Origin of the sequence: Microbacterium trichothecenolyticum, assembly GCF_000956465.1 — a bacterium.
GTDB lineage: Bacteria > Actinomycetota > Actinomycetes > Actinomycetales > Microbacteriaceae > Microbacterium > Microbacterium trichothecenolyticum.
The window spans coordinates 1-230,686 of the sequence record NZ_JYJA01000040.1 but is presented as its reverse complement, the minus strand read 5'-3'; the positions used below and the strand labels follow the sequence as shown (position 1 = coordinate 230,686).

200 protein-coding genes and 4 tRNA genes (1 of these 204 cut by a window edge) are annotated in these 230,686 nt (G+C 70.2%); 125 read left to right on the top strand and 79 right to left on the bottom strand.

Features of this window, described 5'->3' with window-relative positions; genetic code table 11:
• The 7 genes from nucS to RS82_RS18190 all read left to right on the top strand — a co-directional run.
• Positions 1-129: the 3' portion of an endonuclease NucS gene (gene nucS, locus RS82_RS18220; protein WP_045302045.1), read on the top strand. The gene continues 567 nt to the left of window position 1, outside the view; only the last 129 of its 696 coding nucleotides appear in the window; its start codon lies beyond the left edge, outside the window; the stop codon is at positions 127-129.
• 106 nt (positions 130-235) lie between these two features.
• Complete coding sequence (locus RS82_RS18215) at positions 236-3,172, top strand: glycosyl hydrolase (RefSeq protein ID WP_045302043.1); 2,937 nt, start codon at positions 236-238, stop codon at positions 3,170-3,172.
• 33 nt (positions 3,173-3,205) lie between these two features.
• The gene (locus RS82_RS18210; protein ID WP_045302041.1) at positions 3,206-3,724 is read left to right on the top strand and encodes a MarR family winged helix-turn-helix transcriptional regulator; all 519 of its coding nucleotides are present in this window, start codon (positions 3,206-3,208) and stop codon (positions 3,722-3,724) included.
• 10 nt (positions 3,725-3,734) lie between these two features.
• Positions 3,735-4,454, top strand: coding sequence for an HAD hydrolase-like protein (locus RS82_RS18205; protein ID WP_045302038.1), 720 nt, complete (start codon positions 3,735-3,737; stop codon positions 4,452-4,454).
• A complete protein-coding gene (locus RS82_RS18200) occupies positions 4,447-5,718 on the top strand; it encodes a hypothetical protein (RefSeq protein ID WP_045302266.1) in 1,272 nt (423 codons plus the stop codon). Before RS82_RS18205 ends, RS82_RS18200 begins: the two co-directional genes overlap by 8 nt.
• Before the next feature lie 36 nt (positions 5,719-5,754).
• Positions 5,755-7,833: a bifunctional lysylphosphatidylglycerol flippase/synthetase MprF gene (locus RS82_RS18195; protein WP_045302264.1), complete on the top strand. Its 2,079-nt coding sequence runs from the start codon at positions 5,755-5,757 to the stop codon at positions 7,831-7,833.
• 102 nt (positions 7,834-7,935) lie between these two features.
• A complete protein-coding gene (locus tag RS82_RS18190) occupies positions 7,936-8,955 on the top strand; it encodes an acyltransferase family protein (RefSeq protein WP_084695754.1) in 1,020 nt (339 codons plus the stop codon).
• Between the two features lie 76 nt (positions 8,956-9,031).
• Here the strand turns inward: RS82_RS18190 and RS82_RS20840 are convergent, their stop codons facing one another.
• From RS82_RS20840 to RS82_RS18155, 6 genes are read right to left on the bottom strand one after another with little or no spacing between them, the layout of a single operon-like run.
• Complete coding sequence (locus RS82_RS20840) at positions 9,032-10,717, bottom strand: S8 family serine peptidase (RefSeq protein ID WP_084695753.1); 1,686 nt, start codon at positions 10,715-10,717, stop codon at positions 9,032-9,034.
• Complete coding sequence (locus tag RS82_RS20835; protein ID WP_157005674.1) at positions 10,714-12,777, bottom strand: glycosyltransferase; 2,064 nt, start codon at positions 12,775-12,777, stop codon at positions 10,714-10,716. The genes RS82_RS20840 and RS82_RS20835 overlap by 4 nt, the downstream gene beginning before the upstream one ends.
• A complete protein-coding gene (locus RS82_RS18170) occupies positions 12,774-13,364 on the bottom strand; it encodes an acyltransferase (RefSeq protein WP_045302034.1) in 591 nt (196 codons plus the stop codon). Before RS82_RS18170 ends, RS82_RS20835 begins: the two co-directional genes overlap by 4 nt.
• Positions 13,361-14,755 (bottom strand): wax ester/triacylglycerol synthase domain-containing protein, encoded by a 1,395-nt coding sequence (locus RS82_RS18165; protein WP_045302032.1) that lies wholly within the window; start codon positions 14,753-14,755, stop codon positions 13,361-13,363. The genes RS82_RS18170 and RS82_RS18165 overlap by 4 nt, the downstream gene beginning before the upstream one ends.
• Positions 14,752-15,672, bottom strand: a complete 921-nt coding sequence (locus RS82_RS18160) for a glycosyltransferase family 2 protein (RefSeq protein WP_169748724.1) — start codon at positions 15,670-15,672, stop codon at positions 14,752-14,754. The genes RS82_RS18165 and RS82_RS18160 overlap by 4 nt, the downstream gene beginning before the upstream one ends.
• On the bottom strand, positions 15,656-16,834 hold the full coding sequence (locus tag RS82_RS18155) for a glycosyltransferase family 4 protein (protein ID WP_045302029.1): 1,179 nt from the start codon (positions 16,832-16,834) through the stop codon (positions 15,656-15,658). Before RS82_RS18155 ends, RS82_RS18160 begins: the two co-directional genes overlap by 17 nt.
• Positions 16,835-17,101: 267 nt before the next feature.
• Between RS82_RS18155 and RS82_RS21585 the strand changes: the two genes are divergently transcribed.
• From RS82_RS21585 to RS82_RS18130, 5 genes are read left to right on the top strand one after another with little or no spacing between them, the layout of a single operon-like run.
• Positions 17,102-18,022 (top strand): YveK family protein, encoded by a 921-nt coding sequence (locus RS82_RS21585; protein WP_045302027.1) that lies wholly within the window; start codon positions 17,102-17,104, stop codon positions 18,020-18,022.
• Between the two features lie 12 nt (positions 18,023-18,034).
• Complete coding sequence (locus tag RS82_RS21580; RefSeq protein ID WP_045302025.1) at positions 18,035-19,648, top strand: O-antigen ligase family protein; 1,614 nt, start codon at positions 18,035-18,037, stop codon at positions 19,646-19,648.
• Positions 19,645-20,496 carry a glycosyltransferase family 2 protein gene (locus RS82_RS21575; RefSeq protein ID WP_052676926.1) on the top strand — a complete coding sequence of 284 codons (852 nt, stop codon included), beginning with the start codon at positions 19,645-19,647 and terminating at the stop codon, positions 20,494-20,496. Before RS82_RS21580 ends, RS82_RS21575 begins: the two co-directional genes overlap by 4 nt.
• Positions 20,493-22,109, top strand: coding sequence for a lipopolysaccharide biosynthesis protein (locus tag RS82_RS18135; protein ID WP_052676925.1), 1,617 nt, complete (start codon positions 20,493-20,495; stop codon positions 22,107-22,109). The genes RS82_RS21575 and RS82_RS18135 overlap by 4 nt, the downstream gene beginning before the upstream one ends.
• Positions 22,106-22,966, top strand: coding sequence for a GDSL-type esterase/lipase family protein (locus RS82_RS18130; RefSeq protein ID WP_045302023.1), 861 nt, complete (start codon positions 22,106-22,108; stop codon positions 22,964-22,966). The genes RS82_RS18135 and RS82_RS18130 overlap by 4 nt, the downstream gene beginning before the upstream one ends.
• Positions 22,967-22,974: 8 nt before the next feature.
• Here the strand turns inward: RS82_RS18130 and RS82_RS18125 are convergent, their stop codons facing one another.
• The 7 genes from RS82_RS18125 to RS82_RS18095 all read right to left on the bottom strand — a co-directional run bounded on the left by RS82_RS18125 (position 22,975) and on the right by RS82_RS18095 (position 30,388).
• Entirely contained in the window at positions 22,975-23,970 is a 996-nt protein-coding gene (locus tag RS82_RS18125; RefSeq protein ID WP_052676924.1) for a glycosyltransferase, read from the bottom strand.
• An 18-nt stretch (positions 23,971-23,988) separates the two neighbouring features.
• Complete coding sequence (locus RS82_RS18120) at positions 23,989-25,509, bottom strand: sugar transferase (protein ID WP_045302021.1); 1,521 nt, start codon at positions 25,507-25,509, stop codon at positions 23,989-23,991.
• A gap of 175 nt (positions 25,510-25,684) precedes the next feature.
• The gene (locus tag RS82_RS18115) at positions 25,685-26,881 is read right to left on the bottom strand and encodes a glycosyltransferase (RefSeq protein ID WP_045302019.1); all 1,197 of its coding nucleotides are present in this window, start codon (positions 26,879-26,881) and stop codon (positions 25,685-25,687) included.
• Positions 26,878-27,438 (bottom strand): acyltransferase, encoded by a 561-nt coding sequence (locus tag RS82_RS18110; protein WP_045302017.1) that lies wholly within the window; start codon positions 27,436-27,438, stop codon positions 26,878-26,880. The genes RS82_RS18115 and RS82_RS18110 overlap by 4 nt, the downstream gene beginning before the upstream one ends.
• Positions 27,435-28,658 (bottom strand): polysaccharide pyruvyl transferase family protein, encoded by a 1,224-nt coding sequence (locus RS82_RS20830; protein ID WP_084695749.1) that lies wholly within the window; start codon positions 28,656-28,658, stop codon positions 27,435-27,437. The genes RS82_RS18110 and RS82_RS20830 overlap by 4 nt, the downstream gene beginning before the upstream one ends.
• A gap of 40 nt (positions 28,659-28,698) precedes the next feature.
• Entirely contained in the window at positions 28,699-29,940 is a 1,242-nt protein-coding gene (locus tag RS82_RS18100; RefSeq protein ID WP_157005672.1) for a hypothetical protein, read from the bottom strand.
• A 241-nt stretch (positions 29,941-30,181) separates the two neighbouring features.
• Positions 30,182-30,388, bottom strand: a complete 207-nt coding sequence (locus RS82_RS18095; RefSeq protein WP_045302013.1) for a cold-shock protein — start codon at positions 30,386-30,388, stop codon at positions 30,182-30,184.
• A 375-nt stretch (positions 30,389-30,763) separates the two neighbouring features.
• Between RS82_RS18095 and RS82_RS18090 the strand changes: the two genes are divergently transcribed.
• From RS82_RS18090 to RS82_RS18075, 4 genes are all read left to right on the top strand, one after another.
• Entirely contained in the window at positions 30,764-31,396 is a 633-nt protein-coding gene (locus RS82_RS18090; protein ID WP_045302011.1) for a GntR family transcriptional regulator, read from the top strand.
• Positions 31,397-31,442: 46 nt separating this feature from the next.
• A complete protein-coding gene (locus RS82_RS18085; protein ID WP_084695767.1) occupies positions 31,443-31,934 on the top strand; it encodes a GNAT family N-acetyltransferase in 492 nt (163 codons plus the stop codon).
• A gap of 73 nt (positions 31,935-32,007) precedes the next feature.
• A complete protein-coding gene (locus RS82_RS18080) occupies positions 32,008-33,033 on the top strand; it encodes a helix-turn-helix domain-containing protein (RefSeq protein WP_045302009.1) in 1,026 nt (341 codons plus the stop codon).
• Between the two features lie 141 nt (positions 33,034-33,174).
• Positions 33,175-37,536: a S8 family peptidase gene (locus RS82_RS18075; RefSeq protein ID WP_052676922.1), complete on the top strand. Its 4,362-nt coding sequence runs from the start codon at positions 33,175-33,177 to the stop codon at positions 37,534-37,536.
• 232 nt (positions 37,537-37,768) lie between these two features.
• Here the strand turns inward: RS82_RS18075 and RS82_RS18070 are convergent.
• Positions 37,769-37,852: transfer RNA gene (locus tag RS82_RS18070), tRNA-Leu, on the bottom strand.
• 157 nt (positions 37,853-38,009) lie between these two features.
• On the opposite strand from RS82_RS18070, the gene RS82_RS18065 reads away from it, so the two are divergent.
• The 7 genes from RS82_RS18065 (at position 38,010) to pknB (ending at position 46,894) form a co-directional block, all read left to right on the top strand.
• A complete protein-coding gene (locus RS82_RS18065; RefSeq protein WP_045302007.1) occupies positions 38,010-38,753 on the top strand; it encodes an FHA domain-containing protein in 744 nt (247 codons plus the stop codon).
• Positions 38,750-39,289, top strand: coding sequence for an FHA domain-containing protein FhaB/FipA (locus RS82_RS18060; protein WP_045302005.1), 540 nt, complete (start codon positions 38,750-38,752; stop codon positions 39,287-39,289). The genes RS82_RS18065 and RS82_RS18060 overlap by 4 nt, the downstream gene beginning before the upstream one ends.
• Before the next feature lie 18 nt (positions 39,290-39,307).
• Entirely contained in the window at positions 39,308-40,546 is a 1,239-nt protein-coding gene (locus RS82_RS18055; protein ID WP_045302003.1) for a PP2C family protein-serine/threonine phosphatase, read from the top strand.
• Positions 40,543-41,937 (top strand): FtsW/RodA/SpoVE family cell cycle protein, encoded by a 1,395-nt coding sequence (locus RS82_RS18050; RefSeq protein WP_045302002.1) that lies wholly within the window; start codon positions 40,543-40,545, stop codon positions 41,935-41,937. Before RS82_RS18055 ends, RS82_RS18050 begins: the two co-directional genes overlap by 4 nt.
• Position 41,938: 1 nt before the next feature.
• On the top strand, positions 41,939-43,399 hold the full coding sequence (locus RS82_RS18045) for a peptidoglycan D,D-transpeptidase FtsI family protein (RefSeq protein ID WP_045302000.1): 1,461 nt from the start codon (positions 41,939-41,941) through the stop codon (positions 43,397-43,399).
• On the top strand, positions 43,396-45,105 hold the full coding sequence (locus tag RS82_RS18040) for a serine/threonine-protein kinase (RefSeq protein WP_045301998.1): 1,710 nt from the start codon (positions 43,396-43,398) through the stop codon (positions 45,103-45,105). The genes RS82_RS18045 and RS82_RS18040 overlap by 4 nt, the downstream gene beginning before the upstream one ends.
• A 94-nt stretch (positions 45,106-45,199) precedes the next feature.
• Complete coding sequence (gene pknB, locus RS82_RS18035; protein WP_084695766.1) at positions 45,200-46,894, top strand: Stk1 family PASTA domain-containing Ser/Thr kinase; 1,695 nt, start codon at positions 45,200-45,202, stop codon at positions 46,892-46,894.
• 9 nt (positions 46,895-46,903) lie between these two features.
• On the opposite strand, the gene RS82_RS18030 is transcribed toward pknB, so the two are convergent.
• The 3 genes from RS82_RS18030 to RS82_RS18020 are packed head-to-tail and all read right to left on the bottom strand — an operon-like array spanning position 46,904 to position 48,542.
• Positions 46,904-47,560 (bottom strand): anthranilate synthase component II, encoded by a 657-nt coding sequence (locus RS82_RS18030; protein WP_045301997.1) that lies wholly within the window; start codon positions 47,558-47,560, stop codon positions 46,904-46,906.
• Positions 47,557-47,745, bottom strand: a complete 189-nt coding sequence (locus tag RS82_RS18025; RefSeq protein WP_045301995.1) for a hypothetical protein — start codon at positions 47,743-47,745, stop codon at positions 47,557-47,559. The genes RS82_RS18030 and RS82_RS18025 overlap by 4 nt, the downstream gene beginning before the upstream one ends.
• Positions 47,745-48,542: a class E sortase gene (locus RS82_RS18020; protein WP_045301993.1), complete on the bottom strand. Its 798-nt coding sequence runs from the start codon at positions 48,540-48,542 to the stop codon at positions 47,745-47,747. The genes RS82_RS18025 and RS82_RS18020 overlap by 1 nt, the downstream gene beginning before the upstream one ends.
• A gap of 55 nt (positions 48,543-48,597) precedes the next feature.
• On the opposite strand from RS82_RS18020, the gene RS82_RS18015 reads away from it, so the two are divergent.
• The gene (locus RS82_RS18015) at positions 48,598-48,837 is read left to right on the top strand and encodes a cell division protein CrgA (protein ID WP_045301992.1); all 240 of its coding nucleotides are present in this window, start codon (positions 48,598-48,600) and stop codon (positions 48,835-48,837) included.
• A 164-nt stretch (positions 48,838-49,001) separates the two neighbouring features.
• On the opposite strand, the gene RS82_RS18010 is transcribed toward RS82_RS18015, so the two are convergent.
• Complete coding sequence (locus RS82_RS18010; protein WP_045301990.1) at positions 49,002-49,895, bottom strand: rhomboid family intramembrane serine protease; 894 nt, start codon at positions 49,893-49,895, stop codon at positions 49,002-49,004.
• Between the two features lie 87 nt (positions 49,896-49,982).
• Positions 49,983-50,555, bottom strand: coding sequence for a peptidylprolyl isomerase (locus tag RS82_RS18005; RefSeq protein ID WP_045301987.1), 573 nt, complete (start codon positions 50,553-50,555; stop codon positions 49,983-49,985).
• A 97-nt stretch (positions 50,556-50,652) separates the two neighbouring features.
• Here RS82_RS18005 and RS82_RS18000 point away from each other — a divergent pair, with 97 nt between their 5' ends.
• Positions 50,653-51,168: a hypothetical protein gene (locus RS82_RS18000; protein WP_045301985.1), complete on the top strand. Its 516-nt coding sequence runs from the start codon at positions 50,653-50,655 to the stop codon at positions 51,166-51,168.
• Complete coding sequence (locus RS82_RS17995) at positions 51,161-51,658, top strand: aminoacyl-tRNA deacylase (RefSeq protein ID WP_045301983.1); 498 nt, start codon at positions 51,161-51,163, stop codon at positions 51,656-51,658. The genes RS82_RS18000 and RS82_RS17995 overlap by 8 nt, the downstream gene beginning before the upstream one ends.
• Before the next feature lie 15 nt (positions 51,659-51,673).
• On the opposite strand, the gene RS82_RS17990 is transcribed toward RS82_RS17995, so the two are convergent.
• The 3 genes from RS82_RS17990 to RS82_RS17980 all read right to left on the bottom strand — a co-directional run bounded on the left by RS82_RS17990 (position 51,674) and on the right by RS82_RS17980 (position 52,345).
• The gene (locus tag RS82_RS17990) at positions 51,674-52,114 is read right to left on the bottom strand and encodes an NUDIX hydrolase (RefSeq protein ID WP_045301981.1); all 441 of its coding nucleotides are present in this window, start codon (positions 52,112-52,114) and stop codon (positions 51,674-51,676) included.
• A gap of 73 nt (positions 52,115-52,187) precedes the next feature.
• A tRNA-Ala gene (locus RS82_RS17985) sits at positions 52,188-52,260 on the bottom strand.
• 11 nt (positions 52,261-52,271) lie between these two features.
• Positions 52,272-52,345: transfer RNA gene (locus tag RS82_RS17980), tRNA-Ile, on the bottom strand.
• Between the two features lie 87 nt (positions 52,346-52,432).
• Between RS82_RS17980 and RS82_RS17975 the strand changes: the two genes are divergently transcribed.
• A complete protein-coding gene (locus RS82_RS17975; protein WP_084695747.1) occupies positions 52,433-53,146 on the top strand; it encodes a VIT1/CCC1 transporter family protein in 714 nt (237 codons plus the stop codon).
• 66 nt (positions 53,147-53,212) lie between these two features.
• On the opposite strand, the gene RS82_RS17970 is transcribed toward RS82_RS17975, so the two are convergent.
• From RS82_RS17970 to dnaA, 7 genes are all read right to left on the bottom strand, one after another.
• On the bottom strand, positions 53,213-53,617 hold the full coding sequence (locus RS82_RS17970) for a DUF3566 domain-containing protein (protein WP_045301979.1): 405 nt from the start codon (positions 53,615-53,617) through the stop codon (positions 53,213-53,215).
• Positions 53,614-56,259, bottom strand: a complete 2,646-nt coding sequence (gyrA, locus tag RS82_RS17965) for a DNA gyrase subunit A (RefSeq protein WP_045301977.1) — start codon at positions 56,257-56,259, stop codon at positions 53,614-53,616. The genes RS82_RS17970 and gyrA overlap by 4 nt, the downstream gene beginning before the upstream one ends.
• A gap of 52 nt (positions 56,260-56,311) precedes the next feature.
• Positions 56,312-58,354, bottom strand: a complete 2,043-nt coding sequence (gyrB, locus tag RS82_RS17960; protein WP_045301975.1) for a DNA topoisomerase (ATP-hydrolyzing) subunit B — start codon at positions 58,352-58,354, stop codon at positions 56,312-56,314.
• A 121-nt stretch (positions 58,355-58,475) separates the two neighbouring features.
• Positions 58,476-58,997, bottom strand: coding sequence for a DciA family protein (locus tag RS82_RS17955; RefSeq protein ID WP_045301973.1), 522 nt, complete (start codon positions 58,995-58,997; stop codon positions 58,476-58,478).
• Positions 58,990-60,198, bottom strand: a complete 1,209-nt coding sequence (recF, locus tag RS82_RS17950; RefSeq protein WP_045301971.1) for a DNA replication/repair protein RecF — start codon at positions 60,196-60,198, stop codon at positions 58,990-58,992. The genes RS82_RS17955 and recF overlap by 8 nt, the downstream gene beginning before the upstream one ends.
• A 37-nt stretch (positions 60,199-60,235) precedes the next feature.
• Entirely contained in the window at positions 60,236-61,390 is a 1,155-nt protein-coding gene (gene dnaN, locus RS82_RS17945; RefSeq protein ID WP_045301969.1) for a DNA polymerase III subunit beta, read from the bottom strand.
• Between the two features lie 480 nt (positions 61,391-61,870).
• Positions 61,871-63,322, bottom strand: a complete 1,452-nt coding sequence (dnaA, locus tag RS82_RS17940) for a chromosomal replication initiator protein DnaA (RefSeq protein ID WP_045301967.1) — start codon at positions 63,320-63,322, stop codon at positions 61,871-61,873.
• 309 nt (positions 63,323-63,631) lie between these two features.
• Between dnaA and rpmH the strand changes: the two genes are divergently transcribed.
• From rpmH to RS82_RS17900, 8 genes are all read left to right on the top strand, one after another.
• Positions 63,632-63,769, top strand: coding sequence for a 50S ribosomal protein L34 (gene rpmH / locus RS82_RS17935; RefSeq protein ID WP_005054680.1), 138 nt, complete (start codon positions 63,632-63,634; stop codon positions 63,767-63,769).
• A gap of 8 nt (positions 63,770-63,777) precedes the next feature.
• A complete protein-coding gene (gene rnpA / locus RS82_RS17930; RefSeq protein ID WP_045301963.1) occupies positions 63,778-64,113 on the top strand; it encodes a ribonuclease P protein component in 336 nt (111 codons plus the stop codon).
• Entirely contained in the window at positions 64,110-64,466 is a 357-nt protein-coding gene (yidD, locus tag RS82_RS17925) for a membrane protein insertion efficiency factor YidD (protein ID WP_045301961.1), read from the top strand. Before rnpA ends, yidD begins: the two co-directional genes overlap by 4 nt.
• A gap of 8 nt (positions 64,467-64,474) precedes the next feature.
• Positions 64,475-65,626 carry a membrane protein insertase YidC gene (yidC, locus tag RS82_RS17920; RefSeq protein WP_045301959.1) on the top strand — a complete coding sequence of 384 codons (1,152 nt, stop codon included), beginning with the start codon at positions 64,475-64,477 and terminating at the stop codon, positions 65,624-65,626.
• A gap of 35 nt (positions 65,627-65,661) precedes the next feature.
• Entirely contained in the window at positions 65,662-66,180 is a 519-nt protein-coding gene (locus RS82_RS17915; protein WP_045301957.1) for a Jag family protein, read from the top strand.
• 48 nt (positions 66,181-66,228) lie between these two features.
• Positions 66,229-66,852: a 16S rRNA (guanine(527)-N(7))-methyltransferase RsmG gene (rsmG, locus tag RS82_RS17910; protein WP_045301955.1), complete on the top strand. Its 624-nt coding sequence runs from the start codon at positions 66,229-66,231 to the stop codon at positions 66,850-66,852.
• 5,653 nt (positions 66,853-72,505) lie between these two features.
• The gene (locus RS82_RS17905; protein WP_052676938.1) at positions 72,506-73,429 is read left to right on the top strand and encodes a ParA family protein; all 924 of its coding nucleotides are present in this window, start codon (positions 72,506-72,508) and stop codon (positions 73,427-73,429) included.
• A complete protein-coding gene (locus RS82_RS17900) occupies positions 73,429-74,418 on the top strand; it encodes a ParB/RepB/Spo0J family partition protein (RefSeq protein ID WP_045301951.1) in 990 nt (329 codons plus the stop codon). The genes RS82_RS17905 and RS82_RS17900 overlap by 1 nt, the downstream gene beginning before the upstream one ends.
• Here the strand turns inward: RS82_RS17900 and RS82_RS17895 are convergent.
• Positions 74,413-75,678: an RNA polymerase sigma factor gene (locus RS82_RS17895; protein WP_045301950.1), complete on the bottom strand. Its 1,266-nt coding sequence runs from the start codon at positions 75,676-75,678 to the stop codon at positions 74,413-74,415. The genes RS82_RS17900 and RS82_RS17895 overlap by 6 nt on opposite strands.
• Before the next feature lie 56 nt (positions 75,679-75,734).
• Between RS82_RS17895 and RS82_RS17890 the strand changes: the two genes are divergently transcribed.
• Complete coding sequence (locus RS82_RS17890) at positions 75,735-76,082, top strand: hypothetical protein (RefSeq protein WP_045301948.1); 348 nt, start codon at positions 75,735-75,737, stop codon at positions 76,080-76,082.
• Positions 76,083-76,099: 17 nt separating this feature from the next.
• Here RS82_RS17890 and RS82_RS17885 read toward each other — a convergent pair whose 3' ends face one another.
• The 5 genes from RS82_RS17885 to RS82_RS17865 form a co-directional block, all read right to left on the bottom strand.
• Positions 76,100-76,516: a YciI family protein gene (locus RS82_RS17885; RefSeq protein WP_045301946.1), complete on the bottom strand. Its 417-nt coding sequence runs from the start codon at positions 76,514-76,516 to the stop codon at positions 76,100-76,102.
• Positions 76,517-76,733: 217 nt separating this feature from the next.
• Positions 76,734-77,057: a thioredoxin gene (trxA, locus tag RS82_RS17880; protein ID WP_045301944.1), complete on the bottom strand. Its 324-nt coding sequence runs from the start codon at positions 77,055-77,057 to the stop codon at positions 76,734-76,736.
• 94 nt (positions 77,058-77,151) lie between these two features.
• Positions 77,152-78,156 carry a thioredoxin-disulfide reductase gene (gene trxB, locus RS82_RS17875; RefSeq protein WP_045301942.1) on the bottom strand — a complete coding sequence of 335 codons (1,005 nt, stop codon included), beginning with the start codon at positions 78,154-78,156 and terminating at the stop codon, positions 77,152-77,154.
• 135 nt (positions 78,157-78,291) lie between these two features.
• Positions 78,292-79,905: a murein biosynthesis integral membrane protein MurJ gene (gene murJ, locus RS82_RS17870; protein ID WP_045301940.1), complete on the bottom strand. Its 1,614-nt coding sequence runs from the start codon at positions 79,903-79,905 to the stop codon at positions 78,292-78,294.
• Positions 79,902-82,142 (bottom strand): DUF6049 family protein, encoded by a 2,241-nt coding sequence (locus RS82_RS17865; protein WP_157005670.1) that lies wholly within the window; start codon positions 82,140-82,142, stop codon positions 79,902-79,904. Before RS82_RS17865 ends, murJ begins: the two co-directional genes overlap by 4 nt.
• A gap of 116 nt (positions 82,143-82,258) precedes the next feature.
• On the opposite strand from RS82_RS17865, the gene RS82_RS17860 reads away from it, so the two are divergent.
• Both RS82_RS17860 and RS82_RS17855 read left to right on the top strand, forming a co-directional pair.
• On the top strand, positions 82,259-83,779 hold the full coding sequence (locus RS82_RS17860) for a DUF7059 domain-containing protein (protein WP_245619651.1): 1,521 nt from the start codon (positions 82,259-82,261) through the stop codon (positions 83,777-83,779).
• A gap of 45 nt (positions 83,780-83,824) precedes the next feature.
• On the top strand, positions 83,825-85,252 hold the full coding sequence (locus tag RS82_RS17855; RefSeq protein WP_045301936.1) for a CCA tRNA nucleotidyltransferase: 1,428 nt from the start codon (positions 83,825-83,827) through the stop codon (positions 85,250-85,252).
• Between the two features lie 523 nt (positions 85,253-85,775).
• Here RS82_RS17855 and RS82_RS17845 read toward each other — a convergent pair.
• Positions 85,776-86,432 (bottom strand): FMN-dependent NADH-azoreductase, encoded by a 657-nt coding sequence (locus RS82_RS17845; protein ID WP_045301933.1) that lies wholly within the window; start codon positions 86,430-86,432, stop codon positions 85,776-85,778.
• Positions 86,433-86,514: 82 nt separating this feature from the next.
• Here RS82_RS17845 and RS82_RS17840 point away from each other — a divergent pair, with 82 nt between their 5' ends.
• The 8 genes from RS82_RS17840 to RS82_RS17805 all read left to right on the top strand — a co-directional run bounded on the left by RS82_RS17840 (position 86,515) and on the right by RS82_RS17805 (position 96,164).
• Positions 86,515-86,856 carry a winged helix-turn-helix transcriptional regulator gene (locus RS82_RS17840; RefSeq protein ID WP_045301931.1) on the top strand — a complete coding sequence of 114 codons (342 nt, stop codon included), beginning with the start codon at positions 86,515-86,517 and terminating at the stop codon, positions 86,854-86,856.
• A 79-nt stretch (positions 86,857-86,935) separates the two neighbouring features.
• Positions 86,936-88,276 (top strand): GAF domain-containing protein, encoded by a 1,341-nt coding sequence (locus RS82_RS17835; protein WP_045301929.1) that lies wholly within the window; start codon positions 86,936-86,938, stop codon positions 88,274-88,276.
• Positions 88,277-88,366: 90 nt separating this feature from the next.
• Positions 88,367-89,917: an acetaldehyde dehydrogenase ExaC gene (exaC, locus tag RS82_RS17830; protein WP_045301927.1), complete on the top strand. Its 1,551-nt coding sequence runs from the start codon at positions 88,367-88,369 to the stop codon at positions 89,915-89,917.
• A 196-nt stretch (positions 89,918-90,113) separates the two neighbouring features.
• Positions 90,114-90,533: a DUF779 domain-containing protein gene (locus RS82_RS17825; RefSeq protein ID WP_045301925.1), complete on the top strand. Its 420-nt coding sequence runs from the start codon at positions 90,114-90,116 to the stop codon at positions 90,531-90,533.
• A 155-nt stretch (positions 90,534-90,688) separates the two neighbouring features.
• A complete protein-coding gene (locus tag RS82_RS17820) occupies positions 90,689-92,323 on the top strand; it encodes an ABC transporter substrate-binding protein (protein WP_045301923.1) in 1,635 nt (544 codons plus the stop codon).
• Positions 92,324-92,453: 130 nt separating this feature from the next.
• Positions 92,454-93,500 (top strand): ABC transporter permease, encoded by a 1,047-nt coding sequence (locus RS82_RS17815; RefSeq protein WP_245619655.1) that lies wholly within the window; start codon positions 92,454-92,456, stop codon positions 93,498-93,500.
• A gap of 1 nt (position 93,501) precedes the next feature.
• Positions 93,502-94,494, top strand: a complete 993-nt coding sequence (locus RS82_RS17810) for an ABC transporter permease (RefSeq protein ID WP_045301921.1) — start codon at positions 93,502-93,504, stop codon at positions 94,492-94,494.
• Positions 94,494-96,164, top strand: a complete 1,671-nt coding sequence (locus RS82_RS17805; RefSeq protein ID WP_211255961.1) for a dipeptide ABC transporter ATP-binding protein — start codon at positions 94,494-94,496, stop codon at positions 96,162-96,164. Before RS82_RS17810 ends, RS82_RS17805 begins: the two co-directional genes overlap by 1 nt.
• Positions 96,165-96,303: 139 nt before the next feature.
• On the opposite strand, the gene RS82_RS17800 is transcribed toward RS82_RS17805, so the two are convergent.
• Together RS82_RS17800 and RS82_RS17795 are read right to left on the bottom strand one after the other, a co-directional pair.
• Positions 96,304-96,792: an FBP domain-containing protein gene (locus tag RS82_RS17800; RefSeq protein ID WP_045301920.1), complete on the bottom strand. Its 489-nt coding sequence runs from the start codon at positions 96,790-96,792 to the stop codon at positions 96,304-96,306.
• Between the two features lie 237 nt (positions 96,793-97,029).
• Entirely contained in the window at positions 97,030-98,235 is a 1,206-nt protein-coding gene (locus tag RS82_RS17795; protein ID WP_045301919.1) for a hypothetical protein, read from the bottom strand.
• 123 nt (positions 98,236-98,358) lie between these two features.
• Between RS82_RS17795 and RS82_RS17790 the strand changes: the two genes are divergently transcribed.
• The 7 genes from RS82_RS17790 to RS82_RS17760 all read left to right on the top strand — a co-directional run bounded on the left by RS82_RS17790 (position 98,359) and on the right by RS82_RS17760 (position 106,137).
• A complete protein-coding gene (locus tag RS82_RS17790) occupies positions 98,359-99,627 on the top strand; it encodes an ABC transporter substrate-binding protein (RefSeq protein WP_045301916.1) in 1,269 nt (422 codons plus the stop codon).
• A 141-nt stretch (positions 99,628-99,768) separates the two neighbouring features.
• Positions 99,769-100,719, top strand: coding sequence for a carbohydrate ABC transporter permease (locus tag RS82_RS17785; RefSeq protein ID WP_045301914.1), 951 nt, complete (start codon positions 99,769-99,771; stop codon positions 100,717-100,719).
• A complete protein-coding gene (locus RS82_RS17780; RefSeq protein WP_084695746.1) occupies positions 100,716-101,675 on the top strand; it encodes a carbohydrate ABC transporter permease in 960 nt (319 codons plus the stop codon). Before RS82_RS17785 ends, RS82_RS17780 begins: the two co-directional genes overlap by 4 nt.
• A 2-nt stretch (positions 101,676-101,677) precedes the next feature.
• A complete protein-coding gene (locus RS82_RS17775) occupies positions 101,678-103,618 on the top strand; it encodes a DUF8034 domain-containing protein (protein ID WP_157005668.1) in 1,941 nt (646 codons plus the stop codon).
• Position 103,619: 1 nt separating this feature from the next.
• Entirely contained in the window at positions 103,620-104,411 is a 792-nt protein-coding gene (locus RS82_RS17770; RefSeq protein WP_045301912.1) for an RraA family protein, read from the top strand.
• Positions 104,381-105,340: an aldo/keto reductase gene (locus RS82_RS17765; RefSeq protein ID WP_045301910.1), complete on the top strand. Its 960-nt coding sequence runs from the start codon at positions 104,381-104,383 to the stop codon at positions 105,338-105,340. Before RS82_RS17770 ends, RS82_RS17765 begins: the two co-directional genes overlap by 31 nt.
• On the top strand, positions 105,337-106,137 hold the full coding sequence (locus tag RS82_RS17760) for an amidohydrolase family protein (RefSeq protein ID WP_045301908.1): 801 nt from the start codon (positions 105,337-105,339) through the stop codon (positions 106,135-106,137). The genes RS82_RS17765 and RS82_RS17760 overlap by 4 nt, the downstream gene beginning before the upstream one ends.
• A 9-nt stretch (positions 106,138-106,146) precedes the next feature.
• Here RS82_RS17760 and RS82_RS17755 read toward each other — a convergent pair whose 3' ends face one another.
• Both RS82_RS17755 and RS82_RS17750 read right to left on the bottom strand, forming a co-directional pair.
• Positions 106,147-106,818, bottom strand: a complete 672-nt coding sequence (locus RS82_RS17755; RefSeq protein ID WP_052676919.1) for a GntR family transcriptional regulator — start codon at positions 106,816-106,818, stop codon at positions 106,147-106,149.
• Positions 106,815-107,450, bottom strand: a complete 636-nt coding sequence (locus tag RS82_RS17750) for an SGNH/GDSL hydrolase family protein (RefSeq protein ID WP_045301906.1) — start codon at positions 107,448-107,450, stop codon at positions 106,815-106,817. Before RS82_RS17750 ends, RS82_RS17755 begins: the two co-directional genes overlap by 4 nt.
• 202 nt (positions 107,451-107,652) lie before the next feature.
• On the opposite strand from RS82_RS17750, the gene RS82_RS17745 reads away from it, so the two are divergent.
• From RS82_RS17745 to rplI, 6 genes are all read left to right on the top strand, one after another.
• Positions 107,653-108,852, top strand: coding sequence for an acyl-CoA dehydrogenase family protein (locus tag RS82_RS17745; RefSeq protein WP_045301904.1), 1,200 nt, complete (start codon positions 107,653-107,655; stop codon positions 108,850-108,852).
• The gene (locus RS82_RS17740; RefSeq protein ID WP_045301902.1) at positions 108,849-110,003 is read left to right on the top strand and encodes a CaiB/BaiF CoA transferase family protein; all 1,155 of its coding nucleotides are present in this window, start codon (positions 108,849-108,851) and stop codon (positions 110,001-110,003) included. The genes RS82_RS17745 and RS82_RS17740 overlap by 4 nt, the downstream gene beginning before the upstream one ends.
• Positions 110,004-110,114: 111 nt before the next feature.
• Positions 110,115-110,483, top strand: a complete 369-nt coding sequence (gene rpsF, locus RS82_RS17735) for a 30S ribosomal protein S6 (protein ID WP_045301900.1) — start codon at positions 110,115-110,117, stop codon at positions 110,481-110,483.
• A gap of 5 nt (positions 110,484-110,488) precedes the next feature.
• The gene (locus RS82_RS17730) at positions 110,489-111,016 is read left to right on the top strand and encodes a single-stranded DNA-binding protein (RefSeq protein WP_045301898.1); all 528 of its coding nucleotides are present in this window, start codon (positions 110,489-110,491) and stop codon (positions 111,014-111,016) included.
• Between the two features lie 74 nt (positions 111,017-111,090).
• The gene (gene rpsR / locus RS82_RS17725) at positions 111,091-111,345 is read left to right on the top strand and encodes a 30S ribosomal protein S18 (protein WP_045301896.1); all 255 of its coding nucleotides are present in this window, start codon (positions 111,091-111,093) and stop codon (positions 111,343-111,345) included.
• An 11-nt stretch (positions 111,346-111,356) separates the two neighbouring features.
• A complete protein-coding gene (gene rplI, locus RS82_RS17720; RefSeq protein ID WP_045301894.1) occupies positions 111,357-111,809 on the top strand; it encodes a 50S ribosomal protein L9 in 453 nt (150 codons plus the stop codon).
• Between the two features lie 62 nt (positions 111,810-111,871).
• On the opposite strand, the gene RS82_RS17715 is transcribed toward rplI, so the two are convergent.
• From RS82_RS17715 to RS82_RS17705, 3 genes are all read right to left on the bottom strand, one after another.
• Positions 111,872-113,146, bottom strand: a complete 1,275-nt coding sequence (locus RS82_RS17715; protein WP_045301891.1) for a GNAT family N-acetyltransferase — start codon at positions 113,144-113,146, stop codon at positions 111,872-111,874.
• Positions 113,147-113,474: 328 nt separating this feature from the next.
• A complete protein-coding gene (locus tag RS82_RS21570) occupies positions 113,475-115,085 on the bottom strand; it encodes a hypothetical protein (protein WP_052676918.1) in 1,611 nt (536 codons plus the stop codon).
• A 119-nt stretch (positions 115,086-115,204) separates the two neighbouring features.
• A complete protein-coding gene (locus RS82_RS17705) occupies positions 115,205-116,188 on the bottom strand; it encodes a hypothetical protein (protein WP_245619650.1) in 984 nt (327 codons plus the stop codon).
• Between the two features lie 607 nt (positions 116,189-116,795).
• Here RS82_RS17705 and dnaB point away from each other — a divergent pair.
• Together dnaB and RS82_RS17695 are read left to right on the top strand one after the other, a co-directional pair.
• A complete protein-coding gene (gene dnaB, locus RS82_RS17700) occupies positions 116,796-118,169 on the top strand; it encodes a replicative DNA helicase (protein ID WP_045301889.1) in 1,374 nt (457 codons plus the stop codon).
• Between the two features lie 7 nt (positions 118,170-118,176).
• The gene (locus tag RS82_RS17695) at positions 118,177-118,845 is read left to right on the top strand and encodes a Type 1 glutamine amidotransferase-like domain-containing protein (RefSeq protein ID WP_045301887.1); all 669 of its coding nucleotides are present in this window, start codon (positions 118,177-118,179) and stop codon (positions 118,843-118,845) included.
• Between the two features lie 87 nt (positions 118,846-118,932).
• On the opposite strand, the gene RS82_RS17685 is transcribed toward RS82_RS17695, so the two are convergent.
• Positions 118,933-123,276, bottom strand: coding sequence for an Ig-like domain-containing protein (locus RS82_RS17685; protein ID WP_245619649.1), 4,344 nt, complete (start codon positions 123,274-123,276; stop codon positions 118,933-118,935).
• Positions 123,277-123,457: 181 nt separating this feature from the next.
• On the bottom strand, positions 123,458-125,881 hold the full coding sequence (locus RS82_RS17680) for a transglycosylase domain-containing protein (protein ID WP_052676916.1): 2,424 nt from the start codon (positions 125,879-125,881) through the stop codon (positions 123,458-123,460).
• A gap of 251 nt (positions 125,882-126,132) precedes the next feature.
• Between RS82_RS17680 and RS82_RS17675 the strand changes: the two genes are divergently transcribed.
• Positions 126,133-126,699: a dihydrofolate reductase family protein gene (locus RS82_RS17675; protein WP_045301885.1), complete on the top strand. Its 567-nt coding sequence runs from the start codon at positions 126,133-126,135 to the stop codon at positions 126,697-126,699.
• A gap of 10 nt (positions 126,700-126,709) precedes the next feature.
• Entirely contained in the window at positions 126,710-127,984 is a 1,275-nt protein-coding gene (locus RS82_RS17670; RefSeq protein ID WP_245619648.1) for an MFS transporter, read from the top strand.
• An 11-nt stretch (positions 127,985-127,995) separates the two neighbouring features.
• Here RS82_RS17670 and RS82_RS17665 read toward each other — a convergent pair whose 3' ends face one another.
• Positions 127,996-128,907, bottom strand: a complete 912-nt coding sequence (locus tag RS82_RS17665) for a LysR family transcriptional regulator (protein ID WP_045301883.1) — start codon at positions 128,905-128,907, stop codon at positions 127,996-127,998.
• A 73-nt stretch (positions 128,908-128,980) separates the two neighbouring features.
• Between RS82_RS17665 and RS82_RS17660 the strand changes: the two genes are divergently transcribed.
• Entirely contained in the window at positions 128,981-129,976 is a 996-nt protein-coding gene (locus tag RS82_RS17660) for an EamA family transporter (protein ID WP_084695744.1), read from the top strand.
• Positions 129,977-130,215: 239 nt separating this feature from the next.
• Here the strand turns inward: RS82_RS17660 and RS82_RS22065 are convergent, their stop codons facing one another.
• Positions 130,216-130,626, bottom strand: a complete 411-nt coding sequence (locus tag RS82_RS22065) for a hypothetical protein (RefSeq protein ID WP_045301882.1) — start codon at positions 130,624-130,626, stop codon at positions 130,216-130,218.
• A gap of 363 nt (positions 130,627-130,989) precedes the next feature.
• Here RS82_RS22065 and RS82_RS17650 point away from each other — a divergent pair, with 363 nt between their 5' ends.
• Both RS82_RS17650 and RS82_RS17645 read left to right on the top strand, forming a co-directional pair.
• Positions 130,990-132,507, top strand: a complete 1,518-nt coding sequence (locus RS82_RS17650; RefSeq protein ID WP_045301880.1) for an MATE family efflux transporter — start codon at positions 130,990-130,992, stop codon at positions 132,505-132,507.
• A 77-nt stretch (positions 132,508-132,584) separates the two neighbouring features.
• Positions 132,585-133,835, top strand: coding sequence for an alpha/beta fold hydrolase (locus RS82_RS17645; protein ID WP_045301878.1), 1,251 nt, complete (start codon positions 132,585-132,587; stop codon positions 133,833-133,835).
• Positions 133,836-133,901: 66 nt separating this feature from the next.
• Here RS82_RS17645 and RS82_RS17640 read toward each other — a convergent pair whose 3' ends face one another.
• The 4 genes from RS82_RS17640 to RS82_RS17625 form a co-directional block, all read right to left on the bottom strand.
• Entirely contained in the window at positions 133,902-135,344 is a 1,443-nt protein-coding gene (locus tag RS82_RS17640; protein ID WP_084695743.1) for a DUF1254 domain-containing protein, read from the bottom strand.
• A gap of 134 nt (positions 135,345-135,478) precedes the next feature.
• Positions 135,479-137,761, bottom strand: coding sequence for an esterase-like activity of phytase family protein (locus RS82_RS17635; RefSeq protein WP_045301876.1), 2,283 nt, complete (start codon positions 137,759-137,761; stop codon positions 135,479-135,481).
• A gap of 165 nt (positions 137,762-137,926) precedes the next feature.
• A complete protein-coding gene (locus RS82_RS17630; protein WP_045301874.1) occupies positions 137,927-138,403 on the bottom strand; it encodes a hypothetical protein in 477 nt (158 codons plus the stop codon).
• Positions 138,400-139,287, bottom strand: coding sequence for a LysR family transcriptional regulator (locus tag RS82_RS17625; protein ID WP_045301872.1), 888 nt, complete (start codon positions 139,285-139,287; stop codon positions 138,400-138,402). The genes RS82_RS17630 and RS82_RS17625 overlap by 4 nt, the downstream gene beginning before the upstream one ends.
• 112 nt (positions 139,288-139,399) lie before the next feature.
• Between RS82_RS17625 and RS82_RS17620 the strand changes: the two genes are divergently transcribed.
• Entirely contained in the window at positions 139,400-140,335 is a 936-nt protein-coding gene (locus tag RS82_RS17620; protein ID WP_045301871.1) for an aldo/keto reductase, read from the top strand.
• A gap of 103 nt (positions 140,336-140,438) precedes the next feature.
• Here the strand turns inward: RS82_RS17620 and RS82_RS17615 are convergent, their stop codons facing one another.
• Positions 140,439-141,251, bottom strand: a complete 813-nt coding sequence (locus RS82_RS17615; protein ID WP_045301869.1) for a shikimate 5-dehydrogenase — start codon at positions 141,249-141,251, stop codon at positions 140,439-140,441.
• A gap of 94 nt (positions 141,252-141,345) precedes the next feature.
• On the opposite strand from RS82_RS17615, the gene RS82_RS17610 reads away from it, so the two are divergent.
• Positions 141,346-141,801, top strand: a complete 456-nt coding sequence (locus RS82_RS17610; RefSeq protein WP_245619647.1) for a GyrI-like domain-containing protein — start codon at positions 141,346-141,348, stop codon at positions 141,799-141,801.
• Positions 141,802-141,858: 57 nt separating this feature from the next.
• On the opposite strand, the gene RS82_RS17605 is transcribed toward RS82_RS17610, so the two are convergent.
• Positions 141,859-142,545, bottom strand: coding sequence for a type 1 glutamine amidotransferase domain-containing protein (locus tag RS82_RS17605; protein ID WP_045301867.1), 687 nt, complete (start codon positions 142,543-142,545; stop codon positions 141,859-141,861).
• A gap of 118 nt (positions 142,546-142,663) precedes the next feature.
• Here RS82_RS17605 and RS82_RS17600 point away from each other — a divergent pair, with 118 nt between their 5' ends.
• Positions 142,664-143,563 (top strand): LysR family transcriptional regulator, encoded by a 900-nt coding sequence (locus RS82_RS17600; RefSeq protein WP_045301865.1) that lies wholly within the window; start codon positions 142,664-142,666, stop codon positions 143,561-143,563.
• 58 nt (positions 143,564-143,621) lie between these two features.
• On the opposite strand, the gene RS82_RS17595 is transcribed toward RS82_RS17600, so the two are convergent.
• Positions 143,622-143,801, bottom strand: a complete 180-nt coding sequence (locus tag RS82_RS17595) for a CsbD family protein (protein ID WP_045301863.1) — start codon at positions 143,799-143,801, stop codon at positions 143,622-143,624.
• A 41-nt stretch (positions 143,802-143,842) separates the two neighbouring features.
• A complete protein-coding gene (locus RS82_RS17590) occupies positions 143,843-144,652 on the bottom strand; it encodes a YrzE family protein (protein WP_157005664.1) in 810 nt (269 codons plus the stop codon).
• A 160-nt stretch (positions 144,653-144,812) separates the two neighbouring features.
• Here RS82_RS17590 and RS82_RS17585 point away from each other — a divergent pair, with 160 nt between their 5' ends.
• Together RS82_RS17585 and RS82_RS17580 are read left to right on the top strand one after the other, a co-directional pair.
• The gene (locus RS82_RS17585) at positions 144,813-145,625 is read left to right on the top strand and encodes an alpha/beta fold hydrolase (RefSeq protein ID WP_045301861.1); all 813 of its coding nucleotides are present in this window, start codon (positions 144,813-144,815) and stop codon (positions 145,623-145,625) included.
• Positions 145,622-145,930, top strand: coding sequence for an Rdx family protein (locus tag RS82_RS17580; RefSeq protein WP_045301859.1), 309 nt, complete (start codon positions 145,622-145,624; stop codon positions 145,928-145,930). The genes RS82_RS17585 and RS82_RS17580 overlap by 4 nt, the downstream gene beginning before the upstream one ends.
• 30 nt (positions 145,931-145,960) lie before the next feature.
• On the opposite strand, the gene RS82_RS17575 is transcribed toward RS82_RS17580, so the two are convergent.
• Together RS82_RS17575 and RS82_RS17570 are read right to left on the bottom strand one after the other, a co-directional pair.
• Entirely contained in the window at positions 145,961-146,398 is a 438-nt protein-coding gene (locus tag RS82_RS17575) for a hypothetical protein (RefSeq protein WP_045302213.1), read from the bottom strand.
• A gap of 213 nt (positions 146,399-146,611) precedes the next feature.
• A complete protein-coding gene (locus RS82_RS17570; protein WP_045301857.1) occupies positions 146,612-147,046 on the bottom strand; it encodes an Lrp/AsnC family transcriptional regulator in 435 nt (144 codons plus the stop codon).
• Positions 147,047-147,171: 125 nt separating this feature from the next.
• Here RS82_RS17570 and RS82_RS17565 point away from each other — a divergent pair, with 125 nt between their 5' ends.
• The 3 genes from RS82_RS17565 (at position 147,172) to RS82_RS17555 (ending at position 149,715) form a co-directional block, all read left to right on the top strand.
• Positions 147,172-148,548 carry a pyridoxal phosphate-dependent decarboxylase family protein gene (locus tag RS82_RS17565; RefSeq protein ID WP_045301855.1) on the top strand — a complete coding sequence of 459 codons (1,377 nt, stop codon included), beginning with the start codon at positions 147,172-147,174 and terminating at the stop codon, positions 148,546-148,548.
• A 97-nt stretch (positions 148,549-148,645) separates the two neighbouring features.
• Complete coding sequence (locus RS82_RS17560) at positions 148,646-149,374, top strand: hypothetical protein (protein ID WP_045301853.1); 729 nt, start codon at positions 148,646-148,648, stop codon at positions 149,372-149,374.
• Entirely contained in the window at positions 149,371-149,715 is a 345-nt protein-coding gene (locus RS82_RS17555) for a hypothetical protein (RefSeq protein ID WP_045301851.1), read from the top strand. The genes RS82_RS17560 and RS82_RS17555 overlap by 4 nt, the downstream gene beginning before the upstream one ends.
• 78 nt (positions 149,716-149,793) lie before the next feature.
• Here RS82_RS17555 and purB read toward each other — a convergent pair whose 3' ends face one another.
• Both purB and RS82_RS17545 read right to left on the bottom strand, forming a co-directional pair.
• Positions 149,794-151,176: an adenylosuccinate lyase gene (gene purB, locus RS82_RS17550; protein WP_045301849.1), complete on the bottom strand. Its 1,383-nt coding sequence runs from the start codon at positions 151,174-151,176 to the stop codon at positions 149,794-149,796.
• A gap of 47 nt (positions 151,177-151,223) precedes the next feature.
• Positions 151,224-151,727: a low molecular weight protein-tyrosine-phosphatase gene (locus tag RS82_RS17545; RefSeq protein WP_045301847.1), complete on the bottom strand. Its 504-nt coding sequence runs from the start codon at positions 151,725-151,727 to the stop codon at positions 151,224-151,226.
• 163 nt (positions 151,728-151,890) lie between these two features.
• Between RS82_RS17545 and RS82_RS17540 the strand changes: the two genes are divergently transcribed.
• The 3 genes from RS82_RS17540 (at position 151,891) to RS82_RS17530 (ending at position 156,450) form a co-directional block, all read left to right on the top strand.
• Entirely contained in the window at positions 151,891-154,509 is a 2,619-nt protein-coding gene (locus RS82_RS17540) for an ExeM/NucH family extracellular endonuclease (RefSeq protein ID WP_052676915.1), read from the top strand.
• 139 nt (positions 154,510-154,648) lie between these two features.
• Positions 154,649-154,951 (top strand): hypothetical protein, encoded by a 303-nt coding sequence (locus RS82_RS17535; protein WP_245619646.1) that lies wholly within the window; start codon positions 154,649-154,651, stop codon positions 154,949-154,951.
• Complete coding sequence (locus tag RS82_RS17530; RefSeq protein ID WP_045301845.1) at positions 154,948-156,450, top strand: hypothetical protein; 1,503 nt, start codon at positions 154,948-154,950, stop codon at positions 156,448-156,450. Before RS82_RS17535 ends, RS82_RS17530 begins: the two co-directional genes overlap by 4 nt.
• Before the next feature lies 1 nt (position 156,451).
• Here RS82_RS17530 and RS82_RS17525 read toward each other — a convergent pair whose 3' ends face one another.
• The gene (locus RS82_RS17525) at positions 156,452-156,841 is read right to left on the bottom strand and encodes a phage holin family protein (RefSeq protein ID WP_045301844.1); all 390 of its coding nucleotides are present in this window, start codon (positions 156,839-156,841) and stop codon (positions 156,452-156,454) included.
• A gap of 110 nt (positions 156,842-156,951) precedes the next feature.
• Between RS82_RS17525 and RS82_RS17520 the strand changes: the two genes are divergently transcribed.
• The 4 genes from RS82_RS17520 to RS82_RS17505 all read left to right on the top strand — a co-directional run bounded on the left by RS82_RS17520 (position 156,952) and on the right by RS82_RS17505 (position 161,685).
• Entirely contained in the window at positions 156,952-158,040 is a 1,089-nt protein-coding gene (locus RS82_RS17520) for a histidinol-phosphate transaminase (protein WP_045301842.1), read from the top strand.
• A gap of 95 nt (positions 158,041-158,135) precedes the next feature.
• The gene (locus RS82_RS17515) at positions 158,136-159,266 is read left to right on the top strand and encodes a thiamine pyrophosphate-dependent enzyme (protein ID WP_045301840.1); all 1,131 of its coding nucleotides are present in this window, start codon (positions 158,136-158,138) and stop codon (positions 159,264-159,266) included.
• A 44-nt stretch (positions 159,267-159,310) separates the two neighbouring features.
• Positions 159,311-160,285: an alpha-ketoacid dehydrogenase subunit beta gene (locus tag RS82_RS17510; RefSeq protein ID WP_211255968.1), complete on the top strand. Its 975-nt coding sequence runs from the start codon at positions 159,311-159,313 to the stop codon at positions 160,283-160,285.
• Between the two features lie 35 nt (positions 160,286-160,320).
• A complete protein-coding gene (locus tag RS82_RS17505) occupies positions 160,321-161,685 on the top strand; it encodes a dihydrolipoamide acetyltransferase family protein (protein ID WP_045301836.1) in 1,365 nt (454 codons plus the stop codon).
• Positions 161,686-161,725: 40 nt separating this feature from the next.
• On the opposite strand, the gene RS82_RS17500 is transcribed toward RS82_RS17505, so the two are convergent.
• Together RS82_RS17500 and RS82_RS17495 are read right to left on the bottom strand one after the other, a co-directional pair.
• A complete protein-coding gene (locus RS82_RS17500; RefSeq protein ID WP_045301834.1) occupies positions 161,726-162,322 on the bottom strand; it encodes a TetR/AcrR family transcriptional regulator in 597 nt (198 codons plus the stop codon).
• Between the two features lie 127 nt (positions 162,323-162,449).
• A complete protein-coding gene (locus RS82_RS17495) occupies positions 162,450-163,199 on the bottom strand; it encodes an SDR family NAD(P)-dependent oxidoreductase (protein WP_045302207.1) in 750 nt (249 codons plus the stop codon).
• 163 nt (positions 163,200-163,362) lie between these two features.
• Here RS82_RS17495 and RS82_RS17490 point away from each other — a divergent pair, with 163 nt between their 5' ends.
• Genes RS82_RS17490 through RS82_RS17460 form a run of 7 tightly spaced genes read left to right on the top strand, consistent with a single transcriptional unit; the run spans position 163,363 to position 169,804 of the window.
• Positions 163,363-164,346, top strand: coding sequence for a metal ABC transporter solute-binding protein, Zn/Mn family (locus RS82_RS17490; RefSeq protein WP_045301832.1), 984 nt, complete (start codon positions 163,363-163,365; stop codon positions 164,344-164,346).
• Positions 164,343-165,176, top strand: a complete 834-nt coding sequence (locus RS82_RS17485; RefSeq protein ID WP_045301830.1) for a metal ABC transporter ATP-binding protein — start codon at positions 164,343-164,345, stop codon at positions 165,174-165,176. Before RS82_RS17490 ends, RS82_RS17485 begins: the two co-directional genes overlap by 4 nt.
• A complete protein-coding gene (locus tag RS82_RS17480) occupies positions 165,173-166,036 on the top strand; it encodes a metal ABC transporter permease (protein ID WP_045301828.1) in 864 nt (287 codons plus the stop codon). Before RS82_RS17485 ends, RS82_RS17480 begins: the two co-directional genes overlap by 4 nt.
• Positions 166,037-166,081: 45 nt before the next feature.
• Positions 166,082-166,495 carry a Fur family transcriptional regulator gene (locus RS82_RS17475; RefSeq protein WP_045301826.1) on the top strand — a complete coding sequence of 138 codons (414 nt, stop codon included), beginning with the start codon at positions 166,082-166,084 and terminating at the stop codon, positions 166,493-166,495.
• Positions 166,482-167,561, top strand: coding sequence for a permease (locus tag RS82_RS17470; RefSeq protein ID WP_425411897.1), 1,080 nt, complete (start codon positions 166,482-166,484; stop codon positions 167,559-167,561). Before RS82_RS17475 ends, RS82_RS17470 begins: the two co-directional genes overlap by 14 nt.
• Positions 167,554-168,393: a TIGR03943 family putative permease subunit gene (locus tag RS82_RS17465; protein ID WP_045301824.1), complete on the top strand. Its 840-nt coding sequence runs from the start codon at positions 167,554-167,556 to the stop codon at positions 168,391-168,393. The genes RS82_RS17470 and RS82_RS17465 overlap by 8 nt, the downstream gene beginning before the upstream one ends.
• A complete protein-coding gene (locus RS82_RS17460; protein ID WP_045301822.1) occupies positions 168,383-169,804 on the top strand; it encodes a hypothetical protein in 1,422 nt (473 codons plus the stop codon). The genes RS82_RS17465 and RS82_RS17460 overlap by 11 nt, the downstream gene beginning before the upstream one ends.
• Here the strand turns inward: RS82_RS17460 and RS82_RS17455 are convergent.
• Positions 169,761-171,398: an MFS transporter gene (locus tag RS82_RS17455; protein ID WP_045301820.1), complete on the bottom strand. Its 1,638-nt coding sequence runs from the start codon at positions 171,396-171,398 to the stop codon at positions 169,761-169,763. The two genes, RS82_RS17460 and RS82_RS17455, sit on opposite strands and share 44 nt — an antisense overlap.
• Positions 171,399-171,470: 72 nt before the next feature.
• Between RS82_RS17455 and RS82_RS17450 the strand changes: the two genes are divergently transcribed.
• Positions 171,471-172,148 carry a DNA-3-methyladenine glycosylase gene (locus RS82_RS17450; protein ID WP_045301818.1) on the top strand — a complete coding sequence of 226 codons (678 nt, stop codon included), beginning with the start codon at positions 171,471-171,473 and terminating at the stop codon, positions 172,146-172,148.
• Here the strand turns inward: RS82_RS17450 and RS82_RS17445 are convergent.
• Positions 172,132-177,618 carry an SCO7613 C-terminal domain-containing membrane protein gene (locus RS82_RS17445; RefSeq protein WP_157005662.1) on the bottom strand — a complete coding sequence of 1,829 codons (5,487 nt, stop codon included), beginning with the start codon at positions 177,616-177,618 and terminating at the stop codon, positions 172,132-172,134. The two genes, RS82_RS17450 and RS82_RS17445, sit on opposite strands and share 17 nt — an antisense overlap.
• Before the next feature lie 303 nt (positions 177,619-177,921).
• On the opposite strand from RS82_RS17445, the gene RS82_RS17440 reads away from it, so the two are divergent.
• The 10 genes from RS82_RS17440 to RS82_RS17395 all read left to right on the top strand — a co-directional run bounded on the left by RS82_RS17440 (position 177,922) and on the right by RS82_RS17395 (position 187,408).
• Positions 177,922-179,256 carry an HNH endonuclease gene (locus RS82_RS17440; protein ID WP_052676914.1) on the top strand — a complete coding sequence of 445 codons (1,335 nt, stop codon included), beginning with the start codon at positions 177,922-177,924 and terminating at the stop codon, positions 179,254-179,256.
• Between the two features lie 210 nt (positions 179,257-179,466).
• Entirely contained in the window at positions 179,467-179,703 is a 237-nt protein-coding gene (gene rpmB, locus RS82_RS17435; protein WP_013584774.1) for a 50S ribosomal protein L28, read from the top strand.
• Positions 179,703-179,873, top strand: coding sequence for a 50S ribosomal protein L33 (gene rpmG, locus RS82_RS17430; RefSeq protein ID WP_018173550.1), 171 nt, complete (start codon positions 179,703-179,705; stop codon positions 179,871-179,873). Before rpmB ends, rpmG begins: the two co-directional genes overlap by 1 nt.
• A 3-nt stretch (positions 179,874-179,876) precedes the next feature.
• Positions 179,877-180,182: a 30S ribosomal protein S14 gene (rpsN, locus tag RS82_RS17425; protein WP_018173549.1), complete on the top strand. Its 306-nt coding sequence runs from the start codon at positions 179,877-179,879 to the stop codon at positions 180,180-180,182.
• A gap of 129 nt (positions 180,183-180,311) precedes the next feature.
• Positions 180,312-181,838 carry an alpha-N-arabinofuranosidase gene (locus RS82_RS17420; RefSeq protein ID WP_045301806.1) on the top strand — a complete coding sequence of 509 codons (1,527 nt, stop codon included), beginning with the start codon at positions 180,312-180,314 and terminating at the stop codon, positions 181,836-181,838.
• Positions 181,839-181,873: 35 nt separating this feature from the next.
• Entirely contained in the window at positions 181,874-182,875 is a 1,002-nt protein-coding gene (locus RS82_RS17415; RefSeq protein WP_045301803.1) for a LacI family DNA-binding transcriptional regulator, read from the top strand.
• Positions 182,876-182,964: 89 nt separating this feature from the next.
• Positions 182,965-183,951, top strand: a complete 987-nt coding sequence (locus RS82_RS17410) for a carbohydrate ABC transporter permease (RefSeq protein ID WP_245619645.1) — start codon at positions 182,965-182,967, stop codon at positions 183,949-183,951.
• Positions 183,948-184,829 carry a carbohydrate ABC transporter permease gene (locus RS82_RS17405; protein WP_084695742.1) on the top strand — a complete coding sequence of 294 codons (882 nt, stop codon included), beginning with the start codon at positions 183,948-183,950 and terminating at the stop codon, positions 184,827-184,829. The genes RS82_RS17410 and RS82_RS17405 overlap by 4 nt, the downstream gene beginning before the upstream one ends.
• A 75-nt stretch (positions 184,830-184,904) precedes the next feature.
• A complete protein-coding gene (locus RS82_RS17400; RefSeq protein WP_045301801.1) occupies positions 184,905-186,167 on the top strand; it encodes an ABC transporter substrate-binding protein in 1,263 nt (420 codons plus the stop codon).
• A gap of 95 nt (positions 186,168-186,262) precedes the next feature.
• On the top strand, positions 186,263-187,408 hold the full coding sequence (locus RS82_RS17395; protein WP_045301799.1) for an alpha/beta hydrolase: 1,146 nt from the start codon (positions 186,263-186,265) through the stop codon (positions 187,406-187,408).
• A 153-nt stretch (positions 187,409-187,561) separates the two neighbouring features.
• Here RS82_RS17395 and RS82_RS17390 read toward each other — a convergent pair whose 3' ends face one another.
• Entirely contained in the window at positions 187,562-188,416 is an 855-nt protein-coding gene (locus RS82_RS17390; RefSeq protein ID WP_045301797.1) for an alpha/beta hydrolase, read from the bottom strand.
• A 225-nt stretch (positions 188,417-188,641) separates the two neighbouring features.
• On the opposite strand from RS82_RS17390, the gene RS82_RS17385 reads away from it, so the two are divergent.
• The 3 genes from RS82_RS17385 (at position 188,642) to RS82_RS17375 (ending at position 191,816) form a co-directional block, all read left to right on the top strand.
• Positions 188,642-189,241: a TetR/AcrR family transcriptional regulator gene (locus tag RS82_RS17385; protein ID WP_045301795.1), complete on the top strand. Its 600-nt coding sequence runs from the start codon at positions 188,642-188,644 to the stop codon at positions 189,239-189,241.
• A 204-nt stretch (positions 189,242-189,445) separates the two neighbouring features.
• Positions 189,446-189,733, top strand: coding sequence for an HU family DNA-binding protein (locus RS82_RS17380; protein ID WP_045301792.1), 288 nt, complete (start codon positions 189,446-189,448; stop codon positions 189,731-189,733).
• Positions 189,734-189,836: 103 nt separating this feature from the next.
• A complete protein-coding gene (locus RS82_RS17375; protein ID WP_045301791.1) occupies positions 189,837-191,816 on the top strand; it encodes a bifunctional copper resistance protein CopD/cytochrome c oxidase assembly protein in 1,980 nt (659 codons plus the stop codon).
• Between the two features lie 2 nt (positions 191,817-191,818).
• Here RS82_RS17375 and RS82_RS17370 read toward each other — a convergent pair whose 3' ends face one another.
• The 3 genes from RS82_RS17370 to RS82_RS17360 form a co-directional block, all read right to left on the bottom strand.
• Entirely contained in the window at positions 191,819-193,594 is a 1,776-nt protein-coding gene (locus RS82_RS17370; RefSeq protein ID WP_084695741.1) for a SulP family inorganic anion transporter, read from the bottom strand.
• 49 nt (positions 193,595-193,643) lie between these two features.
• Complete coding sequence (locus tag RS82_RS17365) at positions 193,644-194,789, bottom strand: hypothetical protein (RefSeq protein ID WP_425411898.1); 1,146 nt, start codon at positions 194,787-194,789, stop codon at positions 193,644-193,646.
• A 112-nt stretch (positions 194,790-194,901) separates the two neighbouring features.
• Positions 194,902-195,735: an NAD(P)/FAD-dependent oxidoreductase gene (locus RS82_RS17360; RefSeq protein WP_045301790.1), complete on the bottom strand. Its 834-nt coding sequence runs from the start codon at positions 195,733-195,735 to the stop codon at positions 194,902-194,904.
• A gap of 53 nt (positions 195,736-195,788) precedes the next feature.
• On the opposite strand from RS82_RS17360, the gene RS82_RS17355 reads away from it, so the two are divergent.
• Together RS82_RS17355 and RS82_RS17350 are read left to right on the top strand one after the other, a co-directional pair.
• Complete coding sequence (locus RS82_RS17355; RefSeq protein WP_084695740.1) at positions 195,789-196,274, top strand: MerR family transcriptional regulator; 486 nt, start codon at positions 195,789-195,791, stop codon at positions 196,272-196,274.
• 9 nt (positions 196,275-196,283) lie between these two features.
• The gene (locus tag RS82_RS17350; protein WP_045301789.1) at positions 196,284-197,648 is read left to right on the top strand and encodes an ATP-dependent DNA helicase; all 1,365 of its coding nucleotides are present in this window, start codon (positions 196,284-196,286) and stop codon (positions 197,646-197,648) included.
• A gap of 6 nt (positions 197,649-197,654) precedes the next feature.
• Here the strand turns inward: RS82_RS17350 and RS82_RS17345 are convergent, their stop codons facing one another.
• Together RS82_RS17345 and RS82_RS17340 are read right to left on the bottom strand one after the other, a co-directional pair.
• Positions 197,655-198,317 carry a biliverdin-producing heme oxygenase gene (locus RS82_RS17345; RefSeq protein ID WP_045301787.1) on the bottom strand — a complete coding sequence of 221 codons (663 nt, stop codon included), beginning with the start codon at positions 198,315-198,317 and terminating at the stop codon, positions 197,655-197,657.
• Positions 198,318-198,362: 45 nt separating this feature from the next.
• The gene (locus RS82_RS17340; protein WP_045301785.1) at positions 198,363-198,689 is read right to left on the bottom strand and encodes a DUF2470 domain-containing protein; all 327 of its coding nucleotides are present in this window, start codon (positions 198,687-198,689) and stop codon (positions 198,363-198,365) included.
• An 80-nt stretch (positions 198,690-198,769) separates the two neighbouring features.
• Here RS82_RS17340 and RS82_RS17335 point away from each other — a divergent pair, with 80 nt between their 5' ends.
• The 3 genes from RS82_RS17335 to RS82_RS17325 all read left to right on the top strand — a co-directional run bounded on the left by RS82_RS17335 (position 198,770) and on the right by RS82_RS17325 (position 201,975).
• Positions 198,770-200,038 (top strand): serine hydrolase domain-containing protein, encoded by a 1,269-nt coding sequence (locus RS82_RS17335; RefSeq protein WP_045301783.1) that lies wholly within the window; start codon positions 198,770-198,772, stop codon positions 200,036-200,038.
• A gap of 68 nt (positions 200,039-200,106) precedes the next feature.
• The gene (locus tag RS82_RS17330; protein WP_045302193.1) at positions 200,107-200,949 is read left to right on the top strand and encodes an EamA family transporter; all 843 of its coding nucleotides are present in this window, start codon (positions 200,107-200,109) and stop codon (positions 200,947-200,949) included.
• A gap of 39 nt (positions 200,950-200,988) precedes the next feature.
• A complete protein-coding gene (locus tag RS82_RS17325) occupies positions 200,989-201,975 on the top strand; it encodes a Gfo/Idh/MocA family protein (protein WP_045301781.1) in 987 nt (328 codons plus the stop codon).
• Positions 201,976-201,990: 15 nt separating this feature from the next.
• Here the strand turns inward: RS82_RS17325 and RS82_RS17320 are convergent, their stop codons facing one another.
• The 3 genes from RS82_RS17320 to RS82_RS17310 are packed head-to-tail and all read right to left on the bottom strand — an operon-like array spanning position 201,991 to position 206,578.
• On the bottom strand, positions 201,991-203,454 hold the full coding sequence (locus RS82_RS17320) for a glutamate-cysteine ligase family protein (protein WP_045301778.1): 1,464 nt from the start codon (positions 203,452-203,454) through the stop codon (positions 201,991-201,993).
• A 35-nt stretch (positions 203,455-203,489) separates the two neighbouring features.
• Entirely contained in the window at positions 203,490-204,596 is a 1,107-nt protein-coding gene (locus RS82_RS17315; RefSeq protein ID WP_045301776.1) for a substrate-binding domain-containing protein, read from the bottom strand.
• Positions 204,593-206,578, bottom strand: a complete 1,986-nt coding sequence (locus tag RS82_RS17310; protein WP_045301774.1) for a heparinase II/III domain-containing protein — start codon at positions 206,576-206,578, stop codon at positions 204,593-204,595. Before RS82_RS17310 ends, RS82_RS17315 begins: the two co-directional genes overlap by 4 nt.
• 197 nt (positions 206,579-206,775) lie before the next feature.
• Between RS82_RS17310 and RS82_RS17305 the strand changes: the two genes are divergently transcribed.
• From RS82_RS17305 to RS82_RS17240, 14 genes are all read left to right on the top strand, one after another.
• Positions 206,776-208,767: a DUF2264 domain-containing protein gene (locus RS82_RS17305; RefSeq protein WP_052676913.1), complete on the top strand. Its 1,992-nt coding sequence runs from the start codon at positions 206,776-206,778 to the stop codon at positions 208,765-208,767.
• 48 nt (positions 208,768-208,815) lie between these two features.
• The gene (locus RS82_RS17300) at positions 208,816-210,123 is read left to right on the top strand and encodes an ABC transporter substrate-binding protein (RefSeq protein ID WP_045301772.1); all 1,308 of its coding nucleotides are present in this window, start codon (positions 208,816-208,818) and stop codon (positions 210,121-210,123) included.
• A 99-nt stretch (positions 210,124-210,222) separates the two neighbouring features.
• Positions 210,223-211,155, top strand: coding sequence for a carbohydrate ABC transporter permease (locus RS82_RS17295; RefSeq protein WP_052676912.1), 933 nt, complete (start codon positions 210,223-210,225; stop codon positions 211,153-211,155).
• Positions 211,155-212,120 (top strand): carbohydrate ABC transporter permease, encoded by a 966-nt coding sequence (locus RS82_RS17290; RefSeq protein ID WP_084695739.1) that lies wholly within the window; start codon positions 211,155-211,157, stop codon positions 212,118-212,120. The genes RS82_RS17295 and RS82_RS17290 overlap by 1 nt, the downstream gene beginning before the upstream one ends.
• 4 nt (positions 212,121-212,124) lie before the next feature.
• Positions 212,125-212,814, top strand: coding sequence for a hypothetical protein (locus tag RS82_RS17285; protein ID WP_045301770.1), 690 nt, complete (start codon positions 212,125-212,127; stop codon positions 212,812-212,814).
• 46 nt (positions 212,815-212,860) lie between these two features.
• Positions 212,861-214,045 carry a glycoside hydrolase family 88 protein gene (locus RS82_RS17280; protein WP_045301768.1) on the top strand — a complete coding sequence of 395 codons (1,185 nt, stop codon included), beginning with the start codon at positions 212,861-212,863 and terminating at the stop codon, positions 214,043-214,045.
• Complete coding sequence (locus RS82_RS17275; protein WP_045301766.1) at positions 214,042-214,911, top strand: fumarylacetoacetate hydrolase family protein; 870 nt, start codon at positions 214,042-214,044, stop codon at positions 214,909-214,911. The genes RS82_RS17280 and RS82_RS17275 overlap by 4 nt, the downstream gene beginning before the upstream one ends.
• Positions 214,908-215,672, top strand: coding sequence for a 2-dehydro-3-deoxy-D-gluconate 5-dehydrogenase KduD (gene kduD, locus RS82_RS17270; protein WP_045301764.1), 765 nt, complete (start codon positions 214,908-214,910; stop codon positions 215,670-215,672). The genes RS82_RS17275 and kduD overlap by 4 nt, the downstream gene beginning before the upstream one ends.
• 43 nt (positions 215,673-215,715) lie before the next feature.
• On the top strand, positions 215,716-216,561 hold the full coding sequence (gene kduI, locus RS82_RS17265; RefSeq protein ID WP_084695738.1) for a 5-dehydro-4-deoxy-D-glucuronate isomerase: 846 nt from the start codon (positions 215,716-215,718) through the stop codon (positions 216,559-216,561).
• A gap of 114 nt (positions 216,562-216,675) precedes the next feature.
• Positions 216,676-217,689 carry a sugar kinase gene (locus tag RS82_RS17260; RefSeq protein ID WP_084695763.1) on the top strand — a complete coding sequence of 338 codons (1,014 nt, stop codon included), beginning with the start codon at positions 216,676-216,678 and terminating at the stop codon, positions 217,687-217,689.
• Positions 217,690-217,801: 112 nt separating this feature from the next.
• On the top strand, positions 217,802-218,461 hold the full coding sequence (locus RS82_RS17255) for a bifunctional 4-hydroxy-2-oxoglutarate aldolase/2-dehydro-3-deoxy-phosphogluconate aldolase (protein ID WP_045301762.1): 660 nt from the start codon (positions 217,802-217,804) through the stop codon (positions 218,459-218,461).
• Positions 218,458-220,206 carry a glycoside hydrolase family 35 protein gene (locus RS82_RS17250; protein ID WP_045301760.1) on the top strand — a complete coding sequence of 583 codons (1,749 nt, stop codon included), beginning with the start codon at positions 218,458-218,460 and terminating at the stop codon, positions 220,204-220,206. Before RS82_RS17255 ends, RS82_RS17250 begins: the two co-directional genes overlap by 4 nt.
• 42 nt (positions 220,207-220,248) lie before the next feature.
• Positions 220,249-220,884: a DUF6226 family protein gene (locus RS82_RS17245; RefSeq protein ID WP_045301758.1), complete on the top strand. Its 636-nt coding sequence runs from the start codon at positions 220,249-220,251 to the stop codon at positions 220,882-220,884.
• Positions 220,885-220,968: 84 nt separating this feature from the next.
• Entirely contained in the window at positions 220,969-221,859 is an 891-nt protein-coding gene (locus tag RS82_RS17240) for a carbohydrate kinase family protein (RefSeq protein WP_045301755.1), read from the top strand.
• Here the strand turns inward: RS82_RS17240 and RS82_RS17235 are convergent.
• The 6 genes from RS82_RS17235 to RS82_RS17210 all read right to left on the bottom strand — a co-directional run bounded on the left by RS82_RS17235 (position 221,840) and on the right by RS82_RS17210 (position 228,133).
• Positions 221,840-222,265 (bottom strand): pyridoxamine 5'-phosphate oxidase family protein, encoded by a 426-nt coding sequence (locus RS82_RS17235; protein WP_045301753.1) that lies wholly within the window; start codon positions 222,263-222,265, stop codon positions 221,840-221,842. The two genes, RS82_RS17240 and RS82_RS17235, sit on opposite strands and share 20 nt — an antisense overlap.
• 292 nt (positions 222,266-222,557) lie before the next feature.
• A complete protein-coding gene (locus tag RS82_RS17230; RefSeq protein ID WP_052676911.1) occupies positions 222,558-224,042 on the bottom strand; it encodes an HNH endonuclease signature motif containing protein in 1,485 nt (494 codons plus the stop codon).
• 99 nt (positions 224,043-224,141) lie between these two features.
• A complete protein-coding gene (locus RS82_RS17225; protein ID WP_045301751.1) occupies positions 224,142-224,927 on the bottom strand; it encodes a nucleotidyltransferase domain-containing protein in 786 nt (261 codons plus the stop codon).
• Between the two features lie 147 nt (positions 224,928-225,074).
• On the bottom strand, positions 225,075-227,051 hold the full coding sequence (locus RS82_RS17220; RefSeq protein ID WP_045301749.1) for an acyltransferase: 1,977 nt from the start codon (positions 227,049-227,051) through the stop codon (positions 225,075-225,077).
• A tRNA-Gly gene (locus RS82_RS17215) sits at positions 227,051-227,124 on the bottom strand. The genes RS82_RS17220 and RS82_RS17215 overlap by 1 nt, the downstream gene beginning before the upstream one ends.
• A 418-nt stretch (positions 227,125-227,542) precedes the next feature.
• Positions 227,543-228,133: a hypothetical protein gene (locus RS82_RS17210; protein WP_245619643.1), complete on the bottom strand. Its 591-nt coding sequence runs from the start codon at positions 228,131-228,133 to the stop codon at positions 227,543-227,545.
• Between the two features lie 121 nt (positions 228,134-228,254).
• Between RS82_RS17210 and RS82_RS17205 the strand changes: the two genes are divergently transcribed.
• The 4 genes from RS82_RS17205 to RS82_RS21410 all read left to right on the top strand — a co-directional run.
• The gene (locus RS82_RS17205; RefSeq protein WP_045301747.1) at positions 228,255-228,911 is read left to right on the top strand and encodes a ParA family protein; all 657 of its coding nucleotides are present in this window, start codon (positions 228,255-228,257) and stop codon (positions 228,909-228,911) included.
• Positions 228,912-228,913: 2 nt separating this feature from the next.
• Positions 228,914-229,444 carry a hypothetical protein gene (locus tag RS82_RS21695; RefSeq protein ID WP_211255960.1) on the top strand — a complete coding sequence of 177 codons (531 nt, stop codon included), beginning with the start codon at positions 228,914-228,916 and terminating at the stop codon, positions 229,442-229,444.
• Entirely contained in the window at positions 229,441-229,716 is a 276-nt protein-coding gene (locus tag RS82_RS17195) for a glutaredoxin family protein (protein WP_211255959.1), read from the top strand. The genes RS82_RS21695 and RS82_RS17195 overlap by 4 nt, the downstream gene beginning before the upstream one ends.
• Positions 229,713-230,686 (top strand): hypothetical protein (locus RS82_RS21410; protein WP_045301745.1); only part of this gene is annotated, 974 nt, incomplete at its 3' end. The genes RS82_RS17195 and RS82_RS21410, both read left to right, overlap by 4 nt.

The window sequence follows — 230,686 nt, the reverse complement described above, 5'->3', positions numbered from 1 at the left end:
GGCGTCTTCGCCGCCCAGGAGATCAAGCCCCAGGCGAAGGTGCTGGCCGCGGACCGCGGCATCCGTTGCGTCACCCTCGACTACGAGGGAATGAAGGGCATCGAGTCCGGCGCACCGCGCCTGTTCTAGCCACTCCTCGCGCCTTCCCCCGTTTGCGGTCGGGTCTTGTGTCATGTCGCCCTGACAGTACATACTGTCGCGAAGACAGTACTTGACAGGAACGGATGCTGCAGCGATGACGCTCGACGACTTCCGGCGCGAGATCGCCGAACCTGCCATCGAATTCCGCCCCGAGCTGCGCTGGTGGCTCGCCGAGGGCCTGCACGGCGACGCGACGCTGAGGCGCGAGATCGCCGATGCCCATCGCCTCGGCTTCGGCGGCATGGAGTTCCTCGCCATGGACGAGGGCGCGATCGACCACGCGCGCTACGGCTGGGGCTCCGAGGAGTGGGTGCACGACTCGCAGGTCGTGGTCGAGGAGACCACGCGTCGCGGCATGTCGGTGAGCTTCACGTCGGGCACCAACTGGTCGAACGCCAACCTTCCGACGATCACACCCGACGACCGCGCCGCCGCGCAGGAACTCGACGTGGCATCCGAGACCCTCGCCCCCGGCGAGCGCCGCTCGGGTCCGCTCCCCCGGATCGACCTGGCGGCCCCGGCCGCCGCCCGCCACCTTCCCGGTGAGCGCGGCACGATCCGCGACCAGCACCTCGTCGCCGTCGTCGCGGCCAGGGTGCTCGACGCCGACGCCGGCGTACTGGACGCGTCGTCGCTCACCGAGCTGACGGCATCCGTCACCGACGACGCGCTGGAGTGGACGGCGCCCGACGGTGACGGCGACTGGCGGGTCTTCTTCTACTGGCTGCACGGAACCGGCCAGACCGCGGAGCCCTCGGCATCGGTCAACTACACCGTCAACTACATCGACCGCGACGGCGTCGACGCCGTGATCGCGTACTGGGACGACGTCGTGCTCACCCCGCAGCTGCGCGCGCAGATCGCGCAGAACCCGCGCGCGCAGATGTACATGGACTCGCTCGAGCTGTCGACGTTCGGCGCCGGGGGGCTTTTCTGGGGCCACACGGTCGTCGACGAGTTCCGCGCCCGCCGCGGCTACGACGTGGTGCCGTGGCTGCCGTTCCTCACGCGCGACGTGCCGTTCATGGCGGTCTCGACGATCTACCACCACCAGCCCGCCGGCGACGCCGACCGCATCACTGTCGACAAGGTCCGTCACGACCTCGTCGTCACCTTCACCGACCTGTACATCGAGAACATGCTGCGGCCGTTCGCGGAGTTCCTCCACGGCGTCGGCATGACCCTGCGCGCAGAGGTCAGCTACGGCCTGCCGTTCGAGCTCACCCGCCCCGGACCCGAGGTCGACGGCATCGAGACCGAATCGCTCGAGTTCGGCGCCCAGATCGACGCGTACCGGCTGCTCGCCGGCCCCGCGCACCTCTTCGGCAAGCAGTACTCGTCCGAGACCGGCGCCACGACCCGCAACCACATGCTCGATCACCGGTTCTACGACCAGATCATCGCGACGCAGCTCGCGGCGGGCATCACGAAGACCGTGCTGCACGGCTGGGCGAGCCCCGCCGGCGCCGAGGGCGTGACCGAGTGGCCCGGCCACGAGGGCATGTGGCCGATGTTCTCCGAGCGCTTCGACACGCGCCAGCCCGGATCGGAGTTCTATCCGCTGTGGACCGCCGCGATCGGCCGCCTGCAGTACGCGCTGCGGTGCGGACGGCCGCGCATCGACGTGGGGATCCTGCGCACCGACCACTTCACCGACAACCTCGTGGGGCTCTCGCTCACGGGTCCGGACGGCGAGCGCATCCCCGACGAGGTCGCCTACGGCACGATGTGGATGCGCGACCGCGACAACTTCTGGTGGCAGGACCTCGGCATGCAGGACGCCGGCATCACCTACGAGTTCTTCGACGGATCCCTGCTGCTGCGCGACGACGTGTCGTTCGACGGCGACGAGGTTCAGCCCGGCGGCCCCGGCTATCGAGCCCTCATCGTGTACCAGGAGACCCTCGACCCCGACGTCGCCGCGCACCTGCTCGCGTGGGCGCAGCGCGGCCTGCGACTCGTGGTCGTCGACGGCGCCCGCGAAGTGCAGTCGCTGATGGAGGGGCGCCACACCACCCACGAGACCGCGGCGGCGCGCACCCCCGGTCTCGACGGCCGCGACCGCGAGCTCGCCGCGACCATGGCGGAGCTGCGACGGATGCCGGGGGTCCGCGTGACCGCGCCCTCCGGTGTCGTGACCGCCCTGGACGAGCTCGGGGCGGGCGGCCGCGCGCGCTTGGAGACCGACGATCCGAACGTCCTCACGCACCTGCGTGAGGACGACGGCCTCATGGTCCTGTACGCGTACCACTTCCTCTACGAGACGACCGAGCCCACCACGGTGCGCATCGTCGTCGAGGGAACGGGCGCGGCGCACCGCCTCGACGCCTGGACCGGTGAGCTGCGTCCGCACCGCGGCGCGCGACAGCGCGGCGGCCGCACCGTGGTCGAGCTCACGCTCGCGCCGGGCGAGGTCGCGGTCGTGGTCCTCGATACGACCACGGATGCCGCGGACTCGCCCGCTCCTTCCGTCTCCGAGGTCGCCCGGGCCGAGGCGTGGCGACTGGTCGTCGAAAGCTGGGATGCCGGCGAGCCCGAGGTCCTCGAGGAGGACCGCGGCCTCGGATACGTGTCACGCGAGGTGCGCCCGAAGACCGCCGTGACCCGACTCGACGCCGGCGAGGTGGAACTCGCAGCGTGGTCGGAGATCTCCGGCGTCGGAGCCGATGTCTCCGGCGTCGGCGAGTACACCGCCATCCTCTCCGTCCCCGAGGTCGCGGACGGCGCGCGATACCTCCTCGATCTCGGCTCGACCGGCGGCGGGCTCGGGTCGGTGCGGGTCGGCGACGGTCCGCAGCGCGGGTTCGACACCGCGCACCCGGTCGTCGACGTCACCGGCAGCATCCGTCCCGGCGAGAACACGCTCACCGTCCGCGTCTCGAGCTCGCTGAACAACCGGCTCCGCGCCCGTGGATACTATGAGCGCATCCCCGACATCGGGGCGCAGCTCACCGGCGAGGAGCGCACGCAGCACGCTGTCGTGCGCGAGTACGGACTCCTCGGTCCCGTCCGGCTGCTGCGTGAGGAGTGAGCCCGGGAAGCGGCCGAGAGGAACGAGAAGGCGATGGCCAGAGGTGACGTCGACACCGACGCCTCCGCAGACCTGAGCCCGGTCATCGCGCCCGACCCGCTGGACCTCCGACTTTCGCTCGCCACGATCGTGCACTGGGCCGACAGCACCGGTCTCCGGCGCGACGTCATGGCGCGGGTCGCATTCCCGGTGGACGACATGGGCATGTTCCTGGTGGTGAACCAGCTGTCGTACAACGGCGCGATGCGGCCCGTCGACCTGTCGCTCGCGCTCGGGCAGACCGCGACGAACATGAGCAAGATCGTCGGCCGCCTCGTCCGCACGGGGCTGGCGGTGCGCGTTCCCGCACCCGACGACGACCGCGGGGTGCTCGTCGCACTCACCGACCAAGGCCGCCGCATCGGCGAGCGCATCATGTCGACGGCCGAGTCCAACATGAGGACCCTGCTCGCCGACTGGTCCCCCGCCGAGATCGAGGATCTGCGGCGCATGATGGCGCGCCTGGCCCGCGTGCACCGCTCCGTCTCGGAGCGGAGGGCCGCCTCCGCATAGGCTGGTCCCTATGCCGAGCCGATCGCCGTGGACCTGTGTGCTGTGGGACGTCGACGGAACGATCGTCGACGCGTCCGACGGCATCCTCCGTCGCCTCACGATCGCCCTCGAGCACTTCGGCAAGCGTCCGCCGACCCGCGCCGAGCTCGTGCACTGGATCGGGCCGCCGATGTACCAGTCGTTCCAGGTGAACGTCGGCATGACGCCCGAGCAGTCGGCCGAGGCCGTCGCGTTCTATCGCACGCTCGGCAAGGCGGACGGGTACACGACGGGCGCCAAGCTCTTCCCCGGGGTGGGTGAGCTGATCACGGATGTCGCGGCGTGCGGCATCCCGCAGGCAACCGCAAGCTCGAAGCCCGAGGTGCAGGTCGTCGCGCTCATGGACCACTTCGACCTGTCGACCTCGCTCACGGCCATCGTCGGCGCGACGCCGGACGAGAAGACGCTCAGCGCGAAGTCCGACATCGTCGCCGAGGCGCTGCGGCGCCTCGCCGCCGCGGGCGTCGACACGAGCCGTCCCGTGCTCGTCGGGGATCGGCACCACGATGTCGAGGGCGGCGCCGCCCAGGGCGTACCCGTGATCTTCGTCCGGTGGGGCTTCAGCTGGCCGCACGAGTCCGAGGGCGCGCAGGCGGTCGTCGACGATGTCGACCAGCTGCGCGCTCTGCTGCTGTTCGGAGAGCACGCCGACGAGAGTGCGGCCGCGAACGCCGGCGTCGCCGATGCCTGAGCTCGCCGCCGCGATCATGGGGTGGCTCGTGCCGGCCCTGGTCGTGTTCGGCGTGACGGCCCTTGCCGTTGCCGCCATCGTGTGGGCGGTTCGCCGCGCACGTCGCTCCCCACGAGCACGGGCCGCCGCCGAGCGCGAGAGGGCGAAGGCGGGCGCGACGCTCGTGAAGCTCGACGACGAGGTCGCCGAGCTCGACCTCGAAGTCGGCCTCTCCGGCGCCCTCTACGGCGGAGACGCCCCGGCGTCGCTGCGGCGGGCCCGCCTCACGGCGCAGCACGTTCGCAACGACGCGTTCGAGGACTACCGCGCAATCAGCGATCCCACGGTCGCCCCCCAGGAGGTCCAGCGGGTGTCCGCGCGCATCGAGCGCCGCGCGGGCGAGGCTCTCGCGACCGTCGCCGCCGCCCGCAAGGAGCACGGCGCCTGGGTCACCGCGAACGTGTCGGCGGCCGGGCAGATCGACGCCGCCCGCCGCCGTCTCGCCGCGCTGCACGCGTCGATGGGCGATCCGGCCGCGCTCGTCGCCGAGCTGTCGTCGCGCTTCGCCGAAGAGGAATGGCGGGATGCCTCGCGCTCGGCGCACGCCGCACTGTCCGAGGTGACCGCCGCCGAAGGTCACCTCGACGCCGCCGCCGCCCGTGCCGCCGACCCGTCGCTGAGCGCCCTCCCCGATCTCGCCGCCGCCGAACGCGCGCTCCGCCAGGCGGAGGCGGACGCCCGCAACCTCGAGGAGACCCACCGCCTCGTGCTCCAGGCGGCGCAGGCCGTGCCCGACGAGATCGCGTCAGCGCGCACGGCGCTGCGCCAGGCCTCCGTCACGCGCGAGCACCTCGACGCCGCCGACGCCGCGCGGCTGGGCACGGAGCTCCACGCCATCGACGGCGAGCTGAACCGCATCGAGACGGATGCTGCCCGCCACCCCACCCGCACCGTCGACGCCATCGCGCGCCTGCGCAGCCGGCTCGACCTCGCCCTCGGCGACGCCCGCACCTCGCAGCAGCGACTGCGCGGGGCGCGAACCGCCCTCCCGGGCACCCTCGCCGCCGCGCGCGGCGCACTGGCGCAGGCCGAGGCATCCGTGTCCCGTTCCCGTGCCGGGGCCGACGCACGCTCACGGCTGCTCTCGGCCCAGCGCGAACTCGCCCGAGCGCGCCAGGCGCAGGACCCGGTCGCCGCGCTCGACGCCGCACGCCGTGCGATGCGCGACGCCGAGGACGCGAAGGCGCTCGCTGACTTCGTCCGCCAGGCGGGCCCGCTCGGATAAGGGACGGCCGCAAGACCCACCGCTATCGTGAACCCCATGAGCGACGGGGCGACTCAGAGACCGAACCGCGTGCTCGCCGGGGTGGGGCGGATTCCGGCGACACTCACGATGATCGCGCTCGTCCTGGTGACGGGCGTCGTGTGGCAGGGACTGTGGCAGCCGTTCGAGGATTCCGAGGTCTTCGACGCCGTCGCCTACGGGCTCCCCGCGTTCGAGGCCGGCCGGTGGTGGACGCCTCTCACCGGCACGTTCTTCGTCAATGCGCCGTGGGTCTACCCGTTCACGCTCGCGAGCTTCGTCGGCATGGCGTACCTCGAGTTCCGGCGCGGGTGGCGCGTGGCTCTCGCCTACTACTGGGTCGGCCAGCTGTTCGCGATCTTCGCGACCGCTCTCGTGCTGTGGGGGTGCTCGGGGATCGCGTCGTGGGGCTGGGCGCAGACCCAGGCCGCGGCACTGGACGTCGGCCCGTCGGGCGGCACGTTCGCCTGCATCGCCGCGGCCGTCGGGCTGCTGCGGAGCCCCTGGCGGGTCCGTGCATGGCTGGTGCTGCTCGGCTACGTGTTCGTGGCGATGCTCTTCTGGGGCACCCTCGCCGACCTCGAGCATCTGCTCGCGGTGCTGCTCGTGCTGTTCGTCGACCGATCGCTGCGCGTCCAGCGCACCACGATGCGCGAGCAGCGGCTCATCGCCTTCATCGCGGTGCTGGTGCTCGGCGCTGTCGAGGTCATCACGATCCTCGTGCCGACGGACGGCCCCTTCGGCTCCACCGAACCCGCCTCGGGCGGCTTCTGGGACTTCGCGATCGACGTCGTGATCATCCTCATCATCGCCAACGGACTGCGACGCGGGCGCCGCTGGGCCCGGGTGCTCGCCATCATCCTGGCCGTCCTCAACGTGCTGACGGCGCTCCTCGTCGGGGTGGCCATCATCATCGCCTCCGAGGCCCAGGTCGAGGCGGCGATCGACGGCGAGACCGAGTTGGCCCTCGCCAGCGGCGCGATGTGGCTGCTCATGCTCATCTACCTGATCTGGGTGCGGCGGGCGTTCCGGGCCCGACGCCGGTCGCGCATCGGCCTGCAGCCCTCCCCGGGTGTCGAAGACGTGAAACGGATGCTGCGCACCCACGGCGGCGGCACCCTCTCGTGGATGACGACCTGGGAGGGGAACACCTACGCCCGCACCGCCGACAGCATCGTCGCGTACCAGCGACGTGCGGGCGTGGCACTGGCCCTCGCGGACCCGATCGGTCCGGACGCCTCGCGCGCGGCAGCCGTCGAGGAGTTCATCCACGATGCCGAGCGGGCGGGACTGATCCCGTGCTTCTTCAGCGCCGACGAGGCTACGCGGGCCGCGGTGCCGGCCTCGTGGCGCAGCTTGGTCGTGGCCGACGACACGATCGTGGACCTTCCCGGTCTCGAGTTCACCGGCAAGCGGTGGAACTCGGTGCGCTCGTCGCTGAACCGGGCGGGCCGGGAGGAGATGACCTTCCGGATGACCCACCTCAAGGAGGAGTCGTGGGGCGTGCAGCAGCAGTTGCGGGCGATCTCCGAGATGTGGGTGGGTGACAAGGGGCTGCCCGAGATGGGGTTCACGCTCGGCACGCTCGTCGAGGCGGAGGACCCGGAGGTGCGTCTCGCCCTCGCGCTCGCCCCCAACGGCGACGTGGACGGGTTCCTGTCGTGGCTGCCCGTCTACGGCTCCGCGGGCGCCGTGCGGGGGTGGACCCTCGATCTCATGCGGCGCCGCGAAGGCGGCTTCGGGCCGGTGATGGAGTACCTCATCGGATCGTCGGCGAGGCTCTTCTCGGAGGAGGGCGCCGAGATCATGTCGCTGTCGGGCGCACCCCTCGCCCACGACTACCCTCCGGATGCCGGCATGATCGCGGCGCTCAGCGACAAGCTCGCCGACGCGCTCGAGCCGGTGTACGGGTTCCGGTCGCTGCACCGCTTCAAGGAGAAGTTCCATCCGCGATACGAGACCATGTACCTGCTGTTCCGCGACGAGAGCGACCTGACGCGCATCGGCGGAGCCCTCACTCGGGCGTTCCTGCCCGACGCGACGCTGCGTCAGTTCGCAGGGGCGGGACTCGAGCTCGTGCGCGGCGACCGGGACTGAGGCCCCGCGGCCGCGGCACCGGTCAGCAGAACTTCACGGCGGGGTAATCCGAGTTCACGACGGGGAAACCCCCCGCCGGACGGGAGTTCCTAGCCTCGAGTCATGATGACCGCGGCGGCACCGCGCGTGCAGTGGATCGACATCGCCAAAGGGGTGGCGATCGCGTTGGTCGTGCTCCATCACAGCCTGCAGTTCCTCGAGGCGTACGGCTGGGTGGCCGGACCGCTGCAGCGCGCCGACACCGGCCTCACGACCATGCGCATGCCTCTCTTCTTCGCCGTCTCGGGCCTGTTGGCGGCCGGAGCGATCCGCACGCTGCCGTTCGGACGACTGTGGCGTCGACGGCTGTTGCTGCTCGCGTACCTCTACGTCCTCTGGGGACTCGTCAGGGCTGTGTGGTTCTCTCTGGTGCCGTGGCCGCTCGAGCCGCTCGATCCGTGGATGCAGTTCCTCGTCTCACCGGTGCAGCCTTGGTCGGGCCTCTGGTATCTGTATGCCCTGGTGCTGTATTCCGCAGCCGCGTGGGCTATGCGACGGTTACCGGCGTGGCTCCAGCTGACGTTCGCCGGTGCGGTGTCGGTGCTGTTCGCGAGCGGAATCATCCAACTCGGCACCGGGTACACCTGGCGTTCGATCGGCACGTACTTCTTCTTCTTCGTGTTCGGAATGCACGGTCGCGAGCTCCTGCTGCGGTGGGCGGAGCGCGTCACCTGGCCGCTCGGCATCGGGGTGTTCGCGGGGTACGGCGCGCTCACGCTCGGACTGAGCTTGGTGCCGTCGTCGGTGCGATGGGCTGCGACACTTCCCGTCGCCGTGCTCGGCGTCGCAGCGGGAGTCGCTCTGGCCGTGATGCTGTCGCGCATACCCGTCGCAGGGAATGCGGCCCAGGGACTCGGGGCGCGCACGCTGCCGGTCTACGTGTTGCACGTGCTCGTGATCTCGGCCCTCGCCCCGTTGATCCCGGTGGCCGCGCTCCCGACCGCCGCGGTCGCGGTGGGGCTCGCAGCGGTGGCGATCGCGGTCGCTCTCGCGCTCTACGCGGCCGTGGGCCGCGTGCCGGGCCTGTTCAGCCTCCCGCCGGGGATCCCGCCGCTGCCGCGGGCAGAACCCGCCGCGGACTGACGGCCTCCCGTCCGCCGCGCCCGAGACCGGTGCAGAGCTGAAGGTCTGCTGCTCGAAGTCGGCCGAGCAGCCGTGTTCAGTTGCGGATGTTCAGCGACACGGTGGGAGAGGTCCCCACATTGCCCGCGGCATCCGTCGCCTTCGCGACGACCGCGTACGTGCCGTTGGGGTAAGAGCGGGAGTCGAGCAACGCGCGCCAGGTTCCGTCTGACTGCCGCACGGCCGTCCCGAGACGCGTCGAGCCCGACCAGTAGGCCACCGAGACCACGCCGCCGTCGTCGGACGCGGTAGAGGTCACCGCGACGAGGCCTGAGACCGTGCTGCCCGAAGCGGGCGCCGTCACAGTGACGGACGGAGCCGTGCGATCCGGCGTCGGGGTGGGAGTCGGGGTCGGAGTCGGGGTCGGAGTGGGAGTCGGAGTGGGAGTCGGGGTCGGAGTGGGGGTGGGGGTGGGCGTCACTCCTCCCGCGGGGGCAGTCGAGGCGAGATACCCGTAGAACCGACCCGCCACGGGCGACAGCGGATCCCCCGCGAACCGATGGCCACGGGTCGCCGCGAGGGCGGCCTGCCCGATCACCGTGGCGCGCACCTGCGCGGGGGTCCCCGTGCAGTCACCGGCCGCGAGGCAGTCCAGCACGACGCCGCTGAGGGCCGCGGCCGACATGCTCGTGCCCGACTGGATGTAGCCGTACCGGTTGCCCTTGGTCGTCGTGTAGGGGCACATGCCGGGCGCGGCGAGGGTGTGAGCCTGATCCGCCGTCGCGACGGCGAAGTTCGAGTTCGCCGACGGGCGGTCGTCGATCGTCGAGACGGCGCACGGCGCGGTGCCGAGCCCGCCCGGTCGGCCGTCGTAGTCGGCGATGTTCGTCGCGGTCAGCACCTCGTCGTAGGAGGCGGGCACGAACTTCGCGAGATCCGTCGTCGAGTTCGCCGCGGATGCGACGATCACAAGCCCCTGCTGACTCAGGGCGCAGATCGCCTGGTGCAGGACGTCTCCGTCGGTGAAGCCGCAATCGCCGTCGTCCGCGCCGCTGGTGGCGAGGCTCATGTTCACGACTTCGATCCCGAGGCGCTGCGCGTTCTGCGAGACCCACTCGACGCCGCACAGCAGCGACGAGAGCGTCCCGACGTTCTTCGCGTCCATCACGCGCACCGAGTAGACGGGCGCCCCCGGTGCCACGCCCACGGTACCGATGCCGTTGTCGTAGGCGGCCATGTAACCGGCGACGGCGGTGCCGTGCCCGTTGCCGTCGCTCGCGTCGAGTCCCGGCACGCAGCCGACGGAGCCCGCCAGGTTGTAATCGACGTGCGGGCTCACCCCGGAGTCGATCACCGCGACGGCCGGCCCGTCCCAGTCGGTCACGCCGTCTCCCGCATCGACCGGGGTCTCATCGGCCTCGACCGATCTCACGTGCGGCGGGACTGACTGCGCCATCCCCTGGAAGGTCACATCCGGGCTGACGGCCTCGACGCGGAGATCGCGGACGAGCGCGGTCGCCTCGCGCGCCGTGAGCTCGACGACGAAGCCGTTGATCGCCTCCGAGAATCGGCGATCGACATCGAGGCCGGCCGTCTTGGCGAGCGCGGCGGCATCCACTCCGTCCGCGACCGCCACGACGTACCGACCCGCGGGCAGCGGCGCGGCCACTGCGGCCGGCGATAAGGCCGCCGATGCCGCCGCGCCCAGTGCCACCGCGGCTACCAGCGCGAGCGCGGATCGCCGCGCCCACACCCCGCCGGAACTGGATGAGGGACCGCTCATGATCTGGCTCTTGCGGCGGGCACCCGCGTCTTCACGGGAGAGGCGGCGCGCCGCGAACGGGACCGGAAGTCCCGGTACGCGGTAAGGGTCTGAGACGCGATCGCATCCCAGTCGAGTGCGGAGAGGTCGACGGCGGCAGGACGGTCGTCGCGGGTGGCCCACGCGACGGCGTCGTGCAGGTCGGCGGCATCCAGCTCGCCGTCGTAGAGCCGCACCCAGCGGTCGCCGAGCTGCGCACGCAGCTCCCTCATCGCACCCAGGTCCGGCACCAGCACCGGCCGGTCGGCCGATGCCGCGAGGATCGCGGAGCCCGAGTTCTGGATGCGCGAGTACGGCAGCACGACGAGGTCGGCCGCGGCCAGGGTCGCCGCCAGCTCGTCGTCCGGGAGGAAGCGCAGACGGAGGACGATGCGCGGGTCTTCCCCCGCCGCCTCGCGGATCTCCGCCTCGAGCTCGGCCGGCGACGCGGATCCGGCGATCAGCAGCACCGCATCCGTCGGCAGCGAGCGGAACACCCGGATCAGGTGCGGGATGTTCTTGTAGGCGCGGATCTGCCCGACGGTCGCCACCACCGGCCCGTCCTGCGGCAGCCCGAGAGCAGCTCGCGCCTGCTCGCGGGGCACGCCGAACCCGTAGTCGTCACGGTAGTGACCGTGCGGGGTGACGGCCGCGGGCACCTCGTGGAGTCCGGGATACGCCTCACGCGCGGCCTCGACCCCCTGCTCGGTCAGGCCGATGATGCCGTCGACGTTGCGCAGGAGCAGCCGTTCGGCGGCACGGCGGATGGGCGCCGATGACCGCTCCTCGTGCGAGGTGACGTTGTGCACCGTCCACACCAGCACCGTCCCCCGAGGTCGCACGATCCGCAGCGCGCCGTAGAACAGCACCAGTCGCGCGACGTGGATCGCGCGCCGCGAGCCCGACAGGAACGACAGATCCGGCCAGTGCAGATGCACGACATCGGTCGGCTCGATCAGCAGGCGCCAGTAGCTGAGATCGCTCACCCTTGCGCCGCGCCGCTGGAGGGCCCGATACAGCGTGCCGTTGTAGGGATTTGCCGCCTCGGTGCGGAACGCGGGCTCCGCCTGCACGCGCAGCGGTCGCGGGACCGTCGCCGGCTCGCGGCCGAACAGTGTGCGCTCCGCCGCGGGGTATCCCCGTCGCCAGGCCCGGCGATGCGTCCACGTGTCACGCCAGGTACGCCTGCGCGATCGCGATACGGCCTCCAGCGCCGCGCGGACGCCCGCGCCCGCCTGCAGCAGCAGCACGCCCCACAGCGCGGGAAGGGCGGGCCACACCAGCCGCAGGTAGGTGACCTTGCCCGCCATGACCATCGCCATCTTGCGTCCGGTGGATCCGGTCGATCCGCCGACGTCGTGCCGGATCACGGCCTCGGGCACGATCACGGGGCGCAACCCCTGGGAGCGGGCGCGCGCCGAGAACTCGGCGTCCTCGCCGTAGAGGAAGAACCGCTCGTCCATGCCGCCGACGGCGTCCCAGTCCCGACGGCGCGCGAGCATGAGGCATCCGGTGATCACGGGGACCTCTCGGACGGTGTCGCGCTGCCACGCGCCGAGCGACTCCGGATCGAACAGCGGCGAGCGCTTGAACAGCGTGCTCAAGCCTGTCGCGAACGACGTCAGCGACCACAGCGTCGGCGCGCCCCAGCAGGAGGAAGGGTCGAGCGATCCGTCCTCGCCCACCGTGCGGCCCCCGTAGACGCCGTTCTCGGGGTGCGCTTCGGCGAAGGCCACGAGCGCCTCCAGCGATCCTGGGAACACGCTCGCGTCGGGGTTGAGCAGCAGGATGTAGTCGGCGACGGATGCCGCGACCCCGCGGTTCACACCGCGCGCGAATCCGATGTTCTCGCCGATGTCCACGATGGTGACCGAAGGATGCGCGGCGGCGATCGCACCGGCGCTGCCGTCGCTCGAGCCGTTGTCGACAAGGATCACCGACAAGCCCGGGATCCGCTGGTCCAGAACGCTGGACAGACACTCGATGGTGCGCTCGCGCGTGTTGTAGTTCACCACGATGACATCCACGGTGAGGGAGCTCATGCGACGCCCCACCCGCCAGCGGGCGCCGGGATGCGTCCGGGCTCGGCGCCGGCGAAGCCGGGCTCGGAACCGGGACGCCACCCGATCACCTTTGCCGGCACCCCACCGACGATCGCGTCCGACGGCACGTCCTTCGTGACCACCGCTCCGGCCGCGACGATCGCCCCATCGCCGATGGTGACGCCCGCGAGCACCACGACGCCGGCGCCGAGCCAGGTGCCCGATCCGATCACGATGTCCTTCTCGACCTTGTCCTGGTCCATCGGCGCAGTCCCCCGGACGATCCCGTAGTTCGACGCGGTGATCGTCACGCGCGGCGCCAGCAGCGCCTTCTCGCCGAAGATCACGCGGCCGGTGGAGTTGCCCGCCCAGATCGTCGAGTACTCGCCGATATGGGTCCCCGCCCCGATGACGATGCGCTCCGCGTTGCGGAACGACACGTTCGGGGCGAACGACACCCCGGGGCCGCGGGTGAGCCGGCGCACCTGGGACACGTGGGCGTAGCCGTAGAAATGCAGGATGCGCAGCCCATGCAGGTAGAGACGCGGGTCCACGAGCGAGCCGATCGCCCGCAGCGTCCGTCTCATGCCGCGGCCTCCTGTCCGTCGGCAGCGGATGACGCCGGCTCGACAGCAGGGGCGGCTGCGACACGCACCGGACCCGCCCCCGCGAGGACGCCCTCCACCCGGTCCGCGATGCCCTCCACGTCCAACTCTTCGCGGCTGACGACGGTGACCGCGAGGTCGTCGACGTAGACGGTCGCGAACACCGAGATCTCGCTGCGGGGATCGCCCGCGGGCAGGATCGCGACATGATTGACGCGCGCGTCGCCGAACCACCGGTACGACTCGGCGAGCGGCATGAGCGTGGCGTAGCCGGCGAGGCGTCCGTCCGATGGCGGCTCGTCCTCTCCGCGCGCCACGGTCCTCACCAGCTGCCGCACCGCGGCCACCCGCTCGGCCAGGGTGGCGCCCGGCTCGCTGTGGGCCCGGGCCATCGAGACGTGGTTGCGGACGTCGCCGCCGACACCCTTGCGCCGTCGCGACACCGGCACCAGCACGTCGATCCCGCGGTCGTCATCGTCGACGGCGCCCATCGCGGCCGCCACCACCAGATCGTTCAGCGAGCCGCGCAGCTTCGCGGCCTGCCGTGCCGCCGGCGACGCAGCGACTTCGAAGATCACCGGCCGAGTGGCCGGCAGCATGGCCGCTCGCAGGCCCCTCCGCCGGATCACGTACTCCTTGACGAACCAGGCGTCACGCGACGCGACGCGCTTGGCGCGCTTGAGCACGGGCTTGCGCCAGTACTCGCGCCAGAGACCGCCCGCAGAGGCCGACCTGGCTCGATAGTCCCGCAGCGCCTGCAGGGGCACCGCCCACGCCGACCGCGGCGGCACGCCGGTCGGCTCGAGCACGAACTCCGGGTCCGGGGCGAGCGGCTCGTCACCCGTCACGCGTTGGATCACGCTGAAGCCCCACTGACCGTCGCCGACGACGTGGTGCATCCTCGCGCCCAGCGCGATCTCCCCCGTCGTCAACACCGTGAAGCGCATGTCCCACAGCGGGCGGTCCTGCGCCAGCACGGGCTTGTCGAATCCGGCGAGGGTGCGCACGGTCGTCGAATCCAGGGCCGTGGGGGTGTCGAAGAACTCGACGTGCTCGCGAGGATCGAAGTCGGGATCGGGTACCCATGCGGGCGTCGTGAGACCGAGCGGTGAGCGCAGCAGCTTCATGCCGAACTCCGGTACCCGCGCGAGCGAATGCCGCAGCTGTGCGTGGATCCGCTCTCGATCGAGAGTGCCGTCGGGGCGCAGATATCCGGCTCCCTCGATGGTGAGCACTGCGCCGGTGTGCATGGCCTCGTAGGCGATGCTCGATCCGATGTTCTGCTCGTCGAGGGTGCGGACCATGTCGATCCGAACGCCCGGGACGGGGGCGATCGTGGTGCCGTCGGACACCACAGGCGATGCGGTCGTCATGCGAGCGCTCCTTCCATTCGCAGGGTGGGCATGCCGTCAGGGCTCCAGGGCGGGACGAAGCGCTCGCCCACGATCGGCGCGCGGCGCACTGCCCACGCGCCGGCGAAGATCCCCCCGAGCAGCGCCCGCTCGTGCTCGAAGGCGCGTCCCTGGCGGCGGGCGCGGGCGATCCGCGCCACGGTGCGACGGGTGAGGGTCCAGCCGATGCGCACGCCGAACCGCGGGTCCCGTCGCAGCCACTTGCCGACCAGGGCGCCCAGCCCCAGCCCGTAGCCGCGATGCAGCTCCACGTACGCGGCGCCGACGCGCGTGTTGGCGTGCAGGACGACGCATTCGGCGGAGTGCACGACGTGCGCGCCCGCGCGCAGCAGCCGGATGAAGATGTCGAGGTCCTCGGCACCGGCCAGCCGCTGGCCCGCACCCATGAGATCGTCGAATCCCCCGAGCCGCAGCAGCACGTCGCGGCGGAACGCCATGACCGCACCATGCCCGGCATCGAGCCCGCTGATCGCCGTCTCGTACCGTGCGGGCCTGTCGTAGGGCGCATCGGCCGACGAGGTGTGATCGAGCATGCGTCCGGTGACCGCCGCGACGCGGTCGTCGGCGAACGGCACGATCAGGTGCTCGATCCACCCCTCCGTGGGGCGGCAGTCGTCATCCGTGAAAACCACGAGGGGACGCGTCGCGGTGGTGATTCCGGCGTTGCGCGCGACCGACAGGCCGCGCCCCGCGCGGGTGGAGGCGACGCCCGCGTCCGTGGCGACATCCCTCGTCTCGGCGGTGTCGCTCGCACTGTCGACGACCAGGACATCGGCCTCGGCGGGGGTCGAGGAGAGGATCGCGGCGAGACCGTCGCGCAGCATCTCCGACCGGTTGCGCGAGCAGACGATCACCGTGACATCAGACGGGGATGGCATCGGGCACCCCCTCCGACACGGCGACCGCGTCGCGGTACGCCTGGACGAGGCTCTCGGCCGCGGCATCCCATGTCAGTTCGCCCGCGTGCGCGAGCGCGTTCCCGCTCAACCGGGCGAGTTCCGACCGGTCCGCGGCGAGGCGGTCGAAGTGTGCGCACAGCGTCGCCGCGTCTCCGGGCGCATGAAGCAGGCCGTGCACGTCGTCGTCGATGACGGCGCCCGCCGCCGTCGAGACCAGCGGGACCGCGCCCATCGCCTGCGCCTCGTAGGTGACCAGGGCGCTTCCCTCCTCGAGGGTGGGGAGCACCAGGACGTCGGATGCGGCGAGCGCTGCCGGCACGTCGTCGCGGAATCCGACGACGCGCACGCTCGGGTGGTCGAGCCGGTCGCCCAGATGTGCGGCGTAGCCGGGCAGCATCCTGCCGACGACCGTGAAAGTCCCGCGCTGCGACGCCGACGATGCGAGCCACGCATCGAGCGCGTGGTGCAGGCCCTTGCGGGGCTCGGCGAGTCCGACGTATACGGCACGGAGCGGGCGCGCCTCGGCGCTGCGGACCGCGGCGCGACGGGTGCCCGGGCGATACCCGTAGCGATGGCGGAACACCCGGCGCGGGTCGAATCCCTGGGCGATGAAGGAGTCCGCGACGGCCTCGGAGGGCGCGAGCACGCCCGTCGCAGCATCCCACTCCGCCTGCTCCATCGCGAGGTGCGCGGTGTTCTCGGTATGGGCGGTGCGATCGGCGCCGGTCAGCCCCAGCCGCTCGATCTCGGCCGACACGACGTCCCACGCGTGCCGCGTGTGCGTGTTCGGCGCCTCACGCACCGCCGCGATCCCGCGGGTGCGCGCCTCAGTGGCCGTGAGGCCCGGGGCGAGGGGCCACAGGTGCACGACGTCCACCGGGGTGCGACGCAGCACCGCGCGCGCGACGCCGTCATGCCAGCGGAAGGCGCGTTCGCGCCCGACGGCGCGGTGCGGGATGCGCGTGGGGCCGACCGCGAGCGAAGTGGTGACGGATGCCGCACCCTCGACGGGACGGCCGACACTGCCGGCGACCACATGGACTTCGAGGCCGGCGCGGATGAGCGAATCGGCCTGGTTCCACGCGGTCCAGCCGATCCCCGGCGCGCCGATCGCGTGCGGAAAAGACAGAAGCACCCGCATGAGCCCCCCAGTCGGCCAGCGGCGAGGGCGATCCCTCGCCCCGTTGCATGAGCCCAGGGTGTTATGCCGTCACCCGTCGGCGCAAGGCGTTCTGCGATCTCCCACCCAACTGTCGCAAGGCCTTAACATCCCCGCAATCTGCGAGCGGGTCCCGCGCCGCAGGATGAACGTGAGGTCATCGTCCGGATTGGGTCGGACGACCCTTCTCGCCACGGCGGCATGCGACATCTATCTCGCCCGCTGGGGGTGAGGAGGGGAGTTGGCAGCATGGACGTTCCCAAGTACCTACAGGTTCTCTGGCGCAGCAAATGGTTCCTGCTGGTGGGGGCAGTGGTGGCCGCGATCGCGGCGTTCTTCGCCGGATTCACCATCATCGACGGCAAGGTCACCTCTCGCGCGGTGCAGTCCTATACCGCTGCGACAACCCTGCTGGTCGCCGGCGAGAGCGACAACATGTACCAGGCGGTCGTGCCCGGCCAGCCGCTGGTGGAGGGCCAGACGCAGCCCGAGACGGTCGACCTCACCTCGAAGGCGATCCTCTACGCGTACCTCATCAGCGGCCTCGACATGCGGGGCGAAGTCGAGGATCAGATCGGCGTGTTCAGCGACGACGAGTCCCTCACCGCTCTGCGTCGCACCACGCAGCCGGGCGGCGACGAGTCGTTCCCCGGTCGCTATGTGCTGCCGATCCTGTCCGTCGTCGGCACGTCGCTGAACCCCGATCGGGCCGAGGAGATCGCCGACACCGCCGCCGATCTGTTCCTCGCCCAGGTGGTGGCGGAACAGGATGCCGCCACCCTGCCCGATTCCGACCGGGTCGTGGTGAGCGTGCTCGACCGCGCGCCCGCCACGGAGGTGGAGGGGAGCAACCCCGCCATCCCGATCGTGATCACGTTCCTGGGCGTGTTCCTCCTGTTCGTCGCCGCGGCCTTCATCCTCGCCGGCGTGCGGGCGGGCAGGTCGAAGAGGAATCGACCGACGCCTTCGGGCGGCCCGGCCGCCCCGGAACCGGATGCCGAGGACGCAGAGCACGTGGATGCGGACTCCGGCGAGCTCTTCGACCCTCTCGCGGACGCACCACTCGGTGCGCCAGTCGACCCGTCACCCGATGGCGATCGTGTCCGGTCGCGACGCGGAGCACGCGAAACCGCGCCGGTCGAAGAGCCCGACCCCGCCTACACCGGCTGACCACGGGTCGCCATGTCGAGTTCCGCCGCACCGCCCGCCGCCCCGGCCGAGATCGTGCCGGCGGACGGCGATGCGCCGCCGGCTGCCGGCCCGCCGGCGGGACGGGTCCGTGTCGTCCTCGGGGCCATCGCACTGGCGGCGATCGCGATCGCCGCCGCGGTACTGCTTCCCCCGCTCATCGGCGGCGCACTCCTGCTCACGGTCGCGCTCCTTTATCTGGCGCGGCGGATCGTGTTCTCGTGGGTCGGCGGGCTCGGCATCCTCGTGGCCGTGGTGATGTTCATCCCGGTTCGTCGGTACGCCCTCCCGATCCCCTTGCCGTTCCAGCTGGAGCCCTACCGCGTGGTGCTGATCCTGCTGCTGCTCGCCGTCGCGGTCGCACTGGTCCTCGATCGGGGGAGGCGCTGGCAGCCGGTGGCGTTCGGCTGGCCGATCGGGATCTTCGTGGCGACACTCGTGATCTCGATCCCGGCGAACGGAACCGCGCTCGTCGAGCAGGGCCTCGCCTCCACCGCCGTCGGCGCGCTCCTGAACTACGCGATCCTCCTCTCGGCGTTCTACATCGTGCGGCAGCTGCTCACGACCGAACGGATCGTGATGGGCCTCGCGACGGCGCTGGTCTGGTGCGGCGTCGCGGTCGCCTTGTTCGCGGTGTTCGAGCGCGTCACGCGGGTCAACGTGTTCTGGCGGCTCGCGACCTTCCTCCCCCTCGACATGATCGCCGACGAGGGATCGGACTTCCGCGCCGGCGGCTATCGGTCGTACGCGTCCTCGCAGCATCCGATCGCACTGTCGGTCATGCTCTGCATCCTGATCCCGCTCGCGATCTACCTAGCCGTGTACGCGAAGCGCCCGGTGAACGGCTGGTCGCGGCGCATCGTGTACGGCCTCGCCGCGGCCGCCCTGCTCATGGGCGTGCTGGCCGCTGTGTCCCGCACCGCCGTGGTGGTGCTGGCGATCATGACGCTGATGACTCTCATCCTGCGCCCTTACCTGGGCCTCACCCTCATCGCACTCGCCCTGCCGACCGTGGTCATCGGCTTCCTCGCACTCCCCAAGGTGTTCGACACGCTGTTCGCGTCCTTCCTCGACCTGGACGCGCTCATCGCGTCGCAGAAGACCTCGCCCGGCTGGGGCGGGGCCGGACGCCTCGCGGATCTCGAACCCGCGCTCGCCCAGGTGGCGGTGCACCCGTTCTTCGGGACGGGCGTCGGCAGTCGCATCGTGGTCGGCGAAGAACGCAATGCGTTCATCCTCGACAACCAGTTCCTCGGCACTCTGATGGAGGTCGGTGCGGTCGGCGTCCTGGGGCTCGTCGCGCTCGTCGTCGTCCCCACCATCATGCTGCTGCGATTCTCGTTCATCACCGCCCGCACCGAACCCCGCTACGCGTTCCTCGCGTTCGCCCTCTCGGTGTCGGCGGCCGGCTACACCGCGGCGCTCTTCTTCTACGACGCGTTCGGCTTCTACCAGACGGTCTTCGTCTTCTTCTTCCTGCTCGCGATCGGCGCCTGGCTGCTCACCGCGAGTCCCCCCGCCCTCGCGGCGAACGCGATGCGCCGCGACGCGGCATCCACCCGTCAGAGCGCACCACCCGTCATCCAGGTCCAGGAGGTGCGCCCATGAGCGTCCTGAGCGTCGTGATCCCCGCCCACGACGAGGGGCCGCTGCTGCGGCGACACCTCGAGCGCGTCCTGCGCGGCGCCGCTCCCGGCGAGTTCGAGGTGATCGTCGTGGCCAACGGCTGCACCGACGACACCGCGAGCCAGGCTGCGTCGGTCCCCGGCGTCCGTGTCGTCGAGATCCAGGAGGCCTCGAAGATCGCCGCGCTCAACGCCGGCGACGCGGCGGCGACCGGATTCCCCCGGGTGTACCTCGACGCCGATGTCGAGATCTCGGCTCGCGCGCTGCGGGCCGTCGCCAAAGCTCTGTCGGACGCCGCCGGTCCGCTCGTGGCGGCACCGACGTTCAACGTCGACTCGTCGCGCAGCACGTTCGCGGTCCGGGCGTTCTACCGCGTGTGGGAGCTGTCGGACTACCGGAGCAGCGGTCACGTCGGCTCCGGCATCTACGCCGTGAACGAGTCGGGACGAGCGCGCTGGCAGGCCTTCCCCGAGGTGATCGCCGACGACAGGTTCGTGCAGCAGCAGTTCCAGCCGGAGGAGCGGTTGAGCCTCGACGGGCATTCGTTCACGATCGCCGCCTCCGCCGACATGGCCACCCACATCCGGCGCGGAGCGCGCATCGCGCGGGGCAATCGCGAACTGCCGCTGCAGCTGCAGCGGGCCGCGCACGACCCGGCGGTGCGCCGCTACTCACGTCTGCTGCGCCGCGTCGCCGCGTCGCCGGGCCGCTGGATCGACCTGCCCTTCTACGTGTACGGGTACGGGATGACCACGCTGCGCGGGCGACCGGCGTCTGCACCGGCGGCATGGTCCCGCGACGACTCGATCCGGCAGGCGGAACGCGTGTGACGTCGGCGCCGTCGAACCTGAGCCACCGCGCCTCGCGCGGTGCGGCGGTCACCGCCGGCGGACTCTGGATGCGCACCCTCCTGCAGCTCGTCTCGACGATGGTCCTGGCTCGGCTTCTCGAGCCTGCCGACTTCGGCCTGGTGGCGATGATCATGGCGATCGTAGGCGTCGCCGATCTCGTCCGCGACTTCGGACTGACCGGAGCGATCCTGCAGGCACGTGATCTGACGACGCGCCAATGGTCGGGGCTGCTGTGGTTCTCGGCCGCACTCGGCGCGGGACTCATGGTCGCGGTCGCCGCCTGCGCACCGCTGATCGCGGCGCTCTACGGCGAGGACCGGCTCGTGATCCTCACCCTCGCGATCGCCCCCACGCTGCTGCTCAACGGCATCGCGATGCCGATGCAGGCGGCCGTACAGCGACAACTGCGCTTCGGCACCCTCGCGATGATCGACATCGCGTCGATGGCGGCCGGCGTGGTGCTCTCGGTCGTCGCGGCGCTGCTCGGCTGGGGCGTCTGGTCGCTCGTCGTCCTCGCAGGCGCGGGTCAGATCTATCGCCTGGTCGCGTTGTGGATCGCCGCGAAGCCCCGGTGGGGCGTGCCGCGGATCGGTCGCGACATCCGTCCGTTCGTCAGCACGGGCGGAAGCATCTTCGGCGTGCAGCTCCTGAACTACGCGGCGCGCAACCTCGACAACGTGATCATCGGCCAGCAGCTGGGATCGGCGGCCCTCGGGCAGTACTCGCGCGCGTACTCGCTGTTCCTGCTGCCCCAGCAGCAGCTCACCGCACCGCTCGGCCGCGTCGCCCTCCCCGTGCTCAGCCGACTCCAGGACGACGCCGAGCGCTATCGCCGCTACGTCCGGGGGGCGTTCACCGTCATCGGCTACCTCGCACTCACGGCGTACGCTGTCGCGGCCGCCGTCGCACATCCGCTGATGCTCGTGCTGCTCGGTCCCGGCTGGGATGCCGCCGCCGACGTGTTCGCCCTGCTGGCGATCGCGGGAGTGGCTCAGGCGGTGGGCAACGTGCAGGGCTGGATGTACATCAGCCTCGGCCGAGCTCACCGGCAGTTCGTGTACTACCTCATCACCCGACCTCTGGTCATCGCGTCCTTCTTCGTCGGCATCTGGTGGAACGGCATGAACGGGCTCGCACTTCTCTACGGTCTCGTGACGGTCGTCCTGCTGGTGCCCGGCTTCATCGTCGCGATCCACGGCACCTTTGTGCGCGGCTGGACCGACATCGCCGTGCCGCTCGCACGCCCGGCGCTGGTTGCGGCCGGGGCGTTCGGCGCGGCCGCCGGGATCACGATGGTCGTCTCGAGCTGGCCGGCGATCCTGCAGGTCGTCGCCGGCGCCCTGGGGGGGCTCGCCGTTCTGGCGGTCGCGTGGCTCGTGCCCGCGGTGCGCCGCGACTATCGGATGATGTTCGACTTCGTCCGGCAGGCGCGACGACCGGCAGCAGGGACCGGATCGGACGAGGCGCCGGCACCCACCGGCGATCTGCCCACCGATGCGGAAGCTGCGCAGCTCGGAGCCGACGAGATCTCCGCCGGCGAGCTGGAGGGGATGCTGCGCGAGGAGGACGATCGACGGCGGAGCCGACGATGACTCGGTTCGCGCGCGGGGTCGCCGTCGGTGTGGCGCTGACGCTGTCGCTGGCGGGCTGCGCGGCCGACGCCGAGCCCCCGCGAGCGACGCCGACGGTCAGCGCGTCCGCTGAGCCCGTCGCCGACTCGCTTGCCGTCGTGGGCGACTCGATGACGCTGGCCGCGACCGCCTGCGGTACGCCGGGCGCCTGCGTCGAAGCATCCTGGGCCGTCGGCACCGACCCCTCGGTGGGGTCGATCGCCGATCGGATGGCGGCGCTTTCCGGATCGCGCCCGGCGGTCGAGGCGATCGCCAAGCTCGGCGCGCGAGTGTCCTGGGCGCGATCGGCGGTCGACGCCCTCGCGGCCGATCCGCCCGACGTGGTGCTCGTGCTGCTGGGAGCGAACGACGCGTGCGCTCCGTCGACGGCCGAGATGACGTCGGCGGAGGACTTCGCCGCGGATTACACGCAGGTCCTCGCGGGAATCCGCTCCGCGGCTCCCGATGCGCGCATCGTCGCCTTCTCGGTCCCCGATCTGCTCCGGCTGTGGGAGCTGGGCCGCGCCGACCCCGAGATCGTCCGAATGTGGGATGAGAGCCCCGGGTGTCGTTCGCTACTCGCGTCGGCGGACTCGGATGCTGCCGCTGACGTCGATCGCCGTGCCTCGGTCGAGGCATTGGTCGCCGAGTACGACCTCGCGATCGAAGCCGCGTGCGCCGCCGCCGAGGGCTGCACGAGCGACGGCGGCGCGGTGCACGACATCCGTTTCGAGCCGGAGGACATCTCGGCCCTCGACCACTTCCACGCCTCGCGCGCGGGCCAGGCGACGCTCGCCGCCGGGGCCTGGACCATCGTCGAGGCCGCCCTCTCCGACTGAGGCAGTGCTCAGGCCGCGAGGTGCAGCGGCGGCGCCTCCACGGTGCGCACCTCGCGAACCGACGCTTCGTGGAGCACGCCTTCGTCGAGCTCTTCGGGCATCTGCATGAACGCGAGCCCGCGCCGCTCCATCTCGCGTGCGATCTGGATCTGATGGTCGTCGACATGCTCGCCGTAGCGTGCGAGGCGCGGCACCAGGACCGGGAACTTCCCCTGCTCGAACGCGGTGATCGCCGAGCCGGTGCCCGCGTGTGCGATCACGACGTCCGCTTCGCGAACAGCGGCGTTGAGCTCATCGTGCGGCACGCGGTCCCGGCCTTCGATGCCCCACCGTGAGACGTCTTGAGGGCCGGTCTGCCACAGCACGTCGTCGCAATCGGCAAGGAGCGGGACCACGGCGTCGAAGAGCCGGCTGAACCCGTAGCCCTCCTGCGTGCCGACCGTCACCACAGCACGCCGGAGGCGCCCGACCGCGCGCGACGGGGGCGGGGTCTTCGGCGCAACCGCGGCACTCGCCGCCGCGGCCTGCGCATCGGCCCTCACGAACCCGTCGTAGATCGAGCCCGCGTAGCGCCACCGGGCGTTCCGCCACGACGGGTACTGCGTGTAGGTGCGCACACCGTTGATCCCCTGGAGGATCCGCCCCGAGACGCTCGGACCGAGAGCGCGCGCGGCGCTTTCGATGTAGTGCGCCGCGGCGCCTCGCCGAGCAGCCATCGGCAGCACCGCGACGGCAGGGCTGGACCCGGTGCTGAACGCGCGATCGTATTCGTGCAGGTCGAGGACCTTCGCGGCAAGCGATCGCAGCCGCCACAGGTTTCGCAGATCCCGCGGGGCGACGAACGAGGTGTAGTGCACCTCCCGGTCCGCCAGCAGCGAGGTCGACAGCCCGTTCTCGAAGGTGATCCACACCTGATCCTCCGGAGCGACCCCGAGCCGGTCGGCGAGCGAGTAGAGCTGCTTCAGGTGCCCGCCGCCCGAGCACACCATCATCGTCTTGGCCATGTCGGCTCCCCTCCCGCGTCAGTACGCGCCGTCGTGTTTGAACATCTGGATCACCGTGCGCAGGATCAGGATCAGGTCGCCCGTGAACGACCAGTTCTCGACGTAGTAGAGGTCGATGCGCACACTCTCTTCCCAGCTGAGGTCGCTGCGCCCGCTGACCTGCCACAGTCCTGTCAGCCCGGGCTTCGAGAGCAGCCGGCGCGTCTCGTGACCCGCGTACTCGCGCACCTCGCTCGGCAGCGGCGGGCGGGGTCCGACGAGGCTCATGTCACCCCGGAGCACGTTCCACAGCTGGGGCAGCTCGTCGAGGGAGAAGCGGCGGAGGAATCGGCCGACAGGGGTCACCCGCGGGTCGTCCCTCATCTTGAACAGGACGCCGTTCCCGTCGCTCAGCGACTCGAGGCGGGCGAGCTGCGCCTCGGCATCGACGACCATCGAGCGGAACTTGTACATCGTGAACGTCGTCCCCCCCACGCCGACCCGTTCCTGCCGGAACAGGGCGGGTCCGCCGTCGCGCGTGCGGATGAGCACGGCGATGACAGCCAGCGCGGGCGCCAGCACGATGAGTCCGGCTGCGGTCGCGACGACGTCGAAGATGCGCTTGAGCGAATGGGCGAACCCCGAGTACTGGGGCAGCTGCACGTGCACCATCGGCAGTCCCGCGACCGGGCGCAGGTGGATGCGCGGCCCGGCGACATCCGTCAGCCGCGAGACCAGGATCAGCTCCGTCTTGGAGTTCTCGAGCGCCCACCCCAGCGACTTGATCTGATCGCGCCCACCGGGCAGATCCCCGGCGATCATCAGGGCCCGCGTCCTCGAGCCCTTCGTCGCCGCCACGACCCGCTCGAGGGGCACGCGGGGCAGGTGGGACAGCCGTTCCCGGACGTTCATCGGCGCCTCGCTCATCGGCTGCGTGAGCGAGATGGCGACCGGGCGGTAGCCGGCGGCGAAGTTCCGGTGGAGTTCCTCGACCGTGCGATCGACCTCTTCCGGCGATCCCACGACCATCGCCCCGGTCAGCGCCCGTCCGTCGTGCCGCAGCGCCATCAACAGCCGCCGCCAGATCAGGCGGTTCAGCAGCAGCAGTGCCCAGCCCAGGGGCATCGCTGCCGCGACGTACCCTCGCGCGAACTCGATCTGCCCGACGTAGCACACGATGGCCACACACCCGAACGCGACGAGGGTCGCGTTCGTGACGCGCTGGTACTCGGTCAGCCCCTGGCCGATGATTCTGCGAGCGCGGCTCTTGACCGCCCACAACGCGATCAGCCAGACCCCCGCCGTGGCGACCGCAGCGGCCGCGTAGCCGATGGCGTGCGCGGTCCAGTGGGCCGGTGCGCCGAACCTCACGAGGCTTGCGATCGCCAATGACAGCACGATCGCCGCAACGTCGCCGACCACGATTCCCGCGGTGAGCCGCTGGAACCACAGCAACGCGAGCGGCTGGCTCGGCACGGCGGCCGTGTCCGCGAAGGACGGCTCGACCCGTCCGTGTGCGCTTCGTCCGCCGACGAAAGCGCGTGAACCGGTGGAACTCATGGCGACCCCCAGTCTCATGAGTGAGAAGGGACGCCGATGGCCCAGGCTTGCCCTCCGAGGCCCAGTGCGGGGAGGGATGGAGCGTTGGTGGTGGAGCCGTGGTGCGTCGCTCGGGGGAGCGTGGGTCAAGGGTAGGGCCGACTCGGCGGTCGGCGCAGCCCCTTCCCGCCAGACTTCACAGGACCGGACTGAACTCTTCACCTCGGCGTAACAGTGCCGGCCGCAGCGCGAGATCCATCACGACGCGGTGCCGCGCGGACCAGCTGTTGCGCCGGACGAACTCCGCCCGCTCGATGTCGGATGCGCGGCCGAGGCTCAGCGCGGCGTCGACGAAGGGAGCCATCTCGGCCGTCGTCGGCGCGATCAGCACGCGGGGATCGATGCCGTGGATCGGTGGAAGGTCGATGGCGACCACGGGCAGTCCCGCCGCGACGTACTCGTACACCTTCAGCGGGCTCATCGCCTCGGTCAGCGGCGTGCGCCGGTGCGCCAGCAGCGACACGTCGCAGTTGCGAAGGGCCGCAACGAGTTCGGCCCGCCCCACGCCGGGATGGATGTGGACGTTGGGGATGGCGCGCAGCCCCGCCACATAGTCCGTCACCGGCGCCGGCCCCAGCAGTACGATCTGCAGGTGCGGGCGCTGCGCCGCGAGGACCGCTATCCCCTCCGTGTCGAGGCGCTCGTCGATCGTGCCGACGTAGATGGCCCGAGGGGACGGGATGCGAGCGAGCCAGTCGGGCACCGGGGGCACCGGTCCCGCCCAGTCGGCCGGCTCCACCCCGTTGGGCACCACAGCGTGGGGGCCCTGAGGGGCGATCCGGTCGATGATCTGCTGCGACACCGCCGCGACACCGATCTCGGCCTCGCTGATCCACCGGTAGGCCAGGCGGTAGGCCGGCCAGTACCGGCGGCGGCCGGAGTAGCTCAGCCAGTCGTCCCGACCGAAGTAGGTCACCGTCGAGGCCCACGCCATGGGGCTGAACGCCGCGACGAGGGGATTCGTCGTGATGACGGCGGGAGCGCGCAGCCCCAGGCGCCGTGCGTGCGCGCGCAGCTCCTCGTCGTATCGCCGGTACGCGCGGACGAGCCGCGGGATGGACAGTGGATCCGATCGGCTGAGACGCACCGGAGTGACGAGCTGTCGCCGCGGCGCCGCCGGGAGCTCGGGGTCGGTACCGCGGAGACTTCTCGCGATCACGCTCTGCCAGGAGCGGAACGGGTTCGCGACGAGCAGTCCATCGACCTCGTGCGAGGTCATCAGGGATTGCAGGATGCGATCGGGCGGGCGCATCATGCCCCGGCTCACGGCATCCGCATACGTCTCATACGAGAAGGTGAAGACGACGTCCCGGTGCGCCCCTCCACCCGTCACGGCACGAGCTCCCGGATCACCCGCGCCGGGGCGCCGACGGCGACGGTGCGCGCCGGGATGTCACGGGTGACGACGCTGTTGGCCCCGACCACCGCTCCCGCGCCGATCGTGACACCGGGCATGACGACCACGTTCTGGCCGAGCCAGGCCCCCCGCTCGACTCTCACGGGAGCGACGCGGACGAGGGGCTGGTCTCGGATCGGAGTGTGCGGATCGTCGAAGCCGTGCATGTGGTCGGAGATGTAGACGCCCCGCGCGAGCTCCACGGCCTCTTCGATCACCACCTCCCGCACAGCGGTGATCGAGGTCTGATTCATCCGCACGCGATCGTGGAGGTGGATCACCGGCCCGGGTCCGTCCAGCCTGGGCACCATGAACCACGACGACGGCCCGATCAGCACGTGGGAGCCCACACTGACCATCTGCGGATTACCTGCCCGGAACGGCAGCATGATGCGGCTCCCCGCGCCGAAGGAGGCGAATCCGCCGCGGACGACGGACGTATACAGGGCATCCCTCAGCCGCATCGCGTTCTGCACCGCCGTCATGCCGTTCATCGCACCCCCTCCTTCACCTCGGCGCGAAGTCCCGCCACGTTCGCCCAGGCGAGCCCGACCACGTCTGCGACGCGGGCCCCGATCGCGGCGCGCATCCGAGGGAGGTCCGACAGGGTCGCGACCACCGCGCCGCGCAGGCGCCGCTCGAACCCGTCGCCCGGCTCGACGCAGAGCTGCGGCGTCCCGAAGAGACTCATGAGGCCCTCGACCTTTCCCTGCGTCGCGACCGTCACCGCCGGCGTCCCGGCCATCAGAGACATCACCGCGAGGTGCATGCGGCCGGTGACGGCGATGTCGGCCCTCGCGCCGAGACCCCTGACCTCGCCGGGGCTGAGCAGCCTGGGGATCAAGGTGACCCCGTCGTCGCCCTCGAACCGCTCCGCGATCGTGCGGCACAAGGGCAGGTCATCGGCCCCGTGACGCGACACATGGGGGATGATCGCCACCCGGTAGCCGTGGCCGCGCAGCAGCGCGACCGTCTCGGTGTAGGCGTCGACGGCGGCGCCGACGAGTCCGGACGCGTTCACGAGCGCCAAGCGACCGTCGGGTTCGAGGTCGGGGATCCAGCGGGCGACCGCATCGTCGTCGCGCGTGCCGGCCGTGAAGACGATGTCCGCCGCGTCGCGCACGCGGAGGCCGTCGACGCGTGCACGGTCGGCGGAGTACGGGTCGCGCAGGTAGAGGGCGACGCCGGCGTCCGACGCGGCGCGCAGCGCCGCCTTCGCACCGGAGCTGGGCGCTTTGTTCCAGCTGAAGCCGACGATCCGGGAGTCGTAGCCGAGCTCGGCCGCCCGGCGCGCGAGCAGCGACCGGCTCACGGAGGCGCGCTCGACGTACGCGCCGTCCATGACGTCCGCGCCGATCACGCTGAAGGACCGCGCCCCTGCCAGGAGCGTCGCGAGCGTGCGCAGGTCGCGTGCGCGACCGATCGCCGTCCCGTAGACGAGTGCGGGAAGCGGCACCGTCGTCATGCGGTCCTCGAGGTGCTCGGGGACGAGGACGTCGGCGTCGCTGCGGACCACGACATGCACGTGCCCGGCGACCGCCTCGACGAACGCCTCGACGAGCGCCTGGTCTCCGATGTTGCCTCGGCCGGGCGGCGCGATGAGCACATGGTCGCGGGCGTGCGTATCGGGCGCGATGTTCAGGAAGATACGGTCCACCATGCGTGCGGCCGCCGGCCGGCGCAGAGGCGCCTGGATCCACGCAGGTGCTCTCATCGCGTCACGGACCCCTTGCTCTCGCCGACCGACCGACGGCTCACAGCGCCCATACCGCGCGCAGCCGTTCGTCGGTGGGCACCGGCGTGACCTTCTCCAGCCAGGTGGCGTCGATCGACGACAGCGACGGGTCACTGGTGAAGCCGCCCGTGGCGGACCGCGCCAGGTTCGAACCCGATACCGTCGTCGACTCGACCGTCGCCCACTCGCCCCGCACCGGGCCGATGAACGTCGAGTTGCGGGCGGAGAGAATCCCGACCGTCCCCGAGCCGTTCACCGCGGACGGGAACCCCGAGGTGAACGCGTTCGCCTCGGGAGGGACCGGGAAGCGTTGCAGCATCCGATCCCCGCCGACGACCAGGGAGTGGTCGAACATGACGCCGGCGGCGATCGCCGAGGGGATGAAGGCGGCGTTCGTCGACGCGAAGATCACGCTGTCCCTGACGGTAACCGTCGTCTGCGGCTTGTCACCCGACAGTTGGAGAGTGTCGCAGTGGGCGGCGGAACCTGCGGGCTTGTACGACGGTGCGACGTAGCATCCCACGACCGCGACGTCCTCGAGAGCGGATCCCGCGGTGCGGAACGCCCACGCGTCGCTCTCGGTGATCTTCAGCTCCGGGGTGACGCATTCCACCAGCTCGATCCGTCGGGCAGGGCCGCCCTTGCCCGCGGTCACGTTGAAGGCCTGCCCCTTCGACCACGCCCACGCGACGTCCTCCACCGACGTGAGCACGACGCTGTTCGGGAACGGCCAGAAGCCGACGAACGAGACGCCCTTGACGCGGTCGATGCGCAACGAGCCCGTGTGGGTGACCGAGCCGCTCCCGTCGCGAGGCGCGACGAGCACGCGGTACGAGCGATCGGCTTGGCCGACGAGCTGCAGCACCGGCGTGCTGGAGGAGCCCGCGCCGTTACCCGGAAGCGTGCCGGGCTTGACGAGGACCGCGCCCTTTCCCTCGGTCGTGCGCTCGGTGACATACGCGATGGCCTTGCCGATCGCCCCCCAGTTGCACTCCGCCTCGACGACGAGGTCGAACCGATCGGACGGTCTCGGCGTGCGGGACGGCCAGTGGGAGCCGTTGGGCCCGAAGCCTGCGTTGGCGAGGGGGCCTTGTGGGAGGCCCGCGGGGGAGCCCAGAGAAGCTGTCGCCCCCGTCGGCGTGGATGTCGCGGCCCGCACGGTGGCGTTCGCATCCGCGGCGGTCGCCGTGCACCCGAGGAGGGCGGCTGCGGGTGCAGCCAGCAGCAGGGAGACCACTGCTCGACGGGAGGGTTGTGCCATGCCGCTACTCGTCCAATCCTCGTCACAAGGTGACGGACGCCGTCGGCCGGCGGCGAAAACCGACTCCGTTCGCCGGCTCAGCGCCTTCTGCTCACGGTACTTCCGCCGTGAGTCGCACAGGTTACGAGGAGGAGAAGATCAGCGAGCGAGCGCGCTGGAACGGCGCTCGCGCGCGACGAAGCCGCGGCACCCACCCATGGGATACCGCGGCTTCGACCGCGTGAAGCGATCGATCCTCCGCTCAGAGCGGGCGGATGTTCTCGGCCTGGAGGCCCTTGGGTCCCTGCGCGATCTCGAACTCGACGCGCTGGTTCTCCTCGAGGGAGCGGTACCCGCTCGACTCGATTGCGCTGTAGTGCGCGAAGACGTCTGCGCCACCCTCATCGGGAGCGATGAAGCCGAATCCCTTTTCCGAGTTGAACCACTTGACGGTGCCCTGCGTGCTCATTACTTGCCGTTCTTCGTTGATCTCGTCGCGATTGCGGCGATTGCAATCCAACGTAGTGAACAGGCGGGCGCGCGGCGAGACCCAGTTGCGAAGGTGACACAAATGTTGCACAGCATTCGTTCGCGGGACACGGACCATCGTCCGCCCGGGCTGAGCTTGGCTCGAAAGCCCGGGCGTCGACGGATCCCCCCGGATAGGCCACGTCGTAACGTGGACAGGGAACATCGTACCGATATATCAGTGCGAGAGCGAGGCCGGTTTCCTCAGTGTTTCCGCATCTTCGGATGGGGTCTCGCGGCCCTCTCGCGGTCCCCCTCAAGGCCCGCTCAAGCGGGTCTATGCACGTGAATCCTCCGGCGTACACTGGTGCCACTCATGAGTGCCCCCTTCGTCCCGCTCGAGCCGAGCCGCGCCGTCCTCGGAGACGAGGTGTACGCGCGCCTGGGTGAGGCGATCCTCGACGGACGGCTGGCCCCCGGCGAGCGCCTGCGCGACCAGGAGCTGGCGGAATGGCTGGGAGTCTCGCGCACGCCGGTGCGCGAAGCACTGCAGCGACTGGAGCGGGCCGGCCTGGTCGAGGTGTCGCCACATCGTTACACGCGAGTGTCGCACCCCCACCAGCAGAGCGACACCGTGGAGCTCGTCGCGTTCAACATGGGCCTGGCGGTGCGCATGGCCTCGGCACGCGCGGACGCCGACGCCCTCGACCTCGCACTGGAGCGCCTGGACGATGTCATCGCCGCCTCCCGCGCCAACGACCCGGACACCCTCGCGATGGCCAGCCACGCGTTCTTCTCCGTCGTCACACATGCGAGCGGCAACTTCGCGCTCCTGCAGTTCGTGCGCGAGTACGAGTTCGCGATCCGGCGCGACATGGTGGGCTGGCGACCGTTCATCGAATGCCCCATCGGCCGCACCGCGGCCTACGAGGAGTTCCGCGAGGCGTTCGTCTCCCGTGACGCCGATCGGGCCGAATCGCTGCTGCGCACCATTCACGGCCTCAGCTGACTTCCCGCCCTTCTCGGTGACGGATGCCGCGGCTACCGTGAAGCTCGTGAACCACATCGATCTGCGACCCCTGGACGACGACGACCTCGACGCCGTCTTCGAGATGATGCGCGACCGTGAGGCGATCACGATGGCCGCGTTCACCGCGGAGGACCCCGACGACCGCGCGGCGTTCGACGCGTGGATCGAACGGCAGCGCGCAACGGCCGACGTCCTCTCCTTCGTGGTCACCGAGAACGGCGGATTCGCCGGGACCGCGGCATCCTTCACCGTCGACGGCGACCGCGAGGTCACCTATTGGATCGCCCGCCACGCCTGGGGGCGGGGCGTCGCGACCGCGGCGCTGCGCCACCTGATCTCGCGCGAGCCCATTCGGCCGCTGTTCGCCCGCGTGGCCGCGCACAACGCCGCCTCCATCGCCGTCCTCACCAAGGTCGGCTTCACCGAGGTGTCGCGCAACGTCGACTTCGCCCCGGGCGTGGGACGCGAGATCGAAGAGATCGTGTTCGCACTGCCGCCCGCGCTCGACGGCGCGTGAGCGCGCCCGGCGTGCCGTGGTCGCACACGCAGCGGGTCGGGATCCCGCTTCGCTGCCCATCTAGGCTCAGGGCATGAGCGACCAGTGGCCGGCAGCCAACGGCAGTCCGCTCGACCTGCCCGGAGTGGATTCGTTGGGCGAGAGCATCTATCTCGCGGTGCTGCTGGAAGGTCGCGCACCGGCTGCCGCTATCGCAGCTCGCACGCAGGCCGACGAGGCGACGGTGCTGGCCCGTCTGGAAGAGCTGCGCACCGCGGGGCTGGTCACCCGCCTCGAGTCCGCTGACCCGGCCTACTCCGCCGTGGATCCGCGCTTCGCCATCCGTGCCCTCGCCGAGCACCTGACCGAACGCGGACAACGGCTGCGCGAGACCATCCCGATGCTCGCCGAGCACTTCGACGCGGCCTCGGAGTCGACCTCGGACGAGCCCCAGAGTCACTTCGTCACGGACCCGGACGCCGTTGCGGGCTGGTACGCCCGGCTGCAGCATCAGGCGAAGTTCGAGTTCCTCGCGTTCGATCGGCCGCCGTACGTTGCAGCCTCGTTCGATCCGTTCGAGTCGGCGGTACTCGCGCGAGGAGTGGAGTGGCGCGCCATCTACACGGTGTCGAGCTTCGATGAGGGCGCCACCTGGGAAGAAGTGGGCGAGCTCGCGGCCCAGGGCGAGCAGTCCCGGATCACCGATGATCTCCCGCTCAAACTCGTGGTCGTAGACGCAAGCATCGCGCTGGCCTCCCTCAGTCTGGATCCCGGAGGGATCAGCGCGCTCGTCACCTCCGCACCGCCCCTGGTCGCCGCACTGCGCAGCCTTTTCGAACACGAGTGGACGCGAGCCGTTCCGCTCGCCGTCGCCGCACCGCTCAGAGGCCTGCCCCAGACGAGTCGGCGCTACCCGTCCCCACCGGCCGACGCGCCCTCCGCCGAAGACGTCTCCATCGTCACCTTCATGGCGGTCGGCATGAAGGACGACGCCATCGCGCGACAGCTCGGAATCTCTCCGCGCACGCTCCGGCGCCGCAGCCAGGAGCTGATGGCTGCGCTGGGTGCGAGCAACCGCTTCCAAGCCGGCGTCGAGGCGAACCGCCGGGGATGGATCTGACCTTGGTGTAACACCCGTGTTTCACCATCTGGCCGCTCGCGGTCATTGACCGGATCCGGCCAGCGCCGGCTGCGCTCAGCCTCGCAGAATGAGGTCCAGCTCGGCCCACACGGGGTCGACACGCATCCCCGAGGACGTTCTGTGACCTTCTCAGCTCGTCGCGCGACCGCGATCGCCGCAGTCGCCGCACTCCTGTCCAGCCTCGCACTCGCCACGACGCCCGCGGCAGCCGCTGCCACGGACGAGTTCGAGGCCGGTCGATACATCGTCACGCTCAAGGGCGCGGCCGTGGCGACATATCGTGGCACGATCCCGTCCTACCGGGCGACGCAGCCCGAAGACGGCAAGAGCCTGAACCCGCGCGCCAAGGCCGCGGCTGCGTATGCCGACCACCTCGTCTCGCAGCAGAAGGCCGTCGCCGCCGATGCCGGAGCCGAGATCGTGACCTCGTACACCCTCGCGACGAACGGCTTCGCCACGGCGCTCAGCGCTGAGCAGGCGACGGAGATCGCGGCGGACCCGCGGGTGGCGTCGATCGTCGAGGACGAGCTCCTGCACCTGCAGGCCGCGACACCATCCACGGACTACATCGGGCTCAGCGGAGACAACGGGGTGTGGGCGTCGCTCGGGGGCGTCCAGAACTCCGGCGAAGGCGTGGTGGTCGGTGTCATCGACTCCGGTATCGCACCGGAGAACCCCTCGTTCGCCGGTGAGGCCCTCGCGTCGGCGTCCGGCGACGCGCCCTACATGGATGGTGACACCATCGTCTTCGACAAGGCGGACGGGACGCAGTTCCGCGGAATCTGCCAGGCCGGTGAGGCCTTCGACGCGGGCGACTGCTCGACGAAGCTCATCGGCGCGCGCTACTTCGTCGACAGTTACGGCGCGGACTACATCGGGCGCGATCGCGGCGAGGTGTTGTCACCTCGCGACGCCAACGGGCACGGTTCGCACACGGCGAGCACCGCCGCCGGCAACAACGGCGTGTCCGCCTCCGTCGCCGGCCGTGACCTCGGCGAGATCTCGGGAGTCGCACCGGCGGCGAAGGTCGCCGTGTACAAGGCGTGCTGGAGCGGACCCGCCGCCTACGACGACGGATGCATGACCGGCGATCTTCTCGCGGCCATCGACGCGGCCGTCGCCGACGGCGTGGACGTCATCAACTACTCCATCGGCGGCGGCGGGGCGCTGAGCACCGTGGCGCTGACCGATCAGGCATTCTTCGGTGCTGCAGCCGCCGGCATCTTCGTCGCGGCATCGGCGGGCAACGACGGCCCGGCCGAGTCCACCGTCGACAACGCCGCCCCGTGGATCACCACTGTCGCGGCCAGCACGATCCCGAGCTACGAAGCGACCGTTCGCACCGGCGACGGCCAGGCCTACGCCGGCGGCAGCATCGCCGACGTGGAAGGGGTCACCGGGCGCGTGATCGCGGCGGCGAGCGCCGCCTCCGAAGGCGCGGCGAACCCTCAACTGTGCGGCCCGGACACCCTCGACCCGGTGAAGGCGGCCGGCGCCATCGTCCTGTGCGAGCGGGGTGTCATCGACCGGGTCGCCAAGTCCGCGGAGGTGGCACGTGCGGGAGGCATCGCCATGATCCTCGTGAATCCGACCGCGAACTCGATCGACCTCGACATCCACGCCGTTCCGACCATCCATGTGGACGCCGACGTCTACACCGCACTTTCCGCCTACGCGAAGGTCGAGGGGGCGACGGCGACGTTCGAGGACGGGAACACCACGGGACGTCCCTCACCGGTCGCTCCTCAGCTGGCCGGCTTCTCATCCCGCGGCCCCGTCCTCGCGGACGGCGGAGACATCCTCAAGCCCGACATCACCGCGCCTGGCGTCGCCATCCTCGCCGACGGACGCAACAGCGAAGGCGGTGCCCCGACGTTCGAGCTGCTGTCGGGAACGTCGATGGCTTCGCCCCACATCGCCGGCCTGGCGGCGCTGTACCTCGGCGCCCACCCGCACGCCGCGCCGTCCGAGATCAAGTCTGCGCTCATGACCACGGCGAGCGACACGCTCAATGCGGACGGCTCGGCCTACACCGACCCGTTCGGTCAGGGAGCCGGTCAGGTCCGGCCCGCCAGGTTCCTCGACCCCGGCCTGCTGTTCCTCAACGGCGTGGCCGACTGGAACGGCTACGTGCAGGGCATCGGCGCCGCCGACCTCGGCGTCGAGCCGATCGACCCATCCGACCTCAACCTCGCGTCGGTCGCGGTGGGCAGCCTCGCCGGCGTGCAGACCGTCACCCGCACGGTGACGGCCACCCGCGCCGGGTCGTACATTGCGAACGACGTGTCGATCCCCGGCGTCGAGGTGAGCGTCAGTCCGAACCGTATCGACTTCGCCGGCGCGGGCGAGGAGAAGACATTCACCATCACGTTCCGCCGCACCAGCGCACCGCTCGACGCGTTCGCCACGGGCACGCTGCGCTGGTCGGGGTCGGACGGTGACACCGTGGTGATCCCGCTGGCCGTCCGTCCGAGCATCATCGCCGTGCCCAGAACTGTGACCGGCGAAGGCGAGTCCGGAACCGTGGAGATCCCCGTCGCCGCGGGCGAGACGATGGATGTGGATGTCACTGTCGCCGGACTCGTGCAAGGGCGCGTGGTCCGCGGCACGGGGACCGCCGGTTCGGCAGCGGACCGTCACGTCGTCGTTGTCCCCGACGGCACGACGACCGCGCGTTTCGAACTCGCTGGGGAGGTTGCCGCGAGCGACCTCGACCTCGCCCTGTACAAGGTCGACGAGTTCGGGGGTCTGCTCTACCTCGACCAGGCGACCTCACCCGGCCCCGAGGAGGACATCGTCCGTCGTGACCTCGAACCCGGCCAATACGTCCTCGACGTGTCCTTCCTCAGCGGCGACGGCGACCTCGACTACGAGCTGACGACCTACCTCCTGGGCGGCGACCCCGACGTGGGCGAACCGAAGATCGACCCCGCGAAGCTCAACCTGCAGCTGGGTGAGACGTCGCCGGCCAAGGTGACGTGGAACGGTCTCGCCCAGGGGTTCCGCTACTACGGCCGCGTGCTGTTCGGATCGACCGGTGCGAGCACCGACGTGTACGTGCGGACGTCTGGGGAACCGGCGGCCGCTCCAGGGGAACCGGCGCTCAGCGTCTCCCCTGGCTATGTGCGCCCCGGCCGCACCTTCACGGTGGCGACGACCGGGCTCCCGGCGAATGCCGCGTACGAGATCACGCTCGACGACGCGACCGTGGTCCGCGGCCTGACCGCGGACGACGGATCGGCCGCACGCCGGCTCACTATGCCCGAGGACGCGGCAGAGGGAACCCACACGGTGACCGTGTCCGCGGGACGGATCACTCTCGCCGGGTCGCTCGTTGCCAGCCATGTGATCGTGCACGATGTGTTCGAGAACGTCGAATACCTCCAGGACGGCGGAGCGTCCGTCTCCGCCGAGGTCATGTTCGGCGGCGCCGGCACGGTGCACACGACGATGACCAGCACCGGTGGCACCGAAGCGATGCGCGAGGACCTCGAGGTGTACAGCGACCCGATGTTCGACGCGGATTCCGCGCGGACCTCAGCGGTACCGCTCACTCCGGGCGCGTATGTGGTGCGTGCATGGATAGACGGGGTGGACGGGCCCGCGCTCCTCAGGGAGCGTGCGTTCACCGTGGAGGAGACCGCGCCCAGCGCGCTCAGCCTCACGCAGAACCCCGACGACGAGAACTCCGTCGACCTCGTCTACGACAACTCCGTCGGTGCCGTCACTCAGGCGACGATCCGCTCCAAGACGTGCGCCGGTCCGGTCGTGTTCGGCTCGGTGTGGATCGACAAGCCGAGGGTGACGGCGACATTCGATCTCACAGGAATCACCGGCGTCGACGTGCTCGTGGACGGTCAGCTCGCCGGCTCCTACGCCAACCCGGGCAACGCGCGGTGCGCATCCGAAACGCACGTGTCGCACGACTTCTGGGTCGTCGCGGCGGCACCGCCAGCCGACGAGGCCGAACGCGCGGCGGCGGGCATCGAACTCACGGTCAGCAACCGCTACCCGGCATACAGCAGCGGGTTCGACCTGTCCGCCGGATACGGCGCCGACATCTACGGCCCGCGGTTTCACAGCGAGCAGGTCGGCCACGACAGGGTCACCGAGCCTGGGCCCGTCGTGAGCCGAACCTTCCCCGCGGACGAAGGCACGCCGTTCTGGGTCCGCGCGAAGTACGAGGTGCTGACGCCTGACATCCACCTCTCGGCGCACCGAGTGGTCTACGCCTCCGCGCTCACCCCCGCAGACCTGCAGCCGGTCGTGGATCCGGTGGACCCCGGAACGGAGCAGCCGACACCGGGGACGGACGAGCCCGGCGCGGGGACGCCGAGCGCGGGCGCGCCGGCGGGACAAACGGGCGCCGGCGGCCTCGCGGCGACCGGCGGGACGATTGCGACGACGGCGGTCATCGTGGCGGTCATCGCGCTGACGCTCGGCACCGCGCTTGTCATGGCGCGTCGACGGCGCCGAGCCTAGGGGTTCGTCAACGGAGGGTGGCGCGAGCCTCAACCCCGAAGAGAACACGAACTCGAGCAGCCCCGAAAGGGGCTGCTCGAGTCGGGCCGGTCATCGCGAGCGCAGATCCGGGGCATCGGAGCGGCCGACTCCGTGCGAAAACGAAGAAGCCGGTCGGAGGTTCTGACCTCCGACCGGCTACTTTCCGCAATTCAGTGAGAACCGCTGCTCGTAAAACGAACAGGGCCCCCTGTGCGCGAGGGGGGAGTTGAACCCCCACGCCCTTTCGGGCACTGGCACCTGAAGCCAGCGCGTCTGCCTATTCCGCCACTCGCGCGAGCCGCGGCATCCGGAGATCCCGCGAAACTCAACTTCCCGAGGATATCATGCGTCGCGGCCCCTTCCGAACTCTCCTGTCCGGGGGCGCGGTCCATGACGGGTACAGCCTGTGCAATTAGCATGTAGCAACCGGCACCCCCCTCTAGAGGAGCTCCGTGGGACTACTTGACAGCTTCGAGAAAGGTCTGGAGCGCGCAGTCAACAGCGCGTTCGCCAAGACCTTCCGCAGCGGCATTCAGCCTGTCGAGATCGCATCGGCCCTGCGCAGCGAACTCGACAAGAAGGCGGCAGTCGTCAGCCGCGACCGCATCCTCGCGCCGAACACGTTCACGGTGCGCCTGTCACCCGCCGACGACGACCGCATCTCGGCTCTCGGCGACGCGCTCCTGCACGAGCTCGACACGCTCGTCCATGCGCACGCCAAAGCACAGGGGTACTCGTTCGCGGGGCCGGTGACGATCGCGATCCGCCGCGACGAGGAGTTGTCGACCGGCACTCTTCGCGTCGAGTCGTCGACGGCGCAGGGCGGCCGCGTCTCGTGGCGCGGTGTCGTGGACGTCGAAGGACGCCGCATCCCGCTGACGAAGTCGCGCACGGTCATCGGCCGCGGCAGCGACGCCGACATCACGGTCGCCGACTCGGGCACCAGCCGCAAGCACGTCGAGATCCTGTGGGACGGCGAGCGCGCGATGGTGCGCGACCTGGGCTCGACGAACGGCACGATGCTCGACGGCCGCAAAGTGACCGAGGCGGCCCTGCCACCGGACTCCACGGTGCGCATCGGCCGCACCGACATCGTGTTCCGCGTCGTCGCACAGGCGAGCGCGCCGCGGCCCGCAGCATCCGTCGACGATGCCACACGAGCGTTCGACGCGCAGGAGAGGGGCCCGCTGGCATGAGCGAGCTCACCCTGCTGCTGCTGCGCATCGGCTTCCTGGTGCTGCTGTGGGCGTTCGTCTTCGCCGTCGTCTACTCGCTGCGCGCCGACCTGTTCGGCGTGAAGGTGAGGCGGATGCCGGATGCTGCGGCCGCCGCAGCGGCCGCGCCCATGGCGTCGGGTGCCGCCGCCTCGTCGGTGACCGCGCCCGTCGCTGCGGCAGTCCCTGCCCCCGCCGCCAAGCCCGGCGGACCCGCCACGACCGCCACCGCGTCGCGCATCGTCATCACGAGCGGACCCAAGACCGGGCTCGAGCTCCCGCTGGGCAACGAGCCGCTCACGATCGGCCGCTCGAGCGAGTCGGGACTCGTCGTCCGCGACGACTACACGTCGAGCCACCACGCACGCCTGGTGCTGTGGGGCGACCAGTGGATGATCCAGGATCTCGACTCGACGAACGGCACCTGGCACGACGGTGTGCGTGTGACGGCCCCGGTCCCCGTGAACCTCGGCGCCCCGATCAAGGTCGGCGCGACGACGTTCGAGCTGCGGAAGTAGCGGGCGGACCCCTCGCACATGGTCTTCCAGGGCTCGAGCGCCGCGATCTCGCACACCGGCAAGGTGCGCTCCAACAACCAGGACTCCGGGTACGCCGGCTCGAACCTGTTCGTCGTGGCCGACGGCATGGGCGGTCACGCCGGTGGCGATGTCGCGTCGAGCCTTGCGATCTCGCGCCTGGAGGGCCTGGACCGCCCGTTCGACTCGACCGCCGAGGCGGAGCGGGCCCTGCGCGATGCGATCTCGGATGCCGCGGTCGACCTCGTCGACACGGTCGGCGTCAGGCCGGAGCTGGCCGGCATGGGCACCACGGTCAGCGCGCTCATCATGGTGGACGACTACGCCGTGATCGCCCATATCGGCGACTCGCGCATCTACCTGTTCCGCGACGGTGCCCTCACGCAGATCACCACAGACCACACTTTCGTGCAGCGCCTCGTCGACTCGGGCCGTATCACCCCCGAAGAGGCGCGTTACCACCCGCGCCGCTCGGTGCTCATGCGCGTGCTCGGCGACATGGACACCGATCCCGAGCTCGACACGTTCATCATGCCGACGCAGCCCGGCGATCGCTGGCTGCTGTGCTCGGACGGCCTGTCGGGCGTTGTCGACGACGCGCACACCTCCAAGGCGCTCGGGCTGGGTCTCGCCCCGGGCCGCACGGCCGACAACCTGCTCAAGCAGGCCCTGGACGGCGGCGCCCCCGACAACGTCACGATCGTCATCGTCGACGTCGGCGGACAGCATCCGCTCTTCTCGGGGACCCCCACCATCGTGGGCTCCGCGTCGAACCCGGTCGGCGTCGAGGTGCCCGCGGCCGCGCCGCGGCGCTCGAGCTGGCTGCACCCGAACCGCCAGGCGGCGAACGAGCCGACGCACTTCGAGCCGGCGCCTGAGTTCCTCGAGGAGCTCATCGAGGAGGACCGGCGACGGGCGCGTCGCCGCCGCATCGGCTGGATCGCCGGCGTCGCGCTCGTGCTCGCGATCATCGCCGGGGCCACATGGATCGGCTACCAGTGGACGCAGACGCGGTACTACGTCGGCGCCGACGAGGACACCGTCGTCATATACCAGGGCGTGCAGCAGAGCATCGGGCCGATCTCGCTGTCGACCCCCTACGAAGACACCGGGATCCCCCTCGATTCGCTCTCGGACTTCGCCCGTGCGACCGTGGAGCAGACCATCTCGGCGAACTCCCTGTCGCATGCGCGGCAGATCGTGTCGGGAATCAGCGACCTGGCGGGAGGCGGCGGATGAGCACATCCACGGGCACGCCCACCGAAGCCGTCTCGACCGACACCGCCGTGGTGCGGGCGCTGCGCCGCATCCGGGTTCCGCAGACGCAGCGCAATCGCGAGCTGGCTCTCCTGATCTTCGCGTTCGCGATCAACGGCGCGGCGATCGCGCTGGTGCAGCTCGGCTCCGAGGGCGTGATCGACTGGACGTTCCTCGTCTACTGCGGCGGCCTCACCGCGCTCGTGATCGCGCTGCACATCCTGCTGCGCCTGCGCGCCCGCGCGGCCGATCCGTTCGTGGTGCCGATCGCGACGCTCCTCACCGGGCTGGGCCTCGCGATGATCTACCGGCTCGACCTCTACTGGGAGCGCCACGGGTGGGACGCGTTCTCGACGCGGCAGCTCGCGTGGGCGGCGATCGCCCTGGTCGCGGCGATCCTCGTGGTGATGTTCCTCAAGAACTACCGCGTGCTGTTCCGGTATACGTACATCTTCGGGTTCGTCGGCATCGTTCTGCTGATCCTGCCGGTGATCCCCGGTCTCAGCGGCGGGGGCAACGCGGATGTCTGGGTCGACCTCGGCATCTTCACGTTCCAGCCCGGCGAGCTCGCGAAGATCGCGCTCGGCATCTTCTTCGCCGGCTACCTCGTCCGCACACGCGAGAGCCTGACCTCGACGGGAACCCGCTTCCTCGGCATGACCTGGCCGCGCGCCCGCGAGCTCGGGCCGCTGCTGGTGATCTGGCTCGTGTCGCTCGGCATCATCGTGCTGCAGCGCGACCTCGGAACCGGTGTGCTCATCTTCGGCATGTTCGTCGCGATGCTCTACGTCGCAACGGGAAAGACCAGCTGGGTGCTCATCGGCGTCGTGCTCGCGGTATCGGGTGCGTTCCTCGCGTCGCGGATCCTGCCGTACGTCGGCGCGCGGTTCGACAACTGGCTCGACGCGTTCAACCCCGAGCTGATGGACAACTCGAGCTACCAGCTCGTCAACGGCATCTTCGGCATGGCGAACGGCGGCCTGCTCGGCACCGGCCTCGGCCAGGGGCGGCCGTACCTCACGCCGGTCGCCGAGAGCGACTACATCCTTCCGGCGCTCGGCGAGGAGCTCGGTCTCATCGGGGTGTTCGCGATCCTGTGCCTGTACATGGTGTTCACGAGCCGCGGCATCCGCATCGGTCTCGCGGGGCAGGACGACTTCGGCAAGCTCCTCGCGACCGGCCTGTCGTTCACGATCGCGCTGCAGGTGTTCATCATGGTCGGCGGCGTCACCCGCCTCATCCCGCTCACCGGACTCACGACACCGTTCCTCGCGGCCGGCGGTTCGTCCCTCGTGGCGAACTGGATCATCGTCGCCCTGCTGCTGCGCATCTCGGATGCCGTCCGCAGCCGACCGAGGGTGGTGATCGGCTGACATGACGAAGGAGCTCCGCCGGCTCAGCATCCTGATGCTGATCATGTTCCTCGCGCTGTTCGGATCGACGAGCTGGATCCAGGTGATCCAGACCGACGAGCTCGCGGCGAACCCCGCGAACCGCCGTGCGCTGTACGACTCGTACGAGGTGCAGCGCGGATCGATCATCGCGAGCGGCTCGGCCATCGCGTCGTCGGTGCCGTCCGGCGACCTCTACAGCTGGCAGCGCGTGTACACGGATGCCGACATGTGGGCGCCGGTCACCGGCTACATCAATCCCGCCCTGAACTCGGCGACCGGCATCGAGCAGGCCATGAACCAGGAGCTCAGCGGCACGGCGGGATCGCAGTTCCTGTCGCGCGTGGAGCGCATCTTCACCGGGCAGCCGCCGCGCGGATCGAACGTCGTGCTCTCACTGGACGCCGACGTGCAGCGGGCGGCCTACGAGGCCCTGGGCGACCTGCAAGGCGGGATCATCGCGATCGAGCCGTCGACCGGCCGCATCCTGGCGATGGTGACAAGCCCCAGCTACGACACGAACGTGCTGGCCTCGCATGCCACCGGCGAGGTGAACGCCGCGTACGACGCGCTCGTCGCCGACCCCGGCAAGCCGCTGTCGAACCGTGCGATCGCGGGCGATCTCAATCCGCCGGGCTCGACGTTCAAGCTCGTCGTCGCCTCCGCGGCCCTCGCGTCGGGCGACTACACGCCCCAGTCGACGCTGCCGAACCCCGCGACCTACCAGCTGCCGCAGTCGTCGAGCGTGGTGCACAACGCGAGTGGCGGCACGTGCGGCGGCGGCGACACCGTCACCCTCGCCGACGCGCTGCGGCTGAGCTGCAACATCCCGTTCGCGGAGCTCGCGGTTCAGCTCGGCGACACCGCGATCCGCGAAGAGGCCGAGAAGTACGGTTTCAACCTGTCGTTCGAGCTGCCGCTCATCTCCACGCCGTCGGGCTACCCCCGGACCATCCAGGACGACGCGCAGACCGCCCTGAGCGGCTTCGGCCAGGGTCAGGTCACGGCGACGCCCCTGCAGATGGCGATGGTGTCGGCCGGCATCGCGAACGGCGGGATCGTGATGAACCCTCGCATGGTGGATCGCGTGATCGGCCCGGATCTGTCCGTTCAGAAGACCTTCGACGACAGTGAATTCGGGCGTGCCCTCGACACGGCCCTCGCCGACGAGCTGGTGGCGATGATGGTCGCCAATGTCAGTGACGGTGCTGCGTCGGGTGCAAGAATAGACGGGGTCGACGTGGCCGGAAAGACGGGTACCGCGGAGAACACGGGCGATGAGCCGTACACCCTCTGGTTCACCGGGTTCGCACCCGCCGACAACCCCGAGGTCGCCGTCGCCGTGGTCGTCGAGGACGGCGGCAGGCAAGGACAATCGGGCAGCGGCAACACCATCGCCGCTCCTATCGCGAAGAAGGTCATGGAGGCGGTGCTGGGACGATGAGACCGACGCAGGGCGTGACCTTCGGCGGCCGATACGAACTCGATTCGCGGATAGCGATCGGCGGCATGGGCGAGGTCTGGGAGGCGACCGACCACGTCATCGGACGAACCGTCGCCATCAAGATCCTCAAAGACGAGTACATGGGCGATCCGGGCTTCCTGGAGCGCTTCCGCGCCGAGGCCCGCCACGCGGCGCTGGTCAACCACGAGGGCATCGCCAGCGTGTTCGACTACGGCGAGGAGAACGGCAGTGCCTTCCTCGTGATGGAGCTCGTCCCCGGCGAGGCGCTGTCGACGATCCTCGAGCGCGACGGGTCTCTGTCGACCGACAAGACGCTCGACATCGTCGCCCAGACGTCCGCCGCACTGCAGGCCGCGCACGCGGCGGGCCTCGTGCACCGCGACATCAAGCCCGGGAACCTCCTCATCACGCCCGACGGGCGTGTGAAGATCACCGACTTCGGCATCGCGCGCATCGCCGACCAGGTGCCGCTGACCGCCACCGGCCAGGTCATGGGCACCGTGCAGTACCTGTCGCCCGAGCAGGCGTCAGGACACCCGGCGTCGCCGGCCACCGACATCTACTCGCTCGGCATCGTCGCGTACGAGTGCCTCGCGGGCAAGCGTCCGTTCACGGGCGAGTCGCAGGTCGCGATCGCGATGGCGCAGATCAACGAGCAGCCGCCCGCGCTGCCCGCGACGGTCGCCGTCCCGGTGCAGAACCTCGTCATGGCGATGATCGCCAAGAAGCCCGAGGAGCGACCCGCCTCGGCTGCCGCCGTCGCGCGCGCCGCCACGGCGCTGCGCCGCGGAGACGTCGCTGCCGCCGCCGCAGCCGTACCGGCGATCGCGGGCGCGGCCGCCGCCGGCGACGCGGCGACCCAGCTGCTCGCCTCCGGCTCCGACACGTCCGCGGCGACCCGCATCATGCCGGCCCCGGGCGAGGAGGTCGCCGAAGAGACGACCGAGAAGAAGAAGCGCAGCCCGTGGACGTGGCCGCTGATCGCGCTCATCGCGCTGCTGCTGCTCGTGCTGATCGGAACGATCTGGGCCGTCGTCGCGAACTCGGGCAACGAGCCGGAGCCCGACCCGACGAAGACGTCCGCGTCGCCGTCCCCGACGCCGACGAACACCCCGACGCCGACGCCCACCACGGCGAACGTCGTCGCGGACGACTACGTCGGCCAGGACTGCGCCACCGCGTCGGCCGCGCTCGACGCGCTCGGCCTCGGGGCGAGCTGCGTGGAAGGCAACGCGGCTCCGGATGAGGGCAGTGTGGGCAAGATCTACAGCGTCTCGCCGACGGGCAACGTGCCGAAGGGCACGATCATCGAGCTGACGGCGTACGCGGGGCAGACCCCGATGCCGGATCCCTCGACCCCGACGTTCCAGGGATCGCCGGCGACGGTGGAGCCCGGCGGAACCCTGACGGTGATGTGGGACGGCTACACGTGCCCGTCCGGCACCGGCTCGGTGAGCTCCTACACCTTCGCGGTCCAGAACGGCACGATCCAGAACGGCCCGAACTTCCCGCAGAACGCGCGCAACGCGACGGTGACGGCGGGCGACACGGCCGGTCAGACGGTGATCGTCACGTACACCGTCACCTGCAGCGGCGGCACGGCAGGCAACCGCACGTCGGGCGCGTCCGGCGAGGCGACGGTGCTGATCGAGGCCGCGGCCCCGATCCCGACGCCTACGCCGTGAGCTTGGCTGAGTGAGTCCTCCGAGCGGGTCGTACGGCACGTGCGACCCGCTCAGGCTCGGCTAATGTGGCTGATGTTCCAGGCAGGGAGTGACCGTGACAGCTGAGCCGCGCGTGCTTTCGGGGCGCTATCGCATCGATGAGCCGATCGGCCGGGGCGGCATGGCGAGCGTCTACCGCGGGTACGACCTCACGCTCGGCCGGGAGGTCGCGATCAAGATCCTCGACCGCGAGCTCGCCGACGACAACGCGTTCCGCACGCGGTTCCGCCTCGAGGCGCAGGCGGCCTCCCGCATGGCCCACCCGACCATCGTCCGCGTCTACGACGCCGGCGAGGACTCTCTGACCGCTCCCGACGGCACCGTGCGCCCGGTGCCTTTCATCGTCATGGAGCTCGTCAAGGGCCGGCTCCTCAAAGAGATCATCGCGGCGGGCCCCGTCCCGGTGACGGATGCCGTCCGCTACGTCGACGGGATCCTCGAGGCCCTCGAGTACTCGCACCGGGCCGGTGTGGTGCACCGCGACATCAAGCCGGGCAACGTCATGGTGACCGACGCCGGACAGGTGAAGGTCATGGACTTCGGCATCGCGCGCGCGGTGTCGGACTCGTCGTCGACGGTCGCCGAGACGACCCAGATCCTCGGCACCGCCGCATACTTCTCGCCGGAGCAGGCCAAGGGCGAGCCGGTCGACGCCCGCGCCGACGTGTACTCGACGGGCGTCGTGCTGTACGAGCTTCTCACCGGTCGCCAGCCGTTCCGCGGCGAGTCGCCCGTCGCGGTCGCGTACCAGCACGTCAGCGAGGCACCGGTGCCGCCGTCCGAGGTGAACGACACCGTGCCACGGGCGCTCGACACCGTCGCGCTGCGCGCCCTCGCCAAGGACCCGTTCCAGCGCTACCAGGACGCCGCAGGCTTCCGCGAGGCGCTCGACGCGACGGTCGACGGCCGACAGCCCTCCAAGCGCCAGGTCGGGGCCCTCACGAGCGAGCTGTACGGGCCGAACCCGCGGCAGGCCGCCGAGACCGCGCGGTCGCTGCGTCAGCTGAGCACCGACACCACGATGAAGCGCACACAAGCCGGCCCGCCGGTGGCGTGGATCTGGGCCGGCGTGGCACTGCTGGGCGTGCTGCTCATCTCTCTGCTGTTCTGGGTGCTCACGATCCAGCCGCGCGACGACCTCCCGGGCAACGTCCGCGAGGTGCCGGACGTGTCGGGCATGACCTACGAGCGGGCGAACGACACCCTCGCCGAGTCGGACCTCCGCGCGATCCGCGTCGACGAGGAGAGCACCGACGTCGCGGCGGGCAACGTCATCCGCACCGATCCCGAGGCGGGGACCTCGGTCACGCCCGAGCAGCAGGTGAAGGTCTACGTGTCGACCGGACAGCAGATGTCGACGGTCCCGACGCTGACCGGCCTCGGACAGGATGCCGCGACCTCGGCCATCACGGGCGCGGGGCTGCAGCTGGGCACCGTCATTCAGCAGAACGACAAGGATCTCGCGGCGGGCACGGTGATCTCGAGCGACCCCGTCGACGGGGCGAGCGTGCCCACCGGGGCGATGGTGAATCTCGTGGTCGCCTCCGGCCGCGTGGCCATCAACGATGTGCGCGGCTACACCGTCGATGCGGCGACCCGGGAGCTCGAGAGCCTCGGCCTCACGGTGATCCCGGCGGAAGACCCGAACTGTGCGGGCTCCACCCCGCCGACGGTGTCGTCGCAGTCCCTCACTCCGGGGGACGTCCCGGTCCACTCCGAGATCACGCTGACCTACTGCACGGGAGCCTGACCCGCCGGCTCACCGCCCGGGGGCTCGGCGCCGCGGGCTCAGCGCAGCGCCGCGGGACGCGGCATCCGTGTATCCGATCGATGCGAGCCAGTTGCCGAGCAGACGGTAGCCGCCCTCGGTGAGCACGCTCTCAGGGTGGAACTGCACCCCGAGGATGGGCGCGGTGCGATGGGAGACGCCCATGATCACCCCGCTCGCCGTGCGGCTCGTGACGACGAGGTCATCGGAGAGCGTCTCGGGCACGATCGCGAGGGAGTGGTATCGCGTGGCTGAGAAGGGGTCGGGCAGTCCGGTGTACAGGAGTGAGCTGTCGTGGTGCACGAGCGACGTCATGCCGTGCATGAGCTCTGGCGCGTGATCGACGGTGGCTCCGAACGCCTCGCCGATCGCCTGGTGGCCGAGACACACGCCGAGGAGAGGGATGCCGCCGGCCGCTGCGGCGCGGACCACCTCGATCGACGCGCCGGCGTCGGCGGGGGCACCGGGTCCGGGTGAGACGAGGACGCCTGGCCGGCCTGCGATGTCCCGCGACGGATCGGCGAGGGCATCCGCCTCGACGAGATCGGTGTCGGCGCCGAGTTCGTGAAGGTACCCGATCAGGGTGTGCACGAAGCTGTCGTGATTGTCGACGACGAGGATCGGCGCCGACGAGGAGGGGTCGGTCACGACGAGGGCGTCGGCGTGGACGCCGCGGGGAGGGTGACGGTGACCTCCTGCGGGTTCACGAACTGGCTCACCCACGGGAACACGTAGAAGAGGAGTCCGTACAGCACCGCGGCGATCAGCACGAGCAGGATGAGGACCCTCACCCACCACGGGCCGGGGAGGATCCGCCACAGACCCGCGTACATCAGGCCACCGCCTGGAGCGAGGCCGGTTCTTCGCCGCTGGCGGAGCGGGGCGTGAACGACTCGAACACGCCGTACGCCACAATGCGCTCGGTCATGGCGTACATCGGGCTGCAGCTCGTGAGCGTGATGTAGGCCGTTCCTGCGGGGACGTCCATCGCCTGGGGGACGGGAAGGAGCACCTCGACCTCATTCGGCTTGACGTATTGGAGCGTGCGGAAGCGGTACGTGTACCAGCCCTCCTGCGTCTCGACGACGATCGCGTCGCCGACGTGCAGATCGGCGATGCGGTTGAAGGGCTTGCCCCACGTGGTGCGGTGAGCGGCGAGGGCGAAGTTGCCCGCTTCGCCCGGCATCTTCGTGCCGGGGTAATGACCGATGCCGATCGGGTCGAGGGTGCGGGCGCGCGTGACGCCGCCGGCCATCGGCACGGCGTAGTCCGCGCCGAACCGGGGGATCCGCATGATGGCGAAGGTCTGTCCGTCGGCGGGTTCGGCGAGCACAGGCGGCGGCGCGGTGACGGGCACGACCTCGGGGTCGGTGCCGGCGTCGGTCGGCGCGGGCTCGGGAGTCTGCTCCTCGTACTGCGCCTGCCACTCCTGCGACAGCTCCGTGCCCTCGGCGTTGCGCTCAGCGCCGTAGATGAGGTCGCCCACCCAGAGCTGCCACACGACGTAGAGGAGCACGATGACGCCGGCGGTGATGAGGACCTCGCCGATGACGCCGACGACGGACGTGCGCCGACGCGGGGTTCGAGTCCCGCGGGCAGCTCGCCCCTGACCGGAAAGCGCGTCATCCACAGGTGGATTCTAGTCAGGGCGGGCTGTGGCGCGGCTGGCAGTTAGACTCTTGAGCATGGCACGACCCGGCAAAGACGACGACTCGCTCGTCGAGCGCGCAGAAGGCGAAGCCGCACCCAACCCGGTGTGGTTCAAGCCGATCATGATCGGACTGATGCTCATCGGTCTGGTGTGGATCCTCGTCTTCTACCTGAGCGGCATGGCGTTCCCGATCCCCGACATCGGGGCATGGAACCTCGTGATCGGCTTCGGCATCGCCTTCATCGGCTTCCTGATGACGACGCGCTGGCGGTAGCGACACTTCGAAAGAGAAACCCCGGTCTACGGCGACCGGGGTTTTTCCGTGCCCGGATGCTGCGGATCCGGCCGATCCGGAGTTGTTAACAAGTCTGTTAACACCTGTGAATTACACCGGTGTCATTCTCCCCAGGGTGTGGATGAACCTGTGGATAACTCTGTTCAGAGGATGATGAGCGCGGGGAAGAAGACCGGCACGAACAGGAGAGCCACGAGCCCCGCGCCGACCGCGACGAGCAGCCCGATCTGCAGCCCGCGCTGGCGGACCGCACGCGTGCGCGTGTAGATGAATGCGACGAGCAGACCGACGACGAGTCCACCGACGTGCGCCTGCCACGACACGTTGAATCCGGGGATGAACCCGATCACGAGGTTGATTCCGAGCACGAGGGCGATACCGGCGATGTTCGCGCCGATGTGCCGGCCGATCACGAGGAGCGCCCCGAAGAGGCCGAAGATGGCACCGGATGCCCCGACCACGGGCGTCGTGAACGACAGGAGCGTCACGGCGACCGACCCGCCGAGCGCGCTCAGGAGGTAGAGGGTGAGGAACCGCCCGCGGCCGAGGAGCGGCTCGAGGCTGCGTCCGATCATCCACAGGGCGAGCATGTTGAGTCCCACATGCCAGATGCCCGAGTGAACGAGGGCAACGGTGAGCAGACGCCAGGGCTGGGAGGTGCCCCGGAACTCGGGGTAGAGCAGCGGCGCCCAGTAGTACAGCGCGTCCTGGACGGCGCCGCCGAAGCCGCCGGGGATGAGCGTGAGCAGGAAGACGAAGGCCGTGATCGCGATGATCGAGTAGGTCACGATGGGCCGGCCGGCCGACGCCGACACGGCACGGGGGCGCGACCACCGCCGTTCGGCCTTCTTCTGTGCCGGCGACTGCGCCTTCTGCTGGTCGCGGAGGCACTCCGGACAGATGACCCCGACGGCGCCCTGAGTCTGGCATTCCGGGCAGATCGTGCGCAGGCACCGCTGGCACAGCACGAAGCTCTGCCGGTCGGGATGCCGGTAGCAGAAGTTGTCGCGGTTGCGCTGGAATTCCTGCGTGCTCACGAGGGACCCGTCTCTGTCTCGCCTGGGCTCAGGGATGCGGATGGCCCGGGGCGGCGGTCGCCGCCCCGGGCCCGGTGACGCTCGCGCTCAGACCGCGGCGACGTCGATCGACTCGATGACGACGGGCTCGACCGGGCGGTCGCCGGCGGCGGTCGGCACCTCGGCGATCGTGTCGACGACGGCCTTGGAGGCGTCGTCGACGACCTCGCCGAAGATCGTGTGCTTGCCCTGCAGCCATTCCGGGCCGCGGCCGCCCTGGCCGGGGACGGTGATGAAGAACTGCGAGCCGTTGGTGCCCTCGGGCTGGCCGGTGATCGCGTTGCGGCGCAGGCCCGCGTTCGCCATGGCGAGCTTGTAGGGAGCGGTGAAGGTGAGTTCGCCGCTGATCTCGTCGTTGAAGTTGTAGCCCGGACCGCCCACGCCCTGCCCGAGGGGGTCGCCGCCCTGGATCATGAAGCCCGAGATGATGCGGTGGAAGATGACGTCCTTGTACAGCGGGCCCTCGCCCGGCTGGCCGGTCGCCGGGTGCGTCCACGCCTGCGAACCGTCGGACAGGCCGATGAAGTTCTGCACGGTGCGAGGAGCCTGGTCGCCGAACAGGTTGACGACGATGTCGCCGTAGTTGGTGTGGATCGTTGCGACAGCAGTGTGAAGCGGCATGTCTACATTGTCTCAGAGTTCCCTGCAACCCCTCCCGTCTCAGCGGTGGTCTGGCAAGATGAAGAGACCGACATCCCCACGATAGGGAGGGCAAACCGTGAGCCTCAGCCGCAAGCGCAAGAAGGAACTCGAGAAGCTGCAGAAGCAGGCCGGAAACCTCTGGGAGGCCCAGCAGGTTCTGGTCGGAGAGGCCGCGACCGTCGCCCGTGAGGCGAGCCGTCAGCTCGGTCACTTCGGTCGCGAGCAGGTCAAGCCGCAGGTCCAGGCCGGCTACGACAAGTACGCCGCCCCCTATGTCGACAAGGGCAAGAAGGTCGTCAACACCACGGTCATCCCGGCCGCCGGCGCCGTGGTCGGCTCCGCGCTGTCGGTGTGGGACGCGGCCAACGAGCAGCGCTCGCGCCTGGCGAATGGCCGCGGCATCAGCCTTCCGTCCTCGTGGGCCAAGGCGGCCCCTGTTCCGGCGAAGAAGGGCATCGGGGCGGGCGGCGTGATCGCCATCATCCTCGGCGTCGCCGCCGCGGTCGGCGTGCTGTACGCCGCGTGGCAGACGCTGCGTGCCGACGACGAACTCTGGGTCGCGGACGACCCGCTGCGCGCACCGGATGCCTGATCCCGCTACGGGTGAGGCCCTGGCCGGCGTCGACCGCGTCCGCGCGGCGGCGGCGGAGCGTGGCCTCGAGGTCGAGATCCGGGAGCGTCCGGCGGCGAACAGCCTGCCGGAGGCTGCCGCGATCCTCGGCATCCCGCCGTCGGGCATCGTGAAGACGCTCGTCGTCAAGCGCAGCGACGACACCTACCTGTTCGCCCTGATCCCGGGCGATCGCGCGATCTCCTGGCCGAAACTGCGCGCCATCGTCGGGGTGAACAAGCTCCAGCTGCCGGATCCGGCGCGCGCCCTCGCGGCCACGGGCTACGAGCGGGGCACCATCGTGCCGCTCGGCAGCACGCACGACTGGCCGATCTACGCCGACGCCGAGATCGTGGGTCAGCGCATCGCGATGGGGGCTGGCGCCCACGGGTACAGCATGTTCGTCGACGCCGACGCCCTCATCGCCGCCTACGGCGCGACGGTCGCCGACATCTCGCAGCCCATCGACTGACGGCATCCGTCTCCCTCAGTCCGCCGGCGGCACTTCGATCCCCGCCATGTCGAGGGCGATGTCGACGAGCTTGACGCGTTGCAGCGCGCGGACCTCGGGGAGCGCGAACCACTCGGCGCGATCCGTGGAGCCGTCCGTCTCATTGCGGAGGCGCCCGCCGGTGACGCGGGCACGGTAGACGATGCGCAGCGTGTGAAGCGGGAGGTCCGCGCCGGGCTTGAGGCGGCGTCCTGGCGGGATCACACGGGAATGGATGCCGAGGAGCCCGTCGATCTCGACCCGGTAGCCGGTCTCTTCCCTGACCTCGCGGCGCGCGGCGCTCTCGGGGTCCTCGCCGGGCTCGAGGCCGCCACCGGGCATCGTCCACGCGGCGCGGCGGCCCTCGTTCCAGTGCGCGAGCAGGATGCGGTCGTGGTCGTCCACGATCACCGCGTACGCCGCGACGCGCAGGTCCATGCTTCACCCTAACTGCGCGGGGCTCAGGGGAGAACGCAGAAGCCGGTCCCTCTCGGAACCGGCTTCGTGTCTGTGGAGCCTAGGAGATTCGAACTCCTGACATCCTGCTTGCAAAGCAGGCGCTCTACCAACTGAGCTAAGGCCCCGGGGCTTACGGTGGGGCTACCAGGACTTGAACCTGGGACCTCTTCATTATCAGTGAAGCGCTCTAACCGCCTGAGCTATAGCCCCGTTTGACTGCGGAAACTGCGCTCCGCAACCTCCAAGACTTTACCCGACGATTCCGGATTTCACGAATCGGGCTGGTTGACTGGGACCGTGACAGAGATCTCCCATCCTGATGAGCCGCACGGCGTCCGGCTCGGGGAGCGCCTCAACTGGCTCCGGGCCGGTGTTCTGGGCGCGAACGACGGCATCGTCTCGGTCGCGGCGCTGGTCGTCGGTGTCGCGGGCGCGACGACCGACACCGCCGCGCTGTTCACTGCCGGCATCGCCGGCCTCGTCGGCGGAGCCATCTCGATGGCGCTGGGCGAGTACGTCTCGGTGAGCAGTCAGCGCGACTCGGAGCGGGCGCTGATCGCCAAGGAGCGCGGCGAGCTGCGCGATATGCCCGAGGAGGAGCTCGACGAGCTCACCCAGCTCTACCGCGACCGTGGCCTGTCAGAATCGACGGCGCGTCAGGTCGCCCTCGAGCTGACCGCGCACGACGCGCTGTCGGCCCACCTGGAGGTCGAGCTGCACATCGACCAGAACGACCTGGTGAACCCGTGGCACGCGGCGATCTCGTCAGCCGTCTCGTTCACGCTCGGTGCCCTGCTGCCGTTCCTCGCCATCCTGCTCCCGCCGCCCGAGTGGCGTGTGCCCGTCACCTTCGTGGCGGTGCTCATCGCTCTGGCCGTCACGGGCACCGTCTCCGCGCACCTCGGCGGAGCTCCCAAGGGGCGCGCCGCGATCCGCCTCGTCATCGGCGGCGCGCTCGCCCTCGTCGCGACCTGGCTCATCGGCACGCTGCTCGGGACCACGGTGGTCTGACCCGCAGACGCCGAGCGCCGGCATCCGGGATCGAATCCACGGGTGCCGGCGCTCGGGCGTCGTGCGTCAGTTCGAGGTGAAGCCGACCAGCAGGCCGCCCGTCACCTTGACCGCGAGGTTGTAGATGCCCGCGATCACGGCGCCGAGCACCGTCACGACCACGAGGTTCAGGATGGCGACGACGGCCGAGAAGGCCAGCACCTGCGGGAAGCTCACGAACTGCGACAGCAGGATGCTGCCGTCGGAGAAGCTCGAGAAGAACTCGTCGGCCTTCGCGATCAGACCGGTGGTCTGCACCACCAGGAAGACCATCACGAAGGCGACGACCGTCACCACCGCGATGGCGATCGCAGCGAGGAAGGACAGCTTGACCGCGGACCAGAAGTCCACGTACACCAGGCGCAGGCGAACCTGCTTCGCGCTGGTCTTGTGACTCGATTTCTTGGCGAGCTTGTCGGCTACCGTGCTCATGCGTCAGTGCTCTCTTCGGGGGTCTCGGGGGAGGCATCCGATCCGAGGGTGTCCGTCGACTGGGGGGTCTCGGACGACGGTGCTGCGTCGGCGCCGTCGGTGGCTGCATCCTCGGATTCTTCTGCGAGGCCCCGTTCGCCGTTGCGCGCGATCGCGATGATGCGATCGTCGTCGCTGGAGCGGGCGAACACGACTCCCATCGTGTCTCGACCCTTGGCGGGGACCTCGGCCACGGCAGAGCGTACCACCTTGCCGCTGGCAAGAACCACCAAGACCTCGTCGTCCTCGGAGACGATGAGACCGCCAGCGAGATCGCCGCGATCCTCGCTCAGCTTGGCCACCTTGATGCCCAGCCCGCCGCGATTCTGCATGCGGTACTGATCGACCGCGGTGCGCTTCGCGTAGCCGCCTTCGGTCACGACGAAGACGTATCCGTCGTCGGCCGCGACGGACGCCGACAGCAGGCTGTCGCCGGCGCGGAAGTCCATTCCCTTCACGCCGGAGGTCGAGCGGCCCATCGGGCGGAGCGCCGAATCGGTCGCCGAGAAGCGCAGCGACATGCCGTGGCGGCTGATGAGGAGGATGTCGTCGCCCTCATCGACCAGCAACGCGCTGACGACCTCGTCGTCGGGCCCGGACTCGGCCTCGTCACCCTCGTCGGGCACCTGCCCGCGGAGCTTGATGGCGATGATGCCGCCCTGACGGTTCGTGTCGTACTCGGTGAGACGCGTCTTCTTGACCAGGCCGCTGCGGGTCGCGAGCACGAGGTACGTCGCGACCGAGTAGTCCCGGATGTCGAGGATCTGGGCGATCTCTTCATCGGGCTGCAGCGCCAGAAGGTTGGCGACGTGCTGGCCCTTCGCGTCGCGCCCGGCCTCCGGAACCTCGTATGCCTTCGAGCGGTACACGCGGCCCTTGTTCGTGAAGAACAGCAGCCAGTGGTGCGTCGTGGTGACGAAGAAGTGCTCGACCACGTCGTCGGCGCGCAGCTGCGCACCCTTGACGCCCTTGCCGCCGCGGTGCTGCTGGCGGTAATTGTCGCTGCGCGTGCGCTTGATGTAGCCGGCGCGTGTGACCGAGATGACCATCTCCTCTTCGGGGATCAGGTCTTCCATCGACATGTCGCCGTCGAATCCGTGGAGGATGTGCGTGCGGCGCTCGTCGCCGAACTTGTCGACGATCGCCGTGAGCTCCTCGCGGATGATGTCGCGCTGGCGCTGCGGCGTGGCCAGGATCTCTTTGTAGTCGGCGATCTGAAGTTCGAGCTCGGCGGCCTCGTCGATGATCTTCTGCCGCTCGAGAGCCGCGAGACGGCGCAGCTGCAGCTGGAGGATCGCGTCGGCCTGAGCTTCGTCGACGTCCAGGAGCTTCTGCAGGCCCTCGTTCGCCTCCTGGGCGTTCGGCGACCGGCGGATGAGTGCGATGACCTCGTCGAGCGCGTCGAGCGCCTTCAGGTAGCCGCGTAGGATGTGCATGCGCTCTTCGGCCTTGCGCAGGCGGAAGCTGGTGCGGCGGACGATGACCTCGATCTGGTGCTCGAGCCACAGCGTGACGAAACCATCGAGCGACAGCGTGCGCGGCACGTTGTCGACGATCGCGAGCATGTTGGCGCCGAAGTTCTCCTGCAGCTGAGTGTGCTTGTACAGGTTGTTCAGCACGACCTTGGCGACGGCGTCCCGCTTCAGCACCACCACGAGGCGCTGACCGGTGCGGTCCGAGGTCTCGTCACGGATGTCGGCGATGCCGGTGATCTTGCCGTCGCGCGCGAGGTCGCCGATCTTGACCGCGAGGTTGTCGGGGTTGACCTGGTACGGCAGCTCGGTGATGACGAGGCAGGTGCGGCCCTGGATCTCTTCGATCGACACGACGGCGCGCATCGTGATCGAGCCGCGGCCGGTGCGGTACGCCTCGCGGATGCCCTTCGTGCCGAGGATCTGCGCACCGGTCGGGAAGTCCGGACCGGGGATGCGCTCCATCAGCGCCTCGAGCAGCTCTTCGCGCGACGCCTCCGGGTGCTCGAGCGCCCACAGCGCGCCGGCGGACACCTCGCGGAGGTTGTGCGGCGGGATGTTGGTCGCCATGCCGACCGCGATGCCGACGGAGCCGTTGACGAGCAGGTTCGGGAAGCGCGCCGGGAGAACGGACGGCTCCTGGGTCTGACCGTCGTAGTTGTCGTGGAAGTCGACGGTCTCTTCTTCGATGTCGCGCACCATCTCGAGCGCGAGCTGAGCCATCTTCGTCTCGGTGTACCGCGGTGCGGCGGCGCCCATGTTGCCGGGCGAGCCGAAGTTGCCCTGACCCTGCGCGAGCGGGTAGCGCAGCGACCACGGCTGAACGAGACGGACGAGGGCATCGTAGATCGCGGTGTCACCGTGCGGGTGGTACTGACCCATGACTTCGCCGACGACGCGCGCGCACTTCGAGAACGACTTGTCGGGACGGAACCCGCCGTCGTACATGCCGTAGATCACGCGGCGGTGCACCGGCTTCAGGCCGTCGCGCACGTCGGGGAGCGCGCGGCCGATGATGACGGCCATCGCGTAGTCCAGGTAGCTGCGCTGCATCTCGAGCTGCAGGTCCACCTGGTCGATGCGGCCGTGGTCGTGCTCGGCGTTCACGTCGGGACGTTCGTCTTCTGCCATGTCTTCTATCTCGTCTTCTTTGTGAACCTCGGTGTCTGTACCCGTCGCAGGGTCAGATGTCGAGGAAGCGGACGTCCTTGGCGTTGCGCTGGATGAACGTTCGGCGCGACTCGACGTCCTCGCCCATCAGCACCGAGAAGATCTCGTCCGCGGCGGCCGCGTCGTCGATGGTCACCTGGCGGAGTGTGCGGGTGGAGTGGTCCATCGTGGTCTCCCACAGCTCCTTGGCGTTCATCTCGCCCAGACCCTTGTAGCGCTGGATGCCCTCCTTGGGGATCCGCTTGCCGTTGGCAAGCCCGTCGGCGAGCAGCGCGTCGCGCTCCTTGTCGGAGTAGACGTACTCGTGCGCGGAGTTGGTCCACTTGAGGCGGTAGAGCGGCGGCATAGCGAGGTACACGAAGCCGGCCTCGATGAGCCCGCGCATGTAGCGGAACAGCATGGTGAGCAGCAGTGTGGTGATGTGCTGGCCATCGACGTCGGCATCCGCCATCAGCACGATCTTGTGATAGCGGGCCTTGTCGATGTCGAAGTCCTCGCCGATTCCCGTGCCGAAGGCCTGGATCATCGCCTGCACTTCACGGTTGCCGAGCGCCTTGTCCAGACGCGCGCGCTCGACGTTCAGGATCTTGCCGCGCAGCGCCAGGATCGCCTGGGTGTGCGGGTCACGGCCCTGCACTGCGGAGCCGCCGGCCGAATCGCCCTCGACGAGGAAGATCTCGCTGATCGACGGGTCCTTGCTGGTGCAGTCCTTGAGCTTGTCGGGCATCGCCGCCGACTCGAACACGCTCTTGCGGCGCGCGGTCTCGCGCGCCTTGCGGGCCGCCATACGCGCGGTGGCGGCATCGATGGCCTTCGTGATGACGCGCTTGGACTGCACCGGGTTGCGGTCGAGCCAGTCGGCGAGCTGGTCGCCGACGACCTTCTGCACGAACGCCTTCGCCTCGGTGTTGCCGAGCTTCGTCTTGGTCTGGCCCTCGAACTGCGGCTCGGAGAGCTTGACCGAGATCACGGCGGTGAGACCCTCGCGGATGTCGTCGCCGGTGAGGTTGTCGTCCTTCTCCTTGAGGAGACTCTTTTCGCGCGCGTACGCGTTGATGCGGGTGGTCAGCGCCGCACGGAAGCCCTCCTCGTGAGTGCCGCCCTCGTGCGTGTTGATCGTGTTGGCGAACGTGAACACGTTCTCGGTGTAGCTCGAGGTCCACTGCATCGCGAGCTCGAGGGAGATGTGGCGGACCGTGTCCTCCGACTCGATCTCGATGATCTCGTCGTTCACGACGTCGGCGTGACGCACCTTGTTGAGGTACTCGACGTAGTCGACGAGACCGCGCTCGTAGTAGAAGTCGTCGAACGGCTGACGCTCCTCAGAGCCTCCGCCCTCGGCATCCGTCACATATGTCGACGAGGGACGCTCGTCGGACAGCGTGATGCGCAGCCCCTTGTTGAGGAATGCCGTCTGCTGGAACCGCGTGCGCAGCGTGTCGTAGTCGAAGTTCACCGACTCGAAGATGGTGTCATCGGGCCAGAACTGGATGATCGTTCCGGTCTCTTCGGTCGGCTCGCCCTTCGCGAGTGGCGCCTGCGGCTGCCCGCCGTCGCGGTAGGACTGACGCCAGACGTGCCCCTGACGCTTCACCTCCACCTCGAGGCGCGTCGACAGCGCGTTCACGACCGACGAACCGACGCCGTGGAGACCGCCCGACACCGCATACCCGCCGCCGCCGAACTTTCCGCCGGCGTGAAGCACGGTCAGAACGACCTCGACGGTCGACTTGCCCTCGGTGCGGTGGATGTCGACGGGGATGCCGCGGCCGTTGTCGACGCAGCGGATGCCGCCGTCGGGCAGGATCGTCACGTTGATCGTGTCGCAATAGCCGGCGAGGGCCTCGTCGACGGAGTTGTCGACGATCTCGTAGACGAGGTGGTGGAGACCGCGCTCACCGGTCGAGCCGATGTACATGCCGGGTCGCTTGCGGACGGCCTCGAGGCCCTCGAGCACCTGGATGGCGTCTGCCCCGTAATCGCTGGGAGTTCCGTTGGGAGCCGGAGCGGGCGTTTCGGGTTCCTCGGAAACGTTATCGGGGTTGTCAGACGTCATCTTCGCGAGGGCTCCAAATCCTTCGACACGGGCCCTGACAGTCTATCGGGTAACGGCCCGATCACAGCGCTCTACGCCCCTGTAAGGGGAGAAAAATCGCCTGGATGCCTCCCGACGTGGCTTATCCGTAGGTATCGCGCGGACCGCGCCCTGGAATCGTTCTGGGACCCCATTTCCAGGAGGGGACGTCCGGCCCGATGAAGCGGACCGCGCTCACCCCGGCCTCCGGGTACCGGCGGACGATCTCAGAGAGGATCTGCGCGCGCATCAGCTGGAGCTGCTTCGCCCACGCCGTCGAGTCGGCCTGGATGGTGAGCGTCCCGTCCGAGAACGCGACCGGCCGGGTGTGCTTCGCGGTGTCGTCGCCTGCCACTTGATCCCACGCCCGGACGACGTCCTCCCGCGCGAGCTGGGGGTCCCAGCCGGCCTCACGGGTCAGGTCTGCGAGCACATCGCCGACGCCGCGAGGGTCGCGCCCCGGCGCGAACGGGATGTTCTCGTCGTCCTGGGTGCGGCGGCGGCGCTTGCGATACGACCGGGCGGAGGGCTCGAGTCCGCGCAGGCGCAGGTATGTCGCGATCGTCTCCGGGACAGCCGTGCGATCAAGGGGTGCGGGCTTCGGCTGCTCACCGGGGTCAGGCATCCGCCGCCTCCGGCTCGACGGGACCGACGATGCGACCGGCCTCGACGCGCACCATCCGCGCGCGGAGCTCCCCGGGCACGTCGCCCTCGACCGCGGCGGTGACCACGACCTGCTCGTAGTCGGCCGCCAGGTGCGCCAGGCGCGCGCGGCGGTCGGTGTCGAGTTCGGCGAAGACGTCGTCGAGGATGAGCACGGGGTCGCCGAGGCGCGACTCCGCCCGCAGCAGCTGCGCCGACGCGAGCCGAAGCGAGAGCGCGACCGACCACGACTCGCCGTGCGATGCGTACCCCTTGACCGGAAGGCCGCGGATCCGCAGCAGGAGGTCGTCGCGGTGCGGTCCGACCAGCGTGAGCCCGCGCTCGAGCTCGGACGTGCGCTTCGCCGCCAGCGCCTGACGGAAGAGCTCCGCGATACGGGTGGTCGGGGCATCCGTCCTCGCGGTCTCAGCCGCGTGGCCCGGCGTCGAACCGGCCCCCGAATCGCCGTCTTCGCCGGTGTCGGCGCCCGCGACCGAGAGTGCCCACTCGATCTCGGGGTTGTGATCGGCCCCCGCGATGGCCGTATAGGCGGCCGCGAGCGGGGTCGCGAGGTCGGTCGCGAGGGCGAGGCGTGCGGCGATCAGCTGGGTGCCGAGCGAGACGAGCTTCTCGTCCCACACGTCGAGCGTCGAGAGCGCGTCGCCGCGGACGCCGCGCGCCTTCGCCGACTTGAGCAGTGCGGTGCGCTGCTTGAGCACGCGGTCGTAGTCCGCGATGACCCCGGCCATGCGGGGAGTGCGCTGCACCAGGAGCTGATCGGCGAAGCGCCGGCGCGCGGACGGGTCCCCGCGCACGATCTGCAGATCTTCGGGAGCGAAGAGGACCACCTGCGCGTAGCGGGGGAGCTCTGCCGGTTTCACCGGTGCCCCGTTGACCCGCGCTTTGTTCGAACCCTGCCGGTTCACCTGCGCTTCGAGCTGGACGCGACGCTCACCGTGGGCCAATCGCGCACGGATGATCGCGGCATCTGCCCCGTCACGCACCATCGGCGCGTCGTTCGAGACCCGGTGCGAGCCGAGGGTCGCGAAGAAGCCGATGGCCTCGGCGAGATTCGTCTTGCCCTGACCGTTGCGGCCGACGAAGACGTTCGGACCGGGCCCGAGCTCGACGTCGGCGGCCGCGTAGTTGCGGAAGTCGACGAGACTCAGATGCTCCACGATCACCGGACAAGCCTAGTGACGGGCTCCGACGACGGACCGATCAGCGCAGGAGCAGGTTCGGCTGCAGCAGGTAGCGGAACGAGTCCGAGCCGGCGCGGTCGACCGAGGTCTGCGGCGTGATGAGCACGGGGCTCAGCTTGTTCGCGTTGTCGCTCGAGGTGAACGTGATGCGCACGAACTCGCTCTTCACGGCGCCGAGCGACTCGAGCAGGTACTGGGGGTTGAGACCCAGGGTGACTTCGTCGCCGCCGAGCAGCGTCGCGTCGACGGACTCGGTGGCGCGAGCCTGCTCGGTGCCCGAGGCATCCATCGACACGCTGTCGGCCGTGAAGGTGAAACGCAGCGGGGCCGAACGGTCGAGGACGAGCGACACACGGCGCACGGCCTCGGCGAGCTCGGCCGTGTTGACGACCGCGTGGTGCTCGGTCTGCTCGGGGAACAGGCGCCGAACCGGCGGGAAGTTTCCCTTGATGAGCAACGACGTGACGGTCTTGTTCCCGGCGGTGAAGGCGATGATCTCGCGGTCCCCCGAGCCGGAGAATGCGATCGAGATGTCGGCGCCGTGCGCGAACGTCTTGCCGACCTCTGTCAGGGTGCGTGCGGGGACGAGTGCGGTGGTCGACTCATCGCTCGCTGTGCTGCCGCCGTCCCAGGGGATCTCGCGGAGCGCGACGCGATAGCGGTCGGTGGCGACGAGGCTGAGGGTCGTGCCCGAGACCTCGAGCTGCACGCCGGTGAGCACCGGGGTGACGTCGTCGCGCGAGGCGGCGAATGCGACCTGTGCGATCGCCGTGGCGAAATCCTCGGAGGGGACGAGGCCGGAGTCGCCTGTCACCTCGGGGATCGCGGGGTACTCCTGCACCGGCATCGAGGCGAGGGTGAAGCGCGCGGAGCCGCAGGTGAGCAGGATCCCGCCGTCTTCGTCGACCTCGATCTGGATCGGCGCGTTCGGCAGACGGCTGGCGATGTCGGAGAGCAGCCGGCCGTGGACGAGGATCGTGCCCGGTTCGTCGACGGTGGCCTCGATAGTGGTGCGCGCGGACGCTTCGTAATCGAACGCGGCGAGCGAGAGGCCTTCGGCGGATGCCTCGATCAGCACGCCCGCGAGGATCGGCTGTGGGTTGCGCTGCGGCAGGAGTTTGACGACGAACGATACGGCTTCGCTGAACACATCGCGATTGACGTGGAACTTCACGAACGCTCCCTCTGCAGCGGGCCCTTCGACTGCGGGCTCGGGGTTCTCATGCTAGTGCCAGCCTCGGAGATTGCCAGTCCGCTTCTCGTCTCGGGGCTCGTCCACCGCAAAGGTGATCGGACGGGTTTCATCACAAAGATTTCTTGTCATGGTGTTAACGGCTGTGGAAACTGTGGACAACTGTCGCGTTGCCAGTCGAGAGACGGAAACCACACTCTTGTGAGTTGTGGAGATGCTCCGGAGAGCGATCGGAAAGACGAATGACAGAACCTGTGGATTCCGCAATCCATCCACAGGTCTCCCCCGCTCGTTCACAGCAGTTTCCGCAGCTTGGGAGAGTTATCCACAGGTTTTCCACACTGTGAAGAACCGGAATCTTGGCCCCTGCTGCCCACGCGTGTCAAGAACTTCTTGAGGCATATGCGGCGAGGGGCCAGCGCGCCGTGACGCACTGGCCCCTCGCCGGGTGTAGAGGACGGTTCAGCGACCGTTGCGGCCGAGCTGGGCGGTGATCTCGGTCACCTGGTTGTAGATGGAGCGACGCTCCTTCATGAGCTCGCTGATCTTCTTGTACGCGTACATCACGGTCGTGTGGTCGCGGTTGCCGAACAGCTGCCCGATCTTGGGCAGCGACAGGCTCGTGCGCTCGCGACACAGATACATCGCGATCTGACGCGCCGTGGCGACCGACTGCGACCGGCTCGAGCCGTAGAGGTCGTCCACGGTGAGCTTGAAGTAGGCCGCGGTCGCCGTGATGATGTCGGTCGGAGAGATGACGTTGGCGTCGTCCTGGTCGACGATGTCGCGCAGCACCGTCTGGGCGAGCGACATGTCCAGGGTCGAGCGGTTGAGACTCGCGAACGCCGAGACGCGGATGAGTGCGCCCTCGAGCTCGCGGATGTTGCTCGACACGACGGTCGCGATGTACTCCATGACCTCGTCGGGGATGTGGAGTCTCTCGGACTGCGCCTTCTTGCGGAGGATCGCGATACGCGTCTCCAGGTCGGGCGCCTGCACGTCGGTGATGAGGCCCCATTCGAACCGGCTGCGCATGCGGTCCTCGAAGCCGGTGAGGTGCTTCGGGGGCACGTCGCTCGTGATCACGACCTGCTTGTCGTGATCGTGCAGCTGATTGAACGTGTGGAAGAAGGCTTCCTGCGTCTCGGCGCGTCCCTGCAGGAACTGGATGTCGTCGATCAGGAGGATGTCGACATCGCGGTACCGCGCCTGGAACGCCGAGCCCCGGTTGTTGGCGATCGAGTTGATGAAGTCGTTGGTGAATTCCTCGCTCGACACGTAGCGCACGCGAATGCCGGCGTAGAGACTCAGCGCATAGTCGCCGATGGCATGGAGCAGGTGGGTCTTGCCCAGACCCGAGTCGCCGTAGATGAAGAGCGGGTTGTACGCCTTCGCCGGCGCCTCGGCCACCGCGACCGCCGCCGCATGGGCGAAGCGGTTGGACTGCCCGATGACGAAGTTGTCGAACGTGTACTTCGGGTTCAGTCGCGTATCGCTGCGCGAAACGGATGCTGCGTCCCCCGGCTCGTCGAGCGGCGGGCGTCCGACGGGGGGCCCGGACTGCAGGCCGACGGGCGGCGCGATCGGCGGCGCCGCGGACTGGACCGGGATGGGTGCCGTGAGGTGCGCATCCGCGAGATCCGGGTTCACGACGACACGGAAATTCGACGCGGGGTCCTGGACGTCCTGGCCGACGCGCGTGAGAGCCTCGAGGATCGGCGCGCGCATGCGCTTGGTGAACTGAGCCGCGGTCAGATCGTTGGGGACGTCGAGATAGAGCGTCCCGCCCATCACCCCCTGCGGAACTGCCAGGCTGATGAAGCCGTGCAGCTGCGGGGTGATGCGATCGTCTCGCACGAGTTCGTCCAGAACGGCCGTCCAGACCGGTACATCTGGAACTTCGTGCGGTGTCATGGCCCCCCCGGGTTGTCGATGATTCCACCGGAGGCCGCGGAAAAGTCGGTCCAGGCCTGTGGATAACTGCCGGAGCCACGCTAGTCAGGAGGCGTCGCGTGAGCAAACTCCACTGTAGAACCGGCCTGCGTGTCGGTGCCAGGGTGGATCGCCTCGCCGGTGCATAATGACACGTTCTGCGCTCGGTTTGAGTTCTCGGGCAAGTCGACGTAGCCTTAATCGGTTGACTTATGCCCTCGCGGCAGTCGCCCCTGTACACACGTCCCCGGTCTCGAGCGTCCCGGTGACACCTGATCGGAAGTAGTCCCCATGAGCAAGCGCACCTTCCAGCCCAACAACCGCCGCCGCGCCAAGAAGCACGGCTTCCGCGCCCGCATGCGCACGCGCGCCGGCCGTTCGATCCTGTCGGCTCGCCGCGCCAAGGGGCGCACCGAGCTCTCGGCCTGAGCCGAGCGGTGCTCGCGAGGCCGCACCGACTCACCCGCGGATCGGAGTACAAGGCCGTTGTCCGTCGGGGCCGTCGGTGTGCCGGAGCGCACACCATCACCTACGTGAACCGCGCCGTGACCGATGGTCCGGCGCGGTTCGGCTTCATCGTGAGCAAGCAGGTGGGCGGCGCGGTCGTGCGCAACACCGTCCGTCGCCGGCTGAAGGCGCTGTGCTTCGAGTCCATCGACTCGGTCGCGCCCGGCAGCGAGGTCGTGATCCGCGCACTGCCCAGTGCGGCATCCGCATCCTTCGATGATCTGCGCAGCGACGTCGTGAAGTGCCTCGCACGGAGGGCCGCATGAGCGTTCTTCCCGCCTACGCGTTCGGAGACGCCGAGTTCGCGGCATCCGATTCTCTGCGCAGCATCCCTCTGCTCCCCCGCAATGCGCTGCTCGCGCTGCTGCACGGCTACCGTGCCACGATCTCGCACACCTACGGCGACGTCTGCAAGTACTACCCGTCGTGCTCGGCGTACGCCGTCGGAGCGGTGCAGCAGCACGGCGCCGTCGTGGGATCGGCGCTGACCGCGGCGCGCATCGCACGCTGTCACCCTTGGGCGGTCGGCGGCGTCGATGACGTGCCGCCCCGCAAGAACTTCCGGCACGCGCTTACCCGCCACGGGTTCGTCGTGCCTGCCCCCACCGGAAAGGACTGATCCTCCACATGGATCTCTTGTCAGCCCTCGCCTCGACGCCGTCGCCTTCCGCTCCAGCGACGAACGGCGGATTCGATCTCTTCGGGATCATCCTGTGGCCGCTCAAGTGGGCCGTCGAGGCGGTGCTCGTCTTCTGGCACTGGCTCTTCACCGCGATCGGGCTCCCGCCGGCAGACGGCATCACGTGGGTGCTGGCGATCGTCGGTCTCGTGATCGTCGTGCGTTCCGCGATGATCCCTCTCTTCGTTCGGCAGATCAAGAGCCAGCGCAAGATGATGGAAATCGCTCCTGAACTGCGGAAAGTCCAGGAGAAGTACAAGGGCAAGAAGGACCAGCTGTCTCGTGAGGCCATGAGCCGCGAGACGATGGCGCTTTACAAGAAGCACGGCACGACACCGGTCTCGAGCTGCCTCCCGCTGCTCGTGCAGATGCCCGTGTTCTTCGCGCTGTTCAGTGTGCTCAACGACGTCACCAAGCACTACGCCGCCGGCACCGGTGGTGTGGGTCTGCTCAGCGCCGAGCTCACGGCGGAGTTCTACAACGCCAAGCTCTTCGGCGTCGCGTCGCTGCACGAGACGCTGATCCAGGCATGGCAGGCCGGCAACACCCCGGCGATCATCATCCTGGTCACGCTCGTCGTGCTCATGATCGCGTCGCAGTTCTTCACGCAGCTGCAGATCATCTCGAAGAACCTCTCCCCCGAGGCCAAGACCGGCCAGGCCTACCAGATGCAGCGGATCATGCTGTACATCCTGCCGCTGGGCTTCATCTTCTCGGGTATCTTCTTCCCGCTCGGCGTCGTCATCTACTGGTTCGTGTCGAACCTGTGGACGATGGGCCAGCAGTTCCTCGTCATCCGCGAGATGCCGACCCCCGGCTCCGACGCGGCCAAGGCCCGCGAGGAGCGCCTCGCGAAGAAGGGCAAGGCGATCGACGCGTCGGGCAAGGTCGTCCCGATGGAGAAGTACGTCGCCGAGCAGCAGCGCCTGTACGAAGAGGCCGAACGGGCGAAGGCCGCGGCGCCGAAGCGGCAGCAGCCTGTGAGCAAGCAGCGCGCGAAGAAGCAGGGGCAGAAGCAGCCCGGGACCGGCCAGAAGCAGGGCGGCCAGGTCCCCGGTGGGACCGATCCGGGCAAGCCCGGCACCGGCTCCGCTTCCTGAAGTACCCGACCGACGTCACACCCGAGGATCACGCCATGACCACGTCCCCTGAGTACGCCCCTGTCGACACGCGAGAAGAGCGGATCCCCGCGACCGTCGCCCAGCTCGAGGAGGAAGGCGACGTCGCCGCGGACTTCATCGAGGGTCTGCTCGACATCGCGGATATCGACGGCGATCTCGATCTCGATGTGCGCGCAGGCCGCGCCTACGTGTCGGTTGAAGCGCCGTCTGGCGGATCGGTCGATCTGATCGCAGCGCCTGACACCGTTCAGGCGCTCCAGGAGCTGACGCGCATCGCGGTGCAGAATCGCACGGGTCGCTTCTCGCGCCTGATCCTCGACATCGGCGGCTCGCGCGACGCGCGGCAGAACGAGTTGACCGCTCTCGTCGACCGCGCGATCGCCCGGCTGGACGACGGCGCCTCGCAGGCGTCACTGCCGGCCATGTCGAGCTACGAGCGCAAGGTCGTCCACGATATCGTCGCCGAGCGTGGCTTCGTGTCCGAGTCGTACGGCGAGGGCGCCGACCGCCACACCGTGATCCGTCGCGGCTGAGCCGCGCGTTTCACGTGAAACACTCGTACTGAGCTTGTCGAAGTTTCGATGATCGAGATCGAGCAGGAACCTGAGGCCGCCGCCGAGATCTTCGGCGACCGGATCGACGTGGCGCGGAAGTTCGCCGAAGCGCTGGGACAGCACGGCGAAGAGCGCGGGCTGATCGGCCCGCTCGAACCGCCGCGCCTCTGGTCGCGCCACATCCTCAACAGCGCGATCATCGCTCCCCTGTTCTCGGGCCGCGTCGGGGATGTGGGATCAGGCGCCGGCCTTCCCGGCCTCGTACTCGCCATCGCTCGTCCCGACGTCGAGTGGGTTCTCATCGAGCCGATGGAGCGCCGGGTCGCGTGGCTGTCGGAACAGGCCGGGGCGCTTCAACTCGACAACGTCGAGGTGCTGCGCGCACGCGCCGAGGATTGGAAACGCGGTCCTTCATTGGACGCCGTCACCGCCCGCGCCGTGAGCGCTCTGCGCACCCTGGTGCCGATCACCGCTCCCCTGGTCCGAGACGGCGGTGAGCTCATCCTCCTCAAAGGGACGAGCGCCGCGAACGAGATCGAGGCTGCCGAGAAGCAGCTCCGCAAGTTCAAGGTGACGAACCCCCGTGTCGAGGTCGTCGGCGAGGGCGTGCTCTCCGAACCGTCGCGGGTGATCCGAGCCACCGTACGCTGATGGCTGGTCTCCGATAACTTGAGTGTCGGCCGCGTTCGGGAGGATTGACCGAACGGACCCAGGCCTCCGCTGCCTCGACACCGACCCTACGGCGTCCTCGTCGTGTGGTGCTCGCAGAGCCGGCGCTCGATGGGCTCGTCGGGCACACTTCGCACCGATGGGCCGTGGGCGGCGTGATGGTGGACTCGCGATTCGTCGGGCGGGACCGGTTCTGACCGACGAATCGGGCATGTTTCACGTGAAACGGTTTCGTAGGCTGGGCCTGACTGGCGGCTCGTCTTGGCGCGACGACGGCCCGGCACTCGACGAGACATTGAGCCTCAGTTCTGCTGGTCGAGGCGGAGTTCGCAGGGATGCGCGCCGTGGTGCGATGACCGACGGAGCACGGCTGAGGCGGTCTGGCGTGGCAGGTGAAGAGTTGTGTTCGCCTCGAGGATGTGTGGCACCGCGTGAACGCGTGGCGTCCGCGCTAGTCGCTGGCCCGCTGCTGCTCTGCCGAGATTGCTCGTCGGCCGGCCGTGGTCGCCTGGCGGCGGCGCACGTCTCGCGTTCACGGTCGCTCGTGCACGGACCGCCGCTGTGCCCGCGAAGCGCACGCAGACGTGCGTCCAATGCGCACTCGAACGGCGGAGGTCTGGTCCGACGCCGCGCCAGTGCGCCTCCGACCATGGAATTCCGATCAATGGCGCGCTTCATGTCGGTTACCGGCGTGATCCGCTGCCAGCCCTTCGATATCGGGTGGGAGCGCCTCCCTGACGGTCAATCCGGGCGGATGAGATGGGCGTGCCCACGTCGTCCTAGGCGGATCATCGCGAGAGCGCGCGGTCTGCTGTCGTCGTGGAGGTGCTGACACCCGGGGGCTCACACCGAAGGGAGTGACGCTCCGGTCGGAGGTGACACATGTGAGTCGAGACACATGTCACACGAGCCGGGCTCGTGGCGGGAGTGCGGGCTGGGCGGTGTGCGGTGGGCGGGGCGCGGCATCGTACCCAGGTCTGTGCTCGCGACCCACCGGGTGTCGGGATCATCCACGTCGGCCCGGGGTTGCGGACGGACGCGCGGCCAGCCGTGTCGCGACGGTCGATCGCGCCAGCAGCAACGGGACGGACGCCTCGCGGGCCGATCCTCCGGCGTTCATGCGTCCATCGGCCTCACGCTTGTCCTGCCTGACGATGTCATGGCCCTGTACGAGCAGGCGTCGGCGGCGGATCGATGGAGGATGACGGGCGTGGAGCCCGTGGGGTCTCGCGGGTGCCTGTGTGGCGCGAGCAAGCGTTTCACGTGAAACGGTGCGCGCCGATGGGGACAGATCGCACCGGCGTCGGGCGCGCGTGGGAAACGCGGCAGCCTCGCGCGTGCACCGGCAAGCGGACGGTCACATCAGCGCGTCCCGTTCGTTGATCAGTTGACCTGTGGGCAGCTCGAATCCGATGAGGTTGTGTCCGTCTGCCGGCGCCCGTGTTCCGAATGGCCGCCGCGGCATCGGCGAAGCCGTCGGACCCACCCATGACGAAGGTGATCGGTGTGCGATCTCTGGTTCGGTCGTGCAACGCCGCGGCAGACACGATGTTGCGTCCGCAGCCGGTCTTCATGCGGTGAGCCTTGAACCCGACTTACGGATGGCATTCTGGCTTGGTGTGACGTTCCTGGGCTCCAGCACTGCAATTCTGAGATTTGACCACAAGATGGCAGGCAACCCTGCACGCTACGCGCCAGTTCCATCGTCCTCTGCGGCGGCGGACCGGTGCCGTATGTCGGTGCTCGGACCGTCCATTGCGCGTGGCGGATATCGCGGCCTGCGTCTTCACTGGAGCGGCGGGAATGGCTGAGTCGTCGCTTCCGTGCAAGCCGGATACTGGCCGGACATGAGCGCGTCAGTCCGCCGGAGCCCCTCCCCTTGGTCAATTGTCAGGACGCAGTCGCTGCATACGGGCGCGACGGTAGAGCTCCAACGCGCCGCGCAACCTCCGGACCAGTTGACACGTCGGCCGAACTCAAGTTCGTCATGCTCCCCTGTCACCTCGACACTTGGAGTCAACCCGATCCGAGCAACCAGTCATTCACTGCACTGTCGCTGCGGTGTGTGCGGATCTTGGCTGCGAGGAGCATGGACTGCTCTCGTCTTCCGACGCCACCCTCTGAACTCGATCGACCTCACCGGCGCGGCGTCATCGATCACGTTTCACGTGAAACATGCGGCGGCGAGGAACAGACCAGAGGCGCGTTGCCGGACGTGGCGGGGACTCCTAAGCGAGATCGCATCTGAGCTGTGTCTCACGTGTGAAGGCAGAGGAATGAGATCTCCGTGACCCGCGTCGTCGAACCCCGGGGTTCGATGATCCCGCTTGCGGACCTGACGACAGGGGGTGCCAATCAGCGCTCACTGCTGTCGGGCAGCGTTTGCCGTCCCGCCGCTGTATCGATGCGTCGATACCCTTCGGCCCTCAGCGGGCGTATTCTCCGCGCTGGACAGGCTGGTGGTGCTCGCCGATCGTTTCACGTGAAACATCGACGATTCGCGCGTGAATTGGTGAGCCGGATGGGAACAGGCGTTTGGCGGCACGAGGAATCGTCTGCCGGATTCGGGATCGACGCTTGCGTACCCGCAGTGAGAGAGGGCGGATGGCGACGGCCGTGGGCCGGCGTCCCGAAAGCTGGGACATGGCTCTCTGGCGGCGGACTGTCTCTTGCGAAAGCCGACTTGGGCACGATGCACGGCCTACGCGGCTCCGACGGCGTCGCAGGCAAGCCGGTCTAGCCCCAACCCAGCCCGGAGATCCGGTGGGTTGATGAAGATGCTCTGCACACCCCGTTGACGTTCACGAATCTACGCGGCGGTTACGGTTCGGGCGGAGTACTTAGTAGTCGCAGAGCTGACCACGGGGGCTAGGGAGCGAAGATCGCTGGATGCCCGCCCCCTCTCCCCCGACGGTTGGTTGCAGCTCCCCGAACTTCGAGAAGGGGCACGCCCATTGCGCTGATGATGGTTGTCACGGGCCGGATGGCCGGGCTCGAGCGTCGCTGCACAGATTTGTCGTGTTCGCATGCCGTAGGTGCCGGGAGGCGACCGTGCTGTGGGTGCGGGGCGTGGGAACCATCGCCGTAACCGTGATCTGCGCCCAATCGGGTGCGGCAGGTTCGTGTATTCCGATGAGGACCCAGGTTGCTCATGTGCTGGCGGCGAGGTCGAGGAACACTCCGCCCGGGGAGGCTATGACGCGCCGCGCGCCGTGCCGGACAGACCGCGCTCGTGCGGCACAGATCGGGAGGGGACTAGCGGTGATGGAGGTGCGTGCTGCGTGGTACGAGCCTCTCCACTCCGCGGCGAGCTGGCCCGAGCCGCGACGTCCGCCGGGGGCTGCCGGGCGATCGTGCGACCCTCGTCCGCTCAAGGTGTCGTGTCATTTGGCGGGCGTGCGACCAGACCGGGGCAGCGTCTTCTTGAGCAGCTCACGCTGGGTGGGCTGCGCACGACGGTGGAGCTGCGCGGAATCGCTCCGTGTGTGGTGTTCGGCGACGCCGACGCCCACGAGATGTCAAAGAGTGCCATCGCGACGAAGTCCCGGAAAGCCCACAGGCCTCTGTCGTCAATTGGCAGGGGTTGGGTGTCTCGCAGGGCCGCATCCTGATTTCCGAGTGTACGGTTCTGCCACCCCGCGGACGAGGTGTTCACCGCCAGTGTCGCAGCCGCGCACGACCGCGCCGCATGTTCCGTTTCACGTGAAACGGGGGGCGGAGAGGGTCGTCGACGACGCGGCGCTTCACGGATCCGTGACATTCGTGCGGGCGTCATCGTGTCGAAGCGTGCGGCACCAACCGGCGCACACACGAGGTGAACCGCGTCACGGACCACCGTCTCACGGACTTGTCTCACTGGGTGGCCGCTCTTGCCGCGGCGCCCGGCCCGTTCACGCCGACGATGGGAGCAGCGAGCAGCTGCCTTGAGCGGAAGCCTCCTTGGTGGGAGGCGACCATCGAGGGCGATGTCGATCGCGGCCCCTCACCCCTCGAATGGTTTCACGTGAAACATGCGCGAGTCTCCGTCTGGCCGTCACACTTGATGGACGGGGTCCGTGACGTTCAATACTGCCCGCCAGCAGCGGTTCGCCCGGAAACAATGTCAGAGGGGATCGACCCCTTCGCGATCCCCGGCCCATGCCCGCCATGGCGTCATCGCGACCAGCACGGCCGTCGGTGAGTCTCCGAGTGGACGCGATTCCCGGGCCGGCCCCGGAGGGATCCGATCCGCACGCGTGGCAGCGGGGTTGGATCTCGACCGGCGTGATCGCCGACGCCGACGCCGCGCTCGATGGTCAGAGAGCGCCGCGTGCTCGACACTGCGACGCCGCCGTCGAGCCGCGCTGGGGCGGGCATCCGGGGCGATGGGCCGGGCGTCAGGCGCGACCGTCTTGCTCGAGGGCCCGCAATGAGGGGTGATCAGCGCCGGTGAACCGGAAGCTCGCGGCAGTGTTCCGGGGTCGCGAAGGTAATCGATGTCAACAGACAAGGGACCGGAGCGAGGACGGCTGCTCCGCGGGGCTTGGGGCCCTCCTCGTAGAGGCATCAGGTCAGCGCCGTCTGGCTAGGGTGAATGAGTGCCTCCGACGATGGTGGTAGGAGCCGGGCTCGAGGCGAGGTTGCGCGTGTGCCTGAAGATCGTGACGCCTTCCTGCGGTGGAGAGTCCTGAACTGCTCGGCTCGGGGACGGCGTCGCGGCAAGTTTCACGTGAAGCACTCCCTCCACCGGAGGGCCGACCGACCTCAACTGGAACTCGGCCGACCACCGCGGGGGCGCGCAGTGGATGGTTCTCTGGACCTGGCGGCCCGCGGTCGAGCCGAGGTAACGCGTCTCGACGCCGGGGTGCGGACGCGGGTACCCAACAATCACACCGGGTCGCAACAAGGTTGCCCTGTTTCACGTGAAACATGGGGACTTTTGGGACCCAGCTGCGCACGGTTCGGTTCACGCATCCCTCGCGAGCGTCGCGCGGAACAACCCACCTGCTCGGCGCAATCTTACCCGTCAACGCGACGATGCGCGGGCTGGGTGGCCGGCCGCTCGGGCGCGGGGCGACCGCGCGCGGACGGGGCGGTCGGCTCCGGCTCAGATGAGGGATTTCTCAGTCGTGTTCGAGCGGCGGGTTGGCGTGCTCCAACCTACTTCGCGGGGTTGACTAGGGAGAGTGGGTCATCCACGTGGAACGGTAAGGAACGCATGAATAAGTGGCTCCGGCGGCTGGGGATGGGGGGAAGGCGGGATAGGGTGGAAGACGATGTTGAGCGGCTCGGGCACGGGGGAGAGTTTCACGTGAAACAACCCGACGAGAGTGACGCTCAGGCATCCTTCTCGTCCGATGAGCCGTCGACCGCCTGGGCACCGCAGTCTGCAGAGCAGGATGCTGCGTCGATTCCGGAGGCCGTCGCCATCGAGACCCACTCCCTCAGCGAAAGCACCGTACCCGACGCGGCGGCCGCTCTCGAAGAAGAAGTTGTACCCCATGACGCCGTTCCCGACGAGGTCGCCTCGCAGGAGGACGCGGTTGAGCGCACAGACTCCGACGAAGATGTCGCACCTGCTGAGTACGCTGACTCCGCGCCCGAAGTCGTCCCATCCCCCGAGGGCTCCACCGTCACGCAGGAAGAGGAATCCCCCATCGCGCAGCAAGACGGCGCCGCACTCGCGCAGGAAGAAGACGACTCCCCCATCGCGCGGGAGCTCGCAGACCTCACCGCACGTCGCAAGGCGCTCGAAGAAGCCAACGTCCAGCTCACCGGTCGCACTCGAGTCCTCACCGTCTCGAACCAGAAGGGCGGCGTCGGCAAGACGACGACCACCGTCAACCTGGCCGCCGCAATGGCCGAGCGTGGCGCGAAGGTGCTTGTGATCGACCTCGACCCGCAGGGCAACGCGTCGACGGCGCTGGGAGTGCCGCACACCGCTGATACGCCGAGCGTCTACGATGTGCTCATCGACGAGTTCCCGCTGGCCGACATCATCCAGGTGAGCCCCGAGTCGCCCAACCTGCTCTGTGCGCCGAGCACCATCCACCTCGCCGGTGCTGAGATCGAACTCGTGTCGCAGGTCGCACGCGAGCATCGACTGCGCGTCGCCGTCGATGACTATCTCGCGAACAACCCGGGCGAGCTCGACTTCATCCTCATCGACTGCCCGCCCTCGCTCGGACTCCTCACGATCAACGCGTTCACTGCGGCGAGTGAGCTCCTCATCCCCATCCAGTGCGAGTACTACGCACTCGAGGGACTGAGCCAGCTGCTCGGCACGGTGCGGATGATCCAGAAGCACCTCAACCCCCGCCTGGAACTGTCGACCATCATGCTGACGATGTACGACGGGCGCACGAGGCTCGCACAGCAGGTCGCCGACGAGGTGCGCGCCCACTTCCCCGCCGAAGTGCTCGACACCATCATCCCGCGTTCGGTGCGCGTCTCGGAGGCACCGAGTTTCGGGCAGTCGGTTCTCGCTTACGATGGACAGTCGGCCGGCGCCATCGCGTATCGCGAGGCGGCCGTCGAGATGATCCGGCGCGACAGCGCCTCGAACGAAAGGGGCGCCTGATGGCAGCGAAGCGCACAGGACTCGGCCGCGGAATCGGCGCACTGATCCCGACCAGTGAGCAGGCCGACGAGCGTCCCGCAGATGTCTTCTTCCCCCGGGCCGTCGCCGTGGCCGAAGCGGAGCCGGCCGCCGAGGCCGCTGAGTCCGACGGGCAGGAGGATCTCGTCGAGGTGCCCGGCGCCCGACTGGCGCACATCGACCCGCACGACATCGTGCCCAACCCGCGCCAGCCGCGCACGAACTTCGACCCCGAGCACTTCGCGGAGCTTGTGCACAGCGTGCGAGAGTTCGGCGTGCTGCAGCCCGTGGTCGTCCGGCTCAACGAGAAGGGCGAATACGAGCTCATCATGGGTGAGCGCCGTACACGCGCCGCGCGTGAGGCCGGACTCACCTCGATCCCCGCGATCGTGCGCGACACCGCTGACGAGCACCTGCTGCGCGACGCGCTGCTGGAGAACCTGCACCGTTCTGAGCTGAACGCCCTCGAGGAGGCTTCGGCGTACCAGCAGCTGCTGGAGGACTTCGGCATCACGCAGGAAGAGCTCGCCACCCGCATCGGCCGCTCGCGTCCGCAGATCAGCAACACGATCCGCCTCCTCAAGCTCCCGATGCCGGTGCAGCAGCGAGTCGCCGCGGGAGTGCTCACCGCCGGGCACGCCCGCGCGATCCTGTCTCTGGAAGACCCGACGGCGATGCAGCGATTCGCCGACAAGATCGTCAACGAGGATCTCTCGGTGCGTGCCGCGGAGGCTGCGGCGAAGCTTCCGGATGCCTCCCCCACCCGTTCCGTCAAGCCACAGGCCGGCTCGCGCCGCGCCCACCTGGATGAGGTCGCTGGACGACTGGGCGATCGGCTCAACACTCGGGTGAAGATCGCACTGACGGCACGAAAAGGCCAGATCAGCATCGACTTCGCTACGATTCAGGATCTCAACCGCATCCTCGCTGAGCTCGGTGAGACGGAGTACGGGGCCCTCGAGGCCTCATAGGCGTCCGAGCGCCTCCGCCCGCCGACGCAGCGCTTCGCCCTCCGCGGCATTGCCTGGCAGCTCTGCCGCTGCGAGGAACGCCGCGGCTGCGGCATCCGTTCGGCCGAGCCGCTCCAGAAGCTCCGCGCGTACGGCGGGGAGAGGGCGGAACCCGGACAGCTCCGGCTCGAGCGCGTCCACCACGGCGAGGGCGGGCTCGGGGCCGCGTGCCATGGAGAGCGCGACGGCGCGGTTGAGGCGGACGACAGCCGACGGCGCGAGCGACTCCAGCGCGTCGTACAACCGGAGGATCTGCTCCCAGTCCGTCTCGGCGAACGACGGAGCGACCGCGTGGCACTGCGCGATGGCGGCTTGCAGGCCGTAGTAGCCGAGTCCTCGGGTGGAGGCATCCGCTCGCTCCATCGCTTCGAGACCGCGGGCGATCGCGGAACGGTCCCATCGGCGGCGGTCCTGGTCTCCCAGGGTCACCGGGAGGCCGTCGGCGTCGATGCGCGCGGCGAAGCGCGACGACTGGAACTCCATGAGCGCGATGAGCGACCAGATCTCGGGCTCGCGCGGCATGAGGGCGGCGAGCTGCCGACCCAGGCGGACCGCCTCACGCGCGACATCGGGACGTATGGGCCCCTCCCCCTCGGCCGCCGAGTACCCCTCGGTGAAGAGGAGATAGATCACCTGGAGGACGCTCGCAAGCCGCGCCGGGCGTTCCGCACGGTCGGGCACCTCGAACGGCACGCTCTCCACGGCGAGAGTCCGCTTGGCTCGGACGATGCGCTGCTGCACGGTCGGCACGGTCATCAGCAGCGCCCGGGCGATCTGGTCGGTGGTGAGACCGGCCACCGCGCGCAGGGTCAGAGCGAGCCGCGCCTGTGCCGGGAGCACGGGATGGCACGCGACGAAGACGAGACGCAGCACATCGTCGTCGATGCGGTCGGGGTCGGCGTCGTCAGGCACCGAGTCGATCGCCTCGGCCACGAGAGCCTCTGACACGAACAGGGGCTCCCGCTGCGACATCCGCTCGCGTCGGCGCCACCCGTCGATCGCGCGCCGCTTGGCGACCGACATGAGCCAGGCTCCTGGATTGTCGGGGATGCCGCTGCCCGGCCACGCGGCGAGGGCTTCGACAAGCGCCTCCTGAGCGAGATCCTCGGCCCATGCGAAGTCGCCGGTGTGCCGAGTCAGCGCCGAGACGATGCGAGCGGACTCGTCGCGCCACACGGCTTCGACCGCGCGGCGCGCGTGGGCATCGTCGTCGGGGCTCATGCTGCCAGCGTAGGCGCGTGGCCCACGGTGTCGGGATCGGCACGTACCCTGGATTGATGGCGAACGAGGACCAGACCCCGCGGCGACGTGCGAGCCTCGAGGTGCTCCGCGCCGAAGCCGCCGACGAACTCTCGGTGCTGGTGCACGAGCGCCTCCGTGCCGGCGAGGACCCGTGGGAGTTCATGGACGATCTGCCGTCCGTCGACGAACTCGTCGTCTATCTGCTTCGCGCCGAGAACATCGCGGCCGACGGCGGGTCGCGGCCGAATGCCAGCCGTCACTACCGCGTGCTGAGGCAGATCGCGATCGACTATCCCCCGCTCACCCGCGCCGTGTGGTCGTTGCTGGGTGATGCGAACACGCACCGCCGGTGGGACCCGACGGTGCGTGCCGAAGCGGGCTGAAGCCCGCACCTCACGAGTCACGAGTTGGCGGCGCGCCACTCCTTCTCCTTGGCGATCCACTCGTCGTTCTGGTCGAAGTCGCTGAGCTCGTTGACGCGACGCACCTCCAGCGCGGTGCCGGGGCCCAGCGGGCACTTGCGCGCCCAGTGCTCGGCCTCCTCACGGGATGCGACCTCGAGGATCCAGTAGCCGGTGAAGACCTCTCGAGCTTCGGCGAACGGTCCGTCGGTGACGGCGGGCGGGACGGAGTCGAAGTCGACACGGAAGCCCTCCGAGGCGTCCGACAGACCCTCCGCGCTCAGGAACACACCGGCCTTCTGCAGCTCCTCGTTGTACGCGCCCATGGCAGCGTATGCCTCCGCCATGTCGAAGGTCTCGGGGTCGAACGCCGCAGCAGCCTCGGCTCCGACCTGCATGATGAGCATGTAACGCATGGGAATCCCTTTCGTCGGGGCGATGACGGCCCGGTTGGGGGCCCTGTTCGGCCCCTTCACCATGTGCGTCGAACCAGCCTCGCGCAGATCGACAGCGCGCGGGAAGATTCTCGAGAGAATCCCGGATGCCGGAATCGGCATACAGTGGAAATACCCGGTAGAACGGCGAAAACCCCGCCGAACGGATCGGCGGGGTCTTCGGGAAGCGCGAGCGGACTCAGCCGATGTAGGCCGCGAGGTCCTGCTCGAGCGCGAACTTCGGCTTGGCGCCGATGATGGTCGTCTCGACTGCGCCCTTGTTGAACACCTTCATCGCAGGGATCGAGGTGATCTGGTACTTCATCGCGAGGTCGGGGTTCTCGTCCACATTGAGCTTGAGGATCGTGATCTTGTCGGGGTGCTCCGACTGGATCTGGTCGAGGACGGGCGAGACCATGCGACACGGGCCGCACCACTCCGCCCAGAAGTCCACGAGCACCGGACCCTCGGCCTGGAGCACGTCCTGCTCGAACGTGGCGGAAGTCGTCGCCTTGGCGGTCATCTGTGTTTCTCCTTCTCTGAGAAGTCTGTCCACGCTCATTCAACGCGAGATGGGCGCGAAGTGTTCCCGGGCTTGTGCAGCACCCGGTGGGACGCTAGGCGGCGTCGACCTTGGCGACCGGCTCGGCGCCTGGGAGGCCGTCGATCTCGGCGGCGTCGGGGGCGGGTGCGCCGGCTTCGCCGAGTGCGGCGAGGAAGTGCTCGACGTCGAGGGCGGCGACGGTGCCGCTGCCCGCGGCGGTGACCGCCTGACGGTAGGTCGGGTCGATCACGTCACCGGCGGCGAACACCCCCGGCACCGAGGTGCGCGACGAACGGCCGTCGACCCACACGGTGCCCTCGGCGGTGAGGTCGAGCTTGTCGTGCACCAGGTGCGTGCGCGGGTCGTTGCCGATCGCGACGAACACGCCGTCCAGCGCCAGGTCGCGGCGCGAGCCGTCGACGGTGTCCTCGAGCACGACGCCGGTGACGGCCTCGTCGCCGAGGATGTCGACGACCTCGCTGTTCCAGACGAACTCGATCTTGTCGTTCTTGAACGCGCGCTCCTGCATGATCTTGGAGGCGCGCAGCTCGTCGCGGCGGTGGATGATGTACACCTTCGAGGCGAACTTGGTAAGGAAGGTGGCCTCCTCCATCGCGGAGTCCCCGCCGCCGACGACGGCGATCACCCGCTCGCGGAAGAAGAACCCGTCGCAGGTCGCGCAGTACGACACGCCACGGCCCGACAGGCGGGCTTCGCCCTCGATGCCGATCTTGCGGGGCGCCGAGCCGGTGGCGAACACCAGCGCGTCGGCCTCGTGCGAGGCGCCGCTGCCGAGGGTGACCTTCTTGACCGGGCCGTCGATGTCGAGCGAGACGACGTCGTCGTACAGCACCTCGGCGCCGAACCGCTCGGCCTGCTCCTGCATCTTCGCCATCAGGTCGGGACCCATGATCGCCTCGGGGAATCCGGGGAAGTTCTCGACCTCGGTGGTGTTCATCAGCTCGCCGCCGGCCTCGACCGAGCTCGCCACGACGAGCGGGCTCAGGTTGGCCCGGGCGGCGTAGATGGCCGCCGTGTAACCCGCGGGACCCGAACCGATGATGATGACCTGACGCACGTGCGCACCTTTCCTCGTGAAGCCTCGCGGAACGTCTCATGACACGCGCGATGGCTCCGGATGCCTCAACACATGGTAACCGCGTGGCATTCCGTCACCCGTTCCCCGCGCCCTCCGTGACGCACGGGGTCGTGGTCAGCGCCGGCCGGGCAGGAAGCGCCGCACGAGGCCGGTGGCGACCGACAGCTCGGGCGCGCGCAGCAGTGCGAGGAAGCCGACATAGACGACGAGCACGACGATGCCGATGACGGCGGCGCCCAGAGCGCCGAGGAGCTTGTCGGAGACCATCCATCCGGCCGTCCCGCCCAGAAGCTGGAAGACCAGCCAGCCTGCGGCGCCCGCAGGGATGGCGGCCAGGGCGAAGCGGCCAAGCGCGAGCAGCCACGAACCGACGCGGAGCCCGCCCAGCCGGCGCTGCAGCAGCCACGTCGCGACGATGACCTGGACGACGCTGGCGAAGGACTGGCCGAGCGCGACCGCGGCGACCAGCTGTGCGGAGGGGAGGACTCCTTCGTGGAACGCCCAGAGCGCGCTCCATGCGGTCAGGACGACGATGGCGCACTGGAGGATCGTGAAGAAGAACGGAGTGCGAGTGTCGTCGTAGGCGTAGAAGCTCCGCTGCACCACGAACAGCACCGCGAGCGGGATCAGGCTCACGAGATAGCAGAGGAGCACTCCCGCGGCGCCGACGGCTTCGTCGGGGCTGTCGGTGAAGATACGGGATGCGGGGATGGCGGCCGCGGCCAAAGCAGCGGTTGCCGCCACCACGAACACGCCGAGCGTGCGGATGCTGCGCCCGATGTCGCCGCGAACCTCGTCGTCGCGTCCTGCTGCAGCGTGCTCACTGAGCCGGGTGAAGTACGGGGTGCCGATCGAGAGCACGATGATCGAGTACGGGAGCATGAAGAGCAGCCAGGCGTTCTGGGCGACGAACACGCCTGGGTCGCTCTTGGGGATCTCCGACATCACCTGCGACTGGACGAGGCCGGCGAGCTGGCCTGCGACGACCATCAGGAAGGTCCAGCCGGCGAGCTTGCCGATCTGCCCGAGCCCGACGCCGCGCCACGCGAAGTCCGGTCGGATGTGCAGACCGGTCTGCCGCCAGAAGAGGAAGAGGATCCCGGTCTGCACCACGATGCCGAGCGTCGCGGTGCCCGCGAGCACTGCGATCATCTCGGGAGTCCATGCCGTTGCCGAACCCGTGGGCCCGAACAGCCAGATGAAGACCAGGAAGCCCGCTATCGACACGATGTTGTTGACGATGGGAGCCCACGTGTACGGCCCGTAGACCCGACGCGCATTGAGGGACTCGCCCACCAGCGCGAACAGTCCGTAGAAGAGGATCTGTGGCAGACACCAGTACGCGAATGCGGTCGCCAGCGCCTGCTGCTGCGGCGGGTAACCCGGCGCGTACAGTGCGACAAGCCATGGTGCCGCCACGGTGGCGATGATCGTGGTCCCGAGCAGCACGACGGTGCCGAGGGTGAAGAGCTTCGACACGAAGGCGCGCCCGCCGTCATCATGGGCGGCCGCCTTCACGATCTGCGGCACGACGACCGCGCTCAGGAGGCCCGTCGAGATGATCGCGTAGATGTTGTTCGGGAGTTGGTTCGCGATCGCGAATGCGTTCCCCCCCGCAGTGGTCGCGCCGATGGCCGACACCAGCACGACGGAGCGGAGGAAGCCCGTGAGGCGCGACACGATCGTGCCGGCGCCGATGAGAGCGCTCGCGCGCCCGATCCCGCTCACGGCTCGTCTCCGTCGGGCGTGGACGACACCCGTTCCTCGCCCGCATCCGTCGCTTCAGCGGCGCCTGGAGGGGGCGTGGTGGCCATCCCCTTCCGTCGGCGGCGGATGCGGAGCACGGTGCGCGCGATGCCGAACAGGAGGAGGATGCCGATGACGACGGCGAGGGCGGCGATGCCGACGGCCTCCCAGTCGGCGTAGACGTTGATCTCGACGGACTCGGGCTCGCCGATGGCGACGAAGGCGGGGCTGCGCAGCTGCAGGGTCAGCGTGACGTCGCCGCGGCCCACGCGGGCCTGCACCGGCACCTCGACGCGGGTGTTGCTCTGCGGCGTCGCGACGATCGGCGTCTCGCCCTGCACGTCGAGTCGCAGGTTGTCACGGCTCGTGTAGAGCACGAGGTTGACGGGGTACGGCAGGTCGTTGCGCACCCAGAATCGCAGAGCGGCGCTCGAGCCGTAGAGGTCGCTGGGGCTCGTGGGCAGGAGTGCCACCGAGTCGAGGGTGCCGGCGGTCGCGGCGCGGTGGTCGGAGAGCACCGTCGGCCAGGTGGCGTCGCCGATCCACGCGACGCCGAGCAGCTGCAGGATGTCGGCCCGCTCGGGTCCGGTCAGCAGCGGCGGCTGGTCGAGGATCGTCGCGAACCGTGCGAGCTCGCTTTCGTCGGCGACGAGAGCGGATGCGGCGTCCGCGCGCTCGGGCGAAGACTCGACACCCGTCAGCTCGAGGTCGAACGCCTCACCCGCCGCGACCGTCGCGATGGTGCGGGGCGTCACATCCGGCGCGGAGAATGCGGCGGAGATCGCGGCGCCGAGCTCGACGCGCGAGCGCCCTTCGCCGCGGCCGACGGTCACGAGGAGGGGCCCGTTCGTCTCGGCCGCCGCGAAGGCGAGGTAGGCGGTGGCCGTGGTGAGCGGGGCGCCGCGGAGCCACGGCTCCTCCTGCTGGGATGCGTCGTCGAGTGCGGCGGAGATGTCGCTGTCGTAGACGAGCACCTCGCCGGAGCCGACCCGGCCGTGTGCCGAGACGGTGCGGCCGTCGGAGCCGGCATCCGTCGTCGCCGAGGGGATGAGCGTGACAGGCGCGGTGCCGTCGTCGGTCGCGATGTCTGCGAGGCGGGAGATGATCTGCTCGTCCGCTGTGCCGTCGGCTGGCCAGTACGCGCCCTGGCGGGTGGCGGGGCCGACGACCAGCAGCTCGTCGGTGCTCGGCAGGGCGCTGTCGGGCTGTGGCGTGGGGGCGGTGGTCGGCGCGTCCGACGGCGCCGCGGTCGGCGTCGGGGTGGGAGCCGAGGTAGCGGGGGTCGGAGTGGGAGTCGGGGTCGCGAAGTTCGAGGACGACATGTACGCGGTGAACGACGTGGGCTGCAGCGGCCGCGGAAGACCCGCCTGCAGCTGCGCGGTGACGTCGGCGTCGCCGAACTGCAGCGCGAAGCGCGAGTTCTGGATCGTCTCGAGGCGTGAGAGCCACTCGAGCGCGGACTCCGGAGCCGATGTGCCGAGCACCCGGATCGACGCGGGAACGGCAGGGTCCACCGCGAGGATGGCGGCGGTTCCGGTGACGCCGTCCAGCTGGTTCGTGAGATCGCCGTCGGGTGCGGTCAGCTCGGCGAGCTGTTCCGCGGTGAGGAGGCCGTCGCTGAGCGGACCGGCGGTGATCGGCACGACCACGCCGATGCCGACGTCCGTGGCCCCGGTGGGCGGGACGATCATCGCGCTCGTCGAAGTGACGGTGCCCACCGCGTCGGGGTACGACGCGGCGAGCGGGTAGACGCCGGGGGCGAGCCCGGCGAGGGCGGGGTCGTCGGCGGCGACTGTGATGCCGCGGACTTGGAACCCGCCGGGTTCGACGGCCGCGATCGTGTCGGTGCCGATCGGCTCCAGCGCGAGCTCGGCCGAGCTCCCGTCGAGCCAGTCGCCCAGGTCGTCGCGGTCGGCGAGCGGTGTGCGGCCGAGCGACAGCGTGACGGTCGCGGGCGCGAGTTCCGCCTCCGTCCCGTTCTGGATCGAGACCGACACGCTCAGCGCATCGCCCGGATTCACGATGCCGTTGGCGACCGGCGACAGGGTGAACACGGTGGTGCCCGTGGGGACGGCGGAGGTCGCACTCGGCGATGGGCTCGGGGTCGGATCCGCCGCGAGCGCCGGAGCCGGCAGCACAAGCCCGGCGAGCATCACCCCGGCCGCCATGGCGGCGGTCACGAGGCGCGGGGCACGCCGCGGGGCTCGCGGTGAAGTCACGATCATCCTGTCGGGGGGTTCGCTCCTGTGCGATGTCCTGACCGCACGATCGAGGAGATTCTACGGTCCGCGCCTCCGAGCCCGCCGGAGGGCGGGCGGCGCGGTTGAATGGAGCCGTGCTCCCCGAACCGGATACAGACCTGTGCCGTGACCTCGCCGCCGACCTGGGCCGCGCCGGGTTCACCGCCGAAGCCCTGCGCGACGCGTGGGGTGCGGCGGCCGACGACGCGATCGCGCGCGGCCTGCGGTCGCCGGCGGCGCGGGCCCTCGGCGACCGCGGCGATGCCCTCGCCGTGCTGGGCAGACTTCTCGTGCTCGGGATGCCGCAGGCCGAGGCATCCGTCGATCACGCGCTCGTGCGTGCCGGTGCGGGAGGACTCGTGCGGCTGGGTCTCGCCGAGATCGACGGCGGCGAGGTGCGCCCTCTCGCGGTGGTGCGGCCGCAGTCGTACGCCGACGCTTCGGGATCCGGACAATGGTGGATCGCGAGCGACCTCGACGAGGCGGCGCTCGGCGGGCCGCTGCCTGAGGATCACGTGCTCGGCGTGGGCGGCGCGTCGCTGACGCTCGCCGGGCTGCAGCTGCCGACGCCCGCCGAACGGGCGCTCGACATCGGTGCCGGCTGCGGGATCCAGGCGCTCCGCGCCCGCGCGCACGTCGGCCACGTCGTGGCGACGGACATCTCGCCGCGCGCCCTCTCGTTCACGCGGCTGAACGCCCTGCTCAACGGCATCGACGGCGTCGAGGTGCGCCTCGGCAGCCTCTTCGAGCCCGTCGTCGGCGAGCAGTACGACCGCGTCGTGTCGAACCCGCCGTTCGTGATCACGCCCCGGGTCGCCGACGTTCCCGCCTACGAGTACCGAGACGGCGGCATGGTCGGCGATGACGTCGTGGCAGCGTTCGTCCGGGGTGTCGGCGCGCACCTCGCGCCCGGTGGCGTCGCGCAGCTCCTCGGCAACTGGGAGACACGGGACGGCGTGCCCGGCCTCGACCGCGTACGCGGATGGGTCGAGTCGTCGCCGGTGCCCCTGGACGCCTGGGTCGTCGAGCGCGAGAGCCTCGACCCGCTGTCCTACGCCGAGCTGTGGGTGCGCGACGGCGGCACGCTGCCCGGCACGCCCGGCTTCGCGAGACTCGTGGACGCGTGGCTCGACGACTTCGCGGCCCGCGCGGTGACGGAGGTGGGGTTCGGGTACCTGCTGCTGCGGCGTCCGGCCGACGGGTCCCCCACGATCGCTCGCTACGAGACCCTCCACACGGCGCTCGCCGGCGAAGGGCTCGGGGCGCACCTCGCGGCCGCGCTCGAGGCCCACGACCGCGTGAGCGCGCTCGACGACGCGGGGCTCGCGGCATCCGTCCTCCTGGTCGCCCCCGATGTCACCGAGGCGCGCCATCATCTTCCCGGAGCCGAGGATCCGACCGTCATCGAGCTGCGTCAGGGCGGCGGATTCGGTCGCGCCCTCGGCGTGGATCCGGGGCTCGCGGCGCTCGTCGGCGCGTGCGACGGCGACCTTCCCGTGGGGGTTCTCATCGACGCGATCGCCGATCTGCTCGAGGTCGACGCCGGCGCGCTCCGGGCGGACCTGCTGCCGCGGGTGCGCGAGTTCCTGTTCAGCGGCTTCCTGCGGTTCGCATGAGCGCCGCCCCGGAGGCTCCGCCCGCGCGCAGATAGGCTGGAACCCATGCTCAACATGGCCGAGGGCATCGCGCGCCTCGGCGCGCTCGCCGAGTCCCCCGTCGTCGCCGCACTCGCCCGCGCCTTCGCCGATGCCGGCTTCGACCTCGCGATCGTGGGCGGTCCCGTACGCGACGCGCTGCTGGGCCGCCCGACGAACGACCTCGACTTCACGACGAACGCGCGCCCCGACGACATCCTGAAGATCGTCAAGCCGATCTCCACTGCACAGTGGGATATCGGCCGCGCCTTCGGCACGATCGGCGCCCGCGTCCACGGCGAGCAGGTCGAGATCACGACCTATCGCGCCGACAGCTACGACGGCGTCACCCGCAAGCCCACCGTCGAGTTCGGCGACACCATCGAGGGCGATCTGGTGCGCCGCGACTTCACGGTGAACGCCATGGCGCTGCGGGTTCCCGGGCAGACCCTGGTCGATCCCACCGGCGGTGTCGAGGACCTCGTCCGCGCCGTGCTCCGCACCCCCACCGACCCCGCTGTGAGCTTCGGCGACGATCCTCTCCGGATGCTGCGCGCCGCCCGGTTCGCGTCGCAGCTCGGCTTCGCGGTCGACCCCGCCACCGAGGCCGCGATGGAAGAGCTCCGTGCGACGCTCGAGATCGTGAGCCCCGAGCGCATCCAGGGCGAGCTCGTCAAGCTGCTCGCGACCGATGACCCCGTGCGAGGCATCCGCCTGCTCGTCGAGACGGGACTCATGGCCGAGTTCCTGCCGGAGATCCCCGCGCTGCAGCTCGAGGTCGATGAGCACCACCACCACAAGGACGTCTACGAGCACTCGCTCACGGTGCTGCGGCAGGCGATACAACTCGAGAAGAGCCGGAATCCGGATGCTGCCCCCGACGTGGCGCTCCGCCTCGCGTCGCTCCTGCACGACATCGGAAAGCCCGCGACGCGCCGACTCGAGCCGGGCGGCGGCGTCACGTTCTACCACCACGACCTCAAGGGCGCGCGGCTCGCCCGCAGGCGCCTGCAGGAGCTGCGCTTCGACTCGGCGACCATCGCCACCGTGAGCCGGCTCATCGAGCTGCACCTGCGCTTCTTCGGGTACTCCGAGGGTGCCTGGACCGACTCGGCGGTGCGTCGGTACGTCCGCGACGCCGACACCGAGCTCGATCGTCTGCACATCCTCACGCGCGCCGACGTCACGACCCGCAACGTCAAGAAGGCCACGCGCCTCGCGCGCGCCTACGACGACATCGAGCGCCGCATCGCCGAGCTCGCCGCCCAGGAGCAGCTCGACGCGATGCGCCCAGAGCTCGACGGCAACCGCATCCAGGAGGTGCTGGGCCTGAAGCCCGGCCGCGAGGTGGGCGAGGCCTACAGGTTCCTCCTCGACGTGCGGCTCGACGAAGGCGTGGTCGGCGAGCAGGAGGCGGAGCGGCGCCTGCGGGAGTGGTGGGCCGCGCGCGCCTGACCCCCGTCAGACAGGACGGCCCCCGCCCGAGACGCTCCGCCGATCACGGTGCGAGCGAGCAGATGCGAGGAGACCCGCTCGGCGAACGCGGGGCAGCCGGCGGCGGTGAGCGCCTCCGTGAGGCGGTCCTCGCGCGCTCCGGCGGCGCGTCGGATCTGCTCGGACGCGACGTCCCTCACGTCCGCGCCCGCGGTGTCGTCGATGAGGCAGAGGAACTCGTCGGGGCCTCGGCGAAGGCGCGGGCATCGCCGCCGGGGGTACAAGGGCAAGGACCTCGGGGTCGCCCACGCCGGTCGCGGGATCACCGACGCCGACTTCGACCGCGTCATCGGCCACGCGGCCGCTGCGCTCGCCGAAGCCGGCGTCGACGCCGACGCGATCGATCAGGTCGCCGGCGCGCTCATGCCGCTGCGCGCGGTGGTCACCACCGCGGCGGCCCAGCGTCGCAGCACGCCTCCTGGGCGCTTCACCGATCGACCGGGCGGCGGGTGTCGCACGAGAGCGGCGGGGGTGATCCGCGGTCTCAGGCGACCTGGGTCCCCCGCAGCTCGGCCAGCTCGCGACCGGAGCGCACGGCGTCCGTCTCCGCCGAGCGCTTGAGCTCGGCGGCCGGCTCAGCGAAGGCGTCCAGCGCGGGGTTCACGCCCACGAGTGTGAACGGCCGCTGCACGATGCGCAGGTCGAGGCCCCAGACGTCCTCGAGCACGCGGCGCAGCCATGCGGTGGAGTGATCCCAACCCTCCTTCGGCGTGCCCTCGGCGTAGTTGCCGCCGAGCACGGTCACCAGCGTCGCGGGCTTTCCGCGCAGGTCGGTCCCCTGCGGGTCGATGCCGGGGACGGTGTAAACGAGGTCGAACCAGGTCTTGAAGTGCTGCGAGACGCCGTAGTTGTACAGCGGCACGGTGAACAGCAGCGCCTCGGCGCCGCGGAGCTCGTCGGCGAACGTGCCGGCCAGGGCGATCGCCGCGCGCTGGTCGTCGGTGCGCTCGGCCTCGGGCGTGAAGCCGCCCTGCACGGCGTCGCGCCATGCCGTGGCCGGCACCGGGTCGGCCGACAGATCGCGGCGCAGCACCGATGACGTCGGGTGTGCGGCCGTCCACTCGGCCTCGACGAGATCGCCGAGCTCGCGACTGGCGGAGGTGGCGGGAAGGATGCTGGCGTCCAGACGGAAGAGGGTCAACGGAGGCTCCTGTTCTCATTTCGCATAGTCACTATGAAAACCAGAGTGACTATGCAGACAGTAGCACGGGTACCATGAGGGGATGACCGAGCAGGAACATGGCGGACCCGCGTGCGACGCGGCGATATCGCTCGCGTTCTCAGTGCTCGGCAAACGGTGGAACGGCATGATCCTGGACGCCTTGAGCAGCGGACCGCTGTCGTTCGTGTCGCTGAAACGCACGGTCACCGGCATCAGCGACGCGGTACTCTCCGACCGCCTCTCGGAGCTCGCCGAGACCGGCCTGGTGACGCGCGACGTCGACGCCGGGCCGCCTGTCGCCGTCAGCTACGCGCTCACCCCGCAGGGTGAGAGGCTCATCCCGGTGCTGCAGCAGCTCGGCGCCTGGGCCAGCGAGAACCTCACCGTCTCCGAGCGAGCCTGAGCCGCAGCATCCGTCGTTCCTGCTGCCCCTCCGCGCCTACACTGGGACCCACGCTCCACCGACGTCGATCGGAGCCGCCGTGTCATCACCCTGGTCGCAGCGCCGTGAGGTGTCGCCCGAGACCTCACGCCTGCTGATCGAGCGCGCCCACGAGGAGCTCGTGGCGGGCAACGCCGCCGATGCGCGACTGCGCGACGTCCGGCTGCTCGTGCGCGACTCGTGGCGCCGCTCGCTCGACAGCCTCGTCGGGGCCGAAGCGCTGCCGCCCCTCGACCTGACGGCCGAGGAGCTCGAGGGGTACCGCCGCGCCCACCCGCTCGCCGCGGTCATCGACATGGTGCGCGGTCTGCTGCTGCCGGGCGAGGCGTCCGAATCCGGTGTCGTCGTGGCGGTGGGCGATGCCGCCGGGCGCCTGCTGTGGGTGGAGGGCGATCGCAACGTGCGGCGTCTCACCGGAGACGTGGGGTTCGTCGAGGGCGCGAACTGGTCCGAGGACGCCGTCGGAACCGCCGCCCCCGGCACCGCGATCACGCTCGACCGGTCGGTGCAGATCACCGGCGCCGAGCACTTCAACCGGCTCGTGCAGCCGTGGTCGTGCAGCGCCGCGCCCGTGCACGACCCCGAGACGCGGCGCATCCTCGGCGTGATCGACGTGACCGGCGGCCACGAGGCCGTCACTCCTCAAGCGCAGCTGCTGGTGGATGCCACGGCCCGGGCGATCGAGGGAGAGCTCCTCGTCGCGCGCCTCCGCGCCCGGGCCGAGCCGCCGCGACCCGCACGCCGCGCGCCCGCCCGGCGGGCCGAGCCCACGCGCGCCACGCTGCGGGTGCTCGGCCGCGACCGTGCGCAGCTCGAGGTCACGGGTGAGGGCTTCGAGACGGTGTCCGAGCTCGGCCCGCGCCATGCCGAGCTGCTGCTCATGCTCGCGGTCCACCGGCAGGGCCTGTCGGCCGAACGCCTCGGCGACCTCGTGTACGGCGAGTCGGCCGGGGACGCAGCATCCGTGACCCTCCGCGCCGAGATGGTGCGCCTCCGCAAGGCGCTGACGACCGCCGCCCCTGCGCTCGTGCCGGAGTCTCGGCCGTACCGGCTCGGGGTCGAGGTCGAGACCGATGCCCATCAGGTGCTGTCGCTCCTCGACCGCGGCGCGCATCGCGTCGCGCTCGCCGCCTACCGCGGTGATGTGCTCCCCGACTCGGTCGCGCCCGGGGTCGAGGAGTTCCGTGACACCGTGCGGGTCGCACTGCGCGAAGCGCTCATGGCCGAGGCATCCGTCGACGTCCTCCTCGCCTTCGCGGAGACAGATGCCGCCGCCGACGACATCGAGCTGCTCAGGCTGTGCCTGTCGATGCTGCCCGCGCGCTCGCCTCGCCGCGCGGGCCTCGTCACCCGCATCGAGAGGCTCGAAGCCGACCGCTGAAGACCGGCGCAACGTTGTGCAACGTCGCCCGGCCTACCTTCGATGCATCGCGACGACGTCCGTCGCGGAACGCGTCGAAGGAGACCAGCAATGACCATCGTCGAAGAGGGCGTCTCGAGCGTCTACGCCGCACCCGGGCAGCGAGGATCGATCGCCGACTACCGCCCCCGCTACGGGCACTACATCGGCGGCGAGTTCGTCGAGCCGATCAGGGGCCAGTACTTCGAGAACATCACGCCCGTCACCGGGAAGCCCTTCACCGAGGTCGGCCGCGGCACCGTCGAAGACGTCGACCGCGCGGTGGATGTCGCGTGGAAGGCTTTCGAGTCCTGGAAGCGAACGACCCCGGCCGAGCGGGCCGTCATCCTCAACAGGATCGCCGACCGCATCGAGCAGAACCTCGAGCGGATCGCCGTCGCCGAGACCTGGGAGAACGGCAAGCCGGTCCGCGAGACGCTGGCCGCCGACATCCCGCTCGCCGTCGATCACTTCCGCTACTTCGCGGGCGTGCTGCGCGGCCAGGAGGGCTCGCTCAGCCAGCTCGACGAGGACACCGTGGCCTACCACTTCCACGAGCCGCTCGGCGTGGTGGGGCAGATCATCCCGTGGAACTTCCCGATCCTCATGGCCACGTGGAAGCTCGCGCCCGCGCTCGCCGCCGGCAACTGCGTCGTGCTCAAGCCTGCCGAGCAGACGCCGGCGTCGATCCTGTTCCTGTTCGAGATCATCGGCGACCTGCTGCCCGCCGGCGTCGTCAACATCGTCAACGGTTTCGGCATCGAGGCCGGCGCTCCGCTCGCGCAGCACAAGCGCATCCGCAAGGTCGCGTTCACGGGCGAGACCACGACCGGCCGCCTCATCATGCAGTACGCGTCGCAGAACCTCATCCCGGTGACCCTCGAGCTCGGGGGCAAGAGTGCGAACGTCTTCTTCGAGGACGTCGCCCGCACCACCGATGACTCCTACTACGACAAAGCGCTCGAGGGCTTCACGCTCTTCGCCCTCAACCAGGGCGAGGTCTGCACGTGCCCGTCGCGCGCGCTCATCCAGCGCTCGATCTACGACGGGTTCCTCGGCGACGCCCTCGGCCGCGTCGGCAAGATCGTGCAGGGCAACCCGCTGGATCCGGCGACGATGATCGGCGCGCAGGCCTCGAACGATCAGCTCGAGAAGATCCTGTCGTACATCGAGATCGGCACGGCGGGCGGTGCGAAGCTCCTCGCCGGCGGGGAGCGCGTCGACCTCGGCGGCGACCTTTCGGGCGGCTACTACGTCGCGCCGACGGTCTTCGAGGGCACGAACGACATGCGGATCTTCCAGGAGGAGATCTTCGGGCCGGTCGTCTCGGTCACCTCGTTCGACGACTTCGACGACGCCATCTCGATCGCCAACGACACGCTCTACGGCCTCGGCGCCGGCGTCTGGAGCCGCTCCGGCGACACCGCGTACCGCGCCGGCCGGGCCATCGAGGCAGGCCGCGTCTGGACGAACACGTACCACCAGTACCCCGCCCACGCGGCGTTCGGCGGGTACAAGCAGTCCGGCATCGGCCGCGAGAACCACCTCAAGATGCTCGACCACTACCAGCAGACGAAGAACCTGCTGGTGTCGTACGCCGACGGAGCCATGGGCTTCTTCTGAGCCGGCCCGCCCGGTCCCGCTCCCGGGGGGTCGCGTGACCGGCATCCCGACCCGGGTGGAGCGCGTCCCCAGACGCTCCGCCCGGGTCATCCCCGAACCAGGAGATGTGGCGAGATCAGGAAGATCCGGCAGCGATCATCCTGTCTCGGTCAGATCTCCTCATCTCGCAGAAGATGAAGGGACGAAAGGACACGCGATGGAGACGATCCGCACGTACTCACGCGTGGCGGTGACGGATGCCGCGGCATCCCTCCTGCGACAGCTCACCGCGCAGCACGGCAAGCTGATGTTCCACCAGTCCGGCGGCTGCTGCGACGGAAGCGCCCCGATGTGCTTCCCCGTGGGCATGTTCCTCACCGGAACGTCGGACGTGCAGCTCGGCGACCTCGACGTCGGGCTCGATGACCCGATCGACGTCTTCATCTCCCAGGCGCAGTTCGAGTACTGGAAGTACACGCACCTCACGATCGACGTGGTGCCTGGCCGGGGCGCGGGCTTCAGCGTGGAAGGTCCGACGGGCAACCGGTTCATCATCCGCAGCCGCATGCTCGACGACGCAGAGCTCGTGCATTTCGGCCTCGGACCAGAGGCGTCACGGGGCAGTTCGCCCAACTGAACGGCCATCGAGCGGGCATCCGGCTCGATCGCGGGCGGGTTTCGTTCTGGTTACGAATCGTTTACTGGATTGCCGTAACGCCCTCGCAGGGTGAAGATAGCCTCTGGCCGCGACCATCTGACGCGGCTGACACCACTACGCAGAGGTAGCACTTCATGTCACTGCACCACAGCAAGCGCGGCCGCATCGGTCTCGCCATCGGGGCCTTCGGCGCCTCAGCACTTCTCCTCGCCGGTTGCGCCGGCGGTGGCGGCGGGAACAACGACGACGGCGGCGCGTCGGGCGAGCCCATCATCGTCGGCACCACCGACAAGGTCACCACGCTCGACCCGGCCGGCTCCTACGACAACGGCTCGCTGGCTGTGCAGACCCAGGTGTTCCCGTACCTCCTCAACACCGACTACAACAGCACCGAGGTCGTCCCCGACCTCGCCGAGTCTGCCGAGTTCACGTCGCCGACCGAGTACACCGTGACGCTGCCCGAGGGCCTCAAGTGGGCCAACGGCAACGATCTGACCTCGGCCGACGTCAAGTTCTCGTTCGATCGCAACCTCAAGATCGCCGACCCGAACGGCGCGTCGAGCCTGCTCTACAACCTCGACAGCGTTGAGGCGCCGGATGACACGACGGTCGTGTTCCATCTCAAGACGGCGAACGACCAGGTCTTCCCGTACATCCTCACCAGCTTCCCCGGTGCCATCGTCGACGACGAGGTGTTCTCGGCCGACGCGGTCACCCCCGACCAGGACATCGTCGATGCCAACGCGTTCGGTGGCCCCTACGCGATCACCTCGTGGGACTTCAACAAGACCGTCGAGTTCACCCCGAACGAGAACTACAAGGGTCTCCTCGACGCGCCGGTCAACAGCGGTGTCATTCTCAGCTACTTCGCCGAGTCGTCGAACCTGAAGCTCGCCGTGCAGCAGGGCGACATCGACGTGGCCTACCGCGCGCTGTCTTCGACCGATGTCGAAGACCTCAGCAAGAACAAGGACGTCCAGATCGTCAACGGCCCCGGCGGCGAGATCCGGTACATCGTGTTCAACTTCAACACGCAGCCGTACGGTGCGACGACCCCCGAGGCCGACGCGGCCAAGGCCCTCGCCGTGCGCCAGGCCGTGGCTGACCTCGTCGACCGCGAGGCGTTGTCGACGCAGGTCTACAAGGGCACGTACACGCCGCTGTACTCGTTCGTCCCCGAGGGATTCACCGGCGCCATCGAGCCCCTCAAGGAGATGTACGGCGACGGCGCGGGCGGCCCCGACGCCGAGAAGGCGAAGGCCACGCTCGAGGCTGCGGGCGTCGAGACGCCCGTCGCACTCAGCCTGCAGTACAGCCCCGACCACTACGGCCCCTCGTCGGGTGACGAGTACGCCCTGGTGAAGTCGCAGCTCGAGGAGAGCGGCCTGTTCTCGGTCGACCTGAAGTCGACCGAGTGGGTGCAGTACTCGAAGGACCGCACGTCGGACGTCTACCCCGCCTACCAGCTGGGCTGGTACCCGGACTACTCCGACGCCGACAACTACCTCACCCCGTTCTTCCTGACGAAGAACTTCCTGGGCAACCACTTCAGCGACCAGCAGACCGAGGACCTCATCCTCCAGCAGGCCGTCGAGACCGACCAGGCGAAGCGCACGCAGGAGATCGAGGACATCCAGACGCGCGTGGCCGAGCTGCTCTCGACCGTGCCGCTCCTGCAGGGTGCCCAGGTGGCGGTCGCCGGAACCGGTGTCGAGGGCGTCACGCTCGACGCATCGTTCAAGTTCCGCTTCGCGCCGGTCACGAAGTAGCGCGGAGTCCATCGATGGGGCGGCCCGCTCACCCGGGTCGCCCCATCGGCATTCGCCCTTCGGCAGCACACACAGTTAGGCCCCCACGATGACGAGCGACGTCGCCGCATCCGTTGACCAGCCGCCCGCCATGCTGGCCCGGCGCAGACCCGCCTCCGGCGGGACCCTCGGCCGCTACCTCCTGGTGCGGTTCCTCCTGATCTTCCCGACCGTGCTCATCCTGGTGACGCTGGTCTTCTTCCTCATCCGCCTCACCGGCGACCCGATCACCGCCGCCCTCGGCGGGCGCCTGCCGGCCGACCAGCTGCAGGAGCGCATCCATGAGGCCGGCTACGACAGGCCTGTCCTCGTGCAGTACTTCGAGTACATCGGCCAGGTGTTCACGGGAAACTTCGGCACCACGATCACCGACAACCAGCCGGTCACGCAGGTGCTCCTGACGTACGGCGCGGCCACGTTCGAGCTCGTCTGCTATGCGCTCGTCATCGCGTTCCTCGTCGGCATCCCGCTCGGCATGGTCGCCGCCGCCAAGCGCGAGAAGGCGACCGATGCCGGGCTCCGCGTCGGCGCGATCCTGTTCTACGCGACCCCGGTGTTCTTCTCGGGCCTGCTCGCCAAGCTGGTGTTCTCGGTCTGGCTCGGCTGGTTCCCCGTTTCGGGTCGCGCGAGCGTGCGCACCGAAATCGCCCTCACCCGCGAAGGTGGCACGGGGTTCTATCTCATCGACGCGATCGCGTCGGGCAACCCCGCCTACGTGCAGGACGTGCTCCTGCACGCCTTCCTCCCGGCCATGGTGCTGGGCCTGCTGACCGCGAGCATCTTCCTGCGCCTCGTGCGCACGAACGTCATCGGCACCCACAACATGCCGTACATCGACGCCGCCCGCTCGCGCGGCGTGAGCGAGTACCGCCTCGTGCGCCGACACGCCTACAAGCCGGCGCTGATCCCGATCGTCACGGTCATCGGCCTGCAGATCGCACTGCTGCTGGGTGGCGCCATTCTCACCGAGACGACGTTCGAGTGGCAGGGCATCGGCTTCCAGCTGGGCGAGTACCTGAAGGCCCGCGATTTCGTCGCGATCCAGGGCATCGTCGCGATGATCGCGATCCTCGTCGCGGTCACGAACTTCGTCGTCGACGTGATCGCCGCGTTCCTCGACCCGAGGGTGAGGTACTGACATGGCCAAGCGCCGGGTTCTCGACCGGATTCCGGTCGTCCACCAGCTGCGTCAGAGCGTCGGCCTGCAGCGAGGCATGCTCGTGGCGGGCCTCGTGCTCACCGCGCTGTTCCTGGTCTTCGCGATCTTCGCACCGTGGATCGCCCCGTACAGCTACAACCAGCTCCGCGACGCCCAGGGGAACTTCGGTTCCACCCAGCCGCCGAGCGCTGAGCACTGGCTCGGCACGACGGTGGGCGGCTACGACGTGCTGTCGCGCACGATCTGGGGCGCCCAGACCGCGATCCTCGTCGTGATCGTCGCGCTCATTCTGTCGGTGGTCGTCGGCATCCTGCTCGGTCTGGTGTCGGGCTATCTCGGCGGTTGGGTCGACCGCACGCTCGTGGTGATCGCCGACGCGATCTATGCCTTCCCGACACTGCTGCTCGCGATCGTGGTCGCCATCGCGATCAGCGGCGGGCAGTCGGGCCTGTGGCCGGGCATCATGGCGGCGGCCGTGTCGATCACCGTCGTGTTCATCCCGCAGTACTTCCGCGTGGTCCGCGCTGAGGTCGTGCGCATCAAGGCCGAGGCGTTCGTCGAGTCGGCGAAGGTCATCGGCGCGCCGACGTCGCGCATCATGTTCGTGCACGTGCTGCGCAACGCGACCCGCACGCTGCCTCTCATCGTGACGCTGAACGCGTCGGAGGCGATCGCGACTCTCGCGGCACTCGGCTTCCTCGGGTTCGGCATCGAGCCGTCGGCCGCGGCCGAATGGGGCTACGACCTGCAGCGCTCGATCAGCGACGTCGCGGCCGGCATCTGGTGGACGGCGATCCCTCCGGGCGTCGCCATCGTGCTGACGATCCTCGGCATGACCCTCATCGGCGAGGGCCTCAACGACCTCGCCGACCCGCGTCTGCGCGCGCGCCGCCGGGCGACCAATCAGACGCCGGCGGACGCGGTCGCCGCGAGCCAGCCGGCATCGCGCGAGTTCATGGGAGAGGTGGAGTGATGGCCTTGGCAGCCCCCGCATCCGACGACCTCGCGGTCGACATCCGCGATCTGACCGTCACCTTCGCCAGCGACGGCGGCGATGTGCACGCCGTGCGCGGTGTGACCCTCGATGTCCGCCGCGGCGAGGTGCTCGCGATCGTCGGGGAGTCCGGCAGCGGCAAGACGGTCACCGCCCGCACGATCCTCGGGCTCCTGCCCGAGACGGCGGTCATGAACGGCGCCGTCGTGCTCGACGGCACCGAGATCGTCGGCCTCGACAAGAAGGAGCTCCGCGAGGTGCGCGGCTCGAAGGCCGCGATGATCTTCCAGGAGCCGTCGACCGCGCTCAACCCCGTGTACACGGTCGGCTGGCAGCTCGCGGAGGGCCTGCGGGCACATGGCAGCTACAGCAAGGCCGAGGCGAAGGCGAAGGCGATCGAGATGCTCGGCCGAGTCGGCATTCCCGACCCCGAGCGCCGCGTCGACGACTACCCGCACCAGTTCTCGGGCGGCCAGAAGCAGCGCATCGTCATCGCGATGGCGCTCGCGCTCGAGCCGACCGTCATCATCGCCGACGAGCCGACGACGGCGCTCGACGTGACGGTGCAGGCCGAGATCCTCGACCTGCTGCGGGAGCTCCGTGACCAGGACGGCACGGCGATCGCACTCATCACGCACAACATGGGCGTGGTGGCCGACCTCGCCGACCGCGTCGCTGTGATGTTCAACGGTGAGATCGTCGAGACCGCGACCGTACGCGACCTGTTCGCCGCGCCGCAGCACGAGTACACCAAGAAGCTCCTGGCCGCGGTGCCACGCCTCGAGATCGTCGACCGGCAGCTTCCTGCGAGCGCCGCGGACGCTGATCCCGTTGTCGAGGCGAAGGAGCTCGTCATCGAGTACGGCGGCCGGTTCGGCCGCCCAGCGTTTCGCGCCGTCGACCGCGTGAGCTTCTCGATCGCGCCCGGGGAGGTGCTCGGTCTCGTGGGCGAGAGCGGCTCGGGCAAGACGACGATCGGTCGTGCGATCGCCGGCCTGACGCCGGTCGCAGGCGGTTCGCTGCGGGTGCTCGGCACCGAGATGCTCGGTGTCAAGGAGCGGGAGTTCCGGCGCCGGCGCAGCGAGCTCGGGTTCGTGTTCCAGGACCCCGCGACGAGCTTCAACCCGCTCTTGACCATCGCCCGCAACGTCGCCGAGCCGCTCATCGTGCACGGCGCAGCGAAGGGCGCGGCCGCGGTGCAGGCGAAGGTCGACGAGCTGCTCGAGGCCGTGCAGCTGCCGAAGTCGTACGGCGAGCGGTTCCCGCACGAGTTGTCGGGAGGCCAGCGCCAGCGCGCCTCGCTCGCCCGAGCTCTCGCGCTCAACCCCAAGCTGCTGATCGCCGACGAGCCGACGAGCGCACTCGACGTCTCGGTGCAGGCGCGCGTGCTCGAGCTGTTCGGCGAGCTGCAGGAGCGGTTCGGGTTCGCGACGCTGTTCATCACCCACGACCTCGCCGTGGTCGACATGCTCGCGCACAAGGTCGTGGTGCTGCACCGCGGCACGATCGCCGAGGCCGGCCCGACGGCCGGCGTGCTCGGCGACCCGCAGGATCCCTACACCCGCCGCCTCATCGCGTCGCTGCCGGTGCCCGATCCCGACGAGCAGGCGGCGCGGCGCGCCGTCTGGCAGGCGACTCGCGACGAATGACCCGGGGGCCGGGCGGGTGTTCGCGCCCCGCCCGGCGGTCACATCATGTGCTCTCGCCGAGACCCCACGTTGTGTACGCGAACGTCGTGTCGTCTCGGCGAGAGCACGCGATCGGCGCCCGGCGGCGCCGCGGTGAGCGTCAGGCGCCGTCGCGGATGTCGCGCGCGAACCCCTCGGCGTGGGCGCGGAGCGCCTCGATGCGCCGCTGACGCGCGGCCATGACATCGAAGCCGAGGTACGCCGGCGGCATCGGTCGCCGCGCGTTGGCCGAGCATTCGAACCGCTCGCACAGCAGAGTGCCGACGGTGTCGCCGTTGCGACCGGCCTTGCCGGCCCGCTTCGCGCCGAACAGCACGACGTCGTTCGGCAGCGTGACGTCCTCGCACCACGAGCACTGCGCGCGGGTGCGCGTGCGCTGCTCGGTCTGGCGCAACAGGATGCCGACGGCCTCACCGTCGACCGGAACCACGATGAAGCCGGCGAGCGGCTGCTTCGAGTCGCGCCAGCCGAAGTAGTCGAGGCCGTCCCAGGCGACCTGGGCGAGGTCGGGAACGATGATGGAGTTGCGCTCGCGGAGCGAGGCGTTGACGAAGGACGCGCGGATGTCCTTCTCGGTGAATGCGTGCATGATTCCTTGATTCACGAAAGAGAGATCGCCCAAGCGGCGACGAAAGGATGCTGCGGGCCGGCGGCGCGCAGATGATGCGGGCTGCACCACCCGAAGGTCAGGGACCGGGGTGGCGCGCGCGGCTACCTCCGCTCGGCGCGTGGAGCGCCGAGCACCCCCTCACGCCCGCCGGGCGTCGTGAACGTCGAATGCACGCCCGACAGCATACGCTCGTCGGCCTGCACGTAGGCCGTTCGCTCAGCGGAGGAAGGCCGGCCCGATCTGGGTCAAGATCCAGAACAGCACCATCACGCCGCCGACGACGATCGGCAGCCACGGCACGCCGCGCTGCAGGCGGCGGCCCTGCGGGGCGACGCCGGGCGGAGGGCGCAGCGCGTCGAGCGGCGCAGTGAACGGAGCGGATGCTGCGCCGCCCTGCCCTGCGCCGGCCCCGGCCGCCGCGACGCCCAGGGGGGCAGCATCCGTCACCGCGGCGGCAGCCGCCGCGGCGAGCCGCTCGTCGCGCCACCGCGCCCACTGCGCGAGTTTGTCGAGCAGGGCCCCGACGACGGAGAAGAGCCACGCCCACGTCTGCGGGTCGAGCGTGGAGAAGTCCCGCTTGGCGTACAGGAACAGCCAGTCGTCGACGATCTCGACGTCGAGCGCGGCGGCGTTGTCGATGAAGCGCGCCATGATGTCGGGGGTGAAGAGGTACAGGGCGTCGCGCTCGTAGTCGGCGGGGCAGTACAGCGAGAAGTACTCGTCGAAGTCGCCCTCGAGGCTGAGGCGCTGATCCTTGTCGAAGGTGAGCGGCAGGTTCGAGCCGAACAGGCCGTTGTTGCTCATGGCGTCGAGCACGATGTGCGGGAGGGGGGTGTCGAGCTTCACCGCGACATAGCCCCAGTGATGCGTCTGCTGGTTCTTGCCCGAGCCGGTCGTGTAGCGGTAGTTCGCGAACTCCACGAAGCGGGGACGATCGCCGCGCACGAGGTCGCTGGAGTGGCGGCTGTTGCCGAGCGAGAAGATCATGCCCGCAAGCGCGGGGTCGTCGAGACGGGGCTCGTAGTGCATCCCGTTCGCGCGCGCGAAGCCGTCGAGACGATACATGCGGTCGCTGCTGCTGCGCGCACCCCGTACGAAGAGCGTGATCCCCACCGCGGCGATGATGCCGATCACCACGAGCGGCAGGAAGCCGAACAGGACGGCGAGTCCCCCGCCGTCGGCCCCGGCGGTCGCGGCGCTGACGATGCTCGTGACGAGGGTGATCGCGACGGAGCCGAACAGCACGACGACCACGAAGGCGATGACGACGATGACGAGCACGCCGAAGACGGGAGAGCCCTCGATGCGGCCCGTCCGTCGCAGCTCCTGCACGAATGCGCGCGCGGCGCCCGGTGCGACGGGCTCGACCAGCGGGCGCGCGTCGAACGGGTAGGAGGCCGGCGCGGCGGGAGGAAGACTCACCCGACCACGCTACCCGCGCCCGGCGTAGAGTCCACGAGAGGAAGGATGGCAATCGTTGATAACCGATTATCGATTAGTGTAGGATCGTCACGTCCCGATGATGTGCCCACGAGAGGATCGACGATGATCACCAGACGTACCCTCACCGCGATCGGCGCCGCAGCGGCCGCCGTGACGCTCCTCGCCGGATGTTCCTCCGCAGCGCCGAGCGGGGGTGAGAGTCAGGACGAGGGCATCCAGCTGCGCATGCTGGTGAACGTGACCCCCAACCTCACCGAGGAGTGGTGGAACGAACTCGTCGCGCCGTTCGAGGAGGCCAACCCGAACATCGACGTCGTGATCGACAACCCTGGCGCCGAGGGCGTCGCCGCCGCCGTGCCGCGGCTGCTGGCCGCCGGGCAGGCGCCGGACATCGTGCAGTCGCAGGCGCCCACCCCCGACCTCGCCGAAGAGCTGGTCGACCTGTCGGAGTACGACTGGGCGTCGGGCGGACCGCTCGCCGACCAGTACTCGATCGACGGCAAGTACTACATGGCAGGCGTCGGCGTGCAGCTGCAGAGCCTGTGGTTCTACAACAAGGACGCCTTCGCCGAGGCCGGCATCACCGACGTGCCCACCACCGTCGACGAGCTCGAGGACGCGCTCGGCAAGCTGAAGGACGCGGGATGGACCCCGATCCAGACCGGCGGCGACTGGATGTCCAGCGGCGCACTGCAGACGCTCGCGCTGCCGTCGATCGTCGGCGAGAACCCGGACTGGTTCGCCGACATGAACTCCGGCGACACCACCTTCAGCGCTAGCTACGGCGACTACACCGCGATGTACGCCGACTGGATCGCCGAGGGCTACACGAACGCCGACGCGCTCGGCGTGAAGTACCCGGATGCCGAGCAGGCGTTCCTCTCCGGCAAGGCCGCGCTGTACCCCATGGGCAGCTGGTTCGCCGGCACCGAGGCGAAGGCCGAGAACCCGGCTCCGATCGGCGTCTTCCGCGGACCTGCGGTCGACGGCGTCGCCGACCCCGCCATGGGCGCGAACATCGCCAGCCCGTACATGATCATGAAGGTGTCGGAGCACCAGGACGCCGCGGCGAAGCTCCTCGAGTTCCTCACCACCGACGAGGACGCGGTCCTGGATCAGCTCCAGGTCGACGGCAACTACCGCGACGGCTTCGAGTACGACATGACCGACCTCGGCAAGGAGCTGCTGGCCATCGTGTCCGACACTCCGGCGTCGGCCTACACGCCGACCGGCGGCGGCTACGGTGAGCGCAAGCTCCCCGACGGCTACTCCGGCGAGATCAACACCCAGACGCAGGCGCTGCTCGGCGGCACGTCCGCTGCCGACGTGGACGCGGCGATGGACGCCTGGTTCGAGGCGAACAGCAACTGACGCGAGCCTCGGCGCCGGGACCCACCCCGGCGCCGAGGCACCACGCGCCGCGAGGCTCCGCGCAGCCCGAAGCGATGCGTGCAGAGGGCGTGGGGAGCATCCGTCCCTTCCGTTTCACCGACGATTCGAAAGCAGGCTCATATGGCCGACACCGTGGCCCGTCTGGCGGGCACCGCGAGGGCGCGCACGTCCGCGCCGGCGCGCCGCCGGCGCACCTCGTGGCAGGACCGCCTCGCGGGCGTGATCATGAGCGGCCCCGCGCTCCTGGTGTTCATCGCGATGTTCATCGTGCCGATGCTCCTGGCGGTCGTGCTCAGCTTCACGGACTGGAACGGCTACAGCCTGCGCTTCGATTTCATCGGGTTCGAGAACTACACCGACGCGTTCAAGAACCCGCGCACGGTCGACGCGGCGATCTTCACGGCGATCATCGCCGTCGTGGGCACGCTGCTCTGCAACGGCATCGGCCTGGCCGTGGCTGCCCTCATCGCCGGCAACAGCCGCGGCAACACGGTGCTGCGCACCGTCTTCTTCTATCCGTACATCATCAGCGCCCTGATCATCGGGTTCCTCTGGTCGGCGATGCTCGCCCCGCAGGGCGCCGTCAACTCGCTGCTCGCGCAGTTCGGCGTGGCGCCGCTGCCCTTCCTCACCGACATGACCTTCGCCAAGGCGAGCGTGATCCTCACGATCGTGTGGTCGCACTTCGGCTTCAACATGATCCTCTACCTCGCCGGCATCAAGTCGGTGCCCACCGAGTACTACGAGGCGGCGACCGTCGACGGCGCATCGCGGTGGCAGCAGTTCCGAAACGTGACGCTGCCGCTCATCGCCCCCGTGCTGACGGTGAACCTCGTGCTCACGCTCGTCGGCCTCCTCAAGGCGTACGACATCGTGCTCGCCCTCACCGACGGCGGCCCGGCCGCCTCCACGCAGACGATCGTCTACCAGATCCTCAAGGACTCGTTCGCGCAGGCGCGGCTCGGGTTCGGCGCGGCGCAATCGGTCGTGCTCCTCATCGTGACCGCGGCACTCGGGCTCGCGGTGACGTTCGCGCGCCGCGGCGCCGACCGGAAGGCGAGCGAATCATGACGATGTCGACGCAGACCAGCCCGAACATCGGCGCCGAGCTGATGCTCACCGACGCCGACGAGCTGCCCCGCCGCCGCTACGACAGGCGCGGGCGCCGCCGTGGCGGCCCGGCGGCACAGCGCACGCCGCTCGCCGCATCGATCGTGAAGTGGGCGCTCCTCGGCGCGCTGGCCCTCGTGATGCTCGTGCCGCTGTACATCCTCGTGATCAGCGCGTTCAAGCCGCAGGCCGACATCATCCTGCACCCGCTGGCGATCACGCCCGACATGTTCACGTTCGACTACCTGTGGAACGCACTCACGAGCGAGAAGTTCAACGTCGTCGGCGCCTACGGCATCACCCTGCTGTTCGTCGTGCTCGTGAACATCTTCTGCATCGCGCTCTCGGCGCCGGTCGCCTACGTGATCGCCCGCGGACGCTCGAAGTGGCACCTCGCCCTGCTGCTCGTGTTCGTCTCGGGCCTGTTCATCCCCGGCCAGGTGACTCTCATCCCGGTGGTGTTCGTCCTGCGGGTGCTCGGCCTCATCAACACGATCCCGGGCTTCCTCCTGTTCGAGACCGCGGCGACGCTGCCGGTCACGATCTTCCTGTTCGCCGCCTACCTGCGCACCGTGCCGCGCGACATCGACGAGGCGGCCGCGCTCGACGGCGCCGGGCGCATCCGCGCCTTCTGGTCGTGCATCTTCCCGATCATGCGGCCGGTGGTCGCGACGATCGTCGTGCTCAACTCGATCGGCGTGTGGAACGACTTCGTGAGCCCGCAGATCATCCTCGGACCCGGCTCCGGCATCTACACGGTGACCACCGGCGTCTACGCGGCCGTCGGAGAGTTCTCGACCGACTACACGGTGCTGTTCCCGACGCTGCTGCTGGCGATCGCACCCGCCGTCATCTTCTTCATCATCATGCAGCGGCACATCATCGGCGGCCTGGTCGCCGGAGCGACGAAGGGCTGACGTTGAGCGACACGATCCACGGGCATCCGCTGTCAGAGATCCCCGCGTGGGCGGTGCTCGAGCGCCGCCTGTTCGACGAGATCGAGGCCGCCTGGCGCCTCTTCTCCGGGACCTTCGCCGAACCCGACGGGCGGCTGCGCTTCGCGGCGGACTTCGTCGACCGCGACGGCGTCGACGACCTCTACGAGCCGTTCTTCAACTGGCCGGCGTTCTACCTGCTGGGCGGGAGCGACGACATCCTCGCGGCGGCGAAGCGCCACTGGGAGGGCGTGACCGCACAGCTCACCGAGGCCGGAATGGTCACCGACGAGTATGAGAACGGCTACGACTGGTTCCACCAGGGCGAGTCGCTCCTCTTCTTCTATGGTCTGTGTGCCGCCGATCCATCCGACCGCGCGTTCGCCGAGCGGGCGCGCCGCTTCGCGGAGCTGTACACGGATGCTGCCCACGGCAACTTCGATGCGGCGCTCGGCATCATCCGCGCCCCGCACAACGGAGCGCTGGGTCCCCGCCCGGGTCTGAGCGACGAGCCGGAGCCGTACTCGTCCGAGCGGCCCGAGATGCGGCCCTATGGTCTGCCGCTCGAGTACGTGCCGGGGGTGGACGAGTGGGACGACCTCGCCGATCCCGCACTCGCCGTGGCGATGGGCGAGGCGATGCACCGCGCGGCCGCGGGTGACGTCGCGGTGAACCTCGCCGCCACGAGCCTGGTGGCCAACCGCTGGCTCTACGACGGCGACGAGCAGTCGGCCGCGTGGGTGCACGCGTACGTCGACGGCTGGCGGGCCCGCGCTGCCGCGAACGGCGGCCTCGTGCCCGACAGCGTCGCGCCCGACGGCACGGTGGGCGGGCTGCACGAGGGTCGTTGGTACGGCGGACACTACGGCTGGAGCTGGCCGCACGGCCTGCCGTCGGTCGGCATGGCGGCGGTCATCGCCGGCATCAACGAAGCATTCCTCACCGGTGACGACGGCGCCCTCGACATGGCGCGCGCTCTCCTGGACACCGTCCTCGACAACGCGATCGTCGCCCCCATCGCCGAGACGCCTTTCAGCCTGCGGGGCGGCTGGCTCGCCCGCTGGGGGACGGATGCCGCGAAGCCGGCGCTGCTCGTTCCCCATCGCCACGGGCGTCACGGCTGGTTCGACTACGGCCCGATGCCGCTGGAGCTGCCGCTGTGGGTGTGGTGGTGGTCGCGTCGCGACGACGACCTCGCGCGGGTGCGGCGGGCGATCGCGGGCCTTCCCGCGATGGACGATCCGGTCAAGGCATTCCGTGACAAGGCGGAGGCGGGGCACGAGGCACCGTGGCTCGCATACCTCGACGGCGAGCTGCCCGAGTATCCGTCGCGGGCGCTGTCGATGGCCCTCGGCCAGGTCGCCCGGCGCGTGGCGCTGATGGCCGCGGCGGAGGCGGATCCGGATGCTGCGCACCTCCACTTCGGCCAGCGCGTGAACCCCGTCGTGACCGAGGTGCTGAGCCAGCTCGTCTCGGGCACGCCGCAGGTGCTCTACAACGGCGGCCTGCCCTTCGCGGCGGTCGTCTACGAGGACGCCGACGCCGCCCGGCCCGGCCTGCCGCGCGACGTGGCCGCGCTCGTGTCGCGGCTCGACGGCGACGACCTCGACCTGGCGCTCGTCAACACGTCGACCACGCGCAGCCGCCGCGTGACAGTGCGTGCCTCGCGCTTCGGCGAGCGGCGCGTGGCATCGGTCACGGTCCGCACCGAGACCGGCGGCGAGTACCCCGGGCGCAGCACCGCGTACGCCGCGGTGCCCGGCACACCGACCCTCCTGCAGCGCGAGGTCGAATCCGGCGCCGTCGAGGTCGAGCTCCCGCCGGCGCATCGCGTCGACCTCACCCTGCACACCGTCGCCTCGGGAGCCGCACCGCGGCACCGGGGCGCAGCATCCGTCCTTTCCGCCGCCGTCTCGAAGGAGTGACATGTCCGATTCCTCAGCCCCGTTCCCGCGGCCCGCGTTCGATCTGCCGGTGCGCGGCGGTGCCTACCAGCGCGCCGACCCCGACACGCTGCGCGAGCTCGAGCGGGTGTCGGCTGCGACCGCCTGCGCGAAGCTGCACGGCATGGGCATCTCGCGCTCGTTCGTCGAGGGTCCGCGCCCGCTCGCCGAAGGGCAGCGCATCGTCGGCTCGGCCATCACGCTGCAGTTCATGCCGCAGCGCGAGGATCTCGCTTCGGGTCACGGGCAGGAGTACGTCGAGCGGCACACCGCGCTGTGGCACGTCCTGGAGCAGGTCCAGCCCGGCGACGTGCTCGTGATCCAGGCCTTCGGGAGCCGGTACTCCGGCTGCATCGGCGACATCCTCGCGCGCTACTTCCTCCGCAAGGGCGGCGTGGGCATCGTGGTCGACGGGCGCATCCGCGACTCCGACCGCATCAAGGACCTCGGGCTGCCGGTGTGGTCGACGGGCACCACGCCGCATTACGCGTCGCAGACCGACCTGTTCCCGTGGGCGTACGACGTGCCGGTCGCCGTCGGCGGCGCCCTGTGCATGCCGGGCGACATCGTGATCGCCGACGGCGACGGCCCCGTGATCGTGCCACAGGCGATGGCCGGGTCGGTCGTGGAGTCGGCGCAGGACCACGAGGACTGGGAGGTGTTCAGCCGCCTGCGCCTCGACGAGGGCGCGCGGCTCAGCGACTACTACCCGCTCACGCCCGACTCGCGGGAGGAGTACGAGCAGTGGCGTTCCGTGCAGGCCTTCGCCCGCTGACGGCGACTGCGGGCGCGTCCGACACGTTCGGTCTGGGGTGCGCGCCGATCGGCAACCTGTTCCAGGCCGTCGCCGAGCCGGACGCCGACGAGACCGTCGCGGCGGCGCTGGGTCGCGGCATCCGCTTCTTCGACACGGCTCCGCACTACGGCGCCGGCGCGAGCGAGGCGCGGCTGGGTCGCGCGCTCGCCGGCGTCGACCGCGACACCGTCGCGATCGCGACCAAGGTCGGCCGGCGGGTCATCGATGCATCCGGCGCGACCGTGCCGACCGGCGGGATCGGCGTCGACACGGTCGGCGACCTGACGCGCGACGGTGTGCTGCGCAGTCTCGAGGGGAGCCTCGCGCGCTTGAAGACCGACCGGATCGACCTGCTGTACCTGCACGATCCGCTCGACGTCGATGAGGCGCTGGCCCAGGCGATGCCGGTTCTCGCCGACCTGCGCGCGCAGGGCGTCGTGCGGGCGATCGGCGTGGGCATGGTGTGGCCCGAGCCGCTGATGCGGTTCGTGCGCGAGGCCGACGTCGACGTCGTCATGATCGCGGGCCGCACGACGCTGCTCGACCATCGTGGCGAGGACGAGCTGCTGCCCGAGGCCGCACGCCGCGGCGTCGGCGTGATCGCGGCGGGCGTGTTCAACTCGGGCATCCTCGCCGATCCGGTGGCCGCGCCGTACTTCGACTACCGGGAGGCCCCGGCCGAGCTGCGCGAGCGCGCCCTGCGGCTCGCGGCGATCTGCGATGCCCGGGGCGTGCCGCTGCGGCACGCGGCGGCGCGCTACCCGCTGCGTCTGCCCGCCGTCGAGGCGGTCGTCGTCGGCGCCCGCACGGCGGCCGAGGTCGACGACTTCGCGGCCGCGGAGCACGTCGCGATCCCCGGCGAGCTGTGGCGCGAGCTGGCGGAGCTCGCCGGGTCCGGGCGCGTGTGAGCGGCGGCATCGTCGACGCGCACGTCCACGTGTGGGACCTCGATCGGTTCCCGCTCTCGTGGTTCCGCGACGACCTCGCGCTGCCGCGGGCGGCCACGACGGAGGGACTGACGGATGCCGCGGCCGCCGCCTCCCGTCCGCTCGAAGCCGCCGTGGCCGTGCAGGCGGCCGACACGCCGGCCGAGATGACCTGGCTCCGCGACCTCGCCCGGCGCGATCCTGTCGTCCGCGCCGCGGTGCTGCAGTTCGCGCCGGCGGCCGGGTGGGCGGGTGTGGCCAGCGCCGTGCTCGATCAGGGGATCGCCGGCGTGCGCGTGGCCACTCCTGGCGGTGCCGCGGATCTCTCCGACGTCTCCGGCCTCGACGCGCTGTGCGAGGGCGCGGCCGACACGGGACGCGTCGTGGAGTTCCTCGTGCGGCCCGCACAGCTCGATGCCGTGGCGGGCGTCGCGGCGCGGCATCCGCGCACGTCCGTCGTGCTGTGTCATCTCGGCCTCGGGGCGAAGGGGCCCGACGCGGCGTGGGAGGAGTCGCTGCGCCTCGTGGCCCGGCAGCCGAACGCGTTCGCGAAGTTCTCCGGAGTCGCCACGCGACCCGGTGATCACGCGCGACTGACCGCGCTCGCGGCGACGGCGTTCGACGCCTTCGGCGCCTCGCGGCTGATGGTCGGCAGCGACTGGCCGATGTCGGCGCGATACCTCTCTTATACGCAGCTCGTCGACGACGTCGACCGGGCCTGGGGCTCTCGTCCCGACGCGTTCTGGGGATCCACGGCGTGCGAGCTCTACCGCAGGTGACCCGCGGCGCTACGCGCCCTCGGACTCGTCCGGAAGCAGGGTGCCGGCGGCGTGGGCGTGGAACAGCTGCGCCGCCGCGTCGGGGTCGCCCGCGTCGAGCGCCTCGAGGAGGCTCCGATGCCACTCGGCGACGTCGTGCCAGTCGCCCGGGAACGACGGGTCGCCGAGCACGTGGAGCGAGCGCAGGCTCGGCTCGATGATGTCCCACATGCGCGGGAGATACACATTGCCGCTGCCCTCGATCACGCCGCGGTGGAACGCGAAGTCGAGCTCGCGGAAGACGCCGAGGTCCTTCGCATCAGCGGCCGCGTGCATCTGGGCGATGAGGTCCTCGAGGCGCTGGTGCGTGCCGGCATCGAGTGCGCCGCACGCGAGGCGGCCGGCGATCGACTCGAGCTCGGCGCGCGCCACCTTGGCCTGCGCGACCTCCTCGTCGGTGTAGCTGGTCACGAAGTTGCCCTGGTGGCGCACATGGGTGACGAGTCCCTCGTGGGCGAGCTGCTTGAGTGCGTCCCGGACGGGTGCCTGACTCACCTGGAGCCGCCGCGCGAGCTGCGATTCGACGAGCTGCTCGCCGGGCGCGAGCGAGCCGTCCTTGATCATCGTCTTGACGAGCTCGTAGATCTGGTCCGAGAGCAGACCGCGCTTCAGCTCGGTCACGGCGCTCAGCGCATCGGTCATGGTGCGACCCCCGTGGTTGCGGCCCCGACGGGTGCCGCGGCGTACGCCGCCAGCCACGCGTCGGCGATGATGGCGGCGCCCTGCGGCGTCGGGTGCACGCCGTCGGGCGCGATGGCGCCGGCGCCGTGCTCGGCGGCGGCCGCGCCGATGCCGTCGTGCAGCTCGACGAGCGTCGCGTCGAACCGTTGCGCAAGGCGACGAACCGCTGCCCGCTTCGGATCGAGGTCCTCGAGCCACGCGGCCTGGCCTTCGCTCACCGGCACGAAGAAGGGCTCGATGAGAAGGATCCGCTCGACGCCGGCGCCGCGGGCCGCCTCCAGCAGCGCCGTGACGGTCGACTCGAAGTCCAGGGCAGACGTGGGGTCGTCGGAGTCGAAGCGGCGCCACATGTCGTTCACGCCGACGTACACCGTGAGCACGGTGGGCCCCGCGCCCAGCACATCGTCCCAGCGCGCGGCGAGGTCGACGGCGCGGTCGCCCGAGATGCCCTTGTTGACGACGACGGCGTCCTCGCCGACCGCCTCCGCGATGAGCCGGACATACCCGTCCCCCAGCGACGTGGCGTCGTCGCGGTCGCGGCCGGCATCGGTGATCGAATCGCCGGCGAAGACGAGGGTGGTCGAGCGAGGCATCCGTGGTCCCATCGTTGGAGCGTGTTCCGCCAGCATAATCGATAATCGCTTGAGCCGATCGATCCTGGCCCGCGCGGATCTCCCATGCCGGGTTCCCGCGAACCTATCGCCTTCAAGCCTCCCGAGGCGAGAGTCGCCGGTCGCGGCATCGGGGAGAATCGACGCAGAAGCGCGCGAGCGCACACCGACGCGAGGAGGCGCCGTGACCGATGTCCGCCGTGACCCCGAGGATCTCGCCGCGCTGCGCGAGGCATCCGATGTCCTCGGCATCGATGCGCAGCTGAGCCCCGACGAGCGGGCCACCCGCGACCGGGTGCGCGCGTTCGTCGACGCAGAGCTGCGCCCGCACATCGCGGACTGGTTCGACCGGGCACACTTCCCCGTCGAGCTGGCGCCTGCGCTCGGACGCCTCGGCGTACTCGGCATGGAGCTCGAGGGGTACGGGTGCCCCGGCCGCAGCGCCGTCGAGTACGGCCTGGCCGCGCTCGAGCTCGAGGCCGGCGACTCGGGTATCCGCACGTTCGTCTCGGTGCAGGGCTCGCTCGCGATGGGCTCGATCCACCGCTGGGGCAGCGAGGAGCAGAAGCAGGAGTGGCTGCCGCCGATGGCTGCGGGCGACGTGATCGGCGCGTTCGGGCTCACCGAGCCGGGCGCCGGGTCCGACCCCTCCAGCATGACGACGTTCGCCCGCCGCGACGGCGACGACTGGGTGATCACGGGCGCGAAGCGGTGGATCGGCCTCGCGTCGGTCGCGCAGCTCGCGGTGGTGTGGGCGCAGACCGACGACGGCGTCCGCGGTTTCATCGTGCCCACCGATGCGCCCGGTTTCGAGATCACGGTCCTCGAGCCGAAGGGCTCGATGCGGGCGTCGGTGCAGACGGCGCTGCAGTTCGACGAGGTGCGCGTGCCGGCATCCGCTCTCCTTCCCGGAGCACGAGGTCTGCGCGGCCCGTTCTCGGCGCTCAGCGACGCGCGGTACGGGATCGTCTGGGGCGCGCTCGGCGCCGGGCGCGACAGCTACGAGGCGGCGCTGCGGCATGCGCTGAGGCGCGAGCAGTTCGGCAAGCCGATCGCGGGATTCCAGCTCACTCAGCGAAAACTCGTCGACATGGTCGTCGAGCTGCAGAAGGGCGCCCTCCTGGCGCTGCAGATCGGGCGCGCGAAGGATGCCGGAACCCTGACGCCCGCCCAGATCTCGCTGGGCAAGCTCAACAACGTGCGCGAGGCGATCGAGATCGCGCGCGAGGCCCGCACTATCCTGGGCGGCGACGGCGTGCTGCTCGAGAACTCGCCGATCCGCCACGCGGCGAACCTCGAGTCGGTGCGCACCTACGAGGGCACCGACGAGGTGCACACCCTCATCCTCGGCCAGCACCTCACGGGGCTGGGCGCGTTCCGATGACGGCGCCCGGTGAGCACACGGCCGGCCCGCTCGCCGGACTCCTCGTCGCGGACTTCTCGCGTGTGCTCGCGGGGCCGTACTGCACCATGCTGCTGGCCGACCAGGGTGCCACGGTCGTCAAGGTCGAGGGTCCGGCGGGCGACGAGACGCGGCACTGGATGCCGCCGTCGCGCGACGGAGAGGCCACCTACTATCTGTCGATCAATCGCGGCAAGCGCGCCATCACGCTCGACTTCGACGACGTCGAAGACCTCGCCCTCGCCCGCGCGCTCGCCCACCGCGCCGATGTCGTGATCGCGAACTTCAAGCCCGGCGGACTCACGCGCTTCGGACTCGACTACGACGCCGTGCACGCCGCGAACCCCCGCGCCGTGTACGTCTCGATCACCGGCTTCGGCGCCGACTCGGCTCTTCCCGGCTACGACGTGCTGGGCCAGGCGCTGTCGGGACTCATGAGTGTCACCGGTGCGCCTGACGGCGAGCCGACGAAGGCCGGCGTCGCGATCGTCGACGTCGTCACCGGCCTCCACGCGGGTCTCGGCGCGCTCGCCGCGCTGCGGCACCGCGACGCCACCGGCCAGGGGCAGCACGTCGAGGTCAACCTCCTGTCGTCGGCGCTGTCGGCGCTCGTCAACCAGTCGGGTGCGTACGCGGTCGCCGGCGTGGTGCCCGAGCGGCTCGGCAACGACCATCCGAGCGTGTACCCGTACGGCGCGTTCCCCACGGCCGACGGCGAGCTCGTCCTCGCGGTCGGCAACGACGGCCAGTTCCAGCGACTGTGCCTGGTGCTCGGAATCCCGGATGCCGCGGCCGACCCGCGCTTCCTCCACAACGCCGATCGCAGCATGGGCCGCGAGACACTGCGCCCGGTGCTCGAGCGGGCGTTGGCGGCGCGTTCCGCGACGGACTGGGAAGCCCGTCTGACGGCGGCAGGGGTCCCCTGCGCACCGATCCTCGCGATGGACGCCGCCTTCGCGCGCGCCCGGGCGCTCGGCCTCGACCCCGTCGCCCACGCCGGCGCGGAGCGCGTGCCGGGGGTGCGGCATCCGATCTCCTTCTCCGCCACGCCGCCCGAGTACCCACTCGCACCACCCGCGGCCGACGCTGACAGAGCCTGGGTTCGGCGTCTGCTCGGGGATCCGGTACCATAGGAGGGTTGTCCGCACGCGCAACCTTGCGCGGCGAGTCGGACGACGTGCAAACACACCCTCCTGCTGCCGGGAAATGCCCGACAGCCGTTCTAGTCCGAAGGAGGTGGGTTAGTGACGCACCAGTACGAACTCATGGTCATCCTGAACCCCGAGATCGACGAGCGCCAGGTCGGCGCCAACCTCGACAAGTTCCTGAAGGTCATCACGACCGACGGCGGCACCATCGAGAACATCGACATCTGGGGCAAGCGCCGTCTTGCTTACGAGATCCAGAAGAAGAACGAGGGCATCTACGCCGTCGTCAACTTCACCGCCACGGCTGCGACCACGCAGGAGCTCGACCGCCAGCTGAACCTGAGCGAGCAGATCATGCGCACCAAGGTCCTCCGCGCCGAGGAAGCGATCGCCATGATCGCCTCGGAGAAGCAGCGTGCCGACGAGCGCGCCGCCCGCAAGACCGCCAAGGCTGCGAAGGCGTAAGGACGATGGCCGGCGAGACGATCATCACCGTCGTGGGCAACCTCACGGCTGATCCCGAACTGCGGTACACGCAGAACGGTCTCCCCGTCGCGAACTTCACGATCGCGTCGACGCCTCGCAACTTCGACCGTCAGGCGAACGAGTGGAAGGACGGCGAAGCGCTGTTCCTCCGCGCGAGCGTGTGGCGCGAGTTCGCCGAGCACGTGGCCGGCTCGCTGACGAAGGGCATGCGGGTCATCGCGACCGGCCGCCTCAAGCAGCGCAGCTACCAGGACCGCGAGGGCAACAATCGCACCGCGATCGAGCTCGAGGTCGACGAGATCGGCCCGTCGCTGCGCTACGCGACCGCACAGGTCACCCGCGCCGCGGGCGGCTCCGGCGGTGGTGGCGGCAACTTCGGCGGCGGCGGTCAGTCGCGTCCGCAGGTCGCCGACGAGCCGTGGTCGACGCCCGGTTCGCAGAACGCCGGCGGTGCCGGCGGCGGCGACGCGTGGGCTGCCCCGGGCGCCTACGGCGACGACACCCCGTTCTGATCGGTCAGATCTCACAACAGGTTCCGGATGCCTCGTGACGAGGCATCCGATCAGCAAAACGTAAAGGAAACACCATGGCTGGAAAGGCAACCGGCGACCGCCGGAAGCCGCGGAAGGGCGCGAAGAACGCGGCCCCCGCGAAGGCGATCCGTGTCGGTCTCATCGACTACAAGGACGTCGCGACGCTTCGCAAGTTCATCTCGGAGCGCGGGAAGATCCGCGCCCGTCGTATCACCGGTGTCTCGGTGCAGGAGCAGCGTCTGATCGCCAAGGCGATCAAGAACGCGCGCGAAATGGCGCTCCTGCCTTACGCCGGCGCTGGCCGCTAAGGAGTACCCACATGGCAAAGCTCATTCTCACGAACGAGGTCGCCGGGCTCGGTAGCGCCGGTGACGTGGTCGAGGTCAAGAACGGGTTCGCCCGCAACTACCTCATCCCCCAGGGCTTCGCGGTCGCGTGGACCCGCGGTGGCGAGAAGCAGGTGGCGTCGATCCGCGCCGCCCGCGAGGCGCGCGCGATCCACGACCACGAAGAGGCCGTGGCCCTGAAGAACAACCTCGAGACCAACAAGGTCCGCCTCGCCGTCAAGGCCGGCGCCGAGGGTCGCCTGTTCGGCGCGGTCAAGACCGTCGACGTCGCGGAGGCCGTCAAGGCCGCCGGTCTCGGCGAGCTCGACAAGCGCAAGATCCACATCACCTCCCCGATCAAGTCGGTGGGCGAGCACGAGGCGACCGTTCGCCTCCGCGACGACCTCACCGCCGTGATCACCCTGCAGGTGGTCGCCGCCAAGTAATACCTGGCGCACGAACGGATGCCGCGAACCCCACGGGTTCGCGGCATCCGTCGTCTCCGCGATCAGAAGATCCAGTTCGCGCCGGCCGCGACCGGCCATGACCACGCGGCCGAGGCGGCGCGCAGCGCCTCGGGTGTGCGCACCTCGATGAGCCCCGCCTGTGCGAGCGAGGCGAGGGAGATCGACCCGAGGTGCGCTGCTCCGAGCTCGCGGACGTCGAGCACGAGGTCGGGTTCGGAATCCGATGCCGTCACCTCCGCGTGCTCCCACGCACCGGCGCGCACGCGCCACCGCCCCGCGTTCGCGGGCAGCATCGCGTCGGTCACCTCGAGCACCACGTCGACGTCGCCCGCGTACCGCCGCCCGCCGAGCGCCGCGGGCAGGTCGAGGATGCGGATCCAGGAGTTGTCCTGGTAGTCGGGCACCGCGGGGCGGATGTCGACGAGCAGCGACACGATGGGGTCGTCGACGGGCAGGTTCGAGATGCTGGCGCGGGTGGTGAGGTCGAGGTCGAGCAGCACCGACCACATCCGGTGCGCCGCCGCCGCGGTCAGCGCGACCGCTTCGCGCACGTGGACGGTGCCCTCGGCGCCGGCCCGCTCCCACGACATCGCACGACGGAAGGTCGCGTACGCGAGCGTGTCGTCGGCGGCGTCGCGCACCAGGAGGAGCCGCAGCGACTCCTTGCCGCCGCGGTACGCGGGCGGGTCGGCCTCGCGGGCGGTGCGCTGCTCGGGCGTCTCGCGCGTCGCCCACCCCGGACGACCGAGCCCGGCAGGCAGCCGCGCGTAGTCGCGATGGATCGTGGCCACGAGATCGCCGTGGATCTCGGCATCCCATTCCTCCAGCTCGACCTCGAGCTCGGCGGCCCCGGCCACCGGGCGCAGCGCCGCGCCGCGCGGGATCGTGAGGTCGAGCTGGGTCGAGGCCATGCCGTAGCCGAAGCGGCCGTAGATGGGGGTCTCGGCGGCCATGAGGCCGGAGATCGCCTCGCCGTTGCGGAGGCAGTCGGCGAAGTGGTGCTCGATCATGCCGCGGAGGATTCCGCGCCGCCGGTGGCCCGGGTGCACGCCGACCCAGGTGAGCCAGCCGCACGCGATCTCGGCGCCGGGGACGGGGTAGGCACGCAGCGGATAGGCGCCGTGGAAGCCGGCGAGCACCTCCTCGTCGTCGACGCGGACGACCCCGTAGGTGCGATCCCAGCTGAGCGGGCTCGGCAGCTCCCGCAGCGCCTCGACGGAGCGCTCCGTGGGGAAGGCCCAGGTGTCGAGGCGGAGGACGTCCTCGAGCCGGTCGGCGTCGACAGGGGTCAGGCGATAGGGATCGGGCAGCGGCATCCCTCCACTCTGGCGAGGAGGAGACGGGCGCGCAACGCGTCGGATGCGCGGGGGACGAGCGGGCATGACGATGCGGATGCCGCGAGCCCCCCGGGTCGCGGCATCCGCTCGTGACATCTCCGGGTGCGTCGCCCCGGTCCAGGCATTGTGCCGGGACACCGCACTGCGGAGATGGTGTGGACCCCCGATCACGAGGCGCGGTCCAGGCAGAGCCGGCTCTCGCGATCGGGGGCGTTCAGGGCGGGAGGGCCGCTGGGGGACGGCCCTCCCGCGCGCTCACGCGGGTGGGGCGAGGGACGCCTGGGGTACGTCGACCCGCCCCGTCGACTCACGCGGAGCGCCGCCGCGACGCGCGTGCGATGGCGCCCGCTGCGAGCAGCGAGAGCGCGAGCAGCAGGAACGGCATCACACCCGTCCCTCCCGTCGTGGCGAGCCGGGTCGATGTGCCGGCCTGGGCCGACGAGCCGGTGACCGCGACCGAGCCGGTCGTGCCGTCGGTGCCTCCCGTGCCACCGTCACCGGGGCCGGCGGGGTCGGTCGGGTCGGTGGGGTCGGTGGGGTCCGTCGGATCGGTGGGGTCGGTCGGATCGGTCGGGTCCGTGGGATCGGTGGGGTCCGTCGGATCGACCGGCCCGCTCACGTCCGTGTCGCCGAGCAGGTCGGTGAGCAGATCGTCGACCAGTCCGGTGTCGTCCACCGCGTCCGCGACGTTGTCGCCGGCGTTCTGCACCGTGTCGGAGACCGCGCCGAGCACGTCGCCGCCGCTCAGCAGCTCGTCGAGGATCGTGTCGACATCGCCCAGAGCGTCGACCACCAGAGAATCGAGCACCTGGTCGGCGGTGTTCTCCGTGGCGTTGGTCACCGTGGTGCCGAGGTCGGCACCCAGGTCGGCCACCGTGGTGCCGAGGTCGTCGACGGCGCTGTCGAGGTCACCGTCGAGCAGATCGTCGACGAGGTTGTCCCCGTTGTCGACGAGGTTGCCGACGAGTCCGCCCTCGACCAGGATGCCGTCGCCGACGACATCGTTCAGACCGGACTCGTCACCGAGCAGGCCATCCAGGATGCCGGTGCCCGCGGTCGTATCGGTGACGCCGTCGAGGAGGTCGCCGACGGGACCCGTGAGCGGGGCGAGCGCGCCGTCGTCGCCGAGGACCGGATCGAGCACGCTGTCGCCGAGGAGACCGTCGACGAGGCCGTCGTCCTCGGTCAGACCGGTCAGCAGGCCGTCCGCATCCGCGACCGGTGTGGCCGGGGTCGACGCGGGGCCGCCCTCGAGCGTCCGCTCGAGGGCGTCTTCGAGCAGACCCGTCGTGTCGATGGCGTCGCCGGTGTTCTCGCCCGCATGCTGGAGCAGTCCGTCGGGGCCCGTGATCGCCGTGTCGCCCGACAGCACACCCACCGCGTCCGTGAGTGCGTCGTGCACGAGGCCGTCGATGACCTGATCGTCGGTGTTCGCCGCCGCAGCGGTGACGGTCTGTCCGACATCGGAGCCGAGGTCCTGGACCGTCGTTGCGAGATCCGTGACGGCGGCCTGGATGTCACCCGCGGCGACGTCGCCGATGACGGCATCGCCGTTGGCCGCGAGGGTGCCGACGGTTCCGCCCTCGACGAGGGCGCCGTCGCCGACGACATCATCGAGTGCGCCGCCGTCACCCACGAGGGTGCCGACGACCGCCGTCCCGGCGGTGGTGTCGGTGAGGTCGTTCACGACCGCGGCTGCTGCGTCGGCGACCGGGTCGAGACCGCCGTCATCGCCCAGGAGCGGATCGACGATTCCGTCGCCGACGATCGAGTCGACGAGCCCGTCGTCGGCGACGACCGACGACAGAAGGTCCGGATCCGATGGTGGTTCGGCCGCATTCGCGACCGTCGCGCCGAGCAGCGTGATGCCGCCGGCCAGGAGCGTGCCCAAGAGGGCGCGCTTGTAGAGAGTGCGCATGATGTTCCCCTTTGTGGATTGATCGATTCGCAGCGCGGAAGGGCCGCGCTGCTCAGCGCGGAGGGCGCGCTGATGCTCTGCCGCTCACGCTCGGGTGAGCAGAAGCGGCGGCGAGCCGATCAGTCGGGGGAGACGTCGGTGGAGCCTGCAGGCGCGGGCAGCGCGTGCTCGTCCTCCGGTCCGGCTCGGCGCACCCAGGCACGGTGTGCGACGAGCGGAAGGAGGGCGGCGAGCGCCCAGGCGCCGGGACCCGCACCACCGGGTCCCGCGGAGGCGATCGACAGGCAGAGTCCGCCTGCAGAGCCGAGGAGTCCGCCTGCGACGAGCGCTGCGGAAGACGTGACGAGAGCGGCGCGCGTGGCCGCTTCGGAGACGGATGCCGCGGCCCAGTGGCCGAACGCACCCGCTGTCGTCGTGAGGAGGGTGGCGGCAGCATCCGTCCGCGCGGCGACAAGTGCGATCGCGGTCGGCGCGGAGGACTCGGCCGAGCTGCCGAGGAGGCCCGGAAGCTGTGGGATCGCAGGAAGGGCGGGCAGAACCGGGCCGGTCGCCGGCGGCCGGCCGATCGTCGAGCCCGTCTCGTCGACGGCACCGACGAGGCCGCCCAGCGTCGTGTCGACGGTGCCGCCGAGGTCGGTGACGGCGTCGTCTAGGCCGACGCCCGAGACGATCCCGCCGACGATCGGCACCTCGGAGACGATGTCGACGACCGGCTCCGCGATCTCGCTCACGACACCGCCCGAGACGGCCTCCGACACCGGCTGGGTCACCGTCGTGACGACGGCGCCGACGGCCTGCACGACCTGGCTCACCGGCTGGTGTACGGGATCGGGCGCGGCGGCGACCACGCTGTTCACAGCGCTGCTCACGCCGGTCGTGACGGTCGAGACGGTGCCGGTGACCGTCGACGCGGTCGTGTCGACCAGCGAGGTCACGGCGCCGAGGGCACCCCCGAGCGCTCCCGCATCGTCAGGCTCGTCGGCGTGCGCCTGTCCGAGGCCGAGGCCGAGGACCAGCGAGACGACGATCCAGGCGAACGCGGTCGCGACCCCCATGAGGGCCAGCCGCACGATCCTCGGCAGCTGCGAGGTTGCGATCTCCACGTTCACCTCCCACGACGAAAGAGCCGCACGTTCCGGATGGATCGTGCGTGAGGGTGCCTGGACCCCCGAGGCTACTCCTGGCCGATTCGGTCTGTCCAGACCATTTTGGACGGCGAGTCCCCTTGTCCCGGACGGCGTCAGGAGGCCGCGCACCTGAGGGGCGATTGTGCACAGGACGGTGTTGGCGAGCAAACCTTCAACCCTGACTTCAACCACATCTCTCTCCACAGGCTGTGGACTGGGCAGGCCCTGGTCAGCGGCATTTTCCGCGACATAACTCCCAGAAGGGCGGTGAGTTCTCCACAGGGGTTGTTCACAGGAGCGACGGCGTTTCTCCCCGACTCTCCACAAAGTTATCCACAGGGTGTGTTGCGACTGTCGGAGGCCATCCTTAGCGTGGGGTGCGGCCCACTCGGGCGTCGCGCCTCCGTGCTGGGTTCGAAAGACGCGACGGCGGCCGCAATCGCACGACGGAATCAAGCGGGGGGCGAGATGCCGTGGCATCTCGCTGCTCGCTCGTGCCCAGGCGCGCCCACTCGGCGAGCCGCCCCGATACCGCCGAGAGAGCTCGGATGATGTGACCAACGGCAGGGAGGACGCGCAGCCTATGTCGATCGCCGACATCTCCGAAGAGCGCATGGGGGACCCTCGCGACTTCGAGCGCACTCCCCCGCACGATCTGCTCGCCGAGCAGAGCGCACTGGGCGGAATGCTGCTCTCGAAGGACGCCGTCGCGGACGTCATCGAGACACTGCGCGGCACCGACTTCTACGTGCCCAAGCACGAGCTGATCTTCGAGGCGATCCTCACCCTGTATTCGCACGGTGAGCCGACGGATGTCGTCGCCGTCACCGACGAGCTCATCAAGACGGGCGAGCTGCAGCGCGCCGGCGGCGCCGATTACCTGCACACCCTCACCTCGATCGTGCCGACCGCCGCGAACGCCGGCTACTACGCCTCGATCGTCTCGGAGCGTGCGCTGCTGCGTCGTCTCGTCGACGCCGGCACCCGCATCGTGCAGATGGGGTACTCGGGTCAGGGGGAGGCGCTCGACCTCGTCAACAACGCGCAGGCCGAGATCTACTCGGTGACCGGGGCGGAGCAGGCCGAGGACTACGTGCCGCTCACGATCGCGGTGGATGCCGCGGTGGAGGAGATCGAGGCCGCGCGCGGACGCGACGGCCAGATGACAGGCATCCCGACCGGCTTCTCGGGCCTCGACTCTCTGACCAACGGTCTGCACCCGGGCCAGATGATCATCATCGCCGCGCGACCCGCGATGGGTAAGTCGACGCTCGCGCTCGACTTCGCACGCTCGGCCGCGATCAAGGCCAACATGCCGACGATCTTCTTCTCGCTCGAGATGGGCCGCAGCGAGATCGCGATGCGCTTGCTCAGCGCCGAGGGGGCGATCCCGCTGCAGTCGATGCGCAAGGGCACGCTCGACTCGCGCGACTGGACCACCGTCGCGGCGACCCGCGGCCGCATCAACGACGCGCCGCTGTACATCGACGACAGCCCCAACATGACGCTCGTCGAGATCCGCGCGAAGTGTCGCCGGCTCAAGCAGCGTGCGGGCCTCAAGCTGGTCGTCATCGACTACCTGCAGCTGATGACCTCGGGCAAGCGCGTCGAGTCGCGTCAGCAGGAGGTCTCGGAGTTCTCGCGTGCCCTCAAGCTGCTCGCGAAGGAGCTGGGCGTGCCGGTCATCGCGCTGTCGCAGCTGAACCGTGGTGCCGAGCAGCGCGCCGACAAGAAGCCGGCCCTGTCCGACCTTCGTGAGTCGGGCTCGATCGAGCAGGACGCCGACATGGTGGTGCTGCTGCACCGCGAGGCCGCGTACGAGAAGGACTCGCCGCGAGCCGGCGAAGCCGATCTCATCGTCGCCAAGCATCGCAACGGCCCCACCGACACGATCACCGTGGCGTTCCAGGGCCACTTCTCCCGCTTCACCGACATGGCCCCGGGCGACTTCGGATAGAAGCGACATGAAGCTGCTCCTCACCTCAGGCGGCGTCACGAACGACAGCATCCGCACCGCTCTGGTCGGGTTGCTCGGCCGGCCGATCGAAGAATCGAACGCGCTCCTCGTGCCGACGGCGCAATGGGGGCAGCCGATGTGCTCGCCCGAGACCGTGTGGCGCACCGTCGCCGGCCGATGGGACGACGAGGTCGGACTGGTCGACCTGGGATGGAAGTCGATCGGGACTCTCGAGCTCACCGCACTGCCGACCATCGGCGAGGACCGCTGGATTCCCTGGGTGCGTGACGCGGACGTCCTGCTCGTCGACGGCGGTGAGGCGGTGTACCTCGCGCACTGGATGCGTGAGTCGGGGATGGCCGACCTGCTCCCCTCACTCACCGACACCGTGTGGGTCGGCGTGAGCGCCGGGAGCATGGTGATGACGCCGCGCATCGGACGGCAGTTCGTCGACTGGCGACCCGACGGCACCGACGAGACGCTCGGCGTCGTGGACTTCTCGATCTTCCCGCACCTGGACTACCCGGGCTGGTCGTCGAACAGCACCGAGAGTGCACATCGGTGGGCGGCGACCATCGCCGGGCCGGCGTACGCGATCGACGAGCAGACCGCGATCTCGGTCGTCGACGGCACCGTCGAGGTGATCTCCGAAGGGAACTGGGAGTACTTCGATTGAAGCGGCCTGCCGGGAGATCCCGACCGGCCGGAAGGACGACGCGGGGGAGGGCGCGCTCGACGCGCTCCCTCCCCCGCGACGCCGGACCTACCGGACGGTGAGCTTCACCGGCTTCGACGCCGTGTCGCCGTTCGCGTTCGCGAACACCGCGACCAGCGTGTGCTCGCCGGGTGCGACGCCCGTCAGCTGCACCGACGCCGTCTGCGCGGCGGGGGTCGCCGCAGCCAGCTCACCCGCACCGACGACTGCCCCGTCGAGCTCGAACCGGTACGAGGTGGCGTTGGTTCCCCACCACAGGTTCGCCGTCGCGGTGAACGTCCCGTCCCGGTCGTGATCGTCGTGCGACACCACCGGCACCGCCGGCGCCGCGTGGACGACCTTCACCGTCGTCGACGTGGTCGCCGTGACTCCCTTCGAGTTCACGAGCTCGCCCGTGTACACGTAGGTGCCGTTCGGCTTGCCGCTGAACGATACGCCTGCGGTCTGCGACATCCCTCCCGTCCGCTCCAGCACCTTCGTGGCGACGAGGGCGCCGTTCTCGTAGAGCCGGAAGATGCTGCCCGGCGTCCCCCACCAGAGGTTCATCATCACGTCGTAGGTGCCGTCGTGCAGGCCGGTCTCCCACCCGCTGGTGTTCGACAGCGTGCCTCGGCCCGGGGCGGCCGTCGCGCCGTCGTCGATGGCGACGGGCTGCAGCCGCAGGGCGTTCTGCTCGACGTAGTGGTAGACGTTGAGGTATCCCTCGTCGGCGATCGGGTTCGACGCGCCGGCGTCCAGCGCACTCCACACGGTGCGCCCGTCGACGCGCAGCACGAGCCGCGTGCCCCCGTCGACCTCGACCGCGCCGAACTCGAGCTCGTGCTCCTCGCCGGCCGTGATCGCGGTGTTCGGGATCACGTCGAGCATCGTCTGCTGGGGCTTCCAGCTCTGGAACTCGATCGTGTCCTCCTTGATCACCACCAGATACCCCTTGTTGCCGTTCACCCACGCCGGATCGCCCGCGCGGTCGGAGCGCACGGCGAAGCCGTACCAGCCGCCGTCGAACCCGTCGACCGTCGCCCGGAACTTCAGCAGCCCGCTCCCGAAGGTGCCTTCCGAGTAGCCGTAGACGCCCTCGCCGTCGATGCGCAGCGTGCCCTCCGCGAAGTCGACCGCATCCGACGGCGGCCACCCTTCAGGGCTCACGAGCTCGCCGACGAGATCGATCGTGGGATGCTGCGCCGCCCGCACCTCGATCGTCGACGATGCCGAGATCGTGGCGTTCGCCTGCGAGGTCGCCGTGATGGTCGCGCGGCCGGCAGCGAGTCCGGTCACGACGCCCGACTCGTCGACGGTTGCGACCTCGGGAGCGTCCGAGGTCCACGCGACCCGCGGGTTCGTTGCGTCCGAGGGAGTCACCGACATCGAGAGCTTCACCCGCTCGCCCGGCTCGACGGTGGCCTGGTCGGGCGACACCTCGATGCCCGTCACCGCGGTGGGAACGATCGAGAACCGCACGTCGTCGAAGTCGAGCGCCGTGAACTTCTCGACGTAGAAGCCGACCTTGCCCGACCCGGTGGCCGACGGGTTCGGTCCCTCGATGACGGTCTCACCGTCCACGGTCACCTGCACGCCCGATCCCTTGACGACGAGGCGCACGTCGTACACGGTGTTCGGCTCGAAGCCCGAGCCCGCCGGCAGCTTCACCTCCTTGAGGATCTGCCACTGCGGCCCGTAGACGGTCCAGGTCGGAGCTGCCTCGGTGTGCCGGTAGCGCACGTATCCGCCGGGCGTCGGTCCGGTCCGGTCGTAGATCAGCATGATCCCGCCCTCGGGAACGAGCGCGGGGGTGCGTACTTGGAAGTCCAGCACGTAGTCCGTGAAGCTCCGCGGCAGCTGCGAGTTCGCCCCGCCCTTGATCCGATACCAGTGCTCGCCGTCGGCGTCCGCCACGACGGCCCGATTCGGATCGACGGGCCAGCCGTTGGAGCCCGACTCGAAGTCGGTCGCGTGCATGATCCCGTCGCCGTCGGCGACCACGACCACCGCCTGGTCGGAGATCGTCGCATCCGCCTGCGACGTCACGGTGATCACGGTCTCGCCCGGCGTCAGCGCCGTGATCGTCCCGGAGGCGTCGATGCTTGCGACTGTCGGGTCGCTCGACGCGTATTCGACGGCGCCGTTCGAGGCGTTCCACGGCACGATCTCGGCGCCGAACGACACCGTCTTGCCGAGGTCGACGGTCAGCTGAGGAGCGGGCAGGTGCACGCTCTCGAGCGCGACCGAGTCCGGGCCGTGGGGCAGGCCGACCTTGCCCTGCGTGCCGATCAGTTCGAACGGGATCGCCGCGAAGCCCGGGATGCGCTCGAGCACCGGGGCGCCTTCCCGCAGCCGGAAGTCGCCGGCCCGCCAGTCCACGAAGCCGGGGTCCTCGCTCGCGACCCAGTTGTCGGCGTAGTTCATCAGGTTCTTCACGTCGCGAGCACCGTGCGCGTTCACCTGGCCGGAGCGGGTGAGTGTCGGATTCCAGGTGACGTTGCGCTCGAACACGTTGTTCGCCGGGAAATAGTGGTTCTCGTCGAAGAACGTCAGCAGCTCCGGATACTTCTGCGCGTAGGGCGTACCGGCGAACCCGTTGTTGTCCTCGAAGAGCTTCACCCATCCCGGCATGTACGAGGTGTCGACCGTGTTGCCGGGCTGGTCGCCCATCCACATCTCGTAGTTGTCGTACGGGACATGGGTGTCCACGAACACGTTGTTGCGGGCGGTGATGTGATCGCCCGAACCGCTCTTGATCGCGTCGTTGCCCATCCGGTAGAAGACGTTCTCCTCGATGGTCAGACCCATCGTGAGGTTGTCGGGGTAGATGCCCTCGACCCCGAGCCGCCCGATTCCGGTGTCGTGGAAGTAGTTCTGCCGGATGACCGTCCCACGCTGCTGCGGGGTGGAACCGGCGTTCATGTAGATGGCACCGAGGTCCTGGAAGGTCTTGCAGACGTCGTAGATCTCGTTGCGCTCGATGAGGTGGTCGTTGCCGTGCACGATGATGCCCGGGTGCGGGGCGTCGTGGATCTCGTTGTTGCGGGCGATGTTGCCGACCCCGTCGAACATCACACCCGGGTTGTAGGCCTTGTGGTAGTACGCGAAGTCGTGGATGTGCGAGTTCTCGACGCGGTTGCGACCCGGCTCGAGGGTGGTCTTGTCGCCGCCCTGCAGCACGACCGGCACGCCGCCGATGTGACGCAGGTGCGAGTCGACCACGGCGTGGTCCCGCCCGCCGCGATTGACCGGGATGCCGTCGTAGGTGTAGCGACCCGGGGAGTTGATGAGCACACCGCCGTCGGCGAAGTTGCGGATGTCGCTGCGCTCGATCGTGACGTGGCTGCCCCCGAGGATCACGGCGGCGTTCGCGCGCCCGTACTCGAGCACCAGCTCCTGGAACGACACGTGAGACGTGCCGTCGGTGCGGAGCATCGGCTCCTTGAGCATCGTGACGGTGGCGGCGGCGCCGCCCAGGAACGCCTGGTTCGGCACCAGGTACAGCTTTCCGGTCGCGCGGTCGATGTAGTACTCGCCGGGCGCGTCGAGCTCTTCGATCAGGTTCTCCGCGAAGTGGAAGTCCTCGAACCACGTCTTCATCAGGCCGGACATCTCGCCGTAGCGCAGCGTGATCGTCTTCGCCTCGGGGTCGATCGACTCGATCTTGTTGTACGACCACTCCCAGCTGTAGCCGAAGATGCCGTCGAGCCAGATGTCGTCGGCCTGGGTCCAGTGCCTCGGACGATCGTAGGTGTAGCTGAAGGTGCCGCCCCGCTCCTGCAGGTCGGCGTCCTTGCGGGTGGGTCCGGCGTCGAGGATCTCGCCCATCTTCACGGTGCCGTCGCCGTTCGGCCAGCGGGCCAGGGTCATTCCCTCGCCGCCGACGTAGAGCTCCATGGGCGGCACCGTGCTGACGTCGTTCGCCTTCCAGTAGCCGTGGCGGCTGAGCTGTCCGTAGTCGGTGATCCCCGCCGCCGCGAGGTCGATCGCCACCACCTTGCCGCGGGCGGACTGGTCGACGATCCGCGACAGCACGGTCTCGTCGGCGACGGTCTCGAAGCCGGCGCGGTCCAGCTGCACGCCGCCGGTCAGCGTGACGGTCTCGCCGGGGTACGAGCGGTAGACGATCGGCGCGTCCGCCGTGCCGGAGTCGCCCGCCCCGAGCTCGAACGCCGCCGTCCGGGCGTAGGTGCCGCCGCGGAGCGACACCGTCACCCCGCCGTCCGGCAGCCCGCTCGAGGCTTTGAGTGCGCGGATCGTGTCGCGCGCGCCTTCGAGGGTGCGCAACGGCGCACTGATCGAGCCGTCGGCATGGTCGTCGCCGTCGGTGGCGACGTAGATCTCCACGGACGCCGATCGAGGATCGGGCGCTGCGTGGGCAGCGGTCGCCGTTGCGGCGATCAGCGTGCCCACGAGCGCGAGTGTTGACAAGAATCGCTTCATCGCGAGGTTCCAGCCCTTCTGTGAGTGACCGCGGCATCGCGGTGCTCGTGCATGGGGTTGGTCCGACGCGTGCGCACCTCAGCGCACGATGACGGAACGAGCGCGAGGTTACACTAATCGATAATCGTCTGTCGAGAATCGGTGACGAATGTCAATCGTTCCCGTTCCCGTTCCCGTTCCCGTTGCCGTCCCCGGCCGGGGGCTGGTCCGGGCCCGGAGCCGGTGCGGGACCCGGGCGCGGCGGCGGGGCGGCGCGACGCACCAGGTCGGCGGGAGGAGCGGGGAAGCCGCCGCCCCCGTAGAGCTGGTTCGCGGCCGCCTGGATGTCGCGGGTCATCGGCAGGCGGATCGTCGACAGTGCCCGGCCGTTGTAGAAGGCCCGGAACACGTCCCCGTAGCCGGTCGTGTTCCCGACCCACACGGCGGTCGTCACGCGCGTGCTCGACTCGACGAGCCACGTCTGGATGTTCTCGTGCGTTCCCGTCTTGCCCAGCATCGGCGTGCCGTCGTTCGGGTTGCCGCCCGCGCCGGTGCCGCCCGGGCGCATGACGCCCTGCAGCGCGAACGCGGTCGCGGCCGCCACCTCAGGACTGATGACCTGCGAGCAGCGGTTCCCCGGAACCGGAAGCTCGGTGCCGTCGGCGTTGACCACGCGCTCGATCACGCGCGGCTTGCAGTAGACGCCGCCGTTCGCGACAGTCGCGAACGCCCCGGCCATGGCGACGGGGGCGATGTTGTTGGTGCCGATGATCGAGGAGGCGCCGTCGAGATCCACGGGCGTGCCGTCGCCGCGGGTGACGCCCATGCGAGCGGCGACGTTCTCGATGTCGCACATGTCGAGCTGCTCCGCCATGCCGAGGAAGCCGCTGTTGAGCGACTGGGCGGTGAACTGCAGCGGTGTTCCCACGTATCCGGCGGCGCCGCCGAAGTTGCGCACGACGTGGTTCTCGCGGTTGACCCAGGTGCCCGCGCAGCGGTCCCGAAGACGGGGGATGGCCCGCAGTGTGCCGTTCACGGTGTCGGAGAGCGTGTGCCCGGTCTCGAGCCAGTCGACGAGGGTGAACAGCTTGAAGGTCGATCCGGTCGGGAACCCGGTCGAGACCCCGTGCATCGTGTCGCCGGCGTAGACGAGCGAGCTGTACACCGGGTCCGTGAGGGCGAGATCACGGTCCTCCGTGAATCGGTTGTTCTGGCTGATGGCGAGGATGCGCCCGGTGTTGACCTCGATGCTGACCGACGCCGACCCGAACGACATGCCCGTCACGGTCTCGGGCGCGTACCGGTGCATGGCGTCCTGCGACGCGTTCTGCAGGCTCCAATCGAGCGTCGTGTAGATGTTCAGGCCCTCGCGCGTCAGCGACCGCTGCCTGTCCTCCGCCGTCTCGCCGAACGCGCTGGCATAGTCCGGGTCCAGGCGCAGGGTGTTCACCACGTACTGGCAGAAGAAGGGGGCGGCGCTGGACCCGCACCTGGTCGGGGGCAGCTGCAACGCCGGAGTGATCGGCTCGATCGCCGCGGCGACATACTGGTCGGCGGTGATGCGACCGTCTTCGCGCATCCGGTCGAGCACGTAGAGCTGCCTGCCTTTGGTCGCACTGTAGGCGTCGCCGGCCGCGAGGTACTGCTCCGCAGTGATGGTGCCGTCGGCGAGGAGGGTGTCGAGCCCCGCCAGGGTGCCGGGGGTCACGTCGTCCACCGACCCGTCGGCGGCCTTGTTGTACCTGGTGCCGTCGCCCCCGAAGATCGAGCCCAGCGGTCGGTCGATCCGGAACGTGTTGGGATTCTGCACGATGCCCGCGAGCGTCGCCGCCTGCGTCAGTGTGAGCCGGGATGCCGTGGTGCTGAAGTAGTAGCGTGCTGCAGCTTCGATGCCGTATGTCGTGCCGCCGAAGTTCGCGATGTTGAGATAGCCCAGCAGGATGTCGTTCTTCGAATACTTCTGCTCGAGCTGGACGGCGTAGCGGATCTCCTGGAGCTTTCGCTCGTAGCCTTCGACGCCGTCCGCCTGCGTGGCGTCGAGCCAGCACTGCTGCAGCACCTGGTCGCGGGTCGACTTCACCACGGGGGCGCCGTCCCCGTCGACGACCGCCTCACCCGCCTCGTTCGTCTCGTACACCGTCCCCGCGTCGCGTTCGCAGCGCTGGACCAGCACGTTCTTCACGTACTGCTGGCTGATCGAGGAACCGCCTTGCGTCTGGCCGCCCTGCGCGTTCTTGATCAGGGCGCGGGTGGTGCCGAGGATGTCTACGCCACCGTGCTCGTAGTACCGCGGGTCCTCGGAGGCGAGGATCGCGTCATACATGACGAGCGACACCTGGTCGAAGGCGACGGGCTCGCGGTTCTGGTCGTAGAACGACGTCAGCTCGACGTCCTGCCCGGTCGACGGGTCGCGGGCGTAGATGGTCGTCGGCAGCATCAGGCGATCGATCTCGAGGTAGCTCGGCATGTTGTCGAACAGCGACACCGCGCTGCTGGCCGCGTGCCCGCTGATCGCGATGGCCGGCGCGAGCGGCGCGACGACCAGCACCCCCGCGATGACGCTGAGCGCGAGCAGGCCGACAAGGCCACCGAGCACCCCCGCGAATGTCCGCCGGTAGCGGGGTATCGGCGCGACCGGTGAAGAACCCTCTGATGGCTGCTTCACGACAGCTTCCAATCTGCGGTGGGAGAAATCATGTCAGACCGCCCCCGATTCCGCGATGGGGTCGGGTTCGCGACGCGGGGGTGTCGTCGCGCGGAGCCGGCGCATAGGCTCGGGGCGAGGCATCCGCTCGAGAAAAGAACTCCCGCAGAACGCGGAGAGAACCGGACACGAAGGAGAGTCCCATGCAGACCGTGACGGTCGACTTCATCATCTCGCTCGACGGCTACGGCGCCGCGGAGGGGTGGCCGGGGTTCTGGGGGATGGAAGGTCCCGAGTATCTCGGCTGGCTCGCCGAGTCGCCCGACAAGGACGATCCGCTACTCATGGGGGCGACCACGTACCGCCTCATGTCGGAGCTCACCGCCGGCGGGGAGGAGGGCACCGACATGCTCGGCGGCATCCGGAAGTACGTCTTCTCGTCCACTCTCGAGGAGCCGCTCACGTGGGAGAACTCCACGCTCGTGCGCGAGGATGCGGTCGAGTTCGTCCGACGGCTGAAGGAGGAATCCGACCGGCCGCTGCGCACGCTCGGCAGCGTCGCCCTCTGCCGGTCGCTGCTGCTCGCGGGGCTGGTCGACCGCTACCGCGTGGGCGTGTTCCCTGTGATCACGGGCGCAACCGGACAGGACCGGATCTTCGACGGCTATCCCGACGTGCGCCTGGACCTCGTCGAGGCGCGCACGTTCGACGGGCGCATCCAGCTGCTCGAGTACGTCCCGACGGTGCTCGACGGCCCGCCCGGGGCATGACGAGCGCGTCGTGGACGGGGGTGACGTCGCCGGACCGGCGGTGGTGACAGATCCGGTGCCCGGCGGGCGCGAGCCTGCTCCCCGGTCGGCGTTCGCGCGTTTCTGGAGCGCGGCGGCCATCAGCTCGTTCGGCACGGCGGTCACCGCCGTCGCGATGCCGGTGCTGGTGGTGCAGCTGCTGCACGCCACGCCGTTCGAGGTCGGCCTCGTCGGGGCCGCGCAATTCGTGCCGTACGCCGTGCTCGGGCTCTTCGCCGGCGCGTACACCGACCGGTGGCGTCGCCGCCCGATTCTCGTGTGGGCGAGCGTCGGGAGGGCCGTGTCGCTCGGCGCGATCCCCGTGCTGTGGCTCGTCGGGGCGCTCCAGATCTGGATGCTCGTCGCACTCCTGCTGCTGTTCGGTGCGTTCTCCGTCTTCGGCTTCGCGGCGACGCAGTCGTTCCTCCCCCGGCTCGTGCCCCGTTCCCGGCTCGTCATCGCGAACGCGCGCCTCGATCAGACCGATGCCCTGGCTCAGACGCTCGGTCCGGCCCTCGGTGGCGGGCTCGTGGCGCTGCTCGGTGCGCCGATCGCATTGCTCGTCGACGCGATCAGCTACATCGTGGATGCCGCGCTGAACGCGAGCATCCGCGTCGAGGAGACCCGCGAGCGGCGGGGCGATCGGCATCTCGGCCGCGAGATCCGTGAGGGCCTGCGGTGGGCGTACGCGCACCGCACGCTCGGTCCGCTCGCCGTGTCGACGCACGTGTGGTTCTTCGCCAACGGCGTGGCCCTGACCGTGCTCTCGCTGCTGGCGCTGCGTTCGCTGGGCTTCACGGCGTTCACGTTCGGCCTGCTGCTCGCGGTGGCGGGATCGTGCGCGCTGGTCGGGGCGACGTTCGCGGCTCGGATCGGCGGGTGGCTGGGCATCGGCCGGACGATCATCCTGGCGCGGGCGATGTACCCGATCGCATGGGCGCTCGCCGCGGTGGCGGCCGGGGTCCCCGCCGCAGCGGTGCTCCTCTTCATCGCGCTCGCGCTCCACGGGCTCGCCGGCGGTGTCGAGAACGCCAACGAGATGGCCCTGCGGCAGACGGTCACCCCCGACCGCCTGCTCGGCCGCGTGAATGCGAACATCCGCTCGGTCAACCGCACCGCGGCCGCGATCGGCGCGCTCGCGGGCGGCGCCGCGATCGCCCTGGTCGGCGACCGCTGGATGCTGGTCGCCGTCGCCGTGATCTTCGCGATCGCCGCGCTCGTGGCCTGGTTCTCGCCGCTGCGCTCTGAGCGCGTGAGTCCGGACTGAGCCGGCCGAAGTCACATGGCGCGCGCGTGCTCGACGAACGCGTCCAGCGCGGCGCGCAGGGCGGGGGAGTCCTCCTGGGTGCGGCGATGCACGGCGAGGACGTCGCGCGTCGACGCCGGCTCGACGGTCGGGATCGCAACCAGGTCGGGACCGATGTCGCCACGGCCGAGGCGGGGCACGAGCGCCACCGCGCGGCCCGCGCGCGCCAGCTCGAGATGGTTCTGGAACTCCATCGACTCGTGCACGATGCGCGGGGCGTTGGGGACACCGTCGAAGAGCCGCCGCAGCCACTGGCGGCAGATCGTCGCCTCGAACGTCGCGACCCAGGCCTCCCCCGCCAGCTCGCCGGGGTGCAGCACGGTGCGACCGGCGAGCGGGTGGTCGCGATGCAGGATGACGTCGGCGACATCCGTGAACAGCGGCGTCGACACGAGGTGGTCGGGCATCGCGAGGGCGACCCCGCCCCACCGGTGGACGATGCCCAGGTCGCGCTGGCCAGAAGCGACGAGCGCGATCGTCTCCCACGGCTCGCTCTCGCGCAGGGGCACGGAGAGATCGGGATGCTGCGCCGCGAGGTCGCCGAGGACCGGGATGACCAGTCCGCGCACGACGGTCGAGAACGCGGCGAGCCTGATCTCGCCCACCACCCGATCGTCGGGCCCCGCGGTGAGCTGGAGATCGGCGCGGAGCCGTTCGAGGTCGGCCAGGATCGGCGTCGATGCGACGACGAGACGCGTCCCCGCTTCCGTCAGGATGACTCCGCGTCCGGCACGTTCGAGGAGGGCGATGCCGGTCTCGCGCTCGAGTCGCTTCACCTGCTGCGACACCGCGGACGGCGTGTACCCGAGACTCGTCGCCGCGGCGACCACGCTGCCCTGCGTGGCGACCGCGCGAAGCGACATGACGGCTTCCAGGTCGATCATGAAGTAACGCTACATCGTTTCGTGACAAAAGCATCGCTGGTGCTTCATCCCGCGATCGAGTGAAGTGAGAGTCGTGAAGAGACGCGACATGATGCTCGCCGCCGCCGTGGCATCCCTCTGGGGCTTCAACTTCGTCGTGATCGACTGGGGGATGAACGGCGTGCCGCCCTTGCTGTTCGTTGCGATCCGCTTCCTGGTGGTCGCGCTCGCCGTCTTCGTCGTGCCGAGGCCCCGCACCTCCTGGCGGACCGTCATCGGCGTGGGCCTGTTCATGAGCCTGGGGCAGTTCGGCCTGCTGTACACGTCGATGGCGCTCGGACTCCAGCCGGGGCTCGCCGCCCTCGTGCTGCAGGCGCAGGCGGTGTTCACGATCCTCATCGCCGCCGCGGTGCTGCGGGAGCGCCCGACCGCGCCGCAGACCGCAGGAGTCGGTCTCGGCATCGTCGGGCTCGCGATCGTGGCCGCCGGTCGCGGTGGTGACGCTCCCGCGCTCGCGGTGGCGCTGGCACTCGCCGCGGCATTCTCGTGGGGAATCGGGAACGTGATCTCCCGCCGTGCCGGGGTGGTCAGCGGGCCCGGGCGGCTCGGGTCGCTGTCGCTCACCGTATGGTCGGCGCTCGTGGTGCCGGTGCCGGCCCTGATGCTGTCGTTCGCCGTCGAGGGTCCGGAGGCGATCGCGTCGGGAATCGCCGCATTCGGCTGGCAGTCCCTTCTGTCGACGCTCTACACCGCGGTGCTGTGCACGATCATCGGCTACTCGATCTGGAACAGCCTGCTGGCTCGCAATCCCTCCGCGGCCGTCGTGCCGTGGGTGCTGCTCGCGCCCGTGGTCGCGATGGCATCGGCCGCTCTGCTGCTCGGCCAGATCCCCACGTCCGCCGAGATCATCGGCGGCACGCTCCTGGTCGGAGGTGTGCTGGTCACCGGACTGCGCCGTCGAGTGTCGTTTCGCCGGCGCAGGATCACGGAGGTCAGCCGGCTGCCCAAGCGAAGCGCGTCCGCTGGGGATGACGCGCGCCCGATCCCACAGGAAGCGGGTGAGTCGCGTCGGATCAGGTCGGTGAGGTGAACAGACGCGCCGAGACGCGGGGCATCCGCGTCAGAAGGGTGGCGCCCCGGAGGATCCGGGTGGGTCGTCAGCAGGGGAGAGCCAGGGTTCGCGCATCATCGCGCGCAGGTGTGTGGCGGTCTGGTCAAAGGTGAATCTCACGGTCGGCTCGGGTCGGTCGGTGTGCCTTCGCCCGGTCGGGCTGGTCCAGACCAGAACGCCGGGCGAGACCTGCTCGACCGACCACGCCGTGACGCCCTTCAGGGTGTGATGGCGTCGGCACAGGTGCGCGAGGTTCGCGTGGTGCGTGGGTCCGCCTTCGGCGGCGGGACTCGTGTGGTCGACGTCGCACCGCCATACCGGGCGGCGGCAGCCGGGGAATCGGCAGTGCTCGTCCCGGGCGGTGAGGTCACGGTCCACTCCGACACCCGGGCCGACGTCGCCAGATCGGCGACCAGCGCGCGCCGGTCCAGCTCCGCTCGCCGAGCGCGATCCGGGGTAGCATCGGCCGGCCTGGCGACCGCGGCTGCAGCATCCGCCAGCACCCGGATCTCCGCCGCATCGTCGATCGATCGACGCTTCCGCCCCGCCTCGAACGCATCGACCAGCCGCACGACCCGGAAGAACTCGGGCGCGACGCCGTCAGCACCGGGGTCGGAATTCGCAGACATGAGGCTCGCAGTCAGGAAGGAGTGGACCGAGATTCCCGCGCGTCACGCGCGATATGCCTCAACACCTGCCCGCGGCTGAAACCGCTCCACTCAACGCCCTGAACGGGCCCACTCAATCTTCGAATCTCTGATCTATATTCCAGCCAATCCCACCACGAGATGGAAGTGTAGATAAGAACAAAAATGCGATTCACCCAGGCGTGCTGCCCGGGTGGGCGCGCGAGGTTTTGCGCAAGAGCCTGAGCTGAGGATGGCACTTCCGAATCGATTCGATACACTGGCTCCTGCCACTCGGCACCTCTCCGTCGCCTGCGGGCGCGGCATCCGTCCTCTTGCTCGCCTCCTCGTTCGAGAGCCGCCCTCATGACCACCGCCCTGACGACGGGCCGCCCGTGGCGCGTCATCCTCCTGTTCTCCGTCCCGCTGCTGATCGGCAACGTGGTGCAGCAGCTGTACCACTTCGTCGACGCCGTCGTCGTGGGGCGCCGGCTCGGCGTCGACGCGCTGGCCGCGGTGGGCGCGACCGGCAGCATGCTGTTCCTGCTGCTCGGGTTCGCGTGGGGTCTCACGTCGGGCTTCGCGATCCCGACGGCGCAGGCGTTCGGGGCGCGCGACTACGCGGCGGTACGCCGGTCCGTCGCGGCGGGCACGATCCTCACCGGCGTCTGCACGCTCCTGCTCACCGTCGGCGCACCGCTGCTGACGGCGCCCCTGCTCGAGCTGCTGCAGACGCCCGCCGAACTCATGGACGACGCCATCGTCTTCGCCCAGATCAGCTTCCTCGGCGCCGGCGCGATGATGTTCTTCAACTACCTGTCGGCGATCATCCGCGCCATCGGCGACTCGCGCACGCCGCTCGTCTTCCTCACGCTCGCGTGCGTGCTCAACGTCGCGCTGGTCATCGTCATGGTCGGCCCGCTCGGCTGGGGCGTGGGCGGGGCGGCGCTCGCGACGGTGGTGTCACAGGCGATCTCGGTGCTGCTGTGCCTCGAGTTCGTACGGCGACGGATGCCGGTGCTCCACGTCCGCCGCGGCGACTGGCGTGTCAGCAGGGCCGCGCTCGCGGAGCACCTCCGACTCGGTCTGCCGATGGGCTTCCAGGCGTCGATCATCGCGATCGGAACCCTCTCTGTGCAGGTCGCGCTGAACGAGCTCGGCGCGGACGCCGTCGCTGCGTACACCGCCGCATCCCGCGTCGACGGCCTCGCCGTCGCCCTCCTGCAGTCGCTCGGCCTCGCCGTGTCGATGTACGTCGCGCAGAACCACGGCGGTGGCCGGCCCGACCGCATCCGCCGCGGCGTGATCCAGGCGACATGGATGTCGGTGGGTGCGGCCATCGTGCTCGGGGCCCTGCTCGTCGCCTTCGGGGCGATGACGGTGCGCCTGTTCATCGACGAAGGCTCGGCCGAGGTCGTGGACTTCGCCGCGCAGATGCTCGCCATCAACGGCGCGACCTACTGGATCCTCGGCATCCTCTTCGTCCTGCGCGGTGCTCTGCAGGGGCTCGGCCACACCGTCATCCCCACCGTGACCGGCGTGATCGAGCTCGCCATGCGCGTCGGCGCGGCCGTCGTGCTGGGCAGCATCTTCGGCTTCATCGGCGTCGCGGCGAGCAACCCGCTCGCGTGGCTCGGCGCCGTGGTCGTGCTCGTGCCCGCGTACATCCACGCTCACCGCCAGCTCGCCACGCAGCCGGTCGTCCCCATGGTCGCGACCCCCACCACCCCCATCGCGGTCATCGGTCCGACCGACGGCTCGATGGTCGTCGATGCGATCGTCACGCAGCCCATCGCGCTGCCGACCGTCGCCCAGGGCGCGACCCGGCGGTCGCGGCGGTTCCGGTTCGTGCGGTCACGCGACAAGCGGCGCACGCACGGCTGAGCCGGCGGGAGGGGCATGGTCACGCCGCGGGGGGCGTCCTCGCCGCGACGTCGGGGGCGCACCATAGGCTCGTTGACATGTCCGTGACGACGCGCCGCATGCAGGATCTGACCATCGACGACCACTTCCTCACGGTTCCCCTCGTGTGGGGAGATCCGGCGGACGCCCGCACGATCGACATCCACGCGGCGGTCGTCACGCGAGAGGGTGGCGAGGGCCTGCCGTATCTGGTGTTCCTGCAGGGCGGGCCGGGTCACGAGGCGCCGCGCGCGTTCCACTCGCCGTCGGGGCCGTCCTGGCTCGACGCGGCGCTCGAGCACTACCGCGTGGTGCTGCTCGACCAGCGCGGCACGGGGCTTTCGACGCCCGTCGGCGACGACGACCTCGAGCGCGACGCAGCCGAGCTCGCCGAGTACATCACGCATCTGCGCGCCGACGCGATCGTGCGCGACTGCGAGGCGGTGCGCCAGCACCTGGGAGCCGAGCGGTGGAGCGTGCTGGGTCAGTCCTTCGGCGGGTTCACCACCCTGGCGTATCTCTCGACGGATGCCGCGTCCCTCGAGCACGTCTACATCACCGGCGGTCTGAGCGCCGTGGGCCGCCACCCCGACGACGTCTACGCCGTGACGTACGACAAGATGCGCGACGAGTCGGAGAAGTACTACCGCCGCTTCCCCGCTCACCGCGACGCGATGCGGCGCGTGATCGACCTCGCGGTCGACGGCGGGCTCGTGCTGCCCGGCGGCGAGGTCGCCTCGGTCTCGCGCGTGCGATCGGTGGGCTCGGCGCTCGGCACCAACGACGGCTGGCAGACGCTGTGGGGTCTGCTCGAACGCGACCCGCGATCGAACGCCTTCCGCCACGACCTCGCCGCGGCGATGCCCTTCAGTGCCCGCAACCCGCTGTATTACGTCTTCCACGAGTCCAGCTACGCCGACGGCCACGCCACGCGGTGGTCGGCCGAGCGCACCGAGCCGGCCGACTTCCGCGAGGACCCGACGCTCTTCACCGGCGAGCACGTGCGCCGGGAGTGGCTCGACACCGTGCCCGGACTCCAGCCGTGGCGGGACGTGACCCTCGCGCTCGCCGAGTTCGAGTGGCCGTCGCTCTACGACGCCGACGCGATCGCGGCATCCGATGCCCGCGGCGCGGCCGCGGTCTACGTCAACGACGTCTACGTGCCGGTCGAGTTCTCGATGGAGACGGCGCGGCTCCTCCCCGGCGTGACCCAGTGGATCACGAGCGAGCACGAGCACAACGGCCTGCGCGGCGGCGGCGACGTGCTGTCGCGCCTCATCGACCTGGCGCACGGCCGCCGCGTGCGCTGACCGCGACGCTGACCACGAGGACCGACGGATGCCGCGGCGCGAGCCCGTGCCGCGGCATCCTGTCGGTCAGGCCTCCTTCACGAGCTCGGGCAGCTGCCACGTCTTGTCGAACCAGGGCTCCAGCGGGCCGTAGAGCCGCAGTATGGGGAACCAGGATTTGCCGGGGATCGTGGGGATCCAGTTCGCCTCCTTGCCCTCGGGCGCGGTCGGCGAGAACCACAGCACGTACGAGCCGTCGTCCTCGGCCTGCACGGTGCCCGAGAGGCTGGCGAGCGCGGGGTACGGGGTGGACTGCAGGAGCGAGCGGGTCTGCGTGTCGTAGAGGTCGATCGCCCAGAAGTTCTTCGCCGGCGGGTCCGCCGGGATCCGCAGCGAGTATGTCGCTGAGCCGTCGAGCGCGTGGCCGTCGGCATCCTCCGCGGTGTACGCGTACGCCGAGCCGGAGCCCACCTGCGCATGCGCCATCGCCGGCGTGATCACCGTCGCGAAGTAGTGGAACTGCGTGCGGGCGTCGAGATTGAGTGCGCCGCCGCGCAGGAACTCGTAGCTGCCGCCGACGAACGCGTTCTTCCACGACGAGCCCTCCCAGAAGAAGGCGTCGGGGTCGCGCGGCTTGTAGACGAGCGCGCGCGAGATCGCCGCGCCGATGCGGGCGGCGTCGTCGAGGATGGCGCGCCGGTGGGCGTCGGGATGGAACGGCGTGCCGTGCGCGAGTCCGATCGAGGCCAGGGTGCCGGCTCTTTCGGGGTCGAGCGCCGTCGGCGGCTCCTCCGAAACGAGCTGCGCGATCTCCTCGAAGAACGTGAAGTCGTTCGCGTGCACGGTGTTCTGCAGCACGGGAGCGATGTTCAGGAAGGTGTTCTCGCGGGGCGAGCCGGCTTCGCTCAGCGGGTAGATCCGCGTCTCCTTCATCGCGGGAACACCGCCCAGGGTGCGCAGCACGACCCAGTTCGCGTACGTCGGCGAATCGTACGTGTAGTACCCCTCCGGGCGTTCGCCGTCGTAGCCGGGGGGCAGGAAGAGGTACTTGCCGCCGGCGCCCTTGTCGGGCCCGGCGATGCCCATGTCGGCGACGTACCGGAACCAGAAGTCGTCGACGACGCACAGCGACTGCGGCGGCGCCTCGATGACCGTCGGCCCCCAGGCCTTCAGGTCGAGGAAGGTCGTGCCGTAGGTCGTCTCGGTGTTCGGGGTGAGGAAGATGCTGCCGGAGTTCGCCCGCGGGTCGGTGTAGCCGATCTTGTCAGGAGAGTCGACGCCCGCCGTCCGCAGGCCGGTCCGCATCGCGACGAGTGAGGCTCCCGGCACAGCGGTGAGGAACGCGTCGATGCCGCGCAGGAGGTCGAGTGCGTCGAAGATCGACTGTACCGACTCGGTCTTGGGCACGCCGTCGAAGAACTCGAACTCGCCGAACGGCGTCTTCAGCAGGTCCGGCGTGGCGAGGTGCGTCACCTCCTCCGCCAGCTGCTCCTTCGTCAGTCCCGCCCCGGGGGTGCCCTCGATGGCCATACTCGTCCCTTCGTCCGAAGCGCCGCCCCCCGGCGGCGCCCATCCTCCGCATTGTGCCAGGCGGAGGTGGCGCGCACGGCGAAGGGCGGGGGATGCCGCGGCATCCCCCGCCCGGATCGACGGTGCCGTACGGCTCAGCCCGCGAGCGTCACCGTGTCGATCGTCACCGCGGCGATGCCGGGGTGGTCGCTGAAGACGCCGTCCATGCCCGCGGCGACGAATGCGCGGATCTCGCCGTCCAGGTCTCCGTGGGCGGCGGGGTCGGCGCTCGAGCGGAAGTCCACCGGCAGGAACTGGTTCTCGGCGCGGAACGTCCAGCCGTGCACCGTGAGCCCCGCCGCGTGCGCGTCGGCGATGACCGCGGTGGGCGTGCCCAGGCGGCCGTCGGCGGTGCGCGGGATCATGACGGACTTCTCCAGGCCCACACCGTCGGCGTAGGTCGCGATCTCGGCGAGGCCCGCCGGCGTCACGAGGTCCTTGTACGTGCGCGTGTCCCCCGCGAGCGTGAAGTCGTACGGGCGGCCCGACGCATTCACGAGCTGGGCGAGCGTGACGTCCGTCATCCCGTCGAGGTCGTACAGGTTCGCGGTCTCGAAGCTCTGCAGGATCACCGGCGCGTTCGCGCGGTCGAGGCCGTTCGCCTTGAGGGCCGCGACGAGCGGCTCCTCGAGCGACAGGCCGATCGAGTCGAAGTACGACGGATGCTTCGTCTCGGGGTACACGCCGACGGGCCGGCCGTCGCAGCTCACCGAGTGGCGCGCGAGGTCCATGACCTCGTCGAGCGTCGGGATGACGTACAGCCCGTCGAACGCGGTGTTCGCCGGACGCGTCTGCGGGAGGCGCTCCTTCGCGCGGAGCGTGCGGAGCTCGGCGAACGTGAAGTCCTCCGTAAACCAGCCGGTGACCGAGGCGCCATCGATGCGCTTCGTGGTCTTTCGCGCGGCGAACTCGGGGTGGGACGCGACATCCGTCGTCCCGCCGATCTCGTTCTCGTGACGGGCGACGAGCACGCCGTCCTTCGTGGAGACCACGTCGGGCTCGATGTAGTCGGCGCACTGCACGATCGCCGTCTCGTACGCCGCGAGCGTGTGCTCGGGGCGCGAGCCGCTCGCGCCGCGGTGGCCGATGAGGCTGACCGTCGACGGCTCGATCTTCGTCTTGTCGAGGTCGATGATCGCGAACTCGGTGTCGTCGGGCGTGCCGGGGATGCGCGCGTCGTTGCCCGGGTAGTTGTTGTCGTTGCCGATGAGCAGGCTGCCGTCCTTCAGCTGCACCACCGTCTCGAACGACTGCACGGGCAGCGAATAGATCTCGCCGGTGCCGTAGCCGTCGCCCGCGCCCAAGCCGTGCGGGTTCGCGATGCGCAGCGCGTCGAGCATGAGGCTCTTCTCGAGGTAGCCCTCGGCGTCCGTGCGCCGCAGGTCCACCTGGTACACGCGCTTGGTGACGGACTGCTCGCCTTCGAAGTCGTCGCGCTCGATGAGCAGGAGCACGTCGTTCTTCACGGTGAACGCGTCGCCGATCACATTCGGCTCCTGGTCGGTCTGGTAGCTCCACGTGCGGCCGGTGTATGCCCCGGCGCGCGTGTCGAACTCGAGGATCTCGCGGCGGCGCAGGTCGCTCTCGTCCGCGTACGAGCCTTCGACCACCGGGTAGAGGTAGCGTCCGTTGACCGACGCGGCGAGGGCCTCGAAGCCGCGGCTGGCGCGCACGCGCGGCGTCTCGCCGGGCTGCAGGTACGGGTTCTGCGGCGACTTCGCGCCGTCGAGCGAGAAGGGCTTCTCGAGGAGCGTGCCCTCGGCGTCGAAGTGCAGCAGGAACGGGCCGAACTCCTCGCCGACCCAGAATGTGCCGTCCTTGGCCTTGACGACCGACTCGATGTCGAAGTCGGCGCCGGTGAGGAGGCGCTCGGCGGTGCCGTCGTTCACGATCGGGAAGTCGAGCACCTGGTTGCGGTCGTTGTACGACACGAACCGCTCGATCTCGATCTCGCCGGCACCCCCGGCGGCCGTCTGCCACGCGGGACGCACGAGGTAGTTGCGCAGCAGGAAGTCGGCGGAGTTGCCCTTGGCGCCGAAGCCGTTGTCGGGCTGCGCCCAGAACGTGCCGTCGCCGTTGTCGATCGCGGCCGAGAAGCCGGGGATGACCTGCCCGTCCCACGGGCCGGTGCGGCCGTTGGCAGAACTGGCGAGAGTGCCGGACGCCGGACCCGGCTCGAGGTGATCGGCCGACAGGGTGGCCCGCGCGACGAGCGTCGGCACGTGCGTCTGCACGTACGGCGACTGCGAGTCACCGGGCGCAGCGGCGACCGGCTGGGCGAAGGCGGCGGAGGTGGGGAGGAGGGCGACGGCGGTGGCCGTCGCTGCTGCCGCGACGAGAAGGCGCGGCGGGACGCGTCGCGTGGGGATTCGACTCATGCCATCGACGCAACCGGGGTCGCTCGGCCGCGTGCTGACCGACCGCCGACCACTGCGCGACGACCCGGTGAACGGGCGGCAAGCGTCGCGTGAGAACGATCTCACGAACGGCAGGACGACGGATGCTGCCGCGCAAGCCCTGATCAGCGCCCGGAGCCGTCGCGGTCAGAGCGCGCCCAGCAGCGCCGCGAGCGGCGGCGGCACGCGATCGAGCGGCACAGCCTCCGCGAGCAGGCGCGCGTAGCGCGCCTTGTTGCCGCTGCGGCCGCCGAAGAAGCGCGCGAGTTGCGCCTCGACCGGGCGTTCGCGCTGGAACGGCTGGCGCTGCAGACTCCGGAACGACTCGAGCTCGCCCTGGTCGTCGATCACCGCCTCTACCCCGGCGACGCCCAGTGCGCGCACGAACTCGGCCTCGAGGTCGGGGTCGCACACGAACACCGTGTCGAGCACCCGCTCGAAGTCGTTCCGCTCCCCCACGTCGACGAGACCGACGAGCGGCACGCCGATGAGCTCCCCGGCCGCGCGGCGGGCACCCTTCGAGCCGCCCACGACGCGGACCTCCGGCATCCGGATCCCCATCCGCGCCGCGAGCGTCTCCAGGGCGATCCGATCGCTCTCGCCTTCGACCAGCACGACGGTCATGCGGCCTCGGCTTCGGCACGCTCCTCGTCGAGGATCTCCAGCAGGCGCGGCGCGAGAGAGGCGGTGCCCGCGATGAGTGTCGACACGATCCACTCCGGTGCGCCGGAGGGGACAGGCAGGGCGACCAGGCCCTTCGCCTGGGGCTTGTTCGCGACGTGCTGCGGCACGATCGCGACGCCGAGCCCGCGCGCGACGAGGTCGAGCAGCGTGTGGACGTCGTCGACGCTGCAGCGTACCCGCCGCTCGACGCCGTGCCGCTGGAACGCGTCGTCGTTGATCGTCCGCAGCGCCCACGCCGGCCGGAAGTCCACGAAGTCGGCGTCGCGGAGGTCTCGCCAGCGCGACACCGGACGCTCGGCCAGGGGGTGGGCAGGCGGGACGATGAGCACGAGAGGGATCCGAGCGAGCTCGGCCACGGCCGGCAGCGGGGCGGGGTCTGCGCTGGCGACGAAGGCGACGTCCAGCTCGCCGGCCGCCACATGGTCGACCAGCTGATGCGAACCCGCCTGCACGAACTGGATGTCGACGGCGGGGTGGCGGCGATGGAACCGCTCGAGGAGCAGGTTCACGTCGAGGGCCCCCAGGCACTGCTCGGCACCGATGCGCAGCGAGCCGGCGAGCTGGTGCGACGCGCGGACGACGGCATCCCGCCCGGCGGCCGTCTGGGCGAGGATCTCGCGGGCATGCGGCAGGAGCGCGAGCGCGGCCGGCGTGGGCTCGACCGAGCGCGTGGTCCGTTCGAACAGCTTCGCGTCGAGCTCGTGCTCGAGGCGGCGGATCGCCGCCGACAGCCCGGACTGCGACACGCGGCATCGCTCGGCAGCGCGGGTGAAATGTCGCTCCTCAGCGAGGGTGACCAAGTACTCCAGCTGGCGGTGCTCCATGGGGTATCCATTCGCTTGGATTCTCAATCGCAGAATATACAGTTGTTGGACTTCTTTGTGCGCGGTGCCTAACGTGGACGCGGCAGTACTGACCCGACGCGAGAGCGGACCCATGAAGACCATCGAACTCACCGGCGTCGAGCGTCCGGCACCCAACGTGGTGCTCGGCCTCATGCGCATCCAGGATCTCGACGACGACGCGGTGCGCACGCTCATCCGCACCGCGCGCGACGCGGGCATCGACTTCTTCGACCACGCCGACATCTACGGCAGCGCCCTCCACGGCTGCGAGCTCCGCTTCGCCGAGGCGATGCGGCTCTCGGCGTCCGAGCGCGCCCAGATCACCATCCAGACCAAGGCCGGCATCGTGGGCGACGGACCGTACTTCGACTTCTCGTACGAGCACATCGTCGAGTCGGTTCACGGGTCGCTCCGCGCGCTCGACACCGACTACATCGACATCCTGCTGCTGCACCGGCCCGACGCGCTGGTCGAGCCCGACGAGGTCGCGCGGGCGTTCGACGAGCTCGAGGCCGCGGGCAAGGTGAGGGCGTTCGGCGTCTCGAACCACACCCCGCGCCAGATCGATCTGCTGAAGAAATCGGTGCGCCAGCCCATCGTCGCGAACCAGATCCAGCTGTCGATCACCCACTCCCCGACCATCGCGCAGGGCGTCGCCGCCAACATGCAGGGCGAGGAGCAGTCCCTCACGCTCGACGGCGGGGGGATCATCGACTACTGCCGCCTGCACGACATAGCGGTGCAGGCGTGGTCGCCGTTCCAGGCGGGATTCTTCACCGGTGTGTTCCTCGACTCGCCCGACCACCCCGAGCTCAACGCCGTGATCGGCCGGCTGGCTGCGACCTACGGCGTGCCGCCGATCGCGATCGCCGTGGCGTGGATCACCCGGCACCCTGCGCGCATGCAGGTCGTGCTCGGAACGACGAACCCCGAGCGCGTGAGCGGCGCCGCCGAGGGCTCCGACATCCCGCTCACCCGCGCCGAGTGGTACGAGCTGTTCCGCGCCGCGGGCTACCGCGTGCCCTGACCCTGCCCCGGGCTCTTCGGGCCGAGGCGTATCCGCCGAGACCGAGGACGGTGTCCTCGGTCTCGGCGGGAATCCCCTGCATCGCGAACGAGCGCGGGCCGACTTACTGCCGCGAGAACTCCGATGCGCGACGGATCTGGTCGAGCGTCGGCGTGACGCCGGTGTAGCGCTCGAACTGCCGGGCCGCCTGCAGCGCGATCACCTCGGCACCCGTGATGACCGGGATGCCGCCGCTGCGCGCCGCCTGGATCAGCGGCGTCTCGGCGGGGTAGGCGACGACGTCGAACACGGTCTGCGCCGCGTCGACGTGCTCCTGTGAGAACGACAGGACGTCGGCGTCGGCACCGGCCATGCCGAGCGGGGTGACGTTGACCAGCACCGCGTGCCCCGGCGCCGGGTCGGTCGTGGTGCTGCGGTAGCCGTACTTCGCGGCGATCTGCGCCCCGGCCTCGGCGTTGCGTGCGACCACGGTGACATCGTCGAAGCCCGCACCGCGGAAGGCGGCGACGACCGCCTTGCCCATGCCGCCCGATCCGCGCACCAGCACGGGGAGCGCGGGGTCGACGGCGTGCCGCTCGAGCAGCTCCGCGACCGCCTCGTAGTCGGTGTTCGACGCGACGAGGCGCCCGCCGTCGTTGACGATCGTGTTGATGGACTCGATCGCCGCGGCGGAGGGCTCGATCTCGTCGACGAGCGGGATCACGGCCTCTTTGAACGGCATCGACACGGAGCAGCCGCGGATGCCGAGCGCCCGCACCCCGCCGATCGCCGCCTCGATGTCGTTCGTCGTGAACGCCTTGTAGATGAAGTTCAGCCCGAGCTCGTCGTACAGGAAGTTGTGGAACCTCGTGCCGATGTTGGACGGGCGTGCGGCCAGGGAGATGCAGAGGACCATGTCCTTGTTCAGAATGGGCACGGTGCCATTGTGCCCCGCCGATGTCCGACCCCAGGGCGACGATGCAGGAGGCGAGACGTACGCGCCGCCACCGACCCTCGAAGGAGAGCGCAGGATGACCGCCATCGAATACCGCCGGCTCGAGCCCGTCACCGTCTATGCGGCATCGGGCGTGGCGCCGGGCAGCGACGGCGTGCCCGCCGTGATCGACCGCATCCTGCCGCCCCTGCACGACGCCCTCGAGGGCGCGGGCGTCGAGTACCGCGAGCCCGGCACGTTCTGGTACGAGCCGCTCGACGGCGGCGACCTGCGCGTGTGGGTCTCGTGGATCGCGGGGGACGAGCCGGTGGCGGGCGACGGCTGGCAGGTCGTGGAGCTGCCGGCAGCCGAGCGTGCTGCCGTCACCACCTATCGGGGCGAGATGAGCGGCATCGCGGACGCGTGGGGCGCGTTCATGCAGGCGGTCGCGGCAGACGGCGTCGAGTTCGACGGCCCGTGCCGTGAGGTGTACCTCCAGGCCGACGGTCCGCAGTCCACATGGGTGACCGAGCTGCAGCAGCCCGTCGCCTGACCCTCGCCCCGCCGCGGAGACGGATGCCGCTGGCCGCGGCATCCGTCTCCCTCGGCGTCAGCGAGCGGCAAGCACCTCGACCATGCGCCGGGCCGTGGCCACGCTCGACTGCGGGTTCTGTCCGCTCACGAGCGAGCCGTCGACGACGACCGTGACCGACCACGGGTCACCCGACGCGACGACGGCGCCGAGGTCGCGCAACCGCGATTCCACGAGGTACGGCGAGGCATCCTTGAGGCCGCCCTGGTGCTCCTCCTCGTCGGTGAATACGGCGAGCCGGCGCCCGGCGAAGGCGAACGAGCCGTCTTCACGCACCGCGCTCAAGAGGCCGGCCGGACCATGGCACAGCACGCCGACCACCGCGTCGCGGTCGACCGCGTCGACGAGGAGCCGTCCGAGGTCGGCATCGGCCGCGAGGTCCACCATCGGTCCGTGCCCGCCCGGCAGCGCGATCGCGTCGTACTCGCCGGTCTTCACGTCGGCGAGGGCGCGGGGGTGCGCGAGCAGGGCGTCGATCGACGCGAGGTAGGCGCGCAGCTCGTCCGAGGACTCCTCGCCGAGGCTGCCGGGGTCGACCGTGGGGCGTACGCCGCCCGGAGTCGCGATATCGACGGCGTGGCCCGCTGCGACGAGCCCGCGGTGCAGCTCGATGAGCTCCTCCGCCCAGAATCCGGTCGGGTGCGCGGTGCCGTCGGTGAGCGCGATGGTGTCGGCGCCAGTGACCGCCATGAGTACGTGTGCCATGTCTTCTCCGTTCAGGTGGGCGCTCCGTGCGAGCCGCTGCGGGAAGGAACGAGGCATCCATCGCCATCATTTCCTGCAATGCTGTTGAGCCATAGATTTCTTGATGGATGGATGCCGCATGCAAGAGCTCGATCTGCTGCACACGTTCCTCGAGGTCCACCGGGCGGGCTCGATCACCGCCGCCGCGGCGCGGCTGGGAGTCAGCCAGCCGTCGGTGAGCGAACGGATCGCCCGGCTCGAGGGCGAGCTCGGCACTGCCCTGTTCACACGCTCGGCACGTGGAGCCACCCCGACGCCCGCCGGCGACGCCCTCGCGGTCCGCGTGGCCGGGCCGGTCGACCGCCTGCGCGAGGTGTGGGTCGCGCCCGCCCCCGGCCCCGCAGAGACGGTGCGGGTCGGAGGTGCGAGCGACGTCGTCGCGTCGAGGGTCATCCCCGCGCTGGCGCCGCTGACGGGCGAGGGCGTGAGCCTCGCGTTCACGCTGGGCCTCGCCCACGACCTGCTCGCACGCCTGGCGGACGGTGAGCTCGACGTCGTGGTGTCGTCGGTGCGGACGCCGGTGCGCGGCATCCGTTATCGCGGTCTCGTGGACGAGGAGTTCGTGCTCGTGGGGTCACCGGCGCTCGCCCGGACGATCGACCGCACGCGCCTCGCCGCCGAACCGGCGGGGGCACTTCAGCACCTGCCCCTCGTGGCCTACGACACCGACCTCTCGATCGTGCGCAGGTACTGGCGCAGCCAGTTCGGGCATCGACCCGCCAATCCCGTGGCTGTCACGGTGCCCGACCTGCGGGGTGTGCTCGCCGCGGTTGTGGCGGGAGCCGGCGTCTCGGCGCTGCCCCGCTACCTCGCCGAACCCGCCATCGGCGCCGGCACCGTCGAGGTGCTGCACCGTTCCGACGAAGCGCCGATCAACACCCTGCACCTCGCGATCCGAGCCGCCGACCCCCCGACGCCCGCCGCCGGCCGTGTCATCGACGCGCTGACCGAGCGGGCGCGAGACTGGGACGTGTTCTGAGCGTGCGCACGACGACGCCCCGGGTCCGCCGGGAACCCGGGGCATCGTCGTCGGCAGGTCACCGGTCGCCAGTGAATGCGTCCTTGATGTCGTCGCCGGCCTTCTTCATCTTGGCGCTGGCCTGATCCGCCACGCCCTCGGCCTGCAGCTTCTCGTTGTCGGTCGCGTCGCCGACCTTCTCCTTCACCTTGCCCTTCATGTCTTCGGCGTTGTGCTTGATGTCGTCATCCAGACCCATGGCGGATCCCCTTCTCTTCGTTGTCTTTCATAGGGCGAGGCTCAGGAGCGGGTGCGATCCATGCGGTCCACACCGTCCAGTCCGACGCGGTCGACGCGGCGGTGGTAGCTCATGCCGGCCATCCCGCCCAAGACCGCGGCGACGAGCGTGATCACGGCGGCGCCGATGGCGGTGAGGATTCCGGTGAGCGTGGCCGTGTCGGCGGTCACCGGGATGCGCGGGAAGATGTCGACGTTCGCGAGGATGTCCCACTGGCTGCCGGCGATCAGCGTGATCACCGCGACGACGATCGCGATGAGGATCGCCCACAGCCACACCGCGAAGCCCTGCTTGGCGCCGCTGAACCGCGCCATGCGGCCGGCGACGTAGCCACCGGCGAAGTAGGCGATGAACAGCACGGCGGCGATGGCGATCGCGCCGATGATCGTCGCCGCGCCGACGTTGCCGGTCGCGGCTTCGGCGGCGTCGTCGACCGCCTGAGGCGAGGTGAGGCCGGTGGCAGCGCCGATCGCGGCGACCACGGCGGTCAGCGCGACGAGTGCGCCCAGTGCCGTGAGCCAGCCGAAGAAGGCGCTGCCGAACTTGATCCCTCCGAAGCGCTCGCGCTCGCGCCCGACGACGACGTCGCGCAACGACGCCTCGCGGGTATCGGTGACGCTGTCGATGTCGCGCCCGCGACGCGCCTCTTGCACGTCGGGCACTCCGTCGCGGTCGGCGTCGACCCGAGGGTCCTGGGTGAGAGGACGGGTGCGGTCGGCATCGGGGTAGCGGGTCAGATCGCGATCACGATCCAGGTCCCCGTCGGTGCTCCGCGGGTCCGTCGTGCGGTAGTCGCGGTTGTCGGTGCTCATGACGTGAAGGTATGCGGAGCACGCACTGACACTCAGCCCGGTTGATATCCGGTGCGGTGCGAGGTAATCTGTGCAACTTTCCGCCCGGGCGGAAGGGATTGGCGACCGTTGTCCGGGCTGCCGTGCGGGGCCGCTCGCGGGGCGGGAGCAGAATGGCGATATGGATGCCGTCGCCCCGATCCCGCGTACCGAGATGCCGCCGCCGAGCTACATCATGTCGGCCGAGGGCTATCAGCTCGCGACGTACGCCTGGGGCGAATCCGACGCCGACACCGTCCTGTGCGTGCACGGGTTCGCGTCGAGCTGCCGCGACAACTGGGTCGAGACCGGCTGGGTGCGCATGCTCACCAGCGCCGGATATCGCGTCATCGGCGTCGACCAGCGCGGCCACGGCGCGAGTGACAAGCCGGATGATCCCGTCGCATACTCGATGAGCGCGTTCGTCGGCGACCTGATCGCCGTGCTCGACACCTACCTCGTCGACGCCGTCCGCTACGTCGGCTACTCGCTCGGGGCCCGTGTCGGCTGGCAGCTCGCGGTCGACGCCCCGGAGCACGTGAGCCGTGCCGTGCTGGGCGGAATCCCGGACGGGCGTCCGCTCGGCCGACTGCGCATCGAGCAGGCCAGGGCGTATGCCGAGGAGGGCATACCCGTCGAGGATCCTGTCACCCAGAACTACGTGAAGCTCGCCGAGCGGGTGCCCGACAACGACCTCCGCGCGCTCATCGCGCTGGCCGAGGGGATGCGGTTCGGCGACGCCGACCCCGACCCGGAGCGACCCCCGCGCCAGCCGGTGCTGTTCGCGACCGGCACCGAGGACGCGATCCTCGAGCGCTCGCGGACCCTCGCGGCGACCGCGCCGAACGGCCGTTTCATCGAGATCCCGGGGCGCCATCACTTCAACGCCCCGGGCTCACGCGCCTTCCGCGATGCGGCCGCGGAGTTCCTGAAGGCGGACGGGACGGGCGCATGAGCCATCACATCCGCGTCGTCTACTGCACCCAGTGCGCATGGATGCTCCGTGCGGCATGGGTCGCGCAGGAGCTCCTCACCACCTTCCAGGACGAGCTCATGGGTGGCGGCGCCACGCTCGAGCCGGGCACCGGCGGGATCTTCGAGGTGTACGCCGACGACGGGCTCGTCTGGTCACGCAAGGCCGACGGCGGCTTCCCCGACATCGTCGTGCTGAAGCGCCGCGTGCGCGACCGCATCGCTCCCGACCGCGCGCTCGGCCACGCTGATCGCGCCGCCGCGAGGCCGACCGACCCCGACCGCTGAAGCGTGCACGACCGCGGGGGCGCGGTGGGTTCAGGCCACGGCGGCCGCGACGAGCTCGGTGATCTTCTTCTCGACGGCGGGGGTCCAGGCGAGCACCGCGAAGCCCGTCGACCAGAAGTCGCCGTCGTCGAGGTGGGCGGTCTCGTCGAACTGGATGGTCGCGTAGCGGGTCTTGAACTTCGAGGCCGGCTGCGTGAAGACGACGACCTTTCCGGCCGCGTTCGCGTAGGCGGGGAACCCGTAGTACGTCTTGGGCACGAGGTCGGGGGCGACCTCGCCGACCACCTTGTGCAGGCCCTCCGCGATCTCCCTGTCCGTGCCGTCGAGCTTGTCGATCGCCTCGAGGACCTGCTTCGTCCCCGCTTCGCGGCTCTTGCCCGCCTTGGCCTGGTCGCGCAGCTCCTTCGCGCGATTCTTGACCGCCTCGCGCTCCTCCTGGGACAGTCCGTCGGATGCCGTCTTCGCCATGATGCTCTCCTCACGCTCGTGGGCGCCTTCGCGTCCCGTGATCCTCACGCTACCGAGGCGCTCTGGACGGCGCTTCTCCATTCCTGCTCGATCGGGCCGGGTTCGTCGAGTACCGCGGCGGCGTCCACGACCGCTCGACGGTGTCGAGCGTGCACGGGCATCCGCCTGCCGCTCTTCCGCTCGCCCTGGGCGCGATCGTCCCGCTGCCCGACGTCAGGCGACGGCCGAGCTCAGCAGGATGCTCGTCTCGCTGTCGCGCACGCCTGCCGTGCTGCGGATCGCGGCAAGGGCGCCGTCGAGGTCGCCGAGGCTCTCGCAGCTGAGCTCGGCCACGAGATCCCAGCGGCCGTTGGTCGTGTGGAGCGCCGCGATCTGAGGGATGCCGCGCAGCTGGCGGATCGCATCGCGCGCGTCGTGCCCCTCGACGGCGACCAACGTGATCGCGCGCACGGCCGAGTCGCTCGCGACATCGTGGAGACGCACCGAGAAGCCGGCGATCACGCCGGAATCGACGAGGCGCTCGATCCGCTTGTTCACCGTCGTGCGGGTGACGCCGAGCCGCTCCGACAGGCGCACCACCGACTCCCGGCCGTTGGCGCGCAGCAGCGAGATCAGGCGTCGGTCGAGATCGTCCAGGGGAGCCACCATGAACAGAATGTACGTGAACGGTGAGCAGAGTGCGTACCCCGTTGCCGAATTGACGCGAGATGCTGATTGAAAGGCGCAGTCCCACGCGCATAGCCTGGCGAGGCCACCCTCTGGAAGGACTCACCGTGACCGCGCCCGACGACATGCATCGCATCTCCCCCGACACCCGTCACACCGTCGAGGACGTGCTCGAGTACGCGCGGCGCCGGGCCCTGTACGAGGATGTGCCGCTCGACAAGCCGATGAGCCCGCGCGACCTGGAGCGCCTGGCGTCCGGCTCGATCACCCCGGAGGGCATCGGCTCGCGGCGCGCGATCGCCCTCTTCGAGAACGTCCTCGCCCCGGCGTGCGTGTCGACGGACCACCCCGGGTACCTCTCGTTCATCCCCTCGGCGCCGAGCAAGGCTTCGCTCGCGTTCGACGTCGTGGTGTCGGCATCCGCCATCTACGGAGGCTCGTGGGTCGAGGGCGCCGGCGCGGTGTTCGCCGAGAACGAGGTGCTGCACTGGCTCGCGAAGGAGTTCGGTCTGCCGGCGGGGGCGGGCGGCGTGTTCGTGCAGGGCGGCACGATCGGCAACCTCTCAGCCCTCGTGACGGCTCGGGATGCTGCCCGCCGCCGCGCGGCGGACGAGGGGCGCCAGACCCCGCCCCGGTGGGTCATCGTGTGCAGCGCCGAGGCCCACTCGTCGATCGCGTCGGCCGCGGCGGTCATGGACGTCGACGTCGCGACGGCTGAGGTCGATGCGAACGGTCGCCTGCACGGCGACGCCGTGGCGCGCGTGCTCGACGACCACGGCGACGCGGTGTTCGCGGTGGTCGCCACGGGCGGCACGACCAACTTCGGCATCGTCGACGACATCGCCAGCGTCGGGGCCGTCGCGCGCGAGCGCGGCATCTGGTTCCACGTCGACGGCGCGTACGGTCTCGCGGCGATGCTCGTCGAGAGCATGCGGCCCGTCTTCGCGGGCGTCGAGCTCGCCGACTCGGTCATCGTCGACCCGCACAAGTGGCTGTTCGCGCCCTTCGACGCGTGCGCGCTCATCTACCGGGAACCCGCCCTGGCGCTGTCAGCCCACACCCAGAAGGCCGAGTACCTCGACACCCTCACCGGCAAGCCGGACTGGAACCCGTCCGACCTCGCCATCCAGCTCACCCGCCGGGCCCGAGGCCTGCCGATGTGGTTCTCGCTCGCGACCCACGGCACCGACCAGTACCGCGCCACGATCGAGTACGGCATCGACCTCGCGCGCCGCATCGCCGACGAGATCGAGTCGCGCGAGGGCCTCTCGCTCGTGCGCGACCCGCAGCTGTCGGTCGTGGTGTTCCGCCGCGAGGGCTGGACGCTCGCCGACTACGAGGCGTGGTCGAGCCACCTGCTCGAGGAGCAGCACGCCTTCGTCGTGCCGAGCTCCCACGCCGGCGAGCCCGTGCTGCGGTTCGCGATCATCTCGCCGCTGACGACGTTCGAGCTGCTGACCGCGATCCTCGACACCCTGGACTGAGGCCGCCGACGGGCGCCCGGAAGCTCCCAGCCGCCACGCACGTAGACTGGAGGCATCCGTTCTCATTCCTGAGAACCCGCCGCTCCGCAGGATCACCGTGACCTCAGCCGATTCCCGCACGTTCGCCGTGCGCCACGTGCAGCTCGCACGCGCCGCGTTCGCAGCGCTCGCGGCGCTCATGATCACGTTCTCGCCCGACCACTCCGCCCTGGTCGGCAGCTCGGTGTTCAGCGGCTTCACGATCGCGACCGGCCTCGTGCTGCTGCTCGCGGTGTGGCTGGTCTATCCGAAGGGTCTCCGCTGGCCATCGGCCGCGCTCGGCGGCGTCGCCATCGTCGCCGGCATGGCGAGCGGCCTCTACCCGCTGCGCACCGTCACCGGATACTTCGTCATCGTGATCACGTGGGCGCTCATCAGCGGCGTCATCGAGCTCATCGCCGGCTGGCGCGGCCTCCTCGGCCGTCGCGAGCGGCGCGAGATCGCGCCCGGTGTCGCCGACGCCCGGCCCGCTGCGGTCGTCGGTCCGCGCGCCGAGAGCCGCGATGCGGCCGTCGTCGGCGCCCTGACGATCCTCCTCGGCATCGCGCTCCTGTTCGTGCAGCCGGCGTATGCGCTGGACTACACGATCGAAGAGGCCCACGCGACGTTCACCCTCACCGGCATCACGATCGGCGTCGGCCTCTTCGGCGGCTACGCCGCGATCGTCGCCGTGTACCTCGGCATCGCGGGCTTCTCGCCGCGCCCCCCGGACGACGCCGGGGCCCCCGACTTCACGGCGGAGGCGTCCGCGTCCGCCGATCCCACCCCGCAGAAGGACTCCGCGTGAGCCACGAAAGCCCCACCCGCCGCGACCTCATGAAGCCCCTCCAGCTGCTCGGGCTCGCCTTCGCGGCCGCCCTGTTCGCGGGCATCGTGACGCTCGTGTCGATGGGCTTCTTCCAGCAGCGCGCCGCAGGCGAGGCGGAGCGCGCGGTCGTCACGGCGCTCGTCATCGCCGGCATCAGCTTCATCGCGGTGCTGCTGATCGTGTCGCTGCTGCTCCTGGCCGTGGACCCCGCGCAGGTGACGAAGCAGATCGACAAGCCGGTGCTCTTCGACGAGAAGCCCGACGAGCCCGAGCAGGGCGAGAACCCGGATGCCGCAGCATCCGGGAACCCGAAGGCCTGAGGTCCGCGCGCCCGGCTGTACCTAGCCCGGCCCCGGGGGTCTCTCCGCAGAATCGGGGTCTCGCGGCAGAGGTGCGGTTCAGCCCAGCTCGTCGACCAGCTGCGAGGCGAGGCCGTCGTAGGTCGCCGGGGTGAGGGCGAGGAGGCGCTGCTTCGCCTCGTCGCCGATGTCGAGGCCGCGCACGAACTCCGCGAGCTCGGGTGCGCCCACGCGGCGGCCTCGGGTGAGGTCCTTGAGGAGCGCGTACGGGTCGCTGATCTGCGAGCGCCCGGCCGCGATCTCGGCGCGCACCACCGTCTGGATGGCCTCGGCGAGCACTTCCCAGTTCTGGTCGAGGTCGGCCAGCAGCACATCCTCGGCGAGCGAGATCTCTGTGAGGCCGCGCTGGAGGTTGTCGAGCGCGAGCAGCGAGTGCCCGAACGCGACACCGATGTTGCGCTGCGTCGTCGAGTCGGTGAGGTCGCGCTGCAGGCGGCTCGTGACGAGCGTCTGCGAGAGGGTCCCGAGCAGGCCGCCCGAGATCTCGAGGTTCGCCTCGGCGTTCTCGAATCGGATGGGGTTGATCTTGTGCGGCATCGTCGACGAGCCGGTGGCGCCGGCCACCGGGATCTGGGTGAAGTAGCCGATCGAGATGTAGGTCCAGATGTCGGTCGCGAGGTTGTGCAGGATGCCGCCGGCGTGACGCACGCGGTCGTACAGCTCGACCTGCCAGTCGTGCGACTCGATCTGGGTCGTGAGGATGTTGAAATCGAGCCCCAGGCCCTCGATGAACGCGCGCGAGACCTCGGGCCAGTCCACGTCGGGCGCGGCCGACAGGTGCGCCGACCACGTGCCGGTGGCGCCCGAGAACTTCGCGAGGTACTCGCCGCCCTCGATCTGGTCGGCGACGCGGGCGAGACGCCAGGCGAACACGCCGAGCTCCTTGCCCATGGTCGAGGGCGTCGCCGGCTGGCCGTGCGTGCGCGAGAGCATCGCGGCGTCACGGTGGTTCACCGCGAGCTCGGTGAGCGCGGCGATGACGGCGCGCAGCTTCGGCAGCCACACGCGCTGCACGGCGCGCTGCACGGTGAGGGCGTACGACGTCGAGTTGATGTCCTCGCTCGTGCACGCGAAGTGCGTGAGCTCGGCGATCGCGTCGAGGCCGAGCGTCGACAGGCGGTCGCGCACCAGGTACTCGACGGCCTTCACGTCGTGACGGGTCACCGACTCCTTCTCGGCGAGCCAGTCGATCTCGGCCTGCCCGAACTCGAGGTAGAGCGCCCGCAGGCGCTCCTTGTCGGCGTCGGCGAGCGGCGAGGTGCCGAACAGCGAGCGGTCCGTGAGGGCGATGAGCCACTCCGCCTCGACCTCGACGCGGGCGCGGTTCAGGCCCGCCTCCGAGAGGTACTCGCCCAGCTCCCCGACGGCGGGGCGGTAGCGCCCGTCGAGGGGGCTGAGCGGCTGAGGAGGCAGAGAGGTCATGGGGGCTCCCGTCGGTATCGCCGAGGACGACCGTCGATCCGGTGTCTTCACACCGGGCGGATGGCGGGTTCGAGTTGCCGGAAGAGCGCCCGGCTCGCGCTCTCGATCATACCGAGCACCTCGTCGAACATTCCGGGGCCCGCGTAGTACGGGTCCGGGACGTCGAGCGTGCGGGCCGTGGGATCGAAGGCCAGCAGCAGGGCGATCTTGTCGGCGTCGCCCTCGGTCCGGGCCCATCCGCGCAGGATCCGCTCGTGGCTGCGATCCAGCGCGACCACGAGGTCGCTGCGCGCGAAGTCCGAGTGCGTGAACTGCCGCGCGCGGTGGTGCGAGCCGTCGTAGCCGGCGCGCTCCAGCGCCTCGATCGTGCGGAGGTCGGCCTGCTCGCCGACGTGCCAGTCGCCGGTGCCGGCACTCGTCGAGGCGACGCGCGCACCGAGGCCCGAGGCATCCGCGAATCCCCGGAACACCACCTCCGCCATCGGCGAGCGGCAGATGTTCCCCGTGCACACGAACACGACGCGGAAGGGCGTCGCGTCGGTCGCGGTCATGGGTTCCATTCTGGACCGAGCGGACACCGAACGTTAAGGAGTTCTCCTCTCAGGGTCTTCCGATGACGGATGCTGCTCGCCTAGCTTGTGACGAACGGGCGGCGACCAGGCCGCCCTTTCCCTATGCGCGGTCCACAGACCGCCGTCATCCCGTGGAGGTCTCGTGTCCCCAGCACCCCGTCCCATCGCCGCTGCGATCGCAGCCGCGGCGCTCGCCGCGGGAGGAGTCGTGGCCTTCGCCGCGCCCGCGGCCGCAGCATCCGGTGATCTGTTCATCAGCGAGTACGTCGAAGGCTCCTCGAACAACAAGTCCATCGAGATCTACAACCCCGGCACGACGGCGGTCGACCTCGCCGCGACCGGATACAAGCTGCAGCAGTACTCCAACGGCAGCCCCACGGTCAGCCTTACGATCAACCTCACCGGCAGCGTCGCCCCCGGGGATGTCTACGTGTTCTCGCACGCGCTCGCCAACGCGGCCATCCTGGCCCAGGCGGACCAGTCGGCGAACCTCGGTCTCTTCAACGGCAATGACGCCGTCGCGCTGGTCAAGGGCACCGAGATCGTCGACGTCATCGGTCAGATCGGTGTCGACCCCGGTTCCCAGTGGGGCACCGGGCTCGCGTCGACGATGGACAACACGCTGCGCCGCAACGCGAACATCGTGCAGGGCGACACGAACGGCTCGGACCCGTTCGATCCCGCAGTCGAGTGGACCGGCTACGCCAGCGACACCTTCGACGGCCTCGGCTGGCACCTGACGCCCCCCGACCCCGATCCCGGCCCCGTGGCGGACTGCGCAGCGACTCCGCTGGCGATCGGGTCCGTCCAGGGCTCCGGTGCGGCGTCGTCGATCCAGGGACAGGACGTCCTGATCGAGGGCGTCGTCGTGGGCGACTTCCAGACCGGCGGATTCGACGGGTACTACGTGCAGGACGCGGGTGACGGCGACGCTGCGACCTCGGACGGCATCTTCGTGTACGCGCCGGGCGGGGCGCCGGTGAACGTCGGCGACAGCGTCAGCGTCGCGGGCGAGGTCGCGGAGTTCTTCGGTCTCACGCAGGTCGTGGCCGCGGACGTCGAGGTGTGTGCGACCGGGCAGTCGCTGCCCGCGGCGACGCCGCTCAGCCTGCCGGCGACGACCGCGCAGCGCGAGGCGCTCGAGGGCATGTCCGTGACGCTTCCGCAGAACCTCGCGATCGGCGAGACGTTCGAGTACGGCCGCTTCGGCACGATCACCCTCACCAACGGTCGCCTCGACACCCCCACCGCGGTCGTGGAGCCGGGGGCGGCCGCCGACGCGCTCGCCGCCGCCAACGTCGAGAACAGCATCACGCTGGACGACGGCCGCGGCACCCAGAACCCCGACCCGGCCATCCATCCGGACGGCGCGGTCTTCACGCTCGACCACTCGTTCCGCAGCGGCGACCTCGTCCAGAACGCCACCGGCATCCTGGACTACCGCTTCGACACGTGGGGCGTGCAGCCGACCGAAGGTGCCGACTTCACCGTGGCCAACGCGCGGACGGGCGTGCCCGACGTCGGCGGCGACCTGAAGATCTCGAGCTTCAACGTGCTGAACTACTTCACCTCGATCGACCCGACGCCGACCAACTCGAACGACGACGACTACTACCGTGGCGCCGACACCCAGGAGGAGTTCCTGCGCCAGCAGACGAAGATCGTCGAGGCGCTCGCGGCGATCGACGCGGACGTGTTCGGCCTGCTCGAGATCGAGAACAACGGCACGGCCGTCCAGGCGCTGGCCGACGCGCTGAACGCGAAGGTGGGTGCGGGCACGTACGTGCCGGTCACCACCGGCGTGATCGGCACGGACGCGATCACCACGGCTGTCATCTACAAGCCGTCGACGGTCACCCCCGTCGGGACGTACCAGCTGATGACGAGCGCGGTCGACCCGACCTGGTCGGACGCGCGGCACCGCCCGGCGGTCACCCAGCGGTTCGCGTCGACGGAGACGGGCGAGGAGTTCGTGGTGTCGGTCAACCACCTGAAGTCGAAGGGCTCGGCGTGCGCCGAGAGCCCCGACCTCGGTGACGGCCAGGGCAACTGCAGCGCGTCGCGCACGGCGGCCGCCACGGCTCTCACGAAGTGGCTCAACGAGACGGTGGCTCCCGACGGTCGTGCGATCGTCATCGGCGACCTGAACTCGTACGACCACGAGGACTCGATCGACGCGTTCGTCGCGGGCGGCTTCACCGACCTGGAGAAGCAGTTCAACGGCGAGCACGCGTACTCGTACGTCTTCGACGGCCAGCTGGGCTACCTCGACTACGCACTCGCGCAGCCGGCCCTCACCGCGGACGTGTCGGGAGTCTCGTCGTGGCACATCAACTCCGACGAGCCGAGCCTGATCGACTACGACATGTCGTTCAAGCTCCCGGCCCAGGACGCGCTCTATGCACCTGACGCATACCGCTCGAGTGACCACGACCCCGTGATCGTCGGGCTCGACCTGACGCCGCCGGACACGACGGATCCGACCATCGAGGTGACGGCGGACCCGGAGCTGATCTGGCCGCCGAACAACAAGATGCGCACGGTGCAGTTCTCGATCGACGCGGCCGATGATCGCGGCGACGTGACCGTCGAACTCACCGACGTGAGCGTCTCGGGCGCGAAGGCGTCGTGGACCCAGGTCGACGACGACACGTTCACGGTCAAGGCCGTGAAGGGCGCCGTCTATCGCTTCACCTGGACGGCGACGGATGCTGCGGGCAACACCGGGGCCGACACGGTCGAGGTGGTCGTGGGCAAATAGCCCGCGATCGCTCCGCCCTCAGGGGCGTCGTTCCGAAAGGAGCGGCGCCCCTCCTCCACATCCGGGGTGCGGCCCTGCGCCGTGAACAGATCGTCGCGCGGGCGGTCGCGGGAACGTCCCTTCCCGCGACGATCGACGGGTGACACTGCTTGAACCGGCCGCCGACGCGGCGTCTCACCAGCTGGCCCAGGTCGCGCGCGAGCTGGCGCGGATCATCGAGCGGATCACGGACGCCGCGCTCGTCGCCCGCGGACTCGCCGACGCCGTCGACTGGCAGGCGAAGGCCGCGACAGCGTTCCACGATCGGGCGACGCGGTGGGCCGGTGATGTGTCCGGCCTCGCGTGCCTGGCCGAGACGGCCCGGTACGACGTCTCCCGTGCGCAGGACCGCGCCGCGTTCGCGGGTTCCTTCCCCGGCCTCTTCCCGGGGGCGCGACGATGAGCGACACGAAGCCCGGCCCGAACCTCCTCGATCCGGAGTTGGCGCCGGAGGTGGGGCGGCTCGGCCCGAACGAGGGCGCCGTCGGCCTCCTCGCCGAGCGCTGGCCGCGCGTCGACGACGGCCTTCAGATCCGCGGCGGGGGTGCGGTCGCGGTCGACACCGCGACGCTCTCGGCAGCGGCGGTCCGCTTCGACACCGCGCGGGAGGAGCTCACCGCGATCGGCGAGCGACTGCGTGCACTCCGCGCCGAGCTGGGGGCGCACCCGGAGTACACCGCCGATGCCCGGGGCGCAGCATCCGTGCTCGCCGCGAACCTCGAGGCGGTGCGGGCCGAGGCCGACGAGATCGCCGGCGCGCTGCGGGAAGCCGGCTGGGCGTACGAGATGGTGGAGATCGAGGCGGCGCACCGGGCCGCCGTTCTCGCTGGCGACACCGACCGCGCGCAACGGCTCGACGCCCGCATGACCGCCCTCGTCGACGCGCACCCCGATGCGTGGCGCATCGCACTCGGCGCCCAGTTCGAGCGCGCTGTCATGTGGCCGTCGGAGCTCGTCCGCCAGGCCACGCAGTGGGGCGTGGTCGTCGGCGGCGAGGTCAGCGATCCCGGTTCCATCGTGGCCGGCGCCGCCGCCGGGCTGCTCACGCTCGGTGGCGCCGCCGTCGCCGGGGTCGCGGGTGCCGGGAGGCTGTCGCGCGACGCGCGGCTCTCGGGCACGGCGGGTCCGGTCACGGTGGCTCCGGTCGTCGCCGGCCCGCCGGCGGGCGCGACCTCAGCCGGCGTCGCCGCGTCCCGGCCGTCTCGGTCGCCCGCATCGGTCGCGCCGCAGAGCCTCGTGGCGGTGACCGAGCGGATGCCGGGGGCCGGTGACTCGCAGGTGCGCATCGAGCGGTACGCGATGCCGGACGGGTCGCGGCAGTTCGCCGTGTACATCGCGGGCATGCAGTCGTTCGGCGCGGGCGGCGAAGAGCCGTGGGACAACGCATCCAACGTGGAGCTGTACGCGGGCAGGACGTCGGACTCCTACGCGGCGACCCGGGCCGCCCTCGACCAGGCGGGCGTGGAGCCCGGCGACACCGTGCACGTGTTCGGGTTCTCGCAGGGGGCGATGATCGCCGGGCATCTGGCGCTGGAAGGCGGCTACGACACGCGGACGCTGGTCTCGATCGGGTCGCCCGTCGACACCGACGTCGGATCGGGCACCCTCAGCGTGACGCTCCGGCACACCGACGACCCGGTCGCCGGGCTCGCCGGCGGTGGCCACGCCGGCGCGGTCGGCGCGGCGGGGAGCTTCGTCGCGGAACGCGTCTTCGATCCCGACGTCGGCACCGACGAGCCCCGGCTGCCCGCCCACCGGCTCAACGCCTACGCCGAGACGGCGGCTCTGGTCGATGCCTCGACCGACCCGCGGGTCGACGCCTTGCGAGACGTCTTCGCCGATCTCGCGCGCGCCGAATCGGTCGAGGTGACCGAGTTCTCGGCGACCCGGGGTGAGGGGTGAGTCAGTCCTTGCGCGGGCGGATGATGATGCCGACGACCCAGTTGATCAGGGTGATGATGATCGCGGCGACCACACCCCACCAGAAGTCCTCGACCCGCAGGCCCCAGTTCCAGAAGCTCGTGAACCACGCGGTGAGCCAGAGCAGGAACGCGTTGATGAGGAGGCCGATGAGACCCAGCGTCAGGATGTAGAGCGGGAACGCCAGCACCTTGATGACCGTGCCGATGATCGTGTTCACGAGCGCGAAGATCGCGGCGACGATCAGCAGCGTCAGGATCAGCTGGAGCGTCTCGCCCGGTGGGAACGGGATGACCGAGACCTGGAGCGCCGGGATCAGGGTGACGACCCAGATCGCGAAGGCGTTGATGACCACGCGGATGAGGAAGCCCATAGTCCGCCCAGTCTTCCACGCCCCTGCCCACGACCGATAGGAGCCACACCGGGCTGTGCGGCGCCCCTGCATGGGAGGCGCGACTGATTCCCCGCTCGTAGACTCGGGGCGTGACCGACGCCCCCGAGATCCCCGTCCGCGTGCGCCCCGAGGTCGCCGCGCTGCCGCCGTACAAGCAGGGCCGGCAGGCCGGCGCAGACGCTTTCAAGCTGTCGAGCAACGAGAACCCCTTCGACCCCCTGCCCGGAGTGCTCGAGCGGGTGCGGAACGCGTCGGCGCTGAACAGATATCCGGATGCGACGGCCGCACGCCTGCGCGAACGGCTGGCCGAGCGATTCGGCGTCGGCGCCGACTCCGTCCACATCGGCGCCGGCAGCGTCTCGATCCTCGCGCAGCTCGTGCTGGCGACCTCGGGCCCGGGCGACGAGGTCATCTACGCCTGGCGCTCGTTCGAGGCGTATCCGTGGCTCGCTGTCGTCGCCGGCGCCACCGCCGTGCAGGTGCCGCTCGCCGAGGGCGCCCGGCACGACCTCGACGCCATGGCGGCGGCGATCACCGACCGCACGCGCGCGATCATCGTGTGCAGCCCCAACAACCCCACCGGGCCGATCGTCACACAGGTCGAGTTCGACGCCTTCGTCGAGAAGGTGCCGTCCGACGTGCTCGTCATCCTCGACGAGGCCTACGCCGAGTTCGTCACCGACCCCGAGTCGGTCGACGGGCTGCGGGTGCTCGGAGGGTCGGGCCACCCCAACGTCGTCGTGCTCCGCACCTTCTCGAAGGCGTACGGGCTCGCCGCGCTCCGCGTCGGGTACGCGATCGGGCATCCGCGCGTGCTGGACGCCGCCCGCAGCACCGCGATCCCGCTGTCGGTCACCGCCCACGGCGAGGAGGCCGCGCTGGCGAGCCTCGACGCCGAGGACGAGCTGCTCGAGCGCGTCCGCGTGATCGCCGATCGTCGCGACCGGCTGGCGGCGGGTCTGCGCCAGGCCGGGTGGGACGTCCCCGTGGCGCAGGGCAACTTCGTGTGGCTGCCCACCGGCGACGACACGACGGCGTTCGCGGCGACGTTCGAGGAGGCCGGACTGATCGTGCGGCCCTTCGCCGGCGACGGCATCCGGATCTCGGTCGGCGAGGAGGAATCCGTCGAACAGGTGCTGCGGATCGCGGCGACGGTCGCCGCCCGCCGTGAGGGATGACGGCCGGTGCGGTTGTCGATCGCGCCTGGTGGTTCCCGGCATTCGTTGTCGAACGCATGCAGAATCGCGCATGCACGGAGAGATAGCGTGAATTCATGATCCCGGTCGACGATCACGCCCTGGTGCGGTTTCTGGAGGCGGACGGAACGTTCGCACCGAGCCCTGCCGCCGAACCGTATCGGGAGGCCGTCGAGAGTCTCGGCGATGCCGACCTCGAGACGTTCTACCGCGATATGGCCGTCATCCGCGCGTTCGACGTGCAGGCGACGAACCTCCAGCGGCAGGGGCAGCTCGCCCTCTGGCCGCCGAGCCACGGGCAGGAGGCCGCCCAGGTGGGTTCGGCCCGCGCCGCGCGCGCGCAGGACCACCTCTTCCCGTCCTACCGCGAGCACGTGGTCACGAAGATCCGCGGCGTCGACCCGATCGACATCATCCGCGTGATGCGCGGACTGACGCACGGCGGGTGGGACCCGACCGACCCGAAGAACGGCAACACGCACATCTACACCCTCGTGCTCGGCTCGCAGACGCTGCACGCCACGGGCTTCGGAATGGGCCTCGTCTTCGACGGGCGCTGCGGCACCGGCGACCTGGACCGCGACGAGGCCGTCATCGTCTACTACGGCGACGGCGCCTCCAGCCAGGGTGACGTGCATGAGGCGATGGTCTTCGCGAACAGCTACCGCACGCCCGAGGTGTTCTTCCTGCAGAACAACCAGTGGGCGATCTCGGTGCCCGTCGCGACGCAGTCGCGCTCGCCGCTGTACAAGCGCGGTGAGGGCTACGGCATGCCGAGCACGCTGATCGACGGCAACGATGTGCTCGCGAGCTGGGCCGTCACGCGCACCGCGCTCGACGAGGCGCGCGCCGGCGGCGGACCGCAGGCGATCGAAGCCATGACCTACCGCCTCGGCGCGCACACCACGAGCGACGACCCCACCAAGTACCGCACCTCCGACGAGGAGGAGTCGTGGCGCCGCCGCGACCCGATCGCGCGCATGAAGGCGTTCCTCATCGGCCGCGGCGCGTCGGAAGCGTTCTTCGCGGACGTGGATGCCGAGTCGCAGGCGCTCGCCGACGACGTCCGCACCCGCACCAACGCGCTCGGCGGGCTCGAGCGCGACGACATGTTCGCGCACGTCTACTCCGAGCAGCATCCGCTGATCGACGAGCAGCGGCAGTGGCTCGCCGACTACGAGGCATCCTTCGAAGGAGGCGCAGCGTGAGCACCCCGACCACCACCGCGACCGCCCAGGCCGCCGCCCCCGCGGTGCAGACCCTGCCGTTCAGCCGGGCGATCAACGCCGGGCTGCGCGCCGCGCTCGCCGGCAGCGACCGCGTCCTTCTCATGGGCGAGGACATCGGCAAGCTCGGCGGCGTCTTCCGCGTGACCGAGGGCCTGCAGGCCGAGTTCGGCGAGCAGCGGGTCCTCGACACCCCGCTCGCGGAGTCGGGACTCGTGGGCACCGCGATCGGACTCGCGATGGCGGGCTTCCGTCCGGTCGTCGAGATCCAGTTCGACGGGTTCGTGTTCCCCGCGTTCGACCAGATCACGACGCAGCTCGCCAAGCTCACGAACCGCCACGAGGGCGCGCTGCAGATGCCCGTCGTCATCCGCATCCCGTACGGCGGGCACATCGGCGCGGTCGAGCACCACCAGGAGAGCCCCGAGGCGTACTTCACGCACACGGCCGGCCTCCGGGTCGTGAGCCCGTCGACGCCGAACGACGGCTACTGGATGATCCAGGACGCCATCTCCTCGCCCGACCCGGTGATCTTCCTCGAGCCCAAGAGCAAGTACTGGCAGAAGGGCGAGGTCGACACGTCGGCGCGCGCCCTGCCGCTGCACGCCTCCCGCGTGGTCCGCCGTGGCACCGACATCACCCTCGTCGGACACGGCGCGATGGTGACGACCATGCTGCAGGCCGCGGTGCTCGCCGAGGCCGAGGGCACGAGCATCGAGGTCATCGACCTCCGCTCGCTCTCTCCGCTGGACTACGGGCCCATCCTCGACTCGGTCCGTCGCACCGGCCGCATGGTCTACGCGCAGGAGGCCCCGGGCTTCACCTCGCTCGGCTCCGAGGTCGCGGCGACCGTGATGGAGCGCGCCTTCTACGCGCTCGAGGCCCCGGTGCTGCGGGTGTCGGGCTTCGACACCCCGTTCCCGCCCGCCAAGCTCGAAGGCGCCTACCTCCCCGACGCCGACCGCATCCTCGAGGCCGTCGACCGCTCCCTCGCGTACTGACCGCTTCGACACGCTCAACGACCGAAAGGCGACCTATGAGCACCCAGACGTTCGTCCTCCCCGATGTCGGCGAAGGCCTCACCGAAGCCGAGATCGTCCAGTGGCGCGTCCGCCCCGGCGACAGCGTCGCCGTCAACGACGTGCTCGTCGAGATCGAGACCGCCAAGTCGCTGGTCGAGCTGCCCTCGCCGTTCGCCGGCACGGTGGGCGAACTGCTCGCCGCGGAGGGCGCGACCGTGAACGTCGGCGCGGCCATCATCACGATCGCCTCGGAGACGGATGCTGCGCCCCCGGCCACCGTCGGACAGTCCGAGCACGGCGAGCCCGCCGAGGCCGCCGACGAGGGTGCGGTGCTCGTCGGCTACGGCACGGGCGGACACGTCCAGTCGCGGCGGCGCAAGCCCGCGGTTCCGGCCGAGGAACGGGTCGCAGCATCCGTCGGCGTCATCGCGAAGCCCCCGATCCGCAAGCTCGCGCGCGACCTGGGGGTGGAACTGGCCGCAGTCGCGCCCAGCGGCCCTGCCGGCGAGGTGACCCGCGAGGACGTCGTGCGGCACGCGTCGCAGGCCAGCGTCTTCCGCAACATCGAGACCCCCGAGTGGGGCGACGTGCGCGAGGAGACCATCCCCGTATCGGCATCGGCCCCGTCGCCTGGCCCGGCGGCCGTGGTTCCCTCGACGCCCGCGCCCGATGCCGCCGGTCGCGAGGAGACCATCGCGGTGCGAGGCGTGCGCAAGGCCACGTCGTCGGCGATGGTGCAGTCGGCGTATTCCGCCCCGCACGTGTCGGTGTGGACCGACGTCGACGCCAGCCGCACGATGGAGCTCGTCAAGCGGCTGAAGACCTCGCCGGACTTCGCCGACATCAAGGTGTCGCCGCTGCTCATCATGGCGCGCGCCGTGATCTGGGCGGCCCGGCGCACCCCGATGGTGAACGCGGCGTGGGTGGATGCCGACAACGGCGCCGAGATCCGTGTGCGCCGCTACGTGAACCTCGGCATCGCCGCCGCGACCCCGCGCGGCCTGCTCGTGCCCAACATCAAGGACGCGCAGGATCTGTCGATGCGCGAGCTCGCCCGCGCGCTCGAGAAGCTGACGCTCACGGCGCGCGAAGGCAAGACGACGCCGGCCGACCAGCACGGCGGCACGATCACGATCACGAACATCGGCGTCTTCGGCATGGACGCGGGCACCCCGATCATCAATCCCGGCGAGGCCGGCATCGTCGCTCTCGGCACCATCCGCCAGAAGCCGTGGGTGGTCGACGGCGAGGTGCGCCCGCGGTGGGTGACGACGGTCGCCGGCTCTTTCGACCACCGGGTGGTCGACGGCGACGGCATGTCGCGCTTCATCGCCGACGTGGCGTCGATCCTCGAGGAGCCCGCCCTGCTGTTGGACTGATGTGTAGCGCCGGCGCGGAGCACAGTACGCCGGGCCGGCATCACGACGGGCGCGGGAAGCCCTTCAGCGCACGGTGCACCACCCGCTTCAGCTCCTCACGGGTGGCACCGGCCGCCGCCTGCACGGCGAGGCCCGCAGAAACCGTGGTGATGTAGCGCGCGAGGTCGCGGGGATCCTCGTCCGCGGCGAGGTCACCGGCCTCGATGGCCGCGGCGAAGCGCTCGGCGAATCGCGCCTCAGCATCCGCCCGCCGCTCCTCGAGATAGCGGACGATGCCCGCATCCTGCGGCGCGCTCGAGAGTCCGCCCTGGATGGAGAGGCACCCGGGAGGGCGTCCCGGCAGCGTGATGGCGTCGACGTTGTCGAGGAGGTAGCGATGCGCCGTCTCGTACGCGGTCGGTGCCGAGAGAGCATCCGAGACGTAGGCCATGTCGACGCGCGCGTACCGGTCGACGGCGAGCTTGAACGTGGCCTCCTTGCTGCCGAAGGCGCGGTACAGGCTGGGGCGGTTGATGCCCATGGCGTCGGTGAGGTCGCTCAAGCTGGTGCCTTCGTAACCGTGCCGCCAGAACACCTCTATCGCCCTGTCGAGTGCGTCGTCCAGGTCGAACTCGCGTGGTCGACCCCTGGTAGCCATGCAAGCCCTCCTGACGTCGGGTGACGTTTCCAACGTAGGGGACGGCACGGTCGCCTCCGCATCTGTGGCGACGTCTGCGCGCGGGGCCGCAGAGGGCATCAGGCCCGGCGCGCAGATCGTCGTCGCCTCAGATCTGGCTTGCGCCGCCGTCGACGTACAGCTCCGCCCCGGTCACGTAGGAGCTCCTCGGGGAAGAGAGGTACAGCACCGCGTCCGCGATCTCCTCCGGCGACCCCAGGCGACGCATCGGAACGCCCGCGGCGAGTCCGCCGAGGAGCGCCTCGGCCTGCTCCGGCTCGGCGGCCAGTCCGCTCAGTCCGGGCGTCGCGATCGGGCCGGGAGCGACCGAGTTCACTCGGATGCCCCGATCGACGAGTTCGGCCGCCCAGCTCCTGGCGAAGCTGCGGACAGCGGCCTTGGACGCGGCGTAGACGCTGAACGCTGCGCTGCCCTTGACATCGATGTTCGAGGACGTGAGGACGATGGCGGCGCCCTGGTTGAGGTGCGGCAGCGCCTTCTGCACCGTGAACACCGTGCCGCCCACGTTCGATTCGAACGTCGAACTGAAGTGCTCCCAGGTGATGTCCTCGAGGGCGGCGAACTCGCCGCCGCCCGCGTTGGCGAACACGACGTCCAGTCCGGATCCCCGCTCGCCGACCGCGGCGAACACGTCGTCGAGATCCTCGATGCGCGACACGTCGCCCTGGACGATCGTCACGGCATCCCCGAACTCGGACTTCACCGCCTGCAGCTTCTCGGCGGTGCGTCCGGTGACGACGACGTGGGCGCCTTCCTCCACGAAGCGGCGCACGACCGCGAGTCCGATGCCGGAGGTGCCACCCGTGACGAGCGCGGTCTTGCTGGCGAGGTCTGCCATGGTCTGTCCCATCTCTATTTGTACCGTTCGGTACGGTAATGCATGCCAACCAGGGGCTCGCGACATCTATTCCGTACTGAACGGTAAATAAATATCGGACTCCGACAGGTGGGGAGGAAGGGGAGATTTGAGAACGATTCTCATTAGCGTTAGAGTCGGATGCATGACCCCTCTGCGACGTTCTCTCCCCGTGCTCGGCCTGGCGGCAGCATCCGCACTCGTCCTCGCCGGATGCGCGGGGACAGCCGCCGGGGGCGACACGAGCGACGGCAAGATCGCAGTCGTCGCGTCGACCAACGTGTACGGGCAGATCGCGCAGGAGGTCGGGGGCGACCTCGTCGAGGTCACGTCGATCGTGACGAACGAGTCGCAGGATCCGCACTCGTTCGAGCCGAGCGCGCGCGACCAGCTCGCCGTGTCGAAGGCCGACCTCGTGCTCGAGAACGGCGGCGGCTACGACGCGTTCATCGACGCGCTCATCGAGTCCAGCGGCACCGACGCACCGGTCGTCACGGCGGTCGAGTATTCGCACGACTGGCCGGATAACGGCGGCCACGACGAGGAGAGCGCCCACGACGCCGAGGACCACGCCCACGACCACGGCGATCACGGGCACGTCGAGGGCTTCAACGAGCATGTCTGGTACGACCCGCACACGATCGCGCACGTCGCAGAGGCGATCGCCCACGAGCTCGGCGAGCTGAGCCCGGAGGACGCGGAGACCTTCACTGCGAACGCCGAGGCGTTCTCCGCCGACGTCGAGGGGCTCGAGGCGTCGCTCGACGAGATCTCGGCGGCACACGCGGGTGAGAAGGTCTTCGTCACCGAGCCGGTGCCGGTGTACCTCCTCCAGGCGGCGGGCCTCGAGAACGCGACGCCCGAGAAGTTCAGCGAGGCCGTCGAAGAGGGACAGGATGTCGCGCCCGCGACCCTGCTCGAATCCCTCGCGCTCGTGAAGGGCGGCGACCTGCGCGTGGTCATCACCAACACGCAGACCGGCGGCGCGGAGACGCAGGAGATCGTCGACGAGGCCGACGGGCTCGGCATCCCGGTGATCGCGTTTTCGGAAACGCTCCCGGAGGGGGAGACTTACATCTCGTGGATGCAGGCGAACATCGAGGCGCTGAACGAGGCGCTTCAGGCGTGACGCCGGCCGCCGCGGGCTCACGGCCCGTCATCCTCAGCATCCGGGATGCCGCGCTCCAGCGCGGCGACCGCGAGCTCTGGGCGGGGCTCGACCTCGACGTCCACGCCGGCGAGCTCGTCGCGGTACTCGGGCCGAGCGGATCCGGCAAGACGACGCTCCTCCGCGCCATCCTCGGCCTCGAGCCGCTCTCGAACGGCGAGATCACCGTCGAGGGCGAGCGGGTGACACACAAGGGCAGCCGCACCATCGGCTACATCCCGCAGGCCCGCCCGCTTCCGCGGGACACGTCTCTGCGGGGCCGTGACCTCGTGACTCTCGGGGTCGACGGCCACCGCTTCGGCTTCCCGATCCCGCGCCGCGGCGACCGCGCGCGCGTCGACGCGCTGATCGATGCGGTGGGCGCCCGCGACTTCGCCGACCGCCCCGTCGGCCTCCTCTCGGGCGGCGAGCAGCAGCGGCTGCGCGCAGGCCAGGCGCTCGCCGACGACCCGCGGCTCCTGCTGTGCGACGAGCCGCTCACGAGCCTCGATCTCGCCAACCAGCAGGCGGTCATCGGCCTCATCGACCGGCATCGCCGGGAGAAGGATGCCGCGGTCCTGCTCGTCACGCACGACATCAACCCGCTCCTGGGCAAGGTCGACCGCATCCTCTACATCGCGAACGGGCGGTTCACCCTCGGCACGCCGCAGGAGGTGCTCCGCTCGGACGTCCTGACGGCGCTGTACGGCGCGCACGTCTTCGTACTGCGTGCGGGAGACCGGCTCGTGGTGGTCGGCGCGCCCGATGCCGAGGCATCCCATCACCATCACGACCACGGGGCCGACGCATGAACTGGAACGACATCGCGGACGCGATGTTCGGCGGGCTGCCCTACTACGGCGAGATCCTCGCACTCGTGTCGAACTCGGTGTGGGCGGGCGCGGTCCTCGGGCTCGTCGGCGGACTCGTCGGCGTCTTCGTCATGCAGCGCGACATGGCGTTCGCCGTGCACGGCATCAGCGAGCTGTCGTTCGCAGGCGCCGCGGCGGCGCTCCTCATCGGGTGGGACGTCGTCACCGGGTCCATCGTCGGCTCGCTCATCGCGGCTGCCATCATCGGCGTGCTCGGGGCGAAAGCCCGCGACCGCAACTCGATCATCGGCGTGCTGATGCCGTTCGGGCTGGGTCTCGGCATCCTGTTCCTCTCGCTCTACGACGGCCGCAGCGCGAACCGGTTCAGCCTGCTCACCGGCCAGATCGTGTCGGTGCAGACCGGGCAGCTCGGCTGGCTCATCGGCATCGGCGCGGTGGTGCTGCTGGGCCTGCTGCTCATCTGGCGCCCGCTGCGGTTCGACTCGCTCGACCCGCAGTCGGCCGCCGCGCGCGGCGTGCCGACGACGGCGGTGTCGCTCGGATTCATGCTGCTGCTCGGCCTCATCGTCGCCGTCGCGGTCCACATCATCGGCGCGCTGCTCGTGATGGCCCTCCTCGTCACCCCCGCCGCCGCCGCGATGCGCATCGTCTCGGGGCCTCTGTCGGTGCCGCTCCTGTCGGCCCTGTTCGGCTTCGTCTCGGCCGTGGGCGGCATCCTCCTCGCGATCATGGGCACCCTCCCGGTGAGCCCGTACATCACGACGATCTCGTTCCTGATCTACGTCGTCTGCCGCGTCGTGGGTGCTCGCCGGGACCGCGTCACGAGGGTCGCGGCGTGACCCGCGCCCGGGCGACGCACAGGACCCCTCGGTAGACTCCCCACCATGGCCCAGCGCAACACGTGGCAGCGCGAACGCGTGCGCGAAGCGCTGTCGGACGCCCGCGGATTCGTCAGCGCGCAGTCGCTGCACGCCACCCTCCGCGACGACAACACCGGCATCGGACTCGCCACGGTGTACCGCGCCCTGGCCGGGCTCGCCGCCCAGGGCGAGGCCGATTCGCTGCAGAGCCCCGAGGGCGAGGCGCTCTACCGCGCCTGCTCCAGCACCGGCCACCACCACCATCTGATCTGCCGCTCCTGCGGACTGACCGTCGAGATCGAGGCGACGGATGTCGAGCAGTGGGCCCAGCGCACCGCCGAGCGCCACGGATTCCGCGACGCAGAACACGTCGTCGACATCTTCGGGCTCTGCGCGAACTGCGCCGCCGCCCGGGATGCCCAGCGTGACGCGCACTGACCCCGGCCTTCGACGGGGATCCCCGGCCGGCTCGCCGAGCCATCGCCACGGATCTGCACCGGATGCTGCGCCGCAGCCATCCGCGCAGGCCCGCTCGCTGCTCTGGCTCGGCGTCGGCGTGGCCGTCATCGCCGGCCTCTTCCTCATCGACTGGCTCGCGCCGACGCTGTTCCCGGCGTCGCTCCCCACCCGCGCGCAGGACGGCCTGACGCTCGCCATCAGCGTGCTCATCGAGTCGCTGCCGTTCGTGGCGCTCGGCGTGGTGCTGTCGATCGTCGTGCAGGTGTGGGTGCCCCCGGGTGTCATCGAGCGGTGGATGCCGCGGCGCGGGTGGGCGAGACGCGCCGTGCTGTCGCTGCTCGGCATGATCGTCCCGGTGTGCGAGTGCGGCAATGTGCCGTTCGCGCGCGGCCTCCTCATGCGCGGATTCTCGGTGCCCGAGGCGCTCACCTTCCTCATCGCGGCGCCGATCGTGAACCCCATCGTCATCATCACGACGCACCAGGCGTTCGGCTTCAGCGACGGCATCCTCGTCGCGCGCCTGGTCGGCGGGTACGCGATCGCGAACCTCATCGGATGGCTGTATTCGCGGCATCCGTCCCCCGACGCACTGCTCACCGACCGCTTCCGCGACACGTGCGAGCTCGTGGTGCACGAGCCGGGTGGCAGGTGGCGGCGCACGCTCGCCCAGTTCGTGATCGAGCTGCGCGCGGTGATGCCGGCGCTCGTCATCGGCTCCGCGCTCGCGGGTGCGGTGCAGGTGCTCATCCCGCGCGAGGCGCTGCTCGCGATCGGCGCGAACCCGGCGCTGTCGATCGTCGCGATGATGGCGCTGGCGATGGTGGTGTCGATCTGCTCGAACGTCGACGCGTTCTTCGCGCTGTCGTTCGCCTCGACGTTCACGCCCGGGTCGATCGTCGCGTTCCTGCTGGTCGGGCCGCTCGTCGACGTGAAGATGCTCGCGCTCATGCGCACGACGTTCACGTGGCGCACGCTCGGCGGCATCGTCGTCGTGGTCGTGCTGTCGGCCTTCGCGATCGGGACGGCGGTGAACCTCCTTGCGTAGGGCAGGCTTCGTCGGCACGCGGTGGCTCGGGGTCGGGCTCGCCGCGGCCCTCGCCGTCTTCACGATCTCCCTCGCGGTGACCGGGCGGCTGGGGCTGTACATCAACCCCGACTCGACGTGGTTCGCGGTGTCGATGTCGGTCTTCGTGCTGATCGGGGCGGTGGCGTCGTTCGCCCTGCCGCTCGGCGCCGAGGCCGACCACGGCCACGACCACGGCGCCCTCGCGCCCCAGACCTCCTCGACTCGCCAGAACACGCCGGGCGACGCCCCGACCGTCCGGGGTGTCGTGGCGACTCACGAGCACGAGCACGAGCACGAGCACGTGCGGCACCCGGCGGCGGTGGTGGCCACCGTCGTCGGCGGGGTGGCGGCATCCGGGGTCGTCGTGCTCACCCTCGTGCTGCCGCCGGCCTCCCTCAGCGCCGAGCTCGCGATGTCGCGCGACGTCGGCGCCACCCCGCTGTTCGGTGGAGCCGACACGATCCAGCTGGCCTCGACCGGCGACACCGCCTCGTTCGGCGTCGGCGAGTGGGCGACGGTGTTCGCGACGGCCACCGACCCCGACGCCTTCGACGGCGAGACGGTCGAGCTCACGGGCTTCGTGACTCCGGGCGAGGACGGCGCATTCGATCTCACGCGTCTGGTCATCACGCACTGCGTGATCGACGCGCAGCCCGCGAGCCTGCCCGTCGTGACCGGCGCGAGCGCGCCCGACACCGGGCAGTGGGTCGCGATCACCGGCACGGTGCGCTCCTCGTCGGACGGGCAGCTCGTGGTCGATGCGGCTGCGGTCGAGGAGATCGCCGAGCCCGAGGACCCGTATGAGTACTGACGGGACGTCACGTCGTTCGCGGTCCCGGCGTCGTCGGGGCCGCGCGTTCGTCGGAGCCTTCGCGATCGTCGTGGGCGTGCTCGCCGTGCTCGGGCTCGCCGGAGCGGCCGCGAGCGTCGCGCAGGGGCCGCGGGTGACGGAGGCCTCCGTGGATCCGGAGGCGGCGGCCGCAGCATCCGGCGCCCGTCTCATCGTCACCACCACGCAGTCGCTCGCCGAGGTCGACCCGTCGCAGGTGACGATCACCCCCGAGACACCCTTCGTCGTCGACACGTCGGGGCGGAGCGTCGGCGTGCGGTTCGTACTGCCGCTGTGGGACGACACCGAGTACACCGTGACCATCGACGGCGTCGAGTCGCTCGGCGGCGGCCCGACGGCGACCATCACCCAGACCTTCCGCACCCCGCCGACCGAGCTGTTCCTCATGCAGCGTGGGACGAACTCGGGCGACCTCATCTACCGCACCGACCTCACGGGGCAGAACGCGGTGCCGGTGTTCCGTCACGCGCACATCGAGGACTTCCGCGCGACGGCTCAGCACCTCGTCGTCTCGGTGCGCACCGACGACGACCAGGCCGGGCTCATCGTCACCGACCTCGACGGCGACAACGCCCACGAGCTCCCGCTTCCCGGTGACGGGTATGTGTCGAACCTGCAGACCGCCGACCGCGGTGAGCGCATCGGCTACACGTTCTCGGACGCGCAGCTCACCGCCGACTCCGGCCGCGAGAGCCGGCTCTACACCGCCTCGCTCAGCGACCCGGACACCGATCCGGCGGCGATCGAGGTCGAAGGCGCCGACCCCCGGGTCGCCGAGTGGCGGTTCGTGCCCGACACCGACAGCATCCTGCTGCTCTCGTTCGACGGCTCGCTGCTGCTCACCGGATCGGAAAGCGCGAGCGGCGCTCCGACCGCGCTCGGTGACGCGATGACGATCGAGGGCATCGCGCGCGGCTCGAGCGAGGCTGTCGTGGATCGGGTGGACCGGGCAACGGTGATCGACCTGACCGACGCGAGCGAGGCAGACCTCGTCGCGCCCGACACCGACCTCGGCGGCACGACCTCGGTCACGCCCCTCCCCGACGGCTCGACGGTCCGCACGGCAGCTGTGCTCGGCGCCGACGGCGTCCCGACCGGGCGCACCTCGGTCGCCCACGTCGGCGCGGACGGCGCGACGAGCATGCTCACCGAGATCGCCGACACGGATGCCGTCATCCAGGTGTGCGTGTCGCCCAGCGCCCGCTACCTCGCGGTGCTCGTGGCGCCCGACGCGGTGACGAACTCCTACGACACCTATCAGCACCCGCTGCCGAAGCGCCCCGAGACGCGCATCCTCGAGGTGGCGGACGGCGACCCCGTGGTCGCCCTCAACGGCTCCTCGATCTCGTGGTGCCAGGTGCCGCCCCGCTGACCGGAGGGTCGGGGAGCTTCGAGGGCAGACCGCTCGACAGCATGAGCCCGAGCACGGTGAGGGCGAACACGAAGAACAGCGACTGCCGCAGCGACTCGACCTGCGTGTCGGCGTAGAGCTGTGCGATCTCGGTGGCGGATTCGGGGTCGGCCCCGGCATCCGTCAACAGGTCCTCGGCCTGCTGCTGCGAGATGATCGGCGCGCCCTTCGAGGCGGTCGCGACGACCCGGGAGCGGATGTCGTCGGGGATGGTCGTGCTCTGCTGCACCGCCGCGGTGAAGCCCGACGTGAGCAGCAGGATGAACACCGAGCCGACGATCGCCGTGCCGAACGAGGAGCCGAGATTCTGGAACGTGCCCTGGAGGCCACCGACCTCGGACGTGTCGGACTGCGAAACGGCAGACATGTTGACGTTGCCGAGCTGCGAGGCGAGAAGGCCGAAGCCGGCGCCGACCACGAACATGCCGGCCGCGAAGGCCCAATCGGCGAGCTCGGGCTGCACCGCGAGGAACACCACGAGCACCCCGAGGCCCAGCGTGAGCTGTCCGATGCGGCCGATGTTCTGGGCGGAGCGCACGGTCGACAGCCGCGACCCGAGGATCGAGAACAGGATGAGCCCGAGGGACAGCGGCAGGATCTTCAGGCCCGTCTGCAGGGCGTCGTAGCCGAGGATCGTCTGCAGGTACACCGGCACCACGAAGAACAGCGCGGCGATCGCGAAGTACTGGGACATGAACATCGTCAGGCCGCTGCGCAGCGCCGTGTTGCGCAGCAGGCTCACCTTCAGCAGTGGAACGCGGCCGCTCCGCTCGAGCTGCTGCTGCCGCTTCACGAAGAGCCACAGCACGACGATCGACAGCAGGATCAGATAGGCGACGGGCGAGATGCCGAGCGGGGCGAACGGCTGCCCGTTGATGACGGGTGGGTCGAGCGGCTGGAACCAGCCCCACGTCTTGGACTGCAGGATGCCGTAGACCAGCAGGCCCAGGCCCAGGGCGGAGAGGACGACGCTCAGCAGGTCGATGCGGAGCTTGCGGTCGCCGGGCACGTCCTTGATACGGCCCGACACGATGAGCACGAGGGTCATGACGACCGCCTCGGCGACGAAGACGTACCGCCACGACGAGTACGTCGTGACGAGACCGCCGATGAGCGGACCCGCCGCAGCGGCGCCACCGGTGACAGCGCCGAGCACGGCGAACGCGACCACCCGTTCGCGGCCGGTGTAGTTGATCGCCGCAAGGGCGGCGATCGCGGGGATGACGAGCACCGCGCCGAGACCCTCGACGAGCGACCAGCCGAGCATCAGGACGGTGAGGTTCGGCGCGAGCGCGGTGGTCAGCGAACCGATGCCGTAGACGACCGATCCGATGCGGAAGGCCATGCTGCGGCCCCAGCGGTCGCCGAGCTTGCCGCCGGTGAGCATGAATGCCGCCATCGTCAGCGCATAGAACGTGATGGCGGCCTGCATGCCCGAGATGTCAGTGCCGAGGTCATGCGCGACGGTCGAGATCGAGACGTTCATCACCGTGCTGTCGAGCACCATGATGAACTGCGACACGCTCAGCAGGATCAGCACGAACCATTTGCCCATGCGCGAACAGTATCGGCGGCGGGGCTTCGCCGACCCCATCGCGGCCACGACGCGCGGTCGTAGACTCGGCCCATGGCGCGGGACGTGTGGCGTGCGGCGACCCGAGCCGACCTGCGGGGTCTTCCCGCCGACGTCGCGCCGCGCCTGCTCGGGGCCCGTCTGACGACCGTGGTCGAGGGTGAGACGGTGGCGGTGCGGCTCACCGAGGTCGAGGCGTACCACGGCCGCGGCACCGGACCGGTGCCCGATCCGGGCTCTCACGCACGCATGGGACGGACCGCGCGCAACGCGACGATGTGGGGCGAACCCGGGCACCTGTACGTGTACCTCAGCCACGGCATCCACTCGTGCGTGAACGTCGTGTGCGGTCCCGAGGGGGTCGCCGGCGGCGTGCTGCTGCGAGCGGGGCAGGTGATCGAGGGGGCGGATGCTGCGACCCGCCGCCGACCTGCGGCCCGCACACCGCGCGACCTGGCGCGCGGACCCGGCCGGTTCGGCGACGCGGTGGGGCTGCGGCATCCGCTGCATGACGGAATCGACGCGATCACCGGTGCGCCGCTGCACGGCGCCACGGCACGACTGGAGCTGCTCACCGACCCGCTCGCGGAGGTGGCGTCGGGCCCGCGCGTCGGGGTGGCGGGGGTCGCCGGCACCGCCGTGTTCCCCTGGCGGTACTGGATCCCGGGCGACATCACCGTGTCGTCGTTCCGCTGGGGGCGCGGTGCGCGCGAGGTCAGCGAAGCGACGTGACCGCGACCACGGTCGTGCGCAGCGCCTTCATGTTCTTCTCGTAGCGGGCGGCCATGAAGATGAGGAGCGCGCCGCCCAAGCCGAGCCACAGCCACCACGGCACCGCGACGTACGCGGTGGAGATCCACGGCCACAGCTGGGCGACCGCGTGCACGATCAGCACCGCCGAGCCGAGCAGGAGGGGCGCCTGCAGCCGGTGGATCGCGCCGATCACCACCATCGCCAGCGCGACGAGGCCGAGCGAGACGATGCGCCAGAGCTCGGGCTCGCCCAGCCACGCCACCTCGGCTGCCACGACGGACGGCGAGCCCGCGAAGTCGGTCAGCAGCGACGGCACCGTCAGCAGCGCCAGCCACGGGCCGAGCGTCGGCCACGTGCGTGACGCCGATTCGCGACGCAGGGTGCGCACGCCGTACGCGATGCCGCCGAGCGCCGGCGGCACCGTGACCAGTTCCCAGGGCCGCACGTCCCCGACCGTGAGGGCCAGGATGCCGAAGCCCGCGCCCGCGATGGCGGCCGCGATCGCGAGGGCCGGTCCGAGGCGGGCGCGCGCGGCCGTCCCGATGACCGTGGCCGCGGTCAGCGCCGACATCACTGCGGCGGTGCGGATCTCGTCGCCCGTCTGCTGCACGAGCAGCAGCTGCAGCTCGGCCAGTGCGAACAGCACCGATGCGACCGCGAAGCCCGCGCCGGCGGCGAGGCTGACCGCGCGCGACGGCGTCGCGCGGAGCGCGGCCAGCGCGATCGCGCCGGCGATCCCGGCACCCGCCACCGCCCAGAGGTCGGGCTCGAGCCCGCCCGCGGGTGCGATCTCGAGGAATCGCACGCCGCACGCGACCATCGCGACGACGAGTCCGCCGACGGCGAGCACGCCGCCGAGCGGCGCCCAGCGCCGCAGACCCAGCACCGACGCGCCCGCGACGCCGAGCACCCCGCCGACGACGGCGGTCACTGTCGTGAGCACGAGATCAGCCTCGGGGCGTGTGAGCGACATCGCGACGAGGAGGACGGTCCCGGCGCCGGCGAGGACGGCCGCGCCGCGGGCGGCGGCATCGGCCGCTGCGCGTGCCGTCAGCAGGACGGCCACCGCGACGACGCCGAGGCCCGTGACGATCGCCGCGGCGGCGTCGCCCTCGAGGGCCGGCGGGACGAGCCCGCGCAGCCCCATGAGGACGGCGGCGAATCCGAGCAGCATCGCCGTCGGGGTGCGCAGCGACCAGATGTCCACGAACCGCGGCGTCCGCGGGGCGGACGGCCCGACGGCTGCGTCGGGCACGGACGCCGCGACGGCTGCGTCGGGCGCGACGGCCGGCGGCGCGGCGGGCTGCACGGGCGATCCCGCGGGCGGAGCGTAGGCGGAGAGCTGCGCGGACGGGGCGTTCGTCGCGAACGGCCCGGGCGGGATGGGCGGTACCGCGCCCCTCGCGGGCGCCGGCGGCGCGGTGACCTGCACCGGCGCCGGTACGGCCGCCGCGGCGACGAGTTCGCGCGCGGGCTCGCGCAGCGCTGCCACTCCGGCCGCCGCCGCGAGGGTGAGCACGATGTACGCCCATGCACGCAGGGGCTCGGCCGCGACCAGGAGGCTCGGCGCGGTGGCGAGCACCAGACCCACGATCCACGCGGGGCCCTCCGCTCCGGGCCAGACATCGCCGGCCCGTCGACGCCGGAGCATGCCGAGCACGGCTCCGATGAGACACATCGCGGCGACGGGGAGCGACACCGCCTCGACCTGGGTCGCCGCCCCCAGGAACCAGCCCGCGGCGCCGACGGCGAAGGCTCCCGCGAGCGAGATCCAGCGGGTCGTGCCGGTCAGCGGAAGACGGTCCAGCCCCGCGGCGGCGAGGTGCAGTGCGGCGAGCATGATGATCGTCCCGGCGACGATGCGCGGCTCGTCGGCGAGCGGCACGATCGCGACGATCGCCGCGATGAGGGCGGCCGGGGGCACGATGAGTGCGTAGAGCCCGGACGCGAGACGGCTCGGCCGGGCGAGGGTCGCGCCCCAGCCCGATGCGTACGCGACGGCGACCAGCAGCACGAGCCAGAGCACCTGCCAGTCGGGCCCCTCGACCGCGCGCTCGACGGCGACCAGCCCGATCGCGATCACCGCGACGGCGGCTCCGAGAGGAGCGGCGGGACGGATGCTGCGCACCGGCGTGAACGACAGTGCCAGGCACACCGCCACCGCGACGAGGGCTATGACCACGCCGCGCAGCGGGTCCCCGCTCCACCCCTCGACGGCGGGCGTCCACAGCCCGAGTGCGAGACCGCCGGCGAGGGCGATGGTCGCCTCGACGCGGCGGCGCAGCCGCGCCAGCAGAGCGGCGAACACCACGAGCACCACGGCGGACGGCACCACGTACGACTCCACCGTGTAGTACGTGTCGGGGGTGCCGGCGTCGAGCCACGTCCACCACGCCGCGATCGCCGCGACGACCGCCGGCCACGCCAGCAGGCGGCGCGGGGCGTCGAGGAGCGGCATCCCGTTGCGCGTCGTCGCGAAGCGATCGTCGGCGGGATCCGCCGCGATCGTCCCCACCCACCCGCGGCAAACGGATGCCGCGGCGAAGCCGACGGCGATGATCGCGAGTGCGGCCCATACGAGCAGAGGAGCCACCGGCCACACCACGACGAGCACCGTGAGGGCCGCGCCGAGATCGGCGGCGAGCCTGCGGAACACTCGATCCGCCGGGCGAGGTCGCGGAGGGGCGGGAGCGATGTCGGCGGGCCACTGCGAGACCGGCACGGGTGGCGCCGCGTCCGCGGTGCGACGCGGGAACGCGGTGGCCGCCGAGACGAGCGGCACGACCACTGCGGCGGCGGTGAGGGCGAGCGGTGCCCAGTCCGTCGAGCGCAGCTCGAGGGTGCCGAGCACGTCGTACGCCGTCGCGGCGGCGACGGGCGCCGTCAGGGCTGCGGCCAGGATCGTGGGCACCCCGGAGATGCGGGTGAGGCCGAAGGCGACGATCGTGAGACCTGCGAGCAGCAGCGCGCCGCGCGCGATGCCGAGACCGGGCTCGCCGATCGCGGTGAGCAAGGCGTTCTCGGAGAGGGCGGCGGGGTTCACCGCCACCGCCGAGAAGGTGCCCGCCAGCCCGATCGCGGCGAGGACCTCGGCGGCTGCGGCCAGCCCGGTGCGGCTCGCCTGTTCGACCGGGAGAGCGACGGCCGCGACCAGCGTCGCCAGAGCGACCCACTGCAGCAGCACCGCGATGACGGGCGTCGCCTCGCCGTACAGTCCTGTCACCGCGGACGTCGCCCCCGCAGCGAGCGGAGTCGACAGGGCGGCGACGGCCACCGGAGCGAGTGCCGCCGCCACCGCTGCCACCCCGATCGGCCGCAGGGCCAGCCGCAGCGCGATCGGGTACGCCATCGCGACCGCGACCCCGACGAGCCACAGCCACGGCGTCGCCACCCCGCCCGCGTAGGCGGTCGCGGCGGCGACCCCGCCGGCGATCAGATACCCCAGCGGGACTCCGCGCGCCATGAGGCCGGCGTCGGGTTCCGGCGCGGCGCCGGCGTCATCGGCGCGTCGCCGATCGCGGTTCCGCAGGATCGCAACGACGACGACAGTGACGACGACCAGCGCGACGGAGACCCCGACGAGCACGCCGGGCACCGCCGTGCGCGCGCCCGCGACCAGCAGCAGGATCGTAGTCACCACCGGCACGAGCTCGCGCAGCACGGGCCGGGCCAGTGCGGGAGCGGCGAACAGCAGGCCTGTGATGACGACGGCGGCGATCACCGCGAGCAGCGGGGCCTCGGGGGCCTCGACAGGCACGGCGAAGGCATCCGTGCGCCACGCCGTCCAGGAGGCGCCGATGACGGTGATGGCCTGCACGCCCCAGCCGAGCGCCACGGCGACGATCGACAGCCCGGCGACGACCGCCGATGCGATCGCCGCAGGCACCCATGCGGGTGTGCCGCGTCGGCTGCGCACGACGTCGATGGCGACGGCGACGAGCACGGCGAGCACGGGGGCGACCAGCACGCCGTAGACCGGGAGGTTGCTGCGCAGCGCGAGCTGCCAGCCTGCGAGACCCGCAGCCGCCGTCGCGACCACCGAGGCGACGCCCGAGACCACGGCGGCGGCGGGCAAGCGAGCGCCGTCGACCGGCCGATGGGCGAGCCACGCGTGCGCGGCGCCGAGCACGACGAGCCCGATGCTCGACCAGATCACGACCGGCAGTGCGTCCGCGGTCAGGAACGCCGCGGTGAGACCCGCACCGACCAGGGCACCCACCCCGCTGAGCGCGAGCACCAGGCGCTCGGCAGCGTGGTCCTCGCCGCGCCGCGCCGACGACCAAGGCGCCGGAAGCGCGTGCACCAGCCCGCCGCCGGCGGCGCCGAGCAGGCCGGCGGTGAGGGCTTCCGTGGGCGGCAGCGACGTCACTCCGCCCACGAGGAATCCGAGGCCCGCGGGCAGTGCCAGCGACGCGGCGAGGTCGGGTCCGCGTAGATGCGACACTCGCGCCCACAGGCGGCAGGTCACCGCGACGACGAGAGCGGACAACCCCGTATACAGAGCGGCGTCGGTCGAACCGGTTCCGAACAGGTCGTTCGCCCGCACGGCCCACGCGTCCAGCGCGAGCAATCCCACACCGAGCGCGCCGATGCCCTCGGCCGTCGCCCCCAGATCGCGGCGGCGCAGCCACGAGGCCAACGCGATCGTCGCGAGTGTGATGCCGCCGATGATGAGCGCGCGCACGCCGATGTCGGCGTAGAACCACGCGAGCAGCAGGAAGAACACGGCGGCGATGCCGACCAGCGACACGCCGACGATGAGCAGCAGCACCGGTACCGTGAGCCGGCGGCGGGGAGCGGATGCCGCCACCGCGACGGGTGCGGACGGCCCACCAGGCCCCTGCGGCGCCGAAGCGGCCGGTGCGGGCGGCTTCGGGGGCACCACGATCTCGGATGCCGTCGTCGCGGGCGCCGCGGTGGTGGACTCCGGCACGGTGACGAGCTCGAGCGCGTCGGGCGCTGTGAGGGACGCCCCCTCCGCCGCTGGCTGGGCCACGACGGCGGTGGCGCCGGTCGGCGGCGCCGAGTCGCTGATCGCGTCGGCGGCGGGCGCCAGATGCACGGCCACGCCGGCGGCGGCGACGGCGTCGGCCGCGACGAGCTCCGGCGGGCCCGCGAGCATTGCGGGCGCAGCTGGGCCCACGCGCCCGGAGGCTCCGGGCGACGCGTCAGCGGCGCCTGGAGGGGGCGTGGGGACGGCTTTCGCGACCAGAGCCGTCGCGTGCGCGAGGCGGATCTCGTCCATCAGCTGCTGACGCGACAGCTCCAGCGTGAGCATCTGGCGGCCGAGCTCGAGCACGCGCGGGGCGCCCGGGTCGGTCAGCGCGAAGCCGCACGCGGGGCATACCCGCGCGGTGACGGCGGTGAAGCACGACGGGCACCGGTGCGCGTCGGCGAGATCGAACGGAGACGCAGGCCACAGGGGTCCGTCGTCGTGCGTTGCGCTCATGTCCATCCCCTCTCCCGGGATTGACGACATGGTCCACCCGAAATGCGGTGCGGTGCGGGATTTTGTAGGGGCGCACAATGCGGTGCGCCGCCGGCGCCCGCTGTCTTGGAGCAACTCCGACGATGCATTCCCGTGGCGGAATGCAGCGCTGAGGAGGGGTATCGCGGGGACAGGGCCGCGTTAAGAAGGGGCACGAGGGGCGGGTGCCGACGCCGAAGGGCCCCCCTTCTCAGCTGGTTCCAGAGGGTGATCTCGATGTCGTAGGCATGTTCTGATGTCGTAGGTATGTTCTAAGGTCGAGCCATGAAAGCAACACCGCTCGACGGCATCGCGGAGGCGCTCTGCGCACTCACGACCGCGGGCGGCGGCCGTCCTGCCGGCGCTCTGACGCCGGCTGAACTCGTGGCGGTGAACCAGGCATTCGGTGCGCTGAAGCGCCATGTCGATGCCGCGTTCGCCCCCGTAGCGGCCGAGATCTCGCGGCAGTCGCGCCGAGAGCTCGGCAAGGATTCGCTCGCGAAGAAGCAGGGTTTCGCATCGCCGGCGGTGCTGATCTCGACGACCACCGGCACGAGCGTCGGTGAGGCGGTGCGCATCGTGCAGGTCGGTGAGGCGACCGCGCCTCGGGTGTCGCTCACCGGTGAGGCGCTGCCCGCGAAGCGCCCGCATGTCGCCGAGGCGGTGGCGGGCGGCGGGATCGGCATGACGCCGGCCGCTGCGATCATCAGCCTGCTCGACCGGCTGGCCGTGCGCGTCGATGCGGCCCGGCTCGACGAAGCAGAGCGGCAGCTCGTGGGGCTGGCTCCGGGGTTGCGCCCCGACGAACTCGGCAAGCTCCTGGCCCGCGCCGAGGCGCACCTCGATCCCGACGGCGTCGAGCCGCGACACGAGCAGCTCGTCTCCGAGCGGACCCTCCAGATTCAGGAGCGAGACGGGATGCTGGTGATCTCCGGCAAGCTCGACCCGGAGACGGGAGCGCCGGTCAAGGCGGCGTTCGACGCGCTCGTCGGCGATGCGCTGTGCCGCAACGAACACGCCGACGAGGTCGACCGAGACCCGCGATCGGTTCGACAGATGCAGGCGGATGCGCTCGCGGACCTCTGCCGCCACGCGATCGGGTGCGACCGGGTGCCCACTGGGGTGACCGCGACCGTCGTCGTGCGGATGGACCTCGCAGATCTCGAGGCGGGCACGGGCGCCGCGACGATCGACGGCATCGCCCAGCCGATCCCCGCGTCCGCGCTGCGCCGCCTGGCGGCAGATGCGCAGATCATCCCGTGCGTGCTCGGCGGTGACAGTGAGATCCTCGACTGGGGGCGCGCGAAGCGCCTCTTCACCCCGGCGCAGAAGCTCGCGCTCGGCGAGCGCGACGGCGGATGCGCCGGCTGCGGGGCGCCACCGGCCTGGTGCCACGGGCACCACCTCGAATGGTGGGATCGCGACGGCGGGCGCACCGACCTCGAGAACGGCGTCCTGCTGTGCACCGGGTGTCACCATCGGCTCCATGCCGACGGGTGGGAGATCCGCGTCGACGGTCTCGGCATCGATGCGAAGGTGTGGCTCATTCCCCCGCCGTGGATCGACGCCCAGCGCACTCCACGCCTCGCCGGCACGTCGCGCTACACGCTCACCGCCTGACCGCCGGGATGCGGCATGCCCAGCGCCGGTGGGAGCCGGCGGGGCGCAGCATCCGTCCGTGCTAGACTGACTCTTTGTCTGCGCGCCTCCAGCACGCAGTACGTATCCCACACCAGTTCGCGGGCCTTCACCGGCCGGATCCGGCGCGGGGTGCAGACAAGGGATCTTGGGTGAAGCCGTCCGGCTTCACGGTACTAAGGAGACATCACTATGGCAGCAGTGTGCCAGGTGACTGGAGCAGTTCCCGGCTTCGGTCACAACATCTCGCACTCGCACCGCCGGACGAAGCGCCGCTTCGACCCGAACGTGCAGAAGAAGACCTACTTCGTTCCGTCGCTGGGTCGCAACATCAAGCTGAACGTTTCGGCCAAGGGCATCAAGGTCATCGACGCTCGCGGCATCGAGGCGGTCGTGCGTGACCTCCAGGCGAAGGGTGTGAAGCTCTAATGGCCAAGAAGGCACAGGACGTCCGTCCGATCATCAAGCTGCGTTCGACCGCGGGCACGGGTTACACCTACGTCACGCGCAAGAACCGCCGCAACAACCCCGACCGCATCGTGCTCAAGAAGTACGACCCGGTCATCCGCAAGCACGTCGATTTCCGAGAGGAGCGTTGATCCATGGCTAAGAAGAGCAAGATCGCGCGCAACAAGCAGCGCCAGGAGGTCGTCGACCGCTACGCCGCCAAGCGCCTCGAGCTGAAGAAGGCGCTCGTGTCGCCGACGTCGACCGACGAGGAGCGCGAAGCCGCTCGCGTGGGCCTGCAGAAGCTGCCCCGCAACGCGTCGCCGGTCCGCCTGCGCTCGCGCGACGTCATCGACGGCCGCCCCCGCGGTGTCCTCACGAAGTTCGGCATCTCGCGTGTCCGCTTCCGTGACATGGCGCACCGTGGCGAGCTGCCCGGCGTGACCAAGTCCAGCTGGTAAGCATCCGCTTTCGCAGAAGGCCCGGAGTTCCTCGGAACTCCGGGCCTTCTGCATTTCTTCTCGACATCGAACACGCGGGTGTGTATCGTTACAAATCGCTTCGCCCCCGATGTTTCGAAGGAGAAACCCGTGCCCGACCTCCGCGCCCGCGCCGTCGTCGACCTGGACGTCCCCGGTCCGGTCATCAGCCGCCACCTCTACGGCCACTTCGCCGAGCACCTGGGGCGCTGCATCTACGGTGGCTTCTACGTCGGCGAGGATTCGTCGATCCCCCACGAGCGCGGCATCCGACTCGACGTCGTCGAGGCGCTGAAGGGCATCGGCATCCCGAACCTCCGCTGGCCGGGCGGCTGCTTCGCCGACGAGTACCACTGGCGCGACGGGATCGGCCCGAAGCAGTCGCGGCCCCGCATGGTCAACACCCACTGGGGCGACGTCGTCGAGAACAATCACTTCGGCACGCACGAGTTCATGGACCTGTGCGAGATGCTCGGCGCCGACGCGTACGTCAGCGGCAACGTCGGCTCGGGCAGCGTGCAGGAGATGAGCGACTGGGTCGAGTACCTGACGCGCGACGGCGACAGCCCGATGGCGAGCCTGCGCCGCGAGAACGGCCGCGACGAGCCGTGGAAGGTGCCGTTCTGGGGCATCGGCAACGAGGCCTGGGGCTGCGGCGGCAACTTCACCGCCCCGCAGTTCGCGTCCGAGGCGCGTCGCTACGCGACCTTCTGCCGCGACCACGGCGACAACAAGCTCTACCGCATCGCCGCCGGCGCGTCCGATGACGACGTGACGTGGACCACGGCGCTGATGGAGGCTCTCAGCTGCCTCGGCTGCCAGCGCGACCCGAAGAACATCTTCCAGGCGATCTCGTTCCACTACTACACGCTCGCCGGCACGTGGGAGCACAAGGGCAGCGCCACGTCGTTCTCCACCGAGGACTACTACGCGACGATGTCGAAGGCGCAGGACATCGAGCGCATCATCAGCGCGCACGCCCGGATCATGGACGCGTACGACCCGGGCCGCAAGGTCGGGCTCGTGCTCGACGAGTGGGGCACGTGGTGGGACGTCGAGGAGGGCACCAACCCCGGGTTCCTGTACCAGCAGAACACCGTGCGCGACGCGCTCGTGGCGGCCGTCCACTTCGACGCGTTCCACCGCAACGCCGACCGCCTCGTGATGGCCAACATCGCGCAGACGGTGAACGTCCTGCAGGCGATGCTGCTGACGGATGCTGAGACCGGCGCCCTCGTGCTCACGCCGACGTACCACGTGTTCGAGATGAACCGCGGCCACCACGATGCGACGTCGCTCGCCGTCCACGTCCTCGACGCCCCCGACACGCGCGAGGCGGACGGGCGATCGCTGCAGGTGGTGTCGGCGTCGGCCAGCACGACGGGCTCGGCGGCGCTGCTCTCGCTGAGCAACCTCGACGCCGAGGCATCCCTCACCATCGAGGTCGACCTGCGCGGCCGTACGGTGTCGTCCGCAACGGCCCGCGTGCTCACCGGCGACTCCGCCGCCGCTCACAACACTGCCGAGGCGCCCGATGCCGTCGCCCCGATCGCACTGGACACCGAGCTCGAGAGCGGCACGCTGCGGGTCACGCTGCCGGCGCACTCGTTCGCGACAGTGTCGCTGGAGCTGGCCTGACGGCTGGGCGGACGGCCCACGGATAGAGTTCAGCAATGGCCACCCTGCACGACGTCGCCAAGGCCGCCGGCGTCTCGCCGATGACCGTGTCGAACGTGCTCAACAAGCACCCGCACGTGCGGGCCGAGACGCGTGAGCGCGTGCTCAAGGCGATCGACGACCTCGGCTATCGCGTGAACGTCGCGGCGCGCAACCTGCGCGCGGGGCGCACCAACACGATCGGGTTCGCCGTGCCGGAGGTGGACCGGCCGTACTTCGCCCAGCTCGCGGCGCGCGTCATCGCGAAGGCGCAGGACGCGGGATACCGCGTCGTGATCGAGCAGACCGGCGCCGACCGTGAGAACGAGCTGTCGGCCATCGTCTCGTCGCGCACCCGCATGTACGACGGACTTATCCTCTCGGCCGTCGGCCTCGGCACCGCCGACCGCGATCTGCTCACGACGGACGTGCCGATGGTGATCCTGGGCGAGAGCGTCTTCGACTCGCCGGTGGACCACATCGCCCTGCCCAACGAGGACGGCACGTACGCCGCGACGATGCACCTGATCGACCGGGGGTGCCGGCGCATCGCGATGGTCGAGGGCGACGACGTGAGCCGCCTCAGCGTCACATCGCTGCGTCATGCGGGATACCGTCGGGCGCTCGCCGAGCGGGGCATCGAGCCGGACCCTGCGCTCGTCGTCGAGCTGCACGAGCTGTCGTCCGAGTCCGGACGCCTCGCCGCGCATGGACTGGTCGACGGCGGCAGGGGTGTCGACGGAGTGGTGTGCATCACCGACACCGTCGCGCTGGGTGTGATCCGCGGGCTCGCCGATCGCGGCGTCTCGGTCCCCGGCGACGTGAAGGTGGTCGGCTTCGACGACATCCTCGAGGCCCGGTACAGCGTGCCGAGCCTCACCACCATCGACCCCGACCACGACGAGGTCGCCCGGCTCGCCGTCGACCTCCTGCTCGCCCGTCTGGCGGACGCGCCGGACTGGCAGCCCAGGGAGCACGTCACCGGGTTCCGCGTGGTCGCGCGCGAGTCGACCGGGTGAGCTCGTCATGAGGGTTCGGTACCGGCTCTAGACCGGTTGTAACGATACAGGTAGCATTCAGTCCACTTCCGCTGGTCGAAGGAGATCACGTGACACTCATCGAAGAGAGGCCGCAGACCGACACACGGGTCCTCGTGACGGCTGGAAGGCGCATGTCGCGATGGCTGCGCCAGCCGGTCGGCAGCCACGGCCCCGTCTACCGCGCCGATCGGGTGCGGATCAGCCTGTTCCTTGTGCCGATGATCATCGTGTTCATCGTGCTGTTCGCCATTCCGCTGGCGCAGTCGCTGTGGTGGAGCTTCACGGACTTCAACGGGTACTCGTCCGACGCGCAGTTCGTCGGGTTCCGCAACTACGCGAACGTCTTCACCGACCCGTCGATGCTGGCGGGCCTCAGCTTCACGATCCTGTTCACGCTCGCCACGACGATCATCATCACGGCGCTTGCCATCCCGCTCGCCGTCGTCCTCGACCGGGCGTTCTTCGGCCGCAACGCGGTGCGCGCGATCTTCTTCTTCCCCGCCATCCCCTCGGTCGCGATCCTCGGACTGGTGTGGGGCTTCATCCTCAACCCGCTGGGCTCGGGGGCGCTCAACTCGCTGCTCATGTCGATCGCCGGCATCGGGCCGATCCCGTGGCTGTCCAACAGCACGCTCGCTCAGATCAGTGTGATCGCGGTCGCGGTGTGGACCTCGACCGGCTGGCACGCGATCCTCTACCTCGCCTACCTGCAGTCCATCCCCGGCGACTACTACGAGGTGGCACGCATCGATGGCGCGTCGGGACTCCAGCGCTTCTTCCACATCACGCTTCCGCTGCTGCTGCCGGCGATGACCGTGAGCTGGCTGCTGCTCATGACGGGCGGGCTCAAGGTCTACGACCTGCCCATCACGCTGACCAAGGGCGGCCCCGGCTTCTCGACCTTCACGATCACGCAGACGATCATCCAGAACGGCGTCTCGCAGGCGAAGTACGGGCAGGCGTCCGCGCTCGCGGTCATCTTCATGATCGCGGTGGGGGCGATCGTCGCGCTGCAGCTCTTCCTCTCGCGCCGCCTCGAGGGGAGGTTCTCATGAGCGTCCGCGAAGCCGCTGCGCCCGCAGCATCCGTCTCCTCCACCAAGGTGCGCCGTCGCGAACGGGTGCTGTCGCGCCCGGGCGCGATCGTCACGAGCCTCGTCATGATCCCGCTCGCCGTGCTGGTGGGGCTGCCGTTCTACTACCTCGTCATCAACACCCTCAAGACGCAGGCCGAGACCACGGCGTCTCCGCTGGCGCTGCCGACCACCTTCAACCTCGACAACTACATCCGCGTGTTCACGGAGGTCCCCGTCGCGCAGGCGTTCCTCAACACGCTGTACGTGACGGTCGTCTCGATCCTGCTCATGCTGCTGATCGGCTCGATGGCGGCGTTCTCGGTCATCATGCGCACATCGCGGCTCATGGTCGTGCTGCTGGTGATCGCGTTCCTCGTGCCGGGCCAGGTGACCCTGATCCCGCTGTACCGGCTGCTGAGCGACGCGCGCCTCGTCGACACCCTCGAGGGGCTCATCATCCTCTACTCCGCGGGGGCGGTGTTCTGCTACTTCCTCATCGTCGGCTACATGCGGACGCTCCCCGGCGAGGTGATCGAGGCCGCGCGCATCGACGGCGCCGGCCCCTGGCAGATCTACTGGCGGATCGCCCTCCCGCTCATCCGGCCGATCCTCGTGACGGTCGGCGTCTTCCAGACGATGTGGGTCTGGAACGACTTCCTTCTGCCGGTCGTCTTCATCAGCTCGACCGAGAAGCAGACGCTCGTCCTGCAGACCTACAAGGCCGTCGGCGAGTTCACGACCGACTGGCCGATGTTCCTGACGCTCAGCGTGATCGTCCTGATCCCGATGGTGATCTTCTTCCTCGCGATGCAGCGCCACATCGTGCGCGGCCTCATCGCGGGAAGCGTCAAGGGCTGAGATGCACCGCTCGCACGGCGGTACGCGCGGATGCTTCCGCAACCTGTAACGATCCAATAACCGAAAGGCACAGCAATGACGCATACCTTCCCCTCCGCCCGGGCGACGGTCCGGCTTGCCGCCGGCGCCGCCGCACTCGCCACGGCCGTGGCGCTCGCCGGCTGCTCCGGCGCACCCGCCGACGACCGGACCGTGCTCACCTTCTTCTCGTGGTCGAACGAGGAGACCATGACGCCCGTGATCGAGGCGTTCGAGGAGGAGAACCCCGATATCCGCATCGAGTTCTCCTCGGCGCCGCCGGTCGCGGAGTACATCTCCACCCTGCAGAACCGCCTCGGCTCCAACACCGCCGCCGACGTGTTCCTCATCGCCGCCGAGAACAAGACGAACCTCATCGAGGGCGGTTTCGTCGAGGACCTCAGCGACGAGCCGTTCATGGACGTCGCGTCGGAGTTCAACACGGCGACGTACGCGGGGCCCGGCGGCGAGGCGTACGGATTGTCGATCTCGTCGTGGGCATCGGGCATCCTCTACAACGAGGACCTCCTCGCCGAGCACGGCTACGACGAGTTCCCCACGGACTGGGACTCCTTCGTCGAGATGCTCACCACGCTCAAGAGCGCGGGCGTGGTGCCGTTCCTCGAGTCGTGGCAGGGCTTCCCGACGTCGCTCGGCTCTGCCGTCGGCCTCGCGAACTTCGAGCAGGGCGGCGACGTCGACGCGCAGATCTTCGCGGGCGAGTCCACCTTCGAGGACCTCTGGACCGACCCGCTCACCCCGTGGGACGAGCTGATCGCGGACGGCGTCCTGAGCCCCGACATGGTCGGCCTCACCGGCGACCAGGTGCGCGACGAGTTCGTCGGCGGCCGCGTCGCGATGATCACGACCGGACCGTGGGATGTCGGCACGATCCGCGAGGCCAACCCCGACATCGACTTCACCTTCGCCGGCGTGCCCCAGGAGGGCGGCGAGCCCTTCTTCACCGGCGCCGCGTCGCCCGGCTACGCCATCAACACCGCGGCCAAGGAGCCGGAGGCCGCGAAGAAGTTCCTGGAGTTCCTGGCCAGCGAGGAGGGTGTGCGCATCTTCCAGGAGCAGACGAACGACATGACGACCACGTCGAACTACACCCCGACGATCGACGAGTCGCTCGAGGTGCCGTTCCAGGCGCTGCTCGACGGCAAGTTCTACCTGCCGATGATCTCGTGGCCCAAGTACCAGGACGCGCTGTACACCGAGCTGGTCGCGCAGATCCAGCTGATGGCGCAGGGCCAGGCCACTCCGGCGGACGTCGGGGCGGCTCTCGACGCCAAGCTGGCGCAGGAGTCCGGCGAGTAGGCCCGGTCTTCTCGGGCCCGGAGTTCCTCGGAACTCCGGGCCTTGCGCTTTGTCAAGCGCCGTGCGGCCGCGGCCGGCCGCGCGAGGATGGGATCATGCGGCTGGATCCGTTCTTCGACGAGCGCCTGAGAGTGCACCGCAAGTACCTGCTCGACAAGGCCACGGGGTCGATGCGCGCGCGGCTCGCCGCCCTCTGGCCCTTCCCGCGCGTCGCCGCGCCGACCGCGGCCGCCGAGGCGAGCGCGCCGAGCACCGCCGAGGCGACGGGTTCCACCGTCGAGGCGCGTTCGCAGCAGCGCACGAAGAAGCCGGAGAAGCCGGAGAAGCCGACCCTCGGTCCCCGGGCTCAGGCCCGCGCGCGCAAGCGCCGCGCCGCGCTCGCATGGGATCGCACGGAGCTGCGCACGGTGGGGGTCGCGGGCCCCGAGGTGCGCATCGCCGAGCACCGCGTTGACGTGCCGGGCCGCCCGTCAGTGCGCGTGCGCATCTACTTCCCGTCCGAGGCGGCCGGCGCGCCGGTGCCCGCCGTGCTCGCGTTCTTCGGCGGCGCGTTCCGCATCGGGGGGATCGACTATCCGACGACGGATGCCGGATTCCGCCGTCGTGCCGTCGACGCCGAGGTCGCGATCGCCGCCGTCGATTACGCCCTCGCGCCCGACCACCAGTACCCCGTGCCCGTGGAGCAGGGGTACGCGGCGCTGCAGTGGCTGTTCGCGCAGGCGGAGGAACTCGGCATCGACCCGGCGCGCATCGGAGTGCTCGGCACCTCCGCCGGGGGCAACATCGCCGCTGCAGTGACCCTCATGAACCGCGATCGCGGCGGGGCGGACCTCCGGCTCCAGGTGCTCGAGGTGCCCGTGGTCGACCTCACGGGGGCGCACCTCGATCTGAGCGCGACCCGGGCTCTCGGCATCCCTCGATTCATCGCGGTCCGCGAGCTGCGCTCGGTCGCCCGCACCTACCTGCCGTCTCAGCGGAGAGCCCGTGAGTCCTACGCGTCGCCGCTGCGGGCCGCGTCGCACGAGGGCCTGCCGCCGGCGGTGATCCTCACGGCCGAGTACGACCCGCTCCGCGGTGACGGCGACGCCTACGGCGCGGCGCTGCGCGCGGCCGGCGTCGACGCGAGCGTTGTGCGCTACCAGGGCGTGACGCACGACACCCCGATCTTCCTCGCCGTCCTCCCCGCCGCGCGGCGCTGGCACGATGACGTCGTCACCGCGCTGAGGCGGCTGCACGTCTGAGACACGGCGAAGGCCCGGGGTTCGAAGAACCCCGGGCCTCTGCGTCCCACCGCGGACACCGGCCGGGACACCACCCGACCGCCGAACCACCAGATGCGACTGGGAGCTCGACGACCGGGTGCTGTGGGCGCGGCGCGGGGGCGCAGCATCCGTCTACTGCGCCGCCTCCGTCTCGGGAGCCTCAGCCGTCCCGCGCACCTGGTGGGTGGTCGCCCACTGAAGGGCGTAGTCCGCGATCTCCTCCCAGCCGTCCTGACTCACCAGGCGGTGGGTGCGTCCCGCGTACTCCTTGTACTCGACGATCGCGGGGCTGCCGGTCTTCTGGTACTTCTTCACGATGGCCTTGCCGATGGCCGGCGGCACGACGTGGTCGATCTCACCCGTGATGACGAGCAGCGGCGCGCGGTCGGTGCGGCCGTAGTCGACGTGGGTGACGCCGCCCTTCTCGTTGAGCACCGACGACACGCCCTCGAAGAAGACCCGGTTGTAGGAGTTGACCGCGGACTCCTCCCAGAGCTTGTCGGACTCGCTGCGCGGCAGGTCGTTGCCGAACGTGAAGTGGAAGTGGCGCTTCGAGAGCGGCTTGGCGCCGTTGATGCCGAACGGGTTCGACAGGATCGGTGTGCCGGTCCACAGGGTGGACAGCGGCAGCGCGGTGACGCCGGCGGTCTGTCCGGGGGCCACGCCGACATATGCGACGCCGAGGCCGCGATCGGCGAGCATCTGGGTGAGGACTCCCCCGAAGGAGTGGCCGATGATGATCGGCTTCTCGGGGAGCTGGCGGATGATGCGCTCGTAGTTGTCGGCGATCTGCTTCAGGCCGATGCCCTTGAGCGCCTCGGGGTTGTTCCGGATGTCTTCGACCGTGCGGTCGTCGATTCCGGGCCAGCCCGGGACGATGACCTGGTGGCCGGCGGCGCGGAAGCGCTCCGCCCAGGTGTCCCAGCTCTTCGGGGTCATCCAGAGGCCGTGGATGAGGACGATGGGGGTCTTGGTCGTGGTGTTCATTTCCTGCTCCTCAGGTGTGTCGTGCGGTGGTGTCGGTCGTGGTCTCAGGTTCCGGATCCTGGTGTGTCTCCGGCTGTTGCAACCGATGGTAGACCGAACGTTCTATCTATGCAAGACTATTCCCAGACAATCTTGAAAAGATTCCGGAGCACGATTCGCGCCCTGCTCCCGAGCCCGGTCAGGGCCGAGAAGCGGTGGCACGATGGAAGGACCTGAGGGGGATCCATGAGCACCACCACCGCCGCGTCCCACGCGGCAACCCAACCGTCGCCCGCGCGTCAGCGGCTGCTGGAGGCGGCGACGCAGCTCTTCTACAACGAGGGCATCCACTCGGTGGGAGTCGACCGGATCATCGATGAGGCGGGCGTCACGCGGGCCACGATGTACAAGCAGTTCGCGGGCAAGGAGGGCCTCGTGCTCGCCTACCTCGAGGGGGAGGACCAGGGGCTGCGGGCGCTGTTCGCGCAGGCGGCACAGGCCGGGGGCGACCCGGATGTGCTGCTGGACCTCGTGGTCGCGGGCATAGAGCAGGACATCCGCGACCGGCACACCCGAGGCTGCCCCTTCATCAACGCCGCCGCCGAGTATCCCGATCAAGGTCCGGTGCGCGAGCTCATCGCCGATCACCGCGAGTGGTTCCGCGACACCCTGCGGCAACTGGCCGAGGGAGCGGGGCTGCGCGATCCCGAAGGGGTTGCCGCATCCCTCGTCCTGCTGCGCGATGCGGCGCTCGTCGGCGGCTATCTCGACGGCCAGGACCGGGTCGGCCCGGCGTTCGCCCGCACCGCCCGCGAACTCATCGCCGCCCACAAGGCTGAACGCTGACGGCGTAATCGAGGCTCACGAGTCACATTTGTCACTCTTTTCACACGACACGCAGCCCTAATCGGCAGAAATCCGCAGAAATACGCGGTTCTGTCGGCCAGTTCAGGTACATTCGGGACCGGTCGATAGGACCAGCCGGGGGGCGAAGCCAACCGGTCCGAGAAATGACAAGACGGCAGTCGTCGTCTTTGGAGGACATACCAAATGGCCGACAAGACCATCACCAAGACCGAGCTCGTCGCGAGCATCGCGAGCGCGACCGGCCAGAGCCAGTCCGCCGTCTCGGGCGTGCTCGACTCCCTCTTCTCCACCGTCTCCGACGCGGTCGCCGCCGGCAGCAAGGTCTCGATCCCGGGCTGGATCGCGTTCGAGCAGGTCGCCACCTCGGCTCGCACCGGCCGCAACCCGCAGACCGGCGAGGAGATCAAGATCCCCGCGGGCAAGCGCGTCAAGGTCACCGCGGGCTCGAAGCTGAAGGCCGCCGTCAAGTAATTCCGACGCACACCTCTGGAGAGGGGATGCCGCGACCGCGGCATCCCCTCTCCTGCGTCTCCGGGCGGGAAACCGCACAGGCACCGCGACGTAGGCTTGAGGGGTGAACCCCCGCGCCCTGCGGGCCGTCGGGCCCGTCATCCTCGTCGTGGCCGCGCTCGCGGTCATGATGTGGGCACTGGCGTTCGGCGGGGGCACCGCGCCGCTCGCGATCGCCGACCCCGGGCCGTTCGTCCGCTGGGGGCTTCCGACCGCGAAGCTCTTCGTCAACCTCTCGGCCGCCGGCATGGTCGGCGTGCTGGTGACGGCGCTGTTCACGCTGCGGGCCGGGGACCGCGAATTCGACATCGCCCTCGACACCGCGTCGATCTCGGCCGCCGTGTTCACGATGGCCGCGGCCGCCACCGGGTTCCTGACGTTCGTCGACGCGTTCAACCCGGTCCTCAGCATCGGCCCGGAGTTCGGGGCGCAGCTCGGCCGCTTCATCGTCGAGACCGAGGTCGGCCGCACGTGGCTCATCACCACGATCGCCGGCGCCGCCCTCACGGTGCTGACCTTCGCCGTGCGCTCGTGGACCGCGACCTTCTTCGTGGCGCTACTGGCCACGGCATCCCTCGTCCCGATGGGAACCCAGGGCCACTCCGGTGAGGAGGCGTTCCACCACGAGGCGATGACCGCGCTGATCCTGCACATCATCGCCGCGGCGGTGTGGCTGGGCGGGCTGCTGCTCATCGTCATCGTGCGGCCGCTGCAGTCCCGGGGCGACAGCGTCGCGACCGTCGCCCGCTATTCGAGCATCGCGCTCGCCGCGTTCGTCGTGGTCGCCGTGTCGGGCACCGTGCGCGCGGCGATCGGCCTGCAGGACTGGTCGGCTCTCATCTCGCCGTACGGCGTGATCCTCGGCGTGAAGGTGCTGGCGCTCATCGCGCTCGGTCTGTTCGGCGCCTGGTACCGCACCCGCCTCATCGGGAGGATGAGGACAACGGATGCTGCGACCCGCGCCTTCTGGACGCTCATCGCCTTCGAACTGGTGCTGATGGGCGTCGCGAGCGGTGCGGCGGCGGCCCTCGCGCGCACGCCCCCGCCGGTCGCGCCGCTGATCCCCCAGACGCCCACACCGGCCGAGCGCCTCACCGGGGCCCCGCTGCCGCCCGAGCTGACGATCGACCGCTGGTTCACGGCGTGGAACGTCGACCTGCTGTGGGCGGTCATCGCCGGGTTCGCGATCTTCTTCTACCTCGTGGGCGTCTGGCGCCTGCGGCGCCGCGGCGACGCGTGGCCGGTGTACCGCACGGTCATGTGGGTCGTCGGCTGGCTGCTGCTCGTGTGGGTCACCGGCGGCGTGATCAACGTCTACCAGGACTACCTGTTCAGCATGCACATGGTCGGGCACATGCTCCTGACCATGGCGATCCCCCTGCTTCTCGTGCCGGGGGCACCCATCACGCTCGCGGCGCGTGCGATCCACAAGCGCGACGACGCCACCCGCGGCGGCCGCGAGTGGCTCCTCTGGGTCGTGCACTCGCCGGTGGCGCGCATCCTCACGAACCCCTTCGTCGCCGCGGGTCTGTTCATCGGCTCGCTCTGGGTCTTCTACTACACCGACCTGTTCCGCTGGTCGCTGTACGACCACCTCGGGCACGAGTGGATGACCGCGCACTTCCTCATCACGGGGTACCTCTTCGTGATGAGCCTCATCGGGATCGACCCTGTGCCCTACCGCCTCCCCTATCCGGGGCGCCTCCTGCTGCTCATCGGCGTGATGGCGATGCACGCGTTCTTCGGCATCGCGATCATGATGCAGGAGGGCCTGATGATCGCCGAGTGGTTCGGCTCGATGGGCCGCACGTGGGGTGCGACGCCCCTCGAGGACCAGTACACCGGCGGCGGCATCGCCTGGTCGATCGGCGAGATCCCCACGCTCATCCTCGCGATCACGGTGGCGATCCAGTGGAGCCGCAGCGACGACCGCGAGACCAAGCGCCGCGACCGCCACGCCGACCGCACCGGTGATGCCGAGCTCGAGGCGTACAACGCCCGCCTGGCGGAGCTCGCCGAGCGCGACGCGCGGACCGGCGGCTGAGACTACTCCTTCGCGCGATCCGGGGTGTCGTCACCCGCATCGCGGCGGGGAGTTCCGGGCGCAGCATCCCATTTCGTCCCGCCGATGTCGCCGCGCAGCGTGCCCGTGACCTCGTCGACGGCGGCTCCGACCGTCGGGGCGAAGCGGTCGGACGTGAAGCGGCCGGTGAGGCCGTAGCGGGCGAGCGTGTCGACGACGGGCGACTTGATCTCCGCGATGACGAGACGGATGCCGCGCGCCTCGAGGTACTCGTCGAGCTCGACGAGCTCGTCGGCCGCGGTGGTGTCGATATCGGTGATGGGCTCGGCGGCGAGGATCACCGTGCGGACGTCCGGTCCCGCGGACCGCACGCGCGAGCGCACCCAGTCGTCGAAGATCGCGCCGTTCGCGAAGAACAGCGGTGCGTCGAATCGCACGATGACGATGCCCGGAACGCGGGCGCCCTCGGGATTGCGCGAGAGGTCGTGATAGCCGCGGAGGCCCGCGACACGGCCGAGCTCGGCCTTGTAGGGCCGCCACGAGCGGTTGACGAAGGCGATGAACGACAGCCCGATCGTGATGACGATGCCCTGGAGCACGCCGAACACGAGCACGCCGAGGAAGGCCGCCGCCGAGAGCACCGCATCGACGAGGTTGATGCGGACGAGCCGCACGAACCCGCGGGCGTCGATGAGGCCGATCGCGGCGCTCATGACGACGGCGGCGAGGGTCGCCGAGGGGAGGAACTCGGTGAGTCCCGGCAGGGCGAGGATGAACACGATCAGCAGCACGGCGCCGACCACGCCGGTGAGCTGGGTGCGTGCTCCCGCCTGCTCGGCGACAGGAGTGCGCGACGACGACGCCGAGACCGGGAAGCCGCCGAGCGCGCCGCCGGCGACGTTCGCGATGCCGAGCCCGGCCATCTCCTGGCTGCCGTCGACGCTGTCGCCGCGGCGGGCGGCGAACGTGCGCGACAGCACGGCCGTGTCGGTGAACGCGATGAGCGCGATGCCGGCGGCAGGCAGCGCCAGGGATGCGACATCCGTCCACTCCAGCCCGCCGAGGGCCGGCGCGGGAAGGCCCTGCGGCAGCGCGCCGACCACGGGCAGCGCCGACACGCCGAGGATCGCGGTGAGGACCATCGAGACGACCACGACCACGAGCACTCCCGGCACGGGCAAGCGCAGTGCCTTCAGGGCGAAGATCACCACGAGGGAGCCGATGCCGAACGCTGCGGCGACGGGATCGATGCTGCCGCCCACGATGCCCTCGCCCGTGGCGACCGCTCCCCGCCACAGCGAGGGCGCCTCGACGGAGAAGCCCAGCAGCTTCGGCAGCTGCGACACGATGACGATGACCGCGATCGCGTTCAGGTAGCCGACGCGGATCGGCTTCGACAGCAGATCGGTCACGAACCCGAGGCGCACCAGGCCGCCGATGATGAGCAGCGCGCCGACCATGATCGCCAGCAGCCCCGCGAGCGCGACGGCGCGCGACGGGTCGCCCAGGGCGAGCGGGAGGATGGCGGCCGCGATGATCGGGGCGAGCGACGAGTCCGGGCCGAGCACGAGCACCCGCGACGGGCCGAACACCGCGTACGCCAGCAGCGGCACGATGGTCGCGTACAGGCCGGTCACGGGCGGGAGCCCCGCGACCTCGGCGTAGCCCATGCCCGCGGGGATCAGCAGTGCGGTCACGACGATGCCCGCCCGCACGTCGGGCCAGAGCCAGGCGCGCTGGTAGCCGCGCACGGTCGCGACGGCGGGAATCCACCGCGCGATGCCTTCCTGCGACCTCATCATCGACCCCGGCACCCATCATGGCGCACCGCACGCCGGCGACCGAGCGTCAGGTCGTGTCGGGGCCGGTCACGACGATCGTCGCGGTGCCGTCGGGGCGCACGGTGATCGTGCCCTTGACGATGAAGGGGACGTCCTCGCTGACGTCGCGCACGCGGCCGTCGAAGAGCGAGCGGATGCCGACCTCGATGTGCGCGACCGCCTCCGCGGCGAGGATCGACCAGCCGGCACCGTCGGGCTCGACCGCGACGGTCGGCTGCTGCGTGATCGACCACTTCGGGAGCGAAGTGATGCGGTCCTCCACGAAGAAGCCGAACGGGCACGCGGTCGGCTGCAGCACCTCCTGCGTCGCGCAGGACGTGAGGAACTCCTCGACCTTCTCCTGAACGACGCTGAGGAACTTCTCGGTCGGCTGAGCCACGACATTGACGGGGATCGCGCGGAACGGGCTGTCGGAGAGCACCGCGACACCCGGGGTGCTCGAGATCGCGGTGTCGACCGACACCGAGTACAGCCCGGGCGAGAAGACCAGGAGCGAGACCGGTGCGGCGGGGTCGGCATCCGCCCCTTCCGGGGAGACCTGGCGCTTGTCGAGTTCGAAGCCGTTCACGTCGAAGACCATCGAGCCCGTGACACCGAGGTTCATGACCGCCAGCGGGCTCTTCGCGAACCGCCACGTCGGCGCGAGGCCGATGGAGCCGTCGCGCTCGACCGAGAAGGTCGTGCGGCCGTCGTGTCCGCGTGCCGTGTACTCGATGGTGACGTGTGTGACGTCGCCGTCGAGCTCCTCCGACACGACGTGCGCGTCGCGGATCGGGGCGAGCGCGGAGCTGCGCAGCAGCGCCTCGGACGCCGTGGGCGGAAGTCCGGCCGCCTCGAGCTCTGCCGACGTCACGGCGACCCCGGGCACTGCGAGGGCATCGGCCGCGCGCCCCTCGGCGAGCAGCTGGACGTAGCGCTCGACGAACGCCTTCGGGCTGTAGAACTCGCGCTGCATCACTTCCCAGGCGGCGAACGCGGCGCCGACGAGAACCACGCCGACGACACCGAGCAGGGTCAGATCGAGCACGAGGCGGCGGCGCGTGCGCCGCTTTGCGGGCGGCTGGATCACCTCCTGCTCAGGGCTCGCCGCGGCGGTGCCGGGGGTCGCCGGACCGGCCGGAGGCGCACCCGCGCGACCGGACGACGTGTCCATCACCCCCTGGTCCACGCGCCCAGTCTAGGAAATGCTGGCCGGGAGGGCCCTGTGGACTGCGAGGTTGGGACTCGAAGTCCACTCGGCTCATTGCCGTACCCGCGCGCGCCGGTCAGGGCGTGATCGCGTCGCGCACCGCGCTCGCGCCGGCGAGCTGGCCGGAGGCGATCGCGGCGGCCAACGACACCATGGGACCCGGGACGGCCGCCAGGTGCGCCATGTCGCCGCCCGCGTACACGCCGGGCACCGTGGTGCGCCCCATCGCATCGATCTCCACACCGCCGCTCGGGAGGCTGCCGCAGCCGAGCTGGTCGGCGAACGGAGCGCGCTGCGTCGCCGTCGCGGCGGTGAAGACGCCGGCGACGTTCTCGACCGACCCGTCGGCGAGCGCGAGCTCGAGCCCGCCGTCGACCTCTGTCATGAGAGCGACGTCGGCGGGGCGTGCGATGAAGGCAGACGCGACGACAGGGCGCAGCATCCGTTCGATCATCTCGGCGTGCTCGCCGTCGATGAGGATGCCGACGCGCCGGCCGGCGAACTCGTGGCCGTGGCAGAACGGGCACTGCGCGACGAGGCGCCCCCACTGCTCGGCGAGGCCGGGAACCGGCGGCAGCTCGTCGCGCATGCCCGTCGCGAGCACGAGGCGCGCTGCGCGCTCCGTGCTGTCGGCGGTGGTCACCTCGAAGTCGCCGATCGATCCCGACACGGCGGTGACGGCCGTCGTGCGCACCCCGACGGTGTCGTAGGCGCCGAGTTCGTCACGGGCGAGCCGGCGCAGCTCGGCAGGGCTCCGGCCATCGTTGGTGAGGAGGTTGTGGGCGTGCTCCACCGTCGCGTTGCGGTACTCGCCGGAGTCGAGCAGGAGCACGCTGCGGTGCATGCGGCCGATGGTGAGCGCGGCCTGGAGGCCGGCCGGGCCGCCGCCGATCACGATGACGTCGTACATGGGGATCCTCTCGTCGGATTGCATCCGCCTCGATCCTGTGACTTCATGTCGACATGAAGTCAAGTCTGCCGATCGGAGACGCCGCCGCCAGGTTCTCGCTGCCCACGAACGTGCTGCGGCACTGGGAGGAAGTGGGGCTGCTGCGGCCCGACCGCGACGGCGCCGGGCGCCGCCGCTACGGAGACGACGACCTGGTGCGCATCGGCGTGATCGTGCGGAGCAAGAACGCCGGCATGAGCCTCGAGCAGATCGGCGTGCTGCTGGACGAGCAGGCGCCCGAGCGGCACCGCGTGCTCGAGGAGCACCTCGCCGACCTCGAGGGCCGTATGGCCGACATGGAGCGTTCGCGGCGCATGACCGAGCACGCCCTGCGCTGCCGGTCCCACGACATCACGACGTGCCCACGGTTCCGGGCGATCATGGACGAGGTCGTGGCGGGCACCGGCCGCTGGCGCGAGGCCGACGAACCGCCTGTGGAGAGCGGGCGGGTGTCCACCGATCGCGGCGCGAAGGGCCGGGACACGGCATCCGCTCGTTAACATGAGTCGGTGAACACTCCGCCTCTGTCTGCCGAGCAGGAGGCGCTGTTCCGGCTCATCGAAGACACCCGCGAGCACGTGTTCGTGACGGGGCGCGCGGGCACGGGCAAGTCGACGCTGCTGCAGCACCTCGCGTGGAACACGAACAAGCAGATCGCGGTGTGCGCGCCGACGGGAGTCGCGGCCCTCAACGTCGAGGGCCAGACGATCCACTCGCTCTTCAAGCTGCCGCTCGGCATCATCGGCTCGCACGACGAGGACCAGTCCGACGCCACCCGCAAGCTGCTCAACGCGATCGACACCCTCGTGATCGACGAGATCTCGATGGTCAACGCCGACCTCATGGACGCGATCGACCGTTCGCTGCGCAAGGCGCGTGGGCGGCGCGGCGAGCCGTTCGGCGGCACGCAGATCGTCATGTTCGGCGACCCGTACCAGCTCGCGCCCGTGCCGCCTCGCGGCGACGAGCTGCGGTACGTGCAGGACCATTACCGGTCGTTCTGGTTCTTCGACGCCAAGGTGTGGGTGGGCGAGGCGGCGACCGACGGCATCCTCGACGTCGGGTCGTACGGCGCCGACCTCAACATCCGAGAACTCGTCGACATCCACCGCCAGTCCGATCCGGCGTTCAAGGCGATGCTCAATGCCGTGCGGTACGGCCGCGTGACGGCCGACATCGCCGAGGTGCTCAACACGACCGGCGCGCGCACTCCCCCGGACCCGCTCGACGGCGAGCACCCGATCATCACGCTCGCGACGCGCAACGACATCGTCAACAACATCAACAGCCGCCACCTCGCCGAGCTCGTGGGCCGGGAGCAGACGGCGATGGCGGAGGTCAACGGCGACTTCGGACGAGGGGATGCCGCGTACCCGGCCGATCTCGAGCTCAAGCTCAAGGTCGGCGCCCAGGTGATGTTCCTGCGCAACGACACCGCCGCCTTCGGCGAGCCGCCGCGGTGGGTCAACGGCACGATCGGAACGGTCACCCGCATCGCCGGCGAGACCGTGCGGGTCGACGTCGAGGGCGAGGAGTTCGACGTCGAGCCGTCGGTGTGGGAGAAGTACCGCTACTCGTACAACCCCGGGTCCAAGACGCTCACCCGCGACATCGTGGCCGAGTTCACGCAGTTCCCGCTGCGGCTGGCGTGGGCGGTGACGATCCACAAGTCGCAGGGCAAGACCTACGACCGCGCGATCATCGACCTCGGCTCCGGGGCCTTCGCGCCGGGGCAGACGTACGTCGCGCTGTCGCGACTGACCTCGCTCGACGGTCTGTACCTCTCACGGCCACTGCGGCCCCGCGACATCCAGGTCGACCCCGACGTGCGGCGATTCATGGCGTCCGCGGTGCGCGGCACACCCGTCGCCTGACCCGCGTCAGGCGACGTGCGATGCCTGAGCGGCCTTGGCGGCGGCCAGATCCTCGAAGAGCTCGGTGTTGAAGCGGTACGCCAGCAGGACCTCGTCGATCACGCGCTCCTGCTCCGCGGCATCCCACGGGGCAGCGTCGAGCTGCTCGCGATACACGTCCTTGAAGGACTTCGGGTCGGCGATGTCATCGAACAGGTAGAAGCCGATGCCGTTCGTGTCGAACCCGAAGCGGCGGGCCATCAGGCGCCCGATGAACTGGCCGCCCGAGAGGTCGCCGAGGTAGCGCGTGTAGTGGTGCGCGACGAACCCGCCCGCCCACGTGGCGCCGACCTCGTTGATGCGGTCGACGTAGCGGCGCGTCGTCGGGAGCGGCTCGATGCGGTCGCGCCAGTCGGGACCGACGAGGAACTCGAGGTCGGCCTCGAGCGCGGGAAGCCGTGTGAGCTTGTCGGAGATGAACACCGCCGCGACCGGGTCGTTGCGCATCTGGCCGGCGGTGCGCTCGAGCGCCTCGTAGATGAACCAGTGCTGCACCACGAGGGCGACGTAGTCCTCGCGTGTGCCCTCCCCCTTCATGAGGTCGGCCATGAAGCGGGAGTGCTCGCTCGACGAGTGCGAGCTGCTGGAGCGCTCGCGCAGGGCGGTGGAGAACGGGATCGGGTCGCTCATACCTTCATGCTAACTGAAGATAAGGCGAACCTAACCACCAATTTCCTATGCGTGCGGTCGGGGCTCGATGCCGAGGCGGTGGCACGCCTCGTCGTAGAGGGCGACGATCTCGCGGCGCACCTCGCGGCGCTCCGTGATCGGGCCCGACGGCCACGCGACGGCGATCTCGGCCGTCGACCCGTCGGCGAGCGTCGCCTCCCAGACCCCTCGATCCCCGTCGAACCCGGTCATCGTCGCGGCGCTGATCTCGGCCGCGGCCACTCCAGCGTCCGCGGCGAACGCCCGCGAGATCAGGAGGTTGTCGTCGGCGTGGTCGCCGTTCATGTGGCCGAGCACGCCGGTGAGGGCGGCGTCGTCGAAGTGATGGGTCATGCCATCACCCTACGGATCGCCGTTCAACGCAAGCGACCATGGTGTGTTTGAATTCATTGCACGATCATCGGGGGGTGAGAATGCGGACCCGCTCCACACATCGACGCGCCATCGCGGTCGTCGCCGGTGCCGTCACATCCGCTCTGCTCTTCGCCGGGTGTTCTTTCGAAGGCGACATCCAGCCGGACGTACCTCCTCAGACGACCGCTGCCTTCGCCGACGAGACCGTGCAGCAGCTGACGGATGCCGTCACCCACGCGATGGGCGTCACCGGGTCCTCAGGGGCGATCGTGGGCGTGTGGGCGCCGTGGAGCGGGAGCTGGGTCGCCGGCCTCGGCACGCAGCGCCCGGACGGCGGGGGCGAGGTCACTGACGACCTGGTGTTCCGTGCCGGCAAGGTCACGCGCGCCATGACGTGCGACGTGCTGTTCGAGGCCGCCGCCGAGGGCAAGGTGAAGCTCGACGACAGCATCACCGAGTACGTCTCGGGCGTGCCCGACCTGAAGGACGTGACGCTCATCGAGCTCTGCGACGGGACGTCCGGCATCGGCTCGTACGCCGGTCAGCTGTACTCGTCCTGGCTCTCGAATCCCGGCCGGAACTGGGATCCGCGGTATCTGGCGAGCTTCGGCCTCGGCCAGCCGCGCACGGCCGACCCGGGCGTCGCCTATCGCGACTCCGACGCGGGGTACGTGCTGCTCGGCCTCGCCCTGGAACGTGCGACCGAGGCGACGGCCGCCGACCTCATCCACGGCTATGTCGCTGATCCACTCGGCCTCGATGCCACCGCACTCGGAGAGCTCCCCGACTCGGGCGTGCTCAAAGGCGGGCAGTCGGTCAACAACGCCGAGGGCGCGCTCGACTGCGCGCAGCCGCTCGATCTCACCACGGCGTCGTCCAGCAGCGGCTTCACCGACGCCGGCGTGATCACCGACATCCACGATCTCGGCCGCTACGTGCAGTCGCTGGCGTCGGGCTCCCTCGTCGAGGACGACGACCGCTTCAACGCACCCGTGGCGGTCGCCGCCGATGCCCCGTCGTGGTACGCCGCGGACGGCGGCGCGCTGATCGCCGGATCGCTCATCGGCCAGTACGGCAAGGTGCCCGGGTACATCACCGCGGCCTTCGCCGATCCCGCAACCGGGCTGACCGTCGCGATCGTCCTGAACAACTCCGCTGCCGACGCCGCGGTGGGCGAGTACCTCGCGTGGGAGCTGGCGGCGATCGCGTCGAAGACGCCCGCCACGGCAGGCGAGACGGCGCCGGAGGCCGGTCTTCCCTGGACCGCCGAGCAGTACCACGCCGCGATCGACACGCTCGCGGTCTGCACTCCGCCGGCATCGGAGTGAACGCCCGGTCAGGTTCCGGGAGCACGAGGGTCTCGAGCGGCGGCCGGCCGGGGACGACGCCCGCGATCCTGCTGGTGATCGCCGGCCTCGCCTGCCAGGAGGTCGGCGCGTCGATCGCCGTCCTGCTGTTCCCGCAGGTCGGGCCGCTCGGCATGGTCATGCTGCGCCTGGTGTTCTCGGCCATCGTGCTGCTGCTGATCGCGCGACCCCGCGTGCGCGGTCACTCACGCGCCGACTGGACGGCGGTGGCGCTCTTCGGACTGGTGCTCGCGCTGATGAACGGCCTGTTCTACCTCGCCCTCGAGCGCCTTCCCCTCGGGGTCACCGTGACCATCGAGGTGCTGGGCCCCCTCGTGCTGTCGATCGTCGCGGCCCGCCGGGCGTCGGCGTGGCTATGGGCGCTCCTGGCCCTCGCCGGAGTCGTGGCTCTGGGCGGTGGCGGATGGGACCGCCTCGACCCGCTCGGCGTGCTGTTCGCGCTCGGCGCCGCCGGCAGCTGGGCGTTCTACATCCTGTCCTCGGCGCGCGTCGGACGGGCGTTCCCCAAGCTCGACGGGCTCGCGCTCGCGATGACGATCGGTGCCCTCATCGCCCTCCCCTTCGGCATCGCGGATGCCGGCGCCGTCCTCCTGCGGATCGAGATCGTCGCGCTCGGTGCAGCGGTGGCGGTGCTGTCGTCGACGATCCCCTACGCCTTCGAGCTCATCGCGCTCCGACGCCTCCCGGCGGCCGTCTTCGCGATCCTGATGAGCCTTGCACCGGCGACCGCGGCGCTCGCGGGGTTCATATTCCTCGGGCAACATATGACGTGGCTCGAGCTCCTCGGCATCGCACTGGTCATCGCCGCGAGCATCGGTGCCATCCGGTCCTCCGCCCGCGCTGCGCGCGAGGCGGCGGAGCCGGTCGCCTGACCGGAGTGTGACGAGCCCACGGCTCGGTAGCATCGGGCCATGGCGCAGCTGCAGACGAGATGGGCGGTCCTCGGGCCGGGGTGGATCAGTCGGGACTTCGTGGTCGGACTGCGGGCATCGGAATACGGGATGCTGCATGCCGTGGGCAGCTCGTCGGCCCCGCGCGCGGCGGCGTTCTCGGCGGAGCACGGGGCCGAGGCATCCGGAACCTACGACGAGATCCTCGCGCGCGACGACGTCGACGCGGTGTACATCGGGACGGTCCACACGGCCCACGCCGACCTCGCGATCCGCTCTCTCGAAGCGGGCAAGGCTGTGCTCTGCGAGAAGCCCGCCAGTCCGACGCTCGCGGAGGTCGAGCGGATCCTGGAGGCCGCCGAGCGCACGCAGCGGCCCTTCCTCGAGGCGTTCAAGACGCGTTTCGGCCCGTTCGCCGAGTCGCTGCGCGAGCTCGCCGCCGGCGGTGAGCTCGGAGCACCCCGGCGATTCGAGGGGGCCTTCGGCTTCGACGCCGGTACGCGCGAGGGACGTCTGTTCGACCCGGCGGTCGGGGGCGGCGCGATCCTCGACGTGGGGTGCTACCCGCTGGCGCTCGCGATCGACCTCGCGGCCGCGGCGGGGCAGCCGATCGCGCCGGAGTACCGGGCGTTCGAGGCCGAGCTGGTGAGTGGCGTCGACGGCACGGCGTCCGCCGAGCTCGCGTTCGGCGACCTGACGGCCGGGATCGCGACATCGGTGATCGAGAACCTGTCCCACACCGGCGTGCTGCGATTCGCCGACGCCGAGGTCGTGCTGCCGAACGTCTGGGGCAGTCGCACCGAGAGCCCGTCGACGCTGATCGTGCGCCGCGGGACTGACGAGCGCATCGTCGAGCTGCCGGTGGTGCAGCCGATGGCCGTCGAGGCCGACGCGCTGTCGCTGGCGCTCGCCGAGGGACGGCTCGAGGTGCCCGAGATGCCGTGGGCCCACACGCGCGCCGCGGCTCGCGTGCTCACCGACTGGCGTGCGGCCGCCCTCGCCGGCTGACGCGGTAGGCCCGCGTCATTCCCAGGTGTGCACGGGCTCGTTCGTGTGCATCGCCTCGCGGTACTCGAGCAGGGTGGCGCGCAGCGCGTCGTAGCGATCCATGTCCGCCCGGCGACGCATGCGGTCCGTGAACCAACCGGCTCCGGTGACACCGGTGAGACACCGACCTTCGATGATGCCGAGCAGGCGATCGCGGACGGATGCCTCGACCCCCCACGCCTCGAGACCTCGATGCGCGAGCGGCAACAGGCGCCGCAGCACGAGCTCGGTCGCCGGCACCTGCCCGACGCCTGGCCAGTACTGCTGGGCGTCGATGCCGTCGCGGGCGGCGCTGTGGAAGTTCTCCTCGGCGGCGGTGAACGACAGCTGCGACCACAGCGGGCGGTCGTTCTCGGCGATCGCGCGTACGAGCCCGAAGTAGAACGCGGCGTTGGCCATGATGTCGGCGACCGTCGGCCCGGCGGCGAGCAGGCGGTTCTCGACGCGCAGGTGCGGCACAGCGTCGGCGACGTCGTAGATCGGGCGGTTCCACCGGTAGACCGTGCCGTTGTGCAGGCGCAGCTCCGCGAGCGCCGGGATGCCGCCGGCGTCGAGCACCGCCATCGGATCGTCGTCGTGGACGATCGGCAGGAGCGCCGGGAAGTACCGGACGTTCTCCTCGAAGAGGTCGAACACCGAGGTGATCCAGCGCTCGCCGAACCACACCCGCGGCCGCACGCCCTGCACCTTCAGCTCCTCGCTGCGGGTGTCGGTGGCCTGCTCGAACAGCGGGATCCGCGTCTCGCGCCACAGCTCCTTGCCCAGCAGATACGGCGAGTTCGCCGACATCGCGAGCTGCACGCCCGCGATCGCCTGCGAGGCGTTCCAGTACGCCGCGAACGAGTCCGGCGAGGTCTGGACGTGCAGCTGCGTGCTGGTGCAGGCCGCCTCGGGAAGGATCGAGTCCGCCGTCGTGAGCAGTCGCTCGGGCCCGTCGATCTTGATCAGGATGTCCTCGCCGCGCGCGGCGAGGATCTGCTCGCTGAGCAGCCGGTACCGCGGATTGGCGCTGATGCTGTCGGGCCGCAGGTGCCCCTCGCCGAGCGTCGGAAGGATGCCGATCATCACGAGGTGCGCGCCGACCGTCGACGACCGCTCTTCGGCGTGGTTGAGGCTGCGCCGCAGGCCCTCCTCGAAGGTCGTGAGGCCGCCTTCGCGCAGGCGCGCCGGCGGCACGTTGATCTCGATGTTGAACTGGCCGAGCTCGGTCTGGAACGCAGCATCCGCGATCGCTTCCAGAGCCTCCGCGTTGCGCAGCGCGGGGTCGCCGTCGTCGTCGACGAGATTCAGCTCGACCTCGAGACCCGTCAGCGGGTCATCGGTGTCGAAGTGCGCCTCGCGCAGCATGCGCGCGAACACGTCGAGGTTGCGCCGGACCTTCTCGCGATGGCGTGTGCGGTCGGCGCGGGTGAACTCCTGTGCCGGGACGTCCTCCCCCATGGCGGAACTCTAGCGAGCCCCGCGCGATTGCGCGCCTACGCGCCCCGGGGCGGAGCCGTCGAGCCGCGCACGTTCAGCGTGGGGTTGAGCACGACGCGGTGCACCGGGCGCATGGGGTCCTCGATGCGCCGTGCCAGCAGATCGACGGCCGCACGACCGACCGAGTTGCGGGGCGGGCTCACCGCGGTGAGCGCGGGCGTGAAGAGCTCGGCCACCTCGTCGTCGTAGGCGACGACCGACAGGTCGCCGGGCACCGAGATCCCCCGGTTCAGCGCCAGATCGACGAACGCCATCGCCTCCGGGTCGGAGTGCACCAGGATGGCCGTGACCGAGTTCGACAGCGCCGCGTCGAGCGTCGCGTCCACGACCGCCGAGAAGTCGGGACTCGTGCGCGGCGGCAGGCTCGTCTCGAAGTGGTCAGACGGGGTGAGGCCGAGCTCGAGGCAGGCGGCCTGCCAGCCGGCGGCGATCTTGCGCGACGTGGGCGAGTCCCGCGCGATGATGAGCCCGACGCGGCGGTGGCCGAGTGAGGCGAGGTGCCGGGCCGCGAGCACGGCGCCGAGAGCATGGTCGGTCGTGACGTTCTCGACCGGGCTGCCGTCCGGCAGCACCACCGCGTCCCGCTCCACCAGCACGTTGGGAACACCGCACTCGGCGAGCCACTGCACGACGTCCTGCGCGTGGGGCGTGTCGGTGTTCGGCGCGACGACGAGCCCGCGCACGCCCTCGGTGTGGACGAGCCGCTCGAGCACCGGGCGCTCGTCCTGCAGCTCGTACGACGCGCCGCGCAGCACCACGCGCAGACCGTGGCGCGTCGCCTCGGTCTCGGCGCCGCGCACGACGCTCGGCCAGTAGAAGCTGAGCGACGGCACGAGCATCGCGATCGACCCCGTCCGAGTGGAGGTGGGCTGATGCCCCGGCTCGACGTCGTCGAATCCCCCCGCGGGAGGCACAGCGCCGCCGTGGACGCGGACGAGCAGCCCCTCGCGCTCCATCTGGGCGAGGTCGCGGCGCAGAGTCACCGGGGCGACGCCGAGTTCGTCCATGAGCTGCGCGACCCGCACGGCGCCGTCGCGTTCGAGCGTGGCCATCACGTGCGCCCGCCGTTCCGCGGCCAGCAGCGCCGGAGTCTGGTCGGTCATCGGGCGTCCTCCGCGTTCGTCAGGTCCAGTTCTACCGTGACGGCGACCGACTCGGCCGTCGTCACGTCCAGATCGAGCCGGGTGAGTCGCGCGCCCCACACGCTCGACAGCACCGGGTCGTCGAGTTCGCGCACCACGAGAGAGGCCTCCACGCCCTCGGGCCACGAGATGCGCACGGGCGTCGCGCCGTCGAGCGGCGTGACGGTGACGGATGCCGCGTCCCGGCGCACATCGCCGGCCAGCAGCATCCGCACCTGGGTCTTCTCGTCCGTCCGGGGCGTTTCGACATGCTCGGCGGCCGAAGCCGGCCACGCGTCCTCGATCACGACGCGCCGCGTCTCGCGCTCGAGGCGCACCGTGCGCCGCCACGGCGCCGCGCCGGCGTACGCACCCGAAAGGTCGAGCGACATGGACGCGCCGTCCACGGACACCTCGACGCCGGAGGCCGCGAACTCGGCGCCGGGGCTCTGCTCGACACCGCCGATCACGGGCACGTTGTGCCACCCGCTCTGCATCGTCCAGATGTCGTAGCGGCCGGGCCCGAAGGTCTGCAGGGTGTACGTCGGCCGGCCTGCGTCGACGATGACGGGCACGCCGTCCGACGCGACGACGAACGAGCCGACGTCGTTGTGGTTGTGGTGCTCGCCGTTGTGCCCGCCCTTGACCGCGACCGTCAGGCCGCGCGCGGTCCCGCCGTGCTCCCGGGCCAGCAGCACCTCGGTCGAGGGCAGCCAGACGTCGCGGGGGAACGGCGGCGTGTCGCATGCCGCGCTCACCCAGACCGGATCCGTGATGCCGCGCAGCAGGCGCCCGAAACCCTCGTGCTCCGTGGCCGCGGGGGTGCCGGCGCAGCGATGCGACGCGGCGTGGGCGGCAGCACCGGAGTCTCCCGCGTTCCACGCGGCACGATGCAGGGCGTGCCAGGGCTGCGCGGCGGAGACACGCGCCTGTCCATCGGCGAGGTTCAGGTACCAGTCGCCGCCGAGATGCATGCGGTGCGGGAACGCGACGGTCTCGCGCAGCGCCGCGATGCCGGACGCGTCGAGCACTCCCCCGGTCGCGTGGCGCACGAGGTCGAGGGCTTCGAGGGCGCGGCATGCGCCGTTCCACCAGTACGCGTAGCCCTCGTCGATCGCGCCGTCGGCCGGCAGCGCCGAGACGTACCGGTCGATGCCTTCGATGGCCAGGGCGACGATGCGCGCCCGCTCGTCGGCTTCGGACGGGTCGTCGAGCAGCCGCAGCGCCGCGGTGATCACGTTGCCGTGGATCCACGGGTTCCAGTTGTGCACGTCGCCGTCGAGGCCGATCCAGTGCCAGTCGCGGCGATCGGTGAAGGGCTGGAACACGCGCACGCGCGCCTCGTGGCGGATGCGGGAACGGATGCCGGGGTACCGGGCCTCGAGCCGTGCGCCGAGGAGCTGGTCGACCCACGTGAGCAGAGCGACCGCTTCGCCCGCGCCGAGGTCGAGGTACGGGGCTGTCACCGTGGGAAGCACGGATCCGCGCTCCCGGAACGCATCGTCGTGGGCGGGCCAGCACCAGCTGCTCTGCTCGCAGATCAGCCAGACGCCGTCGAGCACCTCGGCCAGCCACCCGCGGCCGAGCTCGGGGTCGTCGGCGTGGTGCGCGGCGGCGATCGCCGCTCGGGCGAGGCGGAATTGGCGCTCGAAGACGACGGTCTCCCACCCGACGCGGTCGCCGTCGTCGTGGATGCGTGCCGCGGCGGTGGCGAGCGGGACGCCCCACGGACGGCCGAGGTCGTCGTGGGCGCGGGCGAGGACGTCAGCGATGGCGACGGGGTCGGCGCTGCCGTCGGGCCCCCAGACGGTGCGGTCGGCGGAGGTCGCGACCGGGAGCGCGCCCTCCGCGGGCGCGAGGAGGGAGGCGAGGGTCGCACCGAGATCGCCGTCTACGCCGGCCTGTCGGTGGTAGACGGCGGCCAGCTCGCCCTCGAAGGTCGCGGTCGAGGCATCCGTCGTCAAGGTTCCTCCTCGTTGATTCACCAGGGGCGGGGGATCCACCTCGCAGTGAGACTCGCTATGAGTTCAAAGCGATCATAAACGATCATAACGAATCTCAAACAACCTTGCAATGAACGAATTGGGTTGCTACAGTCCCAAACGTTCGCTTTCCGCTGATCAGATTCCAGCGGCGAGAAGAAGGCATCAAGGGAGATCCAGTGACGGTCCAGCAGCCCACCACGTCGGCGCACATCGCGACGGGCTTCGATTGGACACGTGACGAATGGCTCGCCTACGCCGATCGCCTTCTCGACACCGCCCGCACCCACGCCTCGCCGGGTGGTGGCCGCATCCACTTCCCGGGCGCCGAGGGCGGCTACGGCCACGCCGTCGATGGGCTCGAGGGTTTCGCCCGCACGTTCCTCCTCGCCGGCTTCCGCATCGCCGGGGCGCGGGGGGAGGGCACCGAGGACCTCGCCGACTTCTACCGTCGCGGGATCGTGACGGGCGTCGACCCCGAGGCCGAGGACCGCTGGGTCCGTCTCGACGAGCACGCTCAGGCCAAGGTCGAGGCAGCGTCGCTCGCACTCGTGCTCGACATGACGCGCCCGTGGATCTGGGACCGCCTCGACGAGGTCACCCGGCAGCGGGTCATCGACTACCTCGCGCCGGTCGTGGGCGATGCGACATACCCCAAGACGAACTGGCTCTGGTTCCGCGTCGTCGTGCAGACGTTCCTCCGCTCGGTCGGCGGGCCGTGGTCGGCCGACGACATCGCCGACGACCTCGCTCTGCACGATGTGCTCGTCCGGGACGACGGCTGGATCTCGGACGGCTTCGAGCGCTCCTACGACCATTACGTCGGCTGGGCCCTGCACACCTACCCCGTGCTGTGGTCGCGCATGCAGGGCGCTGAAGAGCTCGCCGGCGGCCGCACGCCCGGCGACATCGCGCGCCTCGACCGCTTCCTGCAGGACGCCGTGACCCTCGTCGGCGCCGACGGCTCGCCGCTCGTGCAGGGCCGCAGCCTCATCTACCGCTTCGCCGCTGCCGCCCCGTTCTGGGTCGGTGCGATCGCCGAGGTCCCGTCCGTGCCGCTCGGACAGCTGCGTCGTGCCGCGAACGCCGTCGTCGCGCACTTCGGCGAGGCCGGCGTTCCGGGGGAGGACGGCGTCCTCACCATGGGCTGGCACCACGAGTGGCGCGAGCTCGCCCAGTCGTACTCGGGTCCCGGCTCACCGTACTGGGCCGTCAAGGGCCTCCTCGGCATCGCCCTCCCCGCCGATCACCCCGTGTGGGCGGCGGACAGCGTGCCGCTGCCGATCGAGACGGGCGACGAGCTGCGCACCGTGCGTCCAGCCGGCTGGGTGATCTCGGGCACGCAGTCCGACGGCATCGTGCGCATCGTCAACCACGGCACCGACCACGCCGCCGACGGCAGCCTCGTCGGCGACTCGCCGCTGTACGCCCGCATCGGGTACGCCACCGCCGCGGGCCCACTCGCGAACCAGCGCGCGTTCGAGGAGCCCCTCGAGCAGTCCGTCGCCCTGGTGGACGCCGCCGGCCGCGCGACCCATCGCGCGGCGATGGACCTCATCGATGTGCGCGTGCAGGTCGGCGAGGGCGGCAGCGTCGGCATCGCCGCCTCCGTCTCGCGCGCCCACTGGATCGACCCCCGCCCGTCGGCCCAGCGCCACGGCTCCGGCATCGACGGCGACATCGAGATCGCCGGCCTCATCGAGGTGCACTCGCTCGTGCGCGGCCCGTGGGAGGTGCGGCTCGCCCGCGTCGACTCGCTGGAGCCCGGCGTCGACGCGGCGTCACTCCGCCTCCGCGTGGGTGGCTGGGCTCTGGCAGCCGCGTCCTTCGATGACGCGTCGACGGATGCTGCCGCCTCGGTACTCGCGAAGGGCCTGAGCAGCAGCATCCGTCCCCTTCTCGGCGACGGCGAGACGAGCGTCGCGACGCGCGAGGACGCCAGCCCGCTGGGGCCGGTCGCCGGCGTGCCGCTCGTGTCGTTCCCGGTCGAGCCGGGCACGTGGAGCGCGACGCTCGTGGAGCTCACCACCGAAGACCTCGCATCGTCCGCCGACGCGGCACACGTCGTCCTCGACGAGGACGGCGACCAGACCACCGCCACGGTCACCTGGCCGGACGGAACGGCGACCACGAGTCGCCTCGCACACCCCGGATCCCCCGCGAACCGGTAACCCGATGGGCCCGAGGACGGGTCCGCAATCACAAAGGAGTACCCCAGAATGAAGCGCTCATACGCTGCCGCGGCCGGCATCGCCGTGGTCGCAACGCTCGCTCTCGCCGGCTGCAGCGGCGGTGGCGACGACGCGGCCGCGCCCGAGGAGTCGTCGGGTCCGGTCACGCTCTCCCTCTCGGGCTGGAGCCTCGACACGACGCCGGAGTTCCAGGCGCTCGCCGACGCGTTCCACGAGGAGAACCCCGACATCACGGTCGAGCTCAAGGGCTACGACGCGGCGGAGTACAACACGCTGCTCACCGCCGACCTCGCCGCGGGCTCCGGCCCCGACATCATCACGCAGAAGGAGGTCAAGTTCGTCCCGACGTTCGTCGAGGGCGGCCAGCTCCTCGACGTGTCGGATGTCGAGCTGCCCGACGGCATCAGCGGTGCCAAGTCGTACGAGGTGGACGGCACGGCGTACGCGGTGCCCTACCGCAACGACTCGTGGGTCCTGTACTACAACAAGGCACTCTTCGACCAGGCCGGTGTCGACTACCCCGACGGCTCGTGGACGTGGGACGACTACAGCGACGCCGCGGCAGCGCTGACCGAGGGCATCGCCGCTGCCGGCGGTTCGGCCAAGGGCGCCTACCTGCACAACTGGCAGTCGACCGTCCAGGGCTTCGCGAACGCGCAGTCCGACGGCGACATCCTCAAGGGCGAGTACGACTACATGGAGCCGTTCTACGACAACGTGCTCGCACTGCAGTCGGCAGGCGACCAGGTGGACTTCAACACCGCCAAGGCGAACCAGCTCACCTACCAGGGCGAGTTCGGCAAGCAGAACGCCGCGATGCTCCAGATGGGCACGTGGTTCGTCGCGACGCTGATCGCGCAGCAGGCCTCGGGCGATGCCGATGACTTCGAGTGGGGCATCGCGCCGATCCCGCAGGTCGACTCCTCGACCGCCGGCCTCGACAACACCCCGGTGACCTTCGGCGACCCGACCGGCTTCGGCATCAACGCCGGCATCGACGAGTCGAAGGTGGCCGCGGCCAAGAAGTTCCTCGCCTTCGCCGCCGGTGAAGAGGGCGCCCAGGTGCTCGCGAACATCGGCATCACCCCGGCGCTGCTGACCGACCCGGTCGTCGAGACCTACTTCTCGGTCGACGGTGCTCCCACCGACGACCTGTCGAAGTTCGCGTACTCGACGCACGAGGTGCACCCCGAGAACCCGACGTCGAGCAAGACGGCGGCGATCCAGGGCATCCTCGGCGACATGCACACCGCGATCATGTCGGGCTCCAAGAGCGTCTCGGACGCCATCAAGGAGGCCCAGGACCGCGTGGCCAGCGAGGTCGGCACCGACTGATCCCCCCGGGCCCTCCGGGGCCCGTCCCGGTGGCCGGTCCGCACCCTGCGGCGGACCGGCCACCGCCCCCCGACTTCACCACCCCACTGGAGGTCCGCCATGGCGACCATCACCGCCACAGAGGCCGGCACCGCGCCGCCGCCCGTGCGCCGCCGGCGCTCGAAGCTGCGGCTGCGCAACACCCTCATCGGGTGGAGCTTCATCCTTCCGAACTTCATCGGCTTCGGGCTGCTCACGCTCATCCCGATCGTCGTGCTGTTCTACATGTCGTTCACCAACTGGAACGTCTTCGGCAAGGCCGACTGGGTCGGCCTCGCCAACTTCACGCGCCTCATCGGCGACGGCAGCTTCCGCATCTCGGTGCTCAACACCCTGTACTACTCGGTGCTGCACATCCCGCTGACGATCGTCGTCTCGCTCGGTCTCGCGCTGCTGCTGAACAACAAGCTCCGCGGCGTCGCGTTCTTCCGCACCGCCGCGTTCTTCCCGTACATCACCTCGATCGTCGCGATCGCGGTCGTGTGGAACCTGCTCTTCAGCCCCGAGTACGGGCCGATCAACGAGTTCCTCCGCTTCATCGGCATCCAGAACCCGCCCGGATGGCTCACCTCGCCCGAGTGGGCCATGCCCGCCGTCGTCATCGTCGGCACGTGGCGTGACATGGGCTACTACATGATCCTCTTCCTCGCGGGCCTGCAGACCGTCCCGCGCGAACTGCACGAGGCCGCCCGCGTCGACGGCGCGAACGTGTGGCAGCGGTTCGTCAACGTGACGCTGCCGTGCCTGCGTCCCACCATGTTCTTCGTCACCGTGATGCTGACGATCAACTCGTTCAAGATCTTCGACCTGATCCTCGTCATGACCGACGGCGGGCCGGGTCAGTCCACCCTCGTGATGTCGCAGTTCATCTACCGCAAGGGCTTCGAAGAGAGCCAGTTCGGCTACGCGTCGGCCGCTGCCGTGGCGCTGTTCTTCATGTGCATCATCGTCACGATCGTGCAGTTCCTCTGGAACAAGAAGCGGAGCAGCTGATGGCCGAGCAGATCGAGAAGGATGCCGAGCTCCTGGTCTCCGACTTCACCGCCCCTGCGGGCGCGCGTCGCGGACTCCGCAAGCTCGCCGAAGAGACCCCGGAGCCGCAGCCCCAGGTCGCTTACACCGAGAAGATGACCCCCGGCCGTCGCATCGCCCGCATCGCGATGTACGTCGGACTCGTCATCTTCGCCATCGGACTCCTGACGCCGTTCGTGTGGATGGTGCTGAGCTCCTTCAAGTCCGCCAACGAGGTCTTCTCGGTGCCGGTGCAGTGGCTCCCCGAGACATGGGTGTGGCAGAACTACATCGACATCTGGACCGAGTCGAACATGCTCGTCTGGATCCGCAACACGCTGTTCCTGGCCGTGGTCGTCACGTTCCTGCAGGTGCTGACCGGCTCGTTCGCCGCCTACGGCTTCGCGCGCATGAGGTTCCGCGGCCGCGACGTGCTGTTCCTGCTGTACGTCGGCACGATCGCCGTCCCGTGGCAGTCGTACATGATCCCGCAGTTCATCCTGCTGTCGAATTTCAAGGTGTCGAACACGCTGTGGTCGATCATCCTGCTGCAGGCGTTCGGCGCGTTCGGCGTGTTCCTGATGAAGCAGTTCTACGAGACGATCCCCGAGGAGCTGTCCGAGGCGGCGCGTCTGGACGGCCTCAGCGAGTACGCGATCTGGCGCAAGATCATGCTCCCGCTGTCGATCCCGGCGCTCGCCTCGCTGACGCTGCTCACGTTCGTCAACACCTGGAACGACTACCTCGGGCCGCTCATCTACCTGCGCAACCCCGACCTCTGGACGATCCAGCTCGGCCTCAAGGGCTTCGTCTCGAACCTCTTCGACACGAACTATGCGCTGCTGTTCGCGGGCCTGACCATCTCGGTCATCCCGATCGCGATCATCTTCCTGCTCGGCCAGAAGTACTTCGTCGAGGGCATCGCGACGAGCGGTCTGAAGGGCTGAGGCCGTGAAGAAGCTCAACGGGTTGGTGTCCCACGAGACGTGGGCGTCCCTCATCGGGATGATCTACCTCGGCCTCATCGTGAACCTGCTGCTGGTGGTCTCGTCGCTGCCGCTCGTGGTGCTGCTGGTCACGACCGACCCGCTGTACTCGTGGCCGCTGCTCGCGATCGCCGCGCCGCTCGCCGCCCCCGGCCTCGCCGCCGCGTTCCGCGCGTTCCGCGAGCACGGGGAGGGCGGGCTGGGGCCGATCCGCGCGTTCGTCGCGGGGCTGCGCGCCACGTGGCGTCGCGCGCTTCTGATCGGCGCCGCGGTCGCGGCGGTCGTCGTGGTGCTGCTCGTGGACGTGCGGATGCTGGCGAGCACGGCCGTCGCCGTGTTCACCGTGCCGCTCCTCGGCGTGCTGGCGCTGCTCGCAGTCGGGGTGGGGCTGGTCGCCCTGGTCGCGATCGCCGAGGTGCCGACCGCACGGCTCCGCGACGTCGTGCGTGCCGGCCTCTACCTGAGCCTGCGCCGCTGGTACCTCACGGCCGCGTCGCTGGCCGCCCTGGCGGCCCAGGTCGCCGTGTTCGCCACCGCGCCCGCCCTCGGGCTCGGCCTCACGGCCTCCGCCGCCCTCTTCTTCGCGTGGACCAACTCACGCTTCACACTCCGCCCCGTGCTCGATCTCGACGAGAAGGCAGCCGCGCAGGCCTGAGCCCGCGGCATCCGTTCTCTGCATATACCTCAGAAGGAATCTCTCCATGACGTCCACCTCGCCCGCCGCGGGCACCACCGAGACCACGACCGACGCGGCGATCGCCGCCGCGCTGTCGACGATCCGGCGCAACATCGCGAAGTTCGGGGGGTCGTACCCCGACGACACGACGGTGGACGACCGCTACGAGCTGCGTCCGGCCGAGGGGGGCATCCCGCTCGGCGGCAACCGCGGCTGGACCACGAGCTTCCGCACCGGTCTGCTGTGGCTCGCGTGGGAGCTCACGGGCGAAGAGGATTACCGCGACGCCGCGCGGGTCGACGCGGCCGACTTCGAGCGTCGCGTGAGCGCCGAGGAGGACCTCGACACCCACGACCTCGGCTTCCTCTACACGCTCTCGACGGTCGCCGCCTGGCGCCTCGTCGGCGACCCGAGGGCCCGTGACGCCTCGCTGCTCGCCGCCGACCACCTGATGCGCCGGTTCCTCGAGCCCGCGGGCATCATCCAGGCGTGGGGCGACCTCTCCGACCCCGCCCAGCGCGGACGCACCATCATCGACAGCCTCATGAATATGCCGCTGCTGACATGGGCCCACGAGCAGACCGGCGAGGAGCGCTTCGCCGATGCCGTCGTGCGCCACACCGCGCAGCTGCGCGAGCACATCCTCCGCGAGGACGACTCCACGTTCCACACCTTCTACTGGGACGCCGAGACTGGCGAGGCGCTCCGCGGCGGCACCGAGCAGGGCGCGGCCGACGAGTCGTGCTGGGCCCGGGGTCAGGCGTGGGGCATCTACGGCTTCGCGATGAACTACGCGGTCACCCGCGACGAGCGCCTGCTCGAGGCATCCCGTCGCTGCACGGAGTACTTCCTGCGCCACCTGCCTGCCGACGAGGTGCCGTTCTGGGATCTCGTCTACACCGACGGCAGCGACGCGCCGCGCGACAGCTCCGCCGCCGCGATCGCGGTGTGCGGCCTGCTCGAGCTCGCGAAGGTCGAGACGGATGCTGAGCGCGCCGCCGAGTGGACCGCCCGGGCGCACTCGATCCTGGCGTCGCTCATCGCGAACTACACGCCGGTGAACGCCGAGGACTCCGACGCGCTGATCCTGCACTCGGTCTACGACCTGCCGAAGGGCAACGGCGTCGACGAGGGGACGCTCTGGGGCGACTACTTCTACCTCGAGGCCCTGATGCGCGTCGCGCGTCCGGAGTGGAGGAAGTACTGGTGAGGCTCGTCACGTACGCGACACCTGCGGGCGCGCGGCCGGCCGCGGTCGTCGCGGGCGATCGGCTGCTCGACCTCGGCGGGATCGCGGGTTCGCTGACGGAGCTGCTCTCGTCGGACGCGGCTCTGGACGCGGCGCGGGCAGCGGTCGCGTCGGCGGATGCGGATTCCCTTCTGGTGGTCGATGCGGCGGACGTTCTCGCCCCCGTCGTGCCGGGCAAGATCCTCTGCCTCGGCTACAACTACCGTGGACACGTGCCGGACGGCGTCGACCCGACCGCGAACGACCCCGAGTATCCGGACGTGTTCGTCAAGACGTCGAACACGCTCGCCGGTCCGAACGACGCCGTCGTGATCCCGCCGGGTGCGACCGACGTCGACTACGAGGGCGAGGTGGCCGTGGTGATCGGACGGCGCGCGCAGCGCGTGTCGCTCGAGGATGCCCTCGACCACGTCGGCGGGTACACGATCCTCAACGACGTGTCGGACCGAGCGTGGCAGCGCCGGCAGAGCCAGTGGGCACTGGGCAAGTGCTCCGACGGCTTCGCGCCGCTCGGCCCGTGGGTCGTCACGCCCGACGAGGCGCCGGACCCCCAAGACCTCCTCGTCGAGGTCGTGCGCGACGGGGTCGTGACCGTGTCGCAGTCGACGTCGACCACGATCTTCAGCGTGGCGTACGTCATCCATCACATCAGCCAGGTGCTGACCCTCGAGCCGGGCGACATCGTCTCGACGGGCACGCCGCAGAAGCTGCCCGCCGCCCAGGACGCACACCGCCCGCTCGCCGACGGCGACGAGGTCACCGTGCGCATCGCGGGGCTCGGAGAGCTCACTACCCGTTTCGTCGCAAGCCAGGAGTCCGCCGCATGATCCTCGATTCGTTCCGCCTCGACGGCAAGGTCGCGCTCGTCACCGGGTCGAGCCGCGGCCTCGGCCAGGGCGCGGCCGTCGCACTCGCCGAGGCCGGCGCCGACGTGGCGCTGCTCGACCGCGGCGACGCGTCGGCCACCGCCGCGCTCATCGAAGCCACCGGTCGCCGCGTCCACCGCGTGCAGCGCGACCTCGTGTCGGCCACGCCCGACGAACTCTCGGCGGCCGTCGACGAGGTGATCGCCGAGCTCGGCGGCCTCGACATCCTCGTGAACAACGCGGGTACCATCCGCCGCGCGCCGGCTGCCGAGTACCCGCTCGGCGACTGGGACGACGTGCTCGCCGTCAACCTCGACGCGGTCTTCCACCTGTCGCAGGCCGCGGGGCGCCACATGCTCGCGAACGGTGGTGGGCGCATCATCAACGTCGCGTCGATGCTGTCGTTCCAGGGAGGCATTCTCGTTCCGGCATACACCGCCTCCAAGCACGCCGTCGCCGGGCTCACCAAGGCGCTCGCGAACGAGTGGGCGGCTGCGCGTGTCACCGTCAACGCCGTCGCCCCCGGTTACATGGCGACCGACAACACCGCGCCGCTGCGTGCCGACGAGGACCGCGCCGCATCGATCCTGTCGCGCATCCCGGCAGGACGCTGGGGCGAGGCATCCGATCTGCAAGGCGTGTTCGTGTTCCTCGCCTCGGACGCCGCCGCCTACGTGACCGGCGCCGTCATCCCCGTCGACGGCGGCTGGCTCGTCCGCTGAACCCACGCACCCGAGAAATCCACGCAGAACCAGGAGAGAACACGTGACCGAGACGCACATCCCGCAGCGCTACGCGACCAACCCCGCCCAGATCCCGGGCATGACGACGCAGGACCTGCGCGACACGTACCTCATCCCCGATGTCTTCGTGCCGGGCGAGATCCGCCTCACCTACACGCACCACGACCGCATCGTGCTCGGCGGCGCCGTGCCCGCGGGTGCGGTGCTCGAGCTCGGCGGATACCCCGAGATCCGCAGCGACTACTTCCTCGAGCACCGCGAGGTCGGCATCATCAACGTCGGCGGCACGGGCACGGTCACTGCCGACGGCGAGGTCTACACGCTCGTCAAGGGCGCCTGCCTGTACCTCGGCCGCGGCATCAAAGAGGTGTCGTTCGCCGACGCCTCCGGTGAGACGGGGGCGCAGTTCTACCTCTTCTCGGCTCCGGCGCACACGGCATACCCGTCGGCTCTGGTGTCGCCCGGCGAGGGCACCGTGCGCGAGCTCGGCGACCAGCTCACCTCGAACCGACGCACGCTCAATCAGTACATCCACGAGAACGGCGTGAAGAGCTGCCAGATCGTGATGGGCGTCACCGAGCTGCACCCGGGCTCGATGTGGAACACCATGCCGGCGCACACCCACGACCGCCGCACCGAGTGCTACCTGTACTTCGACCTGCCCGAGGACGCCCGCGTCATCCACCTCATGGGCGAGCGCGAAGAGACCCGCCACCTCGTGATCGCCGACCGCCAGGCGGTCATCTCTCCCTCGTGGTCGCTGCACTCCGGCGTCGGCACGTCCTCCTACACGTTCATCTGGGCGATGGCCGGCGAGAACCAGGCGTTCGACGATATGGACGCCGCCCCTGTGACCGATCTGCGATGACGCGGCTCGACGCCGCCGGCACTGCGCCGGCGGCCGCGGGGGTCCGGATCTCCGAGTTTCGCGCGGTCCCGCAGGGGAGGGCGACGGATGCTGCAGCCTGACTACGCTGGCGGGGTGCCCCGGACTCTGCTCGCGATCGGCGAGACCATGGCGATGGTGACGCCCGTCGTCGCGACTCCCGTCGCCGACGCGGACGCGTTCCTGCTCGACGCCGGGGGAGCGGAGTCGAACGTCGCCGCGCACGTGGCCGCGCTCGGACACCGTGCCGTCTGGTTCAGCCGGCTCGGCGAGGACGCTCTCGGCCATCGCATCGCTCGCCAGCTCTCGGCGCGGGGCGTGGATGTCTCGCGCGTCGTGTTCGACGACGGGCACCCGACCGGGCTGTACGTGAAGGATCCCGGCAACGGGGTGCTCTACTACCGGCGGGGCTCCGCTGCGGCGCACCTGTCGGATTCCGACGCGGACGACGTGTCGTTCGACGGTGTCGACCTGCTGCACGTCTCGGGCATCACGGCCGCGATCTCGGCGTCCGCCGCCGCGTTCCTCTCGCGTGTGATCGCTCGCGCCCGGGAGCACGGCGTGCCGGTGTCGTTCGATGTGAACCACCGCGCGCCGCTGTGGGATGCGGCGACCGCCGCACCCGCGCTGCTCGAGCTCGCCCGCAGCGCCGACATCGTGCTCGTGGGCCGCGACGAGGCCGAAACGCTCTGGTCCACCCCGACCGCGGCCGATGTGCGTGCCCTCCTGCCGGACGTGGCCGAACTCATCGTCAAGGACGGCGACATCGGCGCGACCGCGTTCGTCGGGGACGACGAGGTGTTCGAACCCGCGCTCGTCGTCGAGGTCGTCGAACCGGTCGGCGCCGGCGACGCCTTCGCCGGCGGGTACCTGGCGGGCCTGCTCTCGGGCGACTCGGTATCGGACCGCCTGCGGGCCGGCCACGCCCGCGCCGCCCGCACCCTCCAGACCACCACCGACTCGATCGACGAGCCCGCCGCCCCGGCTCCCGCCGCCGACCCGGCTCCGTCCGCCGACCCGGCTCCGGCTGCCGCTCCGGCTCCCGCCGCCCCGGGTCCGGCTCCGGCTGCCGCTCCGGCTCCCGCCGCCGGCATCCCTACCCCGACATGACGGGTTCGGGGCGCGTCCCGCACGTTCGGGGCGCACGCCGCACGCCCCGAGCGCACGCGGTGCGCCCCGAACCCGCAACGATGACCCAACCCGGCACCCGAAGGACCCGCGAATGACCTCCCAGCCCACCTCATCGAGCGCGACGGATGCTGCCGCCCAGGCCGCCTGGTTCGACGACGCGTTCGCCGGGGCCCCGCTCATGGCGATCCTCCGCGGCATGGGCGTCGAGCGCTCGGTGCGCCTCTCCGAGACCGCATGGGACCTCGGGATCGATTCGGTCGAGGTGCCGCTGCAGACCGACGAGGACGAGCGCGCCCTGCGTGCCGTCGTGGAGGCCGCGAAGGCCCGCGGCAAGAGCGTCGGCGCCGGCACCATCATCACGCCCGAGCAGGTGACGCGGGCCGCCGACGCCGGCGCGGTGTATCTGGTCTCGCCGGGACTCGACCCGGTCGTCGTCCGGGCGGCGCAGGATGCCGGCATCCCGATCCTCCCCGGTGTCGCCACCCCCAGCGAGGTCCAGCTCGCCGTCTCGCTCGGGCTGACGTGGCTCAAGGCGTTCCCCGCGACGTGGCTCGGCAGCGGTTGGTTCCGGCACATCCGCGGACCGTTCCCGCAGGTGAAGTTCGTCGCGACGGGCGGGCTCGATGCCTCGAACGTCGAGGAGTTCCTCGCCGCCGGTGTGCGCGTCGCCGCCGTCGGCTCGGCCCTCGAGGACTCGTCCCAGCTCGAGCGCCTCGCCGCGGTGCTTCACGCCCGCACGGCTGCGCGATGACCGCCCGCGCGCGCTCGTTCGCGATCGGCGAGACCGACTTCCTCCTCGACGGAGAACCCTTCCGGGTGCTCGCCGGGGCGCTGCATTATTTCCGGGTGCACCCGGGGCAGTGGGCCGACCGCATCCGCAAGGCGAAGCAGATGGGGCTCAACACCATCGAGACGTACGTCGCGTGGAACGCCCACGAGCCGGTGCGCGGCGAGTGGGACGCGACCGGCTGGAACGACCTCGGCCGGTTCCTCGAGCTCGTCGCGGAGGAAGGAATGCACGCGATCGTGCGTCCCGGCCCCTACATCTGCGCCGAATGGCACAACGGCGGACTCCCCGTCTGGCTGACGGCGCTCGAGGGCGTCGGCCTTCGCCGTTCTGAGCCTCGCTTCCTCGAAGAGGTGACCGCGTACCTCGAGCGCGTGTACGAGATCGTCGCTGCGCACCAGATCGACCGCGGCGGACCCGTCATCCTGGTGCAGATCGAGAACGAGTACGGCGCGTACGGAAACGACACCGCCTACCTCGAGCACCTCGTGCGGGTGACGAAGGATGCCGGCATCACCGTCCCGCTCACCACGATCGACCAGCCGACGGACCAGATGCTCCGCGACGGCAGTGTCGCGGGAGTGCACCTCACGGGTTCGTTCGGTTCGCGCGCGGTTGAGCGCCTCGAGACTCTCCGCCGTCACCAGCCCACCGGACCGCTCATGTGCGCCGAGTTCTGGGACGGCTGGTTCGACTGGTGGGGCAACACCCACCACACCACCCCGGCGGCGGCGTCGGCCGCCGAGCTCGACGCGCTGCTGGCGTCGGGCGCGTCCGTGAACTTCTACATGTTCCACGGCGGCACCAACTTCGGGCTGACGAACGGTGCGAACGACAAGGGCCGCTACCTGCCGATCCTGACGTCGTACGACTACGACGCCCCGCTCGACGAGCGCGGCGATCCGACGGAGAAGTACTTCGCGTTCCGTGATGTCATCGCGAAGTACGCGCCGGTGCCTGACGAGGTGCCCGCGGTCAGCGGGCCGGCCCCGGCGTTCGAGGTCGCTCTGGAGCCGGTCGTGGCCGAGGCGGCAGCATCCGGTTCCCGTCATGAGCTGCCGCCGACGTTCGAGCAGCTCGAACACCTGAGCGCGCTCGTCGCGTACGAGGCCGACCTGGACGGCACCGGGGGAGTGCTGCGCTTCGGCGAGGTGCGCGACCACGCGTGGGTCTCGGTCGACGGTGTGTCCGTCGGTACGCTGTCGCGCACTCGTCACGAGGATGCGCTCGTCGTTCCGGCGGGCCGGAGCGTGCGCGTGCTCGTGGAGGAGCAGGGCCGCGTCAACTATGACGTGCGCCTCGGCGAGCCCAAGGGTCTCCTCGGTCCGGTGACGCTGGCGGGTGAGCCCCTCACCGGGTGGACCGCGACGCCCATCGACGTCGCCGCCCTCGGTGCTTCGGCGGTGGATGCTGCGACCGGCGCGTCCGCGGAGGCCGGTGTCGCCCCGTTCGTGCTGCGGGGCTCGTTCACGCTCGACGATCCCGCCGACCTCTTCCTCGACACTCACGGCTGGGGCAAGGGCTTCGCGCTCGTCAACGGCTTCCTACTCGGCCGCTACTGGTCGAGCGGCCCGCAGCGCACGTTGTACGTCCCGGTTGCCGCGCTGAACGCGGGGGAGAACGTCGTCGTCGTGGTCGAGCTGGATCGTGTCGCCGACGCGATCGCGCGATTCGTCGCCGGGCCCGACCTCGGGCCGCTCGAGGAGTAGCCGGGGACGCAGTCGGCCGGTGCGCCGCGATAGGTTTGCCGCATGCGCGGCTACCTGCGCCCGTCGCCGCGGGCCCGGGTGTTCGTCGACGCATTGGGTGCACCGATCGCCTACGGCGAGCGGTGGGGCGGCGAGTCGCCACCCCAAGACACGTACTCGGTGACGAGCAATCTCGAGCGGTTCGCGCCCCTGCACGACGTCGCGGATGCTCTAATCACGTGGCTGGAGCAGTCGTTCGACGTCACCGTCGAGGATTCCCCGGAGGCCGCAGCCGATCTCGCGCGGGTGCCTGCTGATGCTGTGCGAGCCGTGCGGGTGCGACCGGCCGACGACGCTGCGTCGCCGTTGACCTTCGTCTTCACGTCGTTCCCCGGCATCCATCTGCACGCCGGCTTCCTCGTCGACGCGTACTTTCCGGTGTGCGGCTGCGACGCGTGCGACGAGACATGGGAGAGCACTGCGGACGAGATGGAGCAGACCGTGTTCTCCGTGGTCGAGGGCGGTCTGTCGGAGCGGTTCACCGAAGGCGCCGAGTTGCCGGTGTCGTTCCGCCTGCAGCGCGGGGACGGTTGGCGCGGCGGCACGAGCCGTGCGCAGGACCACCCCGCTGAGCGCCTGGCCGCGGCGAACTCGGCGCTCGTGGCCGGCCGCACATGGGTGCCGTGGCAGCCGCGGTAGCGGGCGCCGTCCATCGGAGCAGCTGCGTGGGTCGTCGACGGGGCTGTGGACCTGGGAGCAGAAGACCGCTGGTTTACTGGGCGGATGCCCCTCGCTGACGCCCGGGTCGCCCTGTGCGGGCCCGCCTCGTGGAACCACCTCATCCTCCTCGACCGACTTCCCGAGCCGGTGCCGCACATGCAGTTCGCGCTCGGCGACCTGCATACGCTCGGTGGGACGTCGGCCGGCAAGGCGCTGCACCTCGCCGATCGCGGCGTCGACGTCACGCTCCACGCGCTGCTGGGCACCGACGACGACGGCCGGCACGTCTCCGCCGCGCTCGACGCGGCGGGCGTGCAGGTCGCCGCCTATCCCTCGCAGCGCACCGAGCGGCACGCGAACCTGATGACCGCGGCGGGGGAGCGCGTGAGCCTCTACCTCGCGACGCCGTCGGCCGCATCCGACGAGGAGATCGGCCGTATCGAGGCCGCCCTTGCCGGCGCGGACATCGCGGTGGTCGATCTCAGCGGGGTCGGCGCGACGATCGTGGACCGCCGCCTCGCCGGCGCCGCGGGCGCCCCGATCTGGACCGACCTCCACGACTACGACGGGGCTGCGGAGTTCCACGAACCGTTCCTCCGCTCCGCCGACGTGGTCTTCATGAACGACGACGCGACCGACGATCCGTGGGCGTTGATGCAGAGCTGCCTCGACCGTGGACCGCGGCTTGCCGTCTGCACGCTCGGCGCGCGCGGAGCCATCGCCCTCGCAGCTTCAGGGGAGCGCGCGACCGTCGATGCGGTGCCGGTCGACGTCGTGGACACGAACGGTGCGGGCGACGCGTTCTTCGCCGGATTCCTCGCCGCGTCGCTCTCGGATGCGGATCTGGACGGATGCCTCGCCGCCGGTGCCCGACAGGCGGTCGTGGCGCTCTCGTCCGAGCATCTGCACCCAGCGGTCGTCGGCGGCGAAGCACTCACCAGCGCGATTCGGTGACACGGGCCGGAGTCGCCGACGCGTCGTAGACCCGCACCCACGCCGGCCGCACGACGACGACGGCGAAGTCAGGGTCGAGCGCGCGTGATCCCGGGAACTGCTCGTTGTAGGCGCCGCCGTACTCCTCGCGGAGCGTGCCGCGCACGATCGTGCCGAAGCCGTCGATCTGCGCCGACACCGCGCCGTCCGTCCCGATGACGACCGCGATGCGGTGGTCGTGGCGCAGGTTCTCGGCCTTGCGCGAGCCGACGAGCGTGTCGAACACGAGAGTGCCGTCATCGAGTGCGGCGATTCCGACGAGCGCCGCCTCGGGCGCCCCCGACGGCGACACGGTCGCGACGACGCCCTGCGCTTCGGCACGCACGAAGGCCACGAATGCCGGAACGTCACTGGGATCGAACGCCATCCGCTCACAGTACGGCAGGCAATCGCTGCCGCGCATCGACTCGCAGAACAGCGGATGCCGCGCCGCGACCTCCGTTCAGAAGCTCGTGTTGACGGCCAGGATCGCGTGCTTCTCCGCGTCGGTGAGATCGGACAGGACGAGCACTTCCTGAAGCACCGGAGACTTGAGAGCCAGGTAGGTCTCGATGTCCATGCCAGGATCGCGTGCGAGCTCGATCTTGACCGCCCCGTACCGATCGCGGAGGTCGTCCCGATCGCGGAGCTCCGGAGAGCCAAGCTCGCACGCCCCCTTATCATGCCGCCTCGAATCGCCGGGGCGACTTCGAGCGCAGCTCGACGGGCTGGCCGATCTCACCCGTGGCGGGGTCGGGCGGTGGATGGAGCCAGTACGTGTCGGCGTCGGTGAGGGCATCTCGCGTCCGCGTGATGCGCCACCGCTGGTTGTGAAGGCGCAGATGGCAGTTGCGGCAGAGCGCGATCCCATCGTCGACATCGGTGCGCCCGTGATGCTCCCACCAGTGATCGATGTGGTGATACTCGCACTGCGAGATCGGCGCGCCGCAGGACGGCCACATGCAGCCGCCGTCGCGGGCGGCGATGGCGATGCGCTGCTTTCTCGTGAACAGGCGAAGCTCACGCCCGACGTCGAGCGGGCGCCCATCCGGCCCCCACATCAGCGGGATCACGCCGGACTCGCACATGCGCGCCTCGATGACGCCCCCGGGCAGAGCGTGTCCGCCGTCTTCCATGTGCCCGACGCCGGTGACGTGCATCTCGCCGCGTTCACCGCCGCCCGCCACCGCGCCCGCCTCGATGACGATACGCACTCCCGGCTGCCGGTCGCCGAATGCCTGCTGGGGGTCGGCGTTCGCGCCTGTGCGCAGCACGGCGATGATCGTGTCGTACTGCAGCTGCTCGTTCGACCGGCTGTCTGCCTCGGCCGCGCGCGTCTTCTCGATGGCGTCGGTGCCGACGAAGCGCGGCCCGCGACGTGGCCGCAGTGCGGCTTGCAGGAGGGCATCCACCCAGGCGCCCGCCTCGTCGTCGAAGAGGATGTGCGCGTGCCGCTGACCGTCGTGGTCGATCCAGGTGCGGAAGGACCGGGCGTCGAAGCGCTCTTCGAAACGGAGCGTGACGCCGACCGGATCGAGCCGATCTCGCGCGATGCGCGCCTGGCTGCGGAGCTCTTCCACGGGCAGCCCGCTCGCTTCTTCGAGCAGCATGTTCACGGCGCGAGCCCACGCCTGCGGGAGGAAGTCGGGCGCCAGCTCCGGGTAGCGGTCGACGGGCGGTTCTCCGAGACCGGAGCGGATCGCCTGGAACTGCGCCTGCGTCAGACGTCCCGACGCGAGTGCATCTCGAAGCGCGCCCAGCCACTCCTGGACCACCGGTGCCGCCGGAACGCTTGCGCTGGAGACATCGGCTGCCGGCGGCTCCGCCGGTGCGAGTTCCCTGCCCGCGTCCACAGCCCGCGCGACGTCTGCTCTCCCGAGCCCCGTGAGGTGCTGCACGAGCGCCGTGCCGGTGCGCAGACCCTTTCGCTGCGCGAGCCCGTCGTAGCCGAGCTCGCGTGACGAGCGGCGCGACACCTCCGCCGACGCTCCTGCGACGATCAGCTCGAGCGCCTTCCGCGCCTCCGTCGCGTCGGCGAGCAGTGCCAGGAGATCGTCGTCGGCGAGCCCTCCCACTTCGGCACCGCCGTCGCCGAGCCGCGAGGCGACCCGAGCGGCAGCATCCGTCAACCGCATCGCGGGGGAGGGGGCGGCCGAGAAGTTCATAGAACAAATATACGAATGACCTCCGACATCCGTCGGCGCTGCCGGTGATCTCCGGACGCCGAGGAACACAGTTCGAAGCGGCGCGCAGATCCGCCCGCGTCAGCCCACGATCCGCCGGAACAGCTCGTCCGCCTGCTCTCGCACCTTGCGCTGATCCCGCACCGGCGCCACGCCCTCGAGCGCCTCCGCGTGTTCCAGTTCTTGCGCGGCGAAGCGCGCGAGCACCGCGGGTGCCTCTCCAGAGCCCAGTTCGCGCGTCACCGACTTGAGGGCGATGAGGTCGGCGGCGGCATCCCGGATCTCATCCGACACCGTGGTCTCGGATAGCAGCGTCGGCAGATCCATCGGCGGCACGGGGTCACCCGGGTGGTCGGCGAGCCACCGCAGCGCGGCGGCCGGGCGCAGCACGTAGAAGAACCGCTTCAGGGTCTGCGTTCCCGTCTGCTGGCGCCGCGCCACATGGAGGTAGTGGCGGGAGATCGCACCGCGCTCCACGACGGCGGCCGCGTACGCCAGCAGCTCGTCGCGGAACGCGGTGTCGCCGCCGTAGACGATGGGCGAGCGCAGCCACTCGATCGGCGTGGCGTTGCCCCGCGCCATCAGCGTGAGCGCCTTGGCCAGGTCCCAGCCGTTGACGTCGAAGACCTTGTCCAGCGGCGTCTCGATCACGTCGCGTGCGGGCCACAGCGTGAGGTAGCGCTCGCGTCGCCCCACGAACAGGAACCGGCAGTCGTAGTCGCTGTCGGGCGAGGGGAACCCCCACGCCCGGCTGCCGCTCTCGATGGCCCACGGGATCCGCACGCCGTGCTCCGCCGCGACGGATTCCAGGCGCCGGTCGATCTCGCTGACGACCACCGCGTCGAGACTGTCGGGGATCGCGCGCATCGCTCGACCCTACTCGCGGAGCACCTCGATCGTCACGGATGCTGCGGGCCGCGGCATCCGGATATCCACACGCCCGGCATGCGCGCTGCCGCTTCACCGTCGCCGGCTGCGACCGGGCCTCCTCTCGCCGGTACGGCGCGGTGCGGCCTACCGCAGTGTGGCGGCGGGCTCCGGCCGGTGCACGCCGCGGGGCCGGTAGCCGAGCGCATCGGAGACTCCGGCGAGGTCGGCGAGGTACCAGAGGATCGCGAGCCACATCTCGGTGCCCTGCAGTCCCGGCTCGGTCTCGATGAGACCGCGCGCCGCGGGGCTCGGCTCGCGGAACGAGAACCCGGCGCCGGGCACCCACGTCGCCAGGGCGTCGGAGAGCAGGCGCGCGGCCAGCTCTCGCACCTCGTCGTCGCGGTAGCCGGTGCCGCGCGCGAGCCACAGCGGGTGCGCGACGTCGAGCACGTTGCACGCGTTGCGGGCGCCCGGTGCGAACCACCGCGGGTCGCGGGCGTGGCGCAGCACCGTGTCGATCACGCGGTCGGGGTGGGGGAGCGGCACGCCGAACTGCGCGAACGTGCCGCGCGAGGCGCGGTAGAACCCATTCACGACGGGGAGATTCCCGCGGTCGGGCGTGGCCGAACCCCACATGCCGGTCTGCGGGTCGGTGTTGAGCAGCAGCCAGCCGAACAGCGCCTCCTCCACACCCGCCGGAATCGGATGCCCCGCACGCTTCGTCCACAGAATCGCGGTGCCGAATCCGTCGATGTGGTGTCCGGCGCCCCACGCGTCGGTGGCCCACGGCAGACTCCCGCAGAACTCGACGACACGTTCGGGGGTCGCCGCGGTCACCCACGTGAGAGGAGCGGGAAATGCCGATCCCAGCAGATCGAGCGCGTAGCCCGTGCTCAGCACGTGATAGGCGACGTCGCCGTGGGAGAAGCCGAGGCCCGCCTGCTGACGCCCGTCCGCATCGAGGGGAGCGACCGCGCCGGTCGTGGCATCCTGCCAGCCCTGCAGTCGGCGGATCTGCGCCTCGACCGACGCCTGCGGCGGCGCCTTGCCGAGCAGGAGATCCGCGATCTCGATCGCGTCGGCCTGAGCGCGTACGGTAGGGGCGGCGCCGGGGCGGTCCGTGAAGAGTCCGAGGTCGTCGTTCCACGTGCGTTGCAGGACGACGGATGCCTCGTCCCTCGCGCGCGCCGCCAGTTCGGCGATGCGTTCGGCCAGGCCGGTGACGTCATCGCTCCCGGTCGAGGCGCCGACGGCGGTCAAGACGGTGTTCGGCGCTGCGGTCGGGCCGCCGGGCGCGGGGGCGCGGGACGGCGTGTGAGTGGGGTCGGCATCGGGCGGGAGTTCTGCGTCCGGCGCGGGTTCGGACTCGGGATCGGACTCGGGCACGGACCGGAGCTCGGGCGAGTCCGCGGCCTCCGACGCGGCCGACGCCAGCGCCGCGAGCACTGCCGGCGGCGTCTCCACAGGCTCGCGCGGTTCGGGGGAGTCGGGCCGGCCCTCGGTGCCCCGGGCGGCAGCATCCGCCGCCGCATCGGGGTGGACTCCGGTGTCGTCGGGCTCGACGCGCCAGCGGATGAACCGCGCGGGATTCCCGCCGACGACGGCACCTGCCGGAACGTCCTTGGTGACGACCGCGCTGGCGGCGAGCACGGAGTGCGACCCGACACGGACGCCGTCGAGGATCACGACGTGCGAGCCGATCCACACGTCGTCGCCGATCTCGATTCCCTTGGAGGTCAGCGGCTGGCGGAAGACAGGCGTGCCCGACTCCATCGAGTGGTTGAAACCGAGGATCGAGGTGTGGGCACCGATCCGCACGCCGTCGCCCATCGTGACGCGACCGCGGATCACCGTGTACGGGTTGATGCTGCAGTCGGCCCCGGCACGGAGGTCGCCGGTGAGGTAAGCGCCCGCCGCGACGTACGTGCGGTCGCCGAGGCGCAGCGAGTCGTTGTCGATCGAAGCGAGCTCGGAGAGGAAGCACTGGTCGCCGAGCTCGTGGTCGGGGCGGCCGGAGACGACGGTCTGCTGGAGGAGCAGCTGCGCTTCGCGCTCGGACGGACTCGCTTCGCTCCAGAAATCCCAGGGCGAGTACTCGTGGGCGGCGATCGCGGGAGACATGGAGGGGCTGACGGGAATCGAACCCGCGCTGTCTGCTTGGGAAGCAGAAGTTCTGCCATTGAACTACAGCCCCGATGCCTTGAAATTACTGGGAAGTCGCCTTCCCGTCAAGGCCAGGTGTACACATTGGTGTTCACATAAGCATGGCGTGCGATGAACGCGCGCCACGACTCCATACTAGCCAGCAGTCCCGCCGCCGCGCGGCTTTGCGTCATTGGCCCGGACCGCAGCGCGAATGCCCAGACGCCGAGATCGGTGCCTGGGCATTCGCGCCAGCTGGCTATGCCGAGGTCAGGTGCTCCGGATGCGTAGGCAGTCGCTCGACGAACTTCTCAAGCTCGGAGATGAGGTACAGGGGTTTCGTGCCGGAGAAGTGAGGCGTGATGTCGCCGAGCCGGACATGGTGTCGGAGACGTGACGGGCTGAGTCCGAGCGCGGCTGCAGCGGTGTTGTGGTCGACCGCGACAACGGTTTGACCGTTCGTGGTGACGCTAGTCACTGAGTGGTCGACCGACATTGGCGGTGAGTCCCTGCAGTCGTCCCGCGTTGCGGGCGGTGCGGATCCAGTCCTGCGCGGTCCGTTCGGGGACGCCCAGTTCGAATGCGACCAACTTCACCGGAGACTGATCGGCCAATGCGGCTGTGCCGTAGATGAGCTCCACGACGTCCCATCGTTCCTCCTTGACGCCGCGTTTGACGACCGCGGCCGCCATCCACGGCGGGATGAGTCGTCCGTCCCCTGACGTCAGGTCAGCCACGGTGAGCCAGCGCTCGTCCGGGCCGTCCTCAAGCTTGACGGTGATGCAGCGTGGAATCGCGGTCTGCAGGATCGCCTGCGGTGCTGTGTGGCGCATTCGGTAATCGCTCGCATCCGCGCGGATCGCCCGGTTGATGATCGTGGTAATCACGTACCGGTTGCGCTCCTTGCTGTACCGGGCCTCGATCGTGGTCTCGACACCGGCACGCTCATCGCGCGTTGTCGCGACGAAGCCAGGGGCAATGCGCATCGCGGACCCGATCGGCTGCGTGGCTGCGTGCCCCGTCATCTCGTCGCCTTCGAGTGTCTTCACGTCGACCTTCACCCCCTCAGTTTGCCTAACCGCGAGCGCATTCCGCAGAACCTCTTGACTAACAATACGCTTTAAGCGTTTACTTCTGTCAAGTCAATTCTGAATTACACGGTTCCGAGGTTCGGAGGTTCGGATGAAGGTCATCGCAGTCGCCAACCAGAAGGGCGGGGTCGGGAAGACGACCGTGGCGATGCAGCTGGGGGCGGCGCTCGCCGGCCGGCACCGGGTGCTGGTGGTGGACGTGGATCGGCAGCAGTCGACGGTGTGGTGGGCGGAGAACGCTCGGGACCGGCTGCCCTTCGATTTCGCGGGCAGCCAGCATCCGAACATGCTGGGCCGGCTGACCGAGCTCACCGACTATGACTACATCGTCGTCGACACGCCGGGAAGCCTGGAGGACACCGCGGTGCTGGAGACCGTGCTCGACGCCGCCGACTATGCGATCGTGCCGCTCACGCCGGAGCCGCTCGCCGTGGACCCAACGATGCGGACGGTGACCCGGCTGATCGAACCGCGGCATCTACGGCACGGGGTGCTGCTGAACCGGATCGACCCGCGCGTTCCGGGTCAGCTGGCGCATTGGCAGCGGCTGTTGGATGTCGAGTTCGGGCTACCCCGGTTCGGGTGGCACCTCAGGCAGTACAAGGCGCAGGCGGATGCCCCGGTGCTCGGGCAGCTGGTGAGCAGCATGCGCCACAACCGCCGCACCGATGGCGTGATCTGGGACATCACCCAGATCGCCGCCGAACTGGACCAGCTCCTCTCCCCGGCTCTCGCGGGCAGGTGGTGATGATGGCGCGGATCGACCTCGCCGCGAGCCTGGGTGATGCACGTGCCCGGGTTGCGGCGGAGACGCCGGTCGAGGAGCGGGAGCCCGCGATGTTCGCCCGGCTCACCCGGAAGGACACCCGGATCCGTGCCGATCAGGACGCGGCGCTCACCGCGCTCGCTAGGACGGTGATGCGACGCCGCGCCCGGAAGGTAGAGCGGATCACCGAGAACACGCTGATCCGCATCGCCATCGACCTGCTCCTCAGCCACGCCGACGAGCTGCGCGGATCCACCGAGGACGAACTGCGGAAGTCCGTCACTTCGGCACTCCGAGACCTCCGCACTTCCGACGTCGCGCAGTCCGGACCTGCGGATGCGACGGACTCCGGGAGTTCCGACCTTCGAGGGTCCGAAGGTTCCGGCGTGCCGGACTTGCGCGTTTCCGACGCTCCGGCTTCGGTCGACGCGGGCCCTCGACAGGCCGCACCGGGGATCGCAGACACCGTCGCTGACGGCGGGTTGGTGTTCGCGCGGGCGGGGGTGTCGCGATGATCACGGTCACGGTGTATTCGACCGGACCGGGGTGTATGCGCTGCACGCTCACCTGCCGGTGCCTGACCGCGGCGCACATCCCGTTCACCGTGATCGACCTCACCGATCACCGCAACGCGGCCCACCGGGAGTTCGTCACCGACGAGCTCGGCTACTCCGAGGCGCCGGTGGTGCTGGTCGGCGACGATCCGCAGCATCACTGGTCCGGGTTCCGTCCCGACCTCATCGACCAGCTCGCCCACCGTCTCCTCGAGCAGGGGAGCGGCCGATGACCACCCCCGAAGACGGGCCGCTGCCCCGCGAGGGTAAGCAGGAGCAGACGCGGGAGGCCCGGGCGGAGCAGGAGCGCGCGTACAAGCGGGCGTGGCGGCAACGCAACGCCGCACACATCCGGCAGTACCGGGCCGCCTACGACGCGGAACATCCCGAGCAGAAACGTGCCGAGGCCCGCCGGTACGCAGACCGCAAGCGCGTCCAGCGGCAGCGGAAGAAGGCACGGCAGGTCAGCTCGAAAAAGTACTACGAGGCGCACAAGGCTGAGCATCACGAGTACACCCGGCAATGGCGGCTGCGGAAACTCGCCGAGGACCCGGAAGGCTACCGTGCCGCCCGGGCGGTGATCCAACGGCGCTGGTATGAAAAGCACCGGGACGAGCGCAACGCGAAACTGCGGGCCGAGCACCGTGAGAACCCGGAACTCAAGCGCGCCGCCGCCCGCGCCTACTACGCCGCGCACGCCGAGGAGCAGAAAGCGAAGCGACGGGCCTACTACGCCGCGAACCGGGACAAGGTGCTCGCCAGCAACCGGGCCTGGAAGGAACGCGAGAAACGCCGGGTCGACGCCGGGCTGCCGCCGCGTCGCCTGCACACCACCCCGGCCGCGGAACGCCGCGCCAACACGGCCGCGGCCGACGCGTTCTTCACCCAGCAGTGGCCGGCCGAGCAGGTCGCCACGCTGCGGCGCCGCCGCGGCCTGTCCGAGGAAGCGGTGGCGGCGGTGCCGGCGGAGGAAGTGGCGCGATTCGAACGGGACAGCCAGCGTGCCCGCATCGAGCACACCCTGGCCACCGACGTCAGCTACGCCGACCGGACCCGCACCGCGGAAGCCCGCCGGCACCTCGCCGCGCAGCAGCCCCGCGGGTGGCAGATCCGCGCCGCGGCTGAGGAAGCACGAATGGACGCGATCGCCAAGGACATCAACGACCGGCTCCGCCACCGCGACCCACCCCGCCACCCCCACCC

Bases quoted from the DNA above. Each gene is read 5' to 3' on its own strand.
- exaC (WP_045301927.1), top strand. From the start codon at position 88,367: ATGACCATCGTCGAAGAGGGCGTCTCGAGCGTCTACGCCGCACCCGGG.
- RS82_RS17195 (WP_211255959.1), top strand. From the start codon at position 229,441: ATGATCACGGTCACGGTGTATTCGACCGGACCGGGGTGTATGCGCTGC.
- RS82_RS17820 (WP_045301923.1), top strand. From the start codon at position 90,689: ATGTCACTGCACCACAGCAAGCGCGGCCGCATCGGTCTCGCCATCGGG.
- RS82_RS17630 (WP_045301874.1), bottom strand. From the start codon at position 138,403: ATGACCGTCGTGCTGGTCGAAGGCGAGAGCGATCGGATCGCCCTGGAG.
- RS82_RS17640 (WP_084695743.1), bottom strand. From the start codon at position 135,344: ATGGCCATCGAGGGCACCCCCGGGGCGGGACTGACGAAGGAGCAGCTG.
- rpmH (WP_005054680.1), top strand. From the start codon at position 63,632: ATGAGCAAGCGCACCTTCCAGCCCAACAACCGCCGCCGCGCCAAGAAG.
- RS82_RS17575 (WP_045302213.1), bottom strand. From the start codon at position 146,398: ATGGCGAAGACGGCATCCGACGGACTGTCCCAGGAGGAGCGCGAGGCG.
- RS82_RS17815 (WP_245619655.1), top strand. From the start codon at position 92,454: ATGCTGGCCCGGCGCAGACCCGCCTCCGGCGGGACCCTCGGCCGCTAC.
- RS82_RS21580 (WP_045302025.1), top strand. From the start codon at position 18,035: ATGTCGAGTTCCGCCGCACCGCCCGCCGCCCCGGCCGAGATCGTGCCG.
- RS82_RS21575 (WP_052676926.1), top strand. From the start codon at position 19,645: ATGAGCGTCCTGAGCGTCGTGATCCCCGCCCACGACGAGGGGCCGCTG.
- RS82_RS17355 (WP_084695740.1), top strand. From the start codon at position 195,789: ATGAAGTCAAGTCTGCCGATCGGAGACGCCGCCGCCAGGTTCTCGCTG.
- RS82_RS17810 (WP_045301921.1), top strand. From the start codon at position 93,502: ATGGCCAAGCGCCGGGTTCTCGACCGGATTCCGGTCGTCCACCAGCTG.
- dnaA (WP_045301967.1), bottom strand. From the start codon at position 63,322: ATGACACCGCACGAAGTTCCAGATGTACCGGTCTGGACGGCCGTTCTG.
- RS82_RS17885 (WP_045301946.1), bottom strand. From the start codon at position 76,516: ATGCGTTACATGCTCATCATGCAGGTCGGAGCCGAGGCTGCTGCGGCG.
- trxA (WP_045301944.1), bottom strand. From the start codon at position 77,057: ATGACCGCCAAGGCGACGACTTCCGCCACGTTCGAGCAGGACGTGCTC.
- RS82_RS17890 (WP_045301948.1), top strand. From the start codon at position 75,735: ATGGCGAACGAGGACCAGACCCCGCGGCGACGTGCGAGCCTCGAGGTG.
- RS82_RS17340 (WP_045301785.1), bottom strand. From the start codon at position 198,689: ATGACCCATCACTTCGACGACGCCGCCCTCACCGGCGTGCTCGGCCAC.
- RS82_RS17635 (WP_045301876.1), bottom strand. From the start codon at position 137,761: ATGAGTCGAATCCCCACGCGACGCGTCCCGCCGCGCCTTCTCGTCGCG.
- RS82_RS17730 (WP_045301898.1), top strand. From the start codon at position 110,489: ATGGCCGGCGAGACGATCATCACCGTCGTGGGCAACCTCACGGCTGAT.
- RS82_RS17825 (WP_045301925.1), top strand. From the start codon at position 90,114: ATGGAGACGATCCGCACGTACTCACGCGTGGCGGTGACGGATGCCGCG.
- RS82_RS18130 (WP_045302023.1), top strand. From the start codon at position 22,106: ATGACTCGGTTCGCGCGCGGGGTCGCCGTCGGTGTGGCGCTGACGCTG.
- RS82_RS17840 (WP_045301931.1), top strand. From the start codon at position 86,515: ATGACCGAGCAGGAACATGGCGGACCCGCGTGCGACGCGGCGATATCG.
- rpmG (WP_018173550.1), top strand. From the start codon at position 179,703: ATGGCCAAGAAGGCACAGGACGTCCGTCCGATCATCAAGCTGCGTTCG.
- RS82_RS17665 (WP_045301883.1), bottom strand. From the start codon at position 128,907: ATGATCGACCTGGAAGCCGTCATGTCGCTTCGCGCGGTCGCCACGCAG.
- yidD (WP_045301961.1), top strand. From the start codon at position 64,110: ATGAGCGTTCTTCCCGCCTACGCGTTCGGAGACGCCGAGTTCGCGGCA.
- RS82_RS17570 (WP_045301857.1), bottom strand. From the start codon at position 147,046: ATGGTGGCTCCCCTGGACGATCTCGACCGACGCCTGATCTCGCTGCTG.
- purB (WP_045301849.1), bottom strand. From the start codon at position 151,176: ATGACCTCTCTGCCTCCTCAGCCGCTCAGCCCCCTCGACGGGCGCTAC.
- RS82_RS17695 (WP_045301887.1), top strand. From the start codon at position 118,177: ATGAAGCTGCTCCTCACCTCAGGCGGCGTCACGAACGACAGCATCCGC.
- RS82_RS17750 (WP_045301906.1), bottom strand. From the start codon at position 107,450: ATGCCTCGCTCGACCACCCTCGTCTTCGCCGGCGATTCGATCACCGAT.
- RS82_RS18090 (WP_045302011.1), top strand. From the start codon at position 30,764: ATGAGTGCCCCCTTCGTCCCGCTCGAGCCGAGCCGCGCCGTCCTCGGA.
- RS82_RS18060 (WP_045302005.1), top strand. From the start codon at position 38,750: ATGAGCGAGCTCACCCTGCTGCTGCTGCGCATCGGCTTCCTGGTGCTG.
- RS82_RS17290 (WP_084695739.1), top strand. From the start codon at position 211,155: ATGGCCGAGCAGATCGAGAAGGATGCCGAGCTCCTGGTCTCCGACTTC.
- RS82_RS17675 (WP_045301885.1), top strand. From the start codon at position 126,133: ATGCAGACCGTGACGGTCGACTTCATCATCTCGCTCGACGGCTACGGC.
- RS82_RS17805 (WP_211255961.1), top strand. From the start codon at position 94,494: ATGGCCTTGGCAGCCCCCGCATCCGACGACCTCGCGGTCGACATCCGC.
- RS82_RS17225 (WP_045301751.1), bottom strand. From the start codon at position 224,927: ATGCGCGCGATCCCCGACAGTCTCGACGCGGTGGTCGTCAGCGAGATC.
- RS82_RS18025 (WP_045301995.1), bottom strand. From the start codon at position 47,745: ATGTACGCGGGTCTGTGGCGGATCCTCCCCGGCCCGTGGTGGGTGAGG.
- RS82_RS18110 (WP_045302017.1), bottom strand. From the start codon at position 27,438: ATGAACGGCATGACGGCGGTGCAGAACGCGATGCGGCTGAGGGATGCC.
- RS82_RS17390 (WP_045301797.1), bottom strand. From the start codon at position 188,416: ATGAACACCACGACCAAGACCCCCATCGTCCTCATCCACGGCCTCTGG.
- RS82_RS17250 (WP_045301760.1), top strand. From the start codon at position 218,458: ATGACCGCCCGCGCGCGCTCGTTCGCGATCGGCGAGACCGACTTCCTC.
- RS82_RS20835 (WP_157005674.1), bottom strand. From the start codon at position 12,777: ATGAGCTCCCTCACCGTGGATGTCATCGTGGTGAACTACAACACGCGC.
- RS82_RS17295 (WP_052676912.1), top strand. From the start codon at position 210,223: ATGGCGACCATCACCGCCACAGAGGCCGGCACCGCGCCGCCGCCCGTG.
- RS82_RS17600 (WP_045301865.1), top strand. From the start codon at position 142,664: ATGCAAGAGCTCGATCTGCTGCACACGTTCCTCGAGGTCCACCGGGCG.
- RS82_RS18165 (WP_045302032.1), bottom strand. From the start codon at position 14,755: ATGACGACCGCATCGCCTGTGGTGTCCGACGGCACCACGATCGCCCCC.
- RS82_RS18200 (WP_045302266.1), top strand. From the start codon at position 4,447: ATGCCTGAGCTCGCCGCCGCGATCATGGGGTGGCTCGTGCCGGCCCTG.
- RS82_RS17450 (WP_045301818.1), top strand. From the start codon at position 171,471: ATGGCGCGGGACGTGTGGCGTGCGGCGACCCGAGCCGACCTGCGGGGT.
- RS82_RS18170 (WP_045302034.1), bottom strand. From the start codon at position 13,364: ATGAGACGGACGCTGCGGGCGATCGGCTCGCTCGTGGACCCGCGTCTC.
- RS82_RS17780 (WP_084695746.1), top strand. From the start codon at position 100,716: ATGACGATGTCGACGCAGACCAGCCCGAACATCGGCGCCGAGCTGATG.
- RS82_RS17235 (WP_045301753.1), bottom strand. From the start codon at position 222,265: ATGGCGTTCGATCCCAGTGACGTTCCGGCATTCGTGGCCTTCGTGCGT.
- RS82_RS17345 (WP_045301787.1), bottom strand. From the start codon at position 198,317: ATGAGCGACCCGATCCCGTTCTCCACCGCCCTGCGCGAGCGCTCCAGC.
- RS82_RS18210 (WP_045302041.1), top strand. From the start codon at position 3,206: ATGGCCAGAGGTGACGTCGACACCGACGCCTCCGCAGACCTGAGCCCG.
- RS82_RS17400 (WP_045301801.1), top strand. From the start codon at position 184,905: ATGACGCATACCTTCCCCTCCGCCCGGGCGACGGTCCGGCTTGCCGCC.
- rpsN (WP_018173549.1), top strand. From the start codon at position 179,877: ATGGCTAAGAAGAGCAAGATCGCGCGCAACAAGCAGCGCCAGGAGGTC.
- RS82_RS17995 (WP_045301983.1), top strand. From the start codon at position 51,161: ATGCCTGATCCCGCTACGGGTGAGGCCCTGGCCGGCGTCGACCGCGTC.
- RS82_RS17755 (WP_052676919.1), bottom strand. From the start codon at position 106,818: ATGACCGATGCGCTGAGCGCCGTGACCGAGCTGAAGCGCGGTCTGCTC.
- RS82_RS17855 (WP_045301936.1), top strand. From the start codon at position 83,825: ATGCTCAACATGGCCGAGGGCATCGCGCGCCTCGGCGCGCTCGCCGAG.
- RS82_RS18190 (WP_084695754.1), top strand. From the start codon at position 7,936: ATGATGACCGCGGCGGCACCGCGCGTGCAGTGGATCGACATCGCCAAA.
- RS82_RS18040 (WP_045301998.1), top strand. From the start codon at position 43,396: ATGAGACCGACGCAGGGCGTGACCTTCGGCGGCCGATACGAACTCGAT.
- RS82_RS17970 (WP_045301979.1), bottom strand. From the start codon at position 53,617: ATGAGCACGGTAGCCGACAAGCTCGCCAAGAAATCGAGTCACAAGACC.
- RS82_RS18095 (WP_045302013.1), bottom strand. From the start codon at position 30,388: ATGAGCACGCAGGGCACCGTCAAGTGGTTCAACTCGGAAAAGGGATTC.
- RS82_RS17585 (WP_045301861.1), top strand. From the start codon at position 144,813: ATGGATGCCGTCGCCCCGATCCCGCGTACCGAGATGCCGCCGCCGAGC.
- RS82_RS17370 (WP_084695741.1), bottom strand. From the start codon at position 193,594: ATGAGGTCGCAGGAAGGCATCGCGCGGTGGATTCCCGCCGTCGCGACC.
- gyrA (WP_045301977.1), bottom strand. From the start codon at position 56,259: ATGGCAGAAGACGAACGTCCCGACGTGAACGCCGAGCACGACCACGGC.
- RS82_RS17785 (WP_045301914.1), top strand. From the start codon at position 99,769: ATGGCCGACACCGTGGCCCGTCTGGCGGGCACCGCGAGGGCGCGCACG.
- RS82_RS17625 (WP_045301872.1), bottom strand. From the start codon at position 139,287: ATGGAGCACCGCCAGCTGGAGTACTTGGTCACCCTCGCTGAGGAGCGA.
- RS82_RS17590 (WP_157005664.1), bottom strand. From the start codon at position 144,652: ATGAGCACCGACAACCGCGACTACCGCACGACGGACCCGCGGAGCACC.
- RS82_RS17770 (WP_045301912.1), top strand. From the start codon at position 103,620: ATGTCCGATTCCTCAGCCCCGTTCCCGCGGCCCGCGTTCGATCTGCCG.
- RS82_RS17220 (WP_045301749.1), bottom strand. From the start codon at position 227,051: ATGTCTCCCGCGATCGCCGCCCACGAGTACTCGCCCTGGGATTTCTGG.
- yidC (WP_045301959.1), top strand. From the start codon at position 64,475: ATGGATCTCTTGTCAGCCCTCGCCTCGACGCCGTCGCCTTCCGCTCCA.
- RS82_RS17495 (WP_045302207.1), bottom strand. From the start codon at position 163,199: ATGGCAGACCTCGCCAGCAAGACCGCGCTCGTCACGGGTGGCACCTCC.
- RS82_RS17610 (WP_245619647.1), top strand. From the start codon at position 141,346: ATGACCGCCATCGAATACCGCCGGCTCGAGCCCGTCACCGTCTATGCG.
- RS82_RS18205 (WP_045302038.1), top strand. From the start codon at position 3,735: ATGCCGAGCCGATCGCCGTGGACCTGTGTGCTGTGGGACGTCGACGGA.
- RS82_RS18015 (WP_045301992.1), top strand. From the start codon at position 48,598: ATGGCACGACCCGGCAAAGACGACGACTCGCTCGTCGAGCGCGCAGAA.
- RS82_RS22065 (WP_045301882.1), bottom strand. From the start codon at position 130,626: ATGTCTGCGAATTCCGACCCCGGTGCTGACGGCGTCGCGCCCGAGTTC.
- RS82_RS17515 (WP_045301840.1), top strand. From the start codon at position 158,136: ATGATCCCGGTCGACGATCACGCCCTGGTGCGGTTTCTGGAGGCGGAC.
- RS82_RS17895 (WP_045301950.1), bottom strand. From the start codon at position 75,678: ATGAGCCCCGACGACGATGCCCACGCGCGCCGCGCGGTCGAAGCCGTG.
- RS82_RS17480 (WP_045301828.1), top strand. From the start codon at position 165,173: ATGAACTGGAACGACATCGCGGACGCGATGTTCGGCGGGCTGCCCTAC.
- RS82_RS17900 (WP_045301951.1), top strand. From the start codon at position 73,429: ATGGCAGCGAAGCGCACAGGACTCGGCCGCGGAATCGGCGCACTGATC.
- RS82_RS18100 (WP_157005672.1), bottom strand. From the start codon at position 29,940: ATGGCACAACCCTCCCGTCGAGCAGTGGTCTCCCTGCTGCTGGCTGCA.
- RS82_RS17490 (WP_045301832.1), top strand. From the start codon at position 163,363: ATGACCCCTCTGCGACGTTCTCTCCCCGTGCTCGGCCTGGCGGCAGCA.
- RS82_RS18080 (WP_045302009.1), top strand. From the start codon at position 32,008: ATGAGCGACCAGTGGCCGGCAGCCAACGGCAGTCCGCTCGACCTGCCC.
- RS82_RS17205 (WP_045301747.1), top strand. From the start codon at position 228,255: ATGAAGGTCATCGCAGTCGCCAACCAGAAGGGCGGGGTCGGGAAGACG.
- RS82_RS21570 (WP_052676918.1), bottom strand. From the start codon at position 115,085: ATGCGCACTCTCTACAAGCGCGCCCTCTTGGGCACGCTCCTGGCCGGC.
- RS82_RS17645 (WP_045301878.1), top strand. From the start codon at position 132,585: ATGTCCGTGACGACGCGCCGCATGCAGGATCTGACCATCGACGACCAC.
- RS82_RS18125 (WP_052676924.1), bottom strand. From the start codon at position 23,970: ATGGCCAAGACGATGATGGTGTGCTCGGGCGGCGGGCACCTGAAGCAG.
- RS82_RS17475 (WP_045301826.1), top strand. From the start codon at position 166,082: ATGGCCCAGCGCAACACGTGGCAGCGCGAACGCGTGCGCGAAGCGCTG.
- RS82_RS17240 (WP_045301755.1), top strand. From the start codon at position 220,969: ATGCCCCTCGCTGACGCCCGGGTCGCCCTGTGCGGGCCCGCCTCGTGG.
- RS82_RS17505 (WP_045301836.1), top strand. From the start codon at position 160,321: ATGAGCACCCAGACGTTCGTCCTCCCCGATGTCGGCGAAGGCCTCACC.
- RS82_RS17525 (WP_045301844.1), bottom strand. From the start codon at position 156,841: ATGGGCTTCCTCATCCGCGTGGTCATCAACGCCTTCGCGATCTGGGTC.
- gyrB (WP_045301975.1), bottom strand. From the start codon at position 58,354: ATGACGTCTGACAACCCCGATAACGTTTCCGAGGAACCCGAAACGCCC.
- RS82_RS17545 (WP_045301847.1), bottom strand. From the start codon at position 151,727: ATGACCGCGACCGACGCGACGCCCTTCCGCGTCGTGTTCGTGTGCACG.
- RS82_RS17360 (WP_045301790.1), bottom strand. From the start codon at position 195,735: ATGTACGACGTCATCGTGATCGGCGGCGGCCCGGCCGGCCTCCAGGCC.
- RS82_RS17300 (WP_045301772.1), top strand. From the start codon at position 208,816: ATGAAGCGCTCATACGCTGCCGCGGCCGGCATCGCCGTGGTCGCAACG.
- RS82_RS17530 (WP_045301845.1), top strand. From the start codon at position 154,948: ATGAGCGACACGAAGCCCGGCCCGAACCTCCTCGATCCGGAGTTGGCG.
- RS82_RS17280 (WP_045301768.1), top strand. From the start codon at position 212,861: ATGACGTCCACCTCGCCCGCCGCGGGCACCACCGAGACCACGACCGAC.
- RS82_RS17500 (WP_045301834.1), bottom strand. From the start codon at position 162,322: ATGGCTACCAGGGGTCGACCACGCGAGTTCGACCTGGACGACGCACTC.
- RS82_RS17445 (WP_157005662.1), bottom strand. From the start codon at position 177,618: ATGAGCGCAACGCACGACGACGGACCCCTGTGGCCTGCGTCTCCGTTC.
- RS82_RS18215 (WP_045302043.1), top strand. From the start codon at position 236: ATGACGCTCGACGACTTCCGGCGCGAGATCGCCGAACCTGCCATCGAA.
- rplI (WP_045301894.1), top strand. From the start codon at position 111,357: ATGGCAAAGCTCATTCTCACGAACGAGGTCGCCGGGCTCGGTAGCGCC.
- RS82_RS18045 (WP_045302000.1), top strand. From the start codon at position 41,939: ATGACGAAGGAGCTCCGCCGGCTCAGCATCCTGATGCTGATCATGTTC.
- RS82_RS17460 (WP_045301822.1), top strand. From the start codon at position 168,383: ATGAGTACTGACGGGACGTCACGTCGTTCGCGGTCCCGGCGTCGTCGG.
- RS82_RS18155 (WP_045302029.1), bottom strand. From the start codon at position 16,834: ATGCGGGTGCTTCTGTCTTTTCCGCACGCGATCGGCGCGCCGGGGATC.
- RS82_RS17915 (WP_045301957.1), top strand. From the start codon at position 65,662: ATGACCACGTCCCCTGAGTACGCCCCTGTCGACACGCGAGAAGAGCGG.
- RS82_RS17315 (WP_045301776.1), bottom strand. From the start codon at position 204,596: ATGACCGACCAGACTCCGGCGCTGCTGGCCGCGGAACGGCGGGCGCAC.
- dnaB (WP_045301889.1), top strand. From the start codon at position 116,796: ATGTCGATCGCCGACATCTCCGAAGAGCGCATGGGGGACCCTCGCGAC.
- rpsR (WP_045301896.1), top strand. From the start codon at position 111,091: ATGGCTGGAAAGGCAACCGGCGACCGCCGGAAGCCGCGGAAGGGCGCG.
- RS82_RS17415 (WP_045301803.1), top strand. From the start codon at position 181,874: ATGGCCACCCTGCACGACGTCGCCAAGGCCGCCGGCGTCTCGCCGATG.
- RS82_RS17580 (WP_045301859.1), top strand. From the start codon at position 145,622: ATGAGCCATCACATCCGCGTCGTCTACTGCACCCAGTGCGCATGGATG.
- RS82_RS17650 (WP_045301880.1), top strand. From the start codon at position 130,990: ATGACCACCGCCCTGACGACGGGCCGCCCGTGGCGCGTCATCCTCCTG.
- RS82_RS17455 (WP_045301820.1), bottom strand. From the start codon at position 171,398: ATGGGCAAATGGTTCGTGCTGATCCTGCTGAGCGTGTCGCAGTTCATC.
- RS82_RS17800 (WP_045301920.1), bottom strand. From the start codon at position 96,792: ATGCACGCATTCACCGAGAAGGACATCCGCGCGTCCTTCGTCAACGCC.
- RS82_RS18160 (WP_169748724.1), bottom strand. From the start codon at position 15,672: ATGCCATCCCCGTCTGATGTCACGGTGATCGTCTGCTCGCGCAACCGG.
- RS82_RS20830 (WP_084695749.1), bottom strand. From the start codon at position 28,658: ATGAGAGCACCTGCGTGGATCCAGGCGCCTCTGCGCCGGCCGGCGGCC.
- RS82_RS18055 (WP_045302003.1), top strand. From the start codon at position 39,308: ATGGTCTTCCAGGGCTCGAGCGCCGCGATCTCGCACACCGGCAAGGTG.
- RS82_RS17620 (WP_045301871.1), top strand. From the start codon at position 139,400: ATGAAGACCATCGAACTCACCGGCGTCGAGCGTCCGGCACCCAACGTG.
- RS82_RS17395 (WP_045301799.1), top strand. From the start codon at position 186,263: ATGCGGCTGGATCCGTTCTTCGACGAGCGCCTGAGAGTGCACCGCAAG.
- RS82_RS17440 (WP_052676914.1), top strand. From the start codon at position 177,922: ATGAAAGCAACACCGCTCGACGGCATCGCGGAGGCGCTCTGCGCACTC.
- RS82_RS18120 (WP_045302021.1), bottom strand. From the start codon at position 25,509: ATGAGTTCCACCGGTTCACGCGCTTTCGTCGGCGGACGAAGCGCACAC.
- RS82_RS21695 (WP_211255960.1), top strand. From the start codon at position 228,914: ATGGCGCGGATCGACCTCGCCGCGAGCCTGGGTGATGCACGTGCCCGG.
- RS82_RS17335 (WP_045301783.1), top strand. From the start codon at position 198,770: ATGCGGACCCGCTCCACACATCGACGCGCCATCGCGGTCGTCGCCGGT.
- RS82_RS17605 (WP_045301867.1), bottom strand. From the start codon at position 142,545: ATGGCACACGTACTCATGGCGGTCACTGGCGCCGACACCATCGCGCTC.
- RS82_RS18195 (WP_045302264.1), top strand. From the start codon at position 5,755: ATGAGCGACGGGGCGACTCAGAGACCGAACCGCGTGCTCGCCGGGGTG.
- RS82_RS21585 (WP_045302027.1), top strand. From the start codon at position 17,102: ATGGACGTTCCCAAGTACCTACAGGTTCTCTGGCGCAGCAAATGGTTC.
- RS82_RS17365 (WP_425411898.1), bottom strand. From the start codon at position 194,789: ATGGACACGTCGTCCGGTCGCGCGGGTGCGCCTCCGGCCGGTCCGGCG.
- RS82_RS17325 (WP_045301781.1), top strand. From the start codon at position 200,989: ATGGCGCAGCTGCAGACGAGATGGGCGGTCCTCGGGCCGGGGTGGATC.
- RS82_RS17740 (WP_045301902.1), top strand. From the start codon at position 108,849: ATGACGGCGCCCGGTGAGCACACGGCCGGCCCGCTCGCCGGACTCCTC.
- kduD (WP_045301764.1), top strand. From the start codon at position 214,908: ATGATCCTCGATTCGTTCCGCCTCGACGGCAAGGTCGCGCTCGTCACC.
- RS82_RS17955 (WP_045301973.1), bottom strand. From the start codon at position 58,997: ATGCCTGACCCCGGTGAGCAGCCGAAGCCCGCACCCCTTGATCGCACG.
- RS82_RS17230 (WP_052676911.1), bottom strand. From the start codon at position 224,042: ATGAACTTCTCGGCCGCCCCCTCCCCCGCGATGCGGTTGACGGATGCT.
- RS82_RS18005 (WP_045301987.1), bottom strand. From the start codon at position 50,555: ATGCCGCTTCACACTGCTGTCGCAACGATCCACACCAACTACGGCGAC.
- RS82_RS17990 (WP_045301981.1), bottom strand. From the start codon at position 52,114: ATGGACCTGCGCGTCGCGGCGTACGCGGTGATCGTGGACGACCACGAC.
- RS82_RS17405 (WP_084695742.1), top strand. From the start codon at position 183,948: ATGAGCGTCCGCGAAGCCGCTGCGCCCGCAGCATCCGTCTCCTCCACC.
- RS82_RS17255 (WP_045301762.1), top strand. From the start codon at position 217,802: ATGACCTCCCAGCCCACCTCATCGAGCGCGACGGATGCTGCCGCCCAG.
- RS82_RS17245 (WP_045301758.1), top strand. From the start codon at position 220,249: ATGCGCGGCTACCTGCGCCCGTCGCCGCGGGCCCGGGTGTTCGTCGAC.
- RS82_RS17790 (WP_045301916.1), top strand. From the start codon at position 98,359: ATGATCACCAGACGTACCCTCACCGCGATCGGCGCCGCAGCGGCCGCC.
- RS82_RS17715 (WP_045301891.1), bottom strand. From the start codon at position 113,146: ATGCCGCTGCCCGATCCCTATCGCCTGACCCCTGTCGACGCCGACCGG.
- rpmB (WP_013584774.1), top strand. From the start codon at position 179,467: ATGGCAGCAGTGTGCCAGGTGACTGGAGCAGTTCCCGGCTTCGGTCAC.
- RS82_RS17320 (WP_045301778.1), bottom strand. From the start codon at position 203,454: ATGGGGGAGGACGTCCCGGCACAGGAGTTCACCCGCGCCGACCGCACA.
- RS82_RS17385 (WP_045301795.1), top strand. From the start codon at position 188,642: ATGAGCACCACCACCGCCGCGTCCCACGCGGCAACCCAACCGTCGCCC.
- RS82_RS18050 (WP_045302002.1), top strand. From the start codon at position 40,543: ATGAGCACATCCACGGGCACGCCCACCGAAGCCGTCTCGACCGACACC.
- RS82_RS17595 (WP_045301863.1), bottom strand. From the start codon at position 143,801: ATGGGTCTGGATGACGACATCAAGCACAACGCCGAAGACATGAAGGGC.
- rsmG (WP_045301955.1), top strand. From the start codon at position 66,229: ATGATCGAGATCGAGCAGGAACCTGAGGCCGCCGCCGAGATCTTCGGC.
- RS82_RS17380 (WP_045301792.1), top strand. From the start codon at position 189,446: ATGGCCGACAAGACCATCACCAAGACCGAGCTCGTCGCGAGCATCGCG.
- RS82_RS20840 (WP_084695753.1), bottom strand. From the start codon at position 10,717: ATGAGCGGTCCCTCATCCAGTTCCGGCGGGGTGTGGGCGCGGCGATCC.